The organism is Bailinhaonella thermotolerans (genome assembly GCF_003594875.1).
Taxonomy (GTDB): domain Bacteria; phylum Actinomycetota; class Actinomycetes; order Streptosporangiales; family Streptosporangiaceae; genus Bailinhaonella; species Bailinhaonella thermotolerans.
Genome location: NZ_QZEY01000019.1, coordinates 1 through 169,528 on the forward strand (window position 1 = coordinate 1; position 169,528 = coordinate 169,528).

At 72.0% G+C, this 169,528-nt stretch carries 150 protein-coding genes, 5 pseudogenes and 1 CRISPR repeat array; of the genes and pseudogenes, 75 read left to right on the forward strand and 80 right to left on the reverse strand.

Annotated features, from left to right (window positions below; genetic code table 11):
* Positions 1–170: 170 nt before the first annotated feature.
* The 6 genes from D5H75_RS32810 to D5H75_RS42150 all read left to right on the forward strand — a co-directional run bounded on the left by D5H75_RS32810 (position 171) and on the right by D5H75_RS42150 (position 6,678).
* On the forward strand, positions 171–758 hold the full coding sequence (locus tag D5H75_RS32810; protein WP_119930476.1) for a recombinase family protein: 588 nt from the start codon (positions 171–173) through the stop codon (positions 756–758).
* A gap of 72 nt (positions 759–830) precedes the next feature.
* The gene (locus D5H75_RS32815) at positions 831–1,553 is read left to right on the forward strand and encodes a hypothetical protein (protein ID WP_119930477.1); all 723 of its coding nucleotides are present in this window, start codon (positions 831–833) and stop codon (positions 1,551–1,553) included.
* Positions 1,554–1,754: 201 nt separating this feature from the next.
* Positions 1,755–3,359 (forward strand): Mu transposase C-terminal domain-containing protein, encoded by a 1,605-nt coding sequence (locus D5H75_RS32820; RefSeq protein WP_119930478.1) that lies wholly within the window; start codon positions 1,755–1,757, stop codon positions 3,357–3,359.
* A 4-nt stretch (positions 3,360–3,363) separates the two neighbouring features.
* Positions 3,364–4,161, forward strand: coding sequence for an AAA family ATPase (locus tag D5H75_RS32825; protein ID WP_119930479.1), 798 nt, complete (start codon positions 3,364–3,366; stop codon positions 4,159–4,161).
* The gene (locus D5H75_RS32830; RefSeq protein WP_119930480.1) at positions 4,158–5,714 is read left to right on the forward strand and encodes a hypothetical protein; all 1,557 of its coding nucleotides are present in this window, start codon (positions 4,158–4,160) and stop codon (positions 5,712–5,714) included. The genes D5H75_RS32825 and D5H75_RS32830 overlap by 4 nt, the downstream gene beginning before the upstream one ends.
* Before the next feature lie 19 nt (positions 5,715–5,733).
* Positions 5,734–6,678, forward strand: a complete 945-nt coding sequence (locus D5H75_RS42150) for a hypothetical protein (RefSeq protein WP_202638722.1) — start codon at positions 5,734–5,736, stop codon at positions 6,676–6,678.
* A gap of 396 nt (positions 6,679–7,074) precedes the next feature.
* On the opposite strand, the gene D5H75_RS32845 is transcribed toward D5H75_RS42150, so the two are convergent.
* The 3 genes from D5H75_RS32845 to D5H75_RS32855 all read right to left on the reverse strand — a co-directional run bounded on the left by D5H75_RS32845 (position 7,075) and on the right by D5H75_RS32855 (position 9,531).
* Positions 7,075–7,884, reverse strand: coding sequence for an SDR family NAD(P)-dependent oxidoreductase (locus D5H75_RS32845; RefSeq protein ID WP_119930482.1), 810 nt, complete (start codon positions 7,882–7,884; stop codon positions 7,075–7,077).
* Entirely contained in the window at positions 7,881–9,080 is a 1,200-nt protein-coding gene (locus D5H75_RS32850; RefSeq protein ID WP_202638723.1) for an aminotransferase class I/II-fold pyridoxal phosphate-dependent enzyme, read from the reverse strand. Before D5H75_RS32850 ends, D5H75_RS32845 begins: the two co-directional genes overlap by 4 nt.
* A 229-nt stretch (positions 9,081–9,309) precedes the next feature.
* Positions 9,310–9,531 carry a hypothetical protein gene (locus tag D5H75_RS32855; RefSeq protein WP_147425349.1) on the reverse strand — a complete coding sequence of 74 codons (222 nt, stop codon included), beginning with the start codon at positions 9,529–9,531 and terminating at the stop codon, positions 9,310–9,312.
* Between the two features lie 138 nt (positions 9,532–9,669).
* Here D5H75_RS32855 and D5H75_RS32860 point away from each other — a divergent pair, with 138 nt between their 5' ends.
* Positions 9,670–11,418 (forward strand): MFS transporter, encoded by a 1,749-nt coding sequence (locus D5H75_RS32860; RefSeq protein WP_147425350.1) that lies wholly within the window; start codon positions 9,670–9,672, stop codon positions 11,416–11,418.
* Between the two features lie 113 nt (positions 11,419–11,531).
* Entirely contained in the window at positions 11,532–12,401 is an 870-nt protein-coding gene (locus D5H75_RS32865) for a sugar phosphate isomerase/epimerase family protein (protein ID WP_119930485.1), read from the forward strand.
* 63 nt (positions 12,402–12,464) lie between these two features.
* Here the strand turns inward: D5H75_RS32865 and D5H75_RS32870 are convergent, their stop codons facing one another.
* From D5H75_RS32870 to D5H75_RS32905, 8 genes are all read right to left on the reverse strand, one after another.
* Positions 12,465–13,397, reverse strand: coding sequence for an ROK family protein (locus D5H75_RS32870; RefSeq protein ID WP_119930486.1), 933 nt, complete (start codon positions 13,395–13,397; stop codon positions 12,465–12,467).
* Positions 13,394–14,416: an SIS domain-containing protein gene (locus D5H75_RS32875; RefSeq protein ID WP_119930487.1), complete on the reverse strand. Its 1,023-nt coding sequence runs from the start codon at positions 14,414–14,416 to the stop codon at positions 13,394–13,396. Before D5H75_RS32875 ends, D5H75_RS32870 begins: the two co-directional genes overlap by 4 nt.
* A 124-nt stretch (positions 14,417–14,540) precedes the next feature.
* The gene (locus D5H75_RS32880; RefSeq protein ID WP_119930488.1) at positions 14,541–15,299 is read right to left on the reverse strand and encodes a DeoR/GlpR family DNA-binding transcription regulator; all 759 of its coding nucleotides are present in this window, start codon (positions 15,297–15,299) and stop codon (positions 14,541–14,543) included.
* A gap of 41 nt (positions 15,300–15,340) precedes the next feature.
* The gene (locus D5H75_RS32885) at positions 15,341–16,774 is read right to left on the reverse strand and encodes an APC family permease (RefSeq protein ID WP_119930489.1); all 1,434 of its coding nucleotides are present in this window, start codon (positions 16,772–16,774) and stop codon (positions 15,341–15,343) included.
* Positions 16,775–17,098: 324 nt separating this feature from the next.
* Complete coding sequence (locus D5H75_RS32890) at positions 17,099–18,121, reverse strand: iron-containing alcohol dehydrogenase (protein ID WP_147425351.1); 1,023 nt, start codon at positions 18,119–18,121, stop codon at positions 17,099–17,101.
* A gap of 248 nt (positions 18,122–18,369) precedes the next feature.
* Entirely contained in the window at positions 18,370–19,560 is a 1,191-nt protein-coding gene (locus D5H75_RS32895; protein ID WP_119930491.1) for an MFS transporter, read from the reverse strand.
* A 50-nt stretch (positions 19,561–19,610) separates the two neighbouring features.
* Positions 19,611–20,537 (reverse strand): inositol monophosphatase family protein, encoded by a 927-nt coding sequence (locus D5H75_RS32900; RefSeq protein ID WP_119930492.1) that lies wholly within the window; start codon positions 20,535–20,537, stop codon positions 19,611–19,613.
* Positions 20,534–21,799, reverse strand: a complete 1,266-nt coding sequence (locus D5H75_RS32905) for an aspartate aminotransferase family protein (protein ID WP_202638724.1) — start codon at positions 21,797–21,799, stop codon at positions 20,534–20,536. Before D5H75_RS32905 ends, D5H75_RS32900 begins: the two co-directional genes overlap by 4 nt.
* A gap of 343 nt (positions 21,800–22,142) precedes the next feature.
* Here D5H75_RS32905 and D5H75_RS32910 point away from each other — a divergent pair, with 343 nt between their 5' ends.
* Positions 22,143–23,003, forward strand: a complete 861-nt coding sequence (locus tag D5H75_RS32910) for a DUF4097 family beta strand repeat-containing protein (RefSeq protein ID WP_119930494.1) — start codon at positions 22,143–22,145, stop codon at positions 23,001–23,003.
* Between the two features lie 787 nt (positions 23,004–23,790).
* Here the strand turns inward: D5H75_RS32910 and D5H75_RS32920 are convergent.
* From D5H75_RS32920 to D5H75_RS42155, 10 genes and pseudogenes are all read right to left on the reverse strand, one after another.
* A complete protein-coding gene (locus tag D5H75_RS32920) occupies positions 23,791–24,114 on the reverse strand; it encodes a hypothetical protein (RefSeq protein ID WP_119930495.1) in 324 nt (107 codons plus the stop codon).
* On the reverse strand, positions 24,115–24,543 hold the full coding sequence (locus D5H75_RS44365) for a hypothetical protein (RefSeq protein ID WP_119930496.1): 429 nt from the start codon (positions 24,541–24,543) through the stop codon (positions 24,115–24,117).
* Between the two features lie 64 nt (positions 24,544–24,607).
* On the reverse strand, positions 24,608–25,459 hold the full coding sequence (locus D5H75_RS32930; RefSeq protein WP_119930497.1) for a DUF5753 domain-containing protein: 852 nt from the start codon (positions 25,457–25,459) through the stop codon (positions 24,608–24,610).
* A 22-nt stretch (positions 25,460–25,481) separates the two neighbouring features.
* Entirely contained in the window at positions 25,482–26,000 is a 519-nt protein-coding gene (locus D5H75_RS32935) for a DUF6879 family protein (RefSeq protein ID WP_242454658.1), read from the reverse strand.
* Positions 25,969–26,292: a hypothetical protein gene (locus D5H75_RS32940; RefSeq protein WP_147425352.1), complete on the reverse strand. Its 324-nt coding sequence runs from the start codon at positions 26,290–26,292 to the stop codon at positions 25,969–25,971. The genes D5H75_RS32935 and D5H75_RS32940 overlap by 32 nt, the downstream gene beginning before the upstream one ends.
* Entirely contained in the window at positions 26,289–26,504 is a 216-nt protein-coding gene (locus D5H75_RS44675; RefSeq protein WP_422674071.1) for a cytidine/deoxycytidylate deaminase family protein, read from the reverse strand. Before D5H75_RS44675 ends, D5H75_RS32940 begins: the two co-directional genes overlap by 4 nt.
* A gap of 178 nt (positions 26,505–26,682) precedes the next feature.
* A pseudogene (locus D5H75_RS32945) lies at positions 26,683–27,474 on the reverse strand (lantibiotic dehydratase); the annotation flags it as partial.
* 34 nt (positions 27,475–27,508) lie between these two features.
* Positions 27,509–27,694: an FxLD family lanthipeptide gene (locus tag D5H75_RS32950; protein ID WP_119930500.1), complete on the reverse strand. Its 186-nt coding sequence runs from the start codon at positions 27,692–27,694 to the stop codon at positions 27,509–27,511.
* Between the two features lie 66 nt (positions 27,695–27,760).
* Positions 27,761–28,996, reverse strand: coding sequence for a methyltransferase, FxLD system (gene fxlM / locus D5H75_RS32955; protein ID WP_119930501.1), 1,236 nt, complete (start codon positions 28,994–28,996; stop codon positions 27,761–27,763).
* Between the two features lie 243 nt (positions 28,997–29,239).
* Positions 29,240–29,398: a hypothetical protein gene (locus D5H75_RS42155; protein WP_202638726.1), complete on the reverse strand. Its 159-nt coding sequence runs from the start codon at positions 29,396–29,398 to the stop codon at positions 29,240–29,242.
* Between the two features lie 326 nt (positions 29,399–29,724).
* Here D5H75_RS42155 and D5H75_RS32960 point away from each other — a divergent pair, with 326 nt between their 5' ends.
* Positions 29,725–31,008, forward strand: a complete 1,284-nt coding sequence (locus tag D5H75_RS32960; RefSeq protein ID WP_119930502.1) for an erythromycin esterase family protein — start codon at positions 29,725–29,727, stop codon at positions 31,006–31,008.
* A 357-nt stretch (positions 31,009–31,365) separates the two neighbouring features.
* Here D5H75_RS32960 and D5H75_RS42160 read toward each other — a convergent pair whose 3' ends face one another.
* A complete protein-coding gene (locus D5H75_RS42160) occupies positions 31,366–31,530 on the reverse strand; it encodes a hypothetical protein (protein WP_202638727.1) in 165 nt (54 codons plus the stop codon).
* Positions 31,531–31,859: 329 nt separating this feature from the next.
* Between D5H75_RS42160 and D5H75_RS44680 the strand changes: the two genes are divergently transcribed.
* Positions 31,860–31,985, forward strand: a complete 126-nt coding sequence (locus D5H75_RS44680) for a hypothetical protein (protein ID WP_422674070.1) — start codon at positions 31,860–31,862, stop codon at positions 31,983–31,985.
* Positions 31,986–32,252: 267 nt separating this feature from the next.
* Here the strand turns inward: D5H75_RS44680 and D5H75_RS32965 are convergent, their stop codons facing one another.
* From D5H75_RS32965 to D5H75_RS32980, 4 genes are all read right to left on the reverse strand, one after another.
* Positions 32,253–33,002 (reverse strand): hypothetical protein, encoded by a 750-nt coding sequence (locus D5H75_RS32965; RefSeq protein ID WP_119930503.1) that lies wholly within the window; start codon positions 33,000–33,002, stop codon positions 32,253–32,255.
* Positions 32,999–34,336 (reverse strand): vWA domain-containing protein, encoded by a 1,338-nt coding sequence (locus tag D5H75_RS32970; RefSeq protein WP_119930504.1) that lies wholly within the window; start codon positions 34,334–34,336, stop codon positions 32,999–33,001. Before D5H75_RS32970 ends, D5H75_RS32965 begins: the two co-directional genes overlap by 4 nt.
* Complete coding sequence (locus D5H75_RS32975) at positions 34,333–35,406, reverse strand: AAA family ATPase (protein WP_242454660.1); 1,074 nt, start codon at positions 35,404–35,406, stop codon at positions 34,333–34,335. Before D5H75_RS32975 ends, D5H75_RS32970 begins: the two co-directional genes overlap by 4 nt.
* 111 nt (positions 35,407–35,517) lie before the next feature.
* Entirely contained in the window at positions 35,518–35,754 is a 237-nt protein-coding gene (locus D5H75_RS32980; RefSeq protein WP_119930506.1) for a hypothetical protein, read from the reverse strand.
* Positions 35,755–35,898: 144 nt separating this feature from the next.
* Between D5H75_RS32980 and D5H75_RS32985 the strand changes: the two genes are divergently transcribed.
* The 4 genes from D5H75_RS32985 to D5H75_RS33000 all read left to right on the forward strand — a co-directional run bounded on the left by D5H75_RS32985 (position 35,899) and on the right by D5H75_RS33000 (position 39,818).
* Positions 35,899–36,813: a phosphotransferase gene (locus D5H75_RS32985; RefSeq protein ID WP_202638728.1), complete on the forward strand. Its 915-nt coding sequence runs from the start codon at positions 35,899–35,901 to the stop codon at positions 36,811–36,813.
* A gap of 319 nt (positions 36,814–37,132) precedes the next feature.
* Positions 37,133–37,466: direct repeats of the CRISPR family, unit length 29 nt; unit sequence CTGCTCCCCGCGCACGCGGGGATGGTCCC.
* A gap of 288 nt (positions 37,467–37,754) precedes the next feature.
* Positions 37,755–38,459 (forward strand): hypothetical protein, encoded by a 705-nt coding sequence (locus tag D5H75_RS32990; protein ID WP_119930508.1) that lies wholly within the window; start codon positions 37,755–37,757, stop codon positions 38,457–38,459.
* A gap of 2 nt (positions 38,460–38,461) precedes the next feature.
* Positions 38,462–38,689 carry a hypothetical protein gene (locus D5H75_RS32995; RefSeq protein WP_119930509.1) on the forward strand — a complete coding sequence of 76 codons (228 nt, stop codon included), beginning with the start codon at positions 38,462–38,464 and terminating at the stop codon, positions 38,687–38,689.
* A 79-nt stretch (positions 38,690–38,768) separates the two neighbouring features.
* Complete coding sequence (locus tag D5H75_RS33000; RefSeq protein WP_147425354.1) at positions 38,769–39,818, forward strand: hypothetical protein; 1,050 nt, start codon at positions 38,769–38,771, stop codon at positions 39,816–39,818.
* A gap of 82 nt (positions 39,819–39,900) precedes the next feature.
* Here D5H75_RS33000 and D5H75_RS33005 read toward each other — a convergent pair whose 3' ends face one another.
* The 4 genes from D5H75_RS33005 to D5H75_RS42165 all read right to left on the reverse strand — a co-directional run bounded on the left by D5H75_RS33005 (position 39,901) and on the right by D5H75_RS42165 (position 43,393).
* Positions 39,901–41,079 carry a methyltransferase domain-containing protein gene (locus D5H75_RS33005; protein WP_119930511.1) on the reverse strand — a complete coding sequence of 393 codons (1,179 nt, stop codon included), beginning with the start codon at positions 41,077–41,079 and terminating at the stop codon, positions 39,901–39,903.
* A gap of 10 nt (positions 41,080–41,089) precedes the next feature.
* Positions 41,090–42,058: a radical SAM/SPASM domain-containing protein gene (locus tag D5H75_RS33010; protein WP_242454661.1), complete on the reverse strand. Its 969-nt coding sequence runs from the start codon at positions 42,056–42,058 to the stop codon at positions 41,090–41,092.
* A gap of 767 nt (positions 42,059–42,825) precedes the next feature.
* Positions 42,826–43,035 (reverse strand): hypothetical protein, encoded by a 210-nt coding sequence (locus D5H75_RS33020; RefSeq protein WP_147425355.1) that lies wholly within the window; start codon positions 43,033–43,035, stop codon positions 42,826–42,828.
* 217 nt (positions 43,036–43,252) lie between these two features.
* Complete coding sequence (locus D5H75_RS42165) at positions 43,253–43,393, reverse strand: hypothetical protein (protein ID WP_202638729.1); 141 nt, start codon at positions 43,391–43,393, stop codon at positions 43,253–43,255.
* Positions 43,394–43,630: 237 nt separating this feature from the next.
* On the opposite strand from D5H75_RS42165, the gene D5H75_RS33030 reads away from it, so the two are divergent.
* From D5H75_RS33030 to D5H75_RS33040, 3 genes are all read left to right on the forward strand, one after another.
* The gene (locus D5H75_RS33030) at positions 43,631–44,791 is read left to right on the forward strand and encodes a helix-turn-helix domain-containing protein (protein WP_119930515.1); all 1,161 of its coding nucleotides are present in this window, start codon (positions 43,631–43,633) and stop codon (positions 44,789–44,791) included.
* Positions 44,792–44,955: 164 nt separating this feature from the next.
* Positions 44,956–45,783: an SAM-dependent methyltransferase gene (locus D5H75_RS42170; RefSeq protein WP_202638730.1), complete on the forward strand. Its 828-nt coding sequence runs from the start codon at positions 44,956–44,958 to the stop codon at positions 45,781–45,783.
* Between the two features lie 275 nt (positions 45,784–46,058).
* Positions 46,059–46,358, forward strand: coding sequence for an SAM-dependent methyltransferase (locus D5H75_RS33040; protein WP_119930516.1), 300 nt, complete (start codon positions 46,059–46,061; stop codon positions 46,356–46,358).
* A 35-nt stretch (positions 46,359–46,393) separates the two neighbouring features.
* Here the strand turns inward: D5H75_RS33040 and D5H75_RS43685 are convergent.
* Both D5H75_RS43685 and D5H75_RS33050 read right to left on the reverse strand, forming a co-directional pair.
* Positions 46,394–46,492: pseudogene (locus D5H75_RS43685) on the reverse strand (hypothetical protein); the annotation flags it as partial.
* Between the two features lie 232 nt (positions 46,493–46,724).
* The gene (locus tag D5H75_RS33050; RefSeq protein ID WP_119930517.1) at positions 46,725–47,813 is read right to left on the reverse strand and encodes a tyrosine-type recombinase/integrase; all 1,089 of its coding nucleotides are present in this window, start codon (positions 47,811–47,813) and stop codon (positions 46,725–46,727) included.
* A gap of 376 nt (positions 47,814–48,189) precedes the next feature.
* Here D5H75_RS33050 and D5H75_RS33055 point away from each other — a divergent pair, with 376 nt between their 5' ends.
* From D5H75_RS33055 to D5H75_RS33090, 9 genes and pseudogenes are all read left to right on the forward strand, one after another.
* Positions 48,190–48,624 carry a MarR family winged helix-turn-helix transcriptional regulator gene (locus D5H75_RS33055; RefSeq protein WP_206781974.1) on the forward strand — a complete coding sequence of 145 codons (435 nt, stop codon included), beginning with the start codon at positions 48,190–48,192 and terminating at the stop codon, positions 48,622–48,624.
* Complete coding sequence (locus D5H75_RS33060) at positions 48,621–48,965, forward strand: ester cyclase (RefSeq protein ID WP_119930519.1); 345 nt, start codon at positions 48,621–48,623, stop codon at positions 48,963–48,965. Before D5H75_RS33055 ends, D5H75_RS33060 begins: the two co-directional genes overlap by 4 nt.
* Positions 48,966–49,057: 92 nt before the next feature.
* Complete coding sequence (locus tag D5H75_RS33065) at positions 49,058–49,507, forward strand: hypothetical protein (protein ID WP_147425356.1); 450 nt, start codon at positions 49,058–49,060, stop codon at positions 49,505–49,507.
* Positions 49,494–49,763, forward strand: a complete 270-nt coding sequence (locus D5H75_RS40995) for a hypothetical protein (RefSeq protein ID WP_147425357.1) — start codon at positions 49,494–49,496, stop codon at positions 49,761–49,763. The genes D5H75_RS33065 and D5H75_RS40995 overlap by 14 nt, the downstream gene beginning before the upstream one ends.
* A 175-nt stretch (positions 49,764–49,938) precedes the next feature.
* Positions 49,939–50,199, forward strand: a pseudogene (locus D5H75_RS33070) (Tn3 family transposase); the annotation flags it as partial.
* 155 nt (positions 50,200–50,354) lie between these two features.
* Positions 50,355–51,605, forward strand: coding sequence for a tyrosine-type recombinase/integrase (locus D5H75_RS33075; RefSeq protein WP_202638731.1), 1,251 nt, complete (start codon positions 50,355–50,357; stop codon positions 51,603–51,605).
* A complete protein-coding gene (locus tag D5H75_RS33080) occupies positions 51,602–54,037 on the forward strand; it encodes a site-specific integrase (RefSeq protein WP_147425358.1) in 2,436 nt (811 codons plus the stop codon). The genes D5H75_RS33075 and D5H75_RS33080 overlap by 4 nt, the downstream gene beginning before the upstream one ends.
* 111 nt (positions 54,038–54,148) lie before the next feature.
* Positions 54,149–54,736 carry an SMI1/KNR4 family protein gene (locus D5H75_RS33085; protein ID WP_119930522.1) on the forward strand — a complete coding sequence of 196 codons (588 nt, stop codon included), beginning with the start codon at positions 54,149–54,151 and terminating at the stop codon, positions 54,734–54,736.
* Between the two features lie 171 nt (positions 54,737–54,907).
* Positions 54,908–55,165, forward strand: a pseudogene (locus D5H75_RS33090) (Tn3 family transposase); the annotation flags it as partial.
* A gap of 44 nt (positions 55,166–55,209) precedes the next feature.
* On the opposite strand, the gene D5H75_RS33095 reads toward D5H75_RS33090, so the two are convergent.
* Positions 55,210–56,370 carry an FAD-dependent oxidoreductase gene (locus D5H75_RS33095; protein WP_119930523.1) on the reverse strand — a complete coding sequence of 387 codons (1,161 nt, stop codon included), beginning with the start codon at positions 56,368–56,370 and terminating at the stop codon, positions 55,210–55,212.
* A 102-nt stretch (positions 56,371–56,472) separates the two neighbouring features.
* Between D5H75_RS33095 and D5H75_RS33100 the strand changes: the two genes are divergently transcribed.
* Positions 56,473–57,114, forward strand: a complete 642-nt coding sequence (locus D5H75_RS33100; RefSeq protein WP_242454662.1) for a TetR/AcrR family transcriptional regulator — start codon at positions 56,473–56,475, stop codon at positions 57,112–57,114.
* Positions 57,115–57,334: 220 nt separating this feature from the next.
* Here D5H75_RS33100 and D5H75_RS41000 read toward each other — a convergent pair whose 3' ends face one another.
* The 8 genes from D5H75_RS41000 to D5H75_RS33130 form a co-directional block, all read right to left on the reverse strand.
* Positions 57,335–57,556 (reverse strand): hypothetical protein, encoded by a 222-nt coding sequence (locus D5H75_RS41000; protein ID WP_147425359.1) that lies wholly within the window; start codon positions 57,554–57,556, stop codon positions 57,335–57,337.
* Between the two features lie 269 nt (positions 57,557–57,825).
* Positions 57,826–58,617, reverse strand: coding sequence for a serine hydrolase domain-containing protein (locus D5H75_RS33105; protein ID WP_202638732.1), 792 nt, complete (start codon positions 58,615–58,617; stop codon positions 57,826–57,828).
* Between the two features lie 319 nt (positions 58,618–58,936).
* Positions 58,937–60,184: an NADH-quinone oxidoreductase subunit NuoH gene (gene nuoH, locus D5H75_RS33110; RefSeq protein WP_119930524.1), complete on the reverse strand. Its 1,248-nt coding sequence runs from the start codon at positions 60,182–60,184 to the stop codon at positions 58,937–58,939.
* A 57-nt stretch (positions 60,185–60,241) separates the two neighbouring features.
* Complete coding sequence (locus tag D5H75_RS33115; protein WP_119930525.1) at positions 60,242–61,018, reverse strand: helix-turn-helix transcriptional regulator; 777 nt, start codon at positions 61,016–61,018, stop codon at positions 60,242–60,244.
* A gap of 442 nt (positions 61,019–61,460) precedes the next feature.
* On the reverse strand, positions 61,461–61,604 hold the full coding sequence (locus tag D5H75_RS42175) for a hypothetical protein (RefSeq protein WP_202638733.1): 144 nt from the start codon (positions 61,602–61,604) through the stop codon (positions 61,461–61,463).
* A 252-nt stretch (positions 61,605–61,856) separates the two neighbouring features.
* Positions 61,857–62,375 carry a P-loop NTPase family protein gene (locus tag D5H75_RS33120; protein WP_119930526.1) on the reverse strand — a complete coding sequence of 173 codons (519 nt, stop codon included), beginning with the start codon at positions 62,373–62,375 and terminating at the stop codon, positions 61,857–61,859.
* Positions 62,376–62,520: 145 nt separating this feature from the next.
* A complete protein-coding gene (locus D5H75_RS33125; RefSeq protein ID WP_202638734.1) occupies positions 62,521–62,619 on the reverse strand; it encodes a DUF397 domain-containing protein in 99 nt (32 codons plus the stop codon).
* 50 nt (positions 62,620–62,669) lie between these two features.
* Entirely contained in the window at positions 62,670–64,055 is a 1,386-nt protein-coding gene (locus tag D5H75_RS33130) for an NsdA family TPR-like regulatory protein (protein WP_119930528.1), read from the reverse strand.
* 205 nt (positions 64,056–64,260) lie between these two features.
* On the opposite strand from D5H75_RS33130, the gene fxlA reads away from it, so the two are divergent.
* From fxlA to D5H75_RS33150, 5 genes are all read left to right on the forward strand, one after another.
* Positions 64,261–64,422 carry an FxLD family lanthipeptide gene (fxlA, locus tag D5H75_RS42180; protein ID WP_202638735.1) on the forward strand — a complete coding sequence of 54 codons (162 nt, stop codon included), beginning with the start codon at positions 64,261–64,263 and terminating at the stop codon, positions 64,420–64,422.
* A gap of 95 nt (positions 64,423–64,517) precedes the next feature.
* Complete coding sequence (locus D5H75_RS33135; protein WP_202638736.1) at positions 64,518–67,535, forward strand: lantibiotic dehydratase; 3,018 nt, start codon at positions 64,518–64,520, stop codon at positions 67,533–67,535.
* Entirely contained in the window at positions 67,532–68,647 is a 1,116-nt protein-coding gene (locus tag D5H75_RS33140) for a lanthionine synthetase C family protein (protein WP_119930530.1), read from the forward strand. The genes D5H75_RS33135 and D5H75_RS33140 overlap by 4 nt, the downstream gene beginning before the upstream one ends.
* 22 nt (positions 68,648–68,669) lie before the next feature.
* Entirely contained in the window at positions 68,670–69,866 is a 1,197-nt protein-coding gene (fxlM, locus tag D5H75_RS33145; protein WP_119930531.1) for a methyltransferase, FxLD system, read from the forward strand.
* 74 nt (positions 69,867–69,940) lie between these two features.
* Positions 69,941–71,236, forward strand: a complete 1,296-nt coding sequence (locus D5H75_RS33150) for an MFS transporter (protein WP_119930532.1) — start codon at positions 69,941–69,943, stop codon at positions 71,234–71,236.
* A 287-nt stretch (positions 71,237–71,523) separates the two neighbouring features.
* Here the strand turns inward: D5H75_RS33150 and fxlM (D5H75_RS33155) are convergent, their stop codons facing one another.
* From fxlM (D5H75_RS33155) to D5H75_RS33165, 3 genes are all read right to left on the reverse strand, one after another.
* Positions 71,524–72,741: a methyltransferase, FxLD system gene (gene fxlM / locus D5H75_RS33155; protein ID WP_119930533.1), complete on the reverse strand. Its 1,218-nt coding sequence runs from the start codon at positions 72,739–72,741 to the stop codon at positions 71,524–71,526.
* A 25-nt stretch (positions 72,742–72,766) separates the two neighbouring features.
* Complete coding sequence (locus D5H75_RS33160) at positions 72,767–73,078, reverse strand: HD domain-containing protein (RefSeq protein ID WP_202638737.1); 312 nt, start codon at positions 73,076–73,078, stop codon at positions 72,767–72,769.
* A gap of 219 nt (positions 73,079–73,297) precedes the next feature.
* A complete protein-coding gene (locus D5H75_RS33165; RefSeq protein ID WP_119930535.1) occupies positions 73,298–73,702 on the reverse strand; it encodes a hypothetical protein in 405 nt (134 codons plus the stop codon).
* On the opposite strand from D5H75_RS33165, the pseudogene D5H75_RS44685 reads away from it, so the two are divergent.
* Positions 73,592–73,858 (forward strand): annotated as a pseudogene (locus tag D5H75_RS44685) (hypothetical protein); the annotation flags it as partial. The gene D5H75_RS33165 and the pseudogene D5H75_RS44685 sit on opposite strands and share 111 nt — an antisense overlap.
* A gap of 366 nt (positions 73,859–74,224) precedes the next feature.
* Here the strand turns inward: D5H75_RS44685 and D5H75_RS33170 are convergent.
* From D5H75_RS33170 to D5H75_RS33180, 3 genes are all read right to left on the reverse strand, one after another.
* Positions 74,225–74,677, reverse strand: coding sequence for a hypothetical protein (locus D5H75_RS33170; protein ID WP_119930536.1), 453 nt, complete (start codon positions 74,675–74,677; stop codon positions 74,225–74,227).
* Complete coding sequence (locus D5H75_RS33175; RefSeq protein ID WP_119930537.1) at positions 74,667–74,921, reverse strand: hypothetical protein; 255 nt, start codon at positions 74,919–74,921, stop codon at positions 74,667–74,669. Before D5H75_RS33175 ends, D5H75_RS33170 begins: the two co-directional genes overlap by 11 nt.
* A gap of 420 nt (positions 74,922–75,341) precedes the next feature.
* A complete protein-coding gene (locus D5H75_RS33180) occupies positions 75,342–75,785 on the reverse strand; it encodes a hypothetical protein (protein WP_202638738.1) in 444 nt (147 codons plus the stop codon).
* Between the two features lie 707 nt (positions 75,786–76,492).
* Between D5H75_RS33180 and D5H75_RS33190 the strand changes: the two genes are divergently transcribed.
* Positions 76,493–76,897 carry a hypothetical protein gene (locus D5H75_RS33190; protein ID WP_119930539.1) on the forward strand — a complete coding sequence of 135 codons (405 nt, stop codon included), beginning with the start codon at positions 76,493–76,495 and terminating at the stop codon, positions 76,895–76,897.
* Between the two features lie 164 nt (positions 76,898–77,061).
* On the opposite strand, the gene D5H75_RS44690 is transcribed toward D5H75_RS33190, so the two are convergent.
* The gene (locus tag D5H75_RS44690; protein ID WP_202638739.1) at positions 77,062–77,394 is read right to left on the reverse strand and encodes a tyrosine-type recombinase/integrase; all 333 of its coding nucleotides are present in this window, start codon (positions 77,392–77,394) and stop codon (positions 77,062–77,064) included.
* A gap of 777 nt (positions 77,395–78,171) precedes the next feature.
* On the opposite strand from D5H75_RS44690, the gene D5H75_RS33200 reads away from it, so the two are divergent.
* From D5H75_RS33200 to D5H75_RS44695, 4 genes are all read left to right on the forward strand, one after another.
* Positions 78,172–78,639 (forward strand): hypothetical protein, encoded by a 468-nt coding sequence (locus D5H75_RS33200; RefSeq protein ID WP_202638740.1) that lies wholly within the window; start codon positions 78,172–78,174, stop codon positions 78,637–78,639.
* A 183-nt stretch (positions 78,640–78,822) separates the two neighbouring features.
* Positions 78,823–79,158 (forward strand): hypothetical protein, encoded by a 336-nt coding sequence (locus D5H75_RS33205; RefSeq protein ID WP_147425361.1) that lies wholly within the window; start codon positions 78,823–78,825, stop codon positions 79,156–79,158.
* A gap of 191 nt (positions 79,159–79,349) precedes the next feature.
* The gene (locus D5H75_RS41005) at positions 79,350–79,649 is read left to right on the forward strand and encodes an NUDIX domain-containing protein (RefSeq protein WP_147425362.1); all 300 of its coding nucleotides are present in this window, start codon (positions 79,350–79,352) and stop codon (positions 79,647–79,649) included.
* Positions 79,650–79,760: 111 nt separating this feature from the next.
* Positions 79,761–81,413 (forward strand): phosphotransferase, encoded by a 1,653-nt coding sequence (locus tag D5H75_RS44695; RefSeq protein ID WP_119930543.1) that lies wholly within the window; start codon positions 79,761–79,763, stop codon positions 81,411–81,413.
* On the opposite strand, the gene D5H75_RS33220 is transcribed toward D5H75_RS44695, so the two are convergent.
* From D5H75_RS33220 to D5H75_RS33245, 6 genes are all read right to left on the reverse strand, one after another.
* Positions 81,346–81,918, reverse strand: coding sequence for an HD domain-containing protein (locus tag D5H75_RS33220; RefSeq protein ID WP_119930544.1), 573 nt, complete (start codon positions 81,916–81,918; stop codon positions 81,346–81,348). The genes D5H75_RS44695 and D5H75_RS33220 overlap by 68 nt on opposite strands.
* 307 nt (positions 81,919–82,225) lie before the next feature.
* Positions 82,226–82,993: a DUF4097 family beta strand repeat-containing protein gene (locus D5H75_RS33225; RefSeq protein WP_119930545.1), complete on the reverse strand. Its 768-nt coding sequence runs from the start codon at positions 82,991–82,993 to the stop codon at positions 82,226–82,228.
* Positions 82,994–83,154: 161 nt separating this feature from the next.
* On the reverse strand, positions 83,155–83,898 hold the full coding sequence (locus D5H75_RS33230; RefSeq protein ID WP_119930546.1) for a hypothetical protein: 744 nt from the start codon (positions 83,896–83,898) through the stop codon (positions 83,155–83,157).
* Positions 83,899–83,916: 18 nt separating this feature from the next.
* Positions 83,917–84,459: a hypothetical protein gene (locus D5H75_RS33235; protein ID WP_202638742.1), complete on the reverse strand. Its 543-nt coding sequence runs from the start codon at positions 84,457–84,459 to the stop codon at positions 83,917–83,919.
* Position 84,460: 1 nt separating this feature from the next.
* Positions 84,461–85,834: a hypothetical protein gene (locus tag D5H75_RS33240; protein ID WP_147425363.1), complete on the reverse strand. Its 1,374-nt coding sequence runs from the start codon at positions 85,832–85,834 to the stop codon at positions 84,461–84,463.
* Between the two features lie 213 nt (positions 85,835–86,047).
* Entirely contained in the window at positions 86,048–86,659 is a 612-nt protein-coding gene (locus tag D5H75_RS33245) for an RICIN domain-containing protein (RefSeq protein WP_119930549.1), read from the reverse strand.
* Positions 86,660–86,940: 281 nt separating this feature from the next.
* On the opposite strand from D5H75_RS33245, the gene D5H75_RS33250 reads away from it, so the two are divergent.
* From D5H75_RS33250 to D5H75_RS33270, 5 genes are all read left to right on the forward strand, one after another.
* Entirely contained in the window at positions 86,941–87,321 is a 381-nt protein-coding gene (locus D5H75_RS33250) for a hypothetical protein (RefSeq protein ID WP_119930550.1), read from the forward strand.
* Between the two features lie 219 nt (positions 87,322–87,540).
* Positions 87,541–88,944, forward strand: coding sequence for a hypothetical protein (locus tag D5H75_RS33255; RefSeq protein ID WP_119930551.1), 1,404 nt, complete (start codon positions 87,541–87,543; stop codon positions 88,942–88,944).
* A gap of 326 nt (positions 88,945–89,270) precedes the next feature.
* On the forward strand, positions 89,271–89,708 hold the full coding sequence (locus D5H75_RS33260; protein WP_119930552.1) for a hypothetical protein: 438 nt from the start codon (positions 89,271–89,273) through the stop codon (positions 89,706–89,708).
* 262 nt (positions 89,709–89,970) lie between these two features.
* Positions 89,971–90,615 carry a TenA family protein gene (locus D5H75_RS33265; protein ID WP_119930553.1) on the forward strand — a complete coding sequence of 215 codons (645 nt, stop codon included), beginning with the start codon at positions 89,971–89,973 and terminating at the stop codon, positions 90,613–90,615.
* Positions 90,605–91,816 carry an aminotransferase class I/II-fold pyridoxal phosphate-dependent enzyme gene (locus D5H75_RS33270; RefSeq protein ID WP_147425364.1) on the forward strand — a complete coding sequence of 404 codons (1,212 nt, stop codon included), beginning with the start codon at positions 90,605–90,607 and terminating at the stop codon, positions 91,814–91,816. Before D5H75_RS33265 ends, D5H75_RS33270 begins: the two co-directional genes overlap by 11 nt.
* Before the next feature lie 25 nt (positions 91,817–91,841).
* Here D5H75_RS33270 and D5H75_RS33275 read toward each other — a convergent pair whose 3' ends face one another.
* From D5H75_RS33275 to D5H75_RS33285, 3 genes are read right to left on the reverse strand one after another with little or no spacing between them, the layout of a single operon-like run.
* Entirely contained in the window at positions 91,842–93,152 is a 1,311-nt protein-coding gene (locus D5H75_RS33275; protein WP_119930555.1) for a class I adenylate-forming enzyme family protein, read from the reverse strand.
* A 35-nt stretch (positions 93,153–93,187) separates the two neighbouring features.
* Positions 93,188–94,045 carry a universal stress protein gene (locus tag D5H75_RS33280; RefSeq protein ID WP_202638743.1) on the reverse strand — a complete coding sequence of 286 codons (858 nt, stop codon included), beginning with the start codon at positions 94,043–94,045 and terminating at the stop codon, positions 93,188–93,190.
* Positions 94,046–94,049: 4 nt separating this feature from the next.
* Positions 94,050–95,018, reverse strand: coding sequence for a zinc-dependent alcohol dehydrogenase family protein (locus tag D5H75_RS33285; protein ID WP_119930557.1), 969 nt, complete (start codon positions 95,016–95,018; stop codon positions 94,050–94,052).
* Between the two features lie 214 nt (positions 95,019–95,232).
* Here D5H75_RS33285 and D5H75_RS33290 point away from each other — a divergent pair, with 214 nt between their 5' ends.
* The 4 genes from D5H75_RS33290 to D5H75_RS33305 all read left to right on the forward strand — a co-directional run bounded on the left by D5H75_RS33290 (position 95,233) and on the right by D5H75_RS33305 (position 100,061).
* Complete coding sequence (locus D5H75_RS33290; protein ID WP_119930558.1) at positions 95,233–96,516, forward strand: FAD-dependent oxidoreductase; 1,284 nt, start codon at positions 95,233–95,235, stop codon at positions 96,514–96,516.
* A gap of 121 nt (positions 96,517–96,637) precedes the next feature.
* Positions 96,638–97,417 (forward strand): HisA/HisF-related TIM barrel protein, encoded by a 780-nt coding sequence (locus D5H75_RS33295; RefSeq protein WP_147425365.1) that lies wholly within the window; start codon positions 96,638–96,640, stop codon positions 97,415–97,417.
* 101 nt (positions 97,418–97,518) lie between these two features.
* Positions 97,519–99,528, forward strand: coding sequence for a S9 family peptidase (locus tag D5H75_RS33300; RefSeq protein WP_119930560.1), 2,010 nt, complete (start codon positions 97,519–97,521; stop codon positions 99,526–99,528).
* 62 nt (positions 99,529–99,590) lie between these two features.
* Positions 99,591–100,061 (forward strand): response regulator transcription factor, encoded by a 471-nt coding sequence (locus D5H75_RS33305; RefSeq protein WP_242454663.1) that lies wholly within the window; start codon positions 99,591–99,593, stop codon positions 100,059–100,061.
* 18 nt (positions 100,062–100,079) lie between these two features.
* On the opposite strand, the gene D5H75_RS33310 is transcribed toward D5H75_RS33305, so the two are convergent.
* From D5H75_RS33310 to D5H75_RS33355, 10 genes are all read right to left on the reverse strand, one after another.
* Positions 100,080–103,163 carry an amino acid adenylation domain-containing protein gene (locus D5H75_RS33310; protein WP_119930561.1) on the reverse strand — a complete coding sequence of 1,028 codons (3,084 nt, stop codon included), beginning with the start codon at positions 103,161–103,163 and terminating at the stop codon, positions 100,080–100,082.
* 48 nt (positions 103,164–103,211) lie between these two features.
* Positions 103,212–103,886 (reverse strand): hypothetical protein, encoded by a 675-nt coding sequence (locus D5H75_RS33315; protein WP_119930562.1) that lies wholly within the window; start codon positions 103,884–103,886, stop codon positions 103,212–103,214.
* A complete protein-coding gene (locus D5H75_RS33320) occupies positions 103,883–104,599 on the reverse strand; it encodes a hypothetical protein (RefSeq protein WP_119930563.1) in 717 nt (238 codons plus the stop codon). The genes D5H75_RS33315 and D5H75_RS33320 overlap by 4 nt, the downstream gene beginning before the upstream one ends.
* 136 nt (positions 104,600–104,735) lie before the next feature.
* Positions 104,736–105,479: an AfsR/SARP family transcriptional regulator gene (locus tag D5H75_RS33325; RefSeq protein ID WP_147425366.1), complete on the reverse strand. Its 744-nt coding sequence runs from the start codon at positions 105,477–105,479 to the stop codon at positions 104,736–104,738.
* A gap of 427 nt (positions 105,480–105,906) precedes the next feature.
* Entirely contained in the window at positions 105,907–106,161 is a 255-nt protein-coding gene (locus D5H75_RS33330) for a hypothetical protein (RefSeq protein ID WP_202638745.1), read from the reverse strand.
* Between the two features lie 22 nt (positions 106,162–106,183).
* Entirely contained in the window at positions 106,184–106,966 is a 783-nt protein-coding gene (locus D5H75_RS33335) for a HisA/HisF-related TIM barrel protein (RefSeq protein WP_202638746.1), read from the reverse strand.
* 695 nt (positions 106,967–107,661) lie between these two features.
* Positions 107,662–107,850 carry a polysaccharide lyase family 8 super-sandwich domain-containing protein gene (locus tag D5H75_RS44700; RefSeq protein WP_202638747.1) on the reverse strand — a complete coding sequence of 63 codons (189 nt, stop codon included), beginning with the start codon at positions 107,848–107,850 and terminating at the stop codon, positions 107,662–107,664.
* A 19-nt stretch (positions 107,851–107,869) separates the two neighbouring features.
* On the reverse strand, positions 107,870–108,916 hold the full coding sequence (locus tag D5H75_RS33345; RefSeq protein WP_119930565.1) for a 3-oxoacyl-[acyl-carrier-protein] synthase III C-terminal domain-containing protein: 1,047 nt from the start codon (positions 108,914–108,916) through the stop codon (positions 107,870–107,872).
* Positions 108,909–110,603 (reverse strand): thiamine pyrophosphate-binding protein, encoded by a 1,695-nt coding sequence (locus D5H75_RS33350; RefSeq protein ID WP_119930566.1) that lies wholly within the window; start codon positions 110,601–110,603, stop codon positions 108,909–108,911. The genes D5H75_RS33345 and D5H75_RS33350 overlap by 8 nt, the downstream gene beginning before the upstream one ends.
* A gap of 173 nt (positions 110,604–110,776) precedes the next feature.
* Positions 110,777–111,433 (reverse strand): hypothetical protein, encoded by a 657-nt coding sequence (locus D5H75_RS33355; RefSeq protein ID WP_202638748.1) that lies wholly within the window; start codon positions 111,431–111,433, stop codon positions 110,777–110,779.
* A gap of 247 nt (positions 111,434–111,680) precedes the next feature.
* Between D5H75_RS33355 and D5H75_RS33360 the strand changes: the two genes are divergently transcribed.
* The 4 genes from D5H75_RS33360 to D5H75_RS33375 all read left to right on the forward strand — a co-directional run bounded on the left by D5H75_RS33360 (position 111,681) and on the right by D5H75_RS33375 (position 115,129).
* Positions 111,681–112,976: an FAD-dependent oxidoreductase gene (locus D5H75_RS33360; protein ID WP_206781975.1), complete on the forward strand. Its 1,296-nt coding sequence runs from the start codon at positions 111,681–111,683 to the stop codon at positions 112,974–112,976.
* A 50-nt stretch (positions 112,977–113,026) separates the two neighbouring features.
* Entirely contained in the window at positions 113,027–113,797 is a 771-nt protein-coding gene (locus D5H75_RS33365; protein WP_119930569.1) for a HisA/HisF-related TIM barrel protein, read from the forward strand.
* 103 nt (positions 113,798–113,900) lie between these two features.
* Positions 113,901–114,470 carry a PadR family transcriptional regulator gene (locus D5H75_RS33370; protein ID WP_119930570.1) on the forward strand — a complete coding sequence of 190 codons (570 nt, stop codon included), beginning with the start codon at positions 113,901–113,903 and terminating at the stop codon, positions 114,468–114,470.
* Positions 114,467–115,129, forward strand: coding sequence for an alpha/beta hydrolase (locus D5H75_RS33375; protein ID WP_202638750.1), 663 nt, complete (start codon positions 114,467–114,469; stop codon positions 115,127–115,129). Before D5H75_RS33370 ends, D5H75_RS33375 begins: the two co-directional genes overlap by 4 nt.
* A gap of 87 nt (positions 115,130–115,216) precedes the next feature.
* Here D5H75_RS33375 and D5H75_RS33380 read toward each other — a convergent pair whose 3' ends face one another.
* Together D5H75_RS33380 and D5H75_RS33385 are read right to left on the reverse strand one after the other, a co-directional pair.
* A complete protein-coding gene (locus D5H75_RS33380) occupies positions 115,217–116,533 on the reverse strand; it encodes an MFS transporter (RefSeq protein ID WP_119930572.1) in 1,317 nt (438 codons plus the stop codon).
* Positions 116,530–118,278: a sulfatase gene (locus D5H75_RS33385; RefSeq protein WP_119930573.1), complete on the reverse strand. Its 1,749-nt coding sequence runs from the start codon at positions 118,276–118,278 to the stop codon at positions 116,530–116,532. Before D5H75_RS33385 ends, D5H75_RS33380 begins: the two co-directional genes overlap by 4 nt.
* A 91-nt stretch (positions 118,279–118,369) precedes the next feature.
* On the opposite strand from D5H75_RS33385, the gene D5H75_RS33390 reads away from it, so the two are divergent.
* The 4 genes from D5H75_RS33390 (at position 118,370) to D5H75_RS33405 (ending at position 123,928) form a co-directional block, all read left to right on the forward strand.
* Positions 118,370–119,257, forward strand: a complete 888-nt coding sequence (locus tag D5H75_RS33390; protein WP_119930574.1) for a formylglycine-generating enzyme family protein — start codon at positions 118,370–118,372, stop codon at positions 119,255–119,257.
* Between the two features lie 16 nt (positions 119,258–119,273).
* Positions 119,274–119,837: a PadR family transcriptional regulator gene (locus tag D5H75_RS33395; protein WP_119930575.1), complete on the forward strand. Its 564-nt coding sequence runs from the start codon at positions 119,274–119,276 to the stop codon at positions 119,835–119,837.
* Positions 119,838–121,388, forward strand: coding sequence for a sulfatase family protein (locus tag D5H75_RS33400; RefSeq protein ID WP_119930576.1), 1,551 nt, complete (start codon positions 119,838–119,840; stop codon positions 121,386–121,388).
* Positions 121,389–121,492: 104 nt separating this feature from the next.
* Positions 121,493–123,928, forward strand: a complete 2,436-nt coding sequence (locus D5H75_RS33405) for a glycoside hydrolase family 3 protein (RefSeq protein ID WP_119930577.1) — start codon at positions 121,493–121,495, stop codon at positions 123,926–123,928.
* Positions 123,929–124,013: 85 nt separating this feature from the next.
* Here D5H75_RS33405 and D5H75_RS33410 read toward each other — a convergent pair whose 3' ends face one another.
* Positions 124,014–124,643: a TetR/AcrR family transcriptional regulator gene (locus D5H75_RS33410; protein WP_119930578.1), complete on the reverse strand. Its 630-nt coding sequence runs from the start codon at positions 124,641–124,643 to the stop codon at positions 124,014–124,016.
* Between the two features lie 180 nt (positions 124,644–124,823).
* Between D5H75_RS33410 and D5H75_RS33415 the strand changes: the two genes are divergently transcribed.
* The 3 genes from D5H75_RS33415 to D5H75_RS33425 are packed head-to-tail and all read left to right on the forward strand — an operon-like array spanning position 124,824 to position 130,909.
* Complete coding sequence (locus tag D5H75_RS33415; RefSeq protein ID WP_119930579.1) at positions 124,824–126,113, forward strand: MFS transporter; 1,290 nt, start codon at positions 124,824–124,826, stop codon at positions 126,111–126,113.
* A 40-nt stretch (positions 126,114–126,153) separates the two neighbouring features.
* Entirely contained in the window at positions 126,154–129,171 is a 3,018-nt protein-coding gene (locus D5H75_RS33420) for a glycoside hydrolase family 2 TIM barrel-domain containing protein (protein WP_119930580.1), read from the forward strand.
* Between the two features lie 19 nt (positions 129,172–129,190).
* Positions 129,191–130,909: an FAD-binding dehydrogenase gene (locus tag D5H75_RS33425; RefSeq protein WP_202638766.1), complete on the forward strand. Its 1,719-nt coding sequence runs from the start codon at positions 129,191–129,193 to the stop codon at positions 130,907–130,909.
* A gap of 209 nt (positions 130,910–131,118) precedes the next feature.
* Here the strand turns inward: D5H75_RS33425 and D5H75_RS33430 are convergent, their stop codons facing one another.
* The gene (locus tag D5H75_RS33430; protein WP_119930581.1) at positions 131,119–132,324 is read right to left on the reverse strand and encodes an NADH:flavin oxidoreductase; all 1,206 of its coding nucleotides are present in this window, start codon (positions 132,322–132,324) and stop codon (positions 131,119–131,121) included.
* Positions 132,325–132,385: 61 nt separating this feature from the next.
* Between D5H75_RS33430 and D5H75_RS33435 the strand changes: the two genes are divergently transcribed.
* The 3 genes from D5H75_RS33435 to D5H75_RS42195 are packed head-to-tail and all read left to right on the forward strand — an operon-like array spanning position 132,386 to position 135,263.
* The gene (locus D5H75_RS33435; protein ID WP_242454664.1) at positions 132,386–133,018 is read left to right on the forward strand and encodes a TetR/AcrR family transcriptional regulator; all 633 of its coding nucleotides are present in this window, start codon (positions 132,386–132,388) and stop codon (positions 133,016–133,018) included.
* Positions 133,019–133,071: 53 nt separating this feature from the next.
* Positions 133,072–133,977 (forward strand): bile acid:sodium symporter family protein, encoded by a 906-nt coding sequence (locus tag D5H75_RS33440; RefSeq protein WP_202638751.1) that lies wholly within the window; start codon positions 133,072–133,074, stop codon positions 133,975–133,977.
* Positions 133,974–135,263 carry an alkyl sulfatase dimerization domain-containing protein gene (locus D5H75_RS42195; protein WP_202638752.1) on the forward strand — a complete coding sequence of 430 codons (1,290 nt, stop codon included), beginning with the start codon at positions 133,974–133,976 and terminating at the stop codon, positions 135,261–135,263. The genes D5H75_RS33440 and D5H75_RS42195 overlap by 4 nt, the downstream gene beginning before the upstream one ends.
* A 155-nt stretch (positions 135,264–135,418) precedes the next feature.
* Here D5H75_RS42195 and D5H75_RS33455 read toward each other — a convergent pair whose 3' ends face one another.
* The 5 genes from D5H75_RS33455 to D5H75_RS33475 all read right to left on the reverse strand — a co-directional run bounded on the left by D5H75_RS33455 (position 135,419) and on the right by D5H75_RS33475 (position 140,653).
* On the reverse strand, positions 135,419–136,387 hold the full coding sequence (locus D5H75_RS33455; protein ID WP_119930620.1) for a hydroxyacid dehydrogenase: 969 nt from the start codon (positions 136,385–136,387) through the stop codon (positions 135,419–135,421).
* Positions 136,388–136,395: 8 nt separating this feature from the next.
* Positions 136,396–137,286: a carbohydrate ABC transporter permease gene (locus tag D5H75_RS33460; protein ID WP_119930584.1), complete on the reverse strand. Its 891-nt coding sequence runs from the start codon at positions 137,284–137,286 to the stop codon at positions 136,396–136,398.
* The gene (locus D5H75_RS33465) at positions 137,283–138,152 is read right to left on the reverse strand and encodes a carbohydrate ABC transporter permease (RefSeq protein ID WP_202638754.1); all 870 of its coding nucleotides are present in this window, start codon (positions 138,150–138,152) and stop codon (positions 137,283–137,285) included. The genes D5H75_RS33460 and D5H75_RS33465 overlap by 4 nt, the downstream gene beginning before the upstream one ends.
* Positions 138,149–139,441, reverse strand: a complete 1,293-nt coding sequence (locus tag D5H75_RS33470; protein WP_202638755.1) for an ABC transporter substrate-binding protein — start codon at positions 139,439–139,441, stop codon at positions 138,149–138,151. Before D5H75_RS33470 ends, D5H75_RS33465 begins: the two co-directional genes overlap by 4 nt.
* Positions 139,442–139,549: 108 nt before the next feature.
* Entirely contained in the window at positions 139,550–140,653 is a 1,104-nt protein-coding gene (locus tag D5H75_RS33475) for a substrate-binding domain-containing protein (protein WP_119930585.1), read from the reverse strand.
* A 158-nt stretch (positions 140,654–140,811) separates the two neighbouring features.
* Between D5H75_RS33475 and D5H75_RS33480 the strand changes: the two genes are divergently transcribed.
* Positions 140,812–143,118: a polysaccharide lyase 8 family protein gene (locus D5H75_RS33480; RefSeq protein ID WP_202638756.1), complete on the forward strand. Its 2,307-nt coding sequence runs from the start codon at positions 140,812–140,814 to the stop codon at positions 143,116–143,118.
* An 810-nt stretch (positions 143,119–143,928) separates the two neighbouring features.
* On the opposite strand, the gene D5H75_RS33485 is transcribed toward D5H75_RS33480, so the two are convergent.
* Positions 143,929–144,543 (reverse strand): TetR/AcrR family transcriptional regulator, encoded by a 615-nt coding sequence (locus D5H75_RS33485; RefSeq protein ID WP_119930587.1) that lies wholly within the window; start codon positions 144,541–144,543, stop codon positions 143,929–143,931.
* Between the two features lie 107 nt (positions 144,544–144,650).
* On the opposite strand from D5H75_RS33485, the gene D5H75_RS33490 reads away from it, so the two are divergent.
* The 3 genes from D5H75_RS33490 to D5H75_RS33500 are packed head-to-tail and all read left to right on the forward strand — an operon-like array spanning position 144,651 to position 148,773.
* Complete coding sequence (locus tag D5H75_RS33490; protein ID WP_119930623.1) at positions 144,651–146,189, forward strand: acyl-CoA synthetase; 1,539 nt, start codon at positions 144,651–144,653, stop codon at positions 146,187–146,189.
* An 8-nt stretch (positions 146,190–146,197) separates the two neighbouring features.
* Positions 146,198–147,397, forward strand: coding sequence for an acyl-CoA dehydrogenase family protein (locus tag D5H75_RS33495; protein ID WP_119930624.1), 1,200 nt, complete (start codon positions 146,198–146,200; stop codon positions 147,395–147,397).
* A gap of 8 nt (positions 147,398–147,405) precedes the next feature.
* Positions 147,406–148,773: an MFS transporter gene (locus D5H75_RS33500; protein WP_119930588.1), complete on the forward strand. Its 1,368-nt coding sequence runs from the start codon at positions 147,406–147,408 to the stop codon at positions 148,771–148,773.
* 683 nt (positions 148,774–149,456) lie between these two features.
* On the opposite strand, the gene D5H75_RS33505 is transcribed toward D5H75_RS33500, so the two are convergent.
* Positions 149,457–150,896, reverse strand: a complete 1,440-nt coding sequence (locus D5H75_RS33505; RefSeq protein ID WP_119930589.1) for a glycosyltransferase family 39 protein — start codon at positions 150,894–150,896, stop codon at positions 149,457–149,459.
* A 408-nt stretch (positions 150,897–151,304) separates the two neighbouring features.
* Here D5H75_RS33505 and D5H75_RS33510 point away from each other — a divergent pair, with 408 nt between their 5' ends.
* From D5H75_RS33510 to D5H75_RS33530, 5 genes are all read left to right on the forward strand, one after another.
* A complete protein-coding gene (locus D5H75_RS33510) occupies positions 151,305–153,245 on the forward strand; it encodes a glycosyltransferase family 2 protein (protein ID WP_202638757.1) in 1,941 nt (646 codons plus the stop codon).
* Positions 153,242–154,453, forward strand: coding sequence for a glycoside hydrolase family 26 protein (locus D5H75_RS33515; protein ID WP_119930590.1), 1,212 nt, complete (start codon positions 153,242–153,244; stop codon positions 154,451–154,453). The genes D5H75_RS33510 and D5H75_RS33515 overlap by 4 nt, the downstream gene beginning before the upstream one ends.
* 337 nt (positions 154,454–154,790) lie before the next feature.
* Positions 154,791–156,236 carry a DEAD/DEAH box helicase gene (locus tag D5H75_RS33520; protein WP_119930591.1) on the forward strand — a complete coding sequence of 482 codons (1,446 nt, stop codon included), beginning with the start codon at positions 154,791–154,793 and terminating at the stop codon, positions 156,234–156,236.
* 244 nt (positions 156,237–156,480) lie between these two features.
* Positions 156,481–157,662 (forward strand): RNA ligase, encoded by a 1,182-nt coding sequence (locus D5H75_RS33525; RefSeq protein ID WP_202638758.1) that lies wholly within the window; start codon positions 156,481–156,483, stop codon positions 157,660–157,662.
* 127 nt (positions 157,663–157,789) lie between these two features.
* The gene (locus D5H75_RS33530; RefSeq protein ID WP_119930593.1) at positions 157,790–158,290 is read left to right on the forward strand and encodes a Bax inhibitor-1/YccA family membrane protein; all 501 of its coding nucleotides are present in this window, start codon (positions 157,790–157,792) and stop codon (positions 158,288–158,290) included.
* Positions 158,291–158,411: 121 nt separating this feature from the next.
* On the opposite strand, the gene D5H75_RS33535 is transcribed toward D5H75_RS33530, so the two are convergent.
* The gene (locus D5H75_RS33535) at positions 158,412–158,966 is read right to left on the reverse strand and encodes a hypothetical protein (RefSeq protein WP_119930594.1); all 555 of its coding nucleotides are present in this window, start codon (positions 158,964–158,966) and stop codon (positions 158,412–158,414) included.
* Between the two features lie 39 nt (positions 158,967–159,005).
* On the opposite strand from D5H75_RS33535, the gene D5H75_RS42200 reads away from it, so the two are divergent.
* Positions 159,006–159,155: a hypothetical protein gene (locus D5H75_RS42200; protein ID WP_202638759.1), complete on the forward strand. Its 150-nt coding sequence runs from the start codon at positions 159,006–159,008 to the stop codon at positions 159,153–159,155.
* Here D5H75_RS42200 and D5H75_RS33540 read toward each other — a convergent pair.
* Positions 159,148–160,872: a serine/threonine-protein kinase gene (locus D5H75_RS33540; protein ID WP_202638760.1), complete on the reverse strand. Its 1,725-nt coding sequence runs from the start codon at positions 160,870–160,872 to the stop codon at positions 159,148–159,150. The two genes, D5H75_RS42200 and D5H75_RS33540, sit on opposite strands and share 8 nt — an antisense overlap.
* A gap of 320 nt (positions 160,873–161,192) precedes the next feature.
* Here D5H75_RS33540 and D5H75_RS33545 point away from each other — a divergent pair, with 320 nt between their 5' ends.
* From D5H75_RS33545 to D5H75_RS33555, 3 genes are all read left to right on the forward strand, one after another.
* A complete protein-coding gene (locus D5H75_RS33545; protein ID WP_119930596.1) occupies positions 161,193–161,591 on the forward strand; it encodes a peptidase inhibitor family I36 protein in 399 nt (132 codons plus the stop codon).
* The gene (locus D5H75_RS33550; protein ID WP_119930597.1) at positions 161,588–162,514 is read left to right on the forward strand and encodes a hypothetical protein; all 927 of its coding nucleotides are present in this window, start codon (positions 161,588–161,590) and stop codon (positions 162,512–162,514) included. The genes D5H75_RS33545 and D5H75_RS33550 overlap by 4 nt, the downstream gene beginning before the upstream one ends.
* A gap of 350 nt (positions 162,515–162,864) precedes the next feature.
* On the forward strand, positions 162,865–169,528 hold a 6,664-nt coding region (locus tag D5H75_RS33555), incomplete at its 3' end, for a DNRLRE domain-containing protein (RefSeq protein ID WP_202638761.1).

Here is a 169,528-nt window from a genome sequence, read left to right on the forward strand (position 1 = left end):
GGCCGGATTTTGGCGCCACGCCGGAGGCCCGCCGGGCGGGTCGGTGTTCCGTTAGGGGATCCCTCACCGGAACACCCGCCAGCCGGGGCAGGGCCCCAGGTCGAGGTGTTCCGTAAAGGTGTTCCGGACTTCGTCCCGGTGACGGGGGGTCATACGGAACACTGGCGGGCGTGACCGAGACCCGCCGCGTCGGCTACGCCCGCTGTTCCACCGATGAGCAGGACGTCCAGATCCAGACCGAGCAGCTGCGCGCGCTCGGCGTTCCCGAGGACCGGATCTACATCGACCGCGGCTTCTCCGGTACCACCCGCCGCAACCGCGGCGGCCTCGACCAGGCCCTGGCCGCCGTCTGGCCCGGCAGCGTCTTCACCGTGACCAAGTTCGACCGGTTCGCCCGCAACGTCGAAGAGGCCTGCCAGATCCTGCGGGACCTGTCCGGCCGCGGCGTCCTGTTCGGCATGGGTGCCTCGATCTACGACTGGAACGACCCGTTCGGCCGGCTGTTCCTGCAGACCCTGGCCATGGTCGCCGAGTTCGAGGCCAACATCGGGCACCAGCGCACGCGCGAGGGCATGGCCCTGGCCAAGAAGAACGGCAAGCTCAAGGGCAAGCAGCCCAAACTCCCCGAACCCGCGCGCCGCTCCATCCGCCGCCGCTACGCCGAAGGCGAGGTCTCCCTGGCCGACCTGGCCACCGAATACAGCGTCGGCCGCTCCACCATCCACCGCATCATCCACGGCCCAGAAGAACCCCGGTAGATCGCGCGGGCCGATCTCCGTTATGCCGGATTCGGGGGGCGGAGTCGCCGCGCGCCCGGTTACGGTGCGGGCATGGTGATGCGGTTGCTGCTGAAGCCCTTGCCCGCATCGTGGCCGGCGCCTGCGCGGCCGCCCGGGCTGCGCGGCCTGCTCGCCCGGCTACGGGACCTGGCCGCGGCCGTACGGCGGCACGAGGACGTACACGAGCGCCTGCGGCGGGCGGCGACGCAGGCGCTCGTCTGGCAGGCCTACCAGCAGACGCTCGCCGAGCAAGAACGCCAGCGGCGCCGGCCCGCCGCCTTCGCCCAGGCGTGGAAGAACCACCTGACCGCCCTGCTGGCCGCCGACACCGTCGAGATCACGGGCCGACCGGCGATCACCGCCGCCGACCGCGATCCCGACCTGGCCTGGAGCCTGTACGCCGCCGTCAGCCGGGCCCGAGCCGAGGCGATCGCGCGAGCCGCTGCCACACCCAGCCGCCCGCGACACGTCGCCGACTCGCCCGCCTCGTGGTACGAGTTCACGATCGCCGCCGAGGACCATCCGCTCGGGCGCGTCCAGTACACGGTCTGCCAGCCCTGCGGCGTCGGCCTCCTGCGAGGCATCAGCTTCCCGCTGGAGTGGCAGTTCTGCGGGCTCGGCACCCTGGCCCTGCGCGAACTGGAGACGCGCCATCCGAGCCTGACCTGGTACACCACCGACCAATACGAGCACGCCAGGAGCTTCTACGAGCGGTACCGGAACCGCAGCACCAGTCCCTGGACGGATGAGCCGCAGCCCTGCCCGCACGTGTAAGTGCCCGGCCGGGGCCGCGCCGGGCCGGCGCGCATCGAGCGGCCACCGCCTGGGCTGGATTCCTGCACTTCCCCCAAGTTCCTCAACTGTCCGTAATTCTCCTGCTACATTCCGGTTGGTTCACCCGATGTGCGGGGTGAGCTGCGGTGCGTCCGGGCTTTCCGTGGGAGTCCGGTCCCCCTTTGTGCCGGAGGTCTGGGGATGGCGTGGGTCAGCGCCGAGCAGCGGCAGGCCGCGATCACGCGGTTACGGCAACTTCGCCAGACGGGCGATCTGGCGGCGGCGCACGTACGGCTGGCCGCCGACGGGCTCGGGATCACCGAGCGGACGGTGTGGCGGTGGCTCGCCACCCCCGGCCAGGACCGCGCGCCGCAGGGGCGCCAGCCGTACCGGCTGAGCGAGACCGACCGGGAGGCCTACGCCTACTTCCGGGGCAACGTGACGGCGGTCCACCGCGCCCGGGCCGCCGCGGTGGGCGGGCGGGCCACGGCGGCCGGTGTCCCGGTGCCCGACTTCCTGCGGCAGGGCTGGGCGCAGGCGCCGCCGCTCGCCCGGCGGACGCTGGCCGAGGCCTTCGCCCGGGAGCTGACCACCGCCGAGCGGGCGGCCTGGCGCACCGGGGAACAGGGCCGGCGGGCCGCTTCGGTGTATCTGAGTCGGCCGGCGGCCGGGCGCAACCAGGTCTGGGAGCTTGATCACAAGAAGCTGCCGATCCTGGTGCTGCCGCCGCGGGGCCCGGCGGTGTGCCCGTGGCTGACCTCGGTGGTGGACGACGGCACCCGGAGCCTGGTGGGGTGGGCGATCGCGCTGAGCCCGCACGCCGGCACCGTGCTGACCGCGGTGCGGATGGCGCTGGTGTACGACCCGCAGCGTGGCCCGTTCGGCGCCGTACCGGCGGCGGTGCGCATCGATCGCGGGCTGGAGTTCGCCGCGGTCGCGGTCCGCGACGCGCTGGCGGCGCTGTGCGTGGACACCTGCCGGCTTCCGGCGTTCCAGCCGCACCGCAAGGGCAAGATCGAGCGTCTGCACGCCACGATCGACAGCACGTTGCTGGCCGGTCTGCCCGGCTACACCGGCGGGCCGCGGGATGCGTCGGGGCGGCTGTACGGGCCGGTGGATGACCGGGCCGCCGCCCGCGCCCGCGTCGGGGCGGTCGTCGCGGGCGGCGGGGCGGGGCCGATGCGGATCGAGCGCTTCGCCGCCCTGTTCGCCGACTGGGTGCGCTGGTACAACCACGACAAGCCGCACGCGGGCCTGGGCGGGCGGACCCCGGTGCAGGCGTGGTGCGAGGATGTCGGCCCGCTCGCGCGCATCGGCGCCAACCGGCTGCGGCACCTGCTGCTGGCCGCCGAGGAACGCACCGTCGGCAAGGACGGCATCCGCAAGGGCGGCCTGACCTACATCGCCCCCGAGCTGGTCGGGATGGGCAGGGAGAAGGTGCTGATCCGGTTCATGCCGCACGATGACCGGTTCATCGAGGTCTACCGGGGCGGGGTGCACCTGTGCACCGCCCACCCGGCCGACCGGCTCACCGCCGAGCAGAGCGAGGCGATCCGCGCGCACGCCCGCGCCGAGGCCCGGCGGCTGGGCGCCGCCCGCCGCAAGGCCGCCGCCCGGGCCCGCGTCGAGCTGGCCCCGCTCACCGGCGACGGTCCCGCCGAAGACAGCCGGGTCCACCCGGCGGCGGCCGGCGACGAACTCGCCACGCGCCGCGGCCCGCGCGGTGGCCAGCGGGACGCCCTGCTGCGCAGCAAGGCCCGCACCGACCTGCTCCTGAACCCCGAGACCGGCGCCGAGCCGGGGTGAGACGATGCCACGCCACTTCGCGAACCTGACCGGGGCGGCCACGCTGCCCACCAGCGGCCTGCGGCTGACGGCCCGGGTCGTGGCCGACCTGATCGCCAACCAGGCGACCGGGGTCATCCACGGCGTGGCCGGTACCGGCAAGACCTACGCTGTCGAGGCCGCGCTCGAACACCTGGCCAGCGCCGCCCCGGCGCCCGGGCCGGCTCCCGAGCCGTACCGGCGGCCGGTGCCGGTGGCGACCTTCACCCTGGCCTTCCCCAGCCGGCCCACCATGCGCCTGGTCGCCGACGAGCTGCTCACCACGCTCACCGGCACCGCCGCCCCGACCAGCCGCAACCGCTTCTACCTGACCAACGCCCTGATCGAACTGCTGGCGGGGCTGCCCCGCCTGCTGGTCATCGACGAGGCCCAGCGCCTGACGGGCGACTGCATCGAGCTGCTGCGCCACCTGCACGACCACCCCGACACCCGCTTCGCCCTGCTGTACGTCGGCGGCGACGGCTGCTGGGAGGTGCTCTCGCGCGAGCCCATGCTGCGCTCGCGCGTCTTTCGGCGGCTGCCGTTCCACCCCTTGCGACGCGGCCAGATCCCGGCGCTGATCCGCGACTACCACCCCATCTACGCGAGCGCCAGCGACGCCCTGCTGCTGGAGATCGACGACGCCTACGCCCACGGCACGCTGCGGGACTGGGCGGTGTTCACCCGCACCGCCGTCGATCTGTGCCGCGAGGACGCCACCGGCCATATCACCGAGCGGGTCGCGCACAACGCCTACGCCCTGCTCGGCGGAGCCGACACATGAGCGACGTCGCCGCGGCCCGCGCCGCATCCCGCCCCCTCCCGGCCGCGCACCCCGACCTCGGCGGCGACGCGGCCGGGTGGCTCCCGCCGCGGCGCCGCCTCGCCGCCCCGACCGCGGTGATCGTGGTGGACAACCCCGCCGACGACGCGGCCGCCGCCGCGCACCTGGCCGCGCTGACCACCCCCTACGCCGCCCACGGCGGGCGCGTCATCATCCGGCCCACCCCCGGCGCCGCCGACGCCGCAACCCTCGGCCTGGACGTCCTGGCCGCGGCCGCCAAGAACCCCACCGCCGCCAAGACCGAACGCCTGACCCACGCCAGCTGGGACCTCGCCGCCGCCTGGCTGCGCGGCATGACGATCAGCGATGTCGTGGTCGACCGCGCCCACCGGCTCACCGCCGACCAACTGCGCGCCGTCACCGCGCTGGCCGGCACCGCCCACGCCGTGCTGTGGCTGATCTGCGGCAACCCCCGCCCCCATCCGGGCGACCTGGCCTCCCGGGTGCGGGCGGCCGCCGCCCAGGCCCGGTTCACGGTGGGCGTCGAACAGATCAGCTTGGGCGAGTTCGTCGCCAGGCTCCCCGCCCCGTCGCCCCCGCCCGGTCCCAGCCTGCAGGAGGAGATCGCCGCCGCCTCCGCCCGGTGGCCGCCCCTGCCGGCCGAGGACTTCCTCACCTTCTTGGCCCAGGCCCGCCGCCTGCTGCCCCGGGCGGCCTTCACCGACGTCGCCGACCTGTACTTCGCCGTCGCCGAGCGCGCCGACGCCTGGCTGCAGGCCCGCGAGCAGCTGAGCACACCCGGCCAGGAGTTCGCCTGCGGCCTGCAGGGCGCGCTCGCCGGCTGGCTCCGTGACCACATCCTGGGGCCGGCGCCCACCCCGCCGGTCGCGCTGGTGTCGCTGCGGGCCGTCCAGGCCGCCCTGTTCACCGAGGGCTACCTGCTGGCCTGGGACCAAGACGGCCTCGGCCCCGACCCTGCCCGCTGCCTGGCCGGCACCCTCACCCCCCAGCTGGGCCGGGCGCTGGCCACGATGTGCCGCACCGACGCCGCAGCCGCCACCGCCCTGTCCCTGCACCTCAACCACGGGCCCGCCCACTTCGACTTGATCCGCTGCGCCGACGTCGCCCCCGACGGATCCCTCATCCGCCCCCAGGCCGCGCACATCTGCAGCCCGCCGCCCTACACCTCGATCCGCTGGAACAGCTCCTGGGGGCCGCACCGCACCCCCGACGCCGCCTATGAGGAGATGACCAGAGAACCGATCGTCATCCCGCCCGCCGTCCAGCCCGTCCTGGCCGCGCACCTGGCCTGGCGGCTGCGGGAGGCCGAACACGACTACGATCCGCTGTTCGGCCACCCCAGCGAACCCGCCGTCCGCCCACCCACCCAGCTCCTGCGCCGCGCCATCGTCCGCACCTGCCGCCGCCTGGGCGTGCGCGCCCCCTGGATCCACGGCACCGACTGCGCCCACGGCACCGACATCGGCTACACCCCGCGGCCCCGCACCTGGATGAGCGAACGCGGCCTGATGCTGCACTCCCTCCCGCTGTGAGCACCCCGGCCGGCCCGCGATGAACTACGACACCCCCACACGGATGCACCTGCACGGGTTCACCACCCGGCTCCTGGCCAGCGGCCTGTCCCGGTGGGAGCTGGCCGACCTGCTCGGCGTCCACCCGCACGAGCTGTCCGAGGACGAACTCGCGGGCCTTGCCGACCGGCCCGTGCGCGTCCTCATCGAACTGGCCCGCCGCCTCGACATGCACCCCGCCGACCTGGTCTACGAACTCGATCAGGTCCTGGCCAACCCGCGCATCCCTCCGCCCGCCGACCCGTTTACCCCACCCGACCCGGCACCGCAGCCGCCGGCCGACCCGCTCGCCGACGCCCGCACCCTGATGGCGGCGCTCGCCCACGCGCCCTATGCGCTCACCCCCGACCACTGCGCCCAGATCCTGCGCTGGCCCGGCCCCCGCGTCCACGCCGCCCTGGACACCCTGCGCGCCCACCCCGACCTCGCCGGGCCCCTGGCGCTACGCCACGAACCCCCCGGCGCCTACACCCTGACCCCCCGCCTCGGCCCGCTCACCCCCAGCCAGATCGAGGAACTGGCCACCACCCGGCCCCGCTACGACATCCTCGGCCGCGACCAGGCCACCGCCCTCTACACCGTGATCACCACCGGCTATCGCGAGGACTACGTCACCGGCCCCGCCCGTGACCGCATCCAGGAAGATCGCCTGCGCCAGGCCGGGCTCATCCACGGCGACCCCGACCACGGCCAGCCCCTGTACGCCAGCGACGACATCCTGTTCAGCCTCCGCCGCACCGGCCCCCGCCACAGCCCACGCTGGGACAGCGCCCACCGCCGCCGCCTGGACGCCGCCCAAGCCCGGGCCGCCGAACGCGCCCGCCACCAGCCACGGCAACCTGCTGCCCCCGACCTCGCCGAGTTGCACGCGCCGGGCGAGGAGGCGGTCGACCTCACCCCGTACGACACGCCCCCCACCGGCTGACCGCGCCGGCGCGACGCGGGGGGACGGCGACGGGGTCGGCCCGGCAACAGCGGCGATCCTGATCAACATGTCCGCGTTCAGCGACTGACAGATGACCCGCCACACCGCTGACAAATGGTCCGCCAACCCACTGACAAATACTCCGCCGTCGACAACCGGCCCCGGGAACGTGGACACCACCCTCGCCTCGCGAGGGTGGTGTGGCCTCTACGGAGCTGTCAGCCCCACGTCCAGCCCATGATCGCCTCCTCGGTCCAGGGGGTAAAGGGGATCACCCGCGTGGTCACCGACCGTCCGCGCGCGGCCCGCCGGAGCAACCCTCAGGATGCGCGGGCGCCCCGCGACAGGGGCCAGCGGTCGCGGCCGGCGGGCGGGGACGGGGACCCCGGGGGCCGTTCAGGCGGGCAGGCGGGAGAAGTCCAGGGCGAACCGTGCGGCCAGGCGGCGCGGAAGGTGCCGCAGGGCCAGCCCGAGGACCTTGTAGGTCGCGCCGGGGGTGCTCACCGTACGGCCGCGCCGCAGGTCGCGCAGCGCCTGGGCGACGGCCTTCTCCGCCGGCAGCCATCGCCAGCCGGGGGTGGTGGAGTCGGGGATGCCGGCGCGGGCGTTGAACTCGGTGCGCATGTCGCCGGGGCACAGCGCCATCACCCGCACCCCGGACTCGCGCACCCGGGCGCTGTGCGCCATCGCCTCGCTGAAGGCGAGCACGCAGGCCTTGCTCGCGCCGTAGGTGGAGTCGAGCCAGGCGGGGCCGTAGGCGGCCACCGAGGCGACGTTGATGATGGCGCCGCGGCCCCGGCCGATCATGGCCTGCACGGCCGCCACCGCCAGGGACACCTTGGCCACGGCGTTGACCGTCAGCAGGTACTCCTCCATCTCCACGGTGTTGCCGCTCGTCGGGGTGGAGTAGCCCAGGCCGGCGTTGTTCACCAGCAGGTCGATCGGCCGCTCCGGCCGGCGCAGCCGGTCGATGACCAGGGTGCGTCCCTCGGCGGTGGCCAGGTCGGCGCGCAGCGTCTCGACGCGGTGCCCGGGCCCGGTCCGCAGCGCGGCGGCGACCTGGGACAGCCGCTGCCCGTCGCGGGCGACCAGGACCAGGTCGTGGCCGGCCGCGGCCAGCTGCCGCGCGAACTCGCGGCCGAGCCCGGCCGAGGCCCCGGTGACCAGCGCGGTGCCCGGCGCGGCCGCGGGGACGGCCCGGCTCACCGCGTCACCCCCAGGCCCTCGCCGGCCAGTACGGCGAAGGCGTCGATGACCTGCTGGATCTGCTCGTCGGTGTGGGTGGCCATGAAGGAGGTGCGCAGCCGGTACGAGGCGGCCGGCGGCGGGACGGGGTTGACGTAGACGCCCAGGTCGAGCAGCCGCCGCTGGGCGGCGAAGACCTCCACCAGGTTCGTCAGGTCGTCGGCGCCGGGGCGGCCCAGCAGCACCGGGACCACCGGGGTGCTGCTGGCCCCGGCGTTGAAGCCCAGCTCGCGCAGCGCGCCGTGCACCCGCCGGGCGATGGCCAGCACGCGTTCGCACCGCCAGGGCTCGGCGCGCAGCACCCGCAGCGCGGTGAGGGCGGCGGCGGTGCTGGCGGGGGAGGCGCCGGCCGAGAACAGCATGGGGCGGCTGGCGTGCTTGAGGTAGTTGATGACCCGCTCGGGGCCCAGGACCGCGCCGCCGATGGAGGCGAACGCCTTGGAGAAGGTGAGGCTGATCAGGTCCACCTGATCGGTCATGCGAAAGTGCGCGGCCGTGCCGCGGCCCTGGGCGAGCACGCCCGCGCCGTGCGCGTCGTCGACGAGCAGGCCTGCGCCGTACCGGCGGCAGACCTCGGCCAGCGCGGGCAGGTCGGCGATGTCGCCCTCCATGGAGTAGACGCCGTCGACGACCACGAGGATTCCGGCGCCGGCGGGGATGGCGCGCAGCTGCTCCTCCAGCGAGGCGGGGTCGTTGTGGCGGAAGCGCCGCAGGTTGGCGCGGGAGATGCGGGCCCCGTCGATGAGGGAGGCGTGGTCGTCGGAGTCCAGGACGACGTAGTCGCCGCGGCCGAGCAGCGCGTACAGGACGCCGAGGTTGGCCTGGTAGCCGGTGGGGAAGACGGCGGCGGCCTCGGTGCCGAAGAACTGGGCGAGCTCGTGCTCCAGTTCCTCGTGCAGGTCGAGGTTGCCGTTGAGCAGGCGCGAGCCGGTGCAGCTGGTGCCGTACCGGTCCACGGCCGTCTTGGCGGCGTCGCGGACGCGCGGGTCGCAGGTCAGCCCTAGGTAGTTGTTGGAGCCGCACATGATCACCGGGCGGCCGCCCACCACGGCGACGCCGCTGTCGTGCCCCTCGATCTGCGGATAGTAGGGGTACAGGCCGGTGGCCTTGGCGTCGTCGGCGCGGGTGTACTCGTGGCACTTGTCGAAGATGTTCACGCGGTCTTCCTGGGGTCGGTCGTCGATTTCGGTCGCCCAGATCCGTCCGGGGCCGCGGGATTCGGCAGGAGGGACCCGGGCGCTGCGCGGAGGCCCGGCGGCGGCGAGGGAGCCGGGCGCCAGCGGGCCGGGGACGCGAGGGGCCGGGCGGGCCGGGGACGCGAGGGGCCGGGCGTGCGGGGGCCGGAGCGGGGCCCGGCGGGCGCGTGACCGCCGGGCCCCGGCGGGTTCACGGCTTGCGCCCGGCCTTGAGCAGGCGGTGGCCCCGCCACACCCGCCAGGTGAGGAATCCGGTCAGCCACAGGGGGAAGGCCGATCCGGCGGCCAGGCCCCACCAGGTGGACCCGGTCACCGCCTTGGCCGCGATGGCGGGCACCACGGTGACGGCGGCCAGCCCGCCGATCAGCCTGGCGTCCGCACGGAGCTGCTGCGTCTTGTCATAGGGCTGCATGCCGGGCGACCGTGCCCCGGCCGCGCGCCCCGGCCACCATTGCCCCGCCGCCGCGTCCGGCGCGGGATCGGCGCCCGGGGGAGCCGCGCCCGCGCGCATGGCCTGACAGGCGCGCACGCGGGCGAACGATCCCTCGCCGTGCTCACATCCAAGGAAACACCGCATGGCACCCGTCCATCCGCGCAGCGGCCCGAGCGGCTCCTGGCCGCGCACGGCCGCTTCGCCGTCGTGTCCACCGGAGCCTGGTTCGCCGTCTTCGGCGTCACCTTCGGCGCCTGGATGACGCAGATCCCGCGGGTGCAGGCCGAACGCCAGTTGTCCCCCGGCACGCTGGGGCTGCTGCTGGCGTCCATGCCCATGGGGATGCTCCTGGCCTCGGTGCTGCTCGGCCGCGCCGTGGACCGGTTCGGCAGCGGGCCGGTCGCCCGCTACTCCGGCTGGGCCTCGGCCGTGACCATCGCCCTGCTGGCGCTGGCGTGGACGCCGTGGGCGCTGGCCGGCGCGCTGTTCCTGTGCGGCGCCGCCCGCTCGACGTTCAACGTGGCGTCCTACGCCCACGCGGCGCTGCTGGAGCAGGCGCGCGGGCGCAGCCTGTCCTCCCGGTTCGGCGCCGCCTTCAGCGGCGGCACACTGGTCGGCGCGGCGACGAGCATGGTCTGCGCCCAGCTGCGGATCCCCACCGCCGCGGTGCTGCTCGGCGCCGCCGCGCTGCAGGCGGCCGTCATGATCGCCACCGCCCCCGCCACGCGGATCCGCGGCCCCCGCCGGCAGAAGACCCGCACGCGGCAGAAGGGGCCGCGGGCCCGGTCGATGCCCATGCTCATCCTCGGGGCGCAGGGCATGCTCTACATCGCCTGCGAGGCGATGCCCACCGACTGGGGCGGCGTGCTGGTGCAGACCGAAAAGCACCTGCCCGCGCACCTGTCGGCCCTGCCCTTCGTGGCGTTGTGCCTGGCCATCACCCTGGTACGGCTGTGCGGCGACCGGCTGATCGACCGCTTCGGGCCCGATCGGGTCGTCCGCTGGGGGTCGGTGGTCGCCGCCGCCGCGATGCTCATCGCGCTGGCCTCGCCGAACCCGTTCGTGACCGTCGCCGCTCTGGCGCTGTTCGGCCTGGGCATCGCCCCTCTGCGGCCGCTGCTGTTCGCCTCGGCGGCCCGCGTCGGCGGGGACAACGCCGGCGCCATGATCGGGTACGCGAACGCGGCCGGCCTGGTCGGCGTCATGCTCTCCCAGATGCTGGTCGGGGGCATCGCCGAGCTGACCAACCTCACCACCGCGCTGCTGCTGGCCGTCGCCGCCGTGATGATCACCGCGGTGGCCGTGGCCCCGCTGCGCGCCACCGCGCCCGCGAGCGAGCCCGCCCCCGGCCCGGCCCCCAGCCCGGCCCACGGCGCGGCCTCCGGCCCGGGCCCGGACGAGGGCCGCCCCGGCGGCGCGGCACTCCGGTACGGCGGCGCCGCGCACGCCGTACCGGAGCCCGGCCACCCGCCCGCGGCGGCCGCTCACCCGTGGGGCACACCGCCGGGACGTCGGGCCGCGCACGCCGATCCGTGCCCCCCGCAGGGCCCGCGCACGGTCGCCGGCATGACCGCCGCACCGACGCCCATGGACTCCTCCGTCGCAGCGATCCTGTCCGGGTTCGGCCTGGCCGCCCCGGCCACCCGCGACCGCGTCGAGCACCTGATCGGCGAGCTGCTGGCCGCGCGCGGTTACCAGGCCCGCCTGGCCGGCCTGCGCCACCGGGTCGCCGTCCTGGAGGCGCCGCCGCACGTCGCCGCGCTGCTGCGCTACGACGCCGACGAGCTGCTGCGCCGCATCCAGGACGAGATCGGCGCAGAGGAGATCACCCGCATCGCGATCCGCTCACACACCGGCTCGCCCTGACCGCACGCCACCCCGGCGACGGGCCGCCCCGGCCCGGCCACCGACGCCGCGACCGCCCCAGCGGCGGTCGCGGCATCGCCGACCCACCTTCACGAACTTGGAGAACACCGCGTATGAAGTCCCTTGCGACCGTCAGCCTGGGCGGGACCGTCGAGCAGAAGCTGGCCGCCATCGCCGCGGCCGGGTTCGACGGACTGGAGCTGGGCCCCGACGACGTGGCCGCCTGGCCGGGCACGCCCGAGTCCCTGCGCGACCACGCCGCCGAGCTCGGCCTGAGGCCGTACCTGTTCCAGCCCCTGCGCGACTTCGAGGCGGTCCCGCCCCGGCTGCTGGCGGCCAACCTGCGGCGCGCGGAGGAGCACCTGGAGCTGATGCGCCGCCTGGGCGTCGACCTGCTGCTGGTGTGCTCGAACGTGTCCACGGGCGCCCAGGACGACGACGCCCTGGCCGCCGCGCAGCTGCACGCCCTGGCCGACCTGGCCGCGGCGTACGGCGTCCGCGTCGCCTACGAGGCGCTGGCCTGGGGCCGGCACGTCAACCGCTACCGGCACGCCTGGCGGATCGTCCAGGCCGCCGACCACCCCGGCCTGGGCCTGTGCCTGGACAGCTTCCACATCCTGGCCACCGGCGACGACCCCGCGGCGATCGCCGGCATCCCCGCCGGCAAGCTCTTCTTCCTGCAGCTCGCCGACGCCCCCCGGCTCGATCTGGACCTGCTGCGGTGGAGCCGCAACCACCGCTGCCTGCCCGGCCAGGGCGACCTGGACGTGACCGGCCTGACCCGCCGGACGCTGGCGGCGGGCTACCGCGGCCCGCTGTCGCTGGAGATCTTCAACCCCTCCTACCGCGCCGCCGACCCGCACGTCATCGCCGCCCGCGCCGCCGCGTCCCTGGACCGGCTCGCCGCCGCCGCGGCCCCGGCCGCCACGGCGGGCGGGGCGGCGGCCATGCCGCCCGGCACGGCCACCCCGCCGGCCCCCTGACCGGCCGGGACCCGCTGAATCGAGGGTGCGGCGCCTGGGTTGCCAGGCGCCGCACCCGTGCCGTCAGGGGTGGCGGGCGGCTGGGGGAGCGGTGGTCAGGTGGGCGGCGCCGACGGCGCCGGCGTGGTCGCCGAGGGCGGCCGGGACGACGGTGGCCGGGGTGGCGAAGCGGGCCTGTGCCAGGCGGGTGGTGATCTGGGCGGCGAACAGGGGCAGGTGGGCGGCGACGCTGCCGCCGATGATGACGCGTTCGGGCCGGTAGAGGGTGGCCAGGGTGGCCAGGCCGGTGCCGACCGCCGCGCCGTACCATTCGAAGGCCTGGCGCGGGCCGCGCTCGCCGGCCTCGGCCGCCGCGGCCGCGGCCGCGATGTCGGCCGCCTGGTCGCCGGTGGACGGCAGGCCTGCGGCGGTGAGCAGGGCGTGCAGGGCCGGGCGGGAGGCGGCCTGTTCCCAGCAGGAGCGCAGCCCGCAGTAGCAGGGGCTGCCGCCGGGGACGGTGATGTGCCCGCCCTCGGGATGGGAGCCGTCGCACGCGCGCAGGGGCCGGCCCCCGGCCACGACGGCGGTGCCGACGCCCGTGCCCAGGGTGATCAGCAGCAGGCTGGCGGCGCCGCGGCCGGCTCCGTGGTGGTATTCGCCCAGGGCGGCGGCGGCGCAGTCGTTGTCGAGGGCGACCGGGACGCCCAGCGCGGCGGCCAGGTGCTCGCGCAGGGGCAGCCCGGTGAAGCCGGGCAGTGTGTCGGGGTTGCGGATCACGCCGCCGGCGTCGATGGGGCCGCTGGCGCCGATGCCGACGGCGGCCAGCCGGTGGCCTGGGGGGACGGCGGCGGCGATGAAGGTGGCCAGGGCCTGGACGCGGGCGGCGGGCGGGCCCTGGCTGAGGGCCGCGGTGGTGGTGTCGTGGTGGGCGGCGATCTGGCCGGTGGCGGTCAGGGCGACGGCGCGCGTGCCGGTGCCGCCCAGGTCGACGCCGACGGTGACGGGGGATGTGGTCATAGCGTCTGGGTGACTTTCTGGCCGATGTGGAAGTGGCCGGGTTCGACGCCGGTGGCGCGGGCCAGGGCGACGGCCAGGCGCTGGATGGCCAGCATCGGCAGGATGAGGTCGGCAGGGCGCCCGGCTTGCGGGGTGGGGATGTGGTGGAAGACGCCCGGCAGCGTGTGCGGGCCGATGGTGACCAGGGTGGTCCCGGTGGGAGCCAGGTCGGCGGCCAGGTGGGCCAGGGAGTCGCGGCCGCTGCCGGGGCCGGTGAGCATCACGGCGGTCAGCCCGGGGCCGGCCAGTTCGATGGGGCCGTGCCGGAACGCGCCGCCGACGAAGGCCTCGGCGGGGACCTTGGCGGCCTCCTTCAGGATGAGCGCGCCGGTCAGCGCGGTGGCGGCCTGGTCGCCGCCGCCGAGCAGGGCCAGGCGCGGGCTGCCGGCGCCGGTGGCCGCGGCCGCGATGACCGCGGACGGGTGCCGGGCGCGCAGCGCTCGCGCCAGTTCGGCGGCGGCCAGGCGGATCTCGCTGATCACCGGGCCCAGGGGGTCGCCGGTGAGCTCGCCGGCCAGGAGCGCGTGCGCGGCCAGCGTGTTGAGGTAGCTCTTGGTGGAGACGGTGGCCTCGGGGCCGCTGTGCAGCGGCCGCACCAGGTGGCTGCGCCGGGCCAGGGGGCTGTCCGGGTCGTCGGTGACGCCGATCACGTGCCGGGGGCCGGCCTTGTCCCACTGGTCGAGCAGGGCGAGCACCTCCCCGCTGCGGCCGGACTGGGAGGTGACGATCGCCAGGTGGGCCCGCTGGGCGAGGGTGGGGTTGTCCAGCAGTTCGGAGGCGCTGATCCACCAGGCGTCGGCGCCGGCGGCCAGCAGGCGCCGCCAGGTGGGGTAGCCGGCGTACAGGGACGAGCCCATGCCGGTGACGACGATCTTCTCTCCGCCGTGCAGGAGCGGCAGCGGCGGGTGGGCGCGCTCGGCGGCCAGCAGCCGCTCCAGGGCGGCCGGCTGATCGGTGATGTCGCGTTCGAACGGTGTCATCGCAGTCAGGGGGTTTCCTTCGATCGGCGGGAGCAGAGGCGCATCGGGGACGGCCGGGGACGGATCGGGGACCGGACGGGGGCGGGCCGGGACGGATCTGGGTGAGTGCGGGGTGGGTGCGGGGTCAGGCCAGGTGCAGGTCCAGGCGGTGGCCGCGCAGGGCGGCCTGGTGGTCGGGGCTGAGCCCGTCGTCGGTGACCAGGACGTCCAGGTCGTCCAGGCCGCAGATGCGGGCGAAGGCCACCTGCCCGGCTTTGGAGGAGTCACAGGCCGCGATGACGGTGGAGGACACCTCCAGGCCGGTGCGCTTGGTGGCGGCGTCGTCGGTGTTCCATTCGGTGCAGCCGGCGCTCAGGTCCAGGCCGGAGGCGGTCATGACGTAGGCGTCGAAGCGGTGGTCGGCCAGGGTGCGCAGCGTGGCCGGGCCGTACAGGGCGCGTTCGCCGGGCCGGATGACGCCTCCGGTGACCATGACGCGGGTGGGGCGGCTGTCGGCCAGCACCTCGGCGACGTGCAGGCTGGGGGTGCAGATGGTCAGGTCGCGGCCGACCAGCGCGTCGGCCACGGCGACGGCGGTGGAGCCGCCGTCCAGCAGGACGGTCTGCCCGTCGACCAGCAGGCCGGCCACCGCCCGGCCGATGCGGCGCTTGGCCTCGGCGTTGAGATGGGCGCGCACCGCGAAGGGGGGTTCGACGCCGCCGCTGCTCACGCGCGCCGCGCCGCCGTGGGTGCGGCGCAGCGCGCCCTTGGCGGCCAGCTGGTCCAGGTCGCGCCGCACCGTCATCTCCGATACCGCGAACCGGACGCTCAGGTCGGCGATGGTGACCTGGCCGTGGCTGTTGAGCAGGTGCAAGATGACGTTGTGCCGTTCTTCGGCGCGCATGCGGGTGCTCCCAGAGGGCGTTGAGCAGCGGGTGGGACAGATCAGGTTATGTCGGGCAGTTCTCCGGCGCTGGCCATCCAGCCGCGGCGCCGCGGCCGCAGGTTCCAGGCCAGCAGGGCCAGCCCGGCGGCCAGGTACAGCGCGGCGATCAGCGGGCCGGCGCGCACCGGCCAGTCCGGCATCGGGTCGAAGCTCTTCCAGCCGATGACCGCCAGCGCCACGGTGGCGATGAGCGGCAGCACCGCGTGCGACCAGGGGCTGAACTCCGCGCGCGCCTGGGTGCGGAAGTAGCGCCAGGCCGCCGCGTTGGCCAGGGTGAAGATGACGATGTAGGCGTAGGTGCCGGTGACGCCCAGGGTGTTGAACAGGTTGAACGGCCCGAGCGGGAGCCCGGCGGCCAGCAGCACCGCCAGGGCCAGGCCGGTCTGGGCGGCGATGGCCACGTGGGGCGTGCGCCGGGCCGGGTGCACCCGGGCCAGGACGCCCGGCAGGGCGCCGCTGCGGGCCATGCCGTACAGGGTGCGGGTGGCGCTGGTGGTGCAGGCGATGCACACGCCGATGCCGGAGTTGACCAGCGCGATAAGGATGATCAGCCAGCCGGCGCCCCAGACGCGGTCGGCCAGCACGAACGCCGGCGCGGTGGAGGAGGAGGCCAGCGCCGGCAGGTTGTCGGTGCCCCAGCCGATCTGCAGCCCCCAGGCGCACACCACGTAGAAGGCGCCGATGAGCGCCAGGGAGCCGACGATGGCGCGCGGGACCATCCGGGCGGGGTTGGACGACTCCTCGGCCAGGGTGGCGGCGGACTCGAAGCCGGTGAAGGCGAAGATCGACAGCACGATCGCCAGGAAGAACCCGCCGGAGGAGGGGATGGTGGCGGGGTTGAACCCGGCCAGGTTGACTCCGCCGGGGCCGGGGGAGAGCACCCCGGTCAGGGCCAGGCCCAGCCCGACGGCGATCTCGAACAGGCCCAGGGCGACCACCAGGCGCATGGACAGGGCGATGCCGCGGAAGGCGACGAACCAGCACAGCGCCATGATGGCCAGGGCGTAGACGTACCAGGGCAGGCCGATGCCGAACCGGGGGGCCAGCGCGTCGTGCAGCACGCCGCCGGTGAAGGCGGCCAGCGACGCCGGCACGATCGCGACCATGACCGCGTACAGCCAGCCGGTGATGAACCCGGCGCGGGGGCCCAGGCCGCGGGAGACGTAGGTGTAGAAGCCGCCGGCCGAGGGCAGGTGGCGGGCCAGGCCGGACAGGGGGACGGCCAGCGCCAGGCAGACCGCGAAGGCCACCAGGTAGGTCAGGGGGGCGGCGCCGGCGGCCTGCCCGGTGGTGAAGGCGATGGTGTAGAAGATGCCGAGCGTGGGCGAGATCTGGGTGATGGCCTGCATCAGGATCGCGCCCAGGCCGACGGATCCGGCCTGCAGGCCGGGCGCGCCGGTGCGCGCGGCGGGGGGCTTGTTGACATCGACCATGGTGTGCTCCGAGAACGGCGGGGGATGCCTGGCGGCGACGCCGCCAGGGGCGGGAGCAGGACGGGGCGGCCCCCGGGCGGACCGCCCGGGCAGGGAGAGGGCCTGAGCGGCACGGGCGGGGACGGCGCCGGGGCGCGATGGCCGGGGGGCCTTGGGGCGGCGCGCGCCCGGCGGGCCGGCGTGCGATGAGGGGGACGTCACGGGTGCCGGGAGTCCGCGGCGGCGCGGACCGGCGCGGGCTGGGGGGCTGGGGGCTGGGGGCTGGGCGGACTGGGCGAGGGCTGTGTGGTGGCTGTGTGGTGGCCGGGGGAGGGGCCGGAGAGGTCAGCCGCCGATCCAGGCCTGGACCTCGTCCAGGTAGGCCTCGGTGATCGGCAGGTGGGTGGCGGCGGTGTACCACAGGTTGCCCGCCATCTTGTGGTACTCGGGCATGTGCCGCAGCCCCGCCCGGACCTCTTCCCAGGTCAGCCCCATGTCCTGCGGCTGGTAGGCGACGCCGATCCGGTCCAGGGCGCCCTTGATGAAGTCCGGGTCGTTGCCCTGCAGGAAGCTCATCAGCAGCACGCCGAGGGAGACGATCTGCCCGTGCAGGAAGGGCTTCTTGGTCAGGTGCTCGGTGGCGTAGAAGAAGGTGTGCTCGCTGCCCTCGATGGGGCGGGGGTTCCAGCCGGTGTTGGAGAAGGCGGCGCCGCCCCAGCGCAGCGCCCCCATGAGCGCGCGGATGCCGGCGTCGTTGACGGCGCGGATGTCCTCGGCCGCGTCCAGCACGCCGTCCAGGACCGCGCGCGCCTGGTCGACCCAGTACTGCTCGTAGGGCCATTTGGCCTCGCAGTTGCCGGTGTCGCGGGCCATCCGCCAGTCCCAGTGGGCGGTGTAGTAGCAGACGATGTCGCCGACGCTGGAGCGGTTGATGTGCTCGGGCGCCGAGCGGATCACGTCGTAGTCGACGTAGACCATCTCCGGGACGTGCCAGCCGACGTACTTCAGCACCCCCTGATCGCGTACGGCGGCGCGGTGGGCGAAGGGGGCGTTGACGGACATGGAGGTGGGCACCTGGAACAGCGGCCGGTTCAGCCGCCAGGCCAGGTACTTGGCGACGTCGATGGCCATGCCGCCGCCCAGTCCGACGATGGTCTCGAAGCGGGGCAGCGTGCCGGGCAGCCGCTCCAGGTCCTCGATCTCCAGTGAGTCGACCAGATGGACGGCGGCCAGCCCGTCCGACAGCTGCGGCGCGAACCGGGGCCACAGGTCGGCCATGGTGACCACGAGGTAGGGGCGGTTGAGGATGGCGGGCAGCTCGGCGACGAGGTTGCGGCCATAGGCCACCGGAAACAGCTGAGAAGTCACGACATGCTCCAGGGGGAGGACGGGGCCAGGGACTCCGATGACAGCGATGATCGTGAAGTATTACAGTGGCGATGATCTGTTTCAAGAGTTCATGTGAGTTTTCATGTGAGATTGGGGGGATGGCAGGCGGAACCCACCCTCCCTCGCTCCGCGGTGACATCCAGGCGCGAGGCGCCCGCGGGGGCCGGGAACGCGAACGCCCCGCCGGTCACGGACCGGCGGGGCGGGTTGAGCGCGGGCGGGAAACCTCAGGCGGCCACAGGCGCGGGCACGGGCGCCCATTCGCGCAGCCGGCGGGCGATCAGGGCGCTCACGGCGTGCATGCCGGCGAACACCAGCAGGCAGCCGGCCGCTCCGGTGAGCGGCAGCAGCAGGCCGACGGTGACCGGGCCGAACACGGTCGCCGCCCCGGCGCTGATGTTGGTGACGGCCAGCGCGTCGGGGCCGCGCTCGGGCGGGCACAGCCGCGGGACCAGGGCCGAGATCGGCACATAGGCCGCCAGCATGGCCCCGTACGCCGCGGCCGCCGCCGCGCTGACCACGACACCGGGCTGCAGCGTCGGCAGCACGTACAGGCCGGCCGCCGCCACCGCGCACCCCAGGCCGCCGAAGTAGGCGATCGTGGTGCGCCAGCCGATGCGGTCCGACACCGCCCCGAACACCGGGTTCATCACCAGGTTCGCGGCGAACATGGCGGCCAGCGTGATCAGCCACTCGCGCGCCGACAGGCCGATCTCGTCCATGAAGAACACCGGCAGCAGCACGGTGAACCCGTACTGCGGGCTGGTGTCGGCCAGCCGTACGGCGCAGCCCCAGCTCACCGCCGGGTGGTCGCGGACCACCCGCAGGGACCGCCAGGGACGGGGACGGCCCGCCCCGCGCCCCCGGCCCGGCGGCGCGGCGGGCAGCCCCGCGCGCAGGACGAGGGCGCCGCAGGCGACCACCGCGATCATCCACCACAAGGCGGCGACCGCGCCCAGGCGCGGGATGAGCCAGGCGCCCAAGGCCGCGCCCAGGACCGGGAATCCGCCGGTGAAGCCGACCCAGTACCAGCCCAGGCGCCGGCCCAGGCCCTGACGCGACCCGGCCAGGGTCAGGTGCGCCAGATAGCCGTAGGCGACCAGGGGATAGGCGAAGGCCCGGGCGATGTAGGCCGCGCAGATCAGCGCGTCCTGGCCGCTGGGCAGTGCCGCCAGGAAGACGACGTCGAGGGCGATCCACAGCACCGCCCCGGTCAGCACCATCGCGCGGACGCCGTAACGGGTGACGAGCACCGCGGCCAGAGCGGCCGCGATGCTCGCCGTCAATCCGTACGACGCCAGCAGGAGGGACACGGACCGGTAGGCGAAGCCGTGGTCGTGCAGCACGCGCGTCAGGTAGCCCGCCTCCAGCCCTTCGCCGGCCATGAACAGAGCCAGGCCGATGACGGGCAGGAGCATCCCGCGAGGGGGGCGTGCCGCGACCGCTGCTTGCCGTAGCGATCCGGTTCTCACCTGGGCGAAGTCACCCCCGCGGCGTCCCAGTCGATGCCGGCCATGATCGCCCGGTGCAGTTCGGGCGTGGCGGCGGCGACGCAGGAGCGCTGGTTGAGGGGCGACAGGTCGGTGAGCCGGGTGGAGGTCAGCGACCGGCCGTAGGCGTCGGTGATGATCACACCCGCCGCCTCGGCGATCTTGACCGCGGCGGCGATGTCGTACGGGAACAGGTGCAGGATGTTCCCGCCGCCGACCCGGCGGAAGTCCGCCTCGGTGGCGGGGTGGTCCCGCAGGATCCTGTTGCCGATGTCGACGTAGGCGTCCAGCTGGCCGGTGACGATCCGGGAGATGGAGAAGCAGGCGCTGTTGACCGTGAACAGGCCGCCGGTGCTGGCCGAGGCGTCGATCAGGTCCCCCAGCGCCGCCGTCATCCGGCGGGCCGGGTGGCCGTTGAACTCCATCGTCCAGAACATCGTCTCCACCGAGGTGACCCCGCTGAGCGCGGGGACCCGATGGTCATAGCCCCGCGCCTGCAGGACACCGTCGGGCCCGACGTACAGGCTGTGGCCGGTGCCGAGTTCCAGCAGCAGCGCGTGCCGGACGTCGGCGATGACGGCCGACTCGCTCATCGGCGCCGCCACGATGCTCACGCACGACAGCGGCAGCCCGGCCGCGGCCGGCCGTGTCCCGTCGATCGGGTCCACCACCAGCAGCGTCTCCGGCCGGGGACCGAACTCGATCAGCCCCTCGTCCTCGGAGTACAGGGCCACCCGCAGGCCGTGCTCGCGGATGTAGGCGGACACCGCCTCCTCCGCGACCCGGTCGACCGGGTACTGCGGGTCGCCGCCGACGCTGCGGCCGGCGCGGAAGGTCCGCTCGATCCCGGCGCCCCAGACCGCCTCGCGCACCGCGTGGGCGATGCCGTACAGGTGCTGCTTCACACGGTCTCCTCGAACAGCTCGTCCAGCCGGTCGCACATCTCGGTGGCCTCGCCCAACGTCATGACCAGCGGCGGCCGGACCTTGAGCACGTTGCCGTACCCGTAGCGGGAGGTCCGCAGGAACAGCCCGTGGCCGAGACCGTCGTGGGCCAGGGTATTGGTCAGGTCCACCGCGTCCTGCGGCGAGTCGGCCGTCAGCTCCAGGCCCCACATCAGGCCGGCGCCGCGCACCTCGGCCACGTTGCGCGAGTGCCGCTCGGCCAGCGCGCGCAGCCGCTGCTCGACGTAGTCGCCGACCCTGCGGACGCGCGGCAGGAACTCCGGCCGCGAGATCACCTCGAGGATGACGTTGGCGACCGACGCCGCCAGGACGTTGGCGCCGAAGGTGAAGCTGTGGTCGTTGGGGCCGAGGCCGAGCAGCCGCTCCTCGCACAGGATGGCCGCGATCGGCAGCCCGCCGCCCAGGCCCTTGGCGACCGTGATCATGTCGGGGTACACCCCGGCGTGGTCGGCGCCGAACATGTGCCCGGTACGGCCGAGGCCGGTCTGGATCTCGTCGTACACCAGCACGATGCCGCGCTCGTCACACAGCTTGCGCAGCCCCCGCAAGAACCCGCGCGGCTGGACGACGTTGCCGCCGTTGCCGGTGATCGGCTCGATCAGGATCGCCGCGATCCGGTCGGAGGTGGCGTACTCGATGTGCTCCTCCAGCAGCGCCAGGGCGTACTGGCCGAGTTCCTCGTCGGACTTGCCCGGGAACACGCGCCGCAGCGAGTACGGGTCGGGAGCCTTGTAGTACCCGTGCGGCTGGCCGCCGCGGAACGGCTTGCGCCGGAACGCGTTGCCGCTGGCCTCGATCATGTTCAGCGTCTGCCCGTGGTGGGACCGGTAGAAGCTGATCACCTCGTCCCGCCCGGTGGCCTGCTGGGCGATCTTGACCGCGCCCTCGACGGCCTCCGAGCCGCCGGAGGACTTCAGATGCACCCGGGTCAGGTTCTCCGGGGACACCCGCACCAGGTTCTCCACCAGGTCGTTGACCGGCCCGGACTGGAAGCTGCTGGTGACGTGGAGCACGCGCTCGGCCTGCTCCCTGATGGCCCGGGTGATCTCCGGGTGGCTGTAGCCGAGGTGCAGGTTGAACGTCCCCGACGCGCAGTCGATGTACCGGTTGCCGTCGGAGTCCCAGAAGTGGACGCCCTTGCCGTGGTCGACCAGCAGGTTCGACGGCTGGTGGTAGTACCCCTGAGGCGGTTCGTTGTGCACGCGTAACCCTTCCATGAGGCGCGTTGGATGTTTTCCGCACAAGTGCGGCTGACTTTGAAAGTCGGAAACATCCGAAAACCGCAAGGAAAACAATCCGCGAGCACGCCCGGCGAATTCCGAATATTCGCGGTCCCGCCTCCAGCTCACGCGATTACGAGCACGCCCTATTCATCGTTCAGCCGTTTCGATCGGCCAGGCCGGCGAAAAAGGACGCGTTTCCCGCCAGCGCCGGCCGGGCGGGCACCCACCTCATCGCCGCAGGCCGGGCCGTCTGGGCGTGCGCCGCCGAGCCCTCACGGTGTCCCGCCAGGACCGACCAACCCAGAACCACCAAGGAGCAGGAATGCGCACCACTCTCACCGTGTCCGGCCTGGATTCCAGGTTCCTGTACGGCGACGTCCGCGCGGGCGACGTCGAAATCACCACGGCCGATGCGGCGGAAGACAGGATCGAGGTGCGCATCACGGCCACCGGCGACTTCGTCCCGGCCGCCGCCGCGGCCGTTCTGGAACGCTGCGACGGCGCGGCGAGCCTGATCATTCCCCGCGCGCAGGAGAACGCCCGCGGCCGCATGACGACCACGATCACGATCCCGGCAGACGTGCGGACCGACCTCACCTGCGCGGGCGACATCACGGCCGGGCGGCTGCGCGACACCCGCCTGCGCACGACCGCCGGGAACATCCAGATCTCCCGGCTCGCCGGCACCAGCGACCTGGTGACCGAGGACGGGCAGGTCCGCCTCGGCCGGACGGCGGGAACGACCCGCGTGTACACCGAGACCGGCGCCATCGACGTCAGGAGAACCTCCGGGCGCACCGAGCTGAACACGGCCAGCGGGAACGTCCGCGTGCGGCGCGGCGAAGGAGAGCTGACCGTTCGCACGGCCACCGGCCCCATCCAGGCCGGCAAGGTCTCCGGCTACGTCGAGCTGTCCTCGGGCAGCGGCCGCATCGACGTCCACGCCAGCCTCCCGCGCACCCTCGACACCCGCACCACCTCCGGCGACGTCACCTTCCGCGGCCGCTACGGCGCGACGCTGATCCACGCCCGGACCGACTCCGGCCACCTCACCTTCCACGGCGTCTACAAGGCCGCGCTGATCCGAGCCGACAACGCCTCGGGCAGCACCGCCTTCCGCGGCCGCTACCTGCGCCGGCTCACCTTCCTCACCTCCGGCGCCGCCCCCGTCCACCACGACTGACCAAGCCCCACCAGCCCCGAGCCCGGCTCTGAGCCCCCAGACCCCGAAACGAAAGAGCGCACCCGGGTTGGGTGCGCTCTAACCATCACCACCCCGCCCCGCCATCGACGACCACGATCAGGACAAGCACAGCCGAAAAGTCCCGTTGACACGGCCAAGCAAGCCCGAGGATGCCTGCACAATGAGAAAAAGCCCCAACAGGGCAGCAGCGGGAGACCCACCACCCTCGACCGCTATCGACGAGAAAGCGAAGTAGCGGACCATATGTCTAAATTCTCAAAAGTGCTCGAAAACGCCGTCGACCGCTGACAAACCTGCAGGCCGCGAAGCCTACTCCCCGCGCACGCGGGGATGGTCCCCGCCCGGGTGGTGTCGCGCACCCTGTCTCACACTACTCCCCGCGCACGCGGGGATGGTCCGGGAGCCTGCCATGGACTCCGAACGAGCCCAGACTGCTCCCCGCGTACGCGGGGATGGTCCCTCCATGCCGTCTTCGAGGATCGGCGTCCCGCCCTGCTCCCCGCGCACGCGGGGATGGTTCCGGATTCCCAGCAAGACCGACCAGGACGCCCACCGCAGGGCCAAGGGGTCGAAGGGAGGCCGGCCTCCCGCCTTCGACCCCATGTTCTACCGGCTGCGCCATGCTGTGGAGCGAGGCATCAACCTGCGCAAAGGCAACCCCGGCATGGCAACCCGCTACGACAAACTCGCCGTACGCTCGAAGCCGTCGTCATCATCGCCGCAATCAACCACTGGCTCAACGCCTTATGAAACACCACCTAGAGGGTCACCGCACGAGCGTGGGCGGCGGGTCGCCCAGGAGCATGAGGAAGTCCTTCAGGATGAGGTCCGCCTGATGCTGACCGTCCTCCAGCGACAGCGCCTCCACGGTCGGTCGCGAGCCCTTTTCTCCCGGCAGGTGGACCCACATCTTCCAGCGTCCCCGCGTGAACTCCTGGAACAGGAAGAAGGCGCGCGCCCCGCCCAGATACCCCGAGTACGAGGGCGAGGCGTCCCCGTCCCGCCGGACCCGCCACTCGATACGGGACAGCGCGGCCACCATCTGCGCGTCCCCCAGAACCTCCCGCGCCTTCGGTGCCTTCCTCACCACCTATGCCACCTCCCCAGCCTGCGCCGCCATCGCCTGGACCATCTGGACCACCCCGTCCGCCACGCCGATCGGGTCCGTGACCGGCCCCTGCACTCGCGGAAACCGCTCATCGGCCGGGTGTGCGACGAAGAAGGGCCCGTCGGGGGTGTCCAGGACGCCGACCCAGGCCGCGTGATTGGCCACGCTGTCCCTCCCGGCCACGATCAGCTCGGGACGGCCGTACCGCGCCCACCCCCACGCCTGCTCGACCCGCATGTTCAGACACACCCGGCGCACCAGCAGCGTCCTCAGCCCATGTCCCCGCAGAACCTCGCCCAGAGCATCCAGCCGCTCCGCGTGCTCCTGGGCGACCTCCTCGGAGACCTCGCAGAAGCCGGCCTCCGGCTCATCCTGCTGTCTGCTGATCTCTCGCATCGTGTCCGTGGCCATGCAACGACGGTAGGAGTCCGGGTTTCGCCAGCTCAACGAGTGTGCCCGAATGTGGCATGCGAATTCAGCCGAGATCCTCCAAGGCGCTGGTGATCAGCTCACGCGCGGCCTGGCCGGCGAGCGCCATGCGCGCCATGACCGCGAACTCGGTCTGGTACATCGCGATCTCGGCGGGCGCGGTGACGCTGACCGCGGCCGACAACAGCTCGACGCGGACCTCGGACTGGTCGTACATGGAGAAGTTGGCGAGCGTGAAGGCATCCCTGGAGACGGTGAAGGGGATCACGGACAGGGAGACGGTGGGTAGGTGCATCACAGCCAGCAGGTGTTCGAGCTGGCCGGCCAGCACCTCCGGTCCCCCGAGGCGGTAGCGGAGTACGGCCTCCTCCAGGACGAAGGCGAAGCGTCGGCCGGGCTCATGCAGGAGGCGGGCTCGCCTCGTCCGAGCGGCCACGGCCTCGTCCAGATCGTCGCGGGTGCTCTGGTTCTGTCGGTTCACCACCGCCAGAACGGCCCTGGCGTACTGCCGGGTTTGGAGGAGTCCGGGGACGAGCTGGGAGGAGTAAATCCTGAACTCGTGTACCTGCTCGATAACGCGGGTGCGCTGTTCCTGGAGGCGTCGCAGTCCGCCGCGCTGGAGTCGCTTCCACTCCACGTACTTGCCGGTCACATCGCGGAGCGCAGCGAGCAGGTCTTCGGTCTGGTCTTCGGCGCCGCAGACGCGGCACCAGGTGCGGATGTCGGCCACGGACGGCGGCCGGGCCGCATGCTCGATCTTGGATACTTTGGTCCGTTCCCACCCCGCCGCCTTGGCGAGGGCGAGCGCCGTCAGTTCGGCGTCCTGGCGGATCTCTCGCAGCCGATTGGCGAGCGCGCGGCGAGCTTCCTGGATCGAGGAGCTGGGCTGGGTGGGCACGGTGATGCGTCTTGCTGTAGGGCTAGAGCGGCTTGTATTCCGAGTGGTCGATTGCCCGTTCCCAGACGGCCTCGAACGCCGTGGCACAGAGCTGGATAACGTGCGGCTCGTCGCGCAGTTCGTGCTCGGTGAAGGTTCCGTCGCCGGCGAAGTGGCCGAACCTGACCAGCTTGTCGTCGAACACCCAGAAGTCGTTCCCGGGCAGGGCCAGATCGGACGCCTGGCGCCGGGGCAGCCACCGCACCTGCTCCCCAGCCGCCACGTTGAGTGGCCCGGTCATCTCGTACTCCAGCCGGATGAAGTCGGTGATGGGTTCGGAGACGATGCGGGCCCGGCGTATGGTGACGCCTCGCGTGACGGTGGCGCGGACGAGTGCTTTCCAGTCCGACCAGAACTCCTCGACGGCGACCTCGCCTGTCTCCTTCCATCGAAGGAAGCTGGGCTCGTTGGGCGTGTAGGTGTCGCGCATCTCCAGGTGAATCGCGCTACGCGTGGTGGATGCGATCAGCTCATGGAATGGTGGGATCGTCTTCGAGTTCACGTAGTGCCTCCAGGATGAGCTTCCGCATGCGGGCTGGGATGAGGATCGCGGTCTCCGACTCCTTGATCCCGCTGCTGGCGGACAACTGCGTGAGTGCGTCGGGGTCCGTGATCGTCTCGCCTACGAACGCGAGGTCTCCGGTCTCCTCGTTCACCTGCATGGCTGGGCAGTCGTCGCCTTGCGTGTTCGGGTCGACTACCAGGAAGCGTAGCCGCATGATCTCCTCCGATGCCTTGGGTGTGCCGCATTGTGGCCTCATCGCGAGCGTGAACGGATTCGGATATGCGGTCAAGGGTCACGAGTGGCGTCCGGGCAGAGAGAAGAAAGAAGCCCCGCCGTGAGACACGGCGGGGCGGTGTTCGCAGGTGGATGTAGTGGGGGACCGGGCGAGACGACCAGCCGGATGCAGGATGCCTGGATGAGCTTCATGCACGAGCTGCACGGCGCGCGGCTCGTGTAGAGGGTGGCGTCCCTGGTGTCGTCGCGGCCCGCGTACAGCAGCACGTTCGCCTCGGCATGGATGGAGCGGCAGTCCGAGTATCCAGATCGGCTCGCTGGCCTCGGCCAGGCCCACGCGCTCGCACGGCCGCTCCATGCAGCCGGGCAGGCCGGAGCGGACCTCGGTCGAGCTGCTCGCCGCCGGCGGCGCGGGCGGCGGCGATGACGTTGCGCAGGGGTCCGGCGCGGTCATCGGCGGGCGGAGGCTGGTGATCAAGACGCTGTGGTCGATCAGACCGTGCAGGATGTCGTGGAGCGCGGCCGGGTCGGCGCCGGGGAAGCGGGCGACCATCTGCGCGGCCAGGACCTCGAAGACGATGGGGGTTGCGGCGGCGTCCAGCGCGTACCGCACCGGCGGCGACAGCCGCACGTGGACCTCGGAGAGCGGGCCTGCGGTGCGCGAACCGAGCGGCGCGCACCGCGCCACGATGAGGCGGCCGCCGCGGACGACGCCGGTGTTGTCGGCGACAACGGCCAGCCGCTCGCGAAGGTGCCGGTCCTGCTCGATCTGGTCGATCAGCCTTGTGAGCCATTCGGCATCGGGGCGGACGCGGGGCTCGTGGCTGGTCCCGATGGTCGCGGTGGCGGGACCGATGGCGGCGGCCGCCAGGCCGGCGAAGAGGCCGAAGGGGGTGGGCCGCCGCTGCCAGCGCAGCAGGTAGGCGGCGCTGCTCATGATGGCGCGGCGTACGTCGGTGATCGTGGCCGGCCCGGCGTCGGGGTCGACGAGCCGCCCGGCCCGGGCCGCGAGGGCGGGGCTGGCCAGGGTCAGCGCGCGCCGTACATCGCTGCGGGACCACAGCTTGGTCAGCCAGGCGAGCCCTTCCTGTGCGATGGCGGCCGGGTCGGACAGGTCGAAGCGCGGGGGGTGCAGGTCCCCGGGGTCGGTGGTGGCGCGCACCAGCACCAGGCCGGCGTGCTGGTAGAGGGGGGTGAGGGGCACGGTCTGTCTCCTGGTCGGCCGGGCCGCCGGCACCGGTCGGCTGGTGCCGGCGGCGGGTCCGGTGTGGTTAGACCGGGTCGTTGGCGCTGGTGGAGCACGCCGAGGTGGAGCAGGTGCTGCCGCACCCGTTGCTGGTGTCGCACATCAGCATCGGGAGCGGGGTCGTGGCCTCCACGATGGCCAGGTCCAGCGCGTACGGGTCCTCCGTGGCCGGCGGCTCCTGTGCCGGAACGTCGAGGGTCAGGGGCGACATCGGATCAGTCTCCTTTCGGGGTGGGGGGTGGTGGTCCTGGCCTCGGTCAGGGCGGGGTGCATCGGGTCACTCCGTCCGGGGCCAGGAGATCGTGAGGAGGCCGTGCTTCTTCCTCAGCACGGCCACGTCCTGGGGCATCTGGGAGAGGTCAGCGTCGTTGGGCCAGTACGCGAACGTCGGCTCGGTGTGGCGCGGCCCCCGGTCCCACGCCTGGATCTGCTCGGCCAAGCAGGCGGCGACTTGCTCGGCGTGCTCGCCGAAGCCGCGGGCGCCGAACTCGACGCCTTCGCCGTCCAGCGCGGGGCGAGCGGCCAGACAGGCGAAGGAATCGCCCTGGCAGGAACCGAACGGAAACCACGTCTTGTACCGCTTGCCGAGTCGGCTCTCCTCCACGTCGGTGGCGACTTTGCAGAACCCGGGCAGGTACCAGGCGAGCCACAGGTACAGATCCGCGAAGGAGACGCCGTGCTTCACCGTCGCGCCGGTCCACACCTCGGTGGCGCCCTTGGAGAAGACGCTGTCTAGCAGGGCCGCGCTCTGCTCGGGCAGGCCGTCTTCGAACTCGAGCGTGATGTCCCCGTGGATGTCCGGCAAATGGATGGCCTGCCCAGGGTGCGCGCCGGCACCCTGAACGGGCACGAAACCGGCGACCTCCGTCGAGGTGCTCGCCAGGTGGCCGCCTCCGCGGCGGAACGCGATAGTGCGGGTGACCCCGCGCATCCTCATCGGCAAGACGATGCGCCCGCCCGGGGCCAACTGCGCCAGCAAGGCGGGCGGGATGTCCCAGAGGCCGGCCGTCACGATGATGCGGTGGAAGGGGGCGCGTTCGGGGTCCCCCTCTTCACCGTCGCCGACCACGACCTCGACACGGCGGCCGTACCCGGTCGCCTCCAGCCGGGCGCTGGCCCGGTTCGCCACCTCCGGGTCGATGTCCAACGAGATGACCCGCCCGGTCGGGCCGACCACCTCCGCGATCAGGGCCGCGTTATAGCCACCTGACCCGATCTCCAGTACCCGCATGCCGGGCTCGGGTTCGACCTGGTCGATCATCCGCGCCTGAATGTACACGGCGGAGATCGAGGAGATCGCGGCACCGTTCGCGTCCCGCTTCGTGATGAGCACCTTGTCCGGGGCGTAGACCTCGTCCAAGGGCGTCCCCTCGGGGGCGAACTGCTCGCGCGGAACGGTCCGTACGGCGTGCTCCACCGAAGGCGAGGTGATCATGCCTCGTTTCATGAGTTCGTCGGCGAGGGCGTCACGGAGCTCGACGGGATCCTGGGAGTTGCGGAGCGGGTTGGACATGAAGTTCCTGTCAAAGTGGTGTGCTGTCGGACGATGGAACTGTTCGATTGTGGTTAGGGCGGCCCGGTGTAGAGCCTGCGGAGCTCGCCCGAGAGGCGGCGAGGAGTTCGGGATCGTCCTGCCGGAGGATCGGGCCCATGCCCGAACCGGGGGTCGGTATGAGGCCCCTCTGCTCCAGGACAGGCTCTGGTGCCGGCGCTCCGACAGCGCCCCAGTCAGGCTGCCGAGGGCCGGAGAACTGCATCACAGCATCCATGGAGTGGCCTGCATGATGTGGGCGGATTCAGCCTCGCGCATCAGCGTCACCAGTTCGTCAGGGTCGTAGCTGTGGACGCGGACGGGTGTGTGAGTCGGCCAGAGGGCGAAGGCGTAGTAGCAGCGTTGCCCGAGGCTGTAGATCACATGCCACTCTTGGGGCGGGCCGAGTTCTTCGCGAAAGCGGCCAGGACACCGATGTTGATCTTGCGGCGTGGGGCGGGAACCCGCCCGGCCGCCGCCCCTATCGTTCTGCCGTCATCACGGCTTGCTGTACGATCTTGGTATGGCCGTTGGCAGCTTGTTTCTTTGATGCGCTTCTGAGGGAGTGACTGACCACCCGGTGAAGGTCCGAGCGACCACACCGGTGCTGACGCTGTCCAGCCCATCAAGGGCCTCCGGACTTGCGTTCCGCTCCCGTATCGGTGCCCCTGTCTCATGCATCGTGTCATCCGAGAGACGAGCGAATCATCATGCCTTCGAACATCAATGGCCGAAACGCGTCCACCGACTGGCTCGCCGGCCATGCGGTGCCCCTCACCACGCTGGACCCTGACGCCCCGCTGGACGACCTAGAGCCGCTGCGCGACATCATCGGTGAGGCCCGAGTCGTCGCTGTCGGCGAGAACGCCCACTTCATCCACGAGTTCACCCTGGCCCGGCAGCGCATCCTGCGTTTCCTCGCCGAACGCTGCGGATTCACGGTCTTCGCCCACGAATCCGGCTTCAGCGAAGGCTTGACCCTGGACCCGTGGGTTCAGGGCGCTGGCGACGAAACAGACCTCGCCCAGATCAACGAGGCCGCCGACTCCTGGGGCCACGGCGATCTCCTGCGCTACATACGCCGGCACAACACCACGTCGGGCCGTCCGGTGCGCTTCGCCGGCATCGATGTCCCTCAGGCCGGCGGATCGTTGCTGCCCGCGCTGATCCCGGTGGCCGCCTACCTGCGCGACATCGACCCTGACATCTTGCCCGTAGCGGAGTCCGCGATCGCCATGGCCGAGCGAATCGCCGGCGGATCCGTCGCTTCGGCCGCTCCCGCTTGGGCCAAACTCGGCACCGCCGAGCAGGACGCGCTGACCGCGGCGCTGACGCGCCTGAAGCTGCGCTTCCGAGCGCTGGAACCGCTATATGTCTCCCGCAGCGATCGAGACCACTACGATGCGGCATTCTGGCGGCTAGAGGCCGCACTTCACACCGACGACACCTTGCGCGGCATGGCCGCCCTGTTCGACGGATCGGCTCTGCTCGCCGACCTGTCGGTGCGAGACCGGTACATGGCCGAATCGGTGCTGTGGCACCTGTCTCGCTCCGCCCCAGGCACCCGCATGGTGCTGGCGGCTCACAACAACCACATCCAAAAACACCCGGTGGCGTACGACGGCCACCTCACTACCCTGCCGATGGGACAGCACCTGGACCGCGCGCTTGGTGAGGACTACGTCGCGCTGGCGCTCACCAGCACCGCTGATCACACCATCGAGATGTATCCCGATCCCGACGCCGCCCTCGGCTTCACCATCGCCGACACCGCCCTCGCACCGCCGGAGCCCAACAGCGTCGAAGCCGCCGCTTTGGATGCCGGAATCGGCCTGGCCCTGGTGGACCTGCGCCACGCCCGCCACTCCGAGCGACTCCTCAACCTCACCCATATCCGCACGCAGAGCAGCACCATGACCATGCCGATCGCCGACGCCTTCGATGGCGTCCTGATCAGCCCCACCGTCACGATGCAAGCAGGCATCGGCGTCTGACTCGTCACGCCCGAGCGCCCCGCCATCGGACATGGCGGGGCGCGAGGGTCGCCGAATACCTGTTCAAGATCGCCATCCGCGCCCTCGACCCGCACGGCAGACGAACCCGGCGCGGTGTAGAGCCTGCGAAGGCCGTCCAGGACCCGTGTGAGGAGCTGCGGGTCACTCTGCAGTGGATCGGGATCAAGGGCCCGTTCTAGGAGCCTTGCCTGAGCACCCGGGGAAGGGACGGTGCCCGCAGGGGCTGTACGCTGCGGCGTGACCGCCGTCCTGGTGTAGGGCAACCACGCCGCCGCGGTCTAGAGGGGCACCGCACGAGCGTGGGCGGCGGGTCGCCCAGGAGCATGAGGAAGTCCTTCAGGATGAGGTCCGCCTGAACTGGCCGTCCTCCAGCGACAGCGCCTCCACGGTCGGTCGCGACCCCTTCTCTCCCGGCAGGTGGACCCACATCTTCCAGCGTCCCCGCGTGAACTCCTGGAACAGGAAGAAGGCGCGTGCCCCGCCCAGATACGGCTTCCTCATTTACCTTCGCCCAGAGCGGGCACCAACTTTGCAAGCGCTGAGCTGGCCGATCATGGCGCCGGCAGCGGGGTCGCGCTGGCAGCTCCAGCCGCACAGCGGCCACAGAAGACCTGCACGGTGAACCTTTAGGGCGGCTGCATAATGAGATACCTCGCCCAGACCGAGCAGCGGGAAACTTCCACCTACGACGACTATCGGCTAAGACGTGAAGTAGTGCCCTCGATGTCCAAATCTTCAAAAGTGCTCGAAAACGCCCCCAGCCGCTGACAAACCTGCAGGTCGCGGAGTCTGCTCCCCGCGCACGCGGGGATGGTCCCCTGACCCTGCGCGTGTCGAGCACGTCGATCGTCTGCTCCCCGCGCACGCGGGGATGGTCCCTGGCCGACGACACCGTCGCCCGCTGCCAGGAGCTGCTCCCCGCGCACGCGGGGATGGTCCCGCCACGAGGCCCGTGAGGATGGTCTGCACGGCCTGCTCCCCGCGCACGCGGGGATGGTCCCGAGACGACGGTGCTCGGCACGAGCGCCATCGCATGCTCCCCGCGCACGCCGTGTCATTTGCGCGGTTGCTTCGCGTCGGCCAGCACTGGCCGCGTCGGGCCACAGACCGCTCAGGTGCGCGATGTAGTAGCTGCGGATGGCCTGCTTGAGGATGTCGTGCCTCTCGTCGCCCTCGGCGGGAGCGCAACTCCGGAGCGGCTCATGCTTCTGTTCCTTTCCGGGTCAGGGCTCGTCGCCCTCGGTCAGTGCCCGCAGCACCTTGGCCTGCTCGACGTCGGTGCCCTCGGCCCGCATCCGAGCCGCTTCCTGGGCGGTGAAGCCCGCCGCGCACCAGGCCGCCACCTCGTCGATCGGCACCCCGGCCCGCCAGAACGCCGTCATCAGGGAGATAGCGTCCTGCCCCGAAGCGAGCACCCGTTCGGCCTCGCGGGCGGATAGACCGAGTGCTTCGAAGACCCGTGCCTGTCCCGCCTCGATGCCGCGTTTCGCCCACTCCACCGCGTCGGCGCCCGTCCAGCCCGCCTCCACGTAGGAGCGCGCCCGGCCCGCCGGGATGCCGGCGCGCAGCAGCTGGCGCATGCTGCCGGAGCGCTCCTCGTCGGCGAGCGCCTCACCCGGTTCCTCGCCCCGGTGCAGCAGCCGCCACAGCCGGCCGCGCGGGTGCGGGCGCTCCCCGGCGAGGTGCCGATCGGCCGCCTCCTCGGGCGAATAGCCCAGCTCGCGCCACTTCACCGCGTCCCGCGGGGTCATGCCGGCCCGCAGCCACAGATCCACCGTGTACGGAGTGGCTCCGGCGGTGCGCCACAGTCGCGCGTCGGCGCCGGTGTAGACGCCGGATCTGCGCCACCGCTCCGCGTTGTTGATGGAGAAGCCGTGCTCGAGCCACTGCCGGGCCTCGGCGATGGTGAAACCGCGTTGCCGCCATTCGTGCAGCGGCTCGGGGCTGGGCTCGTCGGCGTAGCCCGTTGTCATGACTCTCCTTTCGCAGGCACTCGCGGTGGCACGTCCGCCGGGATGCGGGCCACGGACGCCCAGTCGGGCGCGTGCCCGCCGTCGCCGATCAAGCAGACCACCACATGCGCCGCGGGGCGCTGCTCGGGCCACGGCGTCTCGCCGTCGGTCAGCACGATGACCAGGTCGGGCCGGGGCCGCAGGGCCATCGCCGCGGCGATGCCGGCCCGCATGTCGGTGCCGCCGCCACCGGCGAGCTCGATGTCGCTCGCCCGGCGCACCACCTGGACGGGGTACGGGCGGACGTCGCAGCAGAACGCCCGCAGCCGACGGTGGGGACCGGCCACGCTCTCGATGATCCCGCTCACCTCGGCCAGCAGCCGGCTCAGCACGTCGCGGGTAACACTGCCGGAGGTGTCGATCACCAGCACCGTGTCCGGGACCGCGCGCACCATCGACGGCGGCACGATGTCGGTGTACGCGCCGACGCGGCGCGATGGGCGGCGATAGCTGAAATCGACCTGCCCGGCCACCGTGCTCAGCCCGCGCCGGACCGTCGCGCCCAGGCGGGCCCGCCAGTTCACCGAGGGGCGCACGCGCTCCTCGGCCCAGCGGCGCCACCCTGACGGCACCTCGCTGCGCGCGCTGATCCGATCCTGGATGCCGGCCGCGATGGAGCGTTCGAGGAGTTCCCGGTCGAGCTGGGTGAGCCCTTCGCCGCAGCCGCCGCCCTCGTACGTGCGCTCCTGCCCGTCCACGGCGCTGCCGCAGTCGATCGCCTCGGCCAGCGCCCGCCCGCCGCGGTCCATCGCCTGGGCCAGCACGTCGATCATCGGCACGTACTCCTCAGCGGTGCGATTGGCCGGAAGACCCAGCTCGGCGGGCGACACCACGCCAGCTGGGCCGCGCAGGTCCTCGGCTTCCAGGTCGTCGTTGATCTCGGCGTCGGCGGCCTGGTTCCAGCGGTGCGCCTCCTCGTCGCGGACCACGCCGGCGGCGGGCCCCACCTCCTGTCCCGGCGCCGGCCGTACCGGCGAGCGGGCCGCGTGGCCGCGCACCAGGTGACCCACCTGGTGCAGCATCCACCAGCCGGCCTCCTCGACGGGGGTGGCCAGCGCGGTGCCCGGTTCCACGTACAGGTTCCACCGGGTGTCGGCGGGAAAGGCGCGGAACTGGGGGTCGGCGACGGGCGCGCCGGTGTCCTCGTCCAGGGCCGGTTCCAGGATGACCGGGTTGAGGGCGAAGACGGCCGAGGCCAGGTACGGCGCCCGGTGCGCCGCCCACAGCCGCGCGGCGGCGATCCTGGCGCGCACCGCCTCCTCGTAGGCGGGAGCGCGGGGGCCGTCGGCGGTCATCGCATGAGCCCGGCGGCGCGCAGCACCGGCGCGAGTTCGAGCATCGTCTTGGGCAGGGCCGCGCCCTCGGGCCGGGAGCGGGCCAGCGATCGGGCCGCGCTCGCCGCCACGTCCGGCGCGGTGCGCGCGACCCGGGCCACCACCGCCCACGCCCGCTCCCACGTGTCGGCCGTGCCGTCCGCCTGGACGTACGCCACCACCGCGCCGAGCAGGGCATGCAGCCGGTCGAGGCGTTCGGGCAGGCGGGCCTGGAGGTCGTTCAGCAGGGTCTGCGGGTCGGGCAGGTCGAGGTTGCGGCGCCAGGAGAGCAGCTCGAACCCGGCCGCCTCACCGACCGCGCCGAGCACCAGTTCGGCCAGGACCGCCTCGCCGGCGCCCAGGTGCTCGCACGCGGCGACCGCCCGTGCGGCCATCTCCCAGCTGCGCGGGCTGGGCCAGCCGCGACCCGCCCGGTCGGGACTGTCGGGCACTGTCAGCACGAGTTCCGGCCGCACCCGCAGGAACGCCCCGACCAGGGCCCGCGCGCCGGCCACCTCGGCGGGCCCGGCCGTGTCCTTCACCCTGAACTCGGGTGCGGGGAACCCGCCGGCGAAGCCCTCGGCGATGTCCTCGGCCGAGACCGTCCAGTTCAGGTGGATGAGCCGGTTGGCCAGCGGCGCGGACAGGTCCCAGCCGTCGGCGGCCTGTTCCGGCGGGTTGGCGGCGGCCACGATCCGCACCTCGTCCGGCAGCACCAGGTCGCCGACTGTGCGCTCCAGCACCACCCGCAGCATGGCTGCCTGCACGGCCGGCGGCGCGGTGGTCAGCTCGTCGAGGAACAGCAAGCCGCCGCCCTCGGCGGCCAGCCGCTCGGCCCATCGTGGCGGCGCGAACCAGGTGCTGCCGTCACGCAGCGCCGGCAGCCCGGAAAAGTCGCTGGGCTCGCGGATCGAGCCGACCACCACCTCGACCGGCAGGCCGGCGGCCGCGCCGAGGGAGGTCACCGCGGACGTCTTCCCGGTCCCCGGCGCACCCCACAAGATGACCGGCAGATTGGCCGTCACGGCGACCGTGAGAGCGTCTCGTGTCACTGATGGCGCCGCCATTTTCGTCCTCCTCGCCGGCTGCCCGGACCCGCTTCCGGGCAGCGCGTATCGGAACGTCGAGCCGTGAACGCTGACGTCCGTTGTGGTCTCTGTCGGCTATTCCTGGGTGCGGAACAGGCCCCGGCCGCCGTACTTCTCGTGTGTCGCCTGCTCGCTGATGACCAGAGCAGCGGCGATCTGTGTCCAGACGTCGCCGCGGGTCCGTCCCCGGCCCACCGCCACCGTCTCCAAGCGCGCCGTCTCACGGCGGAGCTCGGCGATGGCGGTGAGCGACCTGATCGGGTCGGCGGCGTCTGCCGCCCGAGCGCCCCTTGTGATGCGGTCGGCCTCCATGCGGTCATCCTAGGTTGACGACCAGCCGTTCGTCAACCAAAGTTGACTCGCGCGGGCGCCACGGCGGACCAGATCCAGCATCCGATCAATCTCGGCATCATGCTGGGTGCTACGACAGCCCCAGCCCGAAGGAGACGCCGACCGGTGCCATCGCCCCTGTGGCGTGACCTGCCCACGCGGGCGCGCCGTACGGTCGAGGACCAGATCGGGCCCGTCCTGGGATCCGACCCGATCGTCGGCGGCCTGATGCCGGGCCTGGCCGCCCGCCTGCACTTGGCGGGCGGCCGCACCATGTTCGCCAAGGCCTGCCCGCCCGGGCAGCCGGGCGCGGCGCGGCTGCTGGCGCGAGAAGCGTGGGCCGCCGGGTCGCTGCCTCCGCAGGTGCCCGCCCCCGCGCTGCGCGCCGCCGCCGACGCGGAGGGGTGGGCGGTGCTGGTGTTCGACCACGTGCCGGGCCGGGACGCGGACCTGGCACCCGAATCCCCCGACCTGCCCCGGGTGCTCGCCGCCGTCGCCCGGCTCGGCGAGGTCGCCGCGCCCGCCGGGGCGCCCCCCGTAGCCGGCCATGCGCAGGTGCTGCTTGGAGCGGCCCGGCGGGTCCTGGCCGAATGCCCCCTGCCGGAGCCGCAGCGGGACGTGTGCGAGACGGCGCTGGCCAGGTTCGACGGGTCGGTGCTGGCCGGGTCGGCGCTGCTGCACTACGACCTGCACCCGGGAAACCTGCGGAGAGGCGAGGACGGCTCCCTGTGGCTGCTGGACTGGGCCTTCGCCTGTGCCGGAGCGCCATGGGTGGAACTCGCTCTGCTCGGGCCGAGGCTCATCGAGGCGGGGCATGCTCCCGCGCGGGCGCAGGCCTTGCTCGCCGGACTCCCCGCCTGGAATGGCGCGCCGTTTGGGGCGGCGGACGGGCTGGTGGCGGCGTGGACCTTGTTCCGGTGGGGGAGGGCGCTGCGAGGCCCGGATGCCGGGCGAGCAGGGCGGCTCAGAGCCGCCGAGGCGGGCCTGGCCTGGCTCGGCGCGGACCAGGCGGCAGGCGAGTCCGCCCATCCCGGCCGCTGACCTGGGCCCCTTCGCATTACCGGGCCATACCGTGGGGCGGCCAGTGCCGCCACGGAGCAGAGCGGACACCAACGTTGAAGGCCCTGATCTCATGGCGCCGGCAGCGGGGCGAGCTGGAAGCTCCGGCAGTGCAGTGGGCACTGAAGACCTGTGGACTAGAAGGCGCCTGCATAATGAGATACCTCGCCCAGACCGAGCAGCGGAAACTGCCAACCACGACGACTATCGACCAAGACGCGAAGTAGTGTCCTCGATGTCCGAACCTTCAAAAGTGCTCGAAAACGCCCCCGGCCGCTGACAAACCTGCAGGTCGCGGAGTCTGCTCCCCGCGCACGCGGGGATGGTCCCAGGCCCCGGGTTGGGTCACTCAGGAAAAGGGCCTGCTCCCCGCGCACGCGGGGATGGTCCCATGTGTGCGACAAGCTCGTCTCGTGTCGATCGCTGCTCCCCGCGCACGCGGGGATGGTCCCGCCGACGGCGACTACTACGCCGCCGACCCCGACTGCTCCCCGCGCACGCGGGGATGGTCCCGACGGCCGATTCCCGGACGAGTCGCCGGTACTCTGCTCCCCGCGCACGCGGGGATGGTCCCAGGGGACCGTAGGTGCCCTCTCCCTCGAACGGCTGCTCCCGGCGCACGCGGGGATGGGTCCCCAGGACGTCACGGCACGTCGACCCCATTGACCTGCTCCCCGCGTCCGCCGGGGCGTTCCCTGGATGGTCGCGGAGGTGCGGTGCCTGCGGCCGCCTCCCCCAGTGGAGTGGTGATGGCTCAGCAGGAGGAGCGTCGCGCCCGTCCCGTCCCGCGTCGCCTGAAGCAGCTCCCGTCCCCGCGAGACGCCCGATCGGATCACGTCCCGGCAGGGCGGGCGTCGCGGCCAGGAATCGGTTGGCGGGCGGGTCTGCTGCGGCTCGGCCGGGCCGCTACGCTGAGCGGCGCCATGCCCGATATCCCCCCACCGTCCGGGCCGGATCGGCGCGACTTCCTTGGCGCGCCCCTGCCGTACAGCCCGCCGCACCCGATCACCGCCCACCCCCTGCCCCGGGACGGCCGCCGCCACGTCGGCCAGCTGGAGCCGCTGCTGGTACGGCAGTGGCCGCCGGGCACCCGGCCGTCCCAGCCGCTGGTGGACGCCGTCGACCGGCTCGCCGAACTGCCCGCCCACCTCACCCATCTGCTCGCCGGGCACCTGCGCGCCATCTACGTCGGCCCCGGGGGGGTGCCCGAGCTGGACGGACGCCAATATCTGCGCGGCGTCCCCCTCGACCCGGCCCGGCCGGAGATCACCTGGGACCTGGTGGCCGGCTGTTACGGGGACGGCGTCATCGTCGTCGGCGACATGCCCTCGCATTCGTGCGACGTCATGCTGCACGAGATCGGGCACGCCCTCGATCACGCTGACGGCGGCGGCGGGATGCGGTCGGAGTCCGACCCGGACTGGCGGGCGCTGCACCGGATGCTGCGGCCCGCGCTGCCGCCCCGCTACCACCACCCGCGCGAGTTGTTCGCGGAGGCGTTCGCCGCGTGCGCGGCAGGGGAGGCCGAGGAGCTGATGCGGCTGTGCGACCGGGACGCCCGCCGTGCCGAGATGCTGTGGGTATGGTTCTATAGCCAGTACGGTGTGGGAACAGCGGTCGGGAGGTAGGGATGCCGTACATCAGACGCGCCGACGGCACGATCCTGGTGCCGCTGTCCGTGGAACGCGACGGCCTCATCGGCGACGCCGTCGAGACGCTGCGCCCCGGTGACCCGGAGTACGCCGAGGCGGAGCGGTGGGCCGTGGACGAGGCCGACCTGCGCGACCCGGACCGCGAACGCCGCAACGCCGAACTGATCGCCACCTGGATGGGCCGCCACCTGCGCCGCAGCGCCTGACCACGCCCGGGGGTCTCTGGCCGGCTCATGCGCTTACTGTGGGACGTGAGCCCAGCGGACTCGGGAGGTCGCGGACCCGGTGAAGCGTCGCAACGTGCTGTCCAGCGCGGCCGGTCTGGCGGGTGCAGCCGCGCTCGGGTCGCTGCCGGCCGCGCCCGCGCGCGCGGGTACGGCGCCCTTGCTTGCCCTGGGCGAGCTGGAGAACCTGGTGTACGGCTTCCCTCGCGAGGCGGCACCGGTCCCACTCACCTTGGTGCGAAGGAACGTGGCCTCGGCGCGCGCCGATTTCGCCGCCGCCCGCTACGACCGTCTCGCTGCGGCCCTGCCTTCGCTTCTGTCCACCGCGGCGGCGACGCGCGCGCACGCGGACGTGGACCACGCCGCGGCGGCGGCCGCGGTTCTCGCTGACGCCTATGGTGTGGCGTCGGCGCTCGCGGTGAAACGGAACGACGACCAGCTCGCATGGAGCACGGCCGATCGGGCGTTCCAGGCGGCCGAGCAGTCAGGTGATCCGCTCACGATCGCGGACGCCCGCCGCGCGCTCGCGACCGTGCTACGCCGCCGCGGCCGCCGTGAGGCTGCCCGTGACCTGCTCGTGCGTGCGGCCGGCGAGATCGAGCCGGGGCCGCACGCCTCCCGGGAGCAGCTTCAGATGTACGCCATGCTCATGCAGGTCGCCGCCTTCACCGCGGCCGTGGACCAGAATCGTTCGGACGCGAACTCTTTTCTCGTCGAGGCGACCGAGGCCGCGCGCCGTCTCGGACGTGATGACGCGTACGGCCACCTGATGACAGGCCCCAGCTCGGTGCGTCTCTACCAGGTGTCCGTTGCTCAGGTGCTCGGGGACAACGGGGAGGCGATCCGGCATGCGCGCACGCTGCGCCTTGCTGACGTCCCCACAGCCGAACGGAAGGGTCGGCTACTGATCGACGTGGCCCGTGCCTACCACCAGTGGGGCCACCCGGAGCCGTGTTTCCGGGCGTTGCGGCGGGCGGAGCAGGTCGCCCCGGCCGAGGTGCGGTGGCGTCCTCCGGTACACCGGATGACGGTGTGGCTGCTGGGCGCCGATCGACGTGGCGCGCTTCCCGGGCTGCGGGCCTTCGCACAACGCGTAGGCGTCCCCGCGTAACGAGACGAGGGGAGCCGTCGCTGGGCAGAGGCTCGGCGGTACGGCCTCCTATGGCCGTGCAGCTCGCTGCTTACCAGCGCCTCTACACGTAGTTCCCGGGGGCATCCAGCCAGAGGAGTTGTCCAGCTTCCGTGACAGTCATGCCAAGCCGATCGGGACCGGGCCTGCCCCTGCGAATCCAGTCCATATAGGCCGTCTGAAGCTCATCCCACAGGTGCCGTGGGCCGCCCTGAGTGATTTCGGCGTCGCCGGCACTGGCGGCAGCGATCGCCCATGAGGTGGCGTCCAGAGTGCGGAGCCGGAGGAGCCATCCCCACTCGGTGTCGCTGAACTGCTCCCAGCCTGCTCCCGTCAAGATCAGGTCGGGGACGCACCCGGACAGGTAGAGGCCGAAGCCGCGTCGGTAGTCGCTAGGGATGGTGCGCGGGTTGAGGCGGCCAGTCGTAGTGTGGCCGTCGCTGGTCGTTGATGTGGGGCGGGCGGGCCGCTGGTTCCGCATCATCATGAACGTCGCCCCGCCGTTGAACCGGCCGATTGCTGTTCCGTCGTCTAGGACGTACAGGGCGAGTTGCTCGCCGTACCGGCCCACCATGTACGGGGCGGCGATCAGGCCACCGGGCCGGGTCTGCTCAACCCACGCGTAGGGGATTTCTCTCACGCCGCAGGTGACGTGTACTCGGTCGTACGGTCCCTGCTCGGGGTGTCCGAGGGTGCCATCCGCGGTGATGACCGTGGGGGAGAAGCCGGCGGCGGCAAGGTTGTGCTGGGCTTGGGCGGCGATGGCGGAGTCGATCTCGACGGTGACAACCTGGTCGTCGCTGGTGTGCCAGGCGAGCATCGCGGCGGTCCACCCGGTGCCGGTGCCGATCTCCAGGATGCGGTGGTGCTCTTCGACGTCGAGCAGCCGGAGGAACTCGGCCGCGACGTACGGGCACGACAGGCTGGAGGTGGGTGCAGCGTGAGTGTCGGCGACGTCCGCGGTCCCGTCGCCGCGCTGGGTGATGATCGCGGTGTTGGTGTAGATCGCCTCCAACCATCCGGCGGGGTCACGGTCGCGGTCGATCTCGTGTTCGGGCCGGTCGTCCATCGGTTCAGCCCACGCTCGTGTGGGCACGAACAGGTGCCGGGGCACGTGGTGGAGTCCCGTGCGCCAGATCCGGGTTGCTGCCTCGTCGGCGGGGAGCACACCGACGCGGGTGAGATAGTCGCCCAGCGCGTCGATCTTGGCGGTGACGTGCCCGGTGTCGATGCTCGTCGTCACGTTCGTGCTCCTACCGGCGTTTGACGTCGGGTTTGCAGGTGCCGAGCTGGGGTTTGCACGGCTCGTTCGGGTTGCACTTGCCGCGGGGGTTGCAGCCGTCCGGGTCGGCGACGCCCGGGTCGCAGCCGGGCTTGCAGCTCGGATCACATGGGGGGCGGCAGGCGTTCGGAAGCGCGGGAACGATCTCGTTCTCGGCGATGCGCGAGGCTTCGGCGGCGAGGTCAGCAAGTTGCTGCTCGTGAACGGAGCCGGCGACCAGCCAAGGGGAGAGCGGGCACGGGGTCACGGTCCCATCTGGGAGGATGGCGATCCTGCCGTCGCCGCAGCGCCCGCAGAGCTGCGACGCGTCGGCGGGTTTGGTGGGGACGGAAGCGCGGCCGAGGAGCCGGACCTGGTCCACGTCCATGTTCGAGACGCCGAGGCGCGCGAGGCGGTCGCGGGCATCCTCGACATGCTGCCCGTCCAGGACGTCGATGAGGCCGACGCGGAGCGGGATACCGCGCCGTACGGCTTCGCTGATGTTGGCCTCGATGCGGGGCAGGGTACCCCGGCGAGTGATGGCGGCGTGCTGAGCGGGATCGAGGCTGTAGTACGACGTGGCGAGCTGTACGCCGGGCTGGTCGAACGTGCGCCAGAGCGCCGGGGTGACACGGACGAAGTTCGAGTACACCTCGACCCGGAGGCCGGCATTGAGCGCGTATCGGATCAGGTGGGGCAGGTCTGGGTAGAGGGTGGGTTCGCCGCCGATGAACTGCACCATCGTGGCGCCGAGGGCGGCGCCTTCGCCGAGGACGCGTTCCCAGTCGTGCCGGGTCATGGTGCCGTGGGTGCCGTCCGGGCCGCTGGAGTTGTAGCAGTGGGTGCATTGCTGCTGGCAGAGGCGGGTGAGGTCCACCCAGAAGAAGCCGAGCTTCGCTACCGGCTGCATACTCTGAGTGTCTATCGGTTCGAGGGCCGCGTCGAGGAGTTCACGGGTCATGGCCTTCGTCCCTTTCTAAGTCAGTTGCGGCGGGGTCCGGCGGAAGCGTCGCAGGAGGGTGTGGCTGCTGGGCGTCGATCGCCGGGGCGCGCTCCCCGAGCTGCGGGCCTTCGCGCAGCGGGTCGACGTCGCCGCGTAAGACGGGGCAGGCGCCGAGGGCGGGGCCAGCGTCCATGGGAGGGCCCCGGCTCGGGGACGCCTCGTCCACGCCCGCCGCCGCGGCGGCGGCACCAGGGGCACCACAGCGACAGGCGGGTGTGCACGGAGTGCAGCAGCAGGAGCAGCGCTGACGGGAGCACAAAGGCGGCGTCGAACGCCAGGATCCGAAGGTACGAGTTGAGCGCGTCTGCTCCGGAGATGATGTTGATGACGGTGACGGGGATGTAGGCGATGAGGACTATCGCCATCACCAGGCGGAGCCAGCGGGAATGAAACGCCTTGAGGGCTAGGCGGTACCGCTGCACGAGAGGGTCTGGGTCCAGCGGGAACCGCCTCACGCATGCGGCGCACAGAGGGCCTTCGTGGAAGAAGATCATGCACGCGATGGCGACCATTGTGGCGAACGTCAGCGGCCAGGCGGCCAGGTCCCAGCCGGGAAGGCGCGTCAGGTCGATCCGGGCGACGTCCCCTGCCACGATGCTCAGGAGGGCGTACGGTATGGCGCGGTCGGTCATATGCCCGATGCGGGTCAGATGCTCTTTCATCGGGTGGCGGTCCTACCTGCGGGTGAGATGACGGTCCGGGCCCGTCGTTCCTGCTTCTCCACCTCAGTGCAGAGGCCCGCTGGCGGCGCGGCGGGCGCGGTGTTCGAGATCGGCGGCGCGGGTGGCGAGCGCGTCGAGGTCGGGGGCGTGGACGATGCTGAGGCAGTCCGCCATTTCCTGGCTGGGGTCGAACAGGTGGACGCGGTCGCTGAAGTAGCGGCCTCCGGGGGTTCGGCGGGGCCTGGTCCAGCCGGGCGGCATTGCGGTGGTCACGCGCCCTCCGTTTCTCTCCTGGCAGGGTGAATGCGTCTGCGGGGAGTGTCCGGTGAAGGGGTTGCCGGGCGGAGGGAGGCCACTCTCAGCAGCGGTGACGTCCCTCCGCCTGCGTCCCGTTGTCTCACTGGCGCGGAGGCGAAGGAAGGGACGTCTGTCCTTGTAGGGGTGGCTTTTCCCCGGAGCTCTAGGACAGTCGTCCTGGTTGCGGGGGTGGTCAGACGGCACTGGTGGTGGCTCGGACGCGCCGGGCGTCGGCGAGCAGGTGGGTGAGCCCCGCCCCGCCGGTGACGTTCTCCCGCACGGTGGTCAGGTCCCATGTGGTGATCGGGTAGTCAGTGATGGCAGGGAGGGCCACCTGAACCTTCATCCCGGCGCGGCCAGCGGAGCGCAGCTGTGGCGCCGCGGCGATCGCGCTGAGGACCTTTGGGAGCTTCGCGTGGTCGATGGCAAGGCCGTGAAGGTCGAGCCGATCTGGCCGGACATGCCGCGCGTGATTACAGACCGCGAACAACCGCCCAAACCCGCGCATGGCAAAGGCCCCACGCCGTAACCTGAAGGTGATTCGGGACTTCAAGGAAGGGCGTGGAGCCTTATGGGGGAGGTTAGCACGATAGGCCAGAGGATCCGGCGGCTCCGGGAAGAGCAGAAGCTTTCCCAGCAGGAACTTGCCGACCGGGCCGGCCTGGACATTTCAACCATCGTCAAGCTGGAGAACGGCCTGCGCCGCAACCCCCGCGGCACCACCGTTCTGCAGATCGCCAATGCCCTCGACGCCGAACCGGCCACTCTCCTCGGCAAGACCGAGCGGATGGGCGCCGACCGCGACGGCGCACGCATCCAAGCCGTCCGGGATGTCCTCCTCGACCCCGACCAGCTCCCAGGGTTCGAGAACGACGACACCGGCGAACCGGCGACGACCGCCGACGTGAAGCAGATGCTCAAGTTCATCGGCGACCGATACTGGCGGGGGGAGTGGGGACCCGTCATCGCCCAGCTTCCGGCCGCGATCGGCGAAGCCCGCCACGCCGAAGCCCACGCCGAGCTCGCCCAGCTGTACGAGATCGCCACCTACCTGATGGGGCACATGGGACGCCTCGACCTGGCGTGGACGGCCGTCGAGCGGGCGATGATGGCTGCGGTCCGCAGCAATGACCAGGTGCTGTGGGCCACGATGCATTCGGCGGCGTCATGGGTGCTGCTGCATCAGGCTCGGGTGGAGCAGGCGGAGAAGATCGCAGGCAAGGGGGCGGACGTGATCCGGCCTCAGTACGGCGGGTCGAAGAACCAGATCGCCGCCTACGGCAACCTGCTCCTGGCCGCCGTCGCGCCGGCGTTGTCCACCGGAACGGACGTGTCGGAGTACCTGCGGCCCGCCAAGGCCGCCGCGACCGAACTCGGGAGCCGTACCCCGATCTACCTGACGGTGTTCGGCCCCACGAGCGTCGCCTTGCAAGCGCTGTACGCCAACACGACCCTGCACGAGCCCGCCAAGGCGCTCGCCGCGTCCCGCGAGGTCAACCCCGACGACCTGTGGGCGATCTCGCGCGGCTGGATGGACATGAACGTGGCCCAGGCCCACATGGAGCGAGGTCACGTGAAGGCCGCGGCGAGCGTCCTGCTGTCCGCAGCTCGGCGTGCCCCGGTGTTCGTCCGCCACCAGGTGCAGGCGCGGGCCTTGTTCGAGGAGGTCCGGCGGAAGGAACGCAGCCACACCGACACCCTGGACAAGCTCGCCACGTACTGGCCGGAGTAGCAAGCGCCCCCTGGGACGATCGTCCTAGGGAGGCGTTGAAATTGTCCGTCAGCCGGGACAAGGGTCCCTTCTCCGAGCGGACGGCTGGGTCCATCATCACGTGCCATGGCAACCACGGAACGTGGTCAACGCCGCACCCCTTCAGGACCCGACCAAGGACCGTCGTGAACACCACATCCTGCTCCTCATCCGTAGCGCACTCCGACCACTGGCTCGGCCTCCAGCACACCGCGCCGGACCCCGCGGCCGAAATCCGCTACGAACATGCCCACCGCGCGGTCACCGACGTCCTGCCCACCGCCAGCGCGATCGCCGCCCACGTCCGCAGGATGATCCTGCGGGCCGTCCAGCACGCCGCCGAGGCCGGCATCCTGCAATACCTGATCGTGACGCCCGGCAACCTCGTGTTCTCCCGGGACACTCCTTCGGGGGAGTCCATCTACCAGTTGGCCGCGTCCTTCCTCGGCGCCGACCACGAGCACGTGCGGGTGCTGACGATCAGCAGCGACCCGGCCTACCCGGCGATCGGCCACGTGCGGTCGAGCACCAAAGGGGTGCTCACCGCCGGAGGCCGTGACGTCACCGACGCCGCCGCGGTGCTGCCCGCGGCCCGCGCCGAGTTCAAGCCCTCGCTGCCCACCTGCGTCATCCTGCCGAACACCATGCAGTACATGGGCGACGAACAGGACCCCGCGGCCTACGTGGCCACCCTGATGGCCCCGATGCCGCCCAAGTCCCGGCTGGTCCTCACGCACGGCACCAGCGACTCCGCCAGCCGGGGCATCGTGGGCTCGCTCACCGGCATCTACGCCGACGCCGGCCTGCCCATGCACTTCCGGACCGCCCTCGACGTGGCCAACATCGCCATGGCTGGGGGCCTGACGCTGATGACGCCAGGCGTCGTGTCCGTACAGCAGTGGCACGCCTCGCAGTACGACCACAGGCGAACCCCCGTCACGGTGCTCGGGTGCGTGGCCGAGCAGCCCACCTGATCGCCGAAGTCTCGGACGGTGCCGCCCCCAGGGGTGGGGAGCAGCGGCCCGTCCGCGCGGGGTGGGAATCGGCGGTGGCGCAGCCGCCGACCCACCCCCCTTTCAAGGGCCTGCGGCCGGTTCTCCGATCTCGCCGGCCGCAGGCCCTCCCTCGAGGCCGGAGGGAGGGAACGCGTCCTTGTCCGCAGCGAGTGGCGTTGTCTCCCGCCCCCGGCCTCCCTGCCTTCCCCTATCCCGCTTCTACCGGCCCATTGGGCCCCGTCGACGAGGTGACCATGACGAGCGAGACCACCCCCGACTTCTCGCCCACGACGGCCAGCGCCGCCCGCATGTATGACTACTACCTGGACGGCAAGGACAACTGGGCGGCCGACCGCGACGCCGCGGAGAAGGTCGCCGCGGTGTTCCCCGACATCGGCGTGCTCGCGCGCGCCAACCGGGGGTTCCTGCTGCGGACGGTGCGGCATCTCGCCGAAGTTGAGGGGCTCACCCAGTTCATCGACGTGGGCGCGGGTATCCCGACCGATCCGCGACCGGACGTGACCGCCCGCGAGGTACGGTCGCAGGTGTCATAGGCGACCTCACCCAGCTTCCGGACGATCCTGAAATGGGTGAAACCGGTTTCCTCCCGTGCCTCGCGGAGGACGGCGTCCTCTGGCGCCTCCCCGGGCCATGCTGCCGGCAGGAACCTGAATCCCGACCTCCTCATAGCTGGAGTCGCTGTGCCGGAAGACCAGCAGCCGTCCGTCACGAACGACGCAGCACAGCACCTTGTGCTTGACGATCTTGCCTGTCATCGGTCCCCTCGACGTGGGCTGAGCCTCGTTGCGGTGAGCACGCGCCGGCCGTATCAGCGCGGGTCATGCTCCTGGATCTCGCCATGACGTGCCCCCGGCCGGGCGCGGAGGAGGATGGCACCGCCGGACGCGCCGCCCAGGGGATCACGGCCGGCCGGAGGCGGCATCGCCGGGCCCGCCCCGCAGAGGCACCGGCTTCGGCGGGGGCACCTGGGCGACGGCTTCGCGGAGCCGCCGCTCGCCGCGGTGGTCGTAGCGGGAGGTGGTCTCGGGTTTGGCGTGGCGGGCCAGGCGTTGCGCGGTGGCCAGGTCCACGCCGGCGTCGAGGAGTTCGCCGACGAAGGTGCGGCGCATGTCGTGGGCGCGGATGCGTTCCTCGCCGAAGGCGGGCGTGTCGCGCAGCAGCCCGGCCTGGCGGGCGCGCCGGTCGATGACGACCTGGATCGACTGGCCGGTGAGGTGCGGGGCGTCCAGGGTGAAGCGGCCGCCTTTGCGGAAGCGGGGGAACAGCGGCCCGGGGGCGTGGCCGCGGATCGCCAGCCACGCCTCCAGCCGGGCGACGGCCCAGCTGGGCAGGGGGACGTCTTGTTCTTTGTCGCCTTTGCCGAGGACGCGCAGGGCGCGGTCGCGGCGGCGGTAGGCGGCCAGGTCGAGGGCGGCGGTCTCGGCGCGGCGGAGCCCGGCGGCGGCCAGGACGGCGATCATGGCGGCGTCGCGGGCGGCGAGGGGCTGGTTGTCGTCGGCGTCGCAGGCGGCCAGGAGGGCGCCGATGTTCTCGCGGGGGACGTGCTGGCCGTGGGCGACGCGGCTGCCCGGCGCGGGCCGCAGGTCGCGGGCGCGGTGGTAGTCGTCGGTGGTCATCAGGCCGAGCCGCCAGGCGGCGGCCAGGACGCCGCGCAGCGCCGCGATGTGCTGGTTGATGTCGGCGGGGGAGGGGGGCCGGCCGCGCCCGGTGGTACGGCCGGCGACCAGGGTGCGGATGCGGGCGGTGTGCTCATAGCGCAGGCGGTGCCAGTCCAGGTCGGCGCCGGTGAGCTGCTCGGGGGCCGGGTGGCCGGTGTCGGCGGCGAGCAGGCGGGCGATCCGGTCGAGGTGGCTGCGCATGACGGTGCGGGAGGTGGCGGCCAGGGTGTCCAGGTAGACGTGGTAGGGGTTGCGGCCCGGCGGCAGGGGGGCCGGCTCGGCGGGCACGGCGAGGGCGGGCGGATCGTGTCGCGGGTCGTCGTGGCTCATCGGGCGCCGTCCCGTGCGGATGCGTGGCTGGTGGTGCCGGACTCGATCACCCTACCACGATAGGTTGCTTAAATGGCGATTTAAAATACTGACGTGGAGAGAACCCCAGGCAGGGGGAGTAACGAGGAAGCCGAGGCGCAGGCCGCCAGTCAGGCGTTCTGAGGCTCGGCGCGCTGTGAGCGATTCTGCGGGCCGCGCCGCGCGGTGGTACCCGGGGTATAGGGAAGGTCGCGTTCGGCCGTCTCCGGCGATTTCAGCGGCCCGAAAATTTCTGGACAGACAGGCCGGAACGGTCATAACCGTGCCGCTCAGTCCCTGCGCTCCGGGCAACGGCGCATCTCTTGATCTCCTCAAGAGTTGACGCTATAAAGAGATGGTGCGTGAAGAGACGCCTGAGGACACGTTCTTCCGTGAGCTCGGAGCCGCCTGCGCCGAGCTTCGGCTGACATTTGCCCGGCACGTGGGCATGAGCCCCCACCGAGTGCAACTGCTCATCCGGCTACGACGCGACGGCGAGACCAGCCACAGCGACCTGCGCCGGATGCTGGGCATCGACGGTGCGAGCATTACCCGACTGGTCAAGGAATTCGAGGCCGAAGGGTTGATCAGCCGTCGCCTGGACCCGGAGGACAACCGCTACACCCTGGCCGCGCTCACCCCCGCCGGCGAGCGGGCCGCGGCCGAGCTGGAACGATCGCACCAGGCATACCAGGAGCGGCTCCTTGACGGCATCACCCCACACCAGCAGGAGATCGTGCTGGGCGTTCTCGCCCGCATCCGCGCGAACATGATCGAACAGGAGAGCCGATGACCGACGACGTGCGGGCCGCAGCCCGGCGCATGTACGCCGCGTTCAACAACCGCGACCACACCTCCACAGCGGAGATCTTCACAGCAGACTTCTATAGCCACCCCCTGGGCACGACCGGCCCCGGAAGCATCACGCAGGCGTGGCAGCGGTTCCACGAGGCGTTCCCGGATGTCCAGGTCGTCATCGAGGACATGATCGTCGAAGGGGACACGGCCGCCGTCCGCACGAGCGTGCACGGCATTCCCGGGCAGCACTCACCGACCATGCTGGAGATCTTCCGGGTGCGCGACGGGCGCATCGCCGAGTTGTGGGGTCTATCGTCACTGCGACGCGACTCCTGAGGCCGGCAGCGTGGCGGGTAGCCGCCGCGCCTTCCGCGCGGCCCGTGTTCCGACCTGAGAACCAACCCAGAAAAATGATCATCACACCACGCATGAGGTCATTTCAACGAGCGAGTGCGTGGCTGGCCGCGTTCGTCATCGGCCTGCCCGCGATGGGCTTGGTCGCGGTGATCGTCGCGCTGTGGGGGCGGTCGTGGGTGCTGTTCTCGGCGCCGTACCTGGTGCTGTTCGTACTGGCCTACCTCACAGGCCTGATCCTGCTCGCCCTGCTGCGCATCCGGCCGGACTGGCTGCGCGCGCTGGTGGCGGCCGGGGCCGTGTACGCGATCGCGTCGGTCACGCCGTTCGTCGACACGATGACCCATTATCCGTACCACGTGATCAGGTGCGGCGGCCTGCCCGTCGTCGCTACCGGCTTCGCGGCCGCCATGAGCTACAACGTCCCTGGCGACGAGGACTACGCGGTGACGCCGTTCGACGAAACGTTCTTCTGCACAGAGAAGGAGGCCAAGACCGCCGGCTACGACCATGACGACTTCTGACCGTCGCACACGCTGTCAACCAGGCGTTGACCGGCGTGAGGGCGGCGTTGCATCGCCCGGCCTGCCGGTCCGCGGCCTGGCTGGTGATGACCCGCACGCGCTCGACCACCTCATGGAGGGGCTGCGCTTCACGATCGACGATGAGGTGGACGAGAATATCGGTTCGGTTTTGGCGCTGATCGGCCGCGTCACACGCACCGACATCGCCACCGACTGGATCGAGGCGACGCACTCTCGTCTCGGACGGCCTGTGTAGGCACCAGCATATCCCGCGGTCGTATCCGCGAGAAAGCAACAAACTTCTCAGACGTACCTATACCGGACAGTAATTCCATTCTGTCTGGTTTCGGTTTTCCGGGATCGGGCAGATGGGGGCGCCCGGCACCCCGCGCGACAAGCCTGTACATTCTCGACACCCTGCTAAAAACCAGGTCCGCGCCTATGACCTGCTGCGCATGTTCGCCGCCCCACGCCGCTCGGGCAGGCCTTTGAGGAGTACGGCCGCATCGCCAAGACTCTTCATCTGCTCGCCGTGATCGACCCGGTCGATGGCACCTACCAGCGCCGGGTCAACCGGCAGCCTCACTATCCAAGAAGCCCGCCACACGCCGGCCGGGGAGATCTGCCACGGTCGGCGCGGCCGTGTCCACCAGGCGTACCGTGCGGGCCAGGAGGACCTGTTGACCGAACTACCGGGGCGTGAGCCGACGAGCCCCCGGAGATCGACGCGCGGTAACGGAACCAAGCACCAGGCCGGTCAGCTCGCCTCGGAAGCCGCGCAACACCACCGTCCTGATGTGCTGTCATCACGAGCTATTGGAGACCACAGCAGCTCGTGGAGGCTCAGGTGCAAGAAGGCAAGCAGTTACGAGACGTCACGGCGCTCACGGTGCCGAGGGTCGGCCGGGTCGAGGAGACCGGCGATCCGTCGCTGCCGTACCGGCTGCTCGACCAGGACGGGATTGAGGTGGCGGCAGTCAGCGAGTTCCTGCTCGACATGCTCGCCGACGACGACAGCCCGGCCTCGCTCCGCTCGTACGCGTACGAGCTGCTGGCCTGGTTCCGGTTCTTGTGGGCTGTCGACGTGCCGTGGGACCGGGCTGGCCGGGCGGAGGCCCGAGACTTCGCACTGTGGCTGAAGGTGGTCAAGAAGCCGCCGCGGCCCCGGCGGCCAGACGCCCCGGCGCCCGGGTCGGTCAATCCGGTGACCGGCAAGCGGTACGCGGGCGAGAACTACGCGGCACGCACCCGGAGGCACGCGCGGGCAGTCGTCCGCAGCTTCTACGAGTACCACCGCGACATGCACGGACGGCCACTGCTCAACCCGTTCCCGAAGACCAAGCGCGCCGATGACGAGCACCTTAACGCCCACCACAACCCAATGCATGCCTTCAAGCCCCCTGCCCGCCGGGCCCCCTACCAGCCGAAGGGGCCCCGGCGAACCCCGCGCGGCATCCCCGACCAGGCGTTCAACGAGCTGTTCGCGGCCCTGCCCTCGCACCGCGACCGCGCGCTGGTCGCCTTCTACATCTCGGCTGGCCCCCGCGCCTCGGAACTCCTCGGCGTCAGCCGGGACCGGGTCAGCCCCGGTGACCAGACGATCGGTGTCATCCGCAAGGGCTCCCGGGCCCTGCAATGGATCCCCGCCTCCAGCGATGCGTTCGTCTGGCTGCGGCTCTACCAGCAGCAGATTCGCCCGCAGGCCATTGACGGGCCGGAGGAGCCGCTGTGGTGGACCCTGCGGCGCCCGATCAGGCCGTTGAGCTACGACGCGGCCCGCATGGTGTTCACCCGGGCCAACGAGACGCTGGGAGCGAACTGGACCCTGCATGACCTGCGGCACAGCGCGGCCAAACGTATGGTGCGCGACCCCAAGCTCTCACTCACCGACGTCCAATGGGTCCTTGGCCATCTCCACATCAGCACCACAGAGCAGTACCTCGAACCCGCCGAGGACGAGGTCGTCGCGCACGTGCTGGCCCACCACGCCCGGCAGGCTGCGGAGCCCGTCAAACCGGTGATGCCCGCTCCGGGCTACCGTTCCGAGGTCCTCCAGACACTACTCGGGACGGCCGCCCTCGGTGGAGGCCCGGTATGAGTACCGCGACCGTGACTGCCCGGCCCTCCGCCACCGCCCGTCACGCCCCCTTGCCTCCCGGCCAGGAGAAACGCGAAGCGCCGGCCACCTGGTGGCAGACGGAGGAACCGCGCGAACGGGTGCTGGAGCGCACACTCGCGCTGCCATTCACTGCGGACAGCGACGCCAACCTGCGCACACGGCACCGCGGTCTGATCAAGCTGCTGGACTGGCTGGAGGACCAGCCCGGCCGCACCTGGCAGGAGCGCTGGATGGCCAGCGGAGCCGAGGACGCCGGCCGGGAGTGGACGCGGCTGCCGATGCAGTGGCTCGCCGAGCACCAGCGGGCACGCAAGTACGACCGCGCCGATCTGTGCTGCGGCATGATCCCGCTGCTGGGCGGCCAAGTCGTACGCCCCGCCTACCGGTGGCTACTGCGGCAGCGCCCTTCGCAACTGCTGGCACACATCCGCAGCGTCACCGATCCCGACGGTTTCACGGCGCTCAAGGACCAGTACACGGCCACCGGCCACTCGGGAGCCAACGACTGCAACAACGCACTCAACCGCGCCACCTGGATCGTGGCCTCCAAGGGCGGGACCGTCCACGACATCACCATCGGCGACTGCGTCGAGTTGCAGCACGCCATCGGCGAGCACCAGACCAACGGCCACCACGGCAAGCACCTCTTCTACGCGCTCCTCGCGGCCCTCGGCGTTTTCGGCCCCGACGCCCCGGCGCGGCTGAAGGCGGTGATGCTGCCAGGGCAGCTGACACCGGCAGCCCTGGTCGACAGGCAGGGCATCACCTGCACCGCGATACGCGACCTCCTGGTCGACTACCTCGCCGAACGCGCGGTGGACGTCGACTACACCACGCTGGAGGACATGGCCCGCACCCTGGCCGGACTCTTCTGGCGCGACCTGGAGAAACACCACCCGGGCATCGACTCGCTGAGGCTGGACGCCGACACCGTCACCGCCTGGCGGGAGCGCGTCCGCATGGTCCGTGACCGGCACGGCACCCCCATCCGGCCGCGGGTCAACGCACACACCGTGTTCAGCTGGGTCCGCACGTTCTACCAAGATCTCGCCCGCTGGGCCGCCGACGAACCGACGCGCTGGGGCCCGTGGGTGGCCCCCTGCCCGGTGCGTGACAGCGACACCGACCACGGCAAGAACCGCGCCCGCCGCAAGGCGGCCATGGACCAGCGCACCCGCACCCTGCTGCCCGCACTCCCGGCCCTGGTCAAAGCCGTCGAGCGCCAGCTCAAGGACGCCCAGACCTGTCTCGCCACCGGGCGGGAGACCCCGGCCGGAGCTCCGTTCACCACTCCGGCGGGCGAGAACCTCCTCCGCCGCTCCGGGGCGTCCTCCCGCGTCTACGCCGACGACCCCGCCACCGGCCGGCGCCGGGACCTGACCGTGGAGGAGGAACACGCCTTCTGGGCCTGGGCCATCGTCGAAGTCCTTCGCCACACCGGCATGCGCATCGAGGAAGCACTCGAACTCACCCACCACAGCTTCGTCGCCTACCAGCTGCCCACCACCGGCGAGATCGTGCCCATGCTCCAGGTCGCCCCGTCCAAGCTTGGCCAGGAGCGGCTGCTGCTGGTCTCACCAGAGCTCGGCGAGGTGCTCACTGCGATCATCCATCGCGTCCGGCGCGGGCAGCAGGCCATGCCCCTGGTCTCCGCCTACGACAGTTTGGAACGGCTCTGGAGTGCACCGATGCCGTTCCTCTTCCAGCGCCGATGCGGCCCAGAAGACCGGGCGATCCCGCGCAACTACATCTACACCTGCCTCAACGACGCCCTCGCCGCGAGCGGGCTGACCGGGCCCGGCGATGAACAGCTGCGATACACACCGCACGACTTCCGGAGGATCTTCGTGACCGACGCCCTCCGCTCCGGCCTGCCCCCGCACATCGCCGCCCGCATCTGCGGCCACCGGACGGTCGACACGACTCTCGGCTATGCCGCGATCTATCCCGAAGACGTCATCAACCACCACCGGTCCTTCATCGCCCGCCGCCGATCGTTGCGGCCCGGCGAGGAGTACCGCGAACCCACCGCGCAGGAGTGGCAGGACTTCCTCGCCCACTTCGAGCTGCGGAAGGTAGCCCTCGGCGTCTGCGCACGCGACTTCGGCACCCCCTGCGTCCACGAACACGCCTGCATCCGCTGCCCCGTCCTGAGGCCCGATCCCGAGCAGATGCCCCGATTGGAGGAGATCCACGCGAACCTGCTTGACCGGCTCCAGGAGGCCAAGGACCAGGGATGGCTCGGCGAGGTCGCCGCGATCGAGGCCAGCCTTACCGCCGCCGAGCAGAAGCTCGCCGCCATGCGCGACCTCGCGGCCCGGCACACCACCGTCAACCTGGGCATGCCCGATCTCCGTCGCTTCGTCGCGCGCATCGACTCCGAACAGCGAAACGAGGATGCGAAGCAGTAGCCCTGAGCACTACAACGAGGGCGGGCTGGCTTCGCTCTCCTGAGGAAAAGGGTTCTTCTGGCCAGCCGACCACAGCCACCCATAGGGTGACGGGGGCGAGAGAAGAGCACGATGGATCCCCGCATACCCCGCCTGCGTCGCAAGCTGGCCGCGATCCCGTTCCAACCCCTGCGCAGCCACTCCTTCGGAGAAGAGCAACACAAGTTCCGCCTCGGTCCGAAGCTGGCGGAAGCACGCGTCGCTGCGTTCGAGGCCGAGCACGACATCGTCCTGCCCAACGCCTTTCGGCAGTTCGTCACGCACATCGGCGGCTCAGGCGCAGCGCCGTTCTACGGCCTCATGCCGCTGGAGCGGTGTTCCTTGCTGGTCATGAACCCGCGCGGAGAACCGGGGGCACCCCGCGGCTTCGACGACGCAGAGCCCGGGGGCCACGGACGCGACCTCTTCCTCCACGTCATCGAAATGGGCTGCACCGACGTATGTGTCATCGCGGTGACCGGTCCCCTCACCGGCCGCGTCCTCATCGGCAACAGCGACGGGTTCTGGGGCCCCAACGTCTCCTCAGCCACCGACTTCCTCGACTGGTACGAACGCTGGCTCAACCACATAAGCGCCGGACGCGACAACCGGGCCCTGGAACTCACCTCACCCCAGCTTCGTGCCCATCCCGACAGGCATCGCATGGCACCGAAGATTTGACTCTCCGTGACCACTCCACGGAAAGTGATCCAGAACCCGGTTCTCGTGGACAAGGCCAACGCGATCGACACGCCCGACGGAGCGCGTCCACCCAACTTCTTCACGACTACTTTCCGTCGTGAACTTCAGGTCGCAGGCGGACCCGCCACCGAGCTGGGCTAGTTCGGATAAGATCAGCTCGGCTGCCTCGGCCTGGTCCTGAACGCGATTGTCCTGTGGAACAGCCGCTACCTGGATGCCGCCGTGGGACAGCTGCGTGCCCATCCGCCCAAGGACCGAGAAGTGCTCGACGAGGACGTGGCCCGGCTCTCACCCCTCGGCCATAAGCACATCAACACGCTGGGCCGCTGCAACTTCACCGCCTCCCAGCCCGGCGAAGGCCTCCGGCCGCTACGCGACCCCTCCGAGCGCGAAGAAGACGGGGGCTGAGAGGCGGCCAGACGCGGGTGCCGCCCTCGATCCGTGGGGTCGAGTCATCTGCCGGTGCCGGCTGATGCGCGCCACCCTGCGGTGACGTCGTGGGTGTAGAGCCAGGAGGTGCCGCGCTCGTAGAAGTGCCGTAGGGCCAATGGCATGAAGAGGTTGCGCAGTCGGCGGGCGATGGGGCCGGCGGTCTTGGCGTCACGGTTGGCGCTGGCGGACTTGACCATTTTGGCGATGCGAGCCCGGCGCTGCCACGCGTAGTCGCCCAGTGCGATGGGGAGGTCGGAGTACTCGAGCGCGCGGGCCAGGACGACGGCGTCCTCGATGGCCATGGACGCGCCCTGCCCGGCACCGACCGGATGGCCGGCGTCGCCGACCAGCACGATGCGGTCGCTGTGCCAGGTCGGGACCTCGGCCAGGACGTGCATCAGGGTGGGTCGATGCCACTCGGTCACGGTGGCGAGGATGGCGGAGGGCATCTGCTCGTGCCGATAGAGCCGCTGGAGGAGGCCCAGGTCGATCGCGTCCAGGTCGGGCTGCCGGGGGCTGGCCACCTGCGCCGACCACCAGATGGAGCCGTCCGGTGCGGCGAGGTAGATGAAGGCGCCGTTGCGGCCGAAGACCATGTTGAACGTCCCGGGCGTGATGGTGAGGCCGCTGGCGGTACCGGAGGCCGAATACAGTCCCGCGTACGTCGGCTCGGGGGCGCCAGGGTCGAGGATCCGCCGGGTGGTTGACCAAATCCCGTCGGCCCCCACGAGCAGGTCCGCTTCGGCGGTCAGGCCGGTGTCGAACTCGGCGCGGACCGTCTGTCCCTGGGTGACCGCACCGACCAGGCGCTGGCCGGTGACGATCCGCACTCCGGCGTGGACGGCGTGGGCGCGCAGCGCTTTCACCAGTTGGCCGCGCATCAGCGTGACGCTCATCAACGGGTCGCCGGCGAGCCGTCCGCGTGGCGTGTCGCCCAGCAGCTTGCCGGTTTCGGCCCACAACCGCTGGCGTTCCACCGGCCAGCCCGCCTTCTGAACGGTCGCCAGGCAGCCGAGCGCGTCCAGGGCTCGCAGCCCGTTGCTCGCCAGGCTCAGGAACGAACCCACCGGACCCGCGGGATCGGCATACGCCTCATATATGGTCACCTCCACCCCGACTCGCCGCAGCGCAATCGCGCTGGCCGCCCCGCCGACACCGCCACCGATCACTATCGCTCGCACCCGAACTCCGAATCCCAGTTCACCGAATCTCTATTCGGCGAATATGGATTCATTCTTGTGGGATACTGCTCCCGCTGTCAACCACGTCTTCAGGGAGGGCCCGTGAGTGGGGTACGCAAGGCGAAGGCAGCCGAGACCCAGAGCGCCCTCAAGGACGCCGCACGTCAGCTGTTCATGGAGCGCGGCTACCTGAACACCAAGATCACAGACATCACGGCCGCAGCCGGCCGTGCCACCGGATCCTTCTACGACCACTTCGCCAGCAAGGAGGAACTGCTCCAGGCTCTGATGGCCGACCTGGAGCAGCAGGCGGACGCCGAGGTGGCGGCCTGGGAACATCCGCGCGACCATGACCTGTCCGATCGCGATCAACTGCGGTGGCACCTGGCCGTCGCCTGGCGCGCCTACCGCGAACATCTCCCGGTGATCGTGGCCCGTCTCCAGGCGGTCATGGCCGAGGGTCCCGCCGCCGGCCGGGCTTGGACCACCCTGACCACCGAGACCGACACCTTCCGCGACCACCTCGAGTGGCTAGGCGAACAGGGACACCCACTCCCCGGCGACCCCACCCTCGTGGCCGCCGCGATAGGTGCCATGCTCTCGATGTTCGGCTACGCCGCCCTCACCGCCAGGCAGGACGGACCGAACGCCTCCGACGAGGAAATCATCGACACCCTGACCAACCTGCTCCTGCACGGCCTTACCGGCCCCGGAAGATCTCGCTCCACGAACCCCGTCGTCTGAAGCGTGTCCGCGCGATCGGTCCCGGCCCACCTCGGTGAGCGTTTCATAGGCGAGCTTGGGCTCAAGGGTCAATGCAATGGCTGTACCGCTGTTCCTCAACCCCCTCCCTGCTCCCCCAGCCACAGCGCCACGTCATGCAGGACGGTGACGTCGAGGGGGCGAGCAGGCGGCGCGCATGCGCGTAGGCACCGTGCTTGTTGGCCGGAACGCCCCCTCCGTTTCAGGGGATGGGCTCGTGGAGATCCCATGAGGCCAGGTCGATGCGCTCGGCGCGCCGGGCCAGGAGGAACAGACGGTGGGCTCCCCGGGGCTGCTCGCGGACGAGTGTGAATCCCTGACCGGCGTAGTAGCGCATCAACGACGGTGCCAGGCAGCCGCGCCGTACCCAGCCGGCGCCCGTGCGAGCGGCGCGACCGGCCCGGGCGGGTCGAATCCTCAGCACGTGCCGTCCCACCTCGTGATGGTCGCACCCCAGGTGGGCGTGGTTCAGGCGAACACCGCGGTACGGACGGCGTCCCGCAGGCGCGTCATCGGCTCCCGGTCCCGGCTGTAGTAGATCCGGTTGGTCAGCAGGACGGCCCAGCGGCCCCGGCCGGGGGCGATCCACAGCGCCGTCCCGGTGAAGCCGTAGTGGGCCCAGATGCCCTCATCCGGCGCGGTGCCCGGGGCGGGATGCCAGAACAGGCCGCGTGCCGGGGTGAGTTCGCCGGTCTATACCCGCAGGGACTCGGCCGCCCAGCTGCCCGGCGATGCGGCGGCGGCCAGGAGGTGCTGGGCGGCGGCCGCCAGGTCGTCCAGGACGGAGAACACTCCGGCGATGCCGCACACCCCGCCCAGCAGGCGGGCGGAGAAGTCGTGCGCCACCCCTTGGAGGTGACGCCCCGTCTCGGGATCGAGCTCGGTCGGTGCGCACCGTACGGCGTCCGCGGGCGGCAGGGGGCCAAAACGGGTGCGGTGCAGACCCAGGGGCCGCCAGATCCGCTCGGCCGCCCGGTCCAGCGAGGCCCCCGTGAGGTGTTCGGCCAGGTAGCCCAGGACCAGGGCGGCGCGGTCGGTGTACTGCACCGCCTGCCCCGGCGGCCGATGCAGGTCCTCGGCGAGCACCCCGCGCCGGACCTGCCCGGCGTCGGTTCCGTAGCAGGCGCGCAGGTTGGCGCGCGGCGGCAGCCCTGCCGTATGCGTCAGCAGATGGCGTGCCGTGACCTTCCCCAGGGGCCGGCCCTCCACCTCGGGCCAGTACTCCCCGAGGGGCGCGTCCAGGTCGATGCGCTGCTCCCGCCACAACTCCCCCACCACCATCCACGGCGCGAGGATCTTCGTGAGGCTGGCGACATCGAAGACGGTGTCCAGGCGCATGCGGACGCCCGCCGCCGGGTCGGCGAGACCGCACGCCCCGGCCGAGGTGATTTCCGCCGCGTCCCCGACACCCCACACCGCGCCCGGGACCACCCGTGCGGACACCGCTCGTTGTACCAGGGCGACGACGCCACCTCTCTCGGCCACCGCGCCACCTCGCTCACCCGCTCGGGCAGGACGAAGACGCAGCCTTCCACACCAGGGGCGGCCACGGACCGGAATCCGCTGGCCAGTGGTGACGAGTTGGCGATCCCAGGAGCGACAAATGGCGTTCCTGCCGATCCTCGGCCCCGGGATCGCGAGGACCCCGATTCCGCGGGAATGACGACGCCGCCGCGAACGGCCGCCGCCGGCCGGCCCGTGGGATCGCCCTCGGCGTCGGCTTCGCCCTCATCGGCCTCCTGGTGCCACCCGCGGCCCGGCTCGCCGAACGACGGGCCACCCCGGTCAGCGCCCGGGTGGCGGATCAGCGGCCGTGATAGTGCGGTAGATCGAGCGGCGGCACCGGGAAGCCGCCTGCGGTCGGCTCTTCGCCGAGCTCCTCGAACTCGGCGTCGGCCTGTGCCTTCCTGGCTTCCCTTCGCCGCAGGCCGGCGGTGTCGAACCGCATCCAGATGGCCAGTACGCCGACGGCGATGACGACCCCGAGTGCGATGGAGACGACTCCCGGGCTCTGCGTGATCGTCCGGACGGCGGCGACGAGGAGGATCCAGCCTAGGTTGACCGGGATGAGGACCTTCCAGCCCAAGGACATGAGCTGGTCGTAGCGCACGCGGGGCAGCGAGGCGCGGACCCAGATGATGAAGCAGAACGTCAGCACGAACTTGATGAAGAACCAGAGCATCGGCCACCAGCCCTCGTTCGCGCCCGCCCACAGCGAGATCGGGAACGGCGCCCGCCAGCCACCCATGAACAGGGTGACCGCGATGCCGGAGGCGGTGAACGTGTGCAGGTACTCGCCCATCATGATCAGAGCGAACTTCAGCGACGAGGAGTACTCCGTCTGGAACCCGCCGACCAGCTCACCCTCGCCCTCGGGCAGGTCGAACGGAATCCGCGCCGCCTCACCGAACATGCAGACCACATACACCAGGAAGGACGGCAGCAGCATGATGCCGTACCACAGCGGCGTCTGCGCGTTCACGATCTCCGAGGTGGACAGCGTCCCGGCGAAGATGCAGACGGCCACGAACGACAGGCCCATCGCGATCTCGTAGGAGACCACCTGCGCCGCCGAACGCAAACCACCGAGCAGCGCGTACGGCGAGCGCGACGACCACCCGGCCAGCACCACCCCGTACACCGAGATGGCCCCCATCGCCAGCATGAACAACACCGCCACCGGCAGATCGACCAGCTGCAACGGCGTCTGGTGCCCGAACATCCACACCTTCGGCCCGAACGGCACGATCGAGAACGCCACGAACGCCGGAACCACCATGATGACCGGCGCCAGCAGATACAGCACCTTGTCCACGGTGTTGGGGAAGAGGTCCTCCTTCAACCCCATCTTGATCGCGTCCGCCACCGACTGCAGGATCCCGAAGGGTCCCGCCCGGTTGGGTCCGATGCGGTTCTGCATCCTGGAGATGAGCTTGCGCTCGAACCAGACTCCGAACACGACCCCCAGCGACAGGAAGAGGAACAGGAACACCGCCTTGACGAGGGTGATCCCCAGTGGATCCCTGCCGAAGTCGGCGAGCGTGGCTCCCATGACGTGCTGCTCCTTCCCGTCCCGGGCACGCCGTTCGGCCGGGAGCGGAAGGTCACGCTATTCGGCGAGCCGCCCGGTGTCTTGAACGAATGCGAACAGCTGCGCGGGCGTCAGCCGCGACATCGCCCTGATCTCTCGGCTGAGATGCGGCTGGTCGGCGAAACCGCAGCTCAGGGCCGCGTCCAGGGTGGCTGACGGGCGGCGCCAACTGTCCACGGCCCGCTGGAAGCGGGCGATCCGGGCGACGGTCTTGGGTGACAAGCCCACCACTCTGCGGAACCCGAGCTCGACGTACCGCCTGCTGACACCGAGCTCGGCGGCGAGGCCCGCGATCGTGCGCGGACAGTCCGGGGCCTGCAGCCGCCACCAGGCGCGCATGATCAGGTAGTCGCGTCCCGGGCCGGGGCGCAGCCACGCCGTCAGACGCTCCCACAGCAGGGCGAAGCGCTCATCCCAGCTCGCTGACTCGCCCAGCCGCCCCGCCAGCTCCTCGGCCCGGACGCCGAGGAGGTCAGCGAGCGGCACGGTCGCCCCGGCCACCTCCCGGACCGGCGCGCCCGTCAGCGCGGACATCCCGGCGGGGGTAAGCCCGACCGCCATCCCGTGACGCCACGGCGTGCGGACCGCGAACGTCGCGGTGGCGCGCGGGCCGGTGACGATCGGGCTCATGCCGGTGAAGTCGACGATCAAGGTGGCCGCGTTGAGCGGCAGCATCCGCGCGTCCTCCGCCGTCCGCGTCCGGAACCCCGCCGCCCCCAGCGCGTACGGGCGCAGGTGCGGCGGCGACCGCCGCACGATCATCTCGTACGGCTCAGCCTGCCCCAGCGCGGGCACCGAGTGGATCATGCCGTGGCCAGCAGGAGCATGGTGCGTGCCTGAGCCAGACCAGCCATAGATAACGCGTCAGACACGTGCTGAATCCTCCATGTGCCTACCATGCCTGACACTCCAACAACACCGAAGATAACGGCAAGCGGTGCACAACTGATCCAGCAGCACACCGGTGCGCTCGAAACGGCCCCTGAGCGGCAACCAATCGGTCGGTGGCGGCAGCGGGCTGACGCCAGCGGACCTACCGCCGTCCAGCGGTCCAGTACAGGTGAGCCGCTCTCTGCAGATAGAGAGCAACTCTCGTGAGACGGGGCACCAAGGACGGCGGGGGGCGAGTGAAGTAACACGCTAAACAGCGGCATACCGGACAGAAAGTCAGTTATGTAGGGTTTCAGGCGCCGGACCGGATGCCCTCCCCCATCCACAGCCGAGCCCGTGAAGCAGCTCATGCCCAGACCGGCGCGAGCAGAGCCCGCGCCAGGTCGAGTCCGGCGAGCGCGCGGAAGGAGGCCGTACGGCCCGCCGCGCCGGGGGCGAGCACACCGAGCAGGACGTACGGCAGCGACTCGGCGACCGCGGCCAGCCCCATCGTGACCGCGCCGGACCGCTCCCACGCCAGTCACATGACCGCCAGGGCGTGCAGGCGATCCCCGAGCAGGCTCAGCGTCTGCGCCGCCCACAGCGCCGCGACCCGCCGATCGGCGAGCAATCGGATGTACCCCACGCCCCGGTCCCTGGTGTTCTTCGCGGCTCCTCGTGCTGTCCGTGCCCAGCCAACCGCAGGGGAAGATCGGCCGCCGGGAATCGGGACACGCGGGGGACATTCCAGCGGAATACCGGGTCAGGGGCACGCCGCCTGGCGGGCCAGGCGATCCGCCAGGCGTGCGGCCGCTTGGCGCGAGCGGACGATGTGGACCTCGGCGTGGCCGGCGTGCTCGGCGAGCAGGGCCCGCACGCGCGGGGCCATGTCCCGCCGGTATCGCCACACGTACGCCAGGAACTCCCACGTGATCCGCTCGTACACGCCCGCCTGGTGGTGCTGCCCGCCGCGGTAGCGCCGGCGTCGCTGGACGATCCCCCGCAGGCAGGTGAGGGCCGGAAGGTCGAGGAAGATCACGTGGGTGGCGCGGCGCAGCCGGATCGGCATGCTGCTCGCGTAGTTCCCGTCCATCACCCAGGCGTCCGCGGCGGCCAGGGTCTCCTGCGCCGCGGCGAACTCCTCCGGGCTGCTGGGGCGCCACCGGTCGTCGTAGTAGAGGGTGTCGAGATGCGTGATGGGGACGCCGAGCGCGCCGGCGATCCGGCGTGCGATCGTCGTCTTCCCGCTCCCCCCGCAGCCGATGATCGCCACCCGCCACATCCGCTTCACGCCACCGCTGGCGGCGGCTGGCGGGCAGGGCGCGGCACCGGGTTCGACCTCCGCCCCGGCGCGATGACATGCGTCCCCGGCCCGTGGCTCCGCCGGGTCTGGGCTGCTCACTGCGGCGGTGGGGTCGCTCACGCGGTCAGCGTAGTGGGCTCCACTTGATGACGCCCATGAACTCCGCCCGCGTCTCCTCGGGGAAGGTCAGCGGGGCGGCATCGGGGTTCTTGCTGTCCCGCACGTACTGGGCCGTCAGGCGGTTCGCTGCGTGGCGGGCTCCTCAGATCGGGGTCACGACGGGGACGCTCCGGCCGCCGCCAGTCGCTCCCGCAGCTCCGCGACCGGTGCTTGCGCCTGGTACGGGCGGCTCTCCCGTTCCAGGTCACGCAGACGTCCGGCAACCCGCGCCGAGTCCAGCCCGCCGGCCAGCCGCAGCGCCTGATCCGCCGCAGCACAGGCGCCATCGAGGTCCCCGGCCGCGAACCACCCGCGGGCCAGGCCGATCCAGTCGAACACGCGCGAGCGGATCCGTTCCTCCGCCCGCAGCTCGGCCGCGGTGCGCAGCAGTTCCACGGCCGGCCCGAGATGGGCGCGGTCTCCCGTGGAGCGGGCCAGGAAGAGCCGGACCTCGCCGACCGTGCTGGACAGCTCCGCCTGATCCAGGTACGCCGCGTACGGCGGCACCGTCCCCGCGCCGGGGTCGAATTCGCCGAGCGCGCGGGCCAGGGCCTCCAGCGTGTCGCGTTCCTGCCCCAGCATTGCCGCGAACCTGCCGGCCAGGGCGTGCAAGCCCGCGCGGACGACGGGGACGCGCTCCCGGCGCACCCCGTACAGGGCGAGGTCGATGCATTCGCGGGCCGTGTCCGGGTCGCCCCGGTACCCGTAGACGCGGGCCAGGCACTGCAGGAGGTGCGCGCCCAGGGGCCGGTCGCCGCCCAGCCGGGCGGCGTGCACGGCCAGCCCGAGATACTCCACCGCGCGGGGGTAGCAGCCTGCGTCGTGGGCCATCCACCCGGCGACCCCGGCCAGGTCGCCGAGCGCCCGGAACAGCTCGGCGCCGACCCGGTCGGTGTAGATGCCGTCGCGGGCCACGGCGACGACATCGGCGAGCTGCCCGGCGACCGCCAGCCGCGACGCCCCGCCGCCCTGCCGGTTGTCCAGCGCCCGGAACACGTCGGTGACCTGCTCGATCCGGCGGACGTCGCTGGAGCCGATCCGCCGCCCGCCCTCGCGGCGCGTGGGGAGCGGGGCGGGCGCGTCGATCGCCCACGTCTGCAGGTGGGCCAGCAGCTCGCCGGCGGCCACCTCCGTCTCCCCGGAAGTGGCACCGCGCAGGTCGGCGTCGATGAGCCGTCCCAGGGCGGCCGCCGTCGGCTCGGCCCCCCACCCGGCGGCGGTGAGCGGCGTCACCACCCCGTCCTCCCAGCCGAGGTCGGCCGGTGACAGGCGGCGGCCCACCCGGTCCGAGAGCAGGTCGGCGACCAGCTCCGGGACGGGAGGGCGGGGCCGTTCCCCGTCGCGGAGCCAGTGCCCCACCCGGCTCCCGTCCGGGCGCACCTGCGGGTGGCCGCGCTGTCCGGCCAGGTCGGCGACCTCCGCCGCGAGGGCGTAGGCCGTGTAGCCTGCGGCGTCCATCCAGTGCCGTAACAGATCGTTGGGGCCACGGCTGTCGCCCATGATCGTCTCCTCGGCTGGTGACGGTCCACGCCTTGACCGTAACCCCGGAGGGGTGCGGGCGTCTGCCCGGCGCGGCCGCGCGCCTGGGAATCGCCCGCCCGCGCGCCCGGATCCCGCCGGGCAAGCGCCGCTACCGCGCCGTCTTGGCCGCGCCCGGGGGCCGGGGTGTGCTGGGGGGACCAACCCCGGATCAAGGGAGACCCTGATGCTGACCACTCTGCCGCGAACCGTCCCGGCCAGCGACCCGTACGCCCTCGACGTGCACATCGTGCCCGGCCCGGTGGCGGGCACGCCCGGGCGGGCCTGCGACACCAGCGACAACTGCCCGCCGACGTGCGCGTCGTCCTGCGCCAGCGCGTCGAGCTGACTCCAGGCCGCAGAGCTGCGGCGTCCCCCCGGGTGGAGGGTGCTGTGCACCCCGGCCCCCGGGGGGCCCGCCGTGGGAGAAGGGACGGATCGGCTGTGCGTGTGTTCGAACCCGCCACGTGGGGCCTGGTGCGCGCCGCCGTCGCGCCACGCGACCGGGCGCCCCTGCCGTGGCCCGACCCCGGCGACGTGGACGCCTGCCGGGCCTGGCTCGACCGGGTGTGGACCGGCTGGCCCGGCCTGGCCGACGCGATCGCCGTCGCCTCACCGGCATTGACCGCCCGCGTCGCCGCGGTGCTCGCCGGGCCGCAACCCGGCCGGGACGTCACGCGGGCCACGGCGGCGGTCGGCGGGTACGTCCTGCGCGCGCTCGCCCGGCCGACCCCGTTCGGGTTGTTCGCCGGCGTCGCCCCGGCCCGCCTCGGCGGGCCCGGTGCCGAGGTGCGCTGGGGCGGCGCGCACCAGGCCCTCGCCCAGCCCGACACCCTGTGGTTGGACGAGCTCATCACCGGGTTGGAAGCCTGCCCCGCCCTCCTCGATCGTCTCGACGTCGTCGTCACGTCCCTGGCCCTACGGCGCGGCGACCGGGTGGAGATTCCCCGGGGGGTGGACCGGCTGTCCCTGCGCTGCGGCCCGGCGGTCGAGGCGGTGCTGGCGGCCGCGGCCGCCCCCATCGCGGTGCCGGTGCTGGCCGGGCACGTCGCCGCCGCCTGCGGGGGCGATCGGGGTCGGGCCCGGGAGCTGGTCGCCCGGCTCGTCGGGCACCGTCTCCTGGTGACGAGCCTGCGCGCCCCCGGGACCGTGACCGACCCGCTGTCGTACCTCCTGGACCGCCTGGCCCTGGCCGGCGCGGACGCGCTGCCCGAGACCGGCCCGGCCCTGGCGCAGCTCCGGCGGATCCACGATGCCCTGGCTCGCCAGCACGAGCAGCCCGCGCGGTCCGGCGCGCGGTGGCGGGCCGATCTGACCGAGGTCATGCGGGGCCTGGTCCCGGACCGGCGCATCACCCTCGCGGTGAACCTGCGCCTGGACGCCGAGGTGACCCTGCCCGGCAGCGTGGGGGGCGACCTCGCGCAGGCGGCCGAGGTCCTGCTGCGACTGACCCGTCTGCCCGGCGGCCTGCCCGCCTGGCGCGACTACCACGCGGCCTTCGCCGAGCGGTACGGCGTGCACACCCTCGTGCCGCTGCTCGACCTCGTGGATCCAGCCACGGGGCTGGGCTGGCCGCACGGCTACCCGGGCAGCCGGTTCGCCGAGCCCGCCCCGGCCGGCGTCACCGGCCTCGACCAGGCGCTGCTCGCGCTGGCCTGGGAAACCCTCACCGGCCAGACCGGGGAGATCACGCTGACGCCTGCGCTGCTCGACCGGATCGCCGCCGCGCCCGCGCCGCTGAGGGCGCCGCCGCACGTGGAAATGTCGGCCACCATCCTGGCCGCCACCCCGCAGGCGCTCGCGGCCGGTGACTACCGGGTCCTGGTCCGGCCCGCCCGCGCCGCCGGCACGCTCACCGGCCGGTTCACCGAGGTGGCCGGTGAGCGTGCCGGGGCCTGCCTGGGCCCGCTCTACCGGTCGCTGCCCACGGCCTCGGCCGGGGCGCTCGCCGCGCAGCTCACGTTCCCCCCGCTGTTCCCCCACAGCGAGAACGTGAGCCGCGTCCCGGCGTACCTGCCGCATCTCATCCCCCTGGGTGAGCATCGGGCCCCGGAAGACAAGGGCGTCATTGCGGTCGAGGACCTGGCGGTGTTCGCCGCCGCCGACCGGCTCCATCTGGTCAGCCTCTCCCGCCGGCGAATCGTCGAACCGCAGGTGTTCCACGCGCTCGCGCTCGACAAGCAGCCCCCGCCTCTGGCCCGGTTCCTCGCGCATCTCCCCCGCGCCTTCCTGCCCGGCTGGCACGAGTTCGACTGGGGGCCGGCGGCGGAAGCGCTGCCGCGGCTTCCCCGCGTACGCCACGGCCGGGCGGTGCTGTCCCCGGCCCGCTGGACCCTCACGGCCGCCGACCTCCCCCCGGACGGCGACGCGTGGGAGACGCGACTCGCCGGCTGGCGCGCCCGCTGGGACTGCCCGCCCCTCGTGGAACTCCGCGCCCCGGGCCGGAACCTGCTCCTCGACCTGGACCAGCCCCTCCACACCCGCATCCTCCGCCGCCACCTGGCCGGGCATGACCGCGCGGTGCTCACCGAAACCGCCGCCCCGGCCGAGTACGGCTGGCTCGGCCGCCATGCCCACGTGGTCGCCGTCCCCCTGACCGCCGCCACTCCCCCGGCCGAGGCGGCCGACCCGGCGACGATGCCGACCTGGCCGGGCCGCGCCGGGCACCTGCCCGGGGCGGGCCAGTGGCTCTACGCGAAGATCTTCGCCCCGCCCGAGCAGCACACCCACCTGCTCACCGCGCACCTGCCGTGGCTCCTCGCCCGGCTCGACCCCGGCACCGCCTGGTGGTGGGTCCGCTACCGGTCCCGCCACGAGGACGACCACCTGCGGCTGCGCCTGTCCACCCCCACCCCCGCCCAGCACGCCGCCTACCTCCGCGCCGTGGGCGCCTGGGCCGCCCGGCTCCGGGATCAGGGCCTGGCGAGCCGCCTGACCCTGGACACCTACTATCCCGAGCTCGGCCGCTACCACGCGCTCGCGCAGGCCGAGGCGCTGTTCGCGGCCGACTCCGCGCTCCTGCTGCCCGTGCTCTCCCATCTCGGCGCGGCCGGCGTGGACGCGGCGGCCTGGACCGCGTGCAGCATGCTCGACCTCGCCGCGGGCCTGTGCGGCGGGCTGGAGGAGGCCGCGCGGTGGATGGCCACCCGGCCCGCCCCCGCCGGCCCCACCCCCGGCCGGGACGTCGCCGCCCAGGCGCACGGCCTGCTGGGCCCGGGCACCGCCCTCGACCTCACCGGCTGGCCCCCGCCCATCCCCCGCGACCTGGCCGCGCGGGCGGATGCCGCCGCCGCCTACCGGGCCGCCCTGCCCCCCGGCCAGGCCCTCGGCCCCATCCTGGACTCGATCCTGCACATGCACCACAACCGGGCGCTGGGCATCAACCCCGACTCCGAGCGCGGCTGCCGCCGCCTGGCCCGGCAACTCGCCCTGTCCGTCCTCGCGCGCGCGGCCGCCCCATGACCGCCCCCGCCTACGCTTTCGCCGGCGCCGCCGGGGACGCGCTGCTGGCCATCGAACAGGCCCGCCGCGGCCTGGCCGGATGGGACGACGCCCACCAGAGGATCACCGCCGCCACCCGGGACGGGCTGCCCGGCGACCCGTGCGGCCTGTTCCGCGGCCCACCCGCCATCGCCTACCTCCTGCGGCTCGCCGCCCGCCCCGGCTACGCGGCCGCGCTCGCCCGGCTCGATGCGCACATTACCCAGATCACCCAGGCCCGTCTCGCCCAGGCACACGCGCGTCTGGCCGCCGGCCGAGCCCCCACGCTGCGCGAGTACGACCTGATCAGCGGCCTGACCGGGCTCGGCGCCTACCTCCGCGTCCACGGCGGCCAGCCCGCCCTGCTGGCGCAGATCCTGGACTACCTCGTCCGCCTCACCCGCCCCCTCCCCGGGACCGCCGGGGCACGGCCCGGCTGGTGGACCAGGAACGGGCCCGCCGACCGGCCCGACCCCGCCTACCCCGACGGCCATGCCAATCTCGGCATGGCGCACGGCATCGCCGGCCCCCTCGCACTACTGTCACTGACCGTGACAGACCAGGGCCCCGTCCCCGGGCAGCGTGCGGCGATCCAGCGCATCTGCGCCTGGCTCGACAAGCAGCAGCACGGCCCCGCGGAACGGCCCTGGTGGCCCGGCATCGTCACCCCCGGCCCCCGCCCTGGCCCGGCCGGGCCGCAGCGGCCGAGCTGGTGCTACGGCACCCCCGGCATCGCCCGCGCCCTCCAGCTCGCCGGCACGGCCCTCGCCGACCAGGTACGGCAAGCCCGGGCCGAGCACGCCCTCGCCGCCTGCCTGGCCGACGCCGGGCAGCGTGCCCAGCTCGCCGACGCCTCGCTGTGCCACGGCTGGGCCGGAACCGTGCTCACCGCGTGGCGGGCCGCCACGAACGCCCGCACCCCGGCGCTGGCCCGCCACCTGCCCCGCCTCCACGCCCGCCTCCACCGCGGCGCGGTCCCCGCCGGCGAGGGCCTGCTGGAAGGCGCGGCCGGGGTCCGCCTCGCCGCGCTGACCGTCATCACCGGCGATCCCGTCCCGGCCCCGCCGTGGGACGCCTGCCTGCTCCTGACCTGACCAACGACCCAGGGATGCCCGTATGAACACCGCCACCAGCCCCGCCCCCACCCCCGAGGCGCTGCGCGCCGCCATGGTCGATCAGATCACCGCGGCCCGCCACCTCGCCCCGGCCGTCGAGCAGGCGATGCGCCATGTGCCCCGCCACGCCTTCGTCCCCGGCGCACCGCTGAGCCAGGCGTACGGTGAGCAGGCGGTGATCACCAAGCGGGCCGCGACCGGGGAGCCGCTGAGCTGCGCCAGCCTGCCGGCGCTGGTGGCCACGATGCTCGACCAGCTCGACGTGCGGCCTGGCATGCGCGTCCTGGAGATCGGCGCCGGCACCGGCTACAACGCCGCCCTCCTCGCCCACATCGCCGGCCCCACCGGGGAGGTCACCACGGTGGACATCGACCCGGAGGTGACGGCGGGTGCTCGCCACGCCCTGGACCTGACCGGCTACGGGCGGGTGCGGGTGGCGACCCGGGACGGGGTACTCGGCGACCCCGGGCACGCCCCCTACGACCGGCTCATCGTCACCGTCGGCGCCTGGGACCTGCCGCCCGCCTGGTGGGAGCAGCTCTCCCCCGGCGGCCGCGCCGTGGTGCCGCTGCGCTGGCGCGGCCAGACCCGCAGCATCGCCTTCGACGCCCAGCCCGGCTCCTGGGAGGCCGACACGATCGAGCTGTGCGGCTTCGTCCCCATGATCGGGCAGGAGGGGGAGCACGCCGCCTCGATCGACGCGCACGACCGAGTCCTCCTGCACTGGGACATCGACCAGCGCATCGACCCCGCCGCCCTGACCGGCGTCCTCGACCAGCCCCGGACCGAGGTCGCCTCCGGGGTGCGCGTCGCCGGCGAGGAGTCGTTCGACGGCGTGTGGCTGCGGATGACCGCTACCGAGCCGGGCACCTGCCGCATCGAGGCGCTCCCCGCCGCCGTCGACTCCGGCCTCGCACGGCCCGCCATCCCCTCCCGCAGCCCCGCCCTCGCCGAGGGCGCGTCCCTGGCGTACATGACCCTGACCCGCCACGACCACGACTGGGAACTCGGCGCGGCCGGGCACGGCCCCGCCGGGCCCGACCTCGCCGACCGCCTGTGCCACCAGATCCGGGAATGGGGACGTGCCCGGAACGCTCGCCCGCAGGTCCGCGCCCACCCCGCCGGCGCCCCCCTCGGCGAGTTCCCCACCGGGATGGTGATCCCGAAGCAGCACTCCCGGCTGCACCTGAGCATCTGACCCGCACCAGCCCGAACTCCTCGGAGGAGACAGGAGCCCGATGATCCTGGCCCGATCCGGCTGAGGGCGGCGCTGTGACCACGGACAGCCAGGCGGGGGCGGGGCGGGTGCGGGTCCTGCTGGCCGCGCATGCCGGGCGTGCCGGTGCGCCGCTGCGCACGCCCGCGTTCGCCCGGTACGTCGCCGCCGGGTTGCTGAGCTCCGCCGGGACGGCGATGGCGACCGGCGCGGTCGCCTACGCCGTTCTGGAGGCTGGCGGCGGGGCTGCGGGTGTCGCGGTCGTCTACCTGGGGCAGATGCTGGCCACGCTGGTCATGCTGCCGCTCGGCGGGGTGTGGGCGGACCGTCTGCCGCGGGTGCGCCTCATCGTGGTCGTGGAGCTGTGCATCGGGCTGCTCGTCGCCGGGCAGGCCGGGCTGGTCGCGGCGGGTCATGCCCGGCCGGGACAGCTCGCGCTCATCGCCGCGGCGGTGAGCATCGCCAGTGCGCTCGGCGACCCGGCCCGGTTCGGGCTCGTGGCCGGCATCGTCGCTCCCGAGCACCTCCCGCAGGCGAACGCGCTACTGAAGACCGGGCACTATGGGGTGCTGATGGCGGGCCCGGCACTGGGCGGGTGGCTCGTGGCCGCCGCCGGCCCGGCCTGGGGAATCGGCGCGAACGCCGCCAGCTTCATCCTGTCCGCGCTCCTCCTGTCCGGGGTCACCGCCCCGGCGCGCACTCCCGCGGTTCGCCGTTTCGCCGCGGATCTGGCCCAGGGGTGGCGGTTGGTCACCGGAGCCCCGTGGATCTGGGCCAGCGTCGCCGGCAGCGGGGTGATGGTCGCCTGCTGGCACCTGGCGTACGGCATCGTCGGGCTCACCTACGTGCAGACGCACCTGGGCGGCCCGGCCGCCTGGGGAGTGGTCGCCGCAAGCCTTGGCATCGGGATGGTCGCCGGGTCACTGGTGTCGCTGGTGTGGACGCCGCGCCGGGCCGGCTACGCGCACTGCTTCGCCATCGTCCCAATGGCGCTCCCGGGCCTCAGCATGGCCGCCGGCGCGCCCCTTGCGGTGATCGCCGCCGCGGTCGTGGCCGCCGCCGCCGGCCTGGCCATCGCCGCCGTCACCTGGCGCAGCCTCGTGCAGCAGCGCGTCCCGGCGGACCAGCAGGGCCGCGTCTCGGCCTGGGTGACCCTCGGGGAACTCGTCCTGGCCCCGCCCGCGTACCTGCTCGTCGGCCCGGCCGTGGCCGCCCTGGGGCTCCGGGGGACACTGCTGGTGTGCGGGGTGGGCATCCTCGCCGCCGCGATCGCGCCGCTGGCGCACCGCGACGTCCGCGCCCTCACACTGCTCCCGCCGGCGCCGTACGGCGGGGAGGAGGACCCCGGATGACGCCCGCCGATGGGGGCGGTTCATGGCACACGCCAGAATTCCGGCGGAATGTGGCCCGGCGGGTGAGAGGGAGGCGGGGGCAGCCGTGCGGCCGCCCCCGGCGAAAGGCTACGCCTCGTCGGCGAGCTGGATGGCCGACGCGCGCGCCCCCGGCTGGCTCCGCCGGGATGCGACTCCCCGGGTCACGCGCTCCAGCCGGGCGAGGATGACCTGAACGAGCGTCTCCCGGCTCAGCGATGGTCACGCCAGCGGTTGTGCCATATGCCGCCGTGTCCCCCGGGGCCTCGTCACCAGGCGATGGTGAAGCGGCCAGCGGGCCGATCGACGCGGTAGCCGGCCGGGAGTTGATCGTCGGGGGTGAGGGCCGGGTGGATGGTGATGACGGGCGTGGTAGGGCGAACGGTGTCCCATTCGCCGAGCAAGGCAGCGGTGTGCTCGGCGAGGACGTCGGCACCGGGACCGTGGGCGATCAGGCCCAGTTCCTGGCCTCCACTGGGGTGGGGGCGCAGTGCCAGGTAGGCGAGGGCGCCGCCGTCGTACAGGGCCGCGCCGGACCAGCGCAGCGCCGTGGCGGCCAGGCCCTGCTCGCGCGCGGCGGGGCTCACGGACAGGCGGGCGAACGGGACGGGGGCGGTGGTGACGAGCCACAGGTCGAGATGCTGGACGGGGTCGCGGTCGCCGATGACGATCCCGGTCCAGCGCTCGCGGGCCGGGGAGGTGAGCGCCCGGGTCAGGGCCGTCTCGTTTGGGGCGTCGGCGGTGTCGAGGGTGAGGGTCACACCGTGGGCGAGGTCCACGGTGCGGCTGGCGGCTGCGGCGAGGCCGCGCATGGGGACGAACCCGCAGACTTCGGCGGAGACGGAGATCATGTGCCCGGGGCCGGGCCGCTCGAAGGCCAGGCTGCGGGTCAGGCCGGAGCCGTGCAGCCGCAGCGGGACGACGAGGCGGCCGCCGATGGCGAGCTGATCCCACCACGCGGCGGGGATGTCCCAGGCCCCGGCGGTGACGAGGATCCGGTCGAACGGGGCGCGCTGCGGAGCGCCGAGGGCGCCGTCCCCGCACACCACCTCCACCTGGGGGTAGCCCGCCGCGGCCAGGTGCGTCCGGGCGCCGTCGGCCAGGTCATGGTCGATCTCGATACTGGTGACCTGCCCGGACGCGCCGGCCAGCTCGGCCAGCAGCGCGGCGTTGAACCCGGTCGCCGTCCCGATCTCCAGCACCCGGGCCCCGGGCTGGACGTCGCTCTGCTCCAGCATCGCGGCGACGATGTCGGGCGAGGACGCCGAGGAGAGGGCGGTCCCGTCGGGGGCGCGTTTGGTGATGACGGGACGGCGCGCGTAGGCGACCTCCAGCTCCACGTCCGGGACGAACACATGCCGTGGAACGGCGCGGAGCGCCTCCTCGACGCGGCGGCTGCGGAGGCGGCCGAGGGCGCGAATCCGCTCGATCAAGGCGTCGGCGAGCTGGCCGCGAACTCGGGCGCTCGCGGGAGTGCGGTCGCTCACCGTGGTCAGCGTAGTGGGCGGCTGCTCACCGCGAGGTGCGCTCCAGCCACACGAGGGTCCCCTGCGTGAGCGCCTCCAGGGCGACGCGTTGGGCGGACGCGGTGACCAGCCCGGCGAGGGACGTCTCGATCCACGGCTGCACGTTGCGACGTCCCTGCTCCTCGTACTCGCGGGCCTGCAGCAGGCAGTCCAGCCGATCGGCGTCGCGCGCGCACCGCGCCTCCGGGGTCTCCCCCGCCTCGTACTCCGCCACCGCCCTGGTGATCATTTCGCGGACGGGTGGGGGCAGCCGCCGTGTCTGGTCCGCGCTGACCGTCTCGGCGGGGACGGGTGTCACGGGCGCGGCCGTGTACGCCCCGCTGGCGCCCGAGACCCCCCTGCGGCCAGCAGGTGGGCGGGAATCGGAACGGTCTCGTTCGCCATGATGAACTCCCAGGTCGTGGTGCTGCGACCACGGTAGAATCGAACACGCGAACGATTCACGGCAGCCCCGAGGGTCTCCGCGCGGCCGCCACCGGGGCACCAGGAAAGCATTACAAAACGGCGGAACTTCGCCCTACCCTTGATCACCATGACGACCAGCACCGGCCCCGCGCGATCTGGCAGTGGGAGCGACCCCGTCTTCGCCGACGATGACGCCACCCGCGAGCGGGCCAGGCGCCAGGCTGCCCGCCTCCTGAACGCCGCCGACGAGATCGGCGCCCCAGGGGAGGTGACCGTCAGTGCCGAGCACGATGTCTTCCCCCTGCTGTACTGCTGGTGGCGGTTCGTCAACCAGAGCACCCGCCTGGTCCTGCAGGCGGACGCGGCCGGCTACGACGCCGAGATCGTGCCCCTCGTCCGCGCGATCATCGAGCACACCTTCCGCATCCTGTGGCTGGCCGACGTCAGGGCCGAGGGCCTGCCCCCTCTGCAGGCACACGACCATGATCAGCGGAGCAAGCTCCTGGCCGACCTGCACAGCGCCAACTGGCCGCAGGCCCGGTCTGTCGTCCTGGACCCTCCACCGGCCGAATCGTCCGACCCCAACGAGCGGGCCCGGTACCTGCGCTTGAAGGGGGAGATCGGCAACGTCCGCAACCTGATGCGGGCATGGGACATGGACGATATGTACATCGTCTACCGTCACCTGTCCGCGGTCACGCACGCGGGCGTGCCCTCTGCCGACCGGTATGCCGCCCCCGGCCCGAACGGCACATTCATGCTGCGCAACACCTCCCGCGGCACCGGCCATGCGGACGTGATCTGGAGCACGATCTGCCTTATCCAAGCCGGCCACGTCATCAGCCCTCTGATCAGCGGCGATCCGCTACGTGCGGTCCTGGAGGAGGCGGCGCGCGATCTGGGAGTGGGCTCTCCCGAGGCCGTGACGCCGCTGACGCCCCTGCCGCATTCCGCCGGAATCCGCCACGCCCCCGCCATCGTGCCCACCGGCCCCGCCGGCATGCATGCCGGGGCGGCACGCCCCGGTCGCGGGGTTCGGCTACTCGTCCAGCTCGGCCACTTCGACCACGATCAAGGTGCGGCCGCCGACGGTGCGCACGGCGTCGCGCCACAGCGTGGCGGAGGTGGTCAGGATCGGCCGCCGCTGGATGAGGGCCAGTTCCAGGGCCTGCACGTCCCACCAGGTGTCCAGCGCGTCCCCGACGGCGGACTTGGCCGCAGCCAGCTCGGCCGCGTCGTCGAACGCCAGAATCCCGCCCAGCCAGGCCGTGTCCAGACGGCACACGCCCCGGACGACCGCCATCATCTCCGGGTGACCGTCCACGTCCACGGCTGCGGCGGTGACCGCCAGCAGGGGCACGGTCATCGGCACCTGGGCCGCGTCCAGCGCCTGCACCAGGGCGATGATGTCGGCGTCTCCGCGGGCGATCTCGCACAGCAGCGCGGCGTCCAGGACATACCCGGGCTCGGCGGCGGCGGGATCAGCCGGCACCGAGCAGCCGCTTGGCCTTGGCGGCGCGGCGCGCGGCCCGCTCGGCCACGCCCGGGGTGGCGGCGGCGCGCGCGGCGGCCGCGGCGAAGGCCGCGTCCCCCTGCCGGTCGAGCTCCATCTGCCGTGTGGCCGCGGCGTTGAACCAGGCCGAGACCGAGCGGGCCTGCCCGGCCTGCACCTGCTGCCGGGCGTACTCGGCGACCGCCGGATCCACCGTGATCGTGATCGGCTGCACGTTGCTCATATATCCATCGTAGGAGCAGGAGAGACACTCTGCCATCCTGTGCGACCGCTGCCTGTCAAATCCGCACCCTCGACGGTGGAAACACGGAGCTGACGCAGCGCGCGCTCGCGGCGTTGTCCGGGCTCGCGCAGAAAACGGTCGGCCGCGTCATGGCTGGCGAGGTGTACTGCGACCTAGCCACGCTCGCCCGCCTGGAGACGGCACTCCAGGCCGAGCTGTACCCCGCAGGGTGGTTTCGCCGAGAACGGTTGCCGGTCGCGGAGTAGCGCCCGATACTGGGTGCGCTTCCCAGACTCGCGTCGGGATGGCCCGTTGGCAGGGGCGAGGAACCATCTGCGCAATGTGTACTCCCCACCCGCGTGGGGGTTCACCGTGACCGCCGCACTCCCGACGATCAACCGGAACGATTCGATCGATCTCCTACCGCCACCAGCCTGCCACTTTCACCTGGGCCAGGGCTGAGCGATCGAGAGCGTCCTCGACGCCGACGGCCAACGCGAGCAACGTTGCGACGTCGCCCTTGTCCAGCGCCTGATGGGCCGCTCGCCGTTCGCTCACATCCGGGTAGACGGCCAGCGAGATCGCATCGCCCTGACGCTGCTTCTGCTCGAGATAGGCCACAGCGCGCCAGGAGTCGGCGACGCCTGGCGCGAAGCGGAACGCCGCGCGATGTTCCGGCACCGAGCGCCATCGGCACTCCAGGTAGGCGGCCGGCTCGGTTGGCGCCACGCGCCATCCCGCATCCAACGCGCCTGGCGTGGAACGGTTCGGCCGCGCCTCACCATCCGCGACCAGCAGCATGAGCACCAAGCCCGGAAGAGCAACGACATCGAAGTCCGGAGCCAAGTCCAGAGCAGACGTCACAGCCCGGACGCTACGCCACTGGGTCGGCGAACTCCGCGAATGGATCGACGCGGCCAAGCTGGCCCCCGGACGTGGCTGCGCACCAACGCCGGCTTCCACGTCCAGGTCGTCGCCGTCAAGAAGTGGACTGCGACCCAGCGCGTCCACAACCCGACCGTCGAGGACCTGCACACGTACTATGTGCTGGCGGGGGCCACTCCGGTCCTCGTGCACAATTCCACTCCGTGTGGTCCCGATCTGGATGCTCTTTCGCAGAGTGAGATGCGTCCGGCTAAGGGAAATACGACTCATGCGGGACGCGAATATCAGAAGCATATGAACCGTGGGGATCTTCCCGTGGTTCCAGGGAAGCAGTTGAAGTCTGCGAGTCAGGACCTGTTGGACGACATTCTGACCAACCCGAAAACTGTTACATCTCCTGTAAATTCCGGAAACTTCGCTAGCGGGACGCGGTATATCATGCCGGACCCGGCTGGTGGGCGCGGGATCGAGGCAACCTTCGATGCCAATGGCCAGTTCCAGTACTTTGGGCGGTATTAGAAATGTTGGTAATCAACCCGTGGGATGCTCTGGCCCGTAGCGGTGCTGGGCTCGCTGAACTCCGGGAGGCTGTCTCGGGCGAGGCTGTGAGAACGGTTCGCTACGTGGCGCCGCGGGGGGAGGGCTGGCCCGAAGGGCATAGGGAAGATCGTGCTCACGAAGTCGACATGGCTGTTGAGCTGGGCATGGAGAGCGGGGCCGTGCTGGTTCTGTCCTGGGCAATGGACGGCTTCAACGAAGGCATGGCGATTGAATTCAGGAGTCCCGGAGAAGCGGGCGCCAGTCTGCCTGGGGATCCAATCGACGTGAGTGACCACGTCGATTGGGGGAGGTTCTTGGGTGCGCCGATCGTGAGTATCGGAATCGCCTGGCATATCCCTAACGAGGGATGCCCAGAGATGCCTTGGGCGTACAACTTTGGGTTCCCTGATGGGTCGAACCTAGTCATTGCACTAGGTGAGGCTGAGGGTGCGGGATTCACGTATATGCCCGATGCTCTGCTCGTGATCTTCGATAAGAGTCTTGCGGCCGCCTACAAGATCCCGGCGAGCGCCACTTCTTCGTGCGGGTAGATTGCATCGGGGCGCATGGTTTGATGCGCCCGGGTTCAAGTTTCGACTCTTCTAATTCCTGGGCGATGTAATTCCCGGGGAAAAAAGGCAGAGAAAGGGGCCCCACCGGAGTGATCTCCGGTGGGGCCCCTTTCTGCCGTTTGACGGCAACGGTGACGGCAACGTCAGCGGACGACGCCTGCGGTGGGCGGGTCGTCCGGGGCGCCGGTCGGGCCGAGGATGCTGCCGAGGGTGTCGATGGCCTGACGCTGGAGGCGGAGTCGTACGTGGGCGTAGACGCCGGCGGTGACGCCGATGTGGGCGTGGCCGAGTAGTTCCTTGATGACGACGAGATCGACGCCCTGTTCCAGGAGCAGGGTGGCGGTCGAGTGCCGGAGATCGTGGAATCGGATCGTCCGAGTTCTGCGCGGTGGAGGAGGCGCCGAAAGCGGCGCGGTCCGGCTGCCTTGCGCTCTTCCTCCTGCCGTTCCTGGTGGATCTTGAGGGAGTTGATGCATTCGGTGGGGAGGACGATGCGGCGCTTGGATGCCAGGGTCTTGGTGTTCAGGACTGTCAGACCCTGGCTGCGGGTGCGTTGGGGGGAACGGTGGATGGTGGCGGTGCCGCCGTCGAGGTCGAGGTCTTCCCTACCACCGCACCACCCGCGCCACCCTCCGGGCCGAACCCGGCGCCTGGCAGTAAACGCCCCCACCATGGGCACCGTTGACGGCAGTAGCGACGGCAACAACCACGGATCTCCCCACACAACCACAGACGCCAGCGGAAGGCATAACCCGCTCTGACCAGCGAAGAAGCAGGTAGAGGGGTACCGCGTAGCACACGTACTATGTGCTGGCGGGCAGACTTCGGCCCTGGTTCACAACAGCGATAGCGACTGTGGAATTGGTGGGGAGCTGATTGGCGACGAAAGGTCCGATCACATCCTTGCTGCTCACAGGTGTCCAGGGGCTGCGGATAAGGATGCTTTCCCAAAGAAGTGGCTTGCTGACCAGATTCTGGATGCTGTTGCTGACGCGGTGACGAGTCCAAATCGTCAAGAAACCCGGTACAAGAGGTGTGCTGCGCATGCCGAGAACCCTGAAGACCAGGAGAAGCGAGCCTGCGGTTCAGAATGTGGCCGGGACCGCGGGAGGGGTGAGAATTCTGGTGCGGTACGCACCTCTCATTGGAGAGGCGCTCATCGGGTTCCCGAATTGAGGAGATAGTTCAACAGTTCTGGGCGCGGAATCTTTGATGATTGGAGGATCATGGAGAGAGACGCGAGACTGATGGAGATGTTGCATCGTCTGGATGATCCCGAGTGGCCAGAGGCGCCGGCCGACTATAGTGCAGCCGATACTGCAGCTTTATTCAGCCGTCTGGCCGTACAGGTCGGTTCTCGCTTCTCAACACCTTGTGAGATCGATCGAGACATCCAGGACTCCGCTCAGTACGGGCAAATCGAAGTGCCGGGGGAAGCCACAGTTTGCGGGACGAGGATCGTTGTCCTGGTGAGCAAGTTCAAGCCATTGGCCATGGTGGCGGCCGATAACCCTGGCGCCTTCTTGGGTACGAATGAAGCGCGCGATGAAGGCGCACTCGACGCGAGCGACCTTGAGAAGGTAGAGCAAGCTCTTGCGGGATCGGGGTACGTCACGATTCCGGAAGAACTCCTCGCAGATCGCTATGACGGCCCCACTCTCCTGCGTTTCCACGGTTCTGGGGAGCCGAGTTGGTGGGATCGGTTTTTCGGTTCTTTCTGACGGGATCCTAGGTATCAGGTCCCATAACGTTGACGCCTATGGTCGCAGGGGATTCGATATCCGATTCGGCCCGGCCGCGCCATAATAAGGGACCGTGCAGTGGCAAAGATCAGCCCCTCCGTGCGGGCCGCGGCCGCCATGCGTTGCGTCCATGGGCGTTCAGGCTCGGCGATGCCCTCCCACATGCGTGCCTGGGCTCGGGCGAACTCGGCGATGAAGCGGGGTGGAGCTGCCTGCCATGGGGACCTCCTGCACGGCCGCGCCGCCGACCTCGGGTCCAGTCAGCGCCGCAGCGCGCTGCGGCACACCGCCTGGCTCGCCCTGGCCCATGCCCGCGCCGGCGACCCGGACGCTTCGGCGGAGGCAGCCCGCGCCGCGCTGACCCGGCTCCCCCAGATCGCCTCCCGCGAGTGCCGGGACCTGCTGTGCGCCGTGGCGGCGGAGCTGGAAACCAACGCCCCTCGACCCGGCTCTGCAGCGCACGCGGTGCTCGCCGATCTACGGCGCACCCTGCGCTGACTCCGTCGACCGGGGCAACATTCTGGTGGAATGATGCACCAGGACTCGGCTCATCGAGCTCCGGATTCGAATCACCGTCACAGACGGTGCCTCCGAAGCCGCGCGAGGCGCCATCGCCCGAGACGCGGCGGCAGCACGGCGAACGCCCTGAACCAGGCCCTGGCCGCATTGCACACGGCTACGCTCCCAGCGTGACCACGATCGAGGGCAGCGACCTTCAGGACTTGCTCGCCGGCGCTGCCCGCGACGCCATCACCAGGCTCGTGGTCGATACCGGCGGTCGGGTGCTCATCGTGCGCCGTGCGGCCGATGACGTGTTCCTGGCCGGTGTTGAGGAACCGCCCTCCGGCGGCGTCGAGCCCGGCGAGATCCTGCTGAGCGCTACAGCGCGAGCTCACCGAAGAGATCGGCTGGGCCGGCCCGCTCGCTCTCGCCCCCCGTGGTTTCGTCACCTATTTCGACGCCATCGGCCAGCGGGCCACGCCCGATGACCGGCTGCCCCGGCCCCGCACCGCACGTGGTCTCGGGCGATCTGCAGCGCGCCCTCCATGACATCCAGCCCGCCCACGACCGCCGAGTGATCTCAAAGGGAGTCAACCCAGATGCCCCCGCCTGGCCACGAGGCCCCGCCTGGACTCGCCGAGGTGCTCGCGACCGCGTACGGCCTGCCCGGCGCCGCCGTATGTCGTCTGCCCGCCGGCACGGCGACGGCGAACTACCTCGGCACCGCCGGCGGCCGCCCCGTCTTCGTCAAGCACTATTCGCCCGGAACCGATTTGGACGCGGAACAGGCCGCCGTCGAACTCTCCGAGTACGTTGCCACTTGGCTCGTCCCCACGGCCCGCATCATCCCTACCCGGGCCGGCGCCCTCCTGCACCGCCAGGGGCCGTACGCGTGCTCGGTGTGGGAGCGCGTGGACGCCAGCCCACCCGGGCGCGCGGGGATGACCCGGGAGCAGATGGCGTCGACCGGTCGCATCGTGGGGCGGCTGCACCGCGTTCTCGCCGCCCATCCGGCCGCGCCGTCCGCGCTCGTCTCATCGGCCACGTTGTGCGATCCCGCCGACGCGCACCGGCGGTTCACCCGGCTCCTCGCCGCCCTGCCCTCGCCGCCGCTCCGGGACGCCTGGCAGGAGTGGGCCGCCGACGCCCTCACCCGCCGCCTGGCGCTCCTTCCCCGCATCGCCGCCCTCCTCGACGGCCTCGCCCCGCTGCGACGGCAGGTCGTCCACGGCGACCTCGCCGCCCCGAACGTACTCCTGCGCGGCACCGAGGTCGCCGCGCTCATCGACTTCCGCCCCCCGCGCGCCCGCCCCCTCGCCTGGGAGATCTCCCGCATCGCCTGCGACCCCGGCACCGTCCTCCACAGCGGGAACGGCCCGCTGGGCTCACCGGCTTCGCCACCGGCTACCTCAGCGAGAACCCCTGCGGACACCCGTCGCTCGCCGCCGCTGTCCGTGCCTGGGCCTGCTACACCGCGTGCTCGGCCTACCCCTTCGAGGACCTCATCGGCGGCCGCCCCGCCCTGCCCCAGGCTCTGCGCGAGTACGCACAGGACCGCGACCGGGCACTATCGATCGTCCTCGGCTCGCTGGCGGACATCGAGTACCGCCTCGGCGCTGCGCCGCCCCCACAGCAGCGAGATCGAGGTCCCGGCTGAACCGCATGATCTCCCGCCCCCGCGGCCGGCGGACAGGCCCGCTTCCCCGCCGCACCCAGGGGCGGGCGCCTACGGCGCCGGGCGCGGAGCGCGCAGGACCCGGGCGCGGCCCGCCAGGGCCACCTGCCGCCGCACGCGTCCAGGAGCCGATCCCGCCACAGCTCCCGGACCTCGATCGGGAGCGCTGTCTCCCCGCCCGTCTCCGGCAGGGTTCCCGGGGGATGAGCCCGAGCACGACGGTGCCGTCGTCGGCCACGCGCTGCCACAGCCGGGCCGGGCGAGCGAGTATCCCCGAGCGGGTTCCCGTCGTGACGGGCAAAGGCTCACGCCTCTGCCCCGCCGCGCCAGGACGGGGCGGAACGCCTGCGCGAGGCAGCGGAGGGGCTTCACCTGTGGGAATGTCAGATGGCGGCGGGTGGACCAGCCTTACCGACAGGGCGCGGATCTGCCCGATCAGCGCATCGACGAGCTGGCCGCGGGTGTCTCGCCGCGCGCGGTGCCGTCGCTCACTGTCGTCGGTGGCCAGCTCACCGCGTGGTTCGCTCCAGCCACGCGAGGGTCCCCTGCGCCAGCGCCTCCTGAGCGACACGCTTAGCGGATGCGGTGACCAGCCCGGCGAGGGACGTCTCGATCCACGGCTGCACGTTGCGGTGCCCCTGCTCCTCGTACTCGCGGGCCTGCAGCAGGCAGTCCAGCCGATCGGCGTCGCGCGCGCACCGCGCCTCCGGGGTCTCCCCCGCCTCGTACTCCGCCACCGCCCCGGTGATCATCTCGCGGACGGGCGCGGGCACCCGCCGTGCCTGGGCCGCGGTCACCGTCTCGGCGGGGACGGGCGTCACGTACCGCTTGGCGAGGTGCGGCAGGTCCGTGGTGCGGGTCTCCTGCGAGTCGTGCCAGACCGCCAGCAGCGCGGCCCGCTGCGGGTCGGCTCCCTCCATCGCGGCCAGGACGGCGGCGATGACACTGACCCGCCAGGAGTGGTCGGCGACGGACTCGGGTGTGGGGACGCCGGCGGTGTGCCAGCCGGTCCGGGGGAAGCGTTTGAGCAGCCCGAGCTCGTAGAGGAGTGCGGTCACGTCCGGTATCTGGTCGTCCAACATCGCGCCTTCCGTCAGCGGCGGGACATCACCATCCCGTGCCGCAGGACTTCGAATTCTCGCAGGGCCTGAATCCGGCACCCGTCCGTCGCCCACCGAAGAGCGCTCGCCGTCGCGGCAGGGGCTTCGGCGGGCCCTCCGAGGCGGCCGTCGTTCCCCGTGGGCTTGTCGGTCCGGGGCTGGGGCCGCTGCGGATGACACGCGGGCCTGCAGGGCATCCGGCCAGGTCGCAAGAGGGCGGGGCCCGGCGCTGGTGGCCGGGCCCCGCTGGGGTGGGTGAGTGGTGCCGCACGCTGGTGGCGCGGCCGAGTCAGCGGTAGCGGACGTTGCCGGCGGAGCTGCGGGCGTGAACGCACTCGCGCTGGTAGCGGCCGCTGATCTTGACGTTCCCCGCCGAGGTGACCGCGGTGAGTCGGGCGGGCTCGTCGGCGACGACGGCGATGTTGCCCGCGGAGGTGCTCAGCGACGCGTGTCCCGAGACGGCGTTGGCGCGGATGTTGCCGGCCGAGGAGACGGCCGTCAGGTGGCCGCTGCTGGACTCGATGGACACGTTGCCCGCGGAGGTCGTCATGTCCGCGTCACCGACCAGGTGCTCGGCCCAGATGTCGCCGGCGCTGGTCCGCATCCGCACGCCGGCCAGCCGGCCGACGCCGCGCACGTCGCCGGCCTCCGTGGACAGGTCCAGCGTGATCTCCGGCGGCACCGTCACGGTGATGGTGAGGTCGCCGGGGTTGTACGCCTGGACACCCTGGCCGCCCCCGACCTGGATGTTGCCGAAGACGGCGCCGGAGACGGAGATGGCGCCGTGGAAGCTCTGGCGGACGCTGCCGCCATTGGAGGAGATGACGACGCTGCCGGGGTGAGCCTGGGTGCGGACGTGCGGGACGCGCACGACCGCGTCCTTGCCGTCGCGGACCAGCTCGGCCCGCTCGGCGGCCTCGACGTACTCGCCGGTGGCGTCGACGTCCATGGTGATGCCCGTGGCCGCGGGGGACACGATGATCGTGAGGTTGCCCTGCGGCAGGTGGGCGAGCAGGTTCGTGACGCCGCGGTGGTCCAGGGTCAGGGTGCGGTGCATGGGTGCTCCCGATGAGGTGTTGATTGGTTCTGCCGGGGAGCACCGTGGGCGTGGCTCCGGCGCCGCCAATCCGGGACCCGTGAACCCCGGCCATGGCCTCGATCACATGCCGGGGGCCACCAGGGAGCGGGGCCGGGGGGCATGCGGGGTGCGCGGGCGGGTCAGGCCGCGGGGGTGGCGGTCAGGCGGTGGGGTTCCAGTTCGGCGGTCAGGCGGATGCCGCCCAGGGTCGTGGAGGCGTCGGTGTCGGCGTTGGCCCTGCCCCACTCGGCGGCCTGCCGCCGCAGGCCGGGGCGGGTGGTGAAGATCTCCACGGCCATCGCCTGGAACAGGGTGGTGCAGTAGCGGGTGCCCGGCCCCAGGTGGCACTCGGCGCTGACGCGGCGCACGTGGGTCTGGTCGTCGTACTCGATGTCGACGCCGACGTCGTACTTGGAACCGTCCCGGGCCGTGCAGTACAGGCGGCTCCGAGCGCCGCTGATGGCCTTGGTGTCGGTCCACGGCCGGCAGCCCCACCCGTTGGCGCCCTTGAGCCAGCGGTCGGCCAGGTGGGAGACGGTGACGCCGGGCAGGTGACGCTGGCCGCCGTGGGGAAAGGCCGCCGGGAGCGGGCCGGGCGCGGCGGGACCGCTCTTGCCCGTGCCCGCGAAGCCGGCGGCCGCCCCCGCCACTCCCCCGGCCAGCAGTCCGCCGGCGATCAGCAGTACGGCCAGCATCCCGGCGCGGCGGGCCGGCGGCCGGGGCGGGGCGGCGGGCCGCGGCCACGGGGGCGGGACGGGGCCGGCCGAGCCCGCCCGGAGCGGACGGCCCGCCCCGGGCGGGGACGACGGGTACGGGCCGGATCCGTGCGGCCGGTCCGGGGGCGATCCCCACGGTCCGGCGGGCGGCGGTTCGGGGTGGCTCATGCGCGGCTCCAGGGCGGGTCAGGTGGTGAACGGGTCGATGGACAAGGTGACGTGGCCGGCGCGGCGGCCGGAGTCGAGCGTGTAGCGGTAGCCGGAGATGCGGCCCGTGCGGCCCTTCTGGGCGGTGACGCCCACGAGAACCCACCGGTGCACCTCGGCGACGACGGCGCGGTCGCCCGCGAACGGCAGCTCGGCCAGCCAGGACAGGTAGGCCATCGCGGCAGGTGAGCCGTCGACGGGGCCGGGAGTCCGCACGGAGGCGAACACGCTGGACAGCCGCCCGCCGGGGACGCGCAGCGTCACCTCGAAGGCGGACTCGCCGATCTCCAGGGCGCACCGGACCGCCTCGGCTTCCTGCGGGACGCACTGGTGGCCCTTGCCCCGCAGTGCGGCCACGACGTCGGGGCCGCGCAGGCGGGGGACGCACAAGCCACCGCCCGGGCAGCGCTCCGGGCCGTATCCCCCGGCCGCGGAGGAGGCCGCCGCGTACGCGCCCGCCCCGGCCCCGGTGAACGCGATCGCCGCGGCGGCGCAGACCGCCGCCCATGCGCGCCGGCCCATCTCAGGCCCCCGCCCGGACATGGGCGGCCCAGCGCGCGAGGAACGCCTCGCCGTCCATGTCCATCACTCGCCGGCAGATGGCGTTGAAGATGGGCGCCTCCACCAGCGGCGTGCCGGTGGAGTCGCTGTAGCGGATGACCGCGGCGTACAGTTCCACGGCCGCCTCCTGGCCCTTGAGCCGCTCGGCGAAGGAGAAGACGGTGCTGCCCAGGGCGTAGTTGAAGGTGATGTCCGGGCCGTAGAAGGTCTTCGACAGCGGCGGCCTGCCGGTGAACGTCCCGGCGCGCACGCCGCGGGCGACGATGGCGCGCTGGACGTCGGCGCGGGCGGGGTCCTCCAGGTTCTCCACCCAGCGGGCGAACCCCTCCACCGCCCAGCGGGGCGTGTCCAGCCAGCCCACGCCGGGGATCACGGCGCTGGCCCGCGCCGTGACCGCGTGGGCCAGTTCGTGCCGCATCACGTGCCGGGGGTCGTCCTTCCATTTCTCGATGGCGGCCAGGTCGACGAGGATGCGCGAGCCGGCGTACTGCTCGCCGTACACCTCGCCGCCGCCGCGCACGCCGCGCAGCGGGATCTCCAGTCCCTCGAACCGGTCCACGTCGCCGACCTCGTACCAGGCGCGGAAGCGCTTCCGGTCCCGGGTGAAGAACAGCACGTGGCCGGGGAACCTGACGCGCGACCCCCACAGCGCCTCGATCTTGGCGGCCTCGCCGCGGGCGGCGTCGGCGTACCGCGCCAGGTCCGGCACGCTGGCGTCGCCCGCCAGCCACACGTTGCCGCTCTGGATGACGGTCAGCGGCGTGGAGTGCCAGGGGGCGTTGGCGAAGGCGCCGTCCACGGCCCCGGCGACCTCGGCGGCGTTGCCGCGGGTGATCGGCACGATGTCGGCGATCATGGGGCGGCCCCGGCCGCGGGCCAGCTTGTACTGGAAGGCCTCGCCGGGGGCGACCCCGCCGGGCCCGGCGTCGGCGGTGAGCCGCATGACCGCGATCACCGGCGCGACGTGCCAGAACCCGCCGTGCTCGACGGTGTTCGCCTTGGCGGTGATGTAGTGCAGGTCGCGGAACTGGAACTGGGTCACGTTGGCGAACAGCCGGCGTTCGCGGGCGATCAAGTCGGCGTTGGAGGTGTCCAGGTCGGCCAGGAAGGCCCGCTCGTCCTTGCTCTTGAGCGCCGCGGCGCGCCGGGCGAGCATCGCCTCCAGCTCCGGGACGCCTCCCGTCGCGGGCTCGTCCCGGGTGTCGAAGGCCGGCGGGGCGCTCTGGCACCCCGCCACGCCCAGCAGCCCCGCCAGACCTGCGGCGCCGGCGAGCATCGCGCGGCGGCGGGGCAGCCCTGCGCCGCCAGGCGGCCGGTGATCGGATGTGGGTCCCAACGGTCGTCCTTCCAAGGTCCGGGCCGGATGTCGCGGCCCTCGGTTGCTGGACCTTCCTGACCCGGTCCCGGGGCGCAACCGCCGCTACGCCCCGCCGTACGGCCGCCGTTTCGGCCTCAGCGCGCGCCTTGCCCGGTGCCGCCCGGGCCGGGAACGGCGGACGCCCCGCCGGGGAGGGCGGGGCGTCCTGCCGGGCGCGGCGGGGCGGCGGCGTCAGGGGGTGGTGCGGTAGTACCAGCGCTGCTGCCAGATCGACCGGGGCTCCTTGGTCTTGACCGGCGAGCCGTGCCGCAGGGCGCCGTCGGCCAGGGCCAGGCGGCGCTTGGTGTTCATCGGGATGAGCTTGTAGAACTTGCGGCCGTTGATCGTCTGCGGGATGGACGCCCAGCGCTGGCCGGCGGCCGACGCGTTGCACGTGGCCGTGCGGGCGTCGTAGCCGGAGCCCGAGGCCGACAGGCACTTCTTCGTGGACTCGTTGCGGAAGACGTAGACGCTGTAGAAGGCGCGCTTGCCGTTGAAGTTGAGCCACTCGGTGCCCACCTTGCGGAAACGCCACTTCTGGTGCGTGGCCTTGCTGTTGGTCTTCTGCGCCACGACGCGCGCGCCCGAGGCCTTGCCGGCCGGCGCCAGACCGTAGGAGCTGCCCTTCTGGCCCGGCCCGGCGCTCTTGATGTAGACCGGGGCCGACCAAGCCGACGAGGCCGACGAGGCCGACGAGGCCGACCGGGCCGACGAGGCCGACGCGCTGGCCGCCGGGGCCAGGGCCAGGGAGCCCGCCAGCGTGGCGGTCGCGGCGAGGCCCACGCCGAGCGCACGGTTGAACATGTGTCCTCCAAGGATCACGAGTGAACTGGTGTCGGATACACAGGTGGGAGCCGGAACCAGGGCCACAAGAGGCGCACGCCCACCAATTTCGTCACCGGCCCCACCGGCCCCACCGGCCCCACCGGCCCCACCGGGTCTGGGTGCCCGACCGCGCCGCCGCCCGGAGCCCGGAGGCCCGGCGAGGTGTCGCAGACGTTGCCGGAGGGCCGGGCGGATCGACCGTCGGGCAGCAAAGGCGGCCGCGACCGCGGCCGCCGCTCCCCGACGACAGGAGGAACATCGTGATCAGAAGGCTCGCCGCGGCCGGCGTCGTGAGCCTGGCCCTGCCCCTGGCCATCCTGGCCGCCGCCCCCGCCAACGCCGCCTCGAACTGGAGCTCCGACGGGAAGGCGGGCGCCCAGGCGTGGGGCACCGTCTCCTACAAGGGCGGCAGGATCTACATCAAGGGCACCCTCAAGGACGTCAAGGCCGACAAGCACTCGGCCCGCCTGCGGATCCGCTTCCAGGACAGCCCCGGCATCCCCCGCTACGAGCAGGTGAGCGTCGGCGGCTACGGAAAGAGCCGGTCCTTCGCCTACAACTCCGGCAAGGACTACGTCGCCGTGCAGGAGTGCGTCTACAACGGCTGGGGCGAGACCTGCGGCCGCTGGAAGTGGCTGTGAGCCTCCCGGCTCAGCTCGCATCCCCGCCCGCACACCCCGGCGCGCGCGGCTGAGGAAGCCGCCCCGCCGTACGGCCGATGGCGCCGTGCCCCCGCTCCCCCGGGGGTACGGCGCCATCGGCCGTCGCACCCGCGGCGGGAGGGCCGGCGGGGCTGGCGCGCGCGGCGGGGCGCCGACGGTGACGCCCCGGTAGAGCACGCATCAACCAGAGGAGCACCCATGGCCCACTCCCCCGTCATCGGGGACCTGCACGCCAGCCTGAACCAGCGGTGGCGGCCCGAGGACGTCACCGCCCTGGCGCTGCCGCGGCTGCGCGACCTGCTGAGCCCGCAGGCGTACCAGCGGTTCCAGGAACTCGCCGTGCCCGCCGGCGCGGCGGCCGGCCACAGCCTGATGCCCGCCGACTTCGAACGCCCCCAGCCCATCCCCCGGCTGCTGAACACCACCTTCGAGCTGTTCACCCGCTACGGGTTGCAGGCCGAGCCGCCGCCGCTGGACCGGGCGGCCGACGCCGACGCCATCGAGCGGTGGGCGCGCCACCTGTCCGGCCTGCCGGCCCAGACCTCGGCGGCCGGGCCGCGGCCGGCCCTGTCGCGCCGCCGCACCGCCCGGCTGCAGCGCTGCCTGCAGCGCATCGCCCGCCAGAACACGCGCATCCGGCGCATGCAGACGGTGCGCGACCTGGCGATGGCCGGGCGGACCTCGTTCGCGCCGCGGCTCGGCCTGGCCGACTTCGCCGCCGACGAGCTGACCGCCATCACGATCGCCTACGTGGCGGCGCGGCGAAACCTGCGCGCGGTCTTTACCAACGCCGGCCAGCAGGGCACCACCGACCAGGCCGCCGAGCTGCTGCTGGGCGAGCTGGCCGCGCGCCCGGGCACCCACTGGTGGGCGCTGGCCCACGTCCGGCCCGCCCCGTCCGTGCTGCGCCGGCTCACCGACGCCCAGCGCGGCCGGCTGCTCGGCTGGTCCACCGCCGGCATGCGCCAGGCCGCCACCCTGCTGCGGCGCGTGGCCGACGCCTCCGTGAGCGCCCACATCGAACTCGCGGAACGGCACGGCATCGAGCACTACGCGCCGCTGGGCCGCACCCGCGTCATCGTCCGCCGCGGGGACGACTCCACCACGTGGAACATCGCCGCCCGGGCGTTCAACACGATGCGGGACAACTACCTGGCCTGCGTGCAGGCCAGCGACCTGCACCCGCTGGCCGAGGTGTTCTGCCCGCCCAAGGCGATGCGGCTGATGGCCGCCGACGTCGCCCGCTGGCACAGCCTGGACGGCGGCGCCGAGCACCCCGACGTCCGCGTCGCCGGACTCCTGCCCGCCCCGTGGGAGGCGATGAGCGTCTCGCCGTGCGGGGCCGCCGACATCGCGCGGGCGTGCGAGCAGGCGGGGGTCGATCCGGCCGAGTCCGGCTGGGCGCGGCTGCGCGGCCCCCGCGAGACCGCGCCCACCCTGCCCACCGCCGAGCTCGTGCACGGCATCGCCGTCGCCGACCCGGCCCTGGCGCTGCTGCTGCGGCGGGCCGGGGCGTTCGCGGGCCCCTCCCACGGCCGGACCGGCACGAACGCCTTCGGCGCGGAGCTGGCCGCGCTGCTCGCCGCCGGCAACGGCGACTGAGACGGCGCCAGGGGCCGCCCCGCGGCCGGAGGAAAAACGTCACCCGCGGCTCTTGTCCCCCGGCGGCCGGCGCGCACTGTCCTCAGCGTCGCAGGTAGCCCAAGACGGGCAGCCTGGCTCTTGAGCCGACAATCCGGGCCACTGCTGGTGCGAATCCAGCCCTGTGACAGGGGCGGGTCACATGACCCGTCCCTTTTTGTCCTATTCGCCCCCTTTACAACGTAGATCCGGAGTTGGGGTGGCGCGCGGAGGTTGCGGGCGGGTGCTCGCCCCTGACGATCGCACGGCGACCTGTGCACACCCTCCTCACAAGGAAGCGCCCTCCCGTGGATGAGACGACGTGGTCCTGGCTGCTGCCCGCGGCCTCGCTGGCGGCCGCCATGATGGCCGGAGCCGCCCTGGTGTTCCCCTATGTCCGGTGGCTGCAGGGCTTTCGCGGCCCCCACCTGGCCTACCGCGCGGCCGGGCAGATCATCTTCGCCGCCGGATGCGCCGCCCTGGCCGTCCTGGGCGTCACCGGCCACCGCGAGCCCGCCTGGTACGGCGCCGCCGCCGCACTGGCGCTCGCCGGGACGATCGTGGCCCACGTGCTGACACTCCCCCGCCTCGGCCTGGTCCCGGAACCGTCCCGCGCCACCGCCACATCTGCCAGGCGGCCGCACCCGCGCCGGCTGGTGCGCGGCCAGCGCTTCGCCCAGCGGCAGAATGTCCGAGGCGCTGCCCACGACGTAGTCCTGGTCGAACCCTGCCGACGCCAACCCTGACCGCGGCACCCTCGCCGATCGCATCCCCTGCAGACCCCCGCCACCGCCCGCGACTCCTCCGATGGGCGGAGGCCACGTGTCCTGGGAAAAGGTTCCTAGCTTCCACGGGCGGGCCCCGGGTAGGCGTGAACACGCGCCGGGCCCTGGTCGGCGCGCGGCCCGCCAGAACAGCCCGGCGAGATGGCACCGTTCCGGTGGGCCGTCGCCGTAATCGAGCGGCGGCTGTCACCGAGGCCGGGAACAGCGGTTCGAGGAGGAGAACGTGAGCGTCACCCAGTACGCCGGGCTCGTGGACACCGACCCGCGGCACTTCCTGCCCAAGAACAAGTTCTACGCCAAGGCCACCCGTGGGGAGCTGACCGAGGAGCACCTCCGCCGGTTGGTGGCCGCCAAGTTCCAGGCGCTCGAGGCCGAGGTGGCAGGCCACGGGATGCTCGTGGTGCGCCATCGCGACCCCGCGCCCGCCAAGCTGTTCGCCTTCACGGTCTACTGGCTCGCGAGGTCGGGCGAACGGCTGCTCGAGGCCGCGCGAGCGCTCGGACTGACTGAGGAGGAGCTGGCCCAGACCGCCCCTGATCCCTCCATTCAGCCCTGGTACGACTTCCTGGCCTCGGTGGGCCTCCACGCGGGACCGGCCGAGGCCGCCCTCATGATCCGCACGGACTTCCTCACCTGGTCGGCGTTGTGCGGCGCGCTCAGCGACGCGCTGCGTGAGTCCAAGATCCCGGACGAGGTGCGCGACTATCTGGACGCCGAGCGGGACGTTCCCGGGGAGATCCTCGACGAGGCCCTGCGGGTCGTCGAGTACGGCGTGAGCCACGGCGAGGACAAGGAACGCATCGCCCGCAGCGCACGCCGCGTGCTCTCGGCGCAGGAGGCGGCCTGGGAGCACGCCAGTGAGACATGACCGGCACGCGTGGCTGGCCGGGCGCATGGGGAGCCACGGCCTGCCGGGCGGGCGGGACGCCGTCCTCTATCACCGGGCGATCACGCATCTGGACGGGCCCGCCGCGCGCTACGACGACGGCGGGCCACGCCAGCTGATGATGACGACCTACGACTACCTCGGCCTGCTCGGTCATCCGCTCCTCGCGGAACGGGCGAAGGAGGCCATCGACCGGTTCGGCACGGGCGCGCACGGCACCTGCGCCGGAGCCTCCACGCTCGGGCTCCAGCGACTGCTGGAGCGGAGGCTCGCCGAGTGGGCCGGCAGGGAGGACGCGCTGGTGTTCCCCTCGGGGTTCCAGGCGAACCAGTCGGCCATCCCCGCCATCGCGGGCAAGAGCGACTGGATCTTCTCCGACGAGTTCAACCATGCCAGCATCGTCCAGGGATGCCAGATCGCCCGGGCACGCGGAGCCGTGCTCCGGGTCTTCCGCCACAACGACGCGGCCGATCTGGCGCGGGCACTGCGGGAGGCCCCGGCCGAGTCGGTCAAGCTGGTCGTGAGCGACTCGGTGTTCAGCGTGGACGGCGACCTCCTGGATCTGCCGGCCTTCGCGCGGTCGTGCCGCGAGCACGACGCCTTCCTCTACCTCGACGAGGCCCACGGGCTGGGAGTCCTGGGGCCCCGAGGCCGCGGACTCCATGATCACTTCGCTCTCCCGTCCGGTGGCGCCGACTTCCTCATGGCCACCCTGAGCAAGACCCTGGCCTCCGTCGGCGGATTCGTCGCGGCCTCCGCGCCCCTGATCGACGCGCTGCGCCGAAGCGCCCGCGGCTATGTCTTCAGCGGTGCGCCTCCGGCCCCGGTCTGCGCCGCCGTACTCGCGGCCCTGGACGTCCTCGACGCGGAGGGGGCCGCGCGGCGGGACCTGCTCCGGCGCAATGTCGCCCACCTCAAGCGATGTCTGCGGAGCGAGGGCGTCGAGTTCCCCCCCGGTTGCGAGGCGGCCATCGTGCCCGTGCCGGTCGGCGACGAACGCCGGACCCTGGACATCGCGGAGTACTGCCGGGGGAGGGGCGTCATGGTGGTGCCCATGGTCTGGCCGATCTGTCCCCGGGGACAGGCTCGCCTTCGCCTCAACGTCACGGCGCATCACATCGAGCAGGACATCTCCACCGCGGTGGCCTGTGTCGCGGCGGCCCTCCGGGCCACGGCCCGCTGAGCCGGTCGCGTTCCGCCGTTGCCCGTCACCGTTCGTCCGCACGAGGCTCCGGCAGGGCCGCCGGCCGCTGCGGACGAGCGGTGACGTGCCGGGAACCGCCGGCCGAGGTCTCCATCCGGCCCAGGTAACGCAGGTCCCCGGCCTCGTCCCGCACCGCCAGGTCGCCGGTCAGATACCACCCATCGCCGACCGCCTCGGCGTGGGCGTCCGGCCGGTTCAGGTACCCGGCGAAGGCCTCGGGGCTCTCCATGGACACCGCGAGCTGGCCCGGTTCCCCGTCCGGGACGAGGTCGCCGGGCCCGGCGAAGGGCTCGGGCGTGATCAGGCGCACCCGGGAGAAGATCCCCGCCCGGCCCACGCCGCCCCGCTTCGTGAGGACGTCGGGCTCGACGGTGTGCGTGGAGATCTCCGTGCTGCCGAGATGGTCGAAGAAAACCTCGGGCTGAAGGGCGTCCGCGAGTTCCCGCGCCAGCTCCGGCGCCAGGACCGAGCCGGTGGACCCGAGCGTCCGCACGCTCGCCACTTCGCTCAGCCGCCCGGTGCCCAGCAGGGCCCGGTACGCCGGGGGCTCGAGGTAGAGCGTGCTCACCCGTTCCCTGGTGACCAATTCCAGCGACTCCCCGGCGTCGAACTCGGGCTGCGGCACCCAGGTGCCGCCGGTCAGCACGGACGCGAGCAGGGCGCGCAGGCCCACGTCGCGGTACAGCGGCACGGCCCCCAGCGTCGTCTCGCCGAACCCGTGCCGGGACTGGAGGAGGTGCGCGACGGTGGCCGCGTGCTCCGCCGCGTGAGTGCGCACCACTCCCTTCGGCCGCCCGGTGGTCCCGGCGGTGTAGAGGATGACACTCTCGTCCTGATCGCTCACTCGCGTGGCCAGCGCGCCGTCGGGCTGGCCCGCCGCGATCCGGTCGAGCGGTACGGCGCCGCGGGGCGTGTCCCCGTCCGGGCCGGCGTGCGCCCACCCGGGGCGTCCCGGCGGGAATTCCTCCAGTCCTCCGCCGGCCTCCCCGGAGGCCGGGCCGTCGGTCACCAGGAGCCGGGGGGCGCTGTCCCGGAGGCAGGCCGCGATCCCGGCCGCCCCGAGCCGGGGCGAGACCGGCACCGAGGTCGCTCCGATCTTCTGCAGGGCCAGGTGCAGGCCGGCCATGGGCACACCGCAGGCCATCATCAGGACCACCCGGTCGCCGGGGCGGACCCCCAGCAGGATCAGCGCCCGGGCGAGCCGGTTCGTGCGGGCGTCCCACTGCCCATAGCGCATCGGCTCCCGGCCGCCGGCCGCCCGCCGCCGGGGATCGCGTTCGGCGGTCACGGTCAGGACGCGGGAGAGGTTCGCCATCGCCGTTCCGAGGGGGTGCGCACGTGTTCCGCCGGTCAGAGGCCGGCATCGCGCCGGCGGGAGACCAGCGCCAGGGGACAGTGGACCCGGCTGATCAGATCGCGGTGTGTCCAGCGCGGGCCGGGGACGGCCTGCTCCTGGGGCGGAGTCAGGCCGACCACCAGGAGGTCGGCTCCGAGCGAGGCGCCGAGCAGAGCGGGCACGACGATGCCCTGCACGACGTCGGCGCGCAACCTCACGGCCGGGTACCGGCCCCTCCAGGGGGCCAGAACGCGCCGGATCGCGTGCCAGGCGTCCGCGAGCGGGGGCGCCGGCGCTTCGGAGCCGCTCCGCAGGAGGTGCGAGAGGGCCACGACGTGCAGGACGCGCAGCAGGGCGCCGTGGGCGGACGCCTCGCGGAACCCGTAGGCGAGCTCAGCGGAGCAGTCGCGGGCCGGATCGACCGCGACGACGATCTCGCGACAGGGATGAGCGGCCCGGCCGCGCACGATCACGACCGGGCAGTGCCCGCTCGCGCCCAGGCCCACCGAGCCGAGCACGAGGTCGGTCACCTTGCCGTGCCCTTCGTGTCCCACGACCACCTCGAAGGCGCGGACCGCCTCCTCCGCGAGCGTGGCCGCCGCCATGTCCGCCGAGAGGGCGCGGGACACCTCCAGGCCGGGAAAGGCGTCCCGGAGGCGGTCGAGCGTGCCGGCCAGGATCCGCTCGCCCGCCTGGTGGAGGAGGTCGTGCGGAGGGGGCATCACCCGCAGCCCGTGTTCGTAGCGCGCCACGTGCAGGGCGTGCACCACGCGCAACGGCCGGCCGTGGAGGCGGGCCTCCGCTGCCGCCCATTCCACCGCCGCCCACGCCGCCGCGGATCCGTCGGTGCCGGTGACGACCGGCCCGTCCACCCGCTCACCCCGCGAGAAGGATCTTGCCGAAGCGGCCGGGCCGCTCGGCGTGGGCGAGCGCCTGCCGGTGGTCGCCGAGCTCGTAGACGGCCTCCACCGGAGCCGGAGCGCCATCCGATTCCAGGCGCCGGAGCACGACGGCGGTCAGCTCGGAGCGCTCCCGAAGGGACAGGCGGCCGAGCCGCTCGGGGAGCCAGAACCCCTCGGCGCTGACCCCGCGGAAGATCAGGTCTGCGGGCTCGACCGGGACGGGATCGCCCGAGAGCAGGCCGTACACGATGAGCCTGCCGCCGGGCCTGAGGCATGTCATCAGTTCCTGGCCGAGTCGGCCGCCCACGGCGTCGAGTGCGACCGCGGCGCCCTCTCCGCGCGTCACCTCGCGTACGCGCTCCGCGAGGTCGCCCTCCGAGCGGTCCGCCACCTCCGCGCCGTGCTTCCGGAGTTCCTCCGCGTGGCGGCCGTCACGGACCACGCTGACACAGCGCACGCCGCGATCCCGCGCCTCCCGAAGGACCATGCGGGCCACGGCGGAGGCGCCCGCGGACTGGAGCAGCCAGTCCCCGGCCACGACGGCCGAGGCGCGCAGGAGCAGCAGCGCGGTGAACGGATTGATCATCATCTGGCAGGCCGCCTCATCGCTGACACCGGCCGGCAGCGGGACGACGTCGCGGGCCGGGACCACCGCGAACTCCTGCCAGGTCCCGAGCGCGTCCACCGCCACCCTCGTGCCGGCGGCCGCGTCGGCTCCCGGTCCGCAGCGATCGATGACGCCCGACGCCTCGAACCCCACCGGGGAGGGGAATGCGGCGCGCCGGCCGTACCGCCCCCGGACGAACAGCAGGTCCGCCGGGTTGATCGGGCGTAGCGTGATGCGCACGCGCACCTCTCCCGGACCGGGTTCGGGGTCGTCGAGGCGGTCGAGGCGCAGGACGTCGGCGGGTTCGCCGTATCGGTGAAAACGGAGTGCCCTCATGACCCTTCCTCGAGTGGCGGGCGCGCCGGCGGCATGACACGCGGCCGCCCGCGCGATTCGATCGAGCCGCCCCGATAATCAGGGACCAGTGTTTGATTCCCCTGGAAATCGCGTTCACCCCGAGACGAAAGTCCTAGGAATAAACGCCCTGGAATATCGCGCTCGCCGCCGAATAAAATTGATTCTCGCACCTCGCGAGCCTGAAGGAGCGGTCATGCGTGTCGGGATAGTGGGCGGCGGAATAGCCGGCCTGACGGTCGCCTGGCTGCTCGGGGAAGCCCACGAACCGGTGGTTTTCGAGGCCCGCTCCCGGATCGGGGGGAACATCCGCTCGATACACGTTCAGCTCGACGGGCACGAGGTCTCCCTCGAATTGGGGACCCAGGACATCTCCCCCGGCCTGTTCCCGGCGCACCGCCGCCTGCTCCGGGAGCTCGGATTCACCGCCCGGCAGTTCCGGCCCATCCCCTCCTCGCTCTCGATCTCCCGCGCCGACCGCCGCGCCTTCCTCGCCACCGCGCACGAGACGGACGGCGTCTGGGGGCGCCGGCCCGTCCTCGGCCCCGCCGCGCGGGCCCTGGATCTCTTCCTGGAGCAGGCCTCGAAATGGGAGGAGGAGGACGTCGACTGGACCGTCCCGCTGGCCGAGCTGGTCGAGCCCCTCCCCGTCCCCGCCCGCCTCAAGCGCAACGTGCTGTACGCGCGGACGGCCGCCCTGTTCTGCTGCTCCATCGACCAGGCCCGCGAGCTGTCGGCACGAGGAGCCGCCGCGTTCTATGTCGGCGGTTCGGGCGACCCCGGCTGGGACCAGCTCGCGCCGGGCCTGGAGGCCGCCGCCTGGGCGCTGGCCGCCGCCACCCCCCGGCTCACCCTGCGCGTGGGGACCGAGATCCGGCGGGTACGGCGAGAGCACGGGCTGTACGAGCTGACGGACTCGGGCGGGAGAACGCATCTGGTGGACCGGGTGGTGCTCGCCGTGCCGGCGTACGCCGCGCTGGCGATGCTGGAGTCGCTCGCCGGGAGCGGGCGCGTGCGGGACGTGCTGGCGGCGTTCCCGTACGTCGACACCTCGTACGCGCTCCACCTCGACCCGGTTTACATGCCCCGGGACCGCCGCCACTGGTCGACGTCGAACCTCATCGTCGACGGGGAGTGGTGCGAGAGCTGCGAGTGGTACCGGCCGGTCCACGGCCCGGACGTGTTCAAGAGTCTGGTCGCCCACCGCGCCGAGCCTCCCGGCGTATGCCTGTACCGGGCCGGCTTCAGGCATCTGTTCCTCTCCCCGGGCGCGGTGCGGGCGCAGCGCCGCCTGACGGCGTTCCAGGGCCGGGGCGGTCTCTATTTCGCGGGGAACCACTTCGACTGGGTGGCCAGCCAGGAGTCGGCGGTGACCACGGCACTGGGCGTCGTCCGCGACCTCGCCCCGGAGAGTCCCCGGCTCTCCCTGCTCGCTGCGGCGGCCGGTGGGCCGGGCTCCGGTGGTTCCCCTGTCCCATGACGCGCGTCCGGGGCCTCGCGGGGCCCGGGGTGGGCGGACGTCAGCGGCCGGTCATCGCCGTGTCAGGACGGGAGGGAATCGTCATTGGACACCCGCCCTCGACCAAGTGCGGAGGACGACGATGGCCAGGAGAGACGTGTCGGGATCGCCCGTCATCCCCGCGATCGATGTGGCGCGCGGCCGGACCACGAAGCCCGCCGGGATCGGCGGCCTCTCCGACCCGTCGGACCCCGTCGAGGTCGCCCTGCACCACCGCGGGCAGGGCGCGGAGCGGGTCTTGATGCGCATTCTCGACCCGTGGGAGGACCGGGATTCCTTCCTGCCTCTCCTACGCCGGATGGCCAACCTCGGCGTCCCGTTGTGGGTCACCGTCGACAACGGCGTGCCCGGATCGGCCGGGGACCTGGCCGAGCTGCTCGATCTCGGGGCCGAGGCCGTGGGAGTCTTCACGGCCTCGGCCGAGCGGCCCTCCATGCTCCATCACACGAGCGGACGCTTCGGCCGAGACCGGGTTCTCGGGGTGATGAAGGTCCGGCGCGCCGGCCAGGGGGGATGGAACGTCGCCACGAGGGGGGGCGGCACGCCGGTGGACGCCCGCGTGTGGGCGGCCATGCTGGCCGACCTCGGTGCCGGGCTGATCCTGCCCCACAGCCTCGACCGGGAGGGTACCGGCCGGGGCTTCGACCTGGAGCTGATCCAGGCGATGACGGAGGCGGTGGACGCGCGGGTGGCGGCCTCGGGCGGGTGCGGCACGCCACGGCACCTGGAAGCCGCCCTCGCCAGGGGCGCGGCGAACGTCCTCGTCAACAGGATGCTCCACGAGGGCGCCTGCTCCCTTGGGGAGGTCACGCGCCACGTCCGCGCCGGACACACCATCGCCGACTTTCCCGCGGGCCGCTGAACCGGGGGAGGGTCACGACATGAACGGTGGCGCCCGGGAGGCGGACCGGCCTGCTCCTGGATCCGCCCCCGCCCTGACCGACACCGTCTGCTGGAGCCGTCGTGACCTTCGATGACGCGTGGGATTTCGTGGCCGTCCCCCGGGTGTCCGACTTCGTCGTCTCACGGGAGTCGGACCGCCTGGTGGCATGCGTGGCCTCCCTGAGCCCGGAGCGTGACGCCTACCTCCCGGCGCTATGGGAGCACGTGCCCGAGTCGCGGACGTGGCGCCGCCTCACGCCGCCGCGGTTCCTTGCCCACTCGCCCGCGTTCCTGCCCGACGGCTCGCTGGTCTGCCTGGGCACCCGATACGAACTGGAACACGACTCGGTCACCACGGCCGGGCCGTACGCGCTGTGGCTGCTGCCCGCCGACGGTTCGCCGCCCCGGCAGGTCATGGCGTGGCCGACGGGGATCAGCCGGGTCTACGCCGCCGAGCGCTCGGGGGACGTCCGGGTCGCGGTACGGCTGATGCCGGGTGCGTCCGGCTACGAGGACGAGGAGCGCCTGCGGGCCGAGCGCAAGCGGGCCGGGCTGGTCGGCGCGCTGCTGTACGACCGGTTCCCGGTCCGCGTCTGGGGGCGGGAATTCAGCCCGGCGAGACTGCGGATCATGGCCGCCGGCCGGATGACGCGAGAGGGCACCTGGATTCCCGATCAGCGCGATCTGCTGCCCCGGGTTGACGGGCACGTGGGAGAGGACGTCGTGCCGGCGCCCGGAGGCGGCCGGCTCGTCGTCCCGACGCGCGTGGACGAGCCCCGCGGCGCGCAGCGGTGGGCGCTGATGGTCGCCGATGACCGGACGGGCGAGGCCGAGACCATCGCGGACGAGGCCGGCTCGGACTTCCACTCGCCCGCGATCAGTGACGACGGCGGGATGGTCGTCTGTGTCCGCCGCACGGTGGAGACCCGGCACACCCTCCCCGAGGTGCGGCTCTGGCTCATTGACCTGGAGACGGGGAAGACCCAGGATCTGACACCCGGCTTCCCCCTGTGGCCCCGGAACCCGGTGTTCTCCCCCGACGCCGAGTCGGTGTACTTCGTGGCCGACGAGCGCGGCCGCGCGCCGGTCTTCCGGGTCCGCGTCGCCACGGGGGAGATCACCCGGATCATGGACTCGGGAGCCGGCGGCACGCTCCGGCCGGGCCGGGGCGGGCTGTACGCTCTCCACTCGGCCCTCGACAGTCCGCCGGCGCCCGTCCGGCTGGACCTGGCCGAGGTGGATCAGGAACCGGAGTTCCTCCGGGTACCCGGCACGACGCCCCGGTTGCCGGGCACTCTGACCGAGATCGAGGCGGCCGGCCGGGACGAGGCCCGGCTGCGGGCCTGGCTCGTCCTCCCGGGAGGCGCGCCATCCGCCGCCCCCCTGGTGGTCTGGCTCCACGGCGGCCCGTTGGCCTCCTGGAACGAGTGGTCCTGGGTGGCCAATCCCTGGCTGCTGGCGGCCGAGGGATACGCCGTGTTGCTCCCCGACCCCGCGCTCTCGACCGGTTACGGCCCCGCCTTCATACAGCGGGGCTGGGCGTCATGGGGCGAGGCGCCGTACGACGACGTCATGGCGCTGGCCGACGCGGCGTGCCGCCGCCCGGACATCGACGGGGACCGGTGCGCGGTGATCGGCAACTCCTTCGGCGGCTACCTCGCGAACGTGATCGCCACCCGCACCCGCCGGTTCAGGGCCATCGTCAGCGGGGCGAGCGTCTGGCACCTGGAGTCCTTCCTCGCGACGACCGATGAGCCGTGGGCGTGGTCGCGGCAGTGGGGCGATGTGAACCGGTCCCCGGCCGACCGGCGGAACGTGTGTGCGCACTCGCCGCACCGGCGGGCGGATCGTCTGCGCACCCCCATGCTGGTCGTCCACGGCGACGAGGACTACCGCGTGCCGATCAGCCAGAGCCTGCACCTGTGGTGGGACCTCATGCGCAACGACGTCGACGCCAAGCTGCTCTATTTCCCGCAGGAGGACCACAGCGTGCTGACCCCGGCGCTGGCCCGGCTCTGGCATGAGGTGGTCCACGCCTTCCTGGAGCATCACGTCAGGGGAAACCGATGGAACCGCCCGAGACTGTTGTGAAGGCGAACGGGCGCCCCCGCACGCCGGCGCCCGGGAGAGACGGACCGAGCGAACCGGCGGCCATGATCATGGAAGGGCTGGCGGCCTCGTCGCCGGCCCTTCCCGAGGCCGCCGCGCCGCCCGGCCGGGAAACCCGTCCCGCGATCTGCTGTGGCCGTCACGCCGAGGTGCTGACCCAGGCGCACGACGCCATCAGGGTGGTGGGCGACAGCCTCCGGGTCCAGCAACGGCTGCTCGCCCTGCTGAACGCCGCCTGCGAGGAGATCAGGGCGGAGTGCTCGCCCGACCCGCTCCCGGGCGGCCGCCGGGAGGACGCCGGTCACCCGGCGGCGAGGTATGGGCTGACCGGTCGGGAGCGGCGCGTGCTGGAGCTCGTCGCCGCCGGCCTGACCAACCGGAAGATAGCCAGGCTGCTGCGGATCTCGGAGAAGACCGTGCGCAACCACCTGCACGCCGTGTTCGCCAAGCTCGGCGTCCGCAGCCGTACCGAGGCCGCCCTGGTCGCGGTGCGGGAGAACCTGCTGAACGGATGAGGGGCGGTCCCGCCCGGGTCAGGACCGGGGCTCGCGCGCGGGGGCGAGGAATCCGGATTCGATGAGGTACTCCAGGTACAGGTCGAGCAGGGCCGCGTCGACGGGCGGGCAGGCAGGCCCGGCCGCGCCGAGTGCCCGGGCGATGTTGTCCCGGTCGAGGATTGGCATGTTCCCCGGCAGGTGCGCCTCGAACACCGAGATCTGCGTGTGCTCCGGCCGTTCGGTGAACATGGGGAGATACCCGGCCAGCGGCAGGTCCGGATTCCGTCGGGCCGCCTCCGCCATCGCGCGCGTCCACTCGTCGTACGGCAGCTCGCGCACCGCGTAACCGAGCGCCCGCAGCCGCGCCAGGAGCAGTGAGAGCGGCGCGGGAGCGGGGTTGGAGAGGTGGTAGGCGTGGCCGCGCGGAGGCTCGCGGAGGACCAGATGCGCCAGGGCCTCGGCGGCGCAGTCCACGGGCACGAGGTCCAGGGTCATCGGCACGGCGGGCGCCAGGCCCGTCTCGGCGATCGTCTTGAACAGGGCGGTCATCATCGTCGCGGTGTTCTGCACCCCGCGGTCGCGGGTACCGGTGATCTCGGCGGGCCGGTAGACGCTGACCGGCAGCCCGCGGGCCGCCGCCTGCCGGAGCAGGCTCTCGGCCACCCACTTGGTCTCCGCGTATCCCTGTGCCAGGATCGCCGGGTCGCCCAGCGGGTCGTCCTCCCTCGCGCGCCGCACCCCGGTCGTGCCCAGCCCGGCCAGCACGTCCACGGACGAGACGTAGTGGACGGGCATGGGGTCCCCCAGGGCGGCCAGACGGATCAGTTCGCGCACGCTGCCGACGTTGACCGGGGCGAGCCTGCGATAGGGGTACAGGAAGTTGACATGGGCGCCGTTGTGCAAGACGGCGTCCGCACGGGAGGTCAGTTCCGCGAACCGTTCCTCGCCGAGCCCCAGCGCCGGCTCGCGCAGGTCGGCCGCCACGGCGGTGACCCGCTCCCCGAGGCCGCCCGCCGGCAGGTCGTAGCGGCGCAGCGCCTCCGCGATCCGCTCCAGGGCGGCGTCCGCGTCGCGCGCCCTGACGGGGCAGATCAGCCGGACGTCCGCGGCGTCCAGGAAGCGGCGGACCAGGAAGGCGCCGAGGAAGCCGGTCGCGCCGGTGAGCAGGACGGTCCGCGGACGCTCCGGGAGTTCGGCGGAGGGCGCGCCGAACCGCAGGTCCGGGGCGAGCTCGGCCTCCTTCCGGAAGTCCACCGGTTCGTCGTCGCCCCCCGAGCGCCCCTGGCGCGCCTCGTCGACCAGGGCCGCGAAGTCCGACAGGACGGGCCGGTCGAGCAGCATGCGGACGAGCGTCCTGTCCGGCACGCCCTCCAGGTCGCCGAACGCGGCGCGCAGGCCGGCGACCACCCGCATGACCTGAAGTGACTGCCCGCCCAGTTCGAAGAAGTCATCGTCACGGCCGATCCGGTCCAAGCCCAGCAGGCCGGTCCAGAGGCGGGCCACCACCCGCTCGGTTCCGTCGCGGGGAGGTTCGGCGTCCTGCCCCCCGTCCTCCAGGGCGTCGGCGGTGACCGCCCGGGTGTCGACCTTCCCGGTACGGCCGAGGGGCAGCCGTTCGAGGATCGCGAACCGGGACGGGATCATGAACCCCGGGAGGCGGTCCTGGAGGAAGCGGCGCAGGCGCCAGGCGAACGGGCGGCGGTCCTCCTTCGCGACCTGCCCCTCAGGGGCGGCCATGAGCACGAGGGACCTGTCGCCGTCCTCCCCCTCGTCCACGGCCACTTTGGCGTCGTCCACGTCGGGGTGGGCGACGGCCGCGGCCTCCACCTCCGCCGGCTCCACCCGGTAACCGCGGATCTGGACCTGGCGGTCCTCCCGCCCCAGGAACTCAAGGACCCCGTCCGGCCGCCACAGTCCCAGATCACCGGTCTTGTACATGCGCGCACCGGCCGCCCCGGCGAACGGGTCCGGCATGAACCGCTCCGCCGTGCGCTCGTCGTCGCCGAGGTAGCCCAGGGCGACGCCGTCGCCGCCGACGTAGAGTTCGCCCTCCTCCCCGGGGTCGCACGGGGTGCGGTCCTCGCGCAGGACGTAGCACGTGGAGTTGGCGATGGGCCTGCCGATGGGCACGGTGCGCGCGTCCTGGGGCAGCTCGGTCAGGCGGTGGGTGGTGGAGAAGGTGGAGTTCTCGCTCGGCCCGTAGCCGCTCATGAGGTGTTCAGGGGGCTCGGCGGCGAGGACGGCGCGCATGCACTCAGGGTTGATGGTGTCCCCGCCCGCGATGAGGTATCGCAGCCTCCGGAACATGCCGGGCCGATCGAACCCCATCTGGTGGAACAGGCCGGTGGTGAGCCACATGATCGTCGCACCGCTCCGGTCGATCTCCCGGGCGAGCTCCGCGGGGGCCAGCAGCGCCTCGGGCGGTGGGAGCACGAGATGGGCTCCGCGCAGGTGCGCGCCGAAGATCTCGAAGCAGGAGACGTCGAAGGACGGGCTGGTGGTCGCCAGGAACACGTCGCCGGGACGGATGTCGATGTAGTCGGCGTTGATGATGAGGCGGACCGGGCCGCGGTGCGGCACCGCCACGGCCTTCGGCGTCCCCGTCGATCCCGAGGTGAAGATGACGTAGGCCTTGTCGGTGGCGCGGGCGAGCGGCGTGTCCACCGCGGGCCCGGGCGGGGGCTCGTCCTCCACGGTCAGGACCTCTCGTCCCGCCACACGATCACGCCATCGGTCCCGGGTGATGAGGCAGCGCACCTCCACGCGGTCGGCCATCTCCTGGAGCCGGCCGTCCGGCAGATCGGGGTCGAGGGGCACGTACGAGCCGCCCGCCTTGAGCACCGCCCAGATACCGATCATGACTTCGGGGGAACGCTCCAGGAGCAGCCCTACGGGCGCCCCTTCGCGCAGGTCGAAGTCCCGCCGCAGGACGCGGGCGAAGGCGTCCGCGCGACCGGACAGCTCGCGGTAGGTCAGCGTCGCCCCGCCGCCGGACACCGCGGGGGCCTCCGGGGTCCGCCGGACCTGGGCTTCGAACAGCTCAGGCAGCAACGCGTCCCGGGGGTAGGGCCTCGCGGTGTCGTTCCACTTCCTCAGGTGCTCGGGGATGTCCGGGTCCATGGGTCACCGCCTCTGCCGCCGGATGGGGATGAACGCCGGGGGCGCGACTCAGTCGGTCCCGGCGGCGGCTCGCCAGAACAGGCCGATGTGCTCGTGCAGGAGGCGTGCGCGCGCCACCGCGACCGCCGGATCGTCCCCGTGGCCGACCCCGTGATCGACCACGCCGAGAGCGCTGCGCAGCATCTCCTCGGACTCACCGCCTCCGTAGTAGTCGAGGAACTCCTCCGGGACCTTGAGATCGGACCCGCGCAGGTGCTCGACCAGCACGCGGCAGTCGGGGAAGTAGGTCGACAGGTCGGTGTGCAGGCAGAGGGCGTTGTCCGCCTGAGTGCCGTGGAGCGCCAGCCAGGAGATGTAGCCGGCGAAGGCCTGTGTCGCGGGCCCCTGGGGCCACCGGTAGAAGCGCTCCTCGGGTATCCCGAGAGCCGCCCCGCACTCGCGCAGCTTGGGGTGCGCGTCGTAGACGAGACGCGCGACCTCGATGTAGAAGCCCGCGGTCGGGCTGTGCGGGAAGCGCGACATGATCAGGCCGTAGCTCGACAGCTCGGCCACATGGCACTGGAGCTCGACCGCCACGAGCCGGCGCAGGTGCTCCAATTCGAGCCTGCCCTCGCGTGCCAGAGAAAGCAGTTCGTTCCCGATCGGCGATTCGGCGTCAAGCCCGGCCAGTTCCTCGACCATGGCCCTGGCACGCCCGTGCCGCACGTCACCGGCCTTCGTCATCGTCCCGCCCTTCTCTCATCGCCGTTGGTGTCCGTCGCCCAGTTGGACGGATCCGGGACGGCGGCACGCCAGTACTGCTCGACGCACTCCTCCATGATCCGGCCGGTGTTGAGAGCCCGGCCCGGATCGTCACCCGCGTCGAGTCCCTTCTGCGCGAAGGCCAGCGCCCGCCCGCACAGCTCTGTGGGTATCCCCGCCTCGAAGTACTCGACGAATTCCTGCGGTACACCGGGCTCGGCCGCCCTTAGCCGCTCGGCTACCTCCAGACTGCCCAGCTGGTATCGGTTCAGGTCCGCGTAGATCGTCATGCCGATCTCGGCCCGGTTGTGGTGCAGGGCGACCCAACACATCATCGAGGGGTAGGCGAAGGCCGCGGTGCTCCACGGTGCCTGCAGGAGCTGTTCCTCGGACAGTCCGACCGCCCGCGCCATCGCGGCCTGGCGTGTGCGCGCCCCCATTGCCATGTCGCCCAGGTCGAGGAAGACGTCATCCGGGTGCCGGAGCCGCGCCAGCGGATAGGCCGTGAGCTCGGCCTGCGCCGCCCACGCCTCCAGGCGCAGCACCCGCCGCAGATCGTCCCGGGTCACGCGGCCCGCCTTGAGGTGATCGGCGAATGGATTGCCGAGAGGACGCCTTGCGCGCAGAGCGTCGAGTGCCTCGGCGACCTGCCTCGCCGTGGAGCCCGCTGTGATCGTGGGACCGTGTTCAGCCATCGCTGGTCTCCGCGCCTGCTCCCCGGGTGTCCGGATCCTGTTTTTCTTGATCGGCTTCTACCCTTGCCGCCCTGGCGGAACCTGGTATCAATGGCCTAGGTGTTCTGCCCGGACCGCGCACCGGTGCGACCCGCCGTCAATCGGCCTGCATGCGCCTCAGGATCGATCGCATGCACCGTTCCAGGGCGGGCGAGGGGGATAGCCCCGCCTCCACGGCGAGGCGGAGGCGCGCCGACTGGTAGACCTCGAGCGCGTCGGCCGTGCGTCCCGCCCGGTCAAGCGCGACCATGAGCTGTGCGTAGAGGCGTTCCTCGAGAGGGTGTTCGTGGACGAGCTCCTCAAGTTCGGGAATGATCTCCTGGTGCCGGCTCAGGTTGAGATCGATCTCGACCAGGCGCGTCAAGGTCAGGGTACGCTCGCGGGTCAGACGGGAGGACTCGCCGTCGCGGATGGGCCCGGGAGGGACGTCCTGCAGTGCTGGGCCACGCCAGATCTTGAGGGATTCGCGGTAGCAGTCTGCGGCCGTCTTCGGATCGCCGGCCTTGAGCCGCTCGGCGCGATCCCGGAGTTCACGGAATCGATCGACGTCGACCGCCCCCCTCGGGACGTCCAGCCGGTATCCCGGATATCGAGTGTGCAGGCGCACCCGCCCGTCGGCGCAGAAGATCCGGCGCAGCCGCGAGACCTGGGCATGCAGGGCATTCTCGACCCGTGCGGGCGGGCTGTCGTGCCACAGCTCGGTCACCAGGTCCTCTGTCGAGACGATGCGGCCACGCCTGATCAGCAAGGCCGCCAGCAGGCTCCGCTTCATCCGTCCGGATACCGGCGAAAAATCATCTCCGCACACCCGGACCTCGAGCGGTCCCAGGATGCGGAACACGAACTCAGCCTCCTCTTTTATCAATAGATCACCCTCACCGTAAATCTTACCGTATTGACGTAGAGCGAATTGTAAGGCATTTCAAACAGATCGTCATCTTCTCTAGTCAAATATCCTTTTGGAGCTCCTGCCTGCCGCCTCCCGGGCACCTTGGGGAACCAGCCTCTCCTGCGACGCTTGCGCACTTCGAGTTCGAGGCGGGTTCGGCGGCGGCAGGCAAGCTAATTTCCCGCCGACAGACGGAAACGCATAATCCCTGCAAATAGAGGTCGGATATCTTTCCGTCCGATTCTCGCCGGACCCGGCTACGGAGCAGTGGCACGTGAGCGGGGGAGGCCGGCGACCACGCCTCCGGCCTCCCCCGCCAACGCGGGCCCGCGGAGTCTCGCTCCGCGGCACCACCTCACTCTTCGACTGTGGTCACCGCCTAGCCCTTGTCCTTGGCCTCGGTCGCCTCGAAGGTGTCCTTGGCCTTGCCCTTGCCCTTGTCCTTGGCCTCGGCCTCGGCCTTGTCGGTGGTACCGGTCGTCTCGAAGGTGTCCTTGGCCTCGGTCGTCTTGAAGGCGTCCTTGTCCTTGGCCTCGGTCGCCTCGAAGGTCTCCTTGGCCTTGTCCTTGGCCTCGGCCTTGTCGGTGGCCTCTGTGGTCTTGAACGTGTCCTTGTCCTTCTTGGGGTCGGTCATCGTGTCCTCCTTTCGTCGGGTGTCACAGGACGTCTCGGTCGTCCACGCCGGCGAGGGCCTCGCGCAGATGGCGGGTCGCCTCGGCCACGGAATGGCTGCCGTTGTGGAGCATCTTGTTCGTGAGCACGTACGTCGCCCCCGCCGCGAGCCCTTCGACGAGGTGGTCCAGGGTTCCGCAGCCGCCGGACGCGACGACCGGGACCGAGACCGCCCCGGTCATCGCGCGGACCAGGTCCAGGTCGTAACCCCGCCCCGTGCCCTCCTGGTCCAGGCTGTTGGGCAGGATGCAGCCGGCTCCCAGGTCGGCGAGCATCGCCGCCCACGTGCACGCGTCCAGGGGGGTCTCGGTCTCGCCGCCTTCGACCACCACGTTCCACCGGTCCCCGGCCCGCCGCACGTTCATCACGCCGACGACCCGGCCCGCCCCGAAGCGGCGGCTCGTGTCGTGTAGCACCGACGGGCGTTCGACCGACGTGGTGCTGATGCCCACCGCGGCGGCCCCGAGGTCCAGCAGCAGCGCCAGATCGTCCACCGACCTCGCCACCCCGTTGTGCACGGTGACCCACAAGGGAGCACCGAGTTCGGCCGCCCGGCGAACGATGGGCAGGAACGTGGCGGCGTCCTCCCAGGGGTCGAGGATGTCCAGGAAGATGCCCTCGGCGCCCTGTTCCCGGTACCGGGCGGCGACCTCGACCGGGTCGGACGGATCGTCGAGCCCGCTGATCCCGGACGGTTCGGTGGTCCGGCCCCCGGCGACGTCTATCGTCGGAATGACGGGCGACAGCCCGCTGTTCCCGCTGGTCATTCGGCCCTCCACGCTGCCTCGCCGTACCATGTCCCCTCTTACTCCCCAGGCCCGCTGACGCGGTGATGACGGCGCGCTGACTTTCCTCCACCCCGACGGGGCATCGCCCTCATCGTCTGGCTGGGCGGGGCGGGGCGGGACGGAGGAGCGGGATGGCGTGCGTTCGCCAGGCGAGCCTGACCTTGGCGCGGTAGGTGGTCCGGCGCCCAGGCCAGGGCGACGCGCACCCTCAGAGCGGTTCCCGTCCCGGTGACCGTGACGGTCCTTGCGGTGACCGCGGCGGTTGATGTCGCGCCAGGAACCGGCGCCTGGCTCGCGCAGCGCCCGGACGCGCGCCCCCGCAGGGGAAGACGTAGCCGCCGAAGCCCTTGATATGCGCCGAGCGGGCCCCGTCGAGGTCGCGGACCAGCCCAGGCCGTCCGGCATGGCGGTACCGTCCACGGTGAACGCGGGCGTTCCGGTGGCGCTGAGGTTACGGAGATCCACGGCGGTCTCGACCGTGGTCCCATCGGAGCAGGGATGTCCGCGCCGAGGCAGACGACCGCGTCGTCCAGGCAGAACCAGGACTTTGCGGGCCCCGGTGCATGCTGGCCTAGCCGGCGAGATGCTGGCCGAGGACGCTGTGCCGTCCGTCGGTGGCGCCGCCTGCCCAGGTCGTGGCCGGGCGTGGCTTCCCGAGCTCGCCGCCCTGCCCGTCAGCGAGGATCTTGCGAGACCGTGACAACGGGAAGCCGGTAAGGGTCGGCGGTGGGCCAGCACCCGTCGGAGTACTGGCCATTGCCGAACGTCGAGCCCCACCAGTAGGTCATGCCGTCGTTGGCGTGCCAGCCGCGCGGGTTCTCGCCGTTGCCGTACTCGTAGTAGCTGGTCCGGGCCGCGCACATGCTCCCGGCGGGCGGGCGATCACCCCGGACGGCGGGCACCCCCGCCCCGGCCGGTGTTCTTGAGCAGCAGGGCGGCGAGGTGGAGGCCCGCCCCCGCGGCGGCGATGACGACGTAGGGCGCGGTGATCGCGTCGAAGTAGCGGGCCAGGGTGACCGGGTAGCTGGCGGTGACCATGTTGCCGTACTCGTCAAACGTCTCCAGGTACTGCGCGGGCCGGATCCGGTCGTTCCAGTGGTCCAGGAGGAGCCGCGACCCCTGGTGGGTGATGAGCGCGATGCTTTCCCCGTCCAGGCCGTGGTGGCCGAGCAGGCCGGTGACGAGTGCGGGCAGCCCGTCCTTCAGGACGCCGCCCAGGACCTCGGGACCGGTCTCGGGGTCCATGGCGTAGGTGGGGATCGGCACGCCTGAGGGGTCACGGGGCAGCCCGGACCAGCCCGGCGCGGTGCGGTCCCGGATCGTCAGCGTCATGGACTCGAAGTACCGCGCGTCGGTGTGGCAGGCGTAGTCGACGACGGCCAGGCCCGCCCCGGGCCCGACGACCGCCGCGCCCGCGCCGTCCCCGATCGCGACGGCGTGGGGCCGGGTGTAGTCGACGTGGCGGCTCCAGTTCGAGCCGGTGACCACCAGGGCGTGCCCGCAGGTCCCGGCCCTGACCGCCTCCGCCGCCAGGAACACGCCGAGCGGGAAGTTGCTGTACTCGCTGTTGATGGGGACGACCACGGCCTCCGGGCGCAGCCCGAGCGCCGAGTGCAGCAGGTAGAGGCCGTTCGGCGCCATGTAGTCGGACACGGAGACGTAGCCGTAGAGCCGGTCGATCCGGTTCGGGGTCACCTTCGCCGCGGCCATGGCCGTACGGCAGGCGTCGAGCATGAACGACTCGATCGACTCGTGATCGGCGAGGACGCGCCGCCTACCGGCCCCGGTGATCATCTCCTGCTCGCCGCCCGCCGGGCCCTCCGGATCGACCTGGCGGTACATCGGGTCATCGGTGTCCTTCTCCTGGTCCGGGACCGCGTGGCCGCAGCCCAGGACAGCGGGGGTCACGAGCCTGCCCGGCTCACCCATCCTTCAGCACCTCCGATCGCCGGCGCAGGGCCCACGGGACCTCGCTCCCGTCGACGCGTGCGTCTATCAGCCAGGGCTCCCGCCGTTCCAGCGCCGTCGTGAGCGCGTCGTCGAACTCCGCCGCGGTGGAGACGGTGACGGCCCGGGCCCCGAGTCCTCGCGCGATGGCGGCCGCGTCCAGGGCCCGGCTGTACATCGATCCGGGTGTGTTCCCGAAGAGCATCTCCTGGATGTTGGCGACCATGGCGTTGCCCTGGTTGTTCAGCACGATCCAGATGACGGGTACCCCGCGCTCGGCGGCGGTGTGGATCTCCATCCCGCCCATCGCGAACGCGGCGTCGCCGGCCAGTGCCACCACCGGACGGTCGGGCCTGGCCAGCTTGGCGCCGATGGAGGCGGGGATCGAGTACCCCATGCACCCGACGTTCATGGAGCAGTAGACCTCCGCGCGCGGGCCGCAGCGGTAGTGCTCGCCGGCCCAGCACAGCGCGTTTCCCGCGTCGAGGAACAGCAGCGCGTCCCCGGGGAGCAGCGCGTCCAGGCGCGCGGCCACAGTGGACCCGAGCAGGGCGGAGGCGTCCCCGTCCGGATCGCCGTTTCGCGCCGCGCGTCCAGCCGGGCGTACGGCCGGGCGGCCGGCGGTGGTGGGAGCCCGCGCGGGCAGCGCGTCGAGCAGATCCCTGAGCGCGGAGCGCACGTCGGCGGCGATCGGGTGGTCGACGGGATAGGTGCGGCCCAGTTGCAGGGGGTCGGCGTCGATCTGGGCGACCACCCGGTCCTCCGTCAGCCCCGGATCCCACCCGGCCGTCGAGACCTCGCCCAGGCTGCTGCCGAGGACGAGGATGAGGTCCACCTCGGCGGCCAGGACCGCCTCGTGGGTCTCCGGGGTGCCGCCGTAGTTGCCGAACACGCCGAGCGACAGCGGGTGGTCTTCCGGGAAGACGCCCTTGGCCTTGATCGTCGTGGTCACCGGGATCGCGCGGAGCTCGGCGAGCGCGAGGATCTCGGGGCCTGCCCGAGCGATCTTGGCGCCCTGCCCGGCGAAGATGATCGGCCGCCGCGCCTGTTCGATCGCTTCTGCCAGCGCGCGGATCTCGGACCGTGCCGCAGCCCGCGGAGCGGGAGCCGGGACGAGACGTCCCGGCCCGTCCGGCTCGGGCCCGTCCAGCACGTCGGCGGGCAGTCCGAGGTAGACCGCGCCGGGCAGCCCGGCGGTCGCGGTCCGGATGGCCCGGGGCAGGAGCGCCGGAAGCTGATCGGGCGAGGTGATGAGCGCCGCGAGCCGGCACGCCGACCCGAAGATCTGGACGGCGTCGATGCTCCAGTTCCCGCCGCTCGCGTCCTGGAGCCCGCCCTGCCCGAACCGGCCGGTCGGGACCTGGCCGCCGAGGACGAGCACCGGGGCCCAGTCGCTCGTGGCGGATGCGGCCGCGGTCAGCGCGTGCGTCGTCCCTGGCCCCGCCGTGACGCACGCCACACCCAGTTCGCCGGTGGCCTGCGCGTGCCCCTCGGCCATGAACACCGCGCCCTCTTCGTGCTTCGCCAGCACGAAGTCGAGGTCGGCGCGCCGGTCAAGAACGTTGAGCAGTGTCAGCATCGGGCCGCCGGGCACGCCGAATATCCGGCTCACACCGGCCGCGACGAGCCGGTCCAGCAGGAAGTGCGCCGCCGTTCTCGTCCCGGTCATCCCTCACCCCCGGCCAGGTGGGCCTTCGATGCCAAGCTATGACGGCCGCCTGATCCACGTCGGCCATATTCCCGTGCGGCGGGCGAGCGGCGACGAATCCGGGGCTCGGCGATCCCGTCCGGCGCGAGGCCGAGATCGCGTACGCCCCAGGCCGGGGTCACCCGAGCGCCCGCCTATCCGAGGACCGCGGCGCTCCAGTACCGGCCCACGCTCTCCTCCATGAGACGGCCGACCTTGAACGCGCGGACCGGGTCGTCACCGCGGTCGATCCCCTGCTGGGCGAAGGCCAGCACGCTCTCGCACAGCCCCGGGGGCGCCGCCTCGGAGTAGTAGCCGGTGATCTCCGCGGGGACGTCGAGATCGTTCTGGCGCAGGGCGCGGGAGATCTCGTTGGCACCCGTGTAGTACCTGTCGATGTCCGCGTAGATCGCGATGGCGAACTCGGCCTGGCTGAAGTGGAGCGCCGACCAGCACAGGAAGGCCGGGTAGGAGAACCAGTCGGGGGTCGAGGGCATGCGCGAGAGCTGTCCCGCGTCCAGTCCCACGGTGGCGCCCATCCCGGGCAGCCGGGATCGGGCGCTGTGGGCCATCTTGTTCAGTGCGATGAACACCGGGTGCCGATGGCGGAACCCGCCGAGGGTGTAGGACGTGATCTCCGCCGTGACCGCGTCCATCTCCAGTTGCAGCAGCCGCCGTACGTGGTCGAGCGTCAGCGTCCCGGACTCGCACGTGTCCAGGAAGGCATTGGAGATGGGTCGCTTCTCCCGCAGTTCGACCAAGGCCTTCACGATGTCCGGCGCGCTGCCGACAGCGATCTCCGAGTTGGTCATGGTCCCTCCTCCGGGAGCGTGTGTGCGCGGTCCCGCGCCCCGGCCCGCCGCGCTGGAGGGCGGTGCGAACGACCCCTGGTCTCGCGTTCCGGCGTGCCCGCCGACTATCTGCGGAAACTGGTACGAAAATCCTGGTACATCCCTCTCCGCCGGGACGCCGGAGGCGTGCGCAAGGCGGATGTCAGGCCACCGTCAGCGGCGCGTCAGAGACGGGGGGACAGTACCGCCATCGCCATCGGAACCCGGCGTGATCCGCAGCGGCGGCGAGGAGGACGACGTGCGCGTGGGAATCATTGGAGCCGGCATCAGCGGCCTGGTGACGGCCTGGCTGCTCGACGGGCACCACGAGGTGCTCGTCCTGGAGGAGCGGGAGCGCGTCGGCGGGAACCTCCGCTCGGTCTCGGTACGGCTGCCCGCCGGTGAGCTGAACGTCGATCTGGGGGTGCACAGCTTCTCCCGGGGCCTCTTCCCCGCCCACACGCGGCTGCTGGAGCTCCTCGGCCTGGTCGGGGACCACGTCGCCGAAGTCCCCATGTCCCTGACTCTCCGCCGCGCGGGGACATCGGACCCCCTGCTGGTCACGCCGCACAGCCGTGACGCCGACGCCCCCGGCCGCCAGGTGCTCGGGCCCGCGTGGGAGGCCGTCGGCGCGATGCTCGAGCGGGGCGCGAAGTGGCGGGAGGAGGGCTTGAGCTGGGGCGAGCCGTACGCGTCACTGGTCGAGCCGCTGCCCGTCCCAGAGACGATCAAGCGGGATGTCCTCTACGCCTGGCCCGCGGCGTTGTTCTCCTGCTCCCTGGACCAGATGCGTGAGATGTCGGCCCGTGCGGTGCTGGAGTTCTACTTGGAGCCCGCGGAGCCGCCCCCCGGCGAGGCCGTCCGATGGCAGAACCTGCGCGGCGGCGCCGAGTCACTGGCCTGGGCGCTGGCGGCGGGCGCGAAGACCACCGACGTCCGCACGAACGCGGGACCGGAGCGGCTCCGCAGAGCGGGCGAGGGCTTCGAACTGGATGACCGCGCGGGTGGCCGGCACCGGGTGGACCACCTGGTGTTCGCCACTCCTCCCGACATCACGCGGGAACTGCTGGCCCAGCTTGCCGGGACCGAGTCGCTCCGCGAGGCCCTGAGCGCGTTCACGTACGCCCCGATCGTCGTCGGAGCCCACACCGACGCCTCCTGGATGCCGCCCAGGCGGGAGCAGTGGTCGACGGACAACGTGCTCGTGACGGAGGACGCGGCGGTCAGCACGAGGTGGTGCGGCCCCGCCCACGGCCTGCGCGTCTTCACCACGCGGCTGCCGGCCGGCCCCCTCCCCATGCGGGGGGTGCTCGCGCAGTCGTCCTTCCGGCAGATGCGTCCCACGCCCGCCGCGATGCTGGCCCGGGACCGCCTGACGCGCTTCCAGGGGGCCGGGAACGTGCACCTCGCGGGTGCCTACACACAGGGAGTGGACAGCCAGGAGAACGCCGTCCGCTCGGGGATCCGCGCCGCCGCGGACCTCGTGCCCGCGGACTCACCCCGCCTGACTGGGTTGACCGCGTGAACGTCCCGGCGGATGAGCGCGCGCCGGGCGCGCCCGGCGGTGGAGGAGCCATGGATCAGGAGGCCCGGACGGGGCGGGCGCCGATCGTGCCCTGCCTGGAAGTGCGCGGGGGGAGGACGATCGAGCCGTCGGGCATCCCGGGGCTGAGCGATCCCCGCGACCCGGTCGAAATCACCGAGACGTACCGCCGTCAGGGCGCGGCGGCCGTCATCCTCGACATCGCCTACGACGGAGACGAGCACGGGCGGCTCTTGCGCATCCTCCCGCGCCTGGCCGCGGCCGCCCCGCGGCTCTGGGTCACGTTCGCCGACGGGCGCGCCCCTTCCGCCGCCGCGGCGGAGGCGATCCTCGCGGCCGGTGCCGAGGCCATCGGCTTCGGCACGACGGCCGTGGAGGATCCGCCCTTCGTCCGCGAGCTGGCCGCGCGGCACGGCTCCGAGCGGATCCTCGGGACACTGGACGTGCGCCGGGCCGGTCCGGGGCGGTGGGACGTGGTCACTCACGGAGGGGCGCGAAGCAGTGGCCTGGACGCCGTCTCCTGGGCCGGGGTCCTCGCCGGGCTGGGCGCCGGCACGCTCCTGCCCAACAGTCTCGACGGCGAGGAGGCCGGCGCGGGTTACGACCTGCCCCTCTACCGCGCCATCGCCGGTGTCGTGGACCTCCCGCTGATCGCCTCAGGCGGCGGTGCGAGACCGGAGCATCTGTGCGAGGGCCTGAAGCAGCCCAACGTCCGGTTCGCGGTGGTCAACAAGGCCACCCACACCGGCGCGATGTCCATCGCCCAGGCCCACGCCTACCTCCGCGACCGGGGTCTCGGCTAACCGGGGAGGCCGGCACCGGGACCCGTACGGGCCACTCAACCTAAGGTGCCATCTGCAATAATGGACGAGTCCTATAGGAGAAGAATCGCTCGCACGGATCGTGATGAAGTTCGACCACATCCTCCTCGCCCTGCTGGCGATGCGCCCGTGGACCGGCTATGACCTGCACAAGTGGATGAGGCAGGAAGGCAGGTACCTCCGGCCTGAATCCGACCAGAGCCAGATCTACCGGCTGCTGGCCCGGCTGGAGGAGCAGGGCTGGGCCACCCATGAGCTCGACGAGCGAGACGGCCGCCCTCACGCCAAGGTCTACAGGCTGACCGGCGAAGGGCGGGAGGAGGTGCTGCGGTGGGCGCGCTCGCCTTACGTGCCGTCCCCGCGGTTGCGGGATCCGGAGTTCACGGCCCGCTTCGTCTTCGCCGGCATGCTCGACCCCGCGGTCCTGCGCGACCTGCTGGTCACCGAGTTGGAGGCGCGCAAGGAGCAGGTGCGCCTCAACCGGGGCCGTGACCGGGCCCTCACCTTCGACGAGCCGCTCCCCGAGGTCGATCCGGACCGCGCTCGGCTGCTGTGGGACCTCGTGCACCAGCGCGGGATGGACCTGATCGACTCCTGGATCGAATGGCTCGAACAGACCCTGGCCCGACTCGACGACGAAGGGGTCACCCCGTGACCATCCACGTGATCGCCCCCGGGGACCGGCCGGCGCGGGCCGCGATACTCCTCTTCCACGGCGGCGGCTGGGTGCAGGGCTCGCCCGAGCAGTTCTTCCCCCAGTGCCGGGCCATGGCCCAGCGGGGGATCCTGGCCGCGAGCGGCGTTTACCGCCTGGTCGGCGGAGGGGCCGATTCACCGGCCGACTGCCTGGCGGACGCTCGTGCGGCGATCAGCGAGTTCCAGGGGATCGCCGCCTCCCACGGGCTCGGCGAGGTGGCCGTCGGCGGGGGTTCGGCGGGCGGCCAGCTCGCGCTGGCCGCCACGCTGATCGACCCCGTGGGTCCGGCGCCGTCACGGCTCGTCCTGTTCAACCCCGTCGTCGATCTGTGCTGCGGCTTCGACGCCGGGCTGCTCGCCCTGGTCGGGCTCACCCCGCGGCAGGCCGCCGCGCTGTCGCCCGCCCACCACGCCCAGTCCGGTCTGCCTCCAACCCTGATCTTCCACGGGACGGCCGACCGCCTCGCGCCGATCTCCGCGGTACGGGATCTTTGTACGGCTACCGGGGCGCGGCTGGTCGAGTTCGAAGGCGCCGAACACGGATTCTTCAACGTCAGTCCGTACTACGAGCAGACTCTGGACCGGATGGCGGCCTTCCTGCTCGGCCCCGGCGAGTAGCCGCCGCTCGGGCCTCCGCCGAAGGCCGCCGCGCGGCCCGCCCGGTCTCCGCCATCCCCGGCGGGGAATCGGGTCCGGACGAGGCGGTCAGCGGATCATGCGTCGTGCAGGGCCCGCTCCCGCCTGGCGTCGAGCTCGCTCTGCATCCGCGCGGCGTCCCTGGCGTACGTCCGATAGAGGAGGGTCAGGAACAGGCCGTTGACCACCATCAGGACGACCAGCGCGAGGAGGAACACGGTCTTGAGGCCAAGCGCCGCGCTCAGGAATCCGGCGCCCAGGCTGTAGACCGCCCACGCGATCGCCTCGAAGATCGAGACGTAGAGGACGAAGGCCGCGCCGCGCATCTCCGGGGGGGGTCACCGCCATGACCATCGGCCGGTTGATCCCCGGATTGAGGCCCTGCACGAGCGCCATCAGCCCGAAGAAGGCGCCGAACAACCAGATCGAGCCCCAGTCGAACTGCGTGCCCACGAGCGCGGCGCCGGCGAAGGCGAACTGCGCCGCCTGCAGCACGGCGACCAGGCCGTTGCGGGGGCTGTGCCGTTGCGCCCATGCGCTGAGCGGCCCGCTGAGCAGGTTCCCGACGAAGACACCGATGCCGGCGGGTAGCAGCACGATCGAGGCGACCTCGGTGCTGAAGCCGTACACATCGACCAGGAAGACCACGCCGAAGGCGAGGACGAGCAGGTGCCCGGAGAGCAGGCGGGAGCCCAGCAGGATCAGGAAGGTGGGGATGCGCAGCAGCGCGACCGTCTTGGCCCAGGTGAGCTGGGAGTGCTTGGCCCTGGTGGCCCGATCGATGTCGGCGAGCTGCCGTTCCGAGGCGCCGACGCCCGGGTCGTCGAACCAGATCCAGATGGCCGCGCCGAGCAGCATGTTGAAGGCGCCGATGCCCCACATGCCCCAGCGCCAGCCGTCGTCGACCCCGGCCAGCTGCCCCTTGAGCGGCCCGATCACCGAGGTGAACAGCGCGATCCCGCCGTAGAGCAGGCCGACCGCCTTGCCGCGGGTGTTGTCGGCGAACAGGTCGCCGATGATCTCGGTGATGATCGGCGCGGCGGCGGCGTTGCCGGCGGCGAGGATGGTGTAGAAGATCAGCAGCTGAACGAAGTCCTGGGAGAATCCGGCGGCGATGCCCCAGATTCCCCACAGGCCCGTGGCGAAGGCGAGCACCCCCTTGCGCGACCACCGGTTGGCCGCCCACACCCAGGCGGGTGCGGTGAACACACCGACGATCTTGCTGGCGGCGGTGAGGATGCCCAGGGCGTCCAGCGACAGGCCGAGTGACTGCCTGATCACCGGGAACAGGCCGGTGACCATGCCGGCCTCGGTGTTGTCGACCACCATGCCGCCGCCGAGCAGCGCCAGCTTCCGCCACCGGCCGGGGACCGGGCCCGCGGTCATGCGGGCAGCTCGGCGAGCTCGGCCGCGATCGCGCGCAGCGCCGCGGTCGGAACCAGCGCGCCCGCCATGGCCGCGAGGTCGATCAGTGGAGTGCCAGCGACGAGCTGCAGCATCTCGGAGTCGAGCAGGCCGGGCAGGTGGGCGCGGAGCACCTCAGCCGCGCGTGGGTCGGCGACCAGGGCCTTGATCGGCGTTCGCAGCAGCGGGAAGTCGCTCAGGTCGGGCAGCGGCTCCGCGGCCCTCCGGGCCTGCTCGCGCTGGGCTCGGACGAGGAGGTGCTCCTCGGTGACCTTCCCCGTGGACGGCAGGCCGAGCCGTTCGAACTGGCTCGGCGGAGCCTCGTTGTCCCTCATCAGCTCCACCAGCAGCGCGGCCATGCGCAGTTCGACGTCGTCGTCGGCGATCGGGTCGAGCTGTTCGGGATCGGCTTTCAGGTCGAACAGCAGCGTGCCGTGGTGGAAGGGGTTGAGGAGGGTGCGGCCCTTGATCAGGAGCGTCCGCACGCCCTTGGTGAAGGAGAACGGTTCGGCCAGTTCCAGGTCGGCCAGTTCGGCGGGCGAGAAGCGGTTCTTCATGTGGGTGGGCATCAGCGTGTGCTCCAGCAACGGCGCGTTGGCGGCGGTCGCGGGGGCGCGCATGTAGACGTGGCGGCCGTCGGTGACGTTGACGTGCCCGCCGTGGATGCCGAAGAGGGCCGCCTCCCTGCGCCGGTCACCGTTCAGCGGAAGCCCCTGCATGTCGGCGGGGATGGCCACGCCGAAGTACTCCAGCAATGTCGGGGCCAGGTCGATCGTCTGCACCAGCGCGTCATCGCGGTCGCCGGCCCGTCCGTCGCGCGGATCCCACACGAACAGCGGCAGGTGGACCAGTTCGTTGTACCAGGGCTGCACGCTCTTCCCCCACCAGCCCTTCTCGCCGAGCAGCAGGCCGTGGTCGGTGTTGACGATCAGCAGCGTGTCCTCCCACAGGCCGTGCTCGTCCATGGCGTCCAGGACCCGGCCTAGGGAGTGGTCGCACATCGACAGCAGCGCGGCGTACTCGTAGCGCGCGTGCCGTACCTGCTCGTCGGTCTCGACGACGCGCTTGTAGTCGGGCCAGTCGAAGTGCGGGCCGTCGTAGTCGTGGGGGTAGAGGTCCTTGTAGCGCTTGTGGCTGAAGAACGGCTCGTGCGGGTCGAACGTCTCGATCTGGACGAACCAGTTGTCCTGGGCGTGGTTGGTCCGGATGAATTCCAGGCCGGCGTCGAACGTGCGGGTCTGGGAGTGCAGGTCCTCCGTCGGCATGTGCTGCCGGTTGGCCCAGTCCTGCCGGTAGGAGGGCATCCGCACCCGCTTGAGGTTCTCGGGCATCTCCGGGTCGGCGACCTGGCCCTTCCACGGATCGCCCTCCTGCCCGCGGATGAACTCCCAGGTGCTGTAACGGCCGTGGTAGGTCGCGCCCCCGTCCTCCCAGTAGTGCGGATGGTCGCTGGCCAGGTGGGTGTGCACGCCGTTCCGCTTGAGCAGCTCCGGCATGGAGTCGTCGAACGGCTCGAGCGGCCCCCAGCTGCGATGCAGGAAGTTGTAGCGGCCGGTGTGGAGCTCGCGGCGCGCCGGCATGCAGGGCATCGACCCCGCGTAGGCGTTGTCGAAGGTCACGGCCCGCGCCGCGAGACGGGCGAAGTTGGGCGCGTGGATCCAGTCGCCTCCGTACGGCGGCAGCATGTGCCGGTTGAGACTGTCGAACATGACCATGATCGCTTTCATCGCGATCCTCCAGCAGAGCTTTGTTCGGCGTGATATGAGATACTTCATATGTTCTTAGGAAACTATGGGTCAAGTCCTATAGGGAGCCGATATGCGTGAGCCGAGGCCCTGCTGCGCGCCGCCGGGACCCGGCGGCCTCCCCGTGGCGCCGGATCCGCCCCCGTCCGCCGCCGAAAGCGATCTCGACGGCATGATCGCGCTCCCGGGCGGCGAGTTCCTCATGGGCTCCGACGACGCCGAGGGCTTCCCCGAGGACGGCGAGGGACCGGTGCGGCCGGTGCGGGTCGAGCCGTTCCTCATCGACGCCTGCGCCGTCAGCAACGCCAGGTTCGCGGCGTTCGTCGAGGCCACCGGCTATGTCACCGAGGCCGAGCGCATCGGCTGGTCGTACGTGTTCGCCGGGTTCCTGCCATCCTCGCTGCGCCGGGCCTCGCCGCGGCCGGAGAGCACCCCCTGGTGGTGCGGGGTCACGGGGGCGCGCTGGGACCGGCCGGAAGGCCCGGGCAGCGACCTGGACGGCCGCGGCGACCACCCCGTCGTGCACGTCTCGTGGAACGACGCCCAGGCCTACTGCCGCTGGGCCGGCAAGCGACTGCCCACGGAGGCCGAGTGGGAGTACGCCGCACGCGGGGGCCTGGAGCAGCGGCGATACCCATGGGGGGACGAGCTCGACCCGGACGGGGAATACCGCTGCAACATCTGGCGCGGCCGGTTCCCCGTGAAGAACACCGCGGCCGACGGCTACCGGGGCACCGCGCCCGTCGACGCCTTCCCGCCCAACGGGTTCGGGCTGTACAACACCTCCGGCAACGTCTGGGAGTGGTGCGCCGACGCCTGGGGCTCATCCCGGGTCATCAGGGGCGGCTCGTACCTGTGCCACGAGTCGTACTGCAACCGCTACCGGGTGGCCGCGCGCAGCGCCAACACGGCGGACGCCGCCAGCGGACACGCGGGCTTCCGTTGTGCGCTAAGTTCCTAGGTACATAGGTGAGATCATGCATATCGACTACGTCATCCTCGGGATGCTCGCCCTGCGCCGCTTCGCCGGCTACGACCTGCGCCGGTGGATGGAGGGGCCGGGCCGTTACATCGGCTTCCGCGTCCAGCTCCCGCACATCTACCGGCGCCTGGCCGCCCTGGTGGAGAAGGGCTGGGTCGAGTTCGACGTCGACCCGCGTGACGGCCGCCCCGACGCCAAGATCTACCGGCTGACGGAAGCCGGAAAGCAGGCGTTGCTGGACTGGGCCCGCTCGCCGTACGAGCCGTCCTCACGGCCCATGGACCCCGACTTCAAGATCCGCTTCGTCTTCGGCGGCCAGCTCGATCCGGAGATCGCCATCTCCGTCGTGCGGACCGAGCTGGAGTACCGCCAGAAACACGACCTGAACCCCACCTTCGCCCTGTTCGAGTCGCAGGAGGCGGAGATCCCCGAGCTCGATCCCGCCTGGGCGAGGCAGATCCACACCCTGGCGCACGAGCACGGCTACGCCTCCACCGCCTCCTACGTTGCCTGGCTCCAGCTCACCCTCAACCGTCTCGAAGCGAGCAGAAGGTCCTGAATGCGCATCATCTATGTCGACGTCGACACTCTCCGCGCCGATCACACCACCCCCTACGGCTATCACCGCCCCACCACTCCCAACCTGCAGAAGCTGGCGGACAAGGGCGTCACCTTCGATCGCTACTACTGCTCGGACTCGCCCTGCATGCCCTCGCGCACCGCGCTGACCAGCGGGCAGTTCGGCATCACCAACGGAGTGATCGGCCACTTCGGCCCGGCGGCCCAGTTCCGGCTCGACGCCGGGCACGGCCCCGAGCCCGACCGGCCGCTGCTGGGACAGCTCCTGCAACTGGCCGGCTATTACACGGCCGCCATCTCGGTCTTCGCCGAGCGTCACCGCGCGTACTACTTCCACGGCAACTTCCGGGAGAGCGTGCGGGCCTCGGGCAATTGGGGCGACGAGGACGCGGCCGACATCAACCGCGCCGCCATCGACTGGATCAAGCGCCACGCCGACCAGGACGACTGGTACCTCCACCTGACCTACTGGGAACCCCACACCAACTACACCCAGCCGGTGGAGTGGACGGAGCGGATGGCCGCCAGTGGCCCCGTGCAAGCCTGGCCGGACGAGGAGACCATCGCCGCGCATCGCGAGGTGTACGGCCCGCGCAGCGCCCTGGACCTGCACTACGCGTCGGAGCCCGGCACGTCGCCCGTCCCGCACAACATGCCGGACGCGATCACCTCGCGAGCCGACTTCGAGCACCTGATCAACGGCTTCGACGGCGCCATCGCCTACTGGGACCACCACCTCGGCCTGCTCATGCGCACCCTGGAAGAGCTCGGCCTGGCGGAGGACACGGCGGTGATCGTCAGCGCCGACCACGGCGAGTCCTTCGGTGAGAACGGGTCCTACGCCGAGCACGGGCTGGCCAACGAGCCCACCCACCGGCTGCCGCTGGTCGTCTACTGGCCCGGGCTCACCGACGACCTCCCCGAGGAACGCCGGCGCAACGACAGCCTGCTCTACAACATCGACCTCGCCCCGACCCTGTGCGACCTGCTCGGGCTGCCGACACCCCCCGGCTGGCAGGGCGACACCTTCGCCCCCGCGGTGCGCGGACAGGAGCTCGGCTCGCGCGACTACCTGGTCTTCGGCCACGGCGCGCACACCTACCAGCGCGCCGTCCGCACCCGCGACCACCTCTACATCCGCACCTACCACCCCGGGTGCTTCCGGGCGGAGTGGGAGCAGTTGTTCAACGTGACAGAGGATCCCCACCTCACCCGTGACCTGCTCCCGGAAGAGCCCGAGCTCGCCGACCGGATGCGGGCCCACCTCGCCGAGTGGTGGCACACCTACGCGGGGAGGCCCGGCGCGCTGCCCGACCCCATGCAGGCCACTTTGCAGACCGGCCCGACCTACTACAACGACCCCGTCCGCTACGCGCGGCACCTGCGCGACACCGGGCGCGCCCACCTGGCCGACGACCTGGAGGAGCGGCTGGCCGCGCTGACGGTGCCGGTGTCCTGGCACGCGCCGGACCAGCCCCGCACCGCCTACCTGCGCAGGCGCTGGACCGAGATCATGCAAGGGCCGCGGTGAACACGGCGCGGACGCACGGATCATCCCAGCAGGGCGGCACGCACGCCTTCACCGACATCGACCTCCCCGCTTCCGTCGGCGCTGAGACCCAGGAGTCACCCCCTTTGGAACAGCACATCGTCGAGCGCGCGCTCGCCCGCCTCGACCTGGACGCCAAGACGCGCCTGCTGGCGGGCCAGGACCTGTGGTCGCTGCCGGCCCTGCCCGAGATAGGCCTGCGTTCCCTGGTCATGTCCGACGGCCCGATCGGCGTCCGGGGCACCGCCTATACGGCGGCCGACCCCGCGCTCGCCCTGCCCAGCCCGACCGCGCTGGCCGCCGCCTGGGACCCCGGGCTCGCCAGACGGGCCGGCCTGCTCCTCGCCCAGGAGGCGCGCAGGAAGGGCGTGCACCTCCTGCTCGCCCCGACCGTCAACCTCCACCGCTCGCCCCTGGCAGGACGGCACTTCGAGGCGTACTCCGAGGATCCGTACCTGACCGGCGAGATCGGCGCCGCCTATGTGATGGGTGTCCAGGACGGCGGGGTGGGCGCCACGGTCAAGCACTTCGTCGCCAACGACGCGGAGACCGACCGCTTCACGGTCGACAACCGCCTGTCGGAGCGCGCGCTGCGCGAGCTGTATCTCGCCCCGTTCGAGCACATCGTCGCCACAGCCCGGCCGTGGGCGGTGATGTCCGCGTACAACCAGGTCAACGGCACCACCATGACAGAGCATCACCGGCTCCAGGTCGAGGTGCTGCGAGGAGAGTGGGGCTTCGACGGCGTCGTGGTGTCGGACTGGCTGGCGGCCCGCGACACGGTACGGGCCATAACCGGCGGCCTGGACATCGCCATGCCCGGCCCGCTGACCGTCTTCGGACCCGCCCTCGCCGCTGCCGTACGCGCCGGCCACGTCGCCGAAGCCACGGTGGACGAGGCCGTCCGGCGCGTCCTGCGGCTCGCGGCCCGCGCCGGGCTCCTCGACGGCGCCGAACCCGCAGTGGCCGCGGACGCGCTTCCCGCCGACATCGACGGCAGGCGGCTGGCCAAGGAGATCGCCTGCCGCTCATTCGTCCTGCTCCGCAACGAGGGCGGCGCCCTGCCGCTCACCCCGGCACCCGGTGACGGGGTCGCGCTCATCGGCGGCGCGGCCCGCGAGGCGCGCATCCAGGGCGGTGGCTCCGCCACCGTCTTCCCCGGCCGGGTCGTCAGCCCCCTGGACGCGCTCGGCGCCGCGCTCCCCCGGCTCGTCTACTCGGCCGGCGCCGATCCGCACGACGGACTGACGCTGGCCGGGCAGGGCTTCGAACTGCGTGGCGTCCTGCGTGACGCGCACGGCGCCGTGCTCGCCGACCAGGCGCTCGGCGATGGGCGGATCCGGTGGATGGCCTCGTCCCTGCCCGGCGGCGTCGGCTTCCAGGCACTCGACTCGGTGGAGATCACCGGTGTGTACACGCCCGAGGAGAGCGGCACGCACCACTTCGGCACCAAAGGTATCGGAGCCTTCCGCCTGGTGGTCGACGGCACGGTCCTGTTCGACGGCGTCCACCGTCCGGAGAACGGCGACCCGCTGGAGGCGCTCACCGGCCGCCCGGTCGAGCGCGGCTCGATCAGCCTGGAGAAGGGCCGGCCGGTCACCGTGAGCCTGCTGGCGGCGGAGCCCAAGATGTCCTACGGCCCTGTCGAAGGGGTGGCCTTCGCCCTGGCCCATCGGCCCCCTGGCGGGCACGGTGAGGCGCTGATCGAGGAGGCCGTCGCCGCCGCGCGGACGGCGGACGCCGCGATCGTGGTCGTCGCGACCACGGAGGCCGAGGAGAGCGAGGGCTTCGACCGCGCCGGCCTGAGGCTGCCCGGCCGCCAGGACGAACTCGTCCACCGCGTCGCGGCGGTCAACCCGCGGACGATCGTGGTGGTCAACTCCGGCGCCCCGGTCGAGATGCCCTGGCGCGACGAGGTCGCGGCGATCCTGCTGTCCTGGTTCCCCGGGCAGGAGGGCGGGGACGCGCTCGCCGACGTGCTCCTGGGAGTCCAGGAGCCGGGTGGCCGCCTGCCCACCACCTGGCCCGCCGCGCTCGCCGACGCGCCCGTCAGCACGGTGACGCCCGAGGGCGGGATCCTGCGGTACGACGAGGAGCTCTTCATCGGCTATCCGGCCTGGGATCGCCACCCGGTCGCCCCCGCCTACCCGTTCGGCCACGGCCTCGGCTACACCACCTGGGAGTATGAGGACATGGACGCCACGGCCGAGCGGGTTCGGGTACGGCTGCGCAACGCAGGGTCCCGGCCCGGGCGCGAGACCGTGCAGATCTACGCCGCGCCCGTCGGCGCCGCCGAGGACCGGCCCGCCCGCCGCCTCGTCGGCTTCGCGACCGTCACCGCCGATCCCGGTGAGGGCGTCGAGGCGGAGATCGCGCTCGCCCCGCGGGCCTTCCAGGTCTGGGACGCGGAGGAGAACAGGTGGAGCAAGGCCGCGGGACCGTACCTGGTCCACGCCTCCCGCAGCGCGGCCCATGACCTCCTGGCCGCGTCTGTCCTCATAGACCCGGAATCGGGCGCGTAGGACGGGTGTTTCGCGGGGCGGGCGAGGGCGGCCCGCGCCCCGCCCCGCCCGGCCCCGGCGCCCACGCCGGGGCCCGCTCCGCCGGTCAGGACCGCCGAGGCCGGCGGACGAGCCCGGGGCCCGCGGCCGGACAGGCCGCGGCAGGTTGCGCGAATGCCGCGCACGCGCGCCGGGTCTGCTCGGCCAGATCGATGCTGCGATCGGCGAGCCACTGGAGCTGGAGGCCTTCGAGCGCGGCGACGATCATCATCGCGGTGGCCTCCACGTCCAGGTCCGCCGGGGCCCGCCCGTCGGCCTGCAGCTCGCGGATGCCGTCGGCGATGCGCCCGCGGACGGTGACGAACCGCGCGGCCATGTAGCCGTGGGCCGGGTGGGCGGGGTCGGCGGCCGCGGCGGCGAGCGTCGCGTGGAGCTCGATCTGGCCAGGCACCGAGGCGTTGTGTTCCATCACGGCGACGAGCCGCTCGACGGGGTCGAGCTCCGCCTGATCCCAGTAGGCGGCATTGACCTCGTCACGCTTGCGCAGGACCTCGGTGAGCAGGTGTTCCTTGGAGTCGAAGTAGTGCATGACACCTGTCAGGCTGATGCCGGTCTTCCGCGCGATCTCGCGCAGGGAGGTGCCCCGATAGCCCTCCTGGGCGAAGACGTCCAACGCCGCGCGGAGGATTTCCTCCCGCTTGGCGACGCCCTTGGCGTAGGAGCCCTGCGCGCTCATCGATCCCCATTCCTGACCGCGCCGCCCGGCGGATTCGCTTCGTCGCTGATGCGCCAGCAAGCCTAATACCCGCCGGTGATCGCCCGGCGCACGCCGAAGCAGAGCCGTTCAGAGGCTTGTCCCCAAGAAACCGTGCACTGTACGGTTTTGCTCTCGACCTGCCGACCCAAGGAAGCCGTCATGACGACGTCATCGCCGCCCCCCGCCGAGCCCGGCGCCTCTGTCATCGACGGCACGATGGAGGGCAAGACCCCGATCCGGGGGCCGTTGCGGCGGCTGCTGGCTTGGGTGCTCCCGGCGAACATGTCGATCTACCTCGTCTGGGGCGCGGTGCCGTCAGTCCTCATGGCGCTGCAGGTGCAGCGGTCGCTGGGAGAGGAGGACAAGGCGGCGAATCTCGCGATCATCACCACGGTCGGGGCCATCGCCTCCGTGCTCACCCAGCCCATCGCCGGCGCGATCTCCGATCGGACGCGCAGCCGGTTCGGCAGGCGCGCGCCGTGGCTGATCTTCGGCGGGCTCGTCGGCGGCCTGTCCCTGATCGGCATGTCACTGGCGCACACCCTGGCGCACTTCGTGATCGCCTGGGTGTGCGTCCAGATCGGCTTCAACTTCGCGCAGGGCCCGCTCAGCGCGGTGCTGCCGGACCGGGTGCCGCGTTCGGTGCGCGGGACGTTCGCCGCGGCGCTGGGCCTCGGGGCGATGTTCGGGTCCTTGGGTGGGCAGATCTATGGCGCATCCCTTTCCGACCACATCCCGCTGGCCTACACCCTGCTGGCCGGCATCGGCGTCCTCGGCCTGGTCCTCTTCGTCGTGTTCAATCCCGACCGGTCCGGCGCGGACGAGCAGGTGAAGTCGCTCACGCCGCGCGAGTTCCTCCGCGCGTTCTGGGTCAGCCCGCGGAAGTATCCCGACTTCGCCTGGGCCTTCGGCAGCCGGCTGTCGCTGTACCTCGGCTACCACATCGTCGTCGGCTACAAGCTGTACATCCTGCAGGACTACATCGGGCTCGGCGCTGACGCCATCACGGTTCTCCCCGCCATGGGGGCCGCCGCGCTGGGCGGGCTGCTGGTGACCACCGTGATCGGCGGCCGGTTGTCCGATCACCTCGGCCGCAGGAAGATCTTCGTGCTCGTCTCCGCCGCGGTCGTCGGCGGGGCGATGCTCATCCCGCTCGCCCTGCCCTCGACCACGGGGATTCTGTTGATGGCCGGCGTCGCGGGCTTGGGCTTCGGCTGTTTCCAGGCGGTGGACACCGCGCTGATCTCCGAAGTGCTCCCGTCGAAGGCCTCGTTCGCCAAGGACCTCGGCATCGTCAACATGGCGCAGTCGCTGCCGCAGGTGCTCGCCCCCGCCATGGCCGGGGCCATCGTCATCGCCTCGGGCGGCTACGCGGCGCTCTTCCCCGTCGGGGCGGTGTTCGGGGTCCTGGGCGGACTCGCCGTTCTGCCGGTCAAGGCCGTACGGTGACCCCGGCTCTCCGCGACCACGTGACTTCCTGGAGGAGCGCATGAACCTGTGGAACAGCCCGGAGTCCACCTCCGTGGGACGCGAGCCTATGCACGCGGTGCGGCGGGGTGAGCGTGTCCGCCTCAACGGGGAGTGGGGGTTCGAGCTCCTGGACGATCCGTGCCGGCGTCCCTCCGGCCGGTGGCGGCCGATCGAGGTGCCAGGCGCGTGGACCATGCAGCGGATCGGGGACTCACCGCACTACACGAACGTCACGATGCCGTTCCCGGAGTATCCGCCTTCGACGCCGACGCGCAACCCGACCGGTGTCTACCGCCGGGTGTTCCAGGCCGACCCGCGATGGACGGGCCGCCGGGTCGTGCTGCACGTGGGCGCCGCGGAAAGCGTCCTGCTGGTGCGGCTCAACGGCCGCGAAGTCGGTGCGAGCAAGGACAGCCGGCTGGCCGCGGAGTTCGACCTCACCGATCACCTGCGCCCCGGCGGCAACGAGCTCCTTCTCACCGTGGTGAAGTGGTCCGACGCGAGTTTCCTCGAGGATCAGGATCAGTGGTGGCACGCGGGCCTCACGGGCGAGGTGTATCTGTACACCACCCCCGCGACGTACTTGGCCGACGTGCACGCGGTGGCCGACTACGACCCTGGGACCGGAGACGGGACGCTCACCGTCACGGCCGAACTCGGCAGCCGCGATGCCACCTCCGCGGCGACCTGGCGGGTGCGGGTCCACGCACTCGGCGCGGCCGTGGAGGAGCCCGTCCCCATGCGGCGTCCGCGCGCGGTGCCCTCCGAGCAGCTGGAGATCCCCGCCGAGCTCGCCGAGGTCGACCTCTTCGGCCTCTACAGCGGGCGCGCCGCGGGGATCGCGGTCCCCGCCCCGCTGGCGGCGGCCGGTGAGATGATCTCCGCGGCGATGTTCCCCGCACCTGCCAGACGGGTTGCGGTGACCATCCCCGCCCCCGGTGTGACGCCGTGGAACGCCGAGCAGCCGACCCTGCACGACATCGCGATCGAGCTGGTGGACGAGGACGGCACCGTGGTGGACGCGACCACGCTGCGCGTGGGGTTCCGCCGGGTCGAGATCGTCGGGCGTGACCTCCTCGTCAACGGCAGGCGCGTCTGGATCCAGGGGGTCAACCGGCATGATTTCCACCCGCGTACCGGCCGGACGCTGGTCCCGGAGCAGATCGCCGCGGAGCTCGAGCTGCTCAAGCGCCACAACATCAACGCGATCCGCGCCTCCCACTACCCCGCCCACCCGGCGCTGCTCGATCTCGCCGACGAGTACGGTTTCTACGTCATCGACGAGGCGAACATCGAGGGGCACGCGTACGCCTCGGCGTTGTGCCGGGATCCCCGCTACCTGGGCGCCTTCGTCGATCGCGTCTCTCGCATGGTCCTGCGGGACCGCAACCACGCCAGCGTGATCGCCTGGTCGCTCGGCAACGAGACCGGCAGCGGGCCCAACCACGACGCCGTCGCGGCCTGGGTGCGCGCGTTCGACCCGACCAGACCGCTGCACTACGAGGGCGCGATCTCGGCGGACTGGTACGGCGGGCACGGTCAGACCGACATCGTGTGCCCGATGTACCCGACGATCGAGGCCCTGCGCGCGTACGGAGCCGACCCGCGCTCGGACCGGCCGCTGATCATGTCCGAGTACCAGCACGCGATGGGCAACTCCAACGGATCCCTCGACGAGTACTGGGAGGTGATCCGCTCGACACCGGGTCTGCAGGGCGGGTTCGTGTGGGAACTGTGGGACCACGGCCTCGACCCCGACGGCGACGGGAGGTATCGGTACGGCGGGGATTTCGGCGACGAACCGAATGACGGGAACTTCTGTCTCGACGGTCTGCTGTTCCCCGACGGCACGCCGCATCCGGCGATGTTCGAACTCCGACACGTCTTCGCCCCCCTGCGGGTCGCCGGAACCGCTGCGGATGTGCGCGACGGCGCTGTCGAGGTGCGCAACGAGCGATCCTTCGCCGCGCTCGACGATCTACGGCTCACAGCGCGCGTCGTGACCGCCACCGGGACCGGGCAGGCGGTGGAGATTCCCCTTCCGCCGCTGGCCGCGGGCGCGAGCGCGCGTGTCGCGCTGCCCCGGGCGCTGGTCGAGACGATCGCCGGGCACGACGGCGTGCTCGCGGTGCGCTTCGAGGTCAGCACCGCGAAGGACGAGCGGTGGGCACCGGCCGGCGCCGAGTTGAGCGTGCAGCAGGTGGTGGTCGCCGAACCACGAGCGGATCTGCCGGGAATCGTGCCCATGGGCGCTCGCCCAGCGGGGCTCGAACTGGACGGCGAAGGCCTTCTGGTGCACCCCCTGTTGTCCCAAGGACCGCGCCTGGCCTTCTGGCGCGCCCTCACCGACAACGACCGATCCCGGTTCGTGCGTGGACGCCTGGCGGCCACCGGTCTGGCCGACGTACGTCGTGAGCTCGTGGCCGTCGGCGAAAGCCGCGGCCGAACCTTCGTCCGGGCACGGTATGTCACGGCGACCGGTCATGTCATTGAGCACGAACAGGCGATCGCCGTCGAACGCGACGGACGATTGCGTGTGGACGAACATGTGGAAATCCCGGCCACGCTGACCGACATTCCGCGGGTCGGTGTGGAGATGACGACTGCCGCCGGGTTCGACCGGGTGACGTGGGTGGGCGACGGGCCGCACGAGTGCTATCCCGACCGGCGTGCGTCCGCGCTGACCGGCCGATGGTCGGCGAGGGTGGCGGAGATGGCCGTGCCGTACATCCGGCCGCAGGAGAACGGAGGGCGCACCGGCGTCGTGCACGCCGAGCTGACCCGCGACGACGGCGCGACCCTGACACTGGACGCGGACCGGCCGATGCAGCTCAACGTGGCCCACGTGACCACGGCGGATCTCGCCTCGGCCACGCACGTATGGCGGCTCAGGCCCCGGGCGGAGACGGTCGTGCATCTCGACGTCGCGCATCGCGGCGTCGGTACCGCCTCGGTCGGGCCCGATCTGCCCACCCGGTATCGCGTCGGCGCGGGGTCGTATTCCTGGACGTGGTGGCTGGGTGCGGCAGCGAGCTGACGTGGACGACATGGACGACATGGCCGACGCGGTCGGTGCCAAGCAGGAGAAGGAGACACACGTGGACGCTGATGTCGTTGTCGTCGGCGGCGGGCTCGCCGGCCTCGTCGCGGCCGACGAGCTGATCCGGGCCGGTCGGCGCGTGGTGCTCGTCGACCAGGAGAACGCGGCGAACCTCGGCGGCCAGGCCTACTGGTCCTTCGGCGGCCTCTTCCTGGTGAACACCCCCGAGCAGCGGCGCCTCGGCGTGAAGGACTCGTTCGACCTCGCCTGGCAGGACTGGCAGGGCAGCGCCGGGTGGGACCGTCTGGACGGCGAACTTCCCGAGGACGAGTGGGCGGCACGCTGGGGCCGGGCGTACGTGGAGTTCGCCGCCGGGCAGAAGCGATCCTGGCTCATCGAGCGGGGCCTGCGCTTCACGCCGATCGTCGGCTGGGCCGAGCGCGGCGCGGGCACCGCGGGTGGGCACGGCAACTCGGTGCCGCGGTTCCACGTGGCCTGGGGCACCGGCACCGGGGTCAGCGAGCCGTTCGCCGATCGGGTGCGCGCCGCCGCGGCCGACGGCCGGATGACCCTGCTGTACCGCCATCGCGTCGACGAGCTGGTGATCACCTCGGGCCGGGTCACCGGAGTGGCGGGCACCGTCCTCGCGGACGACGACAGCCCGCGCGGCGTGGCGTCGAACCGGACCCCGGTGGGATCGTTCACCCTGTCCGCGCAGGCCGTCGTGCTGGCCACCGGCGGGATCGGCGGGAACCACGACCTGGTACGCCGGTACTGGCCGCCCCGGCTGGGCAGGCCGCCACGGGCGATGGTCACCGGGGTGCCCGCCTACGTCGACGGCCGGATGCTGGACATCGCCGAGGCGGCGGGCGTGCGGCTGGTCAACAAGGACCGGATGTGGCACTACACCGAGGGCGTCCAGAACCACACGCCGATCTGGCCGGGCCATGCCATCCGTATCCTGCCCGGCCCGTCGTCGATGTGGTTCGACGCGCTGGGCCGCCGCCTGCCGGTCCCCGCGCTGCCCGGCTACGACACCCTCGGCACGCTCAAGCACCTGCGTACCGACCCGGCGATCGCCGGATATGACCATTCCTGGTTCGTGCTCACCCAGAAGATCGTCGAGAAGGAGTTCGCGCTGTCCGGCTCAGAGCAGAACCCGGACATCACGAACCGGGACCGCAGACAGCTCCTCCGCAACCGGCTCGGCAAGGGCGCGCCACCTCCGGTCGAGGCGTTCCTGCGGCGCGGGGCGGACTTCGTCGTCGCCCCCACGATCGGCGAGCTGGTCGCGAAGATGAACGCGCTCACCGGCGAGCCGTTGCTCGACCCCGGCTCGATCGAGCGGCAGATCCGGGAGCGCGACGCGGAGATGGCGAACCCGTTCACCAAGGACACGCAGGTGATGGGGATCCACAACGCCCGCCGGTACCGGGGAGACCGGCTGGTGCGCGTAGCCGCACCGCACCGGATCCTCGACCCGGCGGCGGGCCCGCTGATCGGGGTACGGCTGCACGTGCTGACCCGCAAGACGCTGGGCGGGATCCAGACCGACCTGGAGGGGCGGGCGCTCGACACACGAGGCCAGCCGATCGAAGGGCTGTACGCGGCCGGCGAGGCGGCCGGGTTCGGCGGCGGTGGCGTGCACGGTTACAACGCGCTCGAGGGATCGTTCCTCGGCGGCTGCCTGTTCACCGGCCGCACCGTGGGCCGCTCGCTCGCCCGGGCGCTGTAGCCGCGACACGATACGGCCCCTTGGCCCCGCTGACTGGTGAGCTCGCCCTGTTCGCCACCGTCAGTGCATGGGCCCGGCCGCGGAGGTGATGGTCGCCGGTGGCTCTTCGGCGCGCTCGCGGCCCGGCTCGACGGCTACCTGACCCAGCGCGGCTCCGCCGTACGTCCTCGTGAGCGCCCGGCGGTATGTACGCGGCGCATAGCCCGGCCTCAACCGGGAGGCCGGGGGCGGCCGGCCGGTTCGGCGAGTACGCAGTGGGTGCCGGTGTAGATGGTGGGCATGCATTTGTTGCAGTGGACGCACAGGGATCGGGTGGAGGGATCGGTCTGGAATCGGTTGATCAGGTCGGGCTCGCGTAGCAGGGCGCGGGCCATCGCGACGAACTCGAAGCCCTCGGCCATGGCCAGGTCAATGGTGGCGCGCTGGCTGATGCCGCCGAGCAGGATCAGCGGCAGCTTCAGCGCGGCGCGGAACCGCCGCGCGCTGTCCAGGAGGTAGGCCTCCCGGTAGGGGTAGCTGCGCATGAAGCGGTCGCCGGTGAGGTGGATGCCCAGGCGTACCGGCTGGGGGAAGGCGGCCGCGAGCTCCCGGATGGGTGCGTCCCCGCGGAACAGATACATCGGGTTGAGCAGGGAGCTGCCGGCGGTCAGTTCGAGGGCGTCGACGCTGCCGTCGCGTTCCAGCCACCGGGCGACCTGGAGGCTCTCGTCCAGCCCCAGCCCGCCGGGCACACCGTCGTCCATGTTGAGCTTGGCCAGGATGGCGATCTGGTCGCCGACCTCCTCGCGTACGGCTCGGGCGGTGTCGAGGGCGACCTTCGCGCGGTTGGCCAGCGGCCCGCCGTACTCGTCCCGGCGCTTGTTGATTCTGGGGCTGAGGAAGGAACTCGCGAAGTAGTTGTGCCCGAGGTGGATCTCGACGGCGTCGAACCCGGCCTCGATCGCCAGCCGGGCGGCGTGGGCGTGGGCGTGAGTGATGCGCTCGATGTCGCCGCCGGTGGCGCGGCGCACGACCTGGCCTGACTGGAGCCTGAACGAGCGGGAGGGGCCGAGCGCGGGCACGCGGTTGGACCTGCCGCTGGCGACCGGCCCGGCGTGCCCGATCTGCGCGGAGACGGCCGCTGCTTCGGCGTGCACGGCCTCGGTGAGGCGGCGCAGGCCGGGTAGCGTTTCGGGCCGCATCCAGAGCTGGTGGCGTCCGGTCCTGCCCTCGGGCGCCACCGCGCAGTAGGCCACCGTCGTCATCCCCACGCCGCCGGCGGCGTGCCGCCGGTGAAACTCGATCAGCTCGTCGCTCACCTGGGCGCCCCTGGTCATGCCTTCGAACGTGGCGGCCTTGATGACCCGGTTGCGCAAGGTGATCGGGCCGAGCCTGGCCTGGCCGAACACGTCCAGCGCGGCGGGACCTTCGCTCATCGGCGTCCTCCTCGCGACTGAGGCAGCTTTCAATCACTGATTGAAACACGATTTGAAGTTGGTGCACAATGACGGCATGGCCGAGGAGGAGAGTTCGACGAGGGCGCGGCTGCTGGCCGCCGCGGCACAGCTGTTCCTGGACAAGGGCGCGGACCAGGTCTCCGTCCGCGCCATCAACGCCGAGGCGGGCCTGAACCCCGGAGCTGTCCATTACCACTTCGGCTCACGGGAGGGGCTGATCGCGGCGCTGCTGGAGCGGGAGCTGGCGCCGCTGTGGAGCGACCGCATGGAGGCCGTCGCCCGCCGCTCTCAGGATGAGGGGGAGAAGTTCGAGGTCAGAGATCTGGTCGCGGCCATCGTGGAACCCTTCGAGGAACTCTCGCGCAGCGAGAAGGGACGCATGCTGTGCCATCTCCTGGCTCGCTCCGTGCTGCGCGGCGGCCGGCTGCCGAATGTCGCGGCGTGGTTCCGCATCGCCCCCTTCGAGATCATGCTCGGCAGGGCGCTGCCGCATCTGTCCGTACGCGAGGTGGCCGACCGCTGGCGACTGACCTTCACCCTGCTCCTGCAGGTCTACGGGCGGCCGATGATCGCCTCCCCGGCCGCGCCTGCGCGGTTGCCGGAGTCCACCACCGTGATCGCTTTCATCACCGCGGGTCTCACCGCGCCCACCGCCGCGGAGCGGCTCACCTGACCGTGCCCGCGGGGACCGCGACCGTCCCCTTCCCGACTTGAAGGTGGACCGCCTTGGACGGCATCGAGACTCTGATGATCGTGGCACCGCCTGTGGCCATCGCCGTCGTGATGCTCGGTATCGGCCTCGCGCTCTCGGCGGAGGACTTCCGCCGGGTGATGGTCTATCCCAAAGCGGTCGTCATAGCGCTCGGCTGCCAGCTGATTCTTCTGCCGGTCGTCTGTTTCGGGCTGATCATCCTGTTCGAGGCGTCGCCGGGCGCGGCGGTGGGCATGGTGCTGCTCGCCGCGTCACCCGGCGGGCCCAGCGCGGCCGTCTTCAGCCACGTCTTCAAGGGGAACGTAGCTCTCAACATCACTCTCACCGCGATGAACTCCGTGGTCAGCGTGGTCACCCTCCCCCTCTGGGTCGGGCTCGCCCTGCGGGTGTTCTACGCGCGGCAGGGCGTGGATCTCCACCCCGCGGAGACCCTGCAGGTTCTGGTGATCGTCCTGCTGCCGGTCGCCATCGGCATGCTCACCCGCTGGCGCAGGCCGCACCTCGCCGACAGGGCCGCCCGGCCGGTGAAGGCGCTCTCCATCGTCGTCATGGTCAGCCTCATCCCCATCGCCCTTGTCCTGAACCTGGACACCCTCAAGAGCGCCCTGGCTGCTGTGAGCCTGATAACCCTCCTCTTCAGCGTCATCGGCCTCACCGCCGGCTACTGGATCCCCCGCCTGGCGAAGGTGGAGCGGCCCCAGGCGATCGCCTGCGCCATGGAGATCGGCATTCACAACACCCCGCTGGCCCTGGGCATCGCGCTCAGCCCCGAGCTGCTCGGCGTCCCGGAAATGGCCATGCCGGTCGGGGTCTACGCCATCTGCAGCATGTTCACATCCACGGCGTTCGGCCTGCTGCTGGTCCGGCGCCGTCCTTCCGCCCCCGGCCCCGCCGGAGAACCGCAGAGGAGAACAGCGTGACTGACACCAAGGCCGACATCGAATCCGCAGGCGGGACGGCGTTCGGCAACTACGGAGTCGAGCAGGCGACCCACCTGTTCTCGCGGACGGTCACCGGCCCCCGGGAAACCACGGTGCGCGAGGTGGCGCCACGAACCTTCCTCATCCAGCCGGGGCTGGTCAACGTCGGGCTGTTCGAGACCGATGAGGGCCTCGTCATGGTCGACTGCGGCTGCGCGGGAGACGGCCCCCGGCTGCTGGAGGCCGTACGGCGTTGCAGCGACAAGCCGTTGCACACCGTCGTCATCACGCACGGTCATGTGGACCATGCCTTCGGCCTCTGGGCGCTCCTGGACGCGGGGGAGCGTCCCCGCGTCATCGCGCACGAGAACATCATCGGCCACTACGAGCGCTACATGAAGTCGGCCGGGCTCAACGCGCGGATCAACTTCCAGCGGCCCAGAGAGGACGGCAAGGCCTGGCCGGCGGAACCCGCGGACTTCCTCTGGCCCGACATCACCTTCCGCGACACCCTCGAGCTCCGCGTCGGCGGCGAACGCTTCGTCCTGCGCCACGGCAAGGGCGAGACGGACGACGCGACCTGGCTGTGGGCGCCCGAGCGGGCCGTCATCGCCGCCGGCGACCTCGTCACGGGTTACCTGCCGAACTGCGGGAATCCACGCAAGGTCCAACGGTACGCCGAGGAGTGGGCGGACGCGGCGGAGGAGATGGCCGCCCTCGGCGCCGCGCATGTCATCCCGGGCCACGGCGACGCGGTCGACGGCGTGGAGGCCATCCGCGACGAGCTCCTCACCCTCGCGGAGTACCTCCGGCACATCGTCCGGCACGCCCTCGACGGTCTCAACGCCGGGCACGCGCCCGACCACATCGTCGAGACCCTCGTCATCCCGCCGCGCCTGGCGGCGCACCCCCGCCTGCAACCGGTCTACGACCAGCCGGAATTCATCTGCCGCAACGTGATCCGCCGGTACGGTGGCTGGTGGGACGGCCACCCCGCCAACATCCTGCCCGCCCCCGCCGCCGACCGGGCCCGCGAGATCGCCCGGCTGGCCGGCGGCGTCGGCGCCCTCGTCGCCCGCGCCCGCGCCCTCGCCGAGTCCGACCTCCGGCTGGCCTGCCACCTCGCCGAATGGGCCTTCCTCGCCGACCAGGCCGACCTCGCCGCCCAGGACTGCTACGCCGACCTCTTCGACCGGCGCGCCCGCACCGAGACCTCGATCATGGCCAAGATGGCACTCGGACAGCCCAGGATGCTCGTGGAGGCCCTGCGCGCGAGCTCCTCATGAGGGTGGCGGCCTGTCAAGGGCAGGCGACCCGCCCCTTGACGCTCGCCGTACCCGCAACCCACATCGCCCTGATCATGTGATGACGCCGCGTCACGGCACGGCCCCGCCGGCCGCGCCGTGACGTACATCGGCGTCCGCGCCCCAGGGCCGGGAGTTCATGCCGAGCGGCTCAGCGCGGCCCGGCTCACCGCGTGGGCGAAGGGCAGCCCGGCGGTGTAACGTTCCAGCTCGCCGAGGGCGGAGCGGGTCAGACGGCGCAGTTCCCCACCCAGGGAGCCGGCGATGTGCGGAGTCAGCAGCACGTTCGGCAACTCGTAGAGTGGGGAGTCGGCCGGCAGCGGCTCGGGTTCGGTGACGTCGATGACCGCGTGCAGGCGCCCGGAGACGAGTTCGGCCGTGAGCGCGTCGAGGTCCACCAGGGAGCCTCTCGCCGTGTTGATCAGGGTGGCGCCGTCCCGCATGCGCGCGAGGCGCGCCCGGTCGAGCAGGTGCCGCGTCTGCGGCAGTTCCGGCGCGTGGATGGAGACGACGTCGCTGGCGGCCAGCAGTTCGTCCAGCGGGAGCAGCCGGGCTCCCGCCGTACCGGAGTCCAGGTAGGGATCGGCGACCAGCAGATCGAGGTCGAAGGGTCGCAAGAGGTCCAGCACGCGCCGGCCGATCGTGGAGGCGCCGACGATCCCGACCGTCTGGCGGTAGTTGCCGAAGCCGGGGAAGAGCTGCGCCCAGTCCAGGGCCCGGCGATGCCTGCGGTAGAGGTCGCGGATCTCAAGGACCCGCTTCCCCGCGAAGAGGATCGCGGCGACGGTGTACTCCGCCACGGGTACCGCGTTGGCGGCCCCGGCGGACGAGACCCGGATGCCCCGTTCCCAGCAGGCGTCGGTGATGTGGTGCTTGACCGAGCCCGCGACATGGACGACGGCCCGCAGCCGCGGGGCGCGGCTCAGCACGGCGCGGTCGATCGGCGGGCACCCCCAGGAGGTGATGAGAACCTCCACCTCCCGAAGGTCCGCGGCGGCGAGGTCCTGGACCGCACGGGTGGGATCGACCTCGACGAGAGAGGTGAGCCGGTCGATCTCTTCCAGCCCGAACAGCGGCCGCAGGTGGGCGGGGTTCATGGCCAGCATCGCGCGGATCATTTCAGCGCCCCCGCGGTCATGCCCGCCTTCCAGTGGCGCTGGAGCACGACGAAGGTGATCACGAGGGGCACGACGGCGATCAGCGAGCCAGTGATCGCCAGCAGGTAGTCCTCGGGGTGGCCCTGCGAGAACGCCGTGGAGTTCCAGGTGTAGAGGCCGAGGTTGACGGGGAACAGGCGCTGGTCGGAGAGCATGACCAGAGGCAGGAAGAAGCTGTTCCAGATGTGCGTGAGCTGGAACAGGAAGATCGTCACGAAGCCGGGCCGCAGCATGGGGAACGCCACGCTCCAGAACGCGCGCCATTCCCCCGCGCCGTCCACCCGGACCGCTTCCAGGACCTCTCCGGGGACGGACGCGGCGCTGAACACCCGCCCCAGGTAGACCCCGAAGGGGAAGACGAGACCGGGCAGGAAGGCCCCCCAGAAGGTGTTGACCAGTCCGATCTCGGCCGCCACCAGGTAGAGCGGGAGCGCCGTGGCGGTGGCCGGGACCAGAACGCCGAGCAGGACGAACCCGAAGAGCTTCTCCTTGTACGGCACCGCGAGCTTGTCGAAGGCGTATCCGGCCAGCACGCAGAGGAAGGCGGCCACGGCGGCGCCGACGACCGCGTACACGACCGTGTTGACCAGCCAGCGCAGGTAGATGCCGTCGGAGGCGGCGAACAGGCGTTTCAGGTTGGCGGCGAGCTCGAAGCGCCGGCCGGGAGCGAATCCGTTGGTGCCGAACAGGTCGTCGATGTCCTTGGTCGCCGACATCACCAGCCACAGCAGCGGCATGAGGGTGTAGACGGCGGCGAGCGCGAGGGCGGCGTTCACCCCGATCCGGGACAGGAGCACGGAAGGCAGGGCCAGGCGGCGCGTCCGCGTGCGGTCGAGGGCCAGGGTCATCGCGAGCTCCTCCGTGCTGTGGCGCGGGTGACCGCGAACGACAGGACCGCGCCCAGGAGCGCGATGAGCATCGAGGCGGCGGCGGCCAGGCCGTAGTCGTGCCGCTCGAAGGCCGCCGTGAGGGCGTACATGTTCGGCGTCCAGGAACTGCTGACCGTGGAGGCGGCCCGGTTGATGATCTTCGGTTCGGTGAAGAGCTGGATCGCCCCGATCACCGTGAACAGCCCGGCCATGACCACCGCTGCGCGGATCATGGGGACCTTGATGGCGAAGGCCAGGCGCAGACCGCGCGCGCCGTCCACGGTCGCGGCCTCCAAGATCTCGCGCGGAACGGCCTGCAGGGCCGCGTAGAAGATGATCACGTTGTAGCCGATCCACTCCCAGGTGGCGATGTTGACCACCGAGAGCAGCACGTGGTCGGATGCCAGGAAATCCCACTCCAGCAGTGCGACGATCGGGCTCAGGCCGGGCGTGTAGAGGTAGACCCAGATGATCGCCGCGATCAGGCCGGGTACGGCGTGCGGCAGGAACAAGGCGAGTTGGAGCAGGCGCTTCATCTTGGCCGCGGCCGAATCCAGCAGCAGGGCCAGGACGAGGGCCCCGCCGACCATCAGGGGCAGGTAGACCAGGCAGTAGGCCGCGATGATCAGGAACCCGCCGCGAAAGGCCGGGTCGGACAGGGCTCTGACGTAGTTGTCCACTCCGGCGAACACCGTCTCGGCCGGTCCGAAGCCCAGCCCGGACGCCTTCTCGGTGAACAGGCTCAGCGCCGCCGCGTACGCCAGGGGCACGATCGTGACGGCGACGAAGCACAGCAGGAAGGGAGCGACGAACAGGATCGCCGCCCCGCGTCGGCGATCGATCACGATTGGGCGCTCAGGCCGCGGGACTTCATGTCGGACACGGTGGCCGTCTCCGCTCCGGTCAGCGCGCCGGAGAGCGGGGAACCGTTCTGCATCTTCCCGAGGGAGTCGATGATCGAGGTGAACGTGGTGCCCATCGCCGGGCCCCAGGTCCAGCCGGGCAGCACCGAGTCGTAGGAGGTCGCTCCCGTGGCGTAGATGTCCTGGCCGCCGAAGTAGTCGGTCTTGAAGGACTGCTTCACCACGCTCACCAGCGCCGGGTCGGCGGGGAACATGCTGCTGGTGCCGCTGGACACCCAGGCCTTCATGCCCTCGGGGTCGGTCGTGATCCACTTGATGAACTCCATGGCCTGGGCCGCGTGCTTGGCGCCCTTGGGCACGCCGAAGGCGGAACCGCCGTACATGCCGCTCGCGGGCTTGCCGTCCCAGGTCGGCAGCGGCGCGAGGGCCCACTTGCCCTTCTGGTCCGGCACCGTGGCCTGCAGGCCGCCGGCGCACCAGCTCGCGCACACGTAGGCGACGGTCTCGCCCGCCTTCACGCTCTGCCAGAAGGCGTCCATCAGCGCCGGGAGCGGGCGGACGAGGTCGTCCTTGACCAGGGACTCCCAGTAGGCGGCGACCTTCCGGGAGGGCTCGCCGTCGAGGTCGACCCGCCACGCGCCGCCTTCGGCGCGGAACCACTTCGCGCCCGCCTGCCAGGCCAGTCCGGTGAGCACCGAGGCGTCGTTGTTCCAGAAGACGCCGGCGCGTGCCCGCGGATCGGCCTTCTTCGCCTTCCCGGCCGCCTCGCGGTACTCCTCCCAGGTCGCGGGGACGTCGATCTTGTGCTTGGCGAAGAAGTCCTTGCGGTAGTAAAGCATCATCGGCCCCACGTCCCTGGGGACCGCCCAGGTCTTCTGGCCGAGTTCGACGAGGTTCCGCACCTGGGCGGGGAACCGTTGCGCGACGAGCGGGCCGGCGCTCGCGGTCAAGTCCTCCAACTGCCCCGTGCTGACCACCTCGGGCAGCCGCATGAACTCCACCAGGGCCACGTCGGGGACGGTCCCGGCCTTCACGGCGTTGGACAGTTTGCTGTAGTACTCCGGCCCCGAGGGCACGGTCTCCAGCTTCACCCGGAAGCCCTTGCGGCTCTCGTTGAACGTCTTGACGACGGTGTCCGAGGCCTTCACGAACGACCAGAGGGTGATCTCGGCCGCCTGCTCGGACTTCGCGGGCGGCGTGGCTCCGCACGCCGTGAGGAGGGGCAGCGCGGTGGCCGCGATCACTGCCATCGACGTTCTGATCTTCATCATGTCCGCTCCTGCCAGTTTGGCGAATGCGGTCATCATTCGATTGCGATCGATTTCGTGTCAATGGCTAGCGTGATCACGAAGACGTCACGGGCGGGGCATCGGCTCTGATCACGAGCCGGAATCGGCGCCACAGGACGCGCGTACGCGCAGCTCGGGGCGGAGCAGGACCTGCCTGCGCGGGCCCGCGGGCTCGCCCATGCGACGCATGAGCAGTTCCACGGCCTCGGCGCCGACCGCCTGCTTCGGCGGCGCGACCGCGGTCAGCGGTACGTCTCCCATGGTGGCGACCTCGTCGTCGTAGGTGACGAGCGCGATGTCCCGGGGTACGTCGAGCCCGCGGGCGCGCAGGCGCCGTACCAGCTCGATGGCGTCGTAATCGTTGTGCACCAGCACCGCGCGGACATCCTCGGCCTTGGCCAGTCCGGCGAACTCCTCCAACTGCGCGTCGACGCCGGCGGGATCGTCGTCGCGCGAGCCGAGCAACAGCCGGGGCTCCGCCCGCCGCAGGCCGAAGCTCCGCAGCGCCCGCTCGTACCCCTCGCACAGCCAGGGCGTGGTCAGGCTCTCCTCCCTCGCCAGCATCGCCACGTGCTCGTGACCGAGACGGGCGAGGTGCCGGACCGCGAGATACGCGCCGAACACGTGGTCGGAGGCCACCTGCTCCACATCGCCGGACTCGAAACCGGCGCGTCGCTCCACCAGGATGACCGGGACGTCCAGGCTCTCCAGCCATCTGCCGGTCTCCGCCGAACTCGCGGGGTTCCACCTCGGAGTGAGCAGCAGGCCGTCCACCCCCGCGGCCAGCAGCTCCCCGACCCGGGCCCGGTCCTCCTCCAGGTCGTAGCGCGAGACGCTCAGCACCACCCGTGCCCCGCGGGCGCCGGCCGCCGCCTGCGCCCCCTTGATCACCTCGGGATAGTAGTAGGACGCGTGCGGTACCACCATGCCGAACACCGGGCCCTGGCCGGCCCGCGTGCCGGCCGGGGGCGCGTCCGCCTCCGGGGCCTGGGCGGGGTCCGCGGCGCGCGGTCCCTGGAGCAGGGTGGCGCCACCGTGGATGCGCTTGAGCAGCCCGCGCCCGGCCAGCTCGCGCACGTCGTGCCTGACGGTCACCGCCGAGACGCCCAGCCGTTCCGCGACCTCGCTGACCTTGATCGAGCCTTCCAGTCGCAGCAGTCGAAGGATCGCCTCATGCCGCTCGTCGGTTACCATGCCGTCGCCCCTCCACCCAACCGCCAGACGAAATCATTCGAAATCAAGTCATTGTAGGAAACGATGTGAACCGCTACGTTACCGGGGACATCGGGGAGCACCACTCACCTCCCAGGAGCCGGTTCATGGAACGACGTCGTTTTCTTCAGCTTGCCGCCGTGACGACCGCCGGAGCGGCGATCATCCCCGTCCCCGCACACGCCGGCGGCGATCCCTTCGCGGCGCTCCGGCAACGCTGGGCCGGCCTCCTCGTCGGTTCCGGCTACGATCCGGCCGCGCAGCCGTACGCGACGAGGCTCGCCGAGCTGGGAGACACGGCGCGCAGGCGCAGGGACACGATGACCCCCGCCGGGACCTCCCTCTGGCCCGACCTCCCGCTCGGCACCGCGTCCAGCTCGATCACCGGCAGCTATCTGCGGCTGCGGACCATGGCGCTGGCCCACACCATGCCGGGCACCGGCCTGACGGGCACACTGGCGGCCGAGGTTCAGGCCGGACTCGACTTCCTGTACGGCCGCGCCTACAACGAACGGGCCACCTCATACGACAACTGGTGGGACTGGCAGATCGGGACCCCGCTGGCGCTGCTGGACTGCTGCGCGCTGATCGGCGAGAGCCGGCCCGGCTATCTGGCGGCGGTGGACCGCTTCGTGCCCGACTCGGCCGTTGCGACCTATACCGGCAACAGCACCGGGGCCAACCGAGTGGATCTGTGCAAGGTGATCGCGCTGCGGGGCGCGCTGGGCGCCTCGCCCACCAAACTCGCCCTGGCCCGCGACGCCCTGTCGCCTGTCTTCCCCTACGTGACCAGTGGCGATGGCATCTATGCCGACGGCTCGCTGATCCAGCACACGCGAATCCCGTACACGGGAACCTACGGCGCGGTGCTCCTGGACGGGCTCGCCCGGATGCTCACCTGGCTCGACGGTTCCCCCTGGGCGGTCACCGATCCCGCGCGGCAGAACATCTTCGACTCGGTGGAGAACGCCTTCGCGCCGTTCCTCTTCAACGGGCTGATGATGGACGGCCAGTCGGGCCGCGGAGTCAGCAGGGGGATCTCCGCCGATCCGCTGGCCGCCCCGCAGAACGACCACACCCGCGGCCACGAGGTCATCGCCTCGGTCCTGCTGCTCGCCGGCTCGGCCTCCGCGCGGGAGGAGGCGCGCTGGCGCGGGCTGGCCAAGGGCTGGCTGGTCCGCGACTACTGGTCGGAGGTAGCCGAAGACCGGCGGCTCGACGTCCCCGCTCTGGCGCGGTGCGTCGGCGCCCTGAACGACCCTGGCCTCACCCCCACCCCCGAACCCATCCAGAGCCGGATTTTCCCCAACATGGACAGGGCCGTGCACCGCCGTGCCGGGTGGGCGTTCGCGGTGAGCATGTGCTCGTCTCGTACCAGCTACTACGAGTACGGCAACGGCGAGAACCCACGGGGCTGGCACGCCAACAACGGCATGACCTACTACTGGGGCGCCACCTCCGGCAACGGTCAGTACTCCGACGGGTTCTGGCCCACCGTGGACCCCTACCGCCTGCCCGGCACCACCGTCTCCCGCAAGCCGCTCGCCGACGGGCAGGGCGGCAACTTCGGAAAGCCGCGGCCCGCCACCACCTGGGCCGGCGGTGCCACCGACGGTCTGCACTCCGTGCTGGGGCAGCACCTCAGCGGTTACTCCAGCACGCTGAAAGCGCGCAAGTCCTGGTTCTGCCTGCGGGACTCGATCGTCTGCCTCGGGGCCGGGATCACCGCCACGGACCGGGTCGCCATCGAGTCGACCGTGGACAACCGCAACCTGAGCGCCACGGGGAACACTCCGTTCACGGTGGACGGCATCGCCAAGCCGACCGAGCCGGACTGGTCGGAGACGCTGACCGGAGCCGGCTGGGCCCACCTGAAGGGCGTGGCCGGCTACATCTTCCCCGGCGGCGCGACCCTCCAGGCGAAGCGCGAGGAGCGCACCGCGTCCTGGCGGGACATCCACCCCACCGGCTCGCCCGAGCCGTTCACCCGTCGCTACCTGACGCTCTGGTTCGACCACGGCGTCGACCCCTCGAACGCCACGTACGCCTACGTCCTCATGCCCGGCGCCTCCGCGGCCCGGACCGCGGCCCGCGCCGCGGACTCCGGCTGGCTGACGATCCTCGCCAACACCGAGGCCCAGCAGGGTGTCTCCGCCGACGGAGTCACCGCGGTGAACTTCTGGGCCCCGGGCACGGTCGGGCCGATCACCGTCGACCGCCCGGCCAGCGTGCTCATCCGGCAGACCGGCTCGGTCGCCACCATCTGCGTGAGCGACCCCAGCCGCACGACCACGTCGGTAACCCTCACCTGGGATCGCCCCGTCGTCTCGGTCCTCGCCAAGGACCCCTCGGTGACCGCGGCGAAGGCCGGCGCGGCACTCCGCCTCCAGATCGCCGTGGGCGGCACGGCAGGCGCCACCCACCGCGTGAAGGTCCGCCTCGGGTAGCCGCCCCTTTGAACGGTCTCACCTCAGGCGCCTGCTCAACCACGCACGTGGATCTCCCGCCCGCCGCACCGCCCCTGCCCGCTCGCGACCCCGCCCGGTCCGCGCATCCTCTGCGCCGGATACGGCTCAAGCCCAGCCGGGGGCATCGGAGCGAACGCTTGAGGTGAAGGTCCTCCCCCGGCTCCGGGGAGGCCGGTCAGAGGGTGGGGTGGGTGGTGATCTCGTCGGCGGTGCGGTGGAGGGTGACGGCGTCCCATGCGGCGGCCCGGGAGTGCCGCCACGATTCCGCGGCCGGAACCTCCAGCTGAGCCCGTGGAGCTCCCGGCGCAGCGCCATGACCTCGGGGGGCAGCTCGCCGAGTCGTTCCCGTCGTGGTCGATGACGGTACGGCCCAGCTCCGGCGAGGGATAGGTCTCCAGCCCGAACCGCTCGACCAGTTCCAGGACGCGGTGCTGGTTCGGGCCGGCCCGCTGCCCGCCAGGCCGAGCTGAGGGCCGTCGGGCAGGTGGCGGGTGAGCGCGCGGCCGCCCACCCGCTCCCGGGCCCCCAGCACCGGGGCCCGGCAGCCCCCGCCCGGCCGGGTCAGCGCCGCCGTGAGCCCGGCGAACCCGGCGCCCACCCACGACCACGTCGTACACGTCCACGAATCCCCCGCCGTCCCCCGGCCCCCCCGGCACCTGGAATGCCCCACCCCTGTCGCGGCCGCGTTCTGCGTACAGCGGGAGCCGTACGGGATCAGGGGTCGCGGCGACAGCCGTACGCGATCGGGTGTGGCGAGGGCCCTATGCCAGGGGGTGGAGGCCGGCCGGTTCACTGGGGCGCGGCCGGGGGCTCGCCTTCGAAGCCGTTGGCCCAGTACCGGCCGCGCAGCGACAGGTCCAGGAGCATGCGGGTGACCTCCTCGGCGGACAGCCGGGGCGGGTCGGACTCCAGCCACCAGGCCAGCACGGCGATCTGCTCGCCGACCCAGGCCCGGGCGAGGACCTCGACGTCGATGCGCGGGGTCACGCCCAGGGCCTCGGCCCGGGCCCGGAACACCGTGGCGGCGGCGGCCGTGCGGGCGTCCACGAGCCGGCGCAGGGCCCGCCCGTCGCCCTCGCCGCGCAGGATGACGCGGTAGGCGTCGCGTTCCTCGGCGGCGTGGCGGAACATCTCCAGGACCGGCTTGCCGCTGAACCCGACCGAGGGAGGGTTCAGCAGGGGCCGCAGCCGCTCGTCGAGCTCGGCCTGCAGGTCGGCGGCGATCTGGGTGAACAGCGCGCCCTTGTCGGTGTAGTGGCTGTAGAAGGTCGCCCGTCCCAGGTCGGCGCGCTCGGTGATGTCCTCGACCGTGATGTCGGCGTATCCCCGCTCCAGCACCAGTGCCACCAGCGCGTCGCGCAGCAGCCGGCGACTGCGCCGGCTGCGCCGGTCCTCCTGCGCCATGTGGCTCCCCTCGGTGTCCGGCAGCAGTCTAGCGACCCATTGACGCCGCGCACGTTTCTGAACATGCTGTCCACTAACATTCGTGATGCCTAAGAACTGGAGTGCCGGTGAACCTGGGCAGTTACCTCACCCGCAGCACCCTCTACTGGCCCGAACGTGAGGCGCTGGTCTGCGGGGACCGGCGGTGGACGTACCGGGAACTGGAGGCCGCCGCCAACCGCCTGGCCTCGGCGCTGCTCGCCCGCGGGGTGTCCCCCGGCGAGGCGGTGGCGACCTTCGCCGCCAACCGCGGCGAGGCGGTGGAGACCGAGATGGCCCTCTACAAGGGCGGCTTCCTCCGGGTCCCGATCAACGCCCGCCTCGCTCCCGAGGAGGTGCGCCACATCCTCGCCGAGGCCCGGGTCCGGGTCCTGTTCACCGACCCGGAGCGCGCCGGCCAGGCCCGCGACGCCGTACGGCGGGCAGGGGTGGACTGCGCGGTCGTGGACTACGCCGAGGACTACCCGGCCCTGCTGGCCGAGGGGGACGAGCGGCCGGTGGCCGTCGAGGTGCGCGAGGACGACCCGGCGGTGCTCAACTTCACCTCCGGCTCCACGGGGCGGCTGAAGGCGGCGGTGCAAACCCAGGGCAACCGCCTGGCGAACATGCGCAAGCTGCTCATGAACCCCGACGGGGCCTTCACCGACCAGGAGCGCTACCTCGCCGCCGGGCCCGTCACCCACGCCGCCGGCATGGTCCTGCTCGCCGCCCTGTCGCGCGGGGCCGCGGTGGTGGTGCTGCCGCGCTGGGACGCCGGGCTCTTCCTGCGCACCGTCGAGGCCGAACGCGTCACCGGGACCCTGCTGGTGCCGCTCATGCTGAGCACCGTCCTGGCCCACCCCGCGGTCGCCACCACGGACCTGTCCAGCCTGACCCGGCTGACCGTCGGCGGCGCCCCCGTCTCGCCCAACCGGCTGCGCCAGGCGGTGGAGGTGTTCGGCCCCATCGTCGCGCAGGGATACGGCCTGGGCGAGACCACCAGCGCCGTGACCGTGCTCACCCGGCAGGACGTCCTGACCGGGGTCACCTCCGACCCGGAGCTGCTCCTGTCCTGCGGCCGCGCGGTGTTCGACACCGAGGTCCGCGTCGTCGGCCAGGACGGCGAGCCGGTGCCCCCCGGGACCCACGGCGAGGTGGTCGTGCGCGGCCCCGACTGCGTCCGGGAGTACTGGAACGAGCCGGAGCTGTCCGCCGAGACCTTCCGCGACGGCTGGGTGCACACCGGCGACATCGGCTACCTGCGCCGGGACGGCTACCTGTTCATCGTGGACCGCAAGAAGGACATGATCATCTCGGGCGGGTTCAACGTCTACAGCAGCGAGGTCGAGGCTGTCCTGTACGACCACCCCGCCGTGGCCGAGGCCTGCGTCGTCGGCGTCCCCGACGACACCTGGGGCGAGGCCGTCAAGGCGGTGGTGGTGCCCCGGCCGGGAGCGGAGGTCACGGCCCGGGACCTCATCGACTTCTGCGGCGGCCGCCTGTCCGGCGTCAAGAAGCCCAAGTCCGTCGATTTCGTCGCGTTCCTGCCGGTCAACCGCAACGGGAAGATCGACCGCCGCGCCGTGCGAGAGCCCTATTGGAGCGGCAGCGTCCGCAACGTCCACTGAGGATGGCCATGCCTTTCACGCTCACCCCCACCTACGACGACAACCCCCGGCTGCGGGACCTGGTCGGCCGGCTCCGGGACTACCTCGACGGGGAGCTCGCGGAGTACGAGGCCAGGCTCGGCCTCACCCACGAGTCCCGGTACGGCAGGGACGTGCTGGAACCGGTCTGGAAGCGCAGCCGTGAACTGGGGTTCTACGGCGTCCACCTGCCACCGGAGCACGGCGGGCAGGGCCTGACCTTCACCGAACTGGCCGCGCTGAAGGAGGAGATCGGCGCCTCCGGCCGCGTCCTGCAGCTCAGCGTGCTCGGGGACATGGGCGGTCCGCTGCGCGTGGGCTCCGTCCTGCGGTACGCGACCCCGGACCAGCTCGACCGGTACCTCCTGCCGGTCATCCGAGGGGAGCGCGCCTGCTGCTTCTCGCTGACCGAGACCGGCGCCGGGTCCGACGTACGGGCCATGACGACGACGGCGACCCCCGACGGCGACGGCTGGCGCATCACCGGGCACAAGGTGTTCTCCACCGCCGGGCCGTTCGCCGACTTCTCGATCCTGATCGCCCGGGTGGCGGGCACCGTCGGCAAGGACGGCAAAGAGGCGTACGCCGCCTTCCTGGTCGACCTCGACTCCCCCGGCTGCACCGTCCGCGACGCCCAGACCCCGATGTCCGGGCAGCACATCGAGAGCGACATCATCCTCGACGACTGCTACGTCGGCCCCGGCCAGCTCCTCGGCGAGGTGGGCGAGGGGCTGCGGATCGGACTCGGGAGGGTCACCGCCAACCGGCTCCTGCACTGCCCGACCGTCCTCGGCATGGCCCGCCGCGCGCTCGGCCTGACCATCGAGTACGCCCGGACCCGGGAGGTCTTCGGCGGCCCCCTCGCCACCCTCCAGTCCATCCAGCACAAGATCGCCGACATGGCCACCGGCTACTACGCCGCGCGGAGCATGACCTACGACGGACTGGCCGAGCTCGACGCCGGGGGCAGGCCGCGCGCCGAGGCGTTCATGTGCAAGCTCTTCGTGGCCGAGACCGCCTTCCGCATCGCCGACGAGGCGGTGCAGATCCACGGCAAGGCCGGCCTGGTCCGCGGCTCAGAGGTGGAGTTCCTGTTCCGCGGCCTCCGCATGTTCCGCGTGCTGACCGGATCCTCCGAGATCCAGAAGAACGCCATCGCCTACCAGCTCTTCCTCGGCGACCAGGGCTGAGGGCTCGGATGGACACCACGGCCGCCCCCCAGGCGCTGGGAGACCGCCTCGACCGGCTCCCGCTCACGTCCTTCCACCGCAAACTGGTCATCGCGCTCGCCGGGATGATCCTCTTCGAGTGGGTCGAAACCCACTCCTTCGCCTACGTCCTGCCCGCGCTGCGCGCCCAGTGGGACGCGCCCCTGTCGACCTTCGCGGCCATCGCCGCCGTCGGCTCGCTCGGCGCGTTCACCGGGGGCGTGCTGGGCGGATACCTGGCCGACCGGATCGGCCGCCGCCGCGCGATGCTGACCTTCAGCGCCACCTACTGCACCGCCGCCGTCCTGTGCGCCCTGGTGCAGTCGCCGGGCCAGCTCATGGCGGCCCGCGCCCTGGCGTTCTTCGGCGCCCAGGGTACGGCGGTCATCGCCATCGTCACGCTGTCGGAATTCGTCCCCGCGTCAGCGCGCGGACGCCTGCAGACCCACAAGGTCCTCGTGGGCTCCCTGGGCATCCCAATCGCCGCCTGGCTGGGCTACTTCCTGATCCCGAACTGGCCCTCCGGGTGGCGCGTGCTGTTCGGCATCGGCACGCTCGGCGCCGTCTTCGCCGTGCTCGTCTGGCGCTGGGTGCCGGAGAGCCCACGGTGGCTGATGGCCCGCGGGCAGGTGGACCGCGCGCACGAGATCGTGTGCCGAATCGAGCGCGAGTGCGGCGTCACCCCCGGCGCGTCCGCCGTACTGCACGACACCGGGCCTCCCGCGCCGCGCGCCCGCGTGACCGAACTGCTCTCGCGCGACCTCCGCGGCAGGTTCCTGCTCGCGTCGCTCATGTGGGTCACAGGCCTGCTCGCCTACTACGCCTTCACCACCTGGACGCCGACGCTGCTGTCGGAAAACGGCCTGCACCTGTCCGACACCCTGCTCCTGTCGGCCGTGCTGGCCTCCTGCGCGCCGCTGGGGGCGCTGGCCGCCGTCCCCCTCATCGACCGGTGGGACCGCCGCAAGACCCAGCTCGCCATCGGCGTGGTGCTGGCCGCCGTGCTCCTGCTGTTCAGCGTCGCCGAGTCGCACGCCGCCATCCTCGCCTTCGGCTGCCTGGTCAGCCTGCTCTTCCAGGTGGCCGTCCCCTTCCTGCAGGTCTACACCGCCGAGGTCTTCCCGACCCGGGTACGGGCCCTCGGCGCCGGCACCGCCAACGCCGTATCCCGAATAGTCAACTTCGGCGGCCCCGCCCTGGTGACCGGCGTCTACACCACCCTCGGCTACACCCCCGTCTTCGTACTCCTGGCGACCCTCAGCGTCCTGGGCGGCTGCCTGGCCATCCTCTTCGGCCCCAGAACGACCGGCCTGCCCCTGGAATCCGTCGAATCCGCGAGCCCGACCCCACCCCGCTGACCACCGCCGTGACCCCGAGCCGCCCCGACCTTCCCGCTCTCCCAGTGACCCCGCCTCCGGGTACGGCTCGCCCCGCCCGCCGTACCCGGAGCCGGTGACCGCTTGCGCCCCGCCTAGCCATCAAGAGACAACGTGCGGGCCCGAGAAGGTCTCCTCGGCCCTGACCCCACCTGATCGCCGAGCTCGGCCCTGAACGCGGACACTCTTGTCGAGCTGCTCCGTCGTACGCGGTTGCGGCGCCGGTCAACTTTTCGCGCTTGCAGTCCCGCTCACCAGCGAATCACCGGCCGCGACTCCGCCTCACCCACAGCTTGCAAAGTCAGCGCGCCTTTCCGCGCGGCGACGGGACGCTTCGGAATCCGGGGCCCGCAACGGCTTCGCCGCCCGCTCGCCCCCTCGCGGGGCGGGAAGCGGCCGACGCACCCCGAGCGTCGGCTGCCGTCCCCTGTAGCCGAGATCGGGGGACTGAGCTTGCTGGTCGCGGCTGCCCGGATCAGGTTCCCCTTCTGGTGGGTGCATCGCAAGGGGCACCGTGCCCACCATCGGATTGACCCCTCGGGCACCTGGATGAAGGGCTGACACCACCACAAGGGGTCCCGCGCACCGCGCGGGACCCCTTTCCCGTCCCCAGGCCGGGCCCCCGTCACGCGGATCTCCGGGGCCCCTGCCCGCTGGCGGGCGTGTCAGACCGCCGGGGCCGGCGCGGCCACCCGGTCGTAGCGGGCCACCGTCATCGTCCCGATGTCGCGCTCGTGGACCAGGCGGAAGCCCTGGGCCAGGGCGGCCCGGACGGCGGCGGCGCGGGGGTCGGGGTCGCGGCTCGCGCGCACGACCCAGATGCTGCGGCGGGCCCCCAGGCGGGCGGCGATCTGCGCCGGGGCGGCCTCGGCCACGTCGTAGAAACCGGCGGGGGTCCGCGTCAGCGGGACCGCCAGGGGGTCGGCGGCCGGCCGCAGCGACGCCGGCAGGTAGTAGTACAGGGCGGGCCGATGCCAGGCCGGCTGGACCACCACCCCGCCGCCGGCGCGCAGATCCGGCGTCACCAGGCCGGCCACCGCGCGAAGATCGCTGTCGTGCCCGTCCGGGCCGCGCACCTGCAGCTGCGCCGGCAGGACGGCGGCGGCCAGCACCGCCATCACCACCCGCGCGTGCGTGAGCCGCGCCAGCGCGCAGGCGGCCAGCAGGACGCAGGCCGGCAGGCAGAACAGGACGTAGCGAGGTGTCCACAGGTCGGTGAACTGGGCGGCGAACGCCAGCAGCAGCACCGGGGCCACCGCCCACACCAGCAGGAACGGCGGCGCGCCGGCGGGCCGGCCGGCCGCGGCGACGACGGCCAGCCCCGCCGCCAGGGCGGCCGAGCCGATCAGCTCCACCGGCAGCTCGGCGAGCTCGGCCAGGCCGGGGGCCGGCCAGGACAGCTGGTTCTCGCGCTGGCCCGACGCCCACCCCAGCAGCCCGGCGGCCAGCAGCGCCGGAGCGGCCACCGCGCACGCCCACCGCCGCAGCAGCATCCCGCGGCCGTCCCTGCCCATCAGGTACGCCGCGTGGGCGGGCACGATCAGCAGGGTCAGCACGTGCAGGAGCGCCGCGGCCCCCAGCGCGGCGGCGTACCCGGCCCACACCCGGCGGCCCGGGCCGCGGCCCGGATCGGCGGCGGCCACCAGGAGCAGCGTGGCGCCCAGGACGGCCGCCAGGGCCAGGCCGTAGGGGCGGGCCTCCTGGCCGTAGCGGGTCAGCGCGGGGGTGAGGGCCATGAGCGTCCCGGCGGCCAGGCCGGCGCGGGGGGACCACAGGCGGCGCCCCAGCGCGGCGGTCATGGCGGCGGACGCGGCGGCGGCCAGCAGCGAGGGGAGCCGCAGCCACTGCTCGCTGTCCGACACCGCCGCCCAGGCCCGCATGAACACGTAGTACGGGGCCAGGATCCGGTCCTTGGCGGCCAGGAGCCCGGCGAACCGGTCGCCCGGCATGGTGGCGGCGGCCCAGGTGGCGCCCTCGTCGGCCCACAGCGCGGGCCCGGCGATCCCCCAGGTCCCGAGCGCCAGCGTCAGCAGTGCGGCCGTCAGGGCCGGGTGGGCCAGGGCCGGCCGGAGCGGGCCTCCTGTCTCGGGCGGTTCGGGGCGCACGCGCCCTCCCTTCTTGAGTTGCGTCGGCCGGCCGCGCCACCTCTCTCCCCCGGCGGGCGCCCGCGGGGGCTGCCCGGGGCAGGCGGAGCGGGCGTGGCCGGTCACATCGAGGGGTGACCGTGGCCCGCCCCCGCCCGCTGTCAAGACATGAGCGACCACCCGCGTGAGCCGGCGCCCGGCACGTCGCGCGCCGCACCCCTCGGACGCCTCCCACCGGCGTGGCCCGGCACGCCGCGGCCCCGCCCCAACCGCCCAGGGCGCACCGGGGTGGGGCGGCGGGTGCGCGTGTGTTGACGGAGGGCGGGCCCCTCGGACGGTCGCCGGCGCGGACCAGCGCACTTCGCGCTGCCGCCGGATCAAAGAGGTGGCTCACATGCAAGAACGCGTGAAGGCGGTGCCGTGACCAGCGTGACAGCACCGCGAAGAACCTCAGGTCGGCCGAGCGCCGGGGACGAGCCCGCCGCGGCCGGCCACCGCTTTTCTGACGGCCCCGCCACCCCGGGACGCGGCCGCCGGCGGATCGGACGGCCGGCCCGCCGGCCCCGGCGGCGCCAGCTGCCGCGGCGCGACCGCAAGAACCTGGCGACCGTCCGCGAATACCTGGCGTGCTCGCAGCTCACCGGCCCGCTGCGGGCACCGGACGCCGAGACGGCGACGGTGGCCTTCCGCAAGGCCGGGGGCCGCTGGACCCGCCGCGTGCTGACGATCCTGGTGCTGCTCAACGCCGCCACCGGGATCGGCTTCGTGAGCTGGCTGATGCTCCCCCAGCACGTGCCCGGCGCGGGCATCGTGGGCGCCGCCGACTGGCGGATCACCGCGGCCCGGATCGGGTTCATGCTGATCGTGGGGGTGGAGCTGATCCGCCTGGCGCAGAACGCGGCGATCTGGACGTTCGCCCGCTGGGCCAAGGACCCCGTCCCCATGACCGTGCCCGCCGGGCTGCGCGTGGCGGTCCTGACCACCATCGTGCCCGCCAAGGAGCCGATCGAGCTGGTCGAGCGGACCCTGCGCGCGATGACGCGGATCCGCCACGACGGGCCCGTGGACGTGTGGATCCTGGACGAGGGCGACGACCCCGGCGTCAAGGCGATGGCCGGCCGGCTGGGCGTGCGGCACTTCAGCCGCAAGGGCCGCTACGGCTACAACCCCCCGTTCGGCCGCTTCCGCGCCCGGACCAAGGCCGGCAACCACAACGCCTGGCGCGCCTTCCACGAGAAGGCCTACGACGTGGTCGCCCAGATGGACCCCGACCACGTCCCGGTGCCAGAGTTCCTGGAGCGCACCCTGGGCTACTTCCGCGACCCCGACGTGGCGTTCGTGGTGGCCCCCCAGGTGTACGGGAACATGTTCGACAACTGGGTCGCGCACGGCGCCGGCGCGCAGCAGTACCTGTTCAGCGGTGTCGTCGAGCGCGGCGGCAACGGCCTGTCGGCCCCGCTGCTGATCGGCACCAACCACGTCTACCGGACGGCGGCCTGGCGGCAGATCGGCGGCTACCAGGACTCGATCATCGAGGACCACCTCACCAGCATGCGGGTGCAGGGCAGCCGCAACCCGGCCACCGGCAACCGGTGGAAGGGCGTCTACACCCCCGACGTCATCGCGGTCGGCGAGGGCCCGTCCTCCTGGACGGACTACTTCAACCAGCAGAAGCGGTGGGCGTACGGGATCTGGGAGATCCTGCTGGACCGCGGCAAGCTGGACGGCGTCCGGCTGGCCTTCCGCCAGCGGCTGCTGTACGGCCTGGTGCAGAGCTACTACCCGGGCGTGGCCGCGACCTTCCTGCTGGGCAACCTCGCCACGGCGTTGTACCTGGCGCTCGGGTCGCACACGCTGGCCGTGGACGGACGCGCCTGGCTGCTGCTGTGGAGCGCCAACATGGCCACGTGGGCGCTGCTGTGGGTGTGGCTGCGCCGGTTCAACCTGGCCGCCCACGAGCGCCGGGAGTGGGGCCTGGCGGGCATGGTCCTGGCGCTCAGCGCCGGCCCCGTCTACCTGGCGGCCGCCGTCGCGGCCCTGCTCCGGCGGCCGCTCACCTACGCCGTCACCGCCAAGGGCAGCAAGCGCAGCCGTGAGAGCCTGGCGACGTTCCGCCTGCACCTGCTGTGGGCGGTCGCCGCCGCGGCGACGCTGGGAGCCAGCTTCTGGCTGGACATCCGGCAGGAGGTGGCGTTGCGGCTGTGGTCGGCGGTCACGCTGGCCGCCTGCCTGCTGCCGCCGCTGAGCGCCCTGGGCGCGGCCGCGGCCGCCCCGTTCCGGCGGGGCCGCGCGGCCCGGCGGGGCGGGCGGGTCCCGGCCCGTGGCCGCCGCGGCGCCGCGCCGGGCCGGCGCGCGGGGAGGGCGGCATGAGACTGACCCTGCCCCGGCTGCTGATCGTGGCCGTGATCGGGCTGCTGGGCGCGTACGCCTTCGTGTGGGCGCCCATGCGCACCCTGCCGGCCGACCCCGACCTGCGCCTGAACCGGGAGCCGTCGTTCACCTGGACTCCCCCGGCCGCCGCGCCCGCCGCCCGCCCGGCGTTCCCGCCGTACGGCACCGCGTTCCTCGGGGTGATGACCAAGACCGGCCCGTACGATCTGCGGCCGCTGCGGGACTTCACCCGGGCGGTCGGGCGCCGGCCCGCCGCGCTGCAGTTCTCCCAGGGCTGGGAGACGCAGCGGTTCGTGCGGGGCGCGTTCGACCGGATCGCGCGCCGCGGCATGATGCCGATCGTGGCGTGGGAGCCGTGGGACTACGCGGCCGAGTCCATGATCGAGCTGGAGCACGGCGGGCAGCCCAAGTACGCGCTCAAGCGCATCATCGCGGGCGAGTTCGACGACTACGTGACCGCGTGGGCGCGGGGGATCAAGCGGCTGCGCTACCCGGTGGCGATCCGTTTCGCGCACGAGATGAACGGCTTCTGGTACCCCTGGTGCGAGGGCGTCAACGGCAACGCGCCGGGCAGCTACGTCGCGGCCTGGCGGCACGTCCACGACATCTTCACCCGTCTGGGCGTGGACAACGTCACCTGGATCTGGAGCCCGAACGTGCACTACCAGGGGTCCACCCCGCTGAAGGGGCTGTACCCGGGTGACGACTACGTGGACTGGGTCGGCCTGTCGGGCTACTACGGCACCGAGGGCATGGAGGGCTACCGGTCCTTCTCCGAGGTGTTCTCCCCCACGCTGAAGACGATCCGCCAGCTCACCCGCAAGCCCGTGGTGATCACCGAGGTGGCGGCGACCGACGTGTCGGGGCTGAAGGCCCGCTGGGTGGAGCAGATGTTCCGCCAGCTCCCCAAGCATCCCGACATCATCGGCGTCATCTGGTACGAGGCCGTCAAGGAGACCGACTGGCGCATCGCCGCCTCGCCGCGCGCCGCCCAGGCGTACGCCGAGGGCGCGGCGGGGACGGGCGTCACGACGACGTGGTCCCCCGACATGGTCCCCCGGACCTCGCTGACCAGACCGCCGGCGACCAGGCGGCCGGCGACCACACCGTCGGCGGCCAGGCCGTCGGCGGCCAAGGCGCGGAACGCGCCGCCCGCACCGGGCCGGGCCTCCCCCGGCCCGGGGTGAGGGTGCCCCGCGTGGGCCGTCCCGCTTCGGCGGGGCGGCCCACGTCCGCGTCCGGCGACCGCCACCTGGACGTCGCCCTCTGAACACCGCCTCTCTCAACACCGCCCCTCTGAACACCGCCCCTCTGAACACCGCCCCCTCTGAACACCGCCCCCTCTGAACACCGCCCCCTCTGAACACCGGTCTCCCGGGGCCGTCTCCGGCCCGGCCCGCGGTGCGGGCGGACCCGCCGGCGGTGATGCGGGCGTCGCGCGCCTGCGCGCGCACGGTCTGTCCCGCCAAGCCAACCAAGATCCAGCGCGCGGCGCTGGCATCCGCATCGCACGAAAGGACCCCGATGCCCACCCGCACCACCTCACGCCCCGCCCGAGCCGGCCGCGGCCGCACGGCCCCCGCCCCGGACGCGGCGCCCACGCACGCCGGGATCGACCTCGACCAGCGGGCCGCCGACGTGCCCCAGGCGCGCGACTTCGCCGACCTGGGCGTCCCCGAACCCCTGCGCGCCGCCCTGGCCGGCATGGGGATCCACACTCCGTTCCCCATCCAGGCCGCCTCCATCGGAGACGCGCTGGCGGGCAGGGACGTACTGGGCCGCGGCCGCACCGGCTCCGGCAAGACCGTGGCCTTCACCGTCCCGCTGACGGCCGTCCTGGCCCGCGGCGACCGGGCGGCGCCGAACCACCCCCGCGGGCTCATCCTGGTGCCCACCCGGGAGCTGGCCACCCAGGTCCACGCCACGCTGCGGCCGCTGGCCGAGGCCGTGGGACTGACCTGCGCGACCGTCTTCGGCGGCGTCTCCCAGCAGCCGCAGGCCGCCGCCCTAAACCGGGGCGTCGACGTGCTCGTGGCCTGCCCCGGCCGACTGGAGGACCTCATCGGCCAGGGCCTGTGCGACCTGGACGCGGTGCGGGTCACCGTGCTGGACGAGGCCGACCACATGGCCGACCTGGGATTCCTGCCCGCGGTGCGGCGCCTGCTGGACCGCACCCCGCGGGGGTCGCAGCGGCTGCTGTTCTCCGCCACCCTGGACAACGGGATCGGCGTGCTCGTGCGCCGCTACATGCACGACCCCGCCGTGCACAGCGTCGACTCGGCCGACTCCCCCGTCGCCGCGATGACGCACCACGTGTTCGTGATCGGCGGCCGCGACAAGGACGCGATCGTGCGGGAGCTGGCCGCGGGGCGAGACCGGCGGATCCTGTTCACCCGCACCAAGCACGGCGCCAAGAAGCTCGCCCGGGCGCTGCGGCGCGACGGCCTGCCGGCGGTGGAACTGCACGGCAACCTCTCCCAGCCGCAGCGCAAGAAGAACCTGGACGCGTTCGGCGAGGGGACGGCCACCATCTTGGTGGCCACCGACATCGCCGCCCGCGGCATCCACGTCGACGACGTGGGTCTCGTGGTGCACGTCGACCCGCCCGCCGAGCACAAGGCGTACCTGCACCGCTCCGGCCGTACGGCACGCGCCGGCGCCGAGGGCGTCGTGGTCACCCTGGCCACCGGCGACCAGCACGGCGAGGTCAAGACCCTCATGCGCAAGGCGGGCATCAAGCCGCTGACCGCGGCGGTACGGCCCGGCGAGGAGATCGTCGCCACGATCCGCGGCGAGGCGGCCGTACGCCTCACGCCGCCCCCGGCCGCCCCCGCGCGGCCGGCCCCCCAGCGCTCGGCCCCCCAGCGCTCGGCCCCGCAGCAGGCGGCCTCCGAGCGCGCCCGCGCGGGCGCCCCGCCCCGCCGCCGCGGCCGCCGCGGCGGCCCGCGCAAGCCCGCCGGCCAGTCCTGACCGGCGCTCACGCGCGACATGCACGCCCCGGGCGGGGCGTGCATGTTCATGTACGCACGACATCGGCTGCCGAGGGCGTCACCCCCAGGCCACGTGCCGTTCGTACGGCACCGCGTTCCCTGTTCTGTCCGTCCCCGGGACCTTCGCGGCTCCGGCCCGGGGGCGGGCCGGCGTGCGCCGGGCCTTGCCGGCGATGCCGCCACCGGCACGGTCGCCTCGCGTTCCCGACGAAACGAGGTGGCAGATGCCCAAGCTCGACGAGCTGTGCGGCGGCGACCTGGTGGAGGCCATGGTCCGCGAGGGCATGATCGCCCGCAGGGCGCATCCGTCCCTGCCGCTGGACATCTACTGCTACACCCCGCGCTGCCAGGCCGAGGGGGTCTGGAACGCCGCCACCCGGGCCTGCCGCGGCCTGGTGGTGGACCGGGACAGCGGGCAGGTCGTGGCGCGGCCGTTCCCGAAGTTCTTCACCTGGGGGCAGCCGCAGGTCCCCACCGGCCTGACCGGGCCGGTCACCGTCGCCGACAAGGTGGACGGGTCGCTGGGCATCCTGGTGCTCGCGGACGGGCACGACCCGTTCCTCGCCACGAAGGCGTCGTTCACCAGCGCCCAGGCGGCCCACGCCACCGCCGTCTACCGGGCGCGCTACCACGGCGCGTGGACGCCGCGGCCGGGACTGACCTACCTGTTCGAGATCGTCTACCCCGGCAACCGGATCGTCGTCGACTACGGCGCCCGCGACGACCTCATCCTGCTGGGCGCGGTGGACATCGCCACCGGCCGGTCGGTGCCGCTGCCGGACCTGATCGGCGACTGGCCCGGCCCGGCGGCCGAGCTGTTCGGCCACGCCTCGCTGCAGGAGGCGCTGGCGGCGCCGCCGCGTCCCAACCGGGAAGGCCTGGTCGTGCACTTCACCGACTCCGACGAGCGCATCAAGATCAAGCAGGAGGACTACGTCCGGCTGCACCGGCTGCGCGCGCTCGCCGGCCCCCGCACCGTCTGGGCGCACGTCGCCGTCCAGGAGTGCCGGGCCATCGCCGAGCGCGACGGCGCCCCGGCCCTGGCGGCCCGGCTCAAGAAGATCCCCCCGGACACCGTGCGCCAGATCGTGAACGAGCCGGGGATGCTGACGCGGCTGCTGCGCGACCTGGCGGACCCCGGGCTCACCGCGCAGGTCGAGACCCTGGCGCGGAACCTGAGAGAGCAGGCCGCGCACTGGCAGAGCACGCACCGGCACGCGTTCGCACGGCTGAACCTGAAGGACGTCGCCGAGCGGCACGGCCGCGCCGCCGCCGCGCGCATCGTCCTGGCCGAGGCCGACGCCGCCCTGGACCGGCAGGCGCTGTTCGATCTGCTGGCCGGCCGCGACATCACCGCGCACGCCTGGCGCGCCGTCTATCCCTCCCCCGGTGAGGACGACACCTGACCGGCGCCCCCTCACGCCGCGCCATGCCGGCGCGGCGGGCGGCCCGGGACCGGCTGGTCCCGGGCTGTTGCCGCAGGCCGGCAGGCCGCCGACGGTCCGGGCCGTCGCATCCGCAAAGGGAGAAAACATGGCGTGTCGCAATGTCCTGCACCGCTCGGTACTGATGACCGTCGGCGAGGGCGTCCTCATCGGCGTGATCAGCGCGATCGTCGCCCGGGAGTACGGCTTGGGCCTGGTGGCCGCCGCCGTGGGCCTGACCGTGCTGGTGCTCGCCGTCATGCTGAGCCTGGGCCTGACGGGCGCGGTGACGGTGACCACCCGGTTCACCTGGGTCGTAGCCACCGCGATGCTGGTGGTGGTGGCGCTGTACTTCGCGGCCCTCGCGTTGTACGTGTTCGGTGCCGCCATGCCGGTTCTGGGCGATCCGAGTCCCGCCGGGATCGCCCTCCACATCGTCATCGCGGGCGTGGCCGCCCTCTGGCTGCTGACCGACCTCGACCGGGCCGAACAGGGTGCGCGCCGCGGATGGTCACGCGAGGAGGAGAGGCGGGTGGCCACCTATCTGCTCATGGACCTGGTCTGGCTCTATCTCCTGCTGCTCCACCTGCTCACCCTGGTCTGGGGCTGACCGCATCTCGTCACACGGCCGTGGCCGCCTGTATGGCCGTACGGCCCGGCGGGCTGGGCCCCGGCGAAAACGTGCTGCCCCACCTCCTGCCCTGATGGGCGGGAGGTGGGGCAGTGGCCGGTCAGGGCTGGGTGCGCCGCGCGGTCGAGGACAGCGCCTGCGCGTGGGTGGCGCCCTCCAGGCGGGCGGCGGCGTAGGCGTTCAGGTCGGCGCCGGCCTTGTGGGCCTCCAGTGTCTCGGCCGAGGTGGCGTCGAGCTGGCGGGCGAGGCCGCAGCCGTGCAGGTCGGCGCCGGCCTCGTGGAGCTCCAGCGCCTCGGTGTGGGAGATGCCGGACCGCCGGGCGGCGAAGTAGCCCAACGGCGCGACTTGGGCCCGGAGAGCCTGCAGCGCCTCGGAGTGGGTGGCGCCGGCCCGGCGGACGTCGGCGTAGCCGATGCCCACCTCGGCCCGGAGAGCCCGCAGCGTCTCGGAGTGGGTGGCGCCGGCCTGGCGGCAGAGGAGGTACCCGTAGGGGTCGATCCCCAGCCAGGTGATGTGCGCCACCTCGGCGTCGGTGGCGCCGGCCTTGCGGGCCTCGGTGCGGAAGTACGGGTCGGCACCCGTGTCGTGGGTTCCCGGCGCCTGGATGTGGGCGGCGCTCTCGACGGTGTCCGGCCCAGTCGTGTTCTCGGGCATGGCCGTGCTCCTTCACGCGTTCTTTGATCTCAGGCGCAGATGACCATGGACGGCGGGGGGCAGCCGGGCAAGAACGGCACGGCCCACACGGCGGCCCGCAAGAGCGCCCGCCCCGGTGGCCGGTCGGCGGCATCGGTCAGCGCCGCCGGCGATGACGGCGCGTTCCCGCCCCGTGGCCTGGTCAGCTGATCGGGCCGGCGGAGCCCCAGCCGGAGTAGCGGGCCTGGAAGGTGTTGACGATCCCGCCGGCGTCGGGGCCGGACGGGCCGACGGTGATCGTGGTGGTCAGCCGGATGGGCAGGCCCTCGGCGTCCGTGGCGAGTTCGAACGCCAGGCGGACGTCGGCCCCGCCGCCGCCGGCCCACGGGGCGTACAGCTGGGCGACCGGGGTTCCGGACGCCAGCGCTTCCACGGGGGCCTGCCCGGTGTAGACCCGCGTGCCGTTTCCGCCCGGCGCCGCCTTGAAGCCGCGGGCGTGGGCGGTCAGCAGGCGCAGGTTGTGCGGGGAGGCGACCCAGCGGGCCATCATGGCCAGGCGGACGTGCCCGTCGGTGCTGCCGAGGTCCTGCGGGGCGGCGGGCCGGGACCCTCCGGACGCCAGCCGTGCCCGGTTGCCGATGAGCACGACGCGGGCCGGGCTCGTCGTCCCGTCCTCGCCGACGGGGTTGCGCACGGTGACGTCCAGCCGGGTGGCCTGCTCCAGGTACTGCAGGCGCCCGGTCGCCTCGAACTGGTCGGTGCTCTGGTCGATCTTGCCGGTCACCTCCACGCGGGCCGTGCGCTGGCCGGCGATGGCGGTCTCCACGGCGGCCGACAGGCGGGCGGGATCGGTGATCACGGGGGCGGGGGTGCGCGACGGCGCGGGGGCCGCGGCGGTGGCGGTGGCGCGGGGCGCCGGTGCGGGCGGGTCCTGGCCCTGGATGAGGACCGCCGCGCCGATGACGCCGGCGGTGCCGACCGCCGCCGTCCCCAGGACGATCGGCATCTTGGCCCAGGCGATCACCGACCCTCCCCCGCCGAGGGCGCCGAGCACGCCGGAGGTGACGGCGGCCCCGGTGATCACGGCGGCGGCGGCGCGGCCGACGGCGGACACACCGCGCCGCTCCCAGTGCGGTCCGTAGGCCCGGCGGGCGTGCTCGTCGAGCAACTCCAGGAACGCCGTCGCGGAGGCGGGCCGGTCGGCCGGGTGCTTGGCCAGCCCGGCGGTGATCAGCGGGCGCAGGCCGGGCTCGACGGCGTCGGCGGGGATGGGGGCGCTGGTGTGCTGGGCCATCAGCTCGGGCCAGGTGCGGCCGGGGTACGGGCGGCGCCCGGTGACGCATTCGAAGAACACCGCGGCGGCGCTGTAGATGTCGCCGCGCGGCGAGGCGGGGGTGGTGGTGAACTGCTCGGGCGCCATGTACGGCAGGGTGCCGGCGGGCGCGGCGTGCTCCCCGGTGCGGGCGGCGATGCCGAAGTCGGTCAGCTTGCTGGTGCCGTCGGAGGTGATGAGGATGTTGGCGGGCTTGTAGTCGCGGTGGACGACGCCGCGCGCGTGCGCGTGGGCCAGGCCCAGGAGCGAGCCCTTCAGCAGCCACAGCGCGCCTTCGGGAGTCAGCGGCGCCCGCGCCGCGAGGACGTCCTTCAGGCTCGCCCCCGCCACCAGCTCCATCACGATGGCGGCGACGTGGTCGTCCTCGTAGTAGTCCAGCACCTGCACGATGTGCCGGTCGCGCAGGGCGCGCAGGATCTGGGCCTCCAGGCGGAACTCCCGCCGGAACCGGTCCTCCCCCAGCAGCCCGGCCGCCAGGTACTTGATGGCGACCTTGTCGGAGGTGGCCACCTGAACGGCCTCCACGACCTGCCCGGACTCGCCGGACCCCAGCTCTCGCACGTGGACGTACCCAGGCAGTCGCTGCGGCTGCATCCCGGGCTGGCTCCTCTCCGGCGGCCCGTTGATCACCATGTCCCTATATATCAGGCGATCTCCGCCCATTCAGGCGGCGCCTATTGCGCCCAGCGGCTCCGGGACGGATGGGCCGGCGGCATCCTGATCTTCATCGTGGACGTTCCCGCAGCGCAGTGAGGGGGTGATCGGGAACGTCCGTAGCAGGTTCCCCATCGGGTGACTAGGCATCGGGCACGCAGGCCCATTTTTGCGAATGTGGTTTGCCAGAGTTCACCCGATTTGTCAGCCTCCCTATCGTTCGGAGCGTTGTGCCCTCGGACTCCGATGAGGAGGCCCCCATGAGAGTCCTGCGTTCCGCGATCGTGGCCCTGGCGGCGGCCGGCGCCTGCGTGCTGGCGGCCGAACTGCCGGCCTCGGCCTGCCCCGGCGGCGGCTGCAGTTCCGGCCGGTTCTGCCTGTACGAGAACAACGACTACAACCAGGGCAACACCGACCACTGGCTCGACTTCGTCAACGACGACTTCGACCTGCGCAACAACTACTGGAGCGGCTCCAACGACAGCATCGACAACGAGGCCAGCTCGATGCGCAACCGGCGCGGCTGCTCCGTGCGGCTGTGGCAGCATGTCGGCGGCACCGGGGCCCAGAGCACCTGGGCCAACGGCGCCAACGACGGCTTCCTGGCCAACAACGCCATCGGCGACAACCGGGCGAGCGCCGTAGACGTCTGCGTATGACCCGCCCGGCACTGGGCCGGCGCCGCGGCCACGCCGTACGCCTGGCGGCCGCCGCGCTCGTCCTGGCCGCCTGCTCCGCGCCCGAGGGCGGGGAGCAGGCGGCACCGGCCCCCTCGACCGGCTCCGCCACCCTCGCGGCCGGGGCCGCCGACGCCGCCGCCCCGGGCGCGCTCACGCTCCCGTTCGACGCGTACCGCCTTACCGGGGACGACCATGACCTGCTCGACCGAGCCCATCGCGAGCTCCTGCGGCGCTGCATGGCCCGCCTCGGCCTCGGCCGTCCCCTGCGCACGATGCCCCCGGCGGTGTCCGGCGCCCGCCTCGCCGAGCACGCCCGCCGCTACGGCGTGATCGAGGCCGCCGTCGCGCGCGAGCACGGCTACCACTATCCGGCGACGGCCGCCGACCGGGCGGGCCCCGCGCGGTGGGAGGCGTGGGAGGCATCCCTGACCCCCCGTGAGCGCGCCGCCCTGGACGGCACGGGCGGCGAGCCCGGCTGCCACGACCGGGCCGTGGGAGACCTGGCGGCGGCCGTCCCCCGGGACGACCTGCGATGGCTGGAGGGCCAGAACTTCCGCACGGTCGAGGAGTCCGCCAAGGCCGCCCCGGTACGGCGAGCCCGCGAACTCTGGCGCGCCTGCATGTCCCGCGCCGGCTTCCGTTACCCGACTCCCCAGGACGCGATCTCCGACCCCCGCTGGAACCTGGACGCCCCGGTGATCACCTCTCAGGAGCGCGCCACCGCCCAGGCCGACGTCGCCTGCAAACGCGAGTCGGGCCTGGTCCAGGCCTGGTACCACGCCGAGGCCGAACTCCAGCGCACCCTCGTCCGCGCCGAAGCCGCCCGCCTCACCCGCCTCCTGAAGGCCAAGCAAACCCGCCTGAACAAGGCCTGCCGTGTACTCACCGGCGGCACCCCCTGAACCGAGAGCACGCCGCGGCGCCGTACGACTCAGATCAGTGCCGACGCTGACCGCACGCCTGCCCAGGGGACACAGAGCACGCCCCGGCATGCCCAGCTTCTCGGCCCATCGAGGACCAATCGCCCTTATAGCGATCTGCGGTGCCAGGTCATAGAATTGACCCTTTCTTTACAGAAACCTTACTGATAGCTTGCCGTTCAAGATCGCGTGAGGCCCGCCTTCCCACGTCGGGACAGGCGGGCCTTCGCATGCCCGAACGGAGACACGTGTCACCACTCCCGGGAAGACCGGCCCTGCCGCCCCTCCCACCACCACGACGCCGAGGGCGGCCCCTCCGCTCCGCATCCGCCGTGGTCCTCACCACCGCCCTGCTCGTCGGCCTCGCCGGCGCGCCCACCTGGGCCCAGACACCCACCACGCCTGACCCCACCCCCGCCCCCACCGCGCCGACGGAGCCGAAGGAGCGGCCCAAGCACCCCAAGGCGTACGTGGACGCCTGGGCACAGGCCACTAAGACCGGCGCGAAGGTCGAGGTGCCGTCGGAGAACACCGAGACGGCCACCGTGTGGGCCAAGCCGGACGGCAAGACCTTCGAGATGATCATGCACTCGGAGCCGGTCCGGATGAAGAACCCCAAGGGCGGGTTCATCCCGATCGACACTACGCTCGTGAATCAGGGCGGGGCCATCAAGCCCAAGGCGGCCAAGGGCGGTCTCACCCTGTCCGCAGGCAAGAACACCACCCTGCTCACCAGCACGAGCGACAAGGGCACGATCCGCCTCGACGCCCCCGCCACGCTGCCCGCACCGCAGCTCAGCGGGAACCGCGCCACCTATCCCTCCGCCTACGGCGAGGGCATCGACCTGGTCGTGCACGCCACCGCCACCGGGTTCCGCCAGCAGGTCGTCATCCGCACCCGCCCGGGCGGCCCCGTCACCGTCCGCGTCCCTGCCGCCTCCCCCAAGGGCATGGCCCTGGTGAAGGACGGCACCGGTGCACCCGCTGTGCGCGCGAGCAAGGACGCCAAGCCCGCCAAGCTTCCCCCGCCCCGGCTCATCGATGCCAAGGCCGCCACCCCCGGCGCGGGAACAACCGGCACGGCCGGCTTCACCCTGGACGGGAACACGCTGGTGTACACGCCGGACGCGGCGTACCTCGCCAACCCGGCCACCACCTACCCGGTGACCCTGGACGCGGCCACCGAGGAGTGGTGGATCCCCGAGGTCGTCACCGACACCTACGTCGCCGACGGCCTCATCAACGGGGCCGGCCGGTACGCGCGCGACCAGGCCAACCTGCCCTACATCAACGTCGGGCAGCACGACGGGGAGATGTACCTCGCCTACATCCGCTTCCCCGACATCCCCGCGGACTCCTCCCTGCGCGGCGGGAAGGTCTTCAACGCGGACCTGATCCTGTCGAACTTCCGGTCCAGCGCGTGTGGCATGCAGGTCGGCTCCGGCATCACCGCGCACCGGATCACCGAGGACTGGGACGTCGCCACCCTCGCCTACGACATCACCACGCGGCCGAGCTTCACCGAGGCCGGCGCCAACACCGAACTCGGCGCCTACAGCAGCGACATCAACTGCCCCGCCGGTGACCCCTTCAAAAAGGAAGAGGATCTCTACCACTACGTCAACGACATCGCCCAGGCGTGGGCCGACGGCGAGCCGAACTACGGCTTCTTCCTCGCACCCGGCAAGGGCGGCGAGGACCATGCGCGGAACTGGCGGATGTACCGGTCGTCCGAGAGCACTGTGGGAGCGCATGGACCCCAGCTCAAGGTCGGGTACGAACCCGCGCCTCCGCCACGGCAGGAAACGGTCGTCCTCACCTCGCGGGATCCGCTCGTTGAGATCCCTGAATACGAGGAGGCGCTCACCCGATCGGTGTACCGGCCCGAGACACCCGACACGATCGAGTCGCTGGCGATGAGCGAGGAGTTGGTGGACGCCAACGAGCAGCTTCGGGACGGCGCGGGCACCATGATCGGCAGCGAGGAGATCCCGCACCCAGCCCCCGATGAAGGGGGAGAAGACACCGGCGGCGACGAAGACGGGGAATTCCGCGCGCCTCGCGTGCTATCGACCGAGCCCGCACCCGAGGCCGTCAACATCCCACTGAATTCTCGTATTCGTGTGACGTTCAGTGAGCCGGTCGGCGGAACGAGGATGACGGTTAAGAACGCCCAGGGCGCCGAACTCCAGGGCACCCTCGAGTCCGATAGCATCGGAAAGACCGTCACCTTCACCCCCGCGCAACACCTCCTCCTGGGCACGAAGTACACCGTGGAGGTGTCGGAAGCGATCGACGGCTGGGACAACGTGATGGACCCCTACACGTGGTCCTTCACGACGCTCCAGCAGGCGGCGGGGCATTGGACGTTCGACGAGGGCAAGGATGGGACTGCCGCCGACTCCTCCGGGAACGGCCTTACCGCGAAACTGAACCGCACCGCCTCCTGGATCCCCGGCAAGGCCGGAAGCGCGATCTCCAACACGCCCTCGCAGGTGGAGACCGCCGCTCTGCAGAGGGCACGAACGCTGGGCAAGCCGGTCGAGGTTCCCGATCTGACGACGGAGACGTCGCAGACGTTCGCCAACCCGGACGGGAAGACCTTCACCACGCAGATCTCCTCCGGCCCGGTCCGGGTCCGGCAAGGCAACACCTGGGTTCCCGTTGACCCGACGCTGGTCGAGCAGGGCGGGGTGCTGCGGCCGAAGGCGGCCAAAGCCACCATGGCGTTCTCCCCGGGTGGGCAGACCCCGATGGCGACGATGGACCGCGACGGCAAGACGTTCACGCTGCGGTGGCCGTCCGCGCTGCCCAGGCCGGAGGTGAAGGACAACGTCGCCACCTACAAGGACGCCGCCGGTCCCGGCGCGGACCTGGTGGTGACCGCGCTGGGTACCGGTTTCCGGCACGATGTGGTGCTGCGCTCCAAGCCGGCCAAGCCGCTGGAGATCCGGCTGCCAGTGGAGACCCGGGGGTTGACGTTCGGTATGAGCAAGCAGGGCGGCCTGCAGCTCACCGGCGCCAAGGGCAAGGTGGAGGCGTCCGCGCCGAAGCCGGTCATGTGGGACGCGGACTCGGCCCAGCCGAAGCCCGGTACGGCGGAGGACAGCGCGAAGCTGTCCACGAAGGTGGTGACCGAGGGCGGCCAGCAGGTGCTGGTGCTCACCCCGGACGCGGAGTTCCTGGCCGATCCGGCGACGAAGTACCCGGTCACGATCGACCCCACCACGACGCTGGCTCTTGAGGGCGACATCGACGTGGCCAAGAGCCAGGATGGGTACCCCGGTTCCGTCTATCTGTCGGCGGGCGGAGGGTGGGGAACGACCACTCGTGCCTACATACGTTTCGGCACCGAGGCCCTGGCTGGGGCGAGCGTCAGCGACGCGAAGCTCGAGCTGTGGAATTTCGAATCGTCTAACTGTCCTGAGAACGCGCCTGGGATCCAGGTCCGCCGCGTCACCTCCCCCTGGAGCGGCTCGGAGCCGCTGAACTGGGATAAGCAGCCGACGAGCACGACTGAGGACGCGGTAACCAACACCAAGGCCTTCAGCCAGACCAAATGCGCCTCTACCGGGGCGGGCACGATGGCCTGGACCGTCACCGGCATCGCCCAGGACTGGGCCCGCGGTGCGGCCAGTCACGGCCTGGTGCTGAGCGCCGCAATCGAAGGAGGCGTTTCCGGAAACTGGCGGTACTTCAACTCGGGTGAAGGCGGTACGGCCAACAACGGGCATCCGCCCAGGCTCACCGTCACCTACACCGCACCGGTCACCAACCCGGTGATCGATCGGCTGCGAATCACCCCGGCGACGGTCACCGACGGCATCACCGTGGCCTCGTCGCTGACCCCGGCCCTGGCCGCCACGCTCACCAGCCCGTCCGGCGGCATCGTGCGGGGTGAGTTCGAGGTTGAGCACGACCCCGCCGCCACCGGCCAGGGCACCGGGCAGATCTGGGCGGGTGCCGTGGACAACGTCACCTCCGGCGGTGACGCGTCGATGACGGTTCCGGGTGGGAAGCTGCAGGACGGGTGGAAGGTGCGCTGGCGCGCCCGCGCTGTCCAGGGCACCGCAGCGTCGGCCTGGTCCGCCTGGCAGGCGGCCACGATCGACCCGCCCAACCCCACCATTGGGCAGCTCCAGGTCATCCCCTCCGAGCCCAAGGACGGGAAGACGGTCACGACGAGTCTGACGCCGAGCCTGCGGGCCACGGTCACCGACCCGGCCGGCCAGCCGCTGCGCGCCGAGTTCGAGATCGAGCACGACCCCGCGGCGACCGGGCAGGGCACGGGCCGGATCTGGGCCGGCGCCGCAGACAACGTCGGCTCCGCCACCCAGGCCGCCGTCACCGTCCCCGAGGGGCTGCTGAAGGATACCTGGGCGGTGCGCTGGCGCGCCCGCGCCGTCAACTCTGCCACCACCCTCGGCTCACCGTGGACCGAGTGGCAGAGCCTGGCCGTGGACCTGCCCGACCCCGAACCCAACCCCGGGATCGGGGCCTTGCAGATCACCCCGTCCAGCCAGGCCGAGGGCAAGACACTCGTCACGAGCCTCACCCCGAATCTGCTCGCCCAGGTCACCAACCCGGCCGGCCAGCCGCTGCGGGCCGAGTTCGAAATCGAGCACGACCCCGCAGCGCCGGAGGGACAGGGAACCGGGCAGGTGTGGACCTGGGGCGTGGACAACGTCCCCGCCGGCACCCAAGCGAGTGTCGCGGTCCCGGCGGGAACGCTGAAGGACGGCTGGCAGCTGCGCTGGCGCGCCCGCGCAGTCGCCGGGCAAGCGGCCTCGGCATGGGCGGACTGGCAACCGGTCACGATCGCGCTGCCCAAGCCTGCGGTCGGCGCGCTGACGATGACACCCTCCGCCGTCACCGACGGCGTGACCACCACGCATGTGCTCACCCCCGCGCTGGCGGCGACCGTCACCCATCCGCAGGGGCAGCCTGTGCGGGCCGAGTTCGAGATCGAGCACGACCCGGCCGCACCCGACGGCCAGGGCACCGGCCAGATCTGGACCGGAGCCGTGGACAACGTGCCCTCCGGAAGCCCAGCGAAGGCGACCATCCCCGCCGGGAAACTCACCGACGGCTGGAAGATCCGATGGCGCGCCCGCGCCGTCGCCGGCGAGACCGCCTCGCCATGGGCGGACTGGCAGAACGTCACCATCCACGTCATCGCACCCGGGTCGGAGCCGCTCGCGGTCACCGACAAGCCGGTGATCCGCACCGACCAGAGCTTCACCGCCGCCGCCTGGCTACGCTGGGCCGACAAGGACGGCACCTACACCGTCCTGGAGCAGAAGGGCACCCACCAGGCCCCCTTCCGGCTCGGCAACGACCCCGAACACGGCCTCGTCTTCACCCTCACCAACGGCGACACCCCCGCAGCCACATCGGAAGGCGTGCTGTCAGGGGTCGAGCCACCGGTCGGCGAGTGGTTCCACCTGGCCGGCGTGTACGACGCGGAAGCCAAGACCGCCTCGCTGTACCTCAACGGCACCCTCGTCAAAACCGCGCCCGTCGGCTTCACGGCCTGGAACGCGGCCACCCCACTCTGGCTCGGCAGCACGATGAAGGGTGACCTGGACGAGGCGCAGGTCTACCAGCGGCCACTGGACAGCGGGCAGATCCCTGCACTACTGCTGGCGAGCCCGGGCGGCGCCTCGGCATCGAGCATCCGAGCGGACACTCCTGCGAGTCGAATCGCGAGCACCCGCGCCGCGGCCGCTGATGACTTCGATTACAAACATCCCAGCCTGGAAAAATGCGCGGTCAGCCCGAGCGAGACGGGGCTAGCGGAGTACGATGCGCGGATCAGCGAGAAGCCCTTCAGTTCGTGCTGGTCCGCCTACCTATACTTGCAGGACTACGAAGAAGACGACTTGACCAAAAAAATGAAAAAGTCGACCTGCAAGAACCCCAAGAAGGGATCGCAACAGTATCTCTGCAAGCAGCCGTTGCCGCAATCCGAGGACGTCTCCTACGCCTTACGCTTCCGCGCCACCTGGTCTATTCAAGGCTATATGGGCGACCAGACCGGAAACGCCGCACTAGGCGACGGCAGCCTCAAGCCGACCGACATGAAATTTTACATTAAGCTGGATGATCTCGCAGTGGTCGACGGGAAGGGGGACAAGGTTCTCGCAGGGTCGCAACTGAGCGGCGTGCCCGTAGAGATCGAGCTGTTCGCGGGAACGACGCCCTTCAGCGACGGCGATTGCGAGCCGGGCGTGAGAACCAAGACTAAGGACATCTCAGTCTGGGGCGGAGGTAAGCACTTTGAACTCTTCTACGTTCATGCGACGCCAGACGCAGGCAGATCATTTATCTGCACCATTGCTCCGCGCGTCCGGTTCTACTTCGATAAGCTAACCCTTGACTCGATCGTTGATATCCGCCTCTGGAGCGATAAGGCATTGGACGACAACGGTCGGACGGTTGGCATTCGCCGCCACGGCAAGGGGGAGCCGCACTTGCGGAGCTGGGTGCCAAACTTCCGCTGCGACCGCACGACGTTCGGCGGCGGAGAATTTGCCCGCATCGGCGGCTGTATCAACAAAAGGGCAAAGCGTGTTTTCGTAATGTCCAAAAAGAGGCATTCGGCGTTCATTGAGGTTATCCAGCATATCGAGGATGCACTGAAGCCGAATAACTCGCAGTCTTTCCCGCCACTCCGGCCTGGCCATGACTGGAGTAAGCCGGGCTATCCGCCCACCCGAAATGTGCTGGGCAACGAGCAGAACAAGCTTATCTACGGCGACTGGGGTGCCATCCAGAACGGCAGCCCTGGCGACGATGAGCGCGGCAAGCCTCTGAAGCGTGGCACGCCCGGCGTCACTAATCCACTCAATCGCAGCCATTTTTCCGGCATCGAGCTGCATATGGATATGGGAACTCCGCAGCAAATGGAGTGGCTGTTCGCAGGAAACCCTCCGAGACACAAGTGGTCCATTAACCTCTGCAAATACTACATGCCGGAGGCGTACCCCCCCCCCC

Bases quoted from the DNA above. Each gene is read 5' to 3' on its own strand.
- D5H75_RS32815 (WP_119930477.1), top strand. From the start codon at position 831: ATGGTGATGCGGTTGCTGCTGAAGCCCTTGCCCGCATCGTGGCCGGCG.
- D5H75_RS32820 (WP_119930478.1), top strand. From the start codon at position 1,755: ATGGCGTGGGTCAGCGCCGAGCAGCGGCAGGCCGCGATCACGCGGTTA.
- D5H75_RS32825 (WP_119930479.1), top strand. From the start codon at position 3,364: ATGCCACGCCACTTCGCGAACCTGACCGGGGCGGCCACGCTGCCCACC.
- D5H75_RS32830 (WP_119930480.1), top strand. From the start codon at position 4,158: ATGAGCGACGTCGCCGCGGCCCGCGCCGCATCCCGCCCCCTCCCGGCC.
- D5H75_RS42150 (WP_202638722.1), top strand. From the start codon at position 5,734: ATGAACTACGACACCCCCACACGGATGCACCTGCACGGGTTCACCACC.
- D5H75_RS32855 (WP_147425349.1), bottom strand. From the start codon at position 9,531: ATGCAGCCCTATGACAAGACGCAGCAGCTCCGTGCGGACGCCAGGCTG.
- D5H75_RS32865 (WP_119930485.1), top strand. From the start codon at position 11,532: ATGAAGTCCCTTGCGACCGTCAGCCTGGGCGGGACCGTCGAGCAGAAG.
- D5H75_RS32870 (WP_119930486.1), bottom strand. From the start codon at position 13,397: ATGACCACATCCCCCGTCACCGTCGGCGTCGACCTGGGCGGCACCGGC.
- D5H75_RS32875 (WP_119930487.1), bottom strand. From the start codon at position 14,416: ATGACACCGTTCGAACGCGACATCACCGATCAGCCGGCCGCCCTGGAG.
- D5H75_RS32880 (WP_119930488.1), bottom strand. From the start codon at position 15,299: ATGCGCGCCGAAGAACGGCACAACGTCATCTTGCACCTGCTCAACAGC.
- D5H75_RS32885 (WP_119930489.1), bottom strand. From the start codon at position 16,774: ATGGTCGATGTCAACAAGCCCCCCGCCGCGCGCACCGGCGCGCCCGGC.
- D5H75_RS32895 (WP_119930491.1), bottom strand. From the start codon at position 19,560: ATGCTCCTGCCCGTCATCGGCCTGGCTCTGTTCATGGCCGGCGAAGGG.
- D5H75_RS32910 (WP_119930494.1), top strand. From the start codon at position 22,143: ATGCGCACCACTCTCACCGTGTCCGGCCTGGATTCCAGGTTCCTGTAC.
- D5H75_RS44365 (WP_119930496.1), bottom strand. From the start codon at position 24,543: ATGGCCACGGACACGATGCGAGAGATCAGCAGACAGCAGGATGAGCCG.
- D5H75_RS32950 (WP_119930500.1), bottom strand. From the start codon at position 27,694: ATGTCGCCCCTGACCCTCGACGTTCCGGCACAGGAGCCGCCGGCCACG.
- fxlM (WP_119930501.1), bottom strand. From the start codon at position 28,996: ATGTCCAACCCGCTCCGCAACTCCCAGGATCCCGTCGAGCTCCGTGAC.
- D5H75_RS32960 (WP_119930502.1), top strand. From the start codon at position 29,725: ATGCCTTCGAACATCAATGGCCGAAACGCGTCCACCGACTGGCTCGCC.
- D5H75_RS42160 (WP_202638727.1), bottom strand. From the start codon at position 31,530: ATGAGGAAGCCGTATCTGGGCGGGGCACGCGCCTTCTTCCTGTTCCAG.
- D5H75_RS32965 (WP_119930503.1), bottom strand. From the start codon at position 33,002: ATGACAACGGGCTACGCCGACGAGCCCAGCCCCGAGCCGCTGCACGAA.
- D5H75_RS32970 (WP_119930504.1), bottom strand. From the start codon at position 34,336: ATGACCGCCGACGGCCCCCGCGCTCCCGCCTACGAGGAGGCGGTGCGC.
- D5H75_RS32980 (WP_119930506.1), bottom strand. From the start codon at position 35,754: ATGGAGGCCGACCGCATCACAAGGGGCGCTCGGGCGGCAGACGCCGCC.
- D5H75_RS32990 (WP_119930508.1), top strand. From the start codon at position 37,755: ATGCCCGATATCCCCCCACCGTCCGGGCCGGATCGGCGCGACTTCCTT.
- D5H75_RS32995 (WP_119930509.1), top strand. From the start codon at position 38,462: ATGCCGTACATCAGACGCGCCGACGGCACGATCCTGGTGCCGCTGTCC.
- D5H75_RS33010 (WP_242454661.1), bottom strand. From the start codon at position 42,058: ATGACCCGTGAACTCCTCGACGCGGCCCTCGAACCGATAGACACTCAG.
- D5H75_RS33030 (WP_119930515.1), top strand. From the start codon at position 43,631: ATGGGGGAGGTTAGCACGATAGGCCAGAGGATCCGGCGGCTCCGGGAA.
- D5H75_RS33040 (WP_119930516.1), top strand. From the start codon at position 46,059: ATGACGAGCGAGACCACCCCCGACTTCTCGCCCACGACGGCCAGCGCC.
- D5H75_RS33050 (WP_119930517.1), bottom strand. From the start codon at position 47,813: ATGAGCCACGACGACCCGCGACACGATCCGCCCGCCCTCGCCGTGCCC.
- D5H75_RS33060 (WP_119930519.1), top strand. From the start codon at position 48,621: ATGACCGACGACGTGCGGGCCGCAGCCCGGCGCATGTACGCCGCGTTC.
- D5H75_RS33065 (WP_147425356.1), top strand. From the start codon at position 49,058: ATGAGGTCATTTCAACGAGCGAGTGCGTGGCTGGCCGCGTTCGTCATC.
- D5H75_RS40995 (WP_147425357.1), top strand. From the start codon at position 49,494: ATGACGACTTCTGACCGTCGCACACGCTGTCAACCAGGCGTTGACCGG.
- D5H75_RS33080 (WP_147425358.1), top strand. From the start codon at position 51,602: ATGAGTACCGCGACCGTGACTGCCCGGCCCTCCGCCACCGCCCGTCAC.
- D5H75_RS33085 (WP_119930522.1), top strand. From the start codon at position 54,149: ATGGATCCCCGCATACCCCGCCTGCGTCGCAAGCTGGCCGCGATCCCG.
- nuoH (WP_119930524.1), bottom strand. From the start codon at position 60,184: ATGGGAGCCACGCTCGCCGACTTCGGCAGGGATCCACTGGGGATCACC.
- D5H75_RS42175 (WP_202638733.1), bottom strand. From the start codon at position 61,604: ATGGGGCTGGCCGCGGTCGCCGAGTCGCTGCCGTACGTCCTGCTCGGT.
- D5H75_RS33120 (WP_119930526.1), bottom strand. From the start codon at position 62,375: ATGTGGCGGGTGGCGATCATCGGCTGCGGGGGGAGCGGGAAGACGACG.
- D5H75_RS33130 (WP_119930528.1), bottom strand. From the start codon at position 64,055: ATGGGCGACAGCCGTGGCCCCAACGATCTGTTACGGCACTGGATGGAC.
- fxlA (WP_202638735.1), top strand. From the start codon at position 64,261: ATGCTGACCACTCTGCCGCGAACCGTCCCGGCCAGCGACCCGTACGCC.
- D5H75_RS33140 (WP_119930530.1), top strand. From the start codon at position 67,532: ATGACCGCCCCCGCCTACGCTTTCGCCGGCGCCGCCGGGGACGCGCTG.
- fxlM (WP_119930531.1), top strand. From the start codon at position 68,670: ATGAACACCGCCACCAGCCCCGCCCCCACCCCCGAGGCGCTGCGCGCC.
- D5H75_RS33175 (WP_119930537.1), bottom strand. From the start codon at position 74,921: ATGAGCAACGTGCAGCCGATCACGATCACGGTGGATCCGGCGGTCGCC.
- D5H75_RS33190 (WP_119930539.1), top strand. From the start codon at position 76,493: ATGGCTGTTGAGCTGGGCATGGAGAGCGGGGCCGTGCTGGTTCTGTCC.
- D5H75_RS44690 (WP_202638739.1), bottom strand. From the start codon at position 77,394: ATGCATCAACTCCCTCAAGATCCACCAGGAACGGCAGGAGGAAGAGCG.
- D5H75_RS33200 (WP_202638740.1), top strand. From the start codon at position 78,172: ATGTTGCATCGTCTGGATGATCCCGAGTGGCCAGAGGCGCCGGCCGAC.
- D5H75_RS33205 (WP_147425361.1), top strand. From the start codon at position 78,823: ATGCGTGCCTGGGCTCGGGCGAACTCGGCGATGAAGCGGGGTGGAGCT.
- D5H75_RS44695 (WP_119930543.1), top strand. From the start codon at position 79,761: ATGCCCCCGCCTGGCCACGAGGCCCCGCCTGGACTCGCCGAGGTGCTC.
- D5H75_RS33220 (WP_119930544.1), bottom strand. From the start codon at position 81,918: ATGTTGGACGACCAGATACCGGACGTGACCGCACTCCTCTACGAGCTC.
- D5H75_RS33225 (WP_119930545.1), bottom strand. From the start codon at position 82,993: ATGCACCGCACCCTGACCCTGGACCACCGCGGCGTCACGAACCTGCTC.
- D5H75_RS33230 (WP_119930546.1), bottom strand. From the start codon at position 83,898: ATGAGCCACCCCGAACCGCCGCCCGCCGGACCGTGGGGATCGCCCCCG.
- D5H75_RS33235 (WP_202638742.1), bottom strand. From the start codon at position 84,459: ATGGGCCGGCGCGCATGGGCGGCGGTCTGCGCCGCCGCGGCGATCGCG.
- D5H75_RS33245 (WP_119930549.1), bottom strand. From the start codon at position 86,659: ATGTTCAACCGTGCGCTCGGCGTGGGCCTCGCCGCGACCGCCACGCTG.
- D5H75_RS33255 (WP_119930551.1), top strand. From the start codon at position 87,541: ATGGCCCACTCCCCCGTCATCGGGGACCTGCACGCCAGCCTGAACCAG.
- D5H75_RS33275 (WP_119930555.1), bottom strand. From the start codon at position 93,152: ATGGCGAACCTCTCCCGCGTCCTGACCGTGACCGCCGAACGCGATCCC.
- D5H75_RS33285 (WP_119930557.1), bottom strand. From the start codon at position 95,018: ATGAGGGCACTCCGTTTTCACCGATACGGCGAACCCGCCGACGTCCTG.
- D5H75_RS33290 (WP_119930558.1), top strand. From the start codon at position 95,233: ATGCGTGTCGGGATAGTGGGCGGCGGAATAGCCGGCCTGACGGTCGCC.
- D5H75_RS33295 (WP_147425365.1), top strand. From the start codon at position 96,638: ATGGCCAGGAGAGACGTGTCGGGATCGCCCGTCATCCCCGCGATCGAT.
- D5H75_RS33305 (WP_242454663.1), top strand. From the start codon at position 99,591: ATGATCATGGAAGGGCTGGCGGCCTCGTCGCCGGCCCTTCCCGAGGCC.
- D5H75_RS33310 (WP_119930561.1), bottom strand. From the start codon at position 103,163: ATGGACCCGGACATCCCCGAGCACCTGAGGAAGTGGAACGACACCGCG.
- D5H75_RS33315 (WP_119930562.1), bottom strand. From the start codon at position 103,886: ATGACGAAGGCCGGTGACGTGCGGCACGGGCGTGCCAGGGCCATGGTC.
- D5H75_RS33320 (WP_119930563.1), bottom strand. From the start codon at position 104,599: ATGGCTGAACACGGTCCCACGATCACAGCGGGCTCCACGGCGAGGCAG.
- D5H75_RS33330 (WP_202638745.1), bottom strand. From the start codon at position 106,161: ATGACCGACCCCAAGAAGGACAAGGACACGTTCAAGACCACAGAGGCC.
- D5H75_RS33335 (WP_202638746.1), bottom strand. From the start codon at position 106,966: ATGACCAGCGGGAACAGCGGGCTGTCGCCCGTCATTCCGACGATAGAC.
- D5H75_RS44700 (WP_202638747.1), bottom strand. From the start codon at position 107,850: ATGTGCGCGGCCCGGACCAGCTACTACGAGTACGGCAACGGCGAGAAC.
- D5H75_RS33345 (WP_119930565.1), bottom strand. From the start codon at position 108,916: ATGGGTGAGCCGGGCAGGCTCGTGACCCCCGCTGTCCTGGGCTGCGGC.
- D5H75_RS33350 (WP_119930566.1), bottom strand. From the start codon at position 110,603: ATGACCGGGACGAGAACGGCGGCGCACTTCCTGCTGGACCGGCTCGTC.
- D5H75_RS33355 (WP_202638748.1), bottom strand. From the start codon at position 111,433: ATGACCAACTCGGAGATCGCTGTCGGCAGCGCGCCGGACATCGTGAAG.
- D5H75_RS33365 (WP_119930569.1), top strand. From the start codon at position 113,027: ATGGATCAGGAGGCCCGGACGGGGCGGGCGCCGATCGTGCCCTGCCTG.
- D5H75_RS33370 (WP_119930570.1), top strand. From the start codon at position 113,901: ATGAAGTTCGACCACATCCTCCTCGCCCTGCTGGCGATGCGCCCGTGG.
- D5H75_RS33380 (WP_119930572.1), bottom strand. From the start codon at position 116,533: ATGACCGCGGGCCCGGTCCCCGGCCGGTGGCGGAAGCTGGCGCTGCTC.
- D5H75_RS33385 (WP_119930573.1), bottom strand. From the start codon at position 118,278: ATGAAAGCGATCATGGTCATGTTCGACAGTCTCAACCGGCACATGCTG.
- D5H75_RS33390 (WP_119930574.1), top strand. From the start codon at position 118,370: ATGCGTGAGCCGAGGCCCTGCTGCGCGCCGCCGGGACCCGGCGGCCTC.
- D5H75_RS33395 (WP_119930575.1), top strand. From the start codon at position 119,274: ATGCATATCGACTACGTCATCCTCGGGATGCTCGCCCTGCGCCGCTTC.
- D5H75_RS33400 (WP_119930576.1), top strand. From the start codon at position 119,838: ATGCGCATCATCTATGTCGACGTCGACACTCTCCGCGCCGATCACACC.
- D5H75_RS33410 (WP_119930578.1), bottom strand. From the start codon at position 124,643: ATGAGCGCGCAGGGCTCCTACGCCAAGGGCGTCGCCAAGCGGGAGGAA.
- D5H75_RS33415 (WP_119930579.1), top strand. From the start codon at position 124,824: ATGACGACGTCATCGCCGCCCCCCGCCGAGCCCGGCGCCTCTGTCATC.
- D5H75_RS33420 (WP_119930580.1), top strand. From the start codon at position 126,154: ATGAACCTGTGGAACAGCCCGGAGTCCACCTCCGTGGGACGCGAGCCT.
- D5H75_RS33425 (WP_202638766.1), top strand. From the start codon at position 129,191: ATGGCCGACGCGGTCGGTGCCAAGCAGGAGAAGGAGACACACGTGGAC.
- D5H75_RS33430 (WP_119930581.1), bottom strand. From the start codon at position 132,324: ATGAGCGAAGGTCCCGCCGCGCTGGACGTGTTCGGCCAGGCCAGGCTC.
- D5H75_RS33455 (WP_119930620.1), bottom strand. From the start codon at position 136,387: ATGCTGGCCATGAACCCCGCCCACCTGCGGCCGCTGTTCGGGCTGGAA.
- D5H75_RS33460 (WP_119930584.1), bottom strand. From the start codon at position 137,286: ATGACCCTGGCCCTCGACCGCACGCGGACGCGCCGCCTGGCCCTGCCT.
- D5H75_RS33470 (WP_202638755.1), bottom strand. From the start codon at position 139,441: ATGATGAAGATCAGAACGTCGATGGCAGTGATCGCGGCCACCGCGCTG.
- D5H75_RS33475 (WP_119930585.1), bottom strand. From the start codon at position 140,653: ATGGTAACCGACGAGCGGCATGAGGCGATCCTTCGACTGCTGCGACTG.
- D5H75_RS33485 (WP_119930587.1), bottom strand. From the start codon at position 144,543: ATGGCGCAGGAGGACCGGCGCAGCCGGCGCAGTCGCCGGCTGCTGCGC.
- D5H75_RS33495 (WP_119930624.1), top strand. From the start codon at position 146,198: ATGCCTTTCACGCTCACCCCCACCTACGACGACAACCCCCGGCTGCGG.
- D5H75_RS33500 (WP_119930588.1), top strand. From the start codon at position 147,406: ATGGACACCACGGCCGCCCCCCAGGCGCTGGGAGACCGCCTCGACCGG.
- D5H75_RS33515 (WP_119930590.1), top strand. From the start codon at position 153,242: ATGAGACTGACCCTGCCCCGGCTGCTGATCGTGGCCGTGATCGGGCTG.
- D5H75_RS33520 (WP_119930591.1), top strand. From the start codon at position 154,791: ATGCCCACCCGCACCACCTCACGCCCCGCCCGAGCCGGCCGCGGCCGC.
- D5H75_RS33525 (WP_202638758.1), top strand. From the start codon at position 156,481: ATGCCCAAGCTCGACGAGCTGTGCGGCGGCGACCTGGTGGAGGCCATG.
- D5H75_RS33530 (WP_119930593.1), top strand. From the start codon at position 157,790: ATGGCGTGTCGCAATGTCCTGCACCGCTCGGTACTGATGACCGTCGGC.
- D5H75_RS33535 (WP_119930594.1), bottom strand. From the start codon at position 158,966: ATGCCCGAGAACACGACTGGGCCGGACACCGTCGAGAGCGCCGCCCAC.
- D5H75_RS42200 (WP_202638759.1), top strand. From the start codon at position 159,006: ATGACCATGGACGGCGGGGGGCAGCCGGGCAAGAACGGCACGGCCCAC.
- D5H75_RS33540 (WP_202638760.1), bottom strand. From the start codon at position 160,872: ATGCAGCCGCAGCGACTGCCTGGGTACGTCCACGTGCGAGAGCTGGGG.
- D5H75_RS33545 (WP_119930596.1), top strand. From the start codon at position 161,193: ATGAGAGTCCTGCGTTCCGCGATCGTGGCCCTGGCGGCGGCCGGCGCC.
- D5H75_RS33550 (WP_119930597.1), top strand. From the start codon at position 161,588: ATGACCCGCCCGGCACTGGGCCGGCGCCGCGGCCACGCCGTACGCCTG.